Origin of the sequence: Streptomyces sp. NPDC127068 (genome assembly GCF_042724695.1) — a bacterium.
Classification (GTDB): Bacteria; Actinomycetota; Actinomycetes; order Streptomycetales; family Streptomycetaceae; genus Streptomyces.
The window spans coordinates 99,098-325,448 of the sequence record NZ_JBHXEN010000001.1 but is presented as its reverse complement, the minus strand read 5'-3'; the positions used below and the strand labels follow the sequence as shown (position 1 = coordinate 325,448).

182 protein-coding genes, 4 tRNA genes, 3 pseudogenes and 2 riboswitches are annotated in these 226,351 nt (G+C 72.5%); of the genes and pseudogenes, 93 read left to right on the top strand and 96 right to left on the bottom strand.

The window, feature by feature from the left end; translation table 11 throughout:
- The 3 genes and pseudogenes from ACFWIA_RS01360 to ACFWIA_RS01350 form a co-directional block, all read right to left on the bottom strand.
- Positions 1 to 914: pseudogene (locus ACFWIA_RS01360) on the bottom strand (hypothetical protein); the annotation flags it as partial.
- A 135-nt stretch (positions 915 to 1,049) separates the two neighbouring features.
- Positions 1,050 to 3,173: an alpha/beta hydrolase family protein gene (locus tag ACFWIA_RS01355; RefSeq protein WP_386999161.1), complete on the bottom strand. Its 2,124-nt coding sequence runs from the start codon at positions 3,171 to 3,173 to the stop codon at positions 1,050 to 1,052.
- A 118-nt stretch (positions 3,174 to 3,291) separates the two neighbouring features.
- Positions 3,292 to 3,480 carry a hypothetical protein gene (locus ACFWIA_RS01350; protein WP_386999159.1) on the bottom strand — a complete coding sequence of 63 codons (189 nt, stop codon included), beginning with the start codon at positions 3,478 to 3,480 and terminating at the stop codon, positions 3,292 to 3,294.
- Between the two features lie 304 nt (positions 3,481 to 3,784).
- Here ACFWIA_RS01350 and ACFWIA_RS01345 point away from each other — a divergent pair, with 304 nt between their 5' ends.
- Positions 3,785 to 5,359: an APC family permease gene (locus ACFWIA_RS01345; RefSeq protein WP_386999157.1), complete on the top strand. Its 1,575-nt coding sequence runs from the start codon at positions 3,785 to 3,787 to the stop codon at positions 5,357 to 5,359.
- Between the two features lie 39 nt (positions 5,360 to 5,398).
- On the opposite strand, the gene ACFWIA_RS01340 is transcribed toward ACFWIA_RS01345, so the two are convergent.
- Together ACFWIA_RS01340 and ACFWIA_RS01335 are read right to left on the bottom strand one after the other, a co-directional pair.
- Positions 5,399 to 5,851 carry an iron chaperone gene (locus ACFWIA_RS01340; RefSeq protein ID WP_386999155.1) on the bottom strand — a complete coding sequence of 151 codons (453 nt, stop codon included), beginning with the start codon at positions 5,849 to 5,851 and terminating at the stop codon, positions 5,399 to 5,401.
- A gap of 133 nt (positions 5,852 to 5,984) precedes the next feature.
- A complete protein-coding gene (locus ACFWIA_RS01335; protein ID WP_386999153.1) occupies positions 5,985 to 8,648 on the bottom strand; it encodes a bifunctional FO biosynthesis protein CofGH in 2,664 nt (887 codons plus the stop codon).
- A 226-nt stretch (positions 8,649 to 8,874) separates the two neighbouring features.
- On the opposite strand from ACFWIA_RS01335, the gene ACFWIA_RS01330 reads away from it, so the two are divergent.
- From ACFWIA_RS01330 to ACFWIA_RS01310, 5 genes are all read left to right on the top strand, one after another.
- Entirely contained in the window at positions 8,875 to 9,093 is a 219-nt protein-coding gene (locus ACFWIA_RS01330; RefSeq protein ID WP_386999151.1) for a hypothetical protein, read from the top strand.
- 177 nt (positions 9,094 to 9,270) lie between these two features.
- Entirely contained in the window at positions 9,271 to 10,104 is an 834-nt protein-coding gene (locus tag ACFWIA_RS01325; RefSeq protein WP_386999194.1) for a hypothetical protein, read from the top strand.
- On the top strand, positions 10,101 to 12,446 hold the full coding sequence (locus tag ACFWIA_RS01320) for an ABC transporter substrate-binding protein (RefSeq protein WP_386999149.1): 2,346 nt from the start codon (positions 10,101 to 10,103) through the stop codon (positions 12,444 to 12,446). The genes ACFWIA_RS01325 and ACFWIA_RS01320 overlap by 4 nt, the downstream gene beginning before the upstream one ends.
- A gap of 51 nt (positions 12,447 to 12,497) precedes the next feature.
- A complete protein-coding gene (locus ACFWIA_RS01315) occupies positions 12,498 to 14,675 on the top strand; it encodes a bifunctional serine/threonine-protein kinase/ABC transporter substrate-binding protein (protein ID WP_386999147.1) in 2,178 nt (725 codons plus the stop codon).
- A 112-nt stretch (positions 14,676 to 14,787) separates the two neighbouring features.
- On the top strand, positions 14,788 to 15,954 hold the full coding sequence (locus tag ACFWIA_RS01310; protein WP_386999144.1) for an ADP-ribosylglycohydrolase family protein: 1,167 nt from the start codon (positions 14,788 to 14,790) through the stop codon (positions 15,952 to 15,954).
- Between the two features lie 106 nt (positions 15,955 to 16,060).
- Here ACFWIA_RS01310 and ACFWIA_RS01305 read toward each other — a convergent pair whose 3' ends face one another.
- From ACFWIA_RS01305 to ACFWIA_RS01295, 3 genes are all read right to left on the bottom strand, one after another.
- The gene (locus tag ACFWIA_RS01305; protein ID WP_386999142.1) at positions 16,061 to 16,270 is read right to left on the bottom strand and encodes a DUF397 domain-containing protein; all 210 of its coding nucleotides are present in this window, start codon (positions 16,268 to 16,270) and stop codon (positions 16,061 to 16,063) included.
- 439 nt (positions 16,271 to 16,709) lie between these two features.
- The gene (locus ACFWIA_RS01300) at positions 16,710 to 17,567 is read right to left on the bottom strand and encodes a helix-turn-helix domain-containing protein (protein WP_386999140.1); all 858 of its coding nucleotides are present in this window, start codon (positions 17,565 to 17,567) and stop codon (positions 16,710 to 16,712) included.
- Positions 17,568 to 18,242: 675 nt separating this feature from the next.
- Complete coding sequence (locus ACFWIA_RS01295; RefSeq protein WP_386999138.1) at positions 18,243 to 19,010, bottom strand: GPP34 family phosphoprotein; 768 nt, start codon at positions 19,008 to 19,010, stop codon at positions 18,243 to 18,245.
- Positions 19,011 to 19,435: 425 nt separating this feature from the next.
- Here ACFWIA_RS01295 and ACFWIA_RS01290 point away from each other — a divergent pair, with 425 nt between their 5' ends.
- Together ACFWIA_RS01290 and ACFWIA_RS01285 are read left to right on the top strand one after the other, a co-directional pair.
- The gene (locus ACFWIA_RS01290) at positions 19,436 to 21,646 is read left to right on the top strand and encodes a serine hydrolase (RefSeq protein ID WP_386999136.1); all 2,211 of its coding nucleotides are present in this window, start codon (positions 19,436 to 19,438) and stop codon (positions 21,644 to 21,646) included.
- Between the two features lie 221 nt (positions 21,647 to 21,867).
- A complete protein-coding gene (locus tag ACFWIA_RS01285; RefSeq protein WP_386999134.1) occupies positions 21,868 to 23,718 on the top strand; it encodes an MFS transporter in 1,851 nt (616 codons plus the stop codon).
- 42 nt (positions 23,719 to 23,760) lie between these two features.
- Here the strand turns inward: ACFWIA_RS01285 and ACFWIA_RS01280 are convergent, their stop codons facing one another.
- A complete protein-coding gene (locus ACFWIA_RS01280; RefSeq protein WP_386999131.1) occupies positions 23,761 to 24,534 on the bottom strand; it encodes a TetR/AcrR family transcriptional regulator in 774 nt (257 codons plus the stop codon).
- 298 nt (positions 24,535 to 24,832) lie between these two features.
- Here ACFWIA_RS01280 and ACFWIA_RS01275 point away from each other — a divergent pair, with 298 nt between their 5' ends.
- The 3 genes from ACFWIA_RS01275 (at position 24,833) to ACFWIA_RS01265 (ending at position 29,374) form a co-directional block, all read left to right on the top strand.
- The gene (locus tag ACFWIA_RS01275) at positions 24,833 to 26,404 is read left to right on the top strand and encodes an MFS transporter (RefSeq protein ID WP_386999129.1); all 1,572 of its coding nucleotides are present in this window, start codon (positions 24,833 to 24,835) and stop codon (positions 26,402 to 26,404) included.
- A gap of 63 nt (positions 26,405 to 26,467) precedes the next feature.
- Complete coding sequence (locus ACFWIA_RS01270; protein ID WP_386999127.1) at positions 26,468 to 28,831, top strand: DPP IV N-terminal domain-containing protein; 2,364 nt, start codon at positions 26,468 to 26,470, stop codon at positions 28,829 to 28,831.
- Positions 28,832 to 29,026: 195 nt separating this feature from the next.
- Positions 29,027 to 29,374 (top strand): hypothetical protein, encoded by a 348-nt coding sequence (locus tag ACFWIA_RS01265; protein WP_386999126.1) that lies wholly within the window; start codon positions 29,027 to 29,029, stop codon positions 29,372 to 29,374.
- 79 nt (positions 29,375 to 29,453) lie between these two features.
- Here the strand turns inward: ACFWIA_RS01265 and ACFWIA_RS01260 are convergent, their stop codons facing one another.
- Together ACFWIA_RS01260 and ACFWIA_RS01255 are read right to left on the bottom strand one after the other, a co-directional pair.
- A complete protein-coding gene (locus ACFWIA_RS01260; protein ID WP_386999124.1) occupies positions 29,454 to 29,891 on the bottom strand; it encodes a nitroreductase/quinone reductase family protein in 438 nt (145 codons plus the stop codon).
- 131 nt (positions 29,892 to 30,022) lie between these two features.
- A complete protein-coding gene (locus tag ACFWIA_RS01255) occupies positions 30,023 to 30,784 on the bottom strand; it encodes an SDR family oxidoreductase (protein ID WP_386999121.1) in 762 nt (253 codons plus the stop codon).
- A 203-nt stretch (positions 30,785 to 30,987) separates the two neighbouring features.
- Between ACFWIA_RS01255 and ACFWIA_RS01250 the strand changes: the two genes are divergently transcribed.
- Together ACFWIA_RS01250 and ACFWIA_RS01245 are read left to right on the top strand one after the other, a co-directional pair.
- Positions 30,988 to 34,359, top strand: coding sequence for a BTAD domain-containing putative transcriptional regulator (locus ACFWIA_RS01250; RefSeq protein ID WP_386999119.1), 3,372 nt, complete (start codon positions 30,988 to 30,990; stop codon positions 34,357 to 34,359).
- 251 nt (positions 34,360 to 34,610) lie between these two features.
- A complete protein-coding gene (locus ACFWIA_RS01245; protein WP_386999117.1) occupies positions 34,611 to 36,884 on the top strand; it encodes a CDP-glycerol glycerophosphotransferase family protein in 2,274 nt (757 codons plus the stop codon).
- Positions 36,885 to 37,123: 239 nt separating this feature from the next.
- Here ACFWIA_RS01245 and ACFWIA_RS01240 read toward each other — a convergent pair whose 3' ends face one another.
- The 3 genes from ACFWIA_RS01240 to ACFWIA_RS01230 all read right to left on the bottom strand — a co-directional run bounded on the left by ACFWIA_RS01240 (position 37,124) and on the right by ACFWIA_RS01230 (position 40,246).
- Positions 37,124 to 39,484, bottom strand: coding sequence for an MMPL family transporter (locus ACFWIA_RS01240; protein ID WP_386999116.1), 2,361 nt, complete (start codon positions 39,482 to 39,484; stop codon positions 37,124 to 37,126).
- A gap of 130 nt (positions 39,485 to 39,614) precedes the next feature.
- Complete coding sequence (locus tag ACFWIA_RS01235) at positions 39,615 to 39,884, bottom strand: hypothetical protein (protein WP_386999114.1); 270 nt, start codon at positions 39,882 to 39,884, stop codon at positions 39,615 to 39,617.
- Positions 39,881 to 40,246, bottom strand: coding sequence for an ArsR/SmtB family transcription factor (locus ACFWIA_RS01230; protein ID WP_386999112.1), 366 nt, complete (start codon positions 40,244 to 40,246; stop codon positions 39,881 to 39,883). Before ACFWIA_RS01230 ends, ACFWIA_RS01235 begins: the two co-directional genes overlap by 4 nt.
- Before the next feature lie 495 nt (positions 40,247 to 40,741).
- Here ACFWIA_RS01230 and ACFWIA_RS01225 point away from each other — a divergent pair, with 495 nt between their 5' ends.
- The 3 genes and pseudogenes from ACFWIA_RS01225 to ACFWIA_RS01215 all read left to right on the top strand — a co-directional run bounded on the left by ACFWIA_RS01225 (position 40,742) and on the right by ACFWIA_RS01215 (position 43,581).
- Positions 40,742 to 41,995 (top strand): hypothetical protein, encoded by a 1,254-nt coding sequence (locus tag ACFWIA_RS01225; RefSeq protein WP_386999110.1) that lies wholly within the window; start codon positions 40,742 to 40,744, stop codon positions 41,993 to 41,995.
- A 1,026-nt stretch (positions 41,996 to 43,021) separates the two neighbouring features.
- A pseudogene (locus ACFWIA_RS01220) lies at positions 43,022 to 43,258 on the top strand (type II toxin-antitoxin system RelE/ParE family toxin); the annotation flags it as partial.
- Positions 43,258 to 43,581 carry a helix-turn-helix domain-containing protein gene (locus tag ACFWIA_RS01215; RefSeq protein WP_386999108.1) on the top strand — a complete coding sequence of 108 codons (324 nt, stop codon included), beginning with the start codon at positions 43,258 to 43,260 and terminating at the stop codon, positions 43,579 to 43,581. The pseudogene ACFWIA_RS01220 and the gene ACFWIA_RS01215, both read left to right, overlap by 1 nt.
- Positions 43,582 to 43,678: 97 nt before the next feature.
- Here ACFWIA_RS01215 and ACFWIA_RS01210 read toward each other — a convergent pair.
- A tRNA-Arg gene (locus tag ACFWIA_RS01210) sits at positions 43,679 to 43,751 on the bottom strand.
- A 201-nt stretch (positions 43,752 to 43,952) separates the two neighbouring features.
- Positions 43,953 to 44,426, bottom strand: a complete 474-nt coding sequence (locus ACFWIA_RS01205; protein WP_386999106.1) for a MarR family winged helix-turn-helix transcriptional regulator — start codon at positions 44,424 to 44,426, stop codon at positions 43,953 to 43,955.
- 60 nt (positions 44,427 to 44,486) lie between these two features.
- Between ACFWIA_RS01205 and ACFWIA_RS01200 the strand changes: the two genes are divergently transcribed.
- On the top strand, positions 44,487 to 44,873 hold the full coding sequence (locus ACFWIA_RS01200) for a cupin domain-containing protein (protein WP_386999104.1): 387 nt from the start codon (positions 44,487 to 44,489) through the stop codon (positions 44,871 to 44,873).
- 320 nt (positions 44,874 to 45,193) lie between these two features.
- Here ACFWIA_RS01200 and ACFWIA_RS01195 read toward each other — a convergent pair whose 3' ends face one another.
- Positions 45,194 to 47,647: an N-acetylmuramoyl-L-alanine amidase gene (locus ACFWIA_RS01195; RefSeq protein ID WP_386999101.1), complete on the bottom strand. Its 2,454-nt coding sequence runs from the start codon at positions 47,645 to 47,647 to the stop codon at positions 45,194 to 45,196.
- 344 nt (positions 47,648 to 47,991) lie between these two features.
- Positions 47,992 to 49,275, bottom strand: a complete 1,284-nt coding sequence (locus ACFWIA_RS01190) for a M6 family metalloprotease domain-containing protein (RefSeq protein ID WP_386999099.1) — start codon at positions 49,273 to 49,275, stop codon at positions 47,992 to 47,994.
- A 471-nt stretch (positions 49,276 to 49,746) separates the two neighbouring features.
- Between ACFWIA_RS01190 and ACFWIA_RS01185 the strand changes: the two genes are divergently transcribed.
- Together ACFWIA_RS01185 and ACFWIA_RS01180 are read left to right on the top strand one after the other, a co-directional pair.
- Entirely contained in the window at positions 49,747 to 50,427 is a 681-nt protein-coding gene (locus tag ACFWIA_RS01185; protein ID WP_386999097.1) for a TetR/AcrR family transcriptional regulator, read from the top strand.
- A 207-nt stretch (positions 50,428 to 50,634) separates the two neighbouring features.
- On the top strand, positions 50,635 to 52,188 hold the full coding sequence (locus tag ACFWIA_RS01180) for an MFS transporter (protein ID WP_386999096.1): 1,554 nt from the start codon (positions 50,635 to 50,637) through the stop codon (positions 52,186 to 52,188).
- A 275-nt stretch (positions 52,189 to 52,463) separates the two neighbouring features.
- On the opposite strand, the gene ACFWIA_RS01175 is transcribed toward ACFWIA_RS01180, so the two are convergent.
- On the bottom strand, positions 52,464 to 52,934 hold the full coding sequence (locus ACFWIA_RS01175) for a MarR family winged helix-turn-helix transcriptional regulator (protein ID WP_386999192.1): 471 nt from the start codon (positions 52,932 to 52,934) through the stop codon (positions 52,464 to 52,466).
- Between the two features lie 404 nt (positions 52,935 to 53,338).
- On the opposite strand from ACFWIA_RS01175, the gene ACFWIA_RS01170 reads away from it, so the two are divergent.
- Positions 53,339 to 54,157: a dioxygenase gene (locus ACFWIA_RS01170; protein WP_386999094.1), complete on the top strand. Its 819-nt coding sequence runs from the start codon at positions 53,339 to 53,341 to the stop codon at positions 54,155 to 54,157.
- Between the two features lie 21 nt (positions 54,158 to 54,178).
- Here ACFWIA_RS01170 and ACFWIA_RS01165 read toward each other — a convergent pair.
- Positions 54,179 to 55,353: pseudogene (locus ACFWIA_RS01165) on the bottom strand (questin oxidase family protein).
- Between the two features lie 695 nt (positions 55,354 to 56,048).
- On the opposite strand from ACFWIA_RS01165, the gene ACFWIA_RS01160 reads away from it, so the two are divergent.
- Entirely contained in the window at positions 56,049 to 57,059 is a 1,011-nt protein-coding gene (locus ACFWIA_RS01160) for an RNA polymerase sigma factor RpoD/SigA (protein WP_386999092.1), read from the top strand.
- 517 nt (positions 57,060 to 57,576) lie between these two features.
- Here ACFWIA_RS01160 and ACFWIA_RS01155 read toward each other — a convergent pair.
- The gene (locus ACFWIA_RS01155; protein ID WP_386999090.1) at positions 57,577 to 58,560 is read right to left on the bottom strand and encodes a helix-turn-helix transcriptional regulator; all 984 of its coding nucleotides are present in this window, start codon (positions 58,558 to 58,560) and stop codon (positions 57,577 to 57,579) included.
- A gap of 300 nt (positions 58,561 to 58,860) precedes the next feature.
- Here ACFWIA_RS01155 and ACFWIA_RS01150 point away from each other — a divergent pair, with 300 nt between their 5' ends.
- Both ACFWIA_RS01150 and ACFWIA_RS01145 read left to right on the top strand, forming a co-directional pair.
- Positions 58,861 to 60,366: an MFS transporter gene (locus tag ACFWIA_RS01150; protein ID WP_386999088.1), complete on the top strand. Its 1,506-nt coding sequence runs from the start codon at positions 58,861 to 58,863 to the stop codon at positions 60,364 to 60,366.
- A gap of 619 nt (positions 60,367 to 60,985) precedes the next feature.
- On the top strand, positions 60,986 to 61,408 hold the full coding sequence (locus tag ACFWIA_RS01145; RefSeq protein WP_386999085.1) for a hypothetical protein: 423 nt from the start codon (positions 60,986 to 60,988) through the stop codon (positions 61,406 to 61,408).
- Between the two features lie 221 nt (positions 61,409 to 61,629).
- Here the strand turns inward: ACFWIA_RS01145 and ACFWIA_RS01140 are convergent, their stop codons facing one another.
- Positions 61,630 to 62,391: a DUF6227 family protein gene (locus ACFWIA_RS01140; RefSeq protein WP_386999083.1), complete on the bottom strand. Its 762-nt coding sequence runs from the start codon at positions 62,389 to 62,391 to the stop codon at positions 61,630 to 61,632.
- 738 nt (positions 62,392 to 63,129) lie between these two features.
- On the opposite strand from ACFWIA_RS01140, the gene ACFWIA_RS01135 reads away from it, so the two are divergent.
- Complete coding sequence (locus ACFWIA_RS01135) at positions 63,130 to 63,315, top strand: hypothetical protein (protein WP_386999081.1); 186 nt, start codon at positions 63,130 to 63,132, stop codon at positions 63,313 to 63,315.
- Between the two features lie 37 nt (positions 63,316 to 63,352).
- Here ACFWIA_RS01135 and ACFWIA_RS01130 read toward each other — a convergent pair whose 3' ends face one another.
- Together ACFWIA_RS01130 and ACFWIA_RS01125 are read right to left on the bottom strand one after the other, a co-directional pair.
- Entirely contained in the window at positions 63,353 to 64,471 is a 1,119-nt protein-coding gene (locus ACFWIA_RS01130; RefSeq protein WP_386999079.1) for a P1 family peptidase, read from the bottom strand.
- 465 nt (positions 64,472 to 64,936) lie between these two features.
- Positions 64,937 to 66,145 carry a low temperature requirement protein A gene (locus tag ACFWIA_RS01125; protein WP_386999077.1) on the bottom strand — a complete coding sequence of 403 codons (1,209 nt, stop codon included), beginning with the start codon at positions 66,143 to 66,145 and terminating at the stop codon, positions 64,937 to 64,939.
- A 212-nt stretch (positions 66,146 to 66,357) separates the two neighbouring features.
- Between ACFWIA_RS01125 and ACFWIA_RS01120 the strand changes: the two genes are divergently transcribed.
- Positions 66,358 to 66,543 (top strand): hypothetical protein, encoded by a 186-nt coding sequence (locus tag ACFWIA_RS01120; RefSeq protein ID WP_386999075.1) that lies wholly within the window; start codon positions 66,358 to 66,360, stop codon positions 66,541 to 66,543.
- A 205-nt stretch (positions 66,544 to 66,748) separates the two neighbouring features.
- Here the strand turns inward: ACFWIA_RS01120 and ACFWIA_RS01115 are convergent, their stop codons facing one another.
- From ACFWIA_RS01115 to ACFWIA_RS01090, 6 genes are all read right to left on the bottom strand, one after another.
- Positions 66,749 to 67,315 (bottom strand): MscL family protein, encoded by a 567-nt coding sequence (locus ACFWIA_RS01115; RefSeq protein ID WP_386999073.1) that lies wholly within the window; start codon positions 67,313 to 67,315, stop codon positions 66,749 to 66,751.
- A 162-nt stretch (positions 67,316 to 67,477) separates the two neighbouring features.
- Complete coding sequence (locus ACFWIA_RS01110; protein ID WP_386999071.1) at positions 67,478 to 67,870, bottom strand: hypothetical protein; 393 nt, start codon at positions 67,868 to 67,870, stop codon at positions 67,478 to 67,480.
- A gap of 598 nt (positions 67,871 to 68,468) precedes the next feature.
- Entirely contained in the window at positions 68,469 to 69,428 is a 960-nt protein-coding gene (locus ACFWIA_RS01105) for an S-methyl-5'-thioadenosine phosphorylase (RefSeq protein ID WP_386999069.1), read from the bottom strand.
- 125 nt (positions 69,429 to 69,553) lie between these two features.
- On the bottom strand, positions 69,554 to 69,892 hold the full coding sequence (locus tag ACFWIA_RS01100) for an FmdB family zinc ribbon protein (protein ID WP_386999067.1): 339 nt from the start codon (positions 69,890 to 69,892) through the stop codon (positions 69,554 to 69,556).
- A gap of 67 nt (positions 69,893 to 69,959) precedes the next feature.
- The gene (locus ACFWIA_RS01095; protein ID WP_386999065.1) at positions 69,960 to 71,336 is read right to left on the bottom strand and encodes an MFS transporter; all 1,377 of its coding nucleotides are present in this window, start codon (positions 71,334 to 71,336) and stop codon (positions 69,960 to 69,962) included.
- 734 nt (positions 71,337 to 72,070) lie between these two features.
- Positions 72,071 to 73,561, bottom strand: coding sequence for a potassium/proton antiporter (locus ACFWIA_RS01090; RefSeq protein WP_386999190.1), 1,491 nt, complete (start codon positions 73,559 to 73,561; stop codon positions 72,071 to 72,073).
- A gap of 223 nt (positions 73,562 to 73,784) precedes the next feature.
- Between ACFWIA_RS01090 and ACFWIA_RS01085 the strand changes: the two genes are divergently transcribed.
- Positions 73,785 to 76,577: a penicillin acylase family protein gene (locus ACFWIA_RS01085; protein ID WP_386999063.1), complete on the top strand. Its 2,793-nt coding sequence runs from the start codon at positions 73,785 to 73,787 to the stop codon at positions 76,575 to 76,577.
- Between the two features lie 107 nt (positions 76,578 to 76,684).
- On the opposite strand, the gene ACFWIA_RS01080 is transcribed toward ACFWIA_RS01085, so the two are convergent.
- Positions 76,685 to 76,924: a hypothetical protein gene (locus tag ACFWIA_RS01080; protein WP_385493908.1), complete on the bottom strand. Its 240-nt coding sequence runs from the start codon at positions 76,922 to 76,924 to the stop codon at positions 76,685 to 76,687.
- Between the two features lie 208 nt (positions 76,925 to 77,132).
- The gene (locus tag ACFWIA_RS01075) at positions 77,133 to 77,774 is read right to left on the bottom strand and encodes a 5-formyltetrahydrofolate cyclo-ligase (protein ID WP_386999059.1); all 642 of its coding nucleotides are present in this window, start codon (positions 77,772 to 77,774) and stop codon (positions 77,133 to 77,135) included.
- A gap of 94 nt (positions 77,775 to 77,868) precedes the next feature.
- Between ACFWIA_RS01075 and galU the strand changes: the two genes are divergently transcribed.
- From galU to ACFWIA_RS01040, 7 genes are all read left to right on the top strand, one after another.
- Entirely contained in the window at positions 77,869 to 78,771 is a 903-nt protein-coding gene (galU, locus tag ACFWIA_RS01070; RefSeq protein WP_385493907.1) for a UTP--glucose-1-phosphate uridylyltransferase GalU, read from the top strand.
- A gap of 4 nt (positions 78,772 to 78,775) precedes the next feature.
- Positions 78,776 to 80,128: a gephyrin-like molybdotransferase Glp gene (glp, locus tag ACFWIA_RS01065; protein ID WP_386999057.1), complete on the top strand. Its 1,353-nt coding sequence runs from the start codon at positions 78,776 to 78,778 to the stop codon at positions 80,126 to 80,128.
- Between the two features lie 119 nt (positions 80,129 to 80,247).
- Complete coding sequence (moaC, locus tag ACFWIA_RS01060; RefSeq protein ID WP_386999055.1) at positions 80,248 to 80,760, top strand: cyclic pyranopterin monophosphate synthase MoaC; 513 nt, start codon at positions 80,248 to 80,250, stop codon at positions 80,758 to 80,760.
- A complete protein-coding gene (locus ACFWIA_RS01055) occupies positions 80,757 to 81,386 on the top strand; it encodes a molybdenum cofactor biosynthesis protein B (RefSeq protein ID WP_386999053.1) in 630 nt (209 codons plus the stop codon). The genes moaC and ACFWIA_RS01055 overlap by 4 nt, the downstream gene beginning before the upstream one ends.
- Positions 81,383 to 82,063 carry a GNAT family N-acetyltransferase gene (locus ACFWIA_RS01050; protein ID WP_386999187.1) on the top strand — a complete coding sequence of 227 codons (681 nt, stop codon included), beginning with the start codon at positions 81,383 to 81,385 and terminating at the stop codon, positions 82,061 to 82,063. The genes ACFWIA_RS01055 and ACFWIA_RS01050 overlap by 4 nt, the downstream gene beginning before the upstream one ends.
- A 183-nt stretch (positions 82,064 to 82,246) precedes the next feature.
- The gene (locus ACFWIA_RS01045) at positions 82,247 to 83,722 is read left to right on the top strand and encodes a hypothetical protein (RefSeq protein ID WP_386999051.1); all 1,476 of its coding nucleotides are present in this window, start codon (positions 82,247 to 82,249) and stop codon (positions 83,720 to 83,722) included.
- A gap of 162 nt (positions 83,723 to 83,884) precedes the next feature.
- Positions 83,885 to 83,958 (top strand) — tRNA-Ala (locus ACFWIA_RS01040).
- A gap of 166 nt (positions 83,959 to 84,124) precedes the next feature.
- Here the strand turns inward: ACFWIA_RS01040 and ACFWIA_RS01035 are convergent.
- Positions 84,125 to 84,916, bottom strand: a complete 792-nt coding sequence (locus tag ACFWIA_RS01035; protein ID WP_386999049.1) for an MBL fold metallo-hydrolase — start codon at positions 84,914 to 84,916, stop codon at positions 84,125 to 84,127.
- 87 nt (positions 84,917 to 85,003) lie between these two features.
- Here ACFWIA_RS01035 and ACFWIA_RS01030 point away from each other — a divergent pair, with 87 nt between their 5' ends.
- Positions 85,004 to 85,603 carry a CGNR zinc finger domain-containing protein gene (locus ACFWIA_RS01030; protein ID WP_386999047.1) on the top strand — a complete coding sequence of 200 codons (600 nt, stop codon included), beginning with the start codon at positions 85,004 to 85,006 and terminating at the stop codon, positions 85,601 to 85,603.
- Between the two features lie 61 nt (positions 85,604 to 85,664).
- Here ACFWIA_RS01030 and ACFWIA_RS01025 read toward each other — a convergent pair whose 3' ends face one another.
- The gene (locus ACFWIA_RS01025) at positions 85,665 to 85,886 is read right to left on the bottom strand and encodes a hypothetical protein (protein ID WP_386999045.1); all 222 of its coding nucleotides are present in this window, start codon (positions 85,884 to 85,886) and stop codon (positions 85,665 to 85,667) included.
- A 109-nt stretch (positions 85,887 to 85,995) separates the two neighbouring features.
- On the bottom strand, positions 85,996 to 86,475 hold the full coding sequence (locus tag ACFWIA_RS01020) for a hypothetical protein (RefSeq protein WP_386999043.1): 480 nt from the start codon (positions 86,473 to 86,475) through the stop codon (positions 85,996 to 85,998).
- Between the two features lie 151 nt (positions 86,476 to 86,626).
- A riboswitch (ZMP/ZTP riboswitch) is annotated at positions 86,627 to 86,713 on the top strand.
- Positions 86,714 to 86,771: 58 nt separating this feature from the next.
- Here ACFWIA_RS01020 and ACFWIA_RS01015 point away from each other — a divergent pair.
- Complete coding sequence (locus ACFWIA_RS01015) at positions 86,772 to 87,602, top strand: bifunctional 5,10-methylenetetrahydrofolate dehydrogenase/5,10-methenyltetrahydrofolate cyclohydrolase (RefSeq protein WP_386999041.1); 831 nt, start codon at positions 86,772 to 86,774, stop codon at positions 87,600 to 87,602.
- Between the two features lie 21 nt (positions 87,603 to 87,623).
- On the opposite strand, the gene ACFWIA_RS01010 is transcribed toward ACFWIA_RS01015, so the two are convergent.
- Entirely contained in the window at positions 87,624 to 88,133 is a 510-nt protein-coding gene (locus tag ACFWIA_RS01010) for a GNAT family N-acetyltransferase (protein ID WP_386999039.1), read from the bottom strand.
- A gap of 89 nt (positions 88,134 to 88,222) precedes the next feature.
- On the opposite strand from ACFWIA_RS01010, the gene ACFWIA_RS01005 reads away from it, so the two are divergent.
- Positions 88,223 to 89,026 carry an exodeoxyribonuclease III gene (locus ACFWIA_RS01005; RefSeq protein ID WP_386999037.1) on the top strand — a complete coding sequence of 268 codons (804 nt, stop codon included), beginning with the start codon at positions 88,223 to 88,225 and terminating at the stop codon, positions 89,024 to 89,026.
- Here the strand turns inward: ACFWIA_RS01005 and ACFWIA_RS01000 are convergent.
- Both ACFWIA_RS01000 and ACFWIA_RS00995 read right to left on the bottom strand, forming a co-directional pair.
- A complete protein-coding gene (locus ACFWIA_RS01000; RefSeq protein ID WP_386999035.1) occupies positions 89,014 to 90,552 on the bottom strand; it encodes a flavin-containing monooxygenase in 1,539 nt (512 codons plus the stop codon). The genes ACFWIA_RS01005 and ACFWIA_RS01000 overlap by 13 nt on opposite strands.
- Before the next feature lie 122 nt (positions 90,553 to 90,674).
- Positions 90,675 to 94,244, bottom strand: a complete 3,570-nt coding sequence (locus ACFWIA_RS00995) for a S41 family peptidase (protein ID WP_386999185.1) — start codon at positions 94,242 to 94,244, stop codon at positions 90,675 to 90,677.
- A gap of 188 nt (positions 94,245 to 94,432) precedes the next feature.
- On the opposite strand from ACFWIA_RS00995, the gene ACFWIA_RS00990 reads away from it, so the two are divergent.
- From ACFWIA_RS00990 to ACFWIA_RS00980, 3 genes are all read left to right on the top strand, one after another.
- Positions 94,433 to 95,023, top strand: coding sequence for a TetR/AcrR family transcriptional regulator (locus ACFWIA_RS00990; RefSeq protein ID WP_386999032.1), 591 nt, complete (start codon positions 94,433 to 94,435; stop codon positions 95,021 to 95,023).
- Between the two features lie 193 nt (positions 95,024 to 95,216).
- Positions 95,217 to 97,466: an MMPL family transporter gene (locus ACFWIA_RS00985; RefSeq protein ID WP_386999030.1), complete on the top strand. Its 2,250-nt coding sequence runs from the start codon at positions 95,217 to 95,219 to the stop codon at positions 97,464 to 97,466.
- A 286-nt stretch (positions 97,467 to 97,752) separates the two neighbouring features.
- A complete protein-coding gene (locus ACFWIA_RS00980; protein WP_386999028.1) occupies positions 97,753 to 98,328 on the top strand; it encodes a hypothetical protein in 576 nt (191 codons plus the stop codon).
- A 21-nt stretch (positions 98,329 to 98,349) separates the two neighbouring features.
- On the opposite strand, the gene ACFWIA_RS00975 is transcribed toward ACFWIA_RS00980, so the two are convergent.
- Positions 98,350 to 98,727 (bottom strand): SsgA family sporulation/cell division regulator, encoded by a 378-nt coding sequence (locus ACFWIA_RS00975; protein WP_386999026.1) that lies wholly within the window; start codon positions 98,725 to 98,727, stop codon positions 98,350 to 98,352.
- A gap of 300 nt (positions 98,728 to 99,027) precedes the next feature.
- On the opposite strand from ACFWIA_RS00975, the gene ACFWIA_RS00970 reads away from it, so the two are divergent.
- The 5 genes from ACFWIA_RS00970 (at position 99,028) to ACFWIA_RS00950 (ending at position 103,914) form a co-directional block, all read left to right on the top strand.
- On the top strand, positions 99,028 to 100,128 hold the full coding sequence (locus tag ACFWIA_RS00970) for an energy-coupling factor ABC transporter permease (RefSeq protein WP_386999024.1): 1,101 nt from the start codon (positions 99,028 to 99,030) through the stop codon (positions 100,126 to 100,128).
- A 29-nt stretch (positions 100,129 to 100,157) separates the two neighbouring features.
- Positions 100,158 to 100,964, top strand: coding sequence for a cobalt ECF transporter T component CbiQ (cbiQ, locus tag ACFWIA_RS00965; protein WP_386999183.1), 807 nt, complete (start codon positions 100,158 to 100,160; stop codon positions 100,962 to 100,964).
- Positions 100,961 to 101,782 (top strand): energy-coupling factor ABC transporter ATP-binding protein, encoded by an 822-nt coding sequence (locus ACFWIA_RS00960; protein WP_386999022.1) that lies wholly within the window; start codon positions 100,961 to 100,963, stop codon positions 101,780 to 101,782. Before cbiQ ends, ACFWIA_RS00960 begins: the two co-directional genes overlap by 4 nt.
- Positions 101,783 to 101,831: 49 nt before the next feature.
- Positions 101,832 to 103,040: a serine hydrolase domain-containing protein gene (locus tag ACFWIA_RS00955; RefSeq protein WP_386999020.1), complete on the top strand. Its 1,209-nt coding sequence runs from the start codon at positions 101,832 to 101,834 to the stop codon at positions 103,038 to 103,040.
- A gap of 82 nt (positions 103,041 to 103,122) precedes the next feature.
- A complete protein-coding gene (locus ACFWIA_RS00950; protein ID WP_386999018.1) occupies positions 103,123 to 103,914 on the top strand; it encodes an SDR family NAD(P)-dependent oxidoreductase in 792 nt (263 codons plus the stop codon).
- A 146-nt stretch (positions 103,915 to 104,060) separates the two neighbouring features.
- On the opposite strand, the gene ACFWIA_RS00945 is transcribed toward ACFWIA_RS00950, so the two are convergent.
- The 17 genes from ACFWIA_RS00945 to rsmI all read right to left on the bottom strand — a co-directional run bounded on the left by ACFWIA_RS00945 (position 104,061) and on the right by rsmI (position 122,407).
- Positions 104,061 to 104,951, bottom strand: a complete 891-nt coding sequence (locus ACFWIA_RS00945; RefSeq protein ID WP_386999016.1) for a transcriptional regulator — start codon at positions 104,949 to 104,951, stop codon at positions 104,061 to 104,063.
- A gap of 222 nt (positions 104,952 to 105,173) precedes the next feature.
- Positions 105,174 to 106,502: a tetratricopeptide repeat protein gene (locus ACFWIA_RS00940; RefSeq protein WP_386999014.1), complete on the bottom strand. Its 1,329-nt coding sequence runs from the start codon at positions 106,500 to 106,502 to the stop codon at positions 105,174 to 105,176.
- 261 nt (positions 106,503 to 106,763) lie between these two features.
- On the bottom strand, positions 106,764 to 106,958 hold the full coding sequence (locus tag ACFWIA_RS00935; protein ID WP_386999013.1) for a hypothetical protein: 195 nt from the start codon (positions 106,956 to 106,958) through the stop codon (positions 106,764 to 106,766).
- Between the two features lie 190 nt (positions 106,959 to 107,148).
- Entirely contained in the window at positions 107,149 to 107,460 is a 312-nt protein-coding gene (locus ACFWIA_RS00930; protein WP_386999011.1) for a hypothetical protein, read from the bottom strand.
- Positions 107,461 to 107,795: 335 nt separating this feature from the next.
- A complete protein-coding gene (locus ACFWIA_RS00925; RefSeq protein WP_386999009.1) occupies positions 107,796 to 109,043 on the bottom strand; it encodes a helix-turn-helix domain-containing protein in 1,248 nt (415 codons plus the stop codon).
- Between the two features lie 11 nt (positions 109,044 to 109,054).
- Positions 109,055 to 110,332 carry a helix-turn-helix domain-containing protein gene (locus ACFWIA_RS00920; RefSeq protein WP_386999008.1) on the bottom strand — a complete coding sequence of 426 codons (1,278 nt, stop codon included), beginning with the start codon at positions 110,330 to 110,332 and terminating at the stop codon, positions 109,055 to 109,057.
- 90 nt (positions 110,333 to 110,422) lie between these two features.
- Positions 110,423 to 111,262 (bottom strand): EamA family transporter, encoded by an 840-nt coding sequence (locus tag ACFWIA_RS00915; protein WP_386999006.1) that lies wholly within the window; start codon positions 111,260 to 111,262, stop codon positions 110,423 to 110,425.
- A 206-nt stretch (positions 111,263 to 111,468) separates the two neighbouring features.
- Positions 111,469 to 113,211, bottom strand: coding sequence for a penicillin-binding transpeptidase domain-containing protein (locus ACFWIA_RS00910; RefSeq protein WP_386999005.1), 1,743 nt, complete (start codon positions 113,209 to 113,211; stop codon positions 111,469 to 111,471).
- Between the two features lie 190 nt (positions 113,212 to 113,401).
- A complete protein-coding gene (locus tag ACFWIA_RS00905; RefSeq protein WP_386999004.1) occupies positions 113,402 to 115,021 on the bottom strand; it encodes a penicillin-binding transpeptidase domain-containing protein in 1,620 nt (539 codons plus the stop codon).
- A gap of 154 nt (positions 115,022 to 115,175) precedes the next feature.
- On the bottom strand, positions 115,176 to 116,543 hold the full coding sequence (locus tag ACFWIA_RS00900) for an acyltransferase family protein (protein WP_386999002.1): 1,368 nt from the start codon (positions 116,541 to 116,543) through the stop codon (positions 115,176 to 115,178).
- Between the two features lie 52 nt (positions 116,544 to 116,595).
- Entirely contained in the window at positions 116,596 to 117,114 is a 519-nt protein-coding gene (locus ACFWIA_RS00895; protein ID WP_386999000.1) for a GNAT family N-acetyltransferase, read from the bottom strand.
- 563 nt (positions 117,115 to 117,677) lie between these two features.
- A complete protein-coding gene (locus ACFWIA_RS00890) occupies positions 117,678 to 117,986 on the bottom strand; it encodes a hypothetical protein (protein WP_386998997.1) in 309 nt (102 codons plus the stop codon).
- 29 nt (positions 117,987 to 118,015) lie between these two features.
- On the bottom strand, positions 118,016 to 118,957 hold the full coding sequence (locus tag ACFWIA_RS00885) for a 4-(cytidine 5'-diphospho)-2-C-methyl-D-erythritol kinase (RefSeq protein WP_386998995.1): 942 nt from the start codon (positions 118,955 to 118,957) through the stop codon (positions 118,016 to 118,018).
- Positions 118,954 to 119,844 carry a 16S rRNA (adenine(1518)-N(6)/adenine(1519)-N(6))-dimethyltransferase RsmA gene (gene rsmA / locus ACFWIA_RS00880; protein ID WP_386998993.1) on the bottom strand — a complete coding sequence of 297 codons (891 nt, stop codon included), beginning with the start codon at positions 119,842 to 119,844 and terminating at the stop codon, positions 118,954 to 118,956. The genes ACFWIA_RS00885 and rsmA overlap by 4 nt, the downstream gene beginning before the upstream one ends.
- Before the next feature lie 66 nt (positions 119,845 to 119,910).
- On the bottom strand, positions 119,911 to 120,828 hold the full coding sequence (locus ACFWIA_RS00875; protein WP_386998990.1) for a TatD family hydrolase: 918 nt from the start codon (positions 120,826 to 120,828) through the stop codon (positions 119,911 to 119,913).
- Between the two features lie 83 nt (positions 120,829 to 120,911).
- A complete protein-coding gene (locus ACFWIA_RS00870; protein ID WP_386998988.1) occupies positions 120,912 to 121,334 on the bottom strand; it encodes a hypothetical protein in 423 nt (140 codons plus the stop codon).
- Positions 121,335 to 121,558: 224 nt separating this feature from the next.
- On the bottom strand, positions 121,559 to 122,407 hold the full coding sequence (gene rsmI / locus ACFWIA_RS00865) for a 16S rRNA (cytidine(1402)-2'-O)-methyltransferase (protein WP_386999181.1): 849 nt from the start codon (positions 122,405 to 122,407) through the stop codon (positions 121,559 to 121,561).
- A gap of 145 nt (positions 122,408 to 122,552) precedes the next feature.
- Between rsmI and ACFWIA_RS00860 the strand changes: the two genes are divergently transcribed.
- Positions 122,553 to 124,295: a dolichyl-phosphate-mannose--protein mannosyltransferase gene (locus tag ACFWIA_RS00860; protein ID WP_386998986.1), complete on the top strand. Its 1,743-nt coding sequence runs from the start codon at positions 122,553 to 122,555 to the stop codon at positions 124,293 to 124,295.
- Positions 124,296 to 124,365: 70 nt separating this feature from the next.
- Here the strand turns inward: ACFWIA_RS00860 and ACFWIA_RS00855 are convergent, their stop codons facing one another.
- Complete coding sequence (locus ACFWIA_RS00855; protein ID WP_386998984.1) at positions 124,366 to 125,028, bottom strand: nucleotidyl transferase AbiEii/AbiGii toxin family protein; 663 nt, start codon at positions 125,026 to 125,028, stop codon at positions 124,366 to 124,368.
- Complete coding sequence (locus tag ACFWIA_RS00850) at positions 125,025 to 125,393, bottom strand: hypothetical protein (RefSeq protein WP_385486651.1); 369 nt, start codon at positions 125,391 to 125,393, stop codon at positions 125,025 to 125,027. Before ACFWIA_RS00850 ends, ACFWIA_RS00855 begins: the two co-directional genes overlap by 4 nt.
- Positions 125,394 to 125,567: 174 nt before the next feature.
- On the opposite strand from ACFWIA_RS00850, the gene ACFWIA_RS00845 reads away from it, so the two are divergent.
- The 8 genes from ACFWIA_RS00845 (at position 125,568) to ACFWIA_RS00810 (ending at position 137,807) form a co-directional block, all read left to right on the top strand.
- Entirely contained in the window at positions 125,568 to 127,394 is a 1,827-nt protein-coding gene (locus tag ACFWIA_RS00845; RefSeq protein WP_386998982.1) for an ABC-F family ATP-binding cassette domain-containing protein, read from the top strand.
- Between the two features lie 259 nt (positions 127,395 to 127,653).
- The gene (locus tag ACFWIA_RS00840) at positions 127,654 to 129,570 is read left to right on the top strand and encodes a PQQ-binding-like beta-propeller repeat protein (RefSeq protein ID WP_386998980.1); all 1,917 of its coding nucleotides are present in this window, start codon (positions 127,654 to 127,656) and stop codon (positions 129,568 to 129,570) included.
- A gap of 75 nt (positions 129,571 to 129,645) precedes the next feature.
- Complete coding sequence (locus ACFWIA_RS00835) at positions 129,646 to 131,661, top strand: PQQ-binding-like beta-propeller repeat protein (RefSeq protein WP_386998978.1); 2,016 nt, start codon at positions 129,646 to 129,648, stop codon at positions 131,659 to 131,661.
- 389 nt (positions 131,662 to 132,050) lie between these two features.
- Positions 132,051 to 132,749 (top strand): LuxR C-terminal-related transcriptional regulator, encoded by a 699-nt coding sequence (locus ACFWIA_RS00830; protein ID WP_385486643.1) that lies wholly within the window; start codon positions 132,051 to 132,053, stop codon positions 132,747 to 132,749.
- A 503-nt stretch (positions 132,750 to 133,252) separates the two neighbouring features.
- Complete coding sequence (gene galT / locus ACFWIA_RS00825; protein ID WP_386998976.1) at positions 133,253 to 134,323, top strand: galactose-1-phosphate uridylyltransferase; 1,071 nt, start codon at positions 133,253 to 133,255, stop codon at positions 134,321 to 134,323.
- Complete coding sequence (gene galE / locus ACFWIA_RS00820; protein WP_386998974.1) at positions 134,320 to 135,366, top strand: UDP-glucose 4-epimerase GalE; 1,047 nt, start codon at positions 134,320 to 134,322, stop codon at positions 135,364 to 135,366. The genes galT and galE overlap by 4 nt, the downstream gene beginning before the upstream one ends.
- An 85-nt stretch (positions 135,367 to 135,451) precedes the next feature.
- The gene (gene galK, locus ACFWIA_RS00815) at positions 135,452 to 136,681 is read left to right on the top strand and encodes a galactokinase (protein WP_386998972.1); all 1,230 of its coding nucleotides are present in this window, start codon (positions 135,452 to 135,454) and stop codon (positions 136,679 to 136,681) included.
- Between the two features lie 367 nt (positions 136,682 to 137,048).
- Positions 137,049 to 137,807: a LuxR C-terminal-related transcriptional regulator gene (locus tag ACFWIA_RS00810; RefSeq protein WP_386998970.1), complete on the top strand. Its 759-nt coding sequence runs from the start codon at positions 137,049 to 137,051 to the stop codon at positions 137,805 to 137,807.
- A gap of 38 nt (positions 137,808 to 137,845) precedes the next feature.
- Here ACFWIA_RS00810 and ACFWIA_RS00805 read toward each other — a convergent pair whose 3' ends face one another.
- Positions 137,846 to 138,343 (bottom strand): MarR family winged helix-turn-helix transcriptional regulator, encoded by a 498-nt coding sequence (locus ACFWIA_RS00805; protein ID WP_385486633.1) that lies wholly within the window; start codon positions 138,341 to 138,343, stop codon positions 137,846 to 137,848.
- 98 nt (positions 138,344 to 138,441) lie between these two features.
- Here ACFWIA_RS00805 and ACFWIA_RS00800 point away from each other — a divergent pair, with 98 nt between their 5' ends.
- On the top strand, positions 138,442 to 139,260 hold the full coding sequence (locus ACFWIA_RS00800) for a trans-aconitate 2-methyltransferase (RefSeq protein WP_386998968.1): 819 nt from the start codon (positions 138,442 to 138,444) through the stop codon (positions 139,258 to 139,260).
- Between the two features lie 253 nt (positions 139,261 to 139,513).
- Here the strand turns inward: ACFWIA_RS00800 and ACFWIA_RS00795 are convergent, their stop codons facing one another.
- The gene (locus ACFWIA_RS00795; RefSeq protein WP_385486629.1) at positions 139,514 to 140,185 is read right to left on the bottom strand and encodes a TetR family transcriptional regulator; all 672 of its coding nucleotides are present in this window, start codon (positions 140,183 to 140,185) and stop codon (positions 139,514 to 139,516) included.
- Positions 140,182 to 141,171, bottom strand: a complete 990-nt coding sequence (locus tag ACFWIA_RS00790) for an acyl-CoA desaturase (RefSeq protein ID WP_386998965.1) — start codon at positions 141,169 to 141,171, stop codon at positions 140,182 to 140,184. Before ACFWIA_RS00790 ends, ACFWIA_RS00795 begins: the two co-directional genes overlap by 4 nt.
- A gap of 279 nt (positions 141,172 to 141,450) precedes the next feature.
- Between ACFWIA_RS00790 and ppc the strand changes: the two genes are divergently transcribed.
- Positions 141,451 to 144,183 carry a phosphoenolpyruvate carboxylase gene (gene ppc, locus ACFWIA_RS00785; RefSeq protein WP_386998964.1) on the top strand — a complete coding sequence of 911 codons (2,733 nt, stop codon included), beginning with the start codon at positions 141,451 to 141,453 and terminating at the stop codon, positions 144,181 to 144,183.
- A 12-nt stretch (positions 144,184 to 144,195) separates the two neighbouring features.
- On the opposite strand, the gene ACFWIA_RS00780 is transcribed toward ppc, so the two are convergent.
- The 6 genes from ACFWIA_RS00780 to ACFWIA_RS00755 form a co-directional block, all read right to left on the bottom strand.
- Complete coding sequence (locus tag ACFWIA_RS00780) at positions 144,196 to 144,702, bottom strand: hypothetical protein (protein ID WP_385486623.1); 507 nt, start codon at positions 144,700 to 144,702, stop codon at positions 144,196 to 144,198.
- A 120-nt stretch (positions 144,703 to 144,822) separates the two neighbouring features.
- Positions 144,823 to 145,419 carry an aminoacyl-tRNA hydrolase gene (gene pth, locus ACFWIA_RS00775; protein ID WP_386998962.1) on the bottom strand — a complete coding sequence of 199 codons (597 nt, stop codon included), beginning with the start codon at positions 145,417 to 145,419 and terminating at the stop codon, positions 144,823 to 144,825.
- 117 nt (positions 145,420 to 145,536) lie between these two features.
- Positions 145,537 to 146,121, bottom strand: coding sequence for a 50S ribosomal protein L25/general stress protein Ctc (locus tag ACFWIA_RS00770; protein ID WP_386998960.1), 585 nt, complete (start codon positions 146,119 to 146,121; stop codon positions 145,537 to 145,539).
- A gap of 256 nt (positions 146,122 to 146,377) precedes the next feature.
- On the bottom strand, positions 146,378 to 147,352 hold the full coding sequence (locus ACFWIA_RS00765; RefSeq protein ID WP_386998958.1) for a ribose-phosphate diphosphokinase: 975 nt from the start codon (positions 147,350 to 147,352) through the stop codon (positions 146,378 to 146,380).
- A gap of 139 nt (positions 147,353 to 147,491) precedes the next feature.
- The gene (gene glmU / locus ACFWIA_RS00760; RefSeq protein WP_386998956.1) at positions 147,492 to 148,940 is read right to left on the bottom strand and encodes a bifunctional UDP-N-acetylglucosamine diphosphorylase/glucosamine-1-phosphate N-acetyltransferase GlmU; all 1,449 of its coding nucleotides are present in this window, start codon (positions 148,938 to 148,940) and stop codon (positions 147,492 to 147,494) included.
- Between the two features lie 110 nt (positions 148,941 to 149,050).
- A tRNA-Gln gene (locus ACFWIA_RS00755) sits at positions 149,051 to 149,125 on the bottom strand.
- Between the two features lie 170 nt (positions 149,126 to 149,295).
- Between ACFWIA_RS00755 and ACFWIA_RS00750 the strand changes: the two genes are divergently transcribed.
- Complete coding sequence (locus tag ACFWIA_RS00750; RefSeq protein ID WP_386998954.1) at positions 149,296 to 150,645, top strand: sensor histidine kinase; 1,350 nt, start codon at positions 149,296 to 149,298, stop codon at positions 150,643 to 150,645.
- A gap of 37 nt (positions 150,646 to 150,682) precedes the next feature.
- On the opposite strand, the gene ACFWIA_RS00745 is transcribed toward ACFWIA_RS00750, so the two are convergent.
- Both ACFWIA_RS00745 and ACFWIA_RS00740 read right to left on the bottom strand, forming a co-directional pair.
- On the bottom strand, positions 150,683 to 151,222 hold the full coding sequence (locus tag ACFWIA_RS00745) for an SUKH-3 domain-containing protein (RefSeq protein WP_386998952.1): 540 nt from the start codon (positions 151,220 to 151,222) through the stop codon (positions 150,683 to 150,685).
- 139 nt (positions 151,223 to 151,361) lie between these two features.
- A complete protein-coding gene (locus ACFWIA_RS00740) occupies positions 151,362 to 151,907 on the bottom strand; it encodes a YwqJ-related putative deaminase (RefSeq protein WP_386998950.1) in 546 nt (181 codons plus the stop codon).
- Positions 151,908 to 152,204: 297 nt separating this feature from the next.
- Here ACFWIA_RS00740 and ACFWIA_RS00735 point away from each other — a divergent pair, with 297 nt between their 5' ends.
- The 6 genes from ACFWIA_RS00735 to mfd all read left to right on the top strand — a co-directional run bounded on the left by ACFWIA_RS00735 (position 152,205) and on the right by mfd (position 165,341).
- On the top strand, positions 152,205 to 153,212 hold the full coding sequence (locus ACFWIA_RS00735) for an SMI1/KNR4 family protein (RefSeq protein WP_386998948.1): 1,008 nt from the start codon (positions 152,205 to 152,207) through the stop codon (positions 153,210 to 153,212).
- 7 nt (positions 153,213 to 153,219) lie between these two features.
- Complete coding sequence (locus ACFWIA_RS00730) at positions 153,220 to 155,676, top strand: SUKH-4 family immunity protein (RefSeq protein ID WP_386998946.1); 2,457 nt, start codon at positions 153,220 to 153,222, stop codon at positions 155,674 to 155,676.
- Positions 155,677 to 156,447: 771 nt separating this feature from the next.
- On the top strand, positions 156,448 to 157,338 hold the full coding sequence (locus tag ACFWIA_RS00725) for a cellulose-binding protein (RefSeq protein WP_386998945.1): 891 nt from the start codon (positions 156,448 to 156,450) through the stop codon (positions 157,336 to 157,338).
- A gap of 505 nt (positions 157,339 to 157,843) precedes the next feature.
- Positions 157,844 to 158,632 (top strand): ABC transporter ATP-binding protein, encoded by a 789-nt coding sequence (locus tag ACFWIA_RS00720; protein WP_385486601.1) that lies wholly within the window; start codon positions 157,844 to 157,846, stop codon positions 158,630 to 158,632.
- The gene (locus tag ACFWIA_RS00715; protein WP_386998943.1) at positions 158,629 to 161,205 is read left to right on the top strand and encodes an ABC transporter permease; all 2,577 of its coding nucleotides are present in this window, start codon (positions 158,629 to 158,631) and stop codon (positions 161,203 to 161,205) included. Before ACFWIA_RS00720 ends, ACFWIA_RS00715 begins: the two co-directional genes overlap by 4 nt.
- Before the next feature lie 554 nt (positions 161,206 to 161,759).
- Positions 161,760 to 165,341: a transcription-repair coupling factor gene (gene mfd / locus ACFWIA_RS00710; RefSeq protein ID WP_386998941.1), complete on the top strand. Its 3,582-nt coding sequence runs from the start codon at positions 161,760 to 161,762 to the stop codon at positions 165,339 to 165,341.
- A gap of 83 nt (positions 165,342 to 165,424) precedes the next feature.
- Here the strand turns inward: mfd and ACFWIA_RS00705 are convergent, their stop codons facing one another.
- The 5 genes from ACFWIA_RS00705 to ACFWIA_RS00685 all read right to left on the bottom strand — a co-directional run bounded on the left by ACFWIA_RS00705 (position 165,425) and on the right by ACFWIA_RS00685 (position 170,469).
- Positions 165,425 to 166,504, bottom strand: a complete 1,080-nt coding sequence (locus ACFWIA_RS00705; RefSeq protein WP_386998939.1) for a sensor histidine kinase — start codon at positions 166,502 to 166,504, stop codon at positions 165,425 to 165,427.
- Positions 166,497 to 167,213: a response regulator transcription factor gene (locus ACFWIA_RS00700; RefSeq protein WP_386998937.1), complete on the bottom strand. Its 717-nt coding sequence runs from the start codon at positions 167,211 to 167,213 to the stop codon at positions 166,497 to 166,499. Before ACFWIA_RS00700 ends, ACFWIA_RS00705 begins: the two co-directional genes overlap by 8 nt.
- Positions 167,214 to 167,231: 18 nt before the next feature.
- Entirely contained in the window at positions 167,232 to 167,912 is a 681-nt protein-coding gene (locus tag ACFWIA_RS00695) for a VanZ family protein (RefSeq protein WP_386998935.1), read from the bottom strand.
- A 52-nt stretch (positions 167,913 to 167,964) separates the two neighbouring features.
- Entirely contained in the window at positions 167,965 to 169,233 is a 1,269-nt protein-coding gene (locus ACFWIA_RS00690) for a serine hydrolase domain-containing protein (protein ID WP_386998934.1), read from the bottom strand.
- Positions 169,234 to 169,977: 744 nt separating this feature from the next.
- A complete protein-coding gene (locus ACFWIA_RS00685) occupies positions 169,978 to 170,469 on the bottom strand; it encodes a hypothetical protein (protein WP_386998932.1) in 492 nt (163 codons plus the stop codon).
- Positions 170,470 to 170,664: 195 nt separating this feature from the next.
- Between ACFWIA_RS00685 and ACFWIA_RS00680 the strand changes: the two genes are divergently transcribed.
- The 12 genes from ACFWIA_RS00680 (at position 170,665) to ACFWIA_RS00625 (ending at position 184,941) form a co-directional block, all read left to right on the top strand.
- Positions 170,665 to 172,839 carry an N-6 DNA methylase gene (locus tag ACFWIA_RS00680; protein WP_386998930.1) on the top strand — a complete coding sequence of 725 codons (2,175 nt, stop codon included), beginning with the start codon at positions 170,665 to 170,667 and terminating at the stop codon, positions 172,837 to 172,839.
- Positions 172,840 to 173,011: 172 nt separating this feature from the next.
- Positions 173,012 to 173,800 carry a hypothetical protein gene (locus ACFWIA_RS00675; protein WP_386998928.1) on the top strand — a complete coding sequence of 263 codons (789 nt, stop codon included), beginning with the start codon at positions 173,012 to 173,014 and terminating at the stop codon, positions 173,798 to 173,800.
- Positions 173,797 to 175,359: a protein kinase gene (locus ACFWIA_RS00670; protein WP_386998926.1), complete on the top strand. Its 1,563-nt coding sequence runs from the start codon at positions 173,797 to 173,799 to the stop codon at positions 175,357 to 175,359. The genes ACFWIA_RS00675 and ACFWIA_RS00670 overlap by 4 nt, the downstream gene beginning before the upstream one ends.
- 194 nt (positions 175,360 to 175,553) lie before the next feature.
- Positions 175,554 to 176,228, top strand: a complete 675-nt coding sequence (locus ACFWIA_RS00665) for a SurA N-terminal domain-containing protein (RefSeq protein ID WP_386998924.1) — start codon at positions 175,554 to 175,556, stop codon at positions 176,226 to 176,228.
- Positions 176,229 to 176,289: 61 nt separating this feature from the next.
- Entirely contained in the window at positions 176,290 to 177,348 is a 1,059-nt protein-coding gene (locus tag ACFWIA_RS00660) for a nucleoside triphosphate pyrophosphohydrolase (protein WP_386998922.1), read from the top strand.
- Positions 177,349 to 177,359: 11 nt separating this feature from the next.
- Positions 177,360 to 178,670, top strand: a complete 1,311-nt coding sequence (locus ACFWIA_RS00655; RefSeq protein ID WP_386998920.1) for a cytochrome P450 — start codon at positions 177,360 to 177,362, stop codon at positions 178,668 to 178,670.
- 186 nt (positions 178,671 to 178,856) lie between these two features.
- Positions 178,857 to 179,942: a transglycosylase family protein gene (locus tag ACFWIA_RS00650; protein ID WP_386998918.1), complete on the top strand. Its 1,086-nt coding sequence runs from the start codon at positions 178,857 to 178,859 to the stop codon at positions 179,940 to 179,942.
- 128 nt (positions 179,943 to 180,070) lie between these two features.
- Positions 180,071 to 180,306: riboswitch (cyclic di-AMP (ydaO/yuaA leader) on the top strand.
- A gap of 4 nt (positions 180,307 to 180,310) precedes the next feature.
- Positions 180,311 to 181,063, top strand: a complete 753-nt coding sequence (locus ACFWIA_RS00645) for a transglycosylase family protein (RefSeq protein ID WP_386998916.1) — start codon at positions 180,311 to 180,313, stop codon at positions 181,061 to 181,063.
- 395 nt (positions 181,064 to 181,458) lie between these two features.
- Entirely contained in the window at positions 181,459 to 182,739 is a 1,281-nt protein-coding gene (gene eno / locus ACFWIA_RS00640) for a phosphopyruvate hydratase (protein WP_386998914.1), read from the top strand.
- A 138-nt stretch (positions 182,740 to 182,877) separates the two neighbouring features.
- Positions 182,878 to 183,363, top strand: coding sequence for a septum formation initiator family protein (locus tag ACFWIA_RS00635; RefSeq protein ID WP_386998912.1), 486 nt, complete (start codon positions 182,878 to 182,880; stop codon positions 183,361 to 183,363).
- Positions 183,364 to 183,433: 70 nt separating this feature from the next.
- Positions 183,434 to 183,994, top strand: coding sequence for a DUF501 domain-containing protein (locus ACFWIA_RS00630; RefSeq protein ID WP_386998910.1), 561 nt, complete (start codon positions 183,434 to 183,436; stop codon positions 183,992 to 183,994).
- Complete coding sequence (locus ACFWIA_RS00625) at positions 183,991 to 184,941, top strand: exopolyphosphatase (protein ID WP_386998908.1); 951 nt, start codon at positions 183,991 to 183,993, stop codon at positions 184,939 to 184,941. Before ACFWIA_RS00630 ends, ACFWIA_RS00625 begins: the two co-directional genes overlap by 4 nt.
- 11 nt (positions 184,942 to 184,952) lie before the next feature.
- Here the strand turns inward: ACFWIA_RS00625 and ACFWIA_RS00620 are convergent, their stop codons facing one another.
- Positions 184,953 to 185,240 (bottom strand): type II toxin-antitoxin system RelE/ParE family toxin, encoded by a 288-nt coding sequence (locus ACFWIA_RS00620; protein WP_386998906.1) that lies wholly within the window; start codon positions 185,238 to 185,240, stop codon positions 184,953 to 184,955.
- On the opposite strand from ACFWIA_RS00620, the gene ACFWIA_RS00615 reads away from it, so the two are divergent.
- Positions 185,152 to 185,961, top strand: coding sequence for a family 20 glycosylhydrolase (locus ACFWIA_RS00615; RefSeq protein WP_386998904.1), 810 nt, complete (start codon positions 185,152 to 185,154; stop codon positions 185,959 to 185,961). The two genes, ACFWIA_RS00620 and ACFWIA_RS00615, sit on opposite strands and share 89 nt — an antisense overlap.
- A gap of 75 nt (positions 185,962 to 186,036) precedes the next feature.
- Here ACFWIA_RS00615 and ACFWIA_RS00610 read toward each other — a convergent pair whose 3' ends face one another.
- A complete protein-coding gene (locus ACFWIA_RS00610; RefSeq protein WP_386998902.1) occupies positions 186,037 to 186,969 on the bottom strand; it encodes a 1-phosphofructokinase family hexose kinase in 933 nt (310 codons plus the stop codon).
- Complete coding sequence (locus ACFWIA_RS00605) at positions 186,966 to 187,946, bottom strand: ROK family protein (protein WP_386998900.1); 981 nt, start codon at positions 187,944 to 187,946, stop codon at positions 186,966 to 186,968. Before ACFWIA_RS00605 ends, ACFWIA_RS00610 begins: the two co-directional genes overlap by 4 nt.
- 695 nt (positions 187,947 to 188,641) lie before the next feature.
- On the opposite strand from ACFWIA_RS00605, the gene ACFWIA_RS00600 reads away from it, so the two are divergent.
- Together ACFWIA_RS00600 and ACFWIA_RS00595 are read left to right on the top strand one after the other, a co-directional pair.
- Positions 188,642 to 190,024 carry an NAD(P)/FAD-dependent oxidoreductase gene (locus tag ACFWIA_RS00600; protein WP_386998898.1) on the top strand — a complete coding sequence of 461 codons (1,383 nt, stop codon included), beginning with the start codon at positions 188,642 to 188,644 and terminating at the stop codon, positions 190,022 to 190,024.
- Between the two features lie 286 nt (positions 190,025 to 190,310).
- Positions 190,311 to 191,684 carry a class I SAM-dependent methyltransferase gene (locus ACFWIA_RS00595; RefSeq protein ID WP_386998896.1) on the top strand — a complete coding sequence of 458 codons (1,374 nt, stop codon included), beginning with the start codon at positions 190,311 to 190,313 and terminating at the stop codon, positions 191,682 to 191,684.
- Between the two features lie 112 nt (positions 191,685 to 191,796).
- On the opposite strand, the gene ACFWIA_RS00590 is transcribed toward ACFWIA_RS00595, so the two are convergent.
- Together ACFWIA_RS00590 and ACFWIA_RS00585 are read right to left on the bottom strand one after the other, a co-directional pair.
- Positions 191,797 to 194,325: an ABC transporter permease gene (locus tag ACFWIA_RS00590; RefSeq protein ID WP_386998894.1), complete on the bottom strand. Its 2,529-nt coding sequence runs from the start codon at positions 194,323 to 194,325 to the stop codon at positions 191,797 to 191,799.
- 88 nt (positions 194,326 to 194,413) lie between these two features.
- Positions 194,414 to 195,184: an ABC transporter ATP-binding protein gene (locus ACFWIA_RS00585; protein ID WP_385486556.1), complete on the bottom strand. Its 771-nt coding sequence runs from the start codon at positions 195,182 to 195,184 to the stop codon at positions 194,414 to 194,416.
- Between the two features lie 327 nt (positions 195,185 to 195,511).
- On the opposite strand from ACFWIA_RS00585, the gene ACFWIA_RS00580 reads away from it, so the two are divergent.
- Complete coding sequence (locus ACFWIA_RS00580; protein ID WP_386998891.1) at positions 195,512 to 195,880, top strand: DUF5713 family protein; 369 nt, start codon at positions 195,512 to 195,514, stop codon at positions 195,878 to 195,880.
- Between the two features lie 437 nt (positions 195,881 to 196,317).
- Positions 196,318 to 196,401: transfer RNA gene (locus tag ACFWIA_RS00575), tRNA-Leu, on the top strand.
- A 113-nt stretch (positions 196,402 to 196,514) separates the two neighbouring features.
- Here the strand turns inward: ACFWIA_RS00575 and ACFWIA_RS00570 are convergent.
- The 3 genes from ACFWIA_RS00570 to ACFWIA_RS00560 form a co-directional block, all read right to left on the bottom strand.
- Positions 196,515 to 197,246 carry a RibD family protein gene (locus tag ACFWIA_RS00570; RefSeq protein ID WP_386998889.1) on the bottom strand — a complete coding sequence of 244 codons (732 nt, stop codon included), beginning with the start codon at positions 197,244 to 197,246 and terminating at the stop codon, positions 196,515 to 196,517.
- Between the two features lie 38 nt (positions 197,247 to 197,284).
- Positions 197,285 to 198,505, bottom strand: coding sequence for a helix-turn-helix domain-containing protein (locus ACFWIA_RS00565; RefSeq protein WP_386998887.1), 1,221 nt, complete (start codon positions 198,503 to 198,505; stop codon positions 197,285 to 197,287).
- A 122-nt stretch (positions 198,506 to 198,627) separates the two neighbouring features.
- The gene (locus ACFWIA_RS00560) at positions 198,628 to 198,777 is read right to left on the bottom strand and encodes a hypothetical protein (protein ID WP_386999196.1); all 150 of its coding nucleotides are present in this window, start codon (positions 198,775 to 198,777) and stop codon (positions 198,628 to 198,630) included.
- Between the two features lie 4 nt (positions 198,778 to 198,781).
- On the opposite strand from ACFWIA_RS00560, the gene ACFWIA_RS00555 reads away from it, so the two are divergent.
- The gene (locus ACFWIA_RS00555; RefSeq protein WP_386999180.1) at positions 198,782 to 199,231 is read left to right on the top strand and encodes an ATP-binding protein; all 450 of its coding nucleotides are present in this window, start codon (positions 198,782 to 198,784) and stop codon (positions 199,229 to 199,231) included.
- 32 nt (positions 199,232 to 199,263) lie between these two features.
- Here ACFWIA_RS00555 and ACFWIA_RS00550 read toward each other — a convergent pair whose 3' ends face one another.
- Positions 199,264 to 200,463, bottom strand: a complete 1,200-nt coding sequence (locus ACFWIA_RS00550; RefSeq protein WP_386998885.1) for a glycosyltransferase family 39 protein — start codon at positions 200,461 to 200,463, stop codon at positions 199,264 to 199,266.
- Between the two features lie 497 nt (positions 200,464 to 200,960).
- On the opposite strand from ACFWIA_RS00550, the gene ACFWIA_RS00545 reads away from it, so the two are divergent.
- Positions 200,961 to 201,863 carry a Bax inhibitor-1/YccA family protein gene (locus ACFWIA_RS00545; protein WP_386998883.1) on the top strand — a complete coding sequence of 301 codons (903 nt, stop codon included), beginning with the start codon at positions 200,961 to 200,963 and terminating at the stop codon, positions 201,861 to 201,863.
- Positions 201,864 to 202,379: 516 nt separating this feature from the next.
- Positions 202,380 to 202,691, top strand: a complete 312-nt coding sequence (locus ACFWIA_RS00540) for a hypothetical protein (protein WP_386998881.1) — start codon at positions 202,380 to 202,382, stop codon at positions 202,689 to 202,691.
- Positions 202,692 to 202,724: 33 nt separating this feature from the next.
- Here ACFWIA_RS00540 and ACFWIA_RS00535 read toward each other — a convergent pair whose 3' ends face one another.
- From ACFWIA_RS00535 to ACFWIA_RS00520, 4 genes are all read right to left on the bottom strand, one after another.
- Positions 202,725 to 203,606, bottom strand: coding sequence for a hypothetical protein (locus tag ACFWIA_RS00535; RefSeq protein ID WP_386998879.1), 882 nt, complete (start codon positions 203,604 to 203,606; stop codon positions 202,725 to 202,727).
- Between the two features lie 255 nt (positions 203,607 to 203,861).
- Entirely contained in the window at positions 203,862 to 205,082 is a 1,221-nt protein-coding gene (locus ACFWIA_RS00530; protein ID WP_386998878.1) for an acetyl-CoA C-acetyltransferase, read from the bottom strand.
- Between the two features lie 184 nt (positions 205,083 to 205,266).
- The gene (locus ACFWIA_RS00525) at positions 205,267 to 205,653 is read right to left on the bottom strand and encodes a VOC family protein (protein ID WP_386998876.1); all 387 of its coding nucleotides are present in this window, start codon (positions 205,651 to 205,653) and stop codon (positions 205,267 to 205,269) included.
- Between the two features lie 88 nt (positions 205,654 to 205,741).
- Entirely contained in the window at positions 205,742 to 206,398 is a 657-nt protein-coding gene (locus tag ACFWIA_RS00520) for a TetR/AcrR family transcriptional regulator (protein WP_386998874.1), read from the bottom strand.
- 164 nt (positions 206,399 to 206,562) lie between these two features.
- Between ACFWIA_RS00520 and ACFWIA_RS00515 the strand changes: the two genes are divergently transcribed.
- Complete coding sequence (locus ACFWIA_RS00515) at positions 206,563 to 207,204, top strand: SRPBCC family protein (protein ID WP_386998872.1); 642 nt, start codon at positions 206,563 to 206,565, stop codon at positions 207,202 to 207,204.
- A 311-nt stretch (positions 207,205 to 207,515) separates the two neighbouring features.
- Here ACFWIA_RS00515 and ACFWIA_RS00510 read toward each other — a convergent pair whose 3' ends face one another.
- Positions 207,516 to 208,544, bottom strand: coding sequence for an SGNH/GDSL hydrolase family protein (locus ACFWIA_RS00510; protein WP_386998870.1), 1,029 nt, complete (start codon positions 208,542 to 208,544; stop codon positions 207,516 to 207,518).
- Between the two features lie 251 nt (positions 208,545 to 208,795).
- On the opposite strand from ACFWIA_RS00510, the gene ACFWIA_RS00505 reads away from it, so the two are divergent.
- The 3 genes from ACFWIA_RS00505 to ACFWIA_RS00495 all read left to right on the top strand — a co-directional run bounded on the left by ACFWIA_RS00505 (position 208,796) and on the right by ACFWIA_RS00495 (position 211,314).
- Positions 208,796 to 210,181 (top strand): cystathionine beta-synthase, encoded by a 1,386-nt coding sequence (locus ACFWIA_RS00505; RefSeq protein WP_386998868.1) that lies wholly within the window; start codon positions 208,796 to 208,798, stop codon positions 210,179 to 210,181.
- 51 nt (positions 210,182 to 210,232) lie between these two features.
- Complete coding sequence (locus ACFWIA_RS00500) at positions 210,233 to 210,616, top strand: hypothetical protein (protein ID WP_386998866.1); 384 nt, start codon at positions 210,233 to 210,235, stop codon at positions 210,614 to 210,616.
- A gap of 143 nt (positions 210,617 to 210,759) precedes the next feature.
- Positions 210,760 to 211,314 (top strand): hypothetical protein, encoded by a 555-nt coding sequence (locus ACFWIA_RS00495; protein ID WP_386998864.1) that lies wholly within the window; start codon positions 210,760 to 210,762, stop codon positions 211,312 to 211,314.
- 387 nt (positions 211,315 to 211,701) lie between these two features.
- Here ACFWIA_RS00495 and ACFWIA_RS00490 read toward each other — a convergent pair whose 3' ends face one another.
- Positions 211,702 to 212,136 (bottom strand): hypothetical protein, encoded by a 435-nt coding sequence (locus tag ACFWIA_RS00490; RefSeq protein ID WP_386998862.1) that lies wholly within the window; start codon positions 212,134 to 212,136, stop codon positions 211,702 to 211,704.
- Between the two features lie 242 nt (positions 212,137 to 212,378).
- The gene (locus ACFWIA_RS00485; protein WP_386998860.1) at positions 212,379 to 212,612 is read right to left on the bottom strand and encodes a helix-turn-helix domain-containing protein; all 234 of its coding nucleotides are present in this window, start codon (positions 212,610 to 212,612) and stop codon (positions 212,379 to 212,381) included.
- A 269-nt stretch (positions 212,613 to 212,881) separates the two neighbouring features.
- Between ACFWIA_RS00485 and ACFWIA_RS00480 the strand changes: the two genes are divergently transcribed.
- Positions 212,882 to 213,718, top strand: coding sequence for a MurR/RpiR family transcriptional regulator (locus ACFWIA_RS00480; protein ID WP_386998858.1), 837 nt, complete (start codon positions 212,882 to 212,884; stop codon positions 213,716 to 213,718).
- A gap of 282 nt (positions 213,719 to 214,000) precedes the next feature.
- Positions 214,001 to 214,558, top strand: a complete 558-nt coding sequence (locus ACFWIA_RS00475; RefSeq protein ID WP_386999178.1) for a hypothetical protein — start codon at positions 214,001 to 214,003, stop codon at positions 214,556 to 214,558.
- 40 nt (positions 214,559 to 214,598) lie between these two features.
- Here the strand turns inward: ACFWIA_RS00475 and ACFWIA_RS00470 are convergent, their stop codons facing one another.
- From ACFWIA_RS00470 to ACFWIA_RS00460, 3 genes are all read right to left on the bottom strand, one after another.
- The gene (locus ACFWIA_RS00470) at positions 214,599 to 214,973 is read right to left on the bottom strand and encodes a hypothetical protein (protein ID WP_386998855.1); all 375 of its coding nucleotides are present in this window, start codon (positions 214,971 to 214,973) and stop codon (positions 214,599 to 214,601) included.
- Between the two features lie 74 nt (positions 214,974 to 215,047).
- The gene (locus ACFWIA_RS00465; protein ID WP_386998853.1) at positions 215,048 to 215,554 is read right to left on the bottom strand and encodes a roadblock/LC7 domain-containing protein; all 507 of its coding nucleotides are present in this window, start codon (positions 215,552 to 215,554) and stop codon (positions 215,048 to 215,050) included.
- 184 nt (positions 215,555 to 215,738) lie between these two features.
- Positions 215,739 to 216,155, bottom strand: coding sequence for a hypothetical protein (locus ACFWIA_RS00460; protein WP_386998851.1), 417 nt, complete (start codon positions 216,153 to 216,155; stop codon positions 215,739 to 215,741).
- 423 nt (positions 216,156 to 216,578) lie between these two features.
- Here ACFWIA_RS00460 and ACFWIA_RS00455 point away from each other — a divergent pair, with 423 nt between their 5' ends.
- Positions 216,579 to 217,712 (top strand): carboxylesterase family protein, encoded by a 1,134-nt coding sequence (locus ACFWIA_RS00455; RefSeq protein ID WP_386998849.1) that lies wholly within the window; start codon positions 216,579 to 216,581, stop codon positions 217,710 to 217,712.
- A 53-nt stretch (positions 217,713 to 217,765) separates the two neighbouring features.
- On the opposite strand, the gene ACFWIA_RS00450 is transcribed toward ACFWIA_RS00455, so the two are convergent.
- Positions 217,766 to 219,205, bottom strand: a complete 1,440-nt coding sequence (locus ACFWIA_RS00450) for a diaminopimelate decarboxylase (protein WP_386998847.1) — start codon at positions 219,203 to 219,205, stop codon at positions 217,766 to 217,768.
- A 155-nt stretch (positions 219,206 to 219,360) separates the two neighbouring features.
- Between ACFWIA_RS00450 and hutU the strand changes: the two genes are divergently transcribed.
- The 3 genes from hutU to ACFWIA_RS00435 are packed head-to-tail and all read left to right on the top strand — an operon-like array spanning position 219,361 to position 223,603.
- Positions 219,361 to 221,028 carry a urocanate hydratase gene (hutU, locus tag ACFWIA_RS00445; protein WP_386998845.1) on the top strand — a complete coding sequence of 556 codons (1,668 nt, stop codon included), beginning with the start codon at positions 219,361 to 219,363 and terminating at the stop codon, positions 221,026 to 221,028.
- On the top strand, positions 221,025 to 222,245 hold the full coding sequence (locus ACFWIA_RS00440) for an allantoate amidohydrolase (RefSeq protein WP_386998843.1): 1,221 nt from the start codon (positions 221,025 to 221,027) through the stop codon (positions 222,243 to 222,245). Before hutU ends, ACFWIA_RS00440 begins: the two co-directional genes overlap by 4 nt.
- On the top strand, positions 222,236 to 223,603 hold the full coding sequence (locus tag ACFWIA_RS00435) for a formimidoylglutamate deiminase (protein ID WP_386998841.1): 1,368 nt from the start codon (positions 222,236 to 222,238) through the stop codon (positions 223,601 to 223,603). The genes ACFWIA_RS00440 and ACFWIA_RS00435 overlap by 10 nt, the downstream gene beginning before the upstream one ends.
- Before the next feature lie 374 nt (positions 223,604 to 223,977).
- Here the strand turns inward: ACFWIA_RS00435 and ACFWIA_RS00430 are convergent, their stop codons facing one another.
- Positions 223,978 to 224,541 carry a dihydrofolate reductase family protein gene (locus ACFWIA_RS00430; RefSeq protein ID WP_386998839.1) on the bottom strand — a complete coding sequence of 188 codons (564 nt, stop codon included), beginning with the start codon at positions 224,539 to 224,541 and terminating at the stop codon, positions 223,978 to 223,980.
- A 106-nt stretch (positions 224,542 to 224,647) separates the two neighbouring features.
- Positions 224,648 to 225,250 (bottom strand): TlpA family protein disulfide reductase, encoded by a 603-nt coding sequence (locus ACFWIA_RS00425; protein ID WP_386998837.1) that lies wholly within the window; start codon positions 225,248 to 225,250, stop codon positions 224,648 to 224,650.
- 290 nt (positions 225,251 to 225,540) lie between these two features.
- On the opposite strand from ACFWIA_RS00425, the gene ACFWIA_RS00420 reads away from it, so the two are divergent.
- Positions 225,541 to 225,720, top strand: coding sequence for a hypothetical protein (locus tag ACFWIA_RS00420; protein WP_386998836.1), 180 nt, complete (start codon positions 225,541 to 225,543; stop codon positions 225,718 to 225,720).
- Positions 225,721 to 226,351 lie beyond the last annotated feature (631 nt).

Below are 226,351 nucleotides of genomic sequence, written 5' to 3'. Positions count from 1 at the left end.
AGTCGCTTGACCGCCGCGGGCGCGGTGGCCGGGTCCTTCGCCCACCCCGCCCAACGGGCCAGGTGCTGACGCACGAGGGACGAACGGGCCTGCGCGCCCGCGTCGTCGACGTAGCCGTCCTGGCCGTTGACGCCGTTCGCGGAGATCGACACCGTGACGTAGCCCTGGGACGCCAACAGCTTCTGGTCGTGCAGGTAGCCCTTGTAGCTGGGTATTTGTTTGAAGCCGGACGGGCAGGGCCAGTCGATGTTGGATTCCCCGGCCGCGTTGTAACAGGTGCCGTGGCGGCCGTGCAGGAACAGGACGAGGGGGCGGGGGCCGGTCGCGTTCTTGGGTCCGACGACGGTGGCCTTCATCTCGACCTTGGCCGGGAAGTCCGGCAGCTTCACCGAGGAGAGGCTGTACTCGCCGCTGGTCGTCCGGTAGCGGCCCTTCACGCCCGGGTCGACGGAGTTCGCCGGCGCCAACGGCGGGATCGCGGCCCGCTGTTCGGGGGCGGCTCTACGGCGGGCCTCGGCCTGCTGCCCCGCCTCGTCCAACCTGCGCCCGCTCGCCAACACCTTCAGGTCGTCACCGGCACCGATCCGTGCGCTGCCGAGCTTCAAACGGAAGGTCCGCTGGTCCTTCGCGGCGACCGGGACGCCCAGCCGGACGTCCCCGGCGTGGAACTCGACGCGCGAGTCACCGATCGGAACGGGCTTCGACGCGGTCCAGACGAGCTCCCGCTCGCCGCCCGCGTCGGATATTCGCCAGCCTTCGGGGAGCGGTCGGCCCGGCTCGTCGACGGCCGGCGCGGACCGGACGGAGCCGGGTGGCGGCGCCGATCCCGGTGCTGCCAGGGCGAGTTGCGGTGCCCCCGACGCCAGCGCCAGCACCGCCACGGTGACGGCCCCCTTGCGCGTGACACGGATCAAGGTGATCCTCCTGTGCTTCTCGGTCGTGCTGGGGCGCCCCGGCGGATTCCGGAAGCTCCCCCGGTCCGAAGGATGCGGAGGGCGGGCCCGCCGGTTGCCTGCCGGCGGGCCCGACGACCGGGCGGTGCGGGGTCGCTACTGCGGACTGCCGTCGTCCTCGCGCACGGCCAGCCCGCCCCGGTGGCTGCCCACCACCACGCCGCTCGTCGACTTCACCAGCACCACGAACCGCTGTCCGTGGCCCGGTCGGGTGTCGCCCCGTACCAGGATCGGGACGATCAGGGCCCCGTCGCGGACCGTCGCCCCGTACTGCCTGAGGAGCCCGGTGGGGTTCTCCGGGGTCTGGTCGGTCCCGTACACGTACACGCGGACCCGGCCGGTGCCCTGTCCGGCGACCCGGACCGGGACGTGGTGCGTACGGGCGCCCCGGTCGCCCTCCGGGACCTCCGTCCAGCCGAGGTCCACCCGCGGGAGCGTGCCCGACACCGGGCGCACGGCGGGGGTGCCCGGGCGCCAGCCCCACGCGTCGAGCAGCCACGCCCCGCCGGACCGGGTCCGCGGGGTCAACTCCAGTCCGGCGAGGCGCCCCAGGTCCAGTCCGGCGCGCACCGCCGCGGTCAACGGGACCCGCACCTCGCGCGCCCAGTGGGCGGCGGTCTCCGCGCTGCCCGGCACCCCGTCGACGGTGACCCGGCCCAGCTTCGCGCGCTTCCCCGCGGCATCGGTGACGGTGACGTCCAGCTCGGTGCCGGTGGTGTTCGGCGGCACGATCACCCGCAGGGCGAGCGCCGCGGCCCCCGACAGCGAGAACGGACGGGCCGGCCGCATCCGTACCGGGACGCCCGAGCGGTTCCAGCGCAGGGCGACGGCCCGGCGCCCCGGTTCGGCGTCCACCAGCTCGAACGGGGCGAAGTGCGGGTGCAGGGTGCTGCCTTCGAGCCCCGAGCAGGACCGTGCCGGATCGGGGTGGACCTGCTCGCACAGCCGCCCGCCGGTGACGGCCGTCGAACCGTCCGGGACGAGCGCCCGGATGCGGCCCGCGCCCACCGCGTGGCTGTACGCGCGGGCCGGTTCCCCGGTGAAGGGCCGCGCCCCGCGCCGGTCGGTGCCGTCCACCAGCGGGCGCGCCCGGTCGTCACCCAGCAGGAACAGCCGGGCCGAGGCCGCCACGTACAGGGAACCCGCGGCCCGCTGCTGCCCGGCCGTCAGCCGGGTCCGGGCGGCCGGCCCGCACACCGGGTCCCGTTCGCCGTCCTCCTGGAAGTCGTCCTCCGCGAGCTGCGGGTACGTGGCCCGGCCGGGCGTGAGCTGGGAGTTGAAGTAGTTGCTGTTGGCGCCGACCAGGTAGACCGCGCCGTGCAGGGCCCGACCGCTGCCCGTCAGTCGCGCCTCGTCCACGTACGCCTGGCCCGGCAGGTCGTGCGCGATGCCGTCGCAGCCGGGCAGCACCGTCACGGACGGCACGTCGGGCACCGGGTTGCGGCCGTGCGCGGTCGGGCCGATGAGGGCGGTGCCCCGGATCGTCCAGCGGACCGGCCCCCGGTAGCCGTCCCCGGCGTGCGGCGACGGGTGGACGCTGTCCAGCACCGCCCGGTTGACGCCCGCCCCGGCCGCGCCGTGCCCGACGAGCAGGACCCGGCCCGGGTCGGCCTTCGGCAGGGACCGCACGACCGCCGGGGCGCCGGCCGGGTGCGCCGCCCACGCGGCCCAGCGCGCGAGGTGCTGGCGGATCAGCGCGGACCGGTCGGCGGCGCCCCGGTCGGTCTGCACGTCGTCGCTGCGCCCGGCGCCGTGCGCGGAGACCGACACGGTCACGTACCCCTGGGACGCGAGCAGTTCCTGGGTGTGCCGGTAGCCCAGGTGGGCGGGGGTCGGCACCTCGCCGGCGGGACACGGCCAGGTGTCGCCGGGGACCCCGTCGGCCACCCGGACGCAGGGTCTGGTCGCGCCGTGCACCAACAGCACCAGCGGACGGCTCCCGGAGGCGTTCGCCGGGCCGACCACCGAGGCCCGCATCTCGACCGGTGCGGCGACCCCGGGCATCCGCAGCGACGGCAGCGCGTAGCTGCCGCTCCTGGTGCGGTACGGGCCCTTGGCGCCCGGATCGGCCGGGGTGCGCTGCTCGGCCCGGGCGCTCGGCGGGTTCGCGGGGGCCGCCCGTTCGCCCGTCGGTGGTGCGGCGGACGCCGGGAGCGGCGCTGCGACGGTGAGCGCGAGTACGGCGAGCGCCGCGGTACCCGGACGTGCGACACGGTTCATGGTGTCCCTCCTCGGCCGGTGGCGAGCTGCCCGGCGTTTCGGAGGACGGCTTCCGCCCGCGAAGGGTTGTACGGGCGCGGTGCACGGGGCGCGGCGGGTTGCTCGGGCGCCCTCGTCGTCAGCGCGGGGGTTCCCGGCGCTCGTAGTCCCGCGCGGTCCCGCCGTGCTGGTCCACCCACCAGGCGATGCGGCAGTCGAGGCAGGTGTAGCGCCACCGGGGCAGCCGGGTCTCGGGGTCGGCGGCCTGGGCCAGGATCACGCACGTGTGGCCGCACTGGACGCACCGGACCGGCTTCTGAGCGTTCACACCGGTCAGTCTGGCAGGACGCTCCCGTGCGGGACCCGGTGTCGGCCGGGGGCGATCAAGGGGCGGGTCGGGGGCGGGAAAATTTGAAAGCATCACAAAACGGGCAGACAACGATTACCGCATAGCGGACGCCGGTGGGAGTGGCCTTGATATGCCCGGCTCGTCCTGGCCGTGGCCCATGGAAACTCTGTGAGAACTCCGGATTCTGTCGCGCAAGGCAAGGTCGTAGCCCCTGCGGGGGAGGGGGAGTTAAGCGGAACTTTCCTCTCCGGTAACGAAAACCGCAGCACCTACCCTCCTGTCCATGACTCAGGTGGAAGCACGGCCTCCGGCCGCAGCAGCGGAGCCCGGTGCCCGGGGCCCCGCCGACGGGGGTGCGGACGTACGGGGCAAGGGGCTGAACGGGAACTCCGTCGGCCTGGTCGGCAGCGCCGTCATCGGCATCTCCACGGTCGCGCCCGTCTACTGCCTGACCTCCACCCTCGGGTCCACCGCCGGTGAGGTCGGCCTCCAGATGCCCGCCGTCTTCCTCGCGGGCTTCCTGCCGATGCTGCTGGTCGCCTTCGCGTACCGGGAGCTCAACCGCGCTGTCCCCGACTGCGGCACCTCCTTCACCTGGACGGTCAAGGCGTTCGGCCCGCGGCTGGGCTGGATGTGCGGCTGGGGCCTCGTGATCGCGACGATCATCGTCCTGTCGAACCTCGCCGGAGTCGCCACCTCGTACTTCTGGCTGCTCGCCGGCGAGCTGACCGGCAGCGAGGCCGTCGCCGCGCTCGACGACAACAAGGCCGTCCACATCGGTACGGTCCTGGCGCTCATCGCCCTCGCCACCGCCATCAGCTACCGGGGCATGACCGCCACCAAGGGCGTGCAGTACACGCTCGTCGCCCTCCAACTGGTGGTCCTCGTCGTCTTCGTGGCGTTCGCCCTCCAGAAGGCGCGCTCCGGCGACTTCACGACCGGCGTCGACTTCTCCTGGTCGTGGCTGAACCCGTTCTCCGTGCAGTCCTTCGCCGCGTTCACCGCCGGACTGTCCCTGTCGATCTTCATGTACTGGGGCTGGGACGCCTCCCTCACCGCGAACGAGGAGACGGTCGACAGCGACCGCACCCCCGGCCGCGCCGCCCTGGTCGCCATGGTCGTCCTGGTGGGCTCCTACCTCGCGACCGGCATCGCCGCACAGATGGCCGTCGGCTCGGGCACCTCGGGGCTCGGCCTCGCCAACCCCGACACCTCCGACAACGTCTTCGCCGCGCTCGCCGGTCCCGTCATGGGCGGTGCGCTCGGCGTCCTGCTCTTCGTCGCCGTCCTCGCCTCGGCCGCCGCGAGCCTCCAGACCACGTTCATCCCCGTCGCCCGCACCGTCCTCGCCATGTCCACGTACGAGGCGCTGCCCCCGTCCTACGCACGGGTGCACCCCCGGTTCCGCACCCCCGGCCGGGCGACCGTCACCGCGGGCATCGCGACCGGCGCCTTCTACACCGTCATGACCCTGGTCAGCGAGAACGTCCTGGTGGACACCATCTACGCCCTCGGTCTGATGATCTGCTTCTACTACTCGCTGACCGCGTTCGCCTGCGCCTGGTACTTCCGCGCCCAGCTGCGCGACTCCCCGCGCGACCTGCTGTTCAAGGGCGTCTTCCCCGCCCTCGGCGGCACCCTGCTCGCCGCCGTCTTCACCAAGACCCTCATCGACATGTGGAACCCCGCCTACGGCTCCGGATCGGCCGTCCTCGGGGTCGGCTCGGTCTTCGTGATCGGTGTCGGCCTGCTGCTCCTCGGCCTCGGCATCATGCTGGTCATGCGCCGGCGGAGCCCCGCGTTCTTCCGCGGCGAGGTCCTCACCCGGCAGACCCCGGCCCTGGTGGTCACCGACTGACCCGCCCCGGCGGCCGGCCCGCCCGCCCCGCGGGTGCGCTCAGCGCACCGCCTGCGCCACGAGCGCGGCGATCCGCGCCTCCACCTCGTCCGTCACCTCGGTCAGGGCGAACGAGGACGCCCACATCGCGCCCTCGTCCAGCTTCGCCAGATCGCTGAACCCGAGCGTCGCGTACCGCGCCTTGAACTTCCCCGCGCTCTGGAAGAAGCAGACGACCTTGCCGTCCAGCGCGTACGCGGGCATCCCGTACCAGAGCTTCGGCGCGAGGACCGGGGCGCTGGCCTTCACCACGGCGTGCACCCGCTCCGCCATGACCCGGTCCGCCCCGTCCATCTCGGCGATCTTCGCCAGGACGTCCTGCTCCTCCGCCGCCGCCTTGTCCGCACGCGACTTGCGCCGTGCGGCCGTCTTCAGCTCCCGGGCGTGCTCCTTCATCGCGGCCCGCTCCTCGGCCGTGAAACCCTCGCCCGCGCTGTCGTCGGTGCTGCTCATGGTGCGTTCCCTCCAGTCGACCCGGGTGGTCCCGCGGTGCGGGAACCGATCCACAGGAGGGGACCATATTCCGACCCACTGACACCGGGTCGACACGCGACGGGCCGCCGGTGGAGGTACCCCCCGCGGACCGTCAGCCCTCCGCCGCGGGCAGCACCGGCAACAGCCGCGGCAGATGCCCGTCCGAAGCCGCCGCGGCCCGCTGCCGCTCCTCGGGGACCTCCCCGTACAACGTGGTCCTGGGCCGCGCCGGACGACCCGCGGCCTCCGCGATGGCGACGAGGTCCTTCACCGACCGGTACGAGCCGTAACTCGACCCCGCCATCCGGGAGATGGTCTCCTCCATCAGGGTGCCGCCCAGGTCGTTCGCCCCCGAACGCAGCATCTCCGCCGCCCCCTCGGCGCCCAGCTTCACCCAACTGGTCTGGATGTTGCGGACGTGCGGGTGCAGCAGCAGCCGGGCCATCGCGGTGACCGCCCGGTTGTCCCGGGTCGTCGGGCCCGGCCGGGCGATCCCCGCCAGGTACACCGGCGCACTGGTGTGGATGAACGGCAACGTCACGAACTCGGTGAACCCCTCGACACCGTTCTCCCGGGCACGTTCCTGCACCTCCACCAGGGTCCGCAGGTGGCCCAGCCAGTGCCGGGGCTGGTCCACGTGCCCGTACATCATCGTGGACGAGGACCGGATGCCCAGGGAGTGCGCCGTCTCGATGACCTCCCGCCAGGTGGCCGTCGGCAGCTTGCCCTTGGTCAGGATCCAGCGCACCTCGTCGTCGAGGATCTCGGCCGCCGTACCGGGCACCGAGTCCAGGCCGGCCTCCCGGGCGGCGGTCAGCCACTCCCGGATCGACAGACCCGTCCGGGTCGCCCCGTTGACGACCTCCATCGGCGAGAACGCGTGCACGTGGATGCCCGGGACCCGCGCCTTCACCGCCCGCGTGATGTCGAAGTACGCGGTGCCCGGCAGATCCGGGTGGATGCCGCCCTGCATGCACACCTCGACGGCCCCCACCTCCCACGCCTGCGCCGCCCGGTCCGCGACCTGGTCCAACGAGAGCGTGTACGCGTCGGCGTCCGTACGGCGCTGGGCGAACGCACAGAACCGGCAGCCGGTGTAGCAGACGTTGGTGAAGTTGATGTTCCGCGTGACGACGTACGTCACCTCGTCGCCGACCACCGACTTGCGCAGGTCGTCCGCGACCCCGCACAGCGCGTCCAGGGCCGGCCCGTCGGCGTGCAGCAGCGCCAGCGCCTCCGGGTCGGTGAGCCGCGTCGGATCGTCTGCTGCGGTCCGCAGCGCGTCCCGGACGTCCGCGTCGATCCGGGACGGCACCATGCCGGGCGCCGCGGCCTCGCGCAACGCCTCCCAGTCCCCGTACACGGCGTCGAAGTCGTCCCGCCGGTCCGCGGTGCGGCCCTCGGTGTCGATGGTGCGGTGCAGGTCCGTGCGGCCCGAGGACGCCACGAACCCCTCGTCGGGCTCCTGCCAGGGCAAGCCGACGGGCCGGGCGTCCGGGTTCGCCAACCCGGTCTCCGGGTCGACGAGCGCCCGGACGTGCGGCACCACCCGCGGGTCCAACCAGGGCTCCCCGCGCCGTACGAACTCCGGATACACGCACAGGCGTTCCCGCAGGCGGAAGCCCGCCGCCGCGGAGTGCCGCGCCAACTCCTCGATCCGGGGCCACGGCCGCTCCGGGTTGACGTGGTCGATGGTCAGCGGCGACACCCCGCCCCAGTCGTCGATGCCGGCGCCGATCAGCCGCGCGTACTCCGCGTCGACCAGGTTCGGCGGGGCCTGCACGCAGCCCGACGGGCCCATCACCAGCCGGGCCACCGCGACCGTCGCCACCAGATCGTCCAACTCCGCGTCGGGCATCCCCCGCATCGCCGTGTCCGGCTTCGCCCGGAAGTTCTGGATGATCAACTCCTGGACGCCCTGGTACGCCCGGGCCACCTTCCGCAGCGCGAACAGCGACTCGGCGCGCTCCTCGTACGTCTCCCCGATGCCGAGGAGCAGCCCGCTGGTGAACGGCACGGAACTGCGCCCCGCGTCCTCCAGCACCCGCAGCCGGACCGCCGGTTCCTTGTCGGGCGACCCGTAGTGCGGGCCGCCCGGCTCGCTCCACAGCCGGGTCGCCGTGGTCTCCAGCATCATGCCCATCGAGGGCGCCACCGGCTTGAGCCGCTGGAAGTCCGTCCAGGTCAGCACCCCCGGGTTGAGGTGCGGCAGCAGACCCGTCTCCTCCAGGATGCGGATCGACATGGCGCGCACGTACGCCACGGTGTCGTCGTAGCCCTCCGCCGCCAGCCACTCGCGGGCCTCGGGCCACCGGTCCTCCGGCTTGTCCCCCAGGGTGATCAGCGCTTCCTTGCAGCCCAGTGCGGCGCCGCGGCGGGCGATGTCCAGCACCTCGTCCGGGGACATGAACATCCCGTGCCCCGCCCGCCGCAGCTTGCCGGGCACCGTCACGAAGGTGCAGTAGTGGCACTTGTCCCGGCACAGCCGGGTCAGCGGGATGAACACGCTCTTCGAGTACGTGATGACCCCGGGCCGGCCGGCCGCCGCGAGGCCCGCGTCCCGCACCCGCGCCGCCGACGCCGACAGGTCGGTGAGGTCCTCGCCGCGCGCCTGCAACAGGACCGCCGCCTCGCCCACGTCCAGGGTGACCCCGTCCCTGGCCCGCCGCAGCGCCCGGCGCATCGAGTTGGCGGTCGGCGCCGAGGCGCCCCGCCGGTCGGCGTCTTCGGGGGCTCCGGGGACTGCGGGGCCGGACGCGGTCTGGGCATCAGTCATGGAGCGAGCATACGAGCGCAGCAGGGCGGCGTCAGGGGGCCCGTGCCCGTCCCGCTCCCGGTGAAGTCCCACGTCAGCCCGGTAGCGGGGGCCCGTTCCGGCCACTTGGCGGACTCTGGTGGCGGGGGAGTGCGTCGGATAGCGTGGGTGGCGTCTCGTCGCCCGCCGGCGGCTCCCCCGGGAGCACGCACCCGCTGCGGGCGGCCGTTCACGGGGAGGGTGGGGCGTGCTGACTCTGGGCATCCTGTTCGGCGTACTGGTCGCCGTGGTGGCGTGGTTGGTCATCGTCCTGCTGCGCAGGTCCTCCACCTCCACCGAGAACGCCGACGGGCTCCTCATCGAACAGCGACACCGCGCCCAGGCGCACGCGGACCGGCAGTCGTACCACTCGAACGCGGTCCACGGCCGCCCCCCGAGCTTCCGCGACGACCACCACCGTCACTAGGCACCGGCGCCCTCCGCCCGACACGACCCGGCAACGAAGCCGCCGGGAACGGAACCATCCGCTCGCGTCCGTCGTCGCAGGGGTCGGACAACGACGGGTGGTCGCCGGGCCGGGGGAACGGGCCCGGGCGACCACCGGGCGAGGGACGTGGGGGACAGGGGGAGTGCCGTGAGACCGATGCGGGCCGTCGTCAGGGCCACCGGGGCCGCAGCACTGTGCGCGGTGCTGGCCGCCGCGTGCAGTTCCGGCGGCGAACCGGAGGACGGGAGCCCGGGCGGCAAGGGGACCCCCGGCGCGAGCACCGGGCAGGAGGGCACCCCCCGCGGCGGCACCGCCGCGGCCCCCACCCCCGCGCCGTCCCGCCTGGACTTCGAGGTCGACCCCGCCCGCGCACCCGACGACCACGCCGGGGCCGCGACCCTGGCGAAGACGGCGGCGGCCCTCCCCGAGGAGTTCGGCCGGGGCTTCGAGAAGGCCACACCCTACGAGAGCTCCCCGCGCGACTGGAACGTGCTGGACGAGTCCTGCGTCTGGCAGCGCGGCGAACTCCCGGCGGACGTCCTCGCGAGCTTCACCCGACGCAGCCGACTCCCCGCCGCCGGCGACAAGGGACCGGTCCGGATGTCCTCGACGGTGACCGTGCACCGCACCGAGTCCAGCGCCGACTGGGAGATGGCCGGCACCCTCGAAGAGGCCCTGCGCTGCCCCGACCAGCGGCTCGGCGGCACCGAACGCGTCACCGGCCTGATGTCGCTGGGCTCCGCCTACGGCGAGGGCGGCAACCTCACCTCCGAAGACGCCCTCATGGAAGCCGGCAAGTTCGTCGACGAACGCATCGGCGGCAAGGCCACCTACTACGCCTGGCACCAGGCCCGGCTCGGCCCCGTCACCCTCGCCGTGGTCGTCAAGGGCGGCAAGGGCTTCACCGACCGGCAACTCAACCGGTCCGCCGCCGAGGCCCTGACCTTCATGAAGAAGCGCGTCCGCGAGGCCCTGGGAGCCGAAAAGTGACCGAGCCGCTGCTCCCCCGGGACCCGTCCGTCCTCGGCGGCCACCGCCTGCTCGCCCGCCTCGGCGCGGGCGGCATGGGCGTCGTCTACCTCGCCCGCGCCGCCTCCGGCGCCCTCGCCGCCGTCAAGGTCGTCCAGGCCGAACACGCCGACGACGAGGACTTCCGCGCCCGGTTCCGCCGCGAGGTCGACGCCGCCCGTCGGGTCGACAGCCCCTGGGCCGTGCCCGTGACCGACGCCGACCTCGACGCGGAACAGCCCTGGCTGGCCACCGCGTTCGTGCCCGGCCCCGCCCTCCAGGAAGCCGTCACGGCCTGCGGTCCGCTGCCCGCGGGCAGCGTGCGGCTCCTCGCCAAGTGCCTGGCCGCCGCGCTCGCCGCGGTGCACGCGGCCGGCCTGGTCCACCGGGACGTCAAGCCCGGGAACGTCCTCCTCGCCGTCGACGGGCCCCGGCTCATCGACTTCGGCATCGCCCGCTCCCTGGACGACACCGCGCTCACCTCCGCCGACCTGGTGATCGGCACGCCCGGCTTCCTCGCCCCCGAACAGGCCCGCGCCGACGGCGGTGAACTCGGCCCCGCCTCCGACGTCTTCTCGCTCGGCTGCCTGCTCGCCTACGCCGCCACCGGACGCCCCCCGTTCGGCTACGGGACCGCCGACGCCCTGCTGTACCGCACCGTCCACGACGAGCCCGACCTCGCGGGCATCGCCGACGCGGCGCCCGCCCCGGCCACCGGAGGAGCACCCGACACCACCGGTCGACCCGCCCCGGACCCGCGGCTCGCCTTCCGCTCCGGCGCCGCGCCCCCCTCCCACGACACCCCCGCAGACGTCCCCGAGGACGCCCCCGCAGACGCCCCCCGGGACGCCGCCCGCCCGCCGGAGGGCCCCGCACCCCGCGCCACCCCGGCCACCGAACTGCTCGCCCTGCTCCGCCGCTGCCTCGCCAAGGACCCCGCGGAACGGCCCACCGCGGCCCAGATCGAGGCCGCCCTCACCGAGGACGTACCGCGCGGCACCGCCGACTGGCTGCCGCCCCCGGTGGTCCGCATGATCGCCGACCGGTCGGCGGCGATGCTCGCCCTGCCCGACGTCGAACCCACCCTCACCGACCCGACGCCCGCCCCCGCTACCGCCCCACCGGCCCGCCGCCGGCTCCTGCTGTTCGCCGCCGGCGGCGCCGTCCTCGCCGCGGGCGGCGCGGCGGGCGCCTGGGCGCTGCGGCCCGGGGGCGGCGGCGGGCCCGCCGCCCGCCGCTGGACGATCGGCCTCCAGGGCGCCCTGACGGGCCCCGCCGCCGCGATCGGACGCGCCCAGGAACGGGCCGCCCGACTCGCCGTGGAGGAGTACAACGCCCGGCGCCTCACCTCCTTCGAGCTGACGCTCAGGACCAGCGACGACGCGGGCCGCCCCGACCGGGCGGCAGCGGCGGCCCGACGACTCGCCGAGGACCGGGACGTGCTCGCCGTCATCGGCTCCAGCACCGACCACACCTCGGACGCCGCGCTGCCCGTCTACGAGGGCGCCCTGATCCCCGTGGTGATGGTGGCCAACGGCCGGACCGCGCCCGCCCAACAACAGGCCCGCATGTTCCTGCGGGCCCGCCCCACCCACTCCTACGCCGCCATCCGGGCCGTGTACGCGCTGCTGGGCTCCGACCCGGCGCCCCGCCGACCCGGCCTGGTGGAGGACCGCAGCGACGAGACGGTGGCGTGGATGTACTCCACGATGTCCGCCTTCACCTTCCGCCAACTGGGCCGCCCCGCCCGCCCGCGGGTCGTCCCGGCCTCCCTCGGCGACGGCTTCGGCCCGGTCGTCGACGACCTGCTGGACGCGGGCGTCGACGCGTTCCTGTACTGCGGCCCGGCCGCCGGCGCGGCCCGCTTCGCCCGGACCCTCGCCGACCGCCGGTTCCGCGGCCCCCGTTACGCCGCGGAACCGGCACTCGCCCCGGAGTTCCTCCGCGGGGCCGGCCCCGCCGCCGAGGGCTGGCGGGTCACCACCGCCGCGATCGGCCCCGAGGACCCCCGGGTCCGCACCTTCGCCGCCGCCCACCGCGAGCGGTTCGGGTCCGCCCCGGACCTGTGGGCCGTGGAGACGTACGACGCGGTGCAACTGGTGATCCGCGAACTGGAACGGACCGCCGACAGCGGGACGCGACCCGAACCGCGCGCACTGATGCAGCCGTTGCGCCGGGCCAAGTACCAGGGCCTCGCCCGGCCGCTGCTGTTCACCGCGGACCGCGGCGAGTACAACGCCGCCGACGGCGTCTACCTCCACGAGGTGCGCGACGGCGCCTTCCGCTACGTCGGCCCCGCCCCGGCCCTACCGCCGGGGTCCTAGGACAGCTCGCGACGACGAACCGGTGGCTACGGAAAGGGAGCAGGGACGGCCATGCGCGCACTGAAGGGGACCGACCCCGGGTCCATCGGCGGATACCGGCTCCTGGCCAGGCTCGGCGCCGGCGGCATGGGCGTGGTGTACCTCGCCCGCTCCCCGGGCGGCGCCCTGGTCGCCCTCAAGGTGATCCGCGCCGAGTACGCCGCGGACCCCGCGTTCCGGAGCCGCTTCCGCCGCGAGGCGGACAGCGCCCGACTGCTGCGCGGTCGCTTCGTCGTCCCGGTGACCGCCGCGGACCCCGAAGCCCGTGAACCCTGGCTCGCCACCGGCTTCGTGCCCGGCCCCTCGCTCGCCGAAGCCCTCGCCGCACGCGGCCCGTTCCCGTACCGCAGCGTGCGGGGGCTCGGCGCGCGGCTGGCGCTGGCGCTGGCGGAGGTGCACGCGGCGGGCCTGGTCCACCGGGACGTCAAACCCGGCAACGTCCTGCTGGCGCTGGACGGCCCCCGACTCATCGACTTCGGCATCGCCCGTGCCCTCGGCGCCACCGCGCTCACCGCCCCCGACGCGGTGATCGGCACCCCCGGGTACCTGGCGCCCGAACAGGCCCGGATGGGCACCGGCGAAGTGGGCCCGCCCAGCGACGTGTTCGCCCTGGGCTGCGTACTCGCCCACGCCACCACCGGCCGCCGCCCGTTCGGCACCGGAGCGGCCCTCGCCGTCCTGGTCCGCGCCGTGCAGGAACCCGCGGACCTCACCGGCGTCGACGGGCCCTGGCGCGCACTCCTGGAAAGCTGCCTCAGCAAGGACCCGGCGGACCGCCCCACCGCAGCGGCCCTCGCCGCCGAACTGGGCCCGGTGCCCCCGGTCGCGGGCGCCCCCGGCGACGACGACTGGCTGCCGCCGGACCTGCCCGCCCTGATCGCCGAACGCTCCGCCCGGGTCCTCGACCTGCCCGAACCCGAACCACCACGCCCGGCGACCCCGCCACCCGCCACCGCACCGCCCCGACCGAACCGGCGGCGCTTCCTGTCCCTGGGCGCGGCGGCCGGGGTGCTCACGGCCGGCGGCGCCACCGCGGCCTACCTCGCCCACGACCGTGACGACACGGGCAGCGACGCCGGACGACGCGGCACCCCGCCGCTGCTCACCCTCGGCCTGCACGGCGACACCTCAGGACCCGACCGGGCCGTCGGCCGGGCCCAACAACACGGCGCCCGACTCGCCGTCGCCGCCCACAACGCCCGCCCGGACCGCGCGGTCACCCTGCGCCTCGTCCCCCGGGACGACGGCGGGGACCCGGACCGCTCCCGCGCGGTGGCCCGACGCTTCGTCGACGACCCCGCGGTGTACGCGGTCCTGGGCCCCACCAGTGACACCACCGCCCTCGCCGCGTCCGAGCTGTACGCGAAGGCGGGGCTGCCGATGCTCACCGTCTGGGCCGGCCACGCCGACCTCCAGAAACTCCCGGACACACCCGTCTTCACCCTCCGCCCCTACACGACGGCGCTCGCCGCGCCCGTCGTGCAGTGGCTCACCCACGTACGGCCCGCCCGGCGCACCGCGCTGATCGACGACCGCGAGGACGAGGACAACAGCTACGTCCTGGTCAAGGCACTGCGCGAGATACCACCGTCCCGGGGGACGGCGTCCGTGCACACCGTGGAAGCGGACTCCGACGACTTCGCCCCGGCGGTGGCCGACGCCCTCGCGACCGGCGCGCAGGGCGTCGTCTACTGCGGGACCTCACCGCGCCGCGCTGCCCTGTGCGCCCGGGCCCTGCGGGCCGCCGGGTTCACCGGCGGACGGGTCCTCACCCAACCCGCCGGCACCGCGGAGTTCCTGACCGCCGCGGGCGGCGCGGCCGAGGGGTGGGCGATCGGCTCGACGTTCGTCGACCCGGAGCGGCTGCCCCGCGCGGCCGGCTTCGTCCGCGCCTACCGCAAGGAGCACGGCACCGGCGCCCTCCCGCCGGGCACCGCCGAGGCGTACGACGCGGTGGGCCTCGTCGCCCGCGGCCTCGACGCCCTGGACACCCCCGATCGGGTCGCCCTGCGCCGACACCTGCGCGGTGACCCGTACCGGGGAATCACCCGCCGGTACCGCTTCGTCGAGGGGGAGGACACCGTCGTCCAGAACGACGGCATGTTCCTCTGGCTCGTCCGCGACGGCCGCGCCCGCTACCTGGGGCCCTTCCTGGAGGTGGACCGCAAGGCCGCGGACCGGGCCGGGTGAGCCCGGATCACCGGCACGCGGGGTGCGGACCGGGGGACTCCACTCCTCCTGACCGTGTCCATTACAGTGCTGCGAGCCAGCCGCTCGGCGAGGGCAGTGAGGGGGAGGTCCGGTGAGCGCAGCGGCCACCACGGTGTGGGGGCGGGCCGAACAGCAGGACTTCCGCAGCCGGGTCAGGGGCACGCTCCTCGGCCTCGCCGTCGGGGACGCGCTGGGAGCACCCGTGGCGCCACTCGACCGCGACGGCATCCGCGAGGCGCACGGCGACCCGGGGTTGACCGACCTCGCCCCGGTCCACGGGCGGCGCGGCTTGGTCACCGCCGCCACCCAACTCGCCCTCTTCACCGTCGACGGGCTGATCCGGGCCCAGGTGCGGCGCGACACCGGAGCCTGGCACCCGCCGACCGATCTGCACCGGGCCTACCGGCGCTGGGCGGCGACCCAGTGGGACTGGGGCCCCGACGAGCGCCGGGAGAACGACGGTTGGCTCGCCCGCCAGGAGTGGCTGTACACGCGGCGCGACCCGGCCCGCTCGCTGCTCATCGGCTTCGGCGACGCGTCGATGGGCACCCTCGACGCACCGAAGAACCCGCAGGAGCGCGGCTGCGAGGCCGCCGTCCGGTCGGCGCCCTTCGGGCTGCTGGTGGGCTGGGAGCCGGACCTCGTGGTCCAACTGGCCGTGGAGTGCGGTGCGCAGACCCACGGCCACCCGGAGGGGTACCTCGCGGCCGGCGCGTACGCGGTGATCGTGCACGGCTTGGCGCGCGGCGGGAGCCCGGACGGGGCGGTGCGCGAAGCGCTGTCGCTGATCGGTGCGCGGGAGGGGCACGAGAGCGTGAGCGCGGGCCTGGAACGGGCGTTGGACGCGGTGCGGCAGGGCCCGCCGTCCGCGGACCGGGTCGAGGACCTGCTCCACGGTGACGAAGGCGACGGCGGTGACGGCTGGGGCGGTGCCGACCGCAAGGGCGGCGGTGAGGCCGCCGGGGCGCTGGCCGTGGCCGTGTACTGCGCCCTGGTCGGCCAGGACGTCCGCCACGGCCTGACGCTCGCCGTCAACCACGGCGGGGACTCCGCCGGGACGGGCGCGCTGACCGGTGCGCTGCTCGGCGCCCTGCACGGGGAGACGGCGTTGCCCCCCGCCTGGATCGCCGAGTTGGAGGGGCGTCCCACGGTGCTCGCCCTCGCCGACGACTTCGCGATGGAGATGACCCAGGGGCCCGCCCTGCACGGTCCTTCGACCGGCTCCCCGGCCTGGCTGGCGCGCTACCCCCGGGGGTGACCGCCGCCGGAACAGTGCCGAGCCCCCTCGGCCGGGACGGCGGGCCAGTCGAGAGGGCTCTTCGGGTGGTACGTGGTACGCGGTGCGGTGCGCGGTCGCGGCCGGGTCAGCCGAGGTCGAACGCGCCCCCGTGCACACCGGTCACGAAGGAGGTCCAGGACTCGGAGGTGAGCGCGAGCGTGGGGCCTTCGGTGACCTTGGAGTCACGGACGTCGACGGTGTGCGCGATCGGGGACTTGACCTCGATGCACGCACCGTTGCCCGTGGAGTAGGAGGACTTGACCCACGTGTGCGTAGAGCCCTGCTGGATTGCCATGTTCGCTCCGGTTGTGCCAGTTGCCAGTTGGTTGTGTGGCTGACCGGTCGGTGGCCGTGGCCCCGACGGTCGCCGCCCCCAGGAACCGCGCCCCCGGGTCGGGGACGTGCTCCGTGATGGCGCGCTCGACGCTACTCGCCAACTCCACTGAGCGAACTCGCTATTCACTCGACAGGATGGGATTGGGCATTCAGGTCTTCCGCGGCTCACTGGCCTAGGTGTATTATTCGGCAATTTTTTCGAGAGCGGTCAATTTCCCGCTTCTACACCTGCGTTGCCCGCAGGGGATCGCGCTCCGCCCGAAGGGGCGACCCGTTCCGCACCTGCCCCGAACCCGTACCCGGGATCAAGGAACCGGTGACTGAGCGTACCCCCATACGATCGTTTCCGCGATCGCCGGGGGTACGTGAAGGCATCGATGAGGACCGGAAAAGTCCGCTCAGCGTGCGTAGTCCTTCGCAATGTCGGAGATGAACTGCCGCGACTGCTCGACGTTCAACGCCTGTGCCCGCAAATGCTCGTACATCACGCTGTAGCGCTGCACGTCGTTCGCCTTCTCCAGATAGAGGTCACTGGTGACCCCCTCGATGTAGACCACGCTGGAATCCGACGCGTCGGGAAACTCCAGAATGGCGTACTGACCGTTCAGCCCCGGATGCGCACCCATGTCGAACGGGATCACCTGGACCGTGACGTGCGGCAGCCGCGACTGCTCCACCAGGTACTCCAACTGCTCCCGCATCAGGTCCTTGCCGCCGACCATCCGGCGCAGGGTCGCCTCGTCCAGCACGGTCCACAGCCGCAACGGGTTCTGCGGGGCCGAGATCCGCTCCTGGCGCCGCAGCCGGACCTGCACCCGCTTGTCGATGTCGTTCGGCGCGGTCTCCGGCAGCGCGCCCGAGATCAGCGCCTGTGCGTAGGGCCGGGTCTGGAGCAGGCCCGGCACCACCTGCGGGTCGTACACGCGCAGCGAGGCGGCGTCCGTCTCCAGACCGATGTACACGCTGTACGGGATGTCGCCGAAGGAGTGCCACCAGCCTTGCTGGCGCGAGTCCTTCGCCATCTGCATCAGCGACTCGACGATGCGGACGTCCTCGACCTCGTACACCCCGCACAGGTCGCGCACGTCCCGCTGGCTGATGCTGCGGCGGCCGTTCTCCAGGCGGCTGATCTTCGACTGGGAGACGAGGAGGCGCTCGGCCACCTCTTCGGCGGTCATGCCCTTCAACTCCCTCAGGCGGCGTAGCTCCTGGCCGAGGCGGCGGCGTCTGACAGTGGGGTTGACATGGGACGCCATGGGTCTTACCTCCGGCTCCGGGCCTGCGACCACTGGCTGCTGTCGCCGGCGACTATCCGTATCTGCTGTTCAGCAGACTGCCACTCGGTGGGGTGTCGGCGCTGGCGAACTCCATGTTCTTGGGCATCCCTTGGCGCGGGGTGCGCGGGGTGCGCTTGTTTCCCGTACGGTGCGCCGAGGGTTTCGCGCAGTTCCCCGCGCCCCTGACCTGTGCGTCCCGGCCCGGGTGCGCTGTCCTGCGTGGTGCGCTGTGGGTTTCGCGCAGTTCCCCGCGCCCCTTGGGGGGCTGCCTGGTCGGGGTGCGGTGTCGCGTGCGGGTGCGCCGTGGTTGCCCGCGCAGTTCCCCGCGCCCCTGACGGGGCCCGAGGGGCGACTCGCTGTCCTGCTGCTCTCCGGGGCGCCCCGATAGGTGCGCGGAGCAGCGCACTCGGGCCGGGACGCACGGGATCAGGGGCGCGGGGAACTGCGCGAAACCCTCAGCGCACCGCGCGGAACCACGCACCCGAACCGGGACGCACGGAGATCAGGGGCGCGGGGAACTGCGCGAAAACCACAGCGCACCGCGCGGAACGGTGGACGTGGAGCGGGACGTACCCGCAGAAGCGCACGGCGCACAGGGGGGGCAGACCGCCAGCGCACCGCGCCGACGACCCACCCAACCCCAAGCGGAGCGCTTCAGTGGGCGACGGCCCGAGCCATCGCCCCGTGCCGAGCCTGCACGGGCAACCCCGGCTCGGCCCGACCACCGGGCCGACCCCCGGCCCCGGGCGCACCCGCACCCGCACCTGCACCCGGAGCAGCCGGCCGCCGAGGCCCCGCACCCGCTCCGTTCTGGACGTCCATGACGGCGTGCGCCACCATCCCGCCCATCGGATCGTGCCGGATCAGGTCCCGCAGCCGGGACCGCGAGGAACGTCCTTCGTTCCCGGGATACAAGTGCTTGCCGAGTCCGACCGCATGGGCCAGCGCGGCGAGCGCCGCGGTCCGGGGGTCCGGCGGAACGCCGGTCCGGATCGCACTGTCCAGTCGGGCCCTGATTTCCCGACTGATCGCCGTGTCCGTCGCCTGGTAGCGAGTCGTCGGCAGTACTCCGCACATCTGCCCGGCCACGGCATGCACCATGCCGCACCGTTCGAGGTGCGAGAGATACGTCTGGCGCAGCCCCAGTCGGGGCCCGCCTATCCAGTGGACGGCCCGTACCGGAGCCCCGCGCCTGCGGAGTAGTTCCAGTGCGGAGTCCAAGGTCGGATCTCCGGTCGGCCGTGGCACGACCACGGCGATACGATCCCCGTCTGGGGCTATTCGTCCGGCCAGCGCCAGCTCGACTAGCTGCGCTCCGGCCAGCCCGAGGTCAAGCGACTGCGGCTGCGCTGTGGTACCCGTGGTCGGGTCCAGAGCGAGCAACAGCAGCTCCTCCGGAAGTGTTCTGCGGCTCCTGCCCATCCATGCCTCCCCGCGTGGATGAATGACAGGGTGACCCCTCTCACATTGGTCTGTCGAGAGTGCGTGGCCGGTTTGTTGTGGAACCGATAGGTATGTCGTTCTCGTCTACCCGGGGGGCGGGTTCGGTACCCAGCAGACTGGGGCGGCCACGTACGTCCCGAATTCGGGATCGAGGCGCGTCGTGCGTTCCAATGGCGAGCAGGCGCGGCCGGTTGTTGGCTGAGTGGTTGAAGCACGGCGTAGGAGGCACGGTGGCGGGCGAGTCCCCCGGCAGGTCGGAGCAGCAGAGTGCGTCGGGGGACCCGGTGGACTCCCAGACACCCAGGACGGCAGCGGGGGCAGGATCGGTTCCGGCGCCCGCGAACGGGCGGTCGTCCGGGGGCGGTGATCCGCGCCGCGCGGTGTCCCCGCCGGCCGGGGACGGGGTGAGCGGCCCCACCGGTGACGGCGCGGACCGGGCCACCGCGGTGTTCCGGACCTCCCTCGCACTGTCGGACCGCGAGGACGACGCGCCCGATGCCCCCGCCGAGGCGCGTAGCGGCCCCTCAGGCGCCGCGGAGGGTTCCGCTTCCCCCGTGGACGGCGACACCGCCGCCGAGGCCGCTGAGGGCCGTACGGAGGGCTCGACGGGATCTGGTGGGGAGCCGCAGGGGGACGAGGGCCCCGAGGGCGCTCCGGCGGACGACGCTTCGGACACGACGCCGCCCCGCGACCCGGGTTCCGCTTCGCCCCCCGAAGCCGACGAATCCGCCGAAGCCGAAACCGAAGCCGAAGCCGGCGGCGGTGACGCCGGGGAGACGGATCACCCGGACGACTCGGACGCCGAGAGCACCACGGCCGCCGCGGACGAACCGAGCGCCTCCACCACCGAAAGCAGTACCGAAGACAGCACCGACACCGACACCGATGCCGACGACGGTGACAGCGACGGATCGGGCGTCGACCAGGCCACGGGCATCTTCCGCATGCCCGCGCCCCGCGTTGACCAGCCCACCACCACGCTGAAGCTCGGTGACGTCACGGAGCCGACGGACGACAAGGCCCCGAAGGGCGACGAGCCGTCAGACCCGGACGCCGCCCCGGTCGAGCGGGACCAGGAGCGGACCAGCAAGTTCGTCGCCCTCAAACCCCTGGACGAGCCGGCTGCCCCCCGGCGCCCCGCGGCCAAGCCGTCCTGGGCGACCGCCACCGCCACCGCCGCCGAACCCGACAGCGCCGCAGACCCGAGCACCACCACCGGGACGGGCACGGGCACCAGCACCGGAGCGGGCGCCCGGCCCGCCCCGGACGGCAGCGCCGGCGCAACCTCGGCCATGCCCGCCCCCTCACCGGAGTTCACCACCCAGCAGCCGCTTCCCCCGAAGCCCCCGCTGGACCTCCTCGCCGAGCTGACCAACACCCCGCCGCCCCGGCAGACCCCGCTGCGGACGGCCGCGCGACGGGTGAAGATCTGGACCCCGCTGGTCCTGCTCCTGGTGGTCGTCTTCGCGGTCGCACAGATGATCAGGCCGCTCCCGGAACCCTCGTTGACGCTCACCGCGAAGCAGACGTTCACCTTCGAGGGCGAGGAGGTGTCGCTGCCGTGGCCCGAGGAGGGGCACGGCTGGATGGACGTGAACGGCGTCGGCACGATGGCCAAGTTCGGCGAGCAGAAGCCCGTTCCGATCGGTTCGGTCGCCAAGGCGATGACCGCGTACGTGATCCTCAAGGAGCACCCGCTCAAGCCCGGCGCCGCCGGACCGAAGATCCCCGTGGACGCCAAGGCGGAGCAGGAGGGGGGCCTCGACTCGGTCGGCGAGTCGACGCTGAACACCCTCAAGGAGGGCGACCGGATCACGCTGGAGGACGCGATCTCCGCGATCATGATCCCGTCCGCCAACAACATCGCCCGTCTGCTGGCCCGCTGGGACTCCTCGGAGAAGGAGTTCGTCGCGAAGATGAACCAGGCCGCCAAGGACCTGGGCATGGAGAAGACCACCTACACCGACCCGTCGGGGCTGAACGAGACCACCGTCAGCACCGCCGAGGACCAGGTGAAGCTGGGCAACGAGCTGGTGCGGATGAAGGCCCTCACGGACATCACCAAGCTGCCCGTGTGGACCGACCAGACCGGCAAGGAGTGGCAGAACTACAACCGCCTCGTCCCCTACGACGGCGCGCTCGGCATCAAGACCGGCACCACCACGAAGGCCGGCGGCAACCTGCTCTTCGCCGGCACCAAGGAGGTCGGCGGCGAGACGGCGATCGTCGTCGGCGCGATCCTCGGCCAGCACAAGCCGCCGATCATCGACACCGTCAACGCGGTCAGCAAGACCGCGATGATCGCGGCGCAGGGCGAGGTCAGGGCCAGCACCATCCTGAAGAAGGGCGCGGTCGTCGGGTACGTCGACGACGGGCTCGGCACCCGTACCCCGGTCGTGGTGACCAAGGACGTGTCGGCCGTCGGCTTCGCCGGGCACACCGTGAAGGTGGAACTGAGCGCCGGTGAGGACCTCACGCACGAGGCGGCGGCCGGGGCCCGGGTCGGCACCCTGAAGGTCGGCGACGGTTCCAGCGGCGCCGTCGAGGTGCCCATCGCCCTCCAGAGCGCCACCAGCGAGCCCGGCTTCGGAGCGAAGATCACCCGCCTGGGATGATCCGTCCCGCGCCCGGCCGCCGGGCCGCCCTCGCGTGCGACACCCCGCCGTCCGCCCCTCCCCGGGGCGGGCGGCGGTGCCGTTTCCGGCCGGGGCACCGCAGTGATCCCCGGCCGCTCGGACCGTGTTAGCGTCGCGTTCATCGGGGCAGGACGCCTGGGTTCAGGGGCAGCGTCGCCCCGGATCACCCCGGACAGTGACGAACACGGGGAGAGCCGCACGTGGCCACGACGGAGCCGATCCGGTCCGACGACGCCGAACCGCACGGCACCGCCGGCCGGCGCGCCCGCGGGGACACCGTGGAGCGGCCGACGCCTGGCCCGGGCGGTCCCCCCGAACCGGCGCCCGAACCTGCGTCCCCCGGCCGGGGAGCCGCGTTCCTGAAGCACCCCGTCACCGTGGTGACGGCCCTCGCGGCGGTCCTGCACATCGCCTGGTTCTTCACGTTCGCGAACGGTGGCGGGGACATCGCGGCGCAGGACGCGTGGGCGGAGTTCGTCGGTCGGAACCCGGACTCCGCGTACAACCTCGCCTGGTACGGCGGGATGCACCCCGTCTCGTACAGCGTGGTGTCCCCGTACCTGATGTCCGTGCTCGGGGTGCGGACCACGATGATGATCGCCGGCACGGTGTCCGCGTCGCTGCTCACCCTGCTGCTGGTGCGCTCGCGGCCGGTGCGCAATCCGCTGTGGGCGTCGCTGGCCGGACTGTTCGCGCTGATGTGCAACACCGCCTCGGGCCGGGTCACCTTCGGCCTCGGCATCATGTTCGGGCTGGCGGCGGTCGCGACGGCGTTCTGCTGGCCGTACCGTTGGCGGCTGCGGCGGTGGCCCAAGGCGGCGGTCGCCGCGTTCTTCGCCGCGCTCGCCACGGCCGCCTCACCGGTGGCGGGACTGTACGTCGGGCTCGTCGCGGCGGCCCTGTTCCTCCAGAAGCGGCGGCCCGGCGCGTTCGCCCTGGGGCTCGCCCCGAGCGTCGTGGTGGCGCTGTCCGCGTGGCTGTTCCCGTTCTCCGGCACCATGCCGATGTCGTTCGGGTCGGCGAGCCTGCCGGTGCTGTACGGGGCGCTGGTGTTCTTCCTGGTCCCGAAGGACTGGACGACGGTCCGGATCACGGCCGCCGTCTACACCCTGGCGGTGCTGCTGAGCTGGTTGATCAGCTCCCAGGTCGGCTCCAACATCACCCGGCTGGGGCTGCTGTTCGCGGGCGTGGTGCTGCTGGCCGCGCTCCCGTACACCGTGCCGCGCAGCCGCAAGTGGTACGTGATCGTCTGCGTGTTCGCGGGCTTCCTCACCTGGGCCGGGGTGAAGGCCACGATCGACGTCGTCCACACCACGCCCAAGGCGTCCTGGGCCCGTGAGCTGGCGCCCCTGGTGAACCAGTTGCAGCGGGTCGACACCGAACGCGGCCGGGTCGAGGTCGTCCCGGTGCGCAGCCACCGCGAGGCGTCCGCGCTCGCCCCGTACGTCAACCTGGCCCGGGGCTGGAACCGGCAGGCCGACATGGAGCGCAACCCCCTCTTCTACGACGACACCCTGAACTCCGCGAACTACCACGAGTGGCTCCAGCGGTGGGCCGTGCACTACGTCGTGCTGCCCGACGACGAGCCGGACGGCGACGGGGGCCGCCGCGAACGCGAGCTCGTGCTCCGCGGCCAGCCGTACCTCAAGCAGGTCTGGGGGGACGCGCACTGGCAGCTGTTCGAGGTGCTCGACCCCACGCCGCTGGCCGGCCCCGGTGCCACGGTCACCGACATCGAGCAGGGCGGCATGACCATCGAGGTGCGCGCGCCGGGCCGGATACTCGTCCGGGTGCCCTACTCGCCGTGGCTGGGACTGATCGACGAGAAGGGCGAGAGCGTCGAACCGCCCGGGGAGACCGAGGAGTCCAAGGCCCGTCCGAAGGGCGTGCCGAAGTCCTTCGACAACGTGGCGGGCTGCGTGCGGGAGGCCGAGGAGGACGCCCACGGGGACCAGTGGACGGAACTCCTGGCCCCCCACTCGGGCACCTACCGGCTGGCCGCCCGCTACCAGATCCCCCGCGGCACGACCTGCCCCGACGAACTGGGCTGAGCCCCCCGGGCGACGGCGCAGCGGGGCGGGTCCGCGCCCCGGTCAGGGGGCGAGGCGCAGCGCCAGACCGTCCAGCACGCGGTCCAGGCCGTACTGGAACTTGCGGTCGCGGATGTCGGCGAGGGTCTGCGACGCGGGCCGCTCCGGCTGCTGGAGCCGCGGGTACGCGTCGGTGGCCTCGTCCATCGCGGGCTGGAGCCGGGCCGCCCAGGCGTCCTCGTCCTCGCCGCTGCGGGCGACCAGGGTGAGCCAGGCGGCCTCGCTGGTGCTCGTGCCCATCACGTAGGCGACGACGGTGCTGATCGCCATGTCCGCCTCCTCGACGGGGAACCCGGCGGTCTCGAACAGGGCGATCATCCGGTCGTTGACCCGCATGACGTTCGGCCCCATGTGGGAGAGCCCGACCTGGCTGAGGAAGGACGCGATCCAGGCGTGCCGCAGGATCATCGCGCGCACGCTGTCCGCGCAGCCCGCGGCGGCCTCGCGCCAGCCCGAGGGGTCCTGCGCCTCGGGGACGTGGATCTCGCCGTAGACCTCGTCGACGACCAGCTCGATCAGTTCCTCCCGGCTGGCGACGTGCCGGTACAGGGAGGTGGCGCCGGCGCCGAGCCGGGTGCCGAGCCGTCGCATGCTGAGCGCTTCGACGCCCTCCTCGTCGAGGAGGGCGATCGCCTCGCCGACGATGTGCTCCGGGCTGAGCACGGGCTGTTCCCGGCGCGGGCGGCGGCGCGTCCAGGCTGAGGTGACCGGCGGCTGCGCGGCCTGCGCGCGCCCGCCGGTCCCGCTGTCGTCCGAGGGCTGTGCTGCGGTTGCCATGGCCTGCTCCCGTTCCGCCCCGGGCACGCGCGGAGGGAGGGGTTCCGACCGGCTTCGAGGCTTCACCCTCACCGTAGCGCACACCGTGCGCAAGTGCGTACACCGAACCTCGCGGCGCGATCGCGCCCTGCTGCGAACGGTGTGCGCACTTGCGCACACCGCTCCCGATGCGTACGTTGTTCTCAACGAAGGAACGGTGTTCGCACATCGGGAACGGTGTGCGCATCCGATCGGTCGAACCCGGCCGAGCCCCTCCCGCCCCGGCCCGGCCGGGCCGCTTCGCATCGAGAGGTGTCGCATGGAAACGCCCACCCGGACGTCGACGTCGTCGACGGGCGGCCCCGCCGCCCGCAACCCCCGCCGCTGGCTGATCCTGATCGTGCTGTGCCTCAGCACGCTCGTCCTGGTCATCGACAACATGGTGCTCACCGTGGCGGTGCCCTCGCTCACCGAGGACCTCGGCGCCACCGCCCAGGACACCCAGTGGATCCTCGACTCCTACATCCTGGTCTTCGCCGGCCTGCTGCTGACCTCGGGCAGCCTCTCCGACCGCTTCGGCCGCCGCCGGATCATGATCATCGGCCTGGCGCTCTTCGGACTCTCGTCGCTGGCGGCGACCTTCGCCACCGACCCGGGCCAACTCGTCGCGGCCCGCGCGGTCATGGGCGTCGGCGGCGCCCTGGTGCTGCCCAGCACCCTGTCGATCCTCATCACCGTCTTCGACGAGCGGGAGCGCCGCACCGCGATGTCCGCATGGAGCGCGGTCGCCATGGTCGGACTGATCGGCGGACCCGTCCTCGGCGGCGCCCTGATCGCCTGGTTCTGGTGGGGCGCGGTCTTCCTGATCAACGTGCCGATCGCGGTCATCGCCATCGTCGCCGCGTACGCCCTCATGCCCGAGTCCAAGGGGCCCTGGCAGAAGCCCGACCCGCTGGGCGCCGTGCTCTCCTCGGTCGGCATGGTCGCCATCGTCTGGACGATCATCGAACTGCCCAAGGGCGGACTCGGCCACACCAGCACCCTCGTCGCCCTGATCACCGCCGTCGTCGCCAGCGTCGGATTCGTGTGGTGGGAGGCGCGCACCGACTCCCCGATGGTCCCGCTCGGCCTGTTCCGCAACCGTGACTTCAGCGGCGGCAGCTTCTCCCTGACCCTCGTCCAGGTCGGCAACGGCGGACTGCTGCTGGTCCTCAGCCAGTACCTCCAATTCGTGCTGGGCTACACCCCGACCGAGGCCGGACTCGCGTTCATCCCGGTCGCCGTCGCCTCCCTGGTCTTCAACGGCATCGGCGCCGCCCTCGGCAGCCGCATCGGCAACCGCCGACTCGTCGTCACCGGCCTGCTCGTCTCCGCCAGCGGCTTCTTCGCCCTGTCGGCCGCCGCCCCCGGCGGCGAGTTCCCGGCCGTCGCCGCCGCGCTCGCCCTGCTGGGCTGCGGCTCCGGGCTGGCGATGCCCGCCGCGATCGCCGCACTGATGGGCGCCGTCCCCGAGGAGCAGGCCGGCGTCGGCTCCGCCCTCAACGACACCATCCAGCAGATGGGCGCCGCCCTCGGCGTCGCGATCCTCGGCAGCGTGGTCGCCAGCGGCTTCGCCGACCGGATGCCCGACACGGCCCCCGAAGCCGCGGAGGCCTCGATCGCCGACGCCCTCGCCGTCGCCGAGGGCACCGGGGACGCGGGACTCGCCGCCGCCGCCCGGGACGCCTTCACCGAGGCCATGTCCACCAGCTTCGTCATCGCCGCGGTCGGGGTCCTCGCCGCCGCCCTCCTGGCCCACCTGGTCATGCGCAACCACAAGACCCCCGAAACCCCCGCCGCCGAAACCCCCGCCGCGGCCCCCGAGCCCGCCCCCGTACTCGCCCACCACTGACCCACCCGTCACACCCCGCACCACCCGCCCACCAGTAGCCCGACACCCACCGAGGAGCACCCGATGACCGGTCAGCACCAGAACCCGACGCAGTCCCCGGCCCCGCAGCTGCCCGCCGAGCGCTACGCCACCGCGGAGTCCCTGCTCCGCCACCACCGCGCAGGACTGACGCCCGGTGCCAAGGTCCGCCCCCACTGGACCGGCGACGGCTCCCGCTTCTGGTACGCGGTCGGCACCTCGGCCACCGCCGCCGACGGCCGCCCGGGCCGGGCGTTCCTCGCCGTCGACACCCGCCGCGGCACCCGCACCCCCGCCTTCGACCACCACCGTCTCGCCGCCGCCCTCGCCGAGGCGACGGGCAACCCCGCCGACCCGGCCCGCCTCCCCTTCGACGCCATCGAACTCACCGGCGCCCCCGACGGGGCCGAAGCCCGCCACACCGCCGTCGAGTTCGACACTCCCGAGGGCCACTGGCGCTGCGACCTGGACACCTACGCCCTGGAGCGGATCGAGGACCACACCCCGGGCAGCTTCCTGGACATGGTGTCGCCCGACGGGAAGCTCTCGGTCCGCCTCAAGGACCACGACCTGTGGATACGCGACCGGAAGACCGGCGAGGAGCGCCCCCTCACCACCGACGGCACCCAGGACCACGAGTACGGGCTGAGCCCCTTCAGCCCCCTCGTCCTGCTCCGCCGGATCGGCCTGCCGCACCTGCCACCCGCGCTCGCCTGGTCCCCCGACTCCACCCGCGTCCTCACCCACCTCACCGACCAGCGCGAGGTCCGCACCACCCACCTCGTCGCCGCCGTCCCGGACTCCGGCGGCGCCCCGGAACTGCTGCCCCAGCAGTACGCGTACCCGGGAGACGAGCACCTGCCCACCGGCACCCTGATCGTGCTCGACGCGGCGACCGGCGACGCGGTGCGGGCCCGGACCGAGCCGCTGGAGATGCCGTTGATGTCCCCGATCACCACCCGCTGGGCCTGGTGGGCCGAGGACGGTTCGGCGGTGTACTTCCTGCGCCAGTCCCGGGACGTGCGCACCCTGAGCCTCGACCGGATGGACGCGGTCACCGGGGAGGTCCGCACCCTGGTCAGCGAGTCGGGGCCGACCCGGGTCGAACCGGCCCAGCAGCGCGCCCAGGCCCCCATGGTCCGGCTGCTCGCGAACGGCGCGCAGGCGCTGTGGTACTCGCAGTCCGACGGCTGGGGCCACCTCTACCGGTACGACACGGCCACCGGCGAGCGGCTGGCGCAGGTCACCCGCGGCGACTGGGCGGTCCAGGAGATCCTGCGGGTGGACGAGGAGGCCGGCACCGTGCACTTCGTGGCCTCGGGCCTGGTGGCCGACGACCCGTACCGGCGCACGGTGTGCCGCATCGGCCTGGACGGCACGGGCTTCCGCCGGCTCACCGACGACGGCCTCGACCACCAGGTCACCGTGACCCCGGCCGGCGACCGGTTCCTCGACTCGGCGTCCACGGTGGACACCCCGCCCGTCATCACCGTCCGGGACTGGGACGGCCGGGTGGTGGTGCACCTGGAGACCGCCGACGTCACCCGGCTGCGGGCCACCGGCTGGACGCCCCCCGAGCGGTTCCGGGCGAAGGCCGCCGACGGCGTCACCGACGTCTACGGCGTCCTCTACAAGCCGCACGACTTCGACCCGCGGCGCAGCTACCCGGTCATCGACCACCCGTACCCGGGCCCGCACGCCCACCGGGTCAGCCCGTCCTTCGACCCGGGCGTCCTCGGCCACGACGCGGAGGCGGTGGCGGCGCTCGGCTTCGTGGTGATCGCGGTCGACGGGCGGGGCACGCCCGGCCGGGACAAGGCGTTCCACGACGCCTCGTACGGCCGGCTGCACACCGGCGGACACCTGGACGACCACGTGGCGGCGATCCGTCAGCTGGGCGCCACCCGCCCCTGGATGGACCTCGACCGGGTCGGCGTCTTCGGCCTGTCGGGCGGCGGCTTCGCCACGGTGCGGGCCATGGCGGACCACCCCGAGTTCTACAAGGTGGGCGTCGCGGAGGCCGGCAACCACGAGAACCGGCAGTACTTCGCCTGGTGGTCGGAGACGTACGACGGGCCGGCCGCCGAGCAGGACTACGCCCGGTCGTCCAACGTGGAGGCCGCCGACCGCATCGAGGGCAAGCTGCTGCTCGTCCACGGCGGCATGGACGACAACGTCCACCCCCACCAGACGCTGCTCCTCGTCGACGCCCTGATCGACGCCGACAAGGACTTCGACCTGCTGATCGTCCCCCGCGCCGAGCACGTCTTCTTCGGCTACGAGCACTACGTGAGCCGGCGCCGCTGGGACTACTTCCTGCGGCACCTGCTGCACACGGAGCCGCCGAAGGGCTACCGCCTCGCCCGGCCCGAGATCGACGCGGAGCTGCTGACCGACATCTTCAGCTGACCCCGACGCCCGACGCCCGACATCCATGAAGCGGCCACCGCCCCCGAAGCGGTGGCCGCTGTGACGTATGCCCACCCCCGTGACGAATCACACCACCTGACTGAACCTCACCGATTCCGCCCTACGTATCCCCATAACGCCGGAGAAATGCAACAATCCTGAACATCCGAAAATACGCACGGAAGGATACGTAGAGTGACATCGAGCCGTCGCCTCGCCCAGGGACTCACCACGATCAGCGTCCTCCTCGCCGCCGCGGCCCTCTACGCCGGGTACCAGGGCCACTGGCTGCCCGCCGGGGCGCTTGCGTACGGCACGCTCTTCCTCTCCTGGACCGCCGGCCGAGAACGGACCAACCACCAACGGGCCCTGGCCGAAAGGGAACACGCGCTGCTCGCCGCCGCCGTGGACCCCCTCGACGCCCCGCCCCCGCTGGACCCCTGTTGTCCCCTGTGGCGTCACTCGGTCACCGTCCACGGCCCGCACTGCACCCGACGGATCACCCACCACGAAGCGACCGAAACCCACTCTCACGCAGCGTGACGGCATGTCACCCAAGGGCTGTCGAAGAGCTGTCGAAGGGGTGTCGAAGAGGCCCGCGACGGTTCCCGACCCCCGCACATCACCCCGCGGAGGACGCGGGGGCCACGGAGGACGCGGGGGACCCCACCCGTTCGAGGACCACCACCGGAATCACCCGGCGGCTGCGCGCCTCGTACATCCGGTACACCGGAGCCAGCCCGACCATCAACGACCACAGCCGCTCCCGTTCCTCCCCCTCCGCGGTACGCGCCCGGGCGAGGAACCGCTCACCGAGGACCTGCACGTGCACCTCCGGTTCCGCGGCCACGTTCAAGTACCACTGGGGGTGGGTGTGGGTCACGGCCGAACCGGAGGCGACGAGCACGTAACGGTCGCCGTCCTCGCCGAAGAACAGGCCGGTCCGGTACAGCGTGCCCGACGTGCGCCCCCGGTGGCTGAGCACGAGGTTCGTCATCCCTCCCTCCCGGTAGCCGCTCGCCCCGTCGGTCTCCACGTAACGGCGCACGTGTTCCGCCACCGAAGGATCGGGACTGTCCACCCCTTCCCCCGCGGACCAGGAGGGCTCCGAAGGGCTCCCCGTACGTCCAGAGCCGCGCACTGACATCTCGTACTCCTCTCCGACCGTCTCTTCCCGCGCCGCCGACCGGATCAGTGCGCGGCCACGAGGCCCTGGGCGAATCCGCCGTCGACGGCGAACTCCACATTGGTGGTGAAGGTGGCGTCACCGGCCAGGAACAGCGCCGCGGCGGCGACCTCCGCCATCGTGCCGGTGCGCCGCAACGGGGTCGTCTCCTCGCCCTGCCGCACGAACTCCCGCCGCTCCTCCTCGCTCAGCCCGGGCACCCCCATCGACGGCGTCTCGATGAACCCCGGGGCGACCGAGTTGACCCGTATCCGCCGGGGCAGCAACTCGGCAGCCAGGACGTGGGCGAAGGCGCGCGTCGCCTCCTTCGACGCGGAGTAGGCGCTCAAACCGGGGAAGACCACGTCATTGGCGACCGTGGTGAAGACCACCGACCCGCCCTCCTCGATCAACGGCGCCAGGGCCTGCACGGTGAAGAAGGCGCCCTTGGTGTTGACCGCGAAGTGCCGGTCCCAGGACGTCTCGGTGACCTCACCGAGCTCGGCGAACTCCGCGATGCCGTGGTTGACGAAGAGGTGGTCGACATGACCCAACTCCCGGTGGACCAGGTCGGCGAGGGCCGCGATGTCGGCCGTGCTCGCGGCGTCGGAACGCACCACGTGCGCCGCCGCCCCCGCCAGCTCGGTCCGCGCCTCTTCGAGGGTCTTCTCGTTGCGGCCCGTCAGGACCACCTCGGCCCCCTCGGCGAGGAGCGCCTTGACGATCGCCAGACCCATGCCGTGGGTCCCCCCGGTGACCACGGCCTTCTGCCCCGCGAACCTGCTCATGACGACTCCTTCTCTTCGTGCGTCGGCCTACTGCGGTGGTGCTCCGTCGCCGGGCCGGTGTGCCCGGCGCGGCGTCCTGGAAGAACCCTGCGCGACACCGCATGCGATCCACTTGCGATCCGCATGCGGTCGACCGTCGACCCGCTTACCGACCCCGCACGCGCGGGCCGCCCACGGCCGCGGCCCCGTCATACGCTGGGGCCATGCGCTTCGGTGTACTGGGCCCGTTGGCCGTGTGGACAGTGGACGGCGACGCCCTGACGGTGCCCGAAACGAAGGTCCGCACCCTGCTGGCCGACCTGCTGGTGCACCCGGGGCGGGCGGTCTCCGCGGACCGACTGGTCGACGACCTCTGGGGGGACGGCGACGGGCTGCCGGCCCGCCCCACGAGCGCCCTCCAGACCCTGGTGTCCCGGCTGCGCAGCGCCCTGGCCGCCGCCGGCGGCCACGACCTCGTGGTGCGCCGCCCGCCGGGCTACCTCCTCCAGGTGAGCGGCGAAGCCGCGGACGCCATCGACGCCGAACGGTTCGCCGCACTCGCCGACCGGGCCCGGCACACCACGGACCCCCGGGAGCGCGCCGCGCGCTTCACCGAGGCCCTGGCCCTGTGGCGCGGCCCTGCCTTCGCCGGATCGGCGGACCGACCCTTCGCCCGGGCCGCCGCGGCCCGCCTCGAAGAACAACGACTGCTGGTCTGGGAGGAGTACGCGGAATCCCGGCTCCACCTGGGAGACCACGCCCAACTGGCCGCCCAGATAGCCGAACTGACGACCCAACACCCCTTGCGGGAGCGGCTGCGCGCCTCCCACATGCGGGCCCTGCACGGCGCCGGACGGCCCGGCGAGGCCCTGGACGTCTACCGGGAGCTGCGCCGCAGGTTGGCCGAGGAACTCGGACTGGAACCCGGCCCCGCGCTGGTCACCCTGCAACGGGAGATCCTCCGCCAGGAGCCGGCCGCCCCGCCCACCGTCCCCGCTGCCGACACCACGAGCCCGAGGGACACCGGCAACATCTCCTGCCTCCCCGTCCCCGTCACCGCACTGATCGGCCGCTCCGGAGCCGTGGCCGAGGTACGGGCACTGCTGGCCGCGGAGCGCCTGGTGACCCTGACCGGCCCCGGCGGGGTCGGAAAGACCCGACTCGCCCTGGAGGTCGCGAACGGGGCCGCCGACTCCTTCCCCGACGGCGTCCAGTGGGTGGAACTCTCCGGACTCGCACGTTCCACCGGCACCCCCGAACCCGGCACCCCCGGCACCACGCCCGGCCCCGGCACGGCGGACGGGCCGGCCCAAGCGGTGGCCGTGGCCCTGGGCATCCGCGACGACGTCCGGCCCGGCCCCCGACCGACCACAGGCCCCGGCCCGCTGGCCGAGCGACTGGCCGACGCCCTCCACGGCCGCCGCCTCCTCCTCGTCCTCGACAACTGCGAACACGTCGTCGACGCGGTGGCCCACCTGGTCCGCACCCTGCTGAGGGCCGCACCGGGGCTGCACTTCCTCACCACCAGCCGGGAACCGCTGGACCTGTCCGGCGAAACGCTGTGGCCCGTCCCCCCGCTGGACGTGCCACCACCGGGAGCCACCCCCCGCGAGGTGCGACGATCCAGCGCGGTCCGACTCTTCGCCGCCCGGGCCGCCGCCGCATCGCCGGGATTCACCCTGTCCGACGACGACACCGAAGCCGTCGCCACCATCTGCCGCCGCATGGACGGCATCCCGCTCGCCCTGGAACTGGCGTCCACCCGGGTCCGCGTCCTGGGCCCGGCCGCACTCGCCGGCCGCCTCGCCGGCCGCCTCGACGACCGCTTCGGCATCCTGACGGCCGGCCGACGCGACGCCCCTGCACGCCAACGGACCCTCCGAGCCGTCATCGACTGGAGTTGGGACCTGCTGACCGCGGCCGAGCGGACCGTCCTGCGCCGCCTCGCGATCCACTCCGACGGCTGCGACCTGGAAGCTGCCGAGGCACTCTGCTCCGGGGGCGGCGTCAAGCCCGCCGAAGTCGTCGACCTGCTCGCCCGACTGGTCGACCGGTCCCTCGTCGTCGTCACCCACCACCCCCAAGGCCCCCGCTACCGACTCCTCGAATCGGTGTCCGCGTACTGCCTGGACCGCCTGCGGACCACCCCCGGCGAGGGCCCCACCACCGAGTACGCACAACTGCGCCGCGCCCACGCCCACCACTACACCGACCTCGCCGAGCGGGCCGACCCCCACCTGTGCGGCAGCGCCCAACAACCGTGGCTGCGCCGACTCGACACCGAAGCGGCCAATCTGCGCGCCGCCCTCGACACCGCCGCCACCACCGGTGACGCCCCGCTCGCGCGCCGGCTGGTGCGGGCGCTGGCCTGGTACTGGTTCCTGCGCGGCCGGTTCACCGAGGCCCGACGCTCGATGGCCACGGCCCTCGCCGTCGAGGAGGCACCGCCCGCGACGCCACCGGACGGGGCGCCGGACCCCGACCCGCGCGCGGTCGTCACCGCCTGGCACGTCGGCATGACGCTCCTGTGCGGAGACCGTCCCGACCCCGGCTCGCCGCTGCGGCTGCCCGACGCCATCCGCGACCCGCGCGACCGGGCCGCACCCACCTGGTTCGTCGGCTACGCCGTGACCCTGCTCGGCGCCAGGGAGACCGGCGAGGAACTGGTGCGCCGGGCCCTGGACGACTTCCGGGCCCTGGACGACCGCTGGGGCATCGCCGCGGCCCTCAGCGTCCGGGGCGTACAGCACTACGTACGCGGCGAGTTGGCGGCGTCCCGGGCCGACGGCGAGCAGAGCCTCGCCCTGTTCCGCGAGAGCGGCGACCAGTGGGGGCAACTCCAGTCCGGCGCGGTCCTCAGCCGACTGGACGAGATCGCCGGCGACTACCGGGCCGCCGAACTCCGACACCGCGACGGGCTGCGCATCGCCGAGGAATTGGACCTGTGGACCGAGACGTCCACCCGCTGGTCCGAACTGGGCAGGATCGCCCTCCTGACCGGGGACCACGCCCGGGCCGCGGAACTCCACGAACGGGGCCGCCGGGTGGCCGTCGCACACGGCGACCGACGGGCCCAGGAGTTCGCCGAAACCGGCCTCGCCCTCGGCGCCCGCCGACAGGGCCGGTACGACGAGGCCGAACGCCGGCTACGGACCTGGCTGGAGTGGAACCGCCGCTTCGACGCGGAGAACGGCACCGCCCTGATCCTCGCCGAACTCGGCTTCCTCGCCGAACAGCGGGGGGAGACGGAAGCGGCACTGACCCTCCACGCCCAGGGCCTGACCGCGGCCCGCCGCACGGGCGACCCCCGGGCGGTGGCGCTGGCCCTGGAGGGACTGGCCGGCGCCCACCGGCTCGCGGGCCGCCCCGCACACGCCGCCAGCCTGCTCGGCACCGCCGCCCGCGCCCGCGCCGCGGTGGGCGCCCCGCTGCCCCCGGCCGAACGCGCGGACGTCGACCGCATCGAAGCCGCCACCCGCACCGCACTGGGCGACACCGCCTTCACGGCCGCGTACGCGCGGACCGCGGACCCGGCCCAGCGCCTCGTCGCCGTCCACGACTCCGGCCGATCCGAAGACTCCCGGCCGCACGGGTAACTTCCGCCGCATCCGCTGCGCCCGGGCTCCCGGGTAGGGCGTCCCGTCGTCGGAAGAGGGATTCAACGGTCGCCGGAATATACGACAATCCCCATGGACGGAAAGGGAGTTGTAGGGCTCCCGCCGAGCGGGAAAGGCGCGCCCTTTCCCTGGTCCGGCTTGCTGCACACACGAGGGAGATGCGCAAGTTCCATGCGAATCCCGGCAACCTTCCCACTACCCCACAGATCGCACCCTGGAGTAGCACTGCAATGCCTGAGACAGGCCACACCACCGCCCCCCGGTTCAGCATCATCGTCCCGGTCTTCAACGTGCAGGGCTACCTGCGCGAGTGCCTGCAATCCATACTCGACCAGGACTTCACCGACTTCGAGGTCATAGCCGTCGACGACTGCTCCCCGGACCGCAGCGGGAAGATCCTGGCCGAGTTATCGGCCCGGGACAAGCGGGTGGTGACCGTCCGCCACGAGGAGAACGGGGGCATCGGGCAGGCCCGCAACACCGGCATCGCGCGGGCCCGGGGCGACTACCTGCTCTTCCTCGACAGCGACGACACCATCACGCCGGGCTCGCTGCGCGCGATGGCCGACCGGCTCGCCAAGACCGACGACCCGGACATCCTGCTGATCGACCACGTCCGCACCTACTGGTGGAACAAGGTCCAGCGGAGCGCCACCGCCGATCTTCTCGCCGAGGCCGGCACCGAGGTCTTCCGACCGGCCGAGCGCACCGAGTTCCTGTCCATGTTCGCCGTCGTCTGGAACCGGCTCTACCGCCGTGACTTCTTCACCGGCAACCGCTTCACCTTCACCGACGGGCTCTACGAGGACGCCCTGATCGTCTACACGACCATGCTCACCGCTGAGCGCGCGGCCTGCCTCGACTACGTCTGCATCGAGTACCGCCAACGCCGCAAGGGCAACTCGATGCAGACCCCGGGCCGCAAACACTTCACCATCTTCGAGCAGTACCAGCGCCTCTTCGCGTTCCTGGACACCCGCCCCGACCTGGACGCCCTGCGGCCGATGCTCTTCGAGCGGATGGCGAGCCACTTCCTCTTCACCTTCGCCCGCGAGAACCGGGTGGTCCCCGCCGACCGCGCCGAGTACTTCCGGCAGGCCTCGGCCATGTACCGGCAGCACCTGCCCCTCGGCTTCACCCCGCCCCCCGGCATCCTCGGCGCCAAGTTCCAAGCGCTGGGCCGGGGCTCCTACCACGGCTTCCAGGCGCTGAAGCTGGTCAACGGCACCCGCGTGAAAGGCCGCAACCGGCTCCGCAAGGTCAAGCGGTCGTTCGACAAGCGCACCCAGGAGAAGTTCTACAAGCTCCACCTGCGCCGCCCCGTCGACGAGAACCTCGCCGTCTTCTCCGCGTACTGGAACCGGACCCCGGCCTGCAACCCCCTCGCCGTGTACGAGAAGGCCAAGGAACTGGCGCCGCACATCAAGGGCGTCTGGGTGGTGCGCAAGGGGCTGGAGGAGACCGTCCCCCCGGGCATGGACCACGTCGTCGTCGGCACCCCCCGCTACTGGGAGGTGATGGCGCGCGCCAAGTACTTCGTCAACAACGTCAACTTCGCCGACACGGTCGTCAAACGCCCCGAACAGATCCACCTCCAGACCCACCACGGCACCCCGCTGAAGCGGATGGGCATCGACCAGCAGAAGTATCCGGCCGCCGCCAAGGGCATGAGCATGCGCAAGCTGCTCCAGCGCGCCGACCGCTGGGACTTCAGCGTCTCCGCCAACCAGCACTCCACCGAGCAGTGGGACCGGGTCTACCCCTGCTCCTTCGAGTCCGTCGACGCCGGCTATCCGCGCAACGACGTCTACTCCCGGGCCACCGCGCAGGACGTCCTGGACGTCCGCGAACGCCTGGGCATCGCCCCCGGCCGCACCGCCGTGCTGTACGCGCCGACGGTGCGCGACTACCAGGTCGGCTACGTCCCCCGGCTGGACCTGGAACGCGTCACTCGCGAGCTGGGCCCGGACGTCCTCCTCATGGTCCGCACCCACTACTTCTACGGGAGGGACCGACGGCTCACCGAGCTGGAGGAGCAGGGCGCCCTGCTCGACGTCTCCCGCCACCCCAGCGTCGAGGAGCTGTGCCTGGCCGCCGACGCCTTGATCAGCGACTACTCCTCGATCATGTTCGACTACGCCGTGCTCGACCGGCCGATCGTCACCTACGCCGACGACTGGGACGTCTACGTACGCTCCCGCGGGGTCACCTTCGACCTGCTCTCCGGCGAGCCGGGGGAGACCCCCGGCGCCGTCGCCACCAACGAGAACGAGCTGATATCCGTCTTCCGCAGCGGCAGCTGGGACGGCGAGCGGGCCACCGCACTGCGCACCGCCTTCCGACAGCGGTTCTGCGAGTGGGACGACGGGAACGCCGCCGAGCGCGTGGTACGTCGCACCTTCCTCGACCAGGAGGCCGGCCCGGCGCCGCTGCCCCTGGAGGCCCGCTACGTCGTGCCGAGCCCGCGCAGGGCCGCCGCCGAGGCGGGGCCGCCGAAGGCGTGAGGGACGGTAGGGGGATCGCCGGGGTGCCGCACCCCGGCGACCGACCGGTCACCGCCGGGTCCGCAGCAGCTCGGAGACGCGGCCGGTCCGCCGCAGCCACATGACGACGTCCTCGTCGAGGTACGCGATCAGGCGCAGCACCAGCGGTCCGTGCGGGGGCGGCGCAGGGCGCGGACACGGCCGACAGCGGTGAACACGGCGGTCCCCACTGCGCCCCCCGGCCCCGCCCGCCCCACCCCCTACACGTGGCCCGCTGACCCGGACGAGCCGGAGGACGCATCAGCGGCGGTCACGGGGGCCACGGACCCGGGCCGGGCCCCTCCCCCCGCGCCCGACCACCGGCCCAGCCAGCGGTCCAGCCCGTTCAGCCGGCCCGGCAGCACCCAGAACCGCTCACCACACACGGCCACCGCGGCCGGCAGCAGCACACCGCGCACCAAGGTCGCATCGACGAGGACGGCCACCGCCATGCCCACACCCATCATCTTGTTCTCGATGGCGGAGAGGGTGACGAAGACGCTGAACACCGCCGTCATGATGACCGCCGCACTGGTGACGACCCCCGCACTGCCCGCGATGCCCCCGACGACGGCGTCCCGCGTGCTGGCCCCCGCCAGCCGACGTTCCCGGATCCGACTGAGGACGAACACGTGGTAGTCCATGCTCAGACCGAACAGCACGACGAACATGAAGAGCGGCAGCCAGCCCGCCACGCCCCCGTACGGGGTGAAACCGAGCAGCGAACTGCCCACACCGCCCTGGAAAACCCAGGTCAGCACCCCGTACGCGGCGCCCAGCGACAACAGGTTCAACACGATCGACACCACCGGAACGGCCAGCGAACGGAACACCACCAGCAACAGCAGGAACGACAGGACCAGGACGAACCCGACGACGAGCGCCGCCCGCGAGGTCAACTGCTCCCGGAAGTCCTCGGCGAACGCGGTCCGCCCACCGACCGCGTAGTCGATGCCCTCGACCTCGCCCAGGGTCGCCGGGAGCACCACCTCGCGCAGCCGCTCCAGAGCCGCGCCGGACACCTCGTCGGTGCCGCTGCCCGCCAACGGAACGCGCACCACCAGCACGTCGTCGACCTGCACCGTCGAGACCGGACCCGCGAGCTGACCGGCACTGTCGGCGATCTGCTGCCGCAGCCCGTCTACCGCCGCCGCCACCCCGGGGGAGCCGATCCGGCCGGGGCCCTCGCCGTCGACGTCCCACACCGCGACCCGCGCGGGCGTCGGGGCACCGGGGAACGCCTCCTGCATGCGGATCGCGGCATCCACCGTGGGGGCGCTGCGCGGCAGGCTGTTGACCACGGCGGCGTCCTGCAAGCGCAGGTCGAGCGCCGGCGCCGCCATCACCAACAACGCGACGACCGCGGCACCGCCCCACACCTTCGGACGGTCGACGACCGCACGCGCCAGCCGCGCCCAGTGACGGGACTCGGCCACGCTCGTCCGGCGCTTCCCGAACCACGGCAGACGGCCCTTGTCGACACGGTGCCCGAGCACGGCGAGCACGGCCGGCAACACCGTCACGGAAGCGACCATCGACAGGCCCACCACCAGCGCGGTGCCGAGCGTCAGACCACGGAACACGTCGAGACCGCTGAAGAGCAGCCCGCACAGGCACACGATCACCGTCACGCCGGAGACGACGATCACCTGACCCGAGGTCCGGGAGGCGATGCGCAACGACCGGGCCACACTGTGCCCGGCGGCCCGCTCCTCCCGCTCGCGCCGCAGGTAGAACAGCGAGTAGTCGACCCCGACCGCGATGCCGATCAGCAGGATCATCGAGGTCGCGGCACTGTTCACGGCGACCCACCGTTCCAACACGGCGATCAGGCTGAAGGTGCCCACCACGGTGGTCGCCGCCAGCAGCAACGGGATCGCCGCCGCGACCAGGGCCCCGAAGACGACCAGCAGGATCACCAGCGTGATCGGCAGCGAAGTGCCTTCCGCACGGGCGAGGTCCCGCTTGACGGCGTCGTCGACGGCACGCGACAGACTCACGTCACCGGCCTGGACGACGCGCACCTCCCCGTTCCGCTCGGCGACCCGCTCCACCGCCCCGACCACCGCGTCGAAGTGCGTCTCCCTCTGCTCGTTCGGACCGGCCACGAAGAAGGTGACCAGACCCGAACGCCCGTCCTGCGAAACCTGCTGCTCCGCCCCCGGGTCCAACGGGGTGCGCAGACCGGTCACCGCTCCCCGCGCCCCGGCCAACTCGGCCACCAGGTCCTCCGTGGCCTTCACCAACGCCGGATCGTCCAGGAACCCACCCCGCGTGCCGTCGGCGCCCCCGTCCCGCCGCTGAACGAGGACGTTCTCCAGGACCGGCTCGTGGTTCTCCTGCGCGCTCAACACCCGCTTGACCTCTCCGGATCCACCCGGATCGTCCGTTCTGGCGCCGGGCCCGGAGAACACGGCGCCGGCCAGCAGCGCCACGACGACGAGGGCCAGCCAACCGCCGATCGCCAGCGCACGGTGCCGGATCGACCAGCCGGCGACCCGCTCCACGAACGTGCCCCGGTCACCACCTAACGCGGCCGCGGACTCGCTCTGTGCAGTGGACTGTTTGGGCGTGCGCGCCATGAACTAGGGTCCTTCCCGAAAGGGGCGATGCGCTGAAGACTCGCCATCGGCGAGGTGTTGCTTCCTTCTGCCGGGCCGCCAAGTTGCCGCTTGACGGCCCGGTTCCTTCGTCCGGTCGTGCCCGCTCTCCCTACTCGATCTCCTTGAGCACCCGCTCGACCGAATGCACACGGGTCCGCAGATCGGCGAGGTGTTCGTCGATGGCGGTCAGTCGCTGCTCGATGGCACCCTGGTTCCGGGTCGCCTGCTCGGCGAGCGTCCGGTACTCGTAGTCGCGGGCGAGGACGGCCTTGGCCCGCCAGGTCGCGGCCATGTTCCAGACGACGATCGTGACGACCACGAAGACGGTGCCGAAGATGCCGGCCGTTCCGATGACTTCTTGCCAGTCCCGGGAGTTCATGAAGGAGGTCCTTTCTCGCCGCCCGATGGGTCGACATCGGCGTCGGCGTCGCGCGAGCTGAACGTCAGCACGGCGGTGGCGATGGCTTCCGGCGTGAGGTCGAGCGCGAAGGGGACCACCTCGTAGAACTTCATGGCCTTTCCGTCACTCGACAGCTCCAGGTGGGCCGAAACGAGGCCCGCGGCCTCCAACTTCCGCAAGTGGGCCTGGAGCAGGGTGCGACTGATGCCCAACTCACGCGCCAACTGGCTCACGTAGTTGCGCCGACGGGACAGGGCCGCCACGACCCGCAGCCGGTGCGGGTTGGCCAGCGTGGCCAACACGTGCACCAAGTGGTCCCCGTCACGGAACGAAGCCGTCACGTCGCCCCGCCAAGCCCGCGGGGCGACGCTAGCCGCGGGGAAACGAACCTCTCCCCCTCGCGAAGCCCCAGCACCCTCACCGCCAACTCCCTTGCCGCACCGCATGTTTGCCTGCACCTGCCCATAAACGTTGGCAGGTGCCAAGCCGGGTTTCAACGGTGAGCGGCAAGGCTCAGGGGCGACTGGGGGGCACCCCCTAGGGGCCATCAGCGGTGGGCTGCGGTTCGAGCGGCCCGCACGGGGCCGCTCGCGGGTCGCAGGGGCCGAGGTCGTCCGCCACCCTGGCCGGCGACGCCTTCGGCAGCGGGTCGTCCGGCAGGGCTGGTTCGGGATCGGCGCCGACGCGGGGCGGGCACGGTGTTCGATAGTCTTCGGCGCGGAGTCGCGGCCGGTGGCGGCCGGCCCCGGAAGGCGGTAACTCCCCGCTGCGGGGCCGTACTCCGCCGCAGTCCTCGCGCCGGGCCACCGGTGCGGATGCCGTGCCGGGAGGGGCCGATGGACGATCCGGAGCGCTGCGTCGAGGCGTTGTTCGACGCGGAGGCCGAGACCCCGGCCGACGTCGCCCGGCTGTGGACGCCCGCGCTGCACCGCTCAGTGATGGAGCGGCTGCGGGCCGCACCGGGGCCTGGCACCCGCGTTGTGCACGAGTACGTCTCCGCCGTCCACCGGACGCCCGGGACGTACCGGTCCGGGCGGCGGCGGGAACTGCGCAACGACCGCGCGGTCCTGGAGGCCGTCGACCACTGGGTCCTGCGCGGTCCGGACGGCGTGGACGCGGAGCAGGCCGCGAGCATCCTCGAACACGGGATCGCCTCCGCCGTGCGCCGTTACGAGCGGGAACGGGCGAGCACCTGGTACGCCCTGTGGCGCGGCCACCGCCGGGGGCGGTCGCTCCGCCGGCACCGCGGGTTCCACACCTTCATGGAGGGTGGCGTGGACGACTGCCCGGACTGCGTCCGCGACATGGATCGGCTCGCCGACGGCGGTTTCGAGCGGGAGGCCGCCGAGGCGGTCGCCGCGGGCCGTCCGGCCGCCGAGTGGACGGAGCATGCCGTTCGGCTGGTCGCCTGGGTCACTGCGCAACGCCACCCGCACTTCCGGTTGTTCACCCGGCGCGACACCGGCCACGTCTGGTACCTCGACCTGTTCGGCACCGGCGTGCTGGTCTTCGACGGCCGGTCCGTCAGCCCCGCGCCGATGCCCTTCACCCTCGAACCCGCCGACGACCGCGCGTTCGTCGCCGGTGCGACCCGCTGCGAGCAGCGGGTGGTGGCCTTCTCCGGGAAGCACAGCTACCGGGCGGCGCTGCGGTACGGACGCCAGGTACTGCTGGTGGCGGGTACTCACCACGCGTCCCGGGGCGGGGCGGAGATGGACTACTCGCTCTGGCTCTCGCCGGGGACGGCCGAGGCGGCGGCCGGGCTGATCGAGGACTTCACCGCTTCGCTGCCACGATCCTACCGGCGTGTCCCGGCCTGGTCGGACGCGAAGCGCGGTTCCCTCATGCGCAGGTACAGCGGTGAGCCCGCGCTCGGGGTCTGGGGCCGCCACTGGGCAGCGGGGATCCAGGGCGCCCGCCCCGAGCGCGAGTTCACCGACGAGCCGGCGGCGATCGCCGCCCTGGAGGCGCAAGAACTGGACTGGATCAGAGCCGGCAAGGTGCTTACCAACCTCTACCTGCGCATGCCCGCACCGTCGCGCGTCACCGGGGCGCCGCCCGGCCCGCCGGGCGGCGGGAGCACGACGTGATCGGCCACCGGGCCGCACACCGTACCGCGTACCCGGCCGTACGCCTTCGTGGAGGGTCGCCCGGACGGGCCGCCTGATCGAACCCTTGAGCGCCGCGTCGTCGCCGATCGTGAGCTGGGCCCGGCTGGTCGTCTCGACCGGCTTCCGCAACTCGGCCACGATCCGCGCGTAACGGTCCGAGCTGACGCTGCCGACCTTGTCGGCCGTAACGGGGCCGACCCGCTGCCGGCGGCAGAGTCGAGCCCTTGGTGAGCTGATCACAACAACCCGAGCCCGAATGAACGGAGTTGACCGCTTTCGGCCGAAGGAGCCGTTCGCTCAACGGTCACAGTGACCGTTCGCCGAACGAATCCTTCCGGGCCCTCCAGGCCCTCATCACGCACCGCCGCGAGCAGTGGACGGCGTTCGAACGTCGATCCACCCCGGCCACCCACCAGGTGTCGCACTCCGGGCACTCGACCCGGCCCGCCCCGCTGATCTCGGCCGCAACCCGCTTGCGCAACCGGCCGTCCACCCGCCACTGCCTGGTACGAGACGGGGCCGCGACCCCGGCCTCAGCCGTACGTCGCCGTCCCTGCACTTCCGGTCTCCAGCCCGCCAGGCGCCCTCGGACACCAACCCAGGTGAGAGCTCCAGGCTGCTCAGAAACCGGGATCGCACACAGTCACCAAGGAGACGGAGCCGACCACGATCAAGCTCAGCACCGTGGCCGTGGGCCTGGCGAATGACAGGTCGAGATCGACTCCGTCCGAGGGCGACCACCCCGGGGCCCGGTGACGGCGCGGCCCGCACGACCAGCAACGGCCCCGGACGAGAAGCCCGAGGCCGCGCAGTGCACTGCCCCGGGGCAACCCCAGGTCAGAGCGGTGATGATGGTGCCCCCGGCAGGATTCGAACCTGCGACACCCTTTAGGAGATTTCTCTGATCAGGCTCGTGACCTGGGGAAACGCCGCCATGACTGCGTTTGGTCCGGCGAAACACTTCTCGGTGGATCTCGTGTGTTCCCAGGGTTTCCCGGCCTGATGCCGTACTCGCGTCACCTAGGCGGCAAGCTCCGTGAGCTGCGGTTCGAGCTGGACGGCGAGGCCGTGCGCATCCCGTACTGGCTCGCTCCCGGGCAGCGGATCGTTCTGTTGACGGTGTTCCGTAAGACGAGGATGCGTGAGGCGGCGGAAGCCGAACGCGCGCATCAGGCCCAGAAGGTCTGCGAGGCCGAGCACGGCCATGCTGAGCACACCTACGATCGCCGCAAGGAGAGTTGATGAATCACAGCACGTGGAGAACGCGCCGGGCCCGGCAGCTTGCGGGTGAGGCGGTGGAGTATGACCAGGAGTACGTCGACGCACGACTGGCCGGCGATCTTGGGCAGGCGGTCCATGACCGTCGGGTCGAGCTCGGCCTGTCTCAGACTGAACTGGCTGAGCGAGCCGGTATGACGCAGCCACAGGTGTCCCGGATGGAGGGCGGAGACACCGTGCCCACCCTTCCGCTGCTGCGACGCCTGGCAAAGGCCCTGGATGGCACCTTGAACCTGGCCATCGACGAGGGTGACTCCCGTGTCACCTTCACTCCACACGCTGCCTGAAAGCGCGCCCGCCTTCTGGCGCGCAGGTGGCATGGCCGTGATCACGATGAAGGGCCAGCTCCAGGGAATCATCCCTCTGAACTGGCCCTTGGTCGTGTGCCCCCGGCAGGATTCGAACCTGCGACACCCGCTTTAGGAGAGCGGTGCTCTATCCCCTGAGCTACGAAGGCGGAGGACGGGCCCAACCCGGTTGGGTCCCGACAGTGCTGCGGTGGTGTGGCCGAGGACGGCTGTGCCACCGCCGTCAGTGTAGCGGGTGGGTTGACCTCGGCAGGCGCCTCATACGCGGAGAGGTGTTCTCCCTGGTCGGGGGGTGTGACCAGCTCAGGCAGGGGAGCCCCGGACGATCCCCACCCCGGCCCCCGCCGGCATCACCAAACAGGGCGCAGCGGCGGGATCGAGTTTCCCGCCAAGGCCCGGACGAGGGCCGCGAGCTCGGTCCGCGGGAGCTGGAGGCCGGCCTCCTGGAGCCGGTCGGCCAGCTGTGCTTCGAGCTCGTGCAGGATCCTGCCGGCCACGGCCAGGTGGTCCAGGGCCTTCGACGTCAGCACGACGAGTTTGCGTCGGCCGCCGGCGGGGTGCGGTCGGCGTTCGACGTAACCGCGCTCCTCCAGGTCGTCGATGATCTGGCCGGCGGCCTGCTTGGTGACCCCCAGGTGCTCGCCCAGTTCGCTGCTGGTGGCGCCGGGGCCGCGGAGGGCCTGGAACACCAAGCCGTGCACGGGCCGGAGGTCGTCGTACCCGGCGGCGTCGAGGCGGCTCACGAACTCGGAGAGGACCAGTTGGAAGGTGATCCCGAGCAGGAAGGTGAGCTCGGTGCGCTCGAGCGGGTCACGGGTCTCCATCGGTCCATCTTGACACAGCTAATAAAGTGACTTTACTTGCAGTGAGTAAAGGAGCTTTACATGACAGGTCCTGTGTACGTGGTCAGTGAGAGTCGGCAGCGGACGACGGTCACGCCCGCCGGTTCGATGTTCGGTCTGGCGGGCCCCAGTCAGGGGAGTTCGGAGCTGAGCACCTGGCGGGTGGCGCTCGACGCGGAGGCGTCCACCCCGGTGCACGTCATCGATCGTGAGCAGGTGTGGATGCCGCTGGCGGGGAGGTTCGAGGTCGAGGTGGAGGGCGACGTGGAACAGGCCGGGGTCGGTCAGGCGCTCGTTCTTCCCGCGGGCGCGGTACGGCAGTTGACGGCGGTGGGTGGCGCCGCGGAGGCGCTGGTCGCCATGGCCGTCGGGGGCAGGGCCGCGCTGCCGGGCAGCGACGACCGGATGTCGCTGCCCTGGGCGGAATGAGACTCCCACCCCTCACCTGCGAACGGTGAAGGGCCCTGCTCCGCACGAGGTGCGGAGCAGGGCCCTTGGTTGAGCGCTGGGCAGGCCTTGCACCTGCATTTCCCCACAGGAAGTGGGGCGTCTTTCCTTGGACGACCAACGCATGTCCAGCTACCGGGAGTTCCGGTGACCGGCTCAAGATCAAGCATAGACCATTCCGGAGGTCCTCGACGCCAACGTGCGGACGCCGGGCGCTCGATGGGCCGGTGGGGCCGCTGGGCCTGGTCGGACCGCCCGAGCCGGGGTGTGGCTCGGGCGGCAGGGCCGGACGCGGGGTCAGCTCACTTCAGGTACACCAGGCCGTCCGTGGTGACCGCGGGGCGCCCCTTCGTGCCCTTCACCACGATCTTCACCGTGTGCTTGGCACTGGACGACCAGGAACGGGTCCACAGGGCATCGCGGTACTTGGTGCCGGACGACTTGAGGTCGACCGTCTTGGCGAGGCGACCGTCCACGTACACGTCCAGCTGACCGGAGGTGGCCGCGCGGGAGACCACCAGGGCCGCCGAGCGACCGGTGAACGTCCAGGTCAGGGAGGCGTTCTTGGTGGACGAGGCGAGCGACTTGCCGCCCAGGTAGCTACTGGACGACTTGCTGGACCAGGTGCCGGTCTTCTTCGCGGAGGACTCCTGGAGGATCACCGCAGTGCCCGAGACGCTGGCCGCGGCGGTGTTGCCGGCCTGGTCGTGTGCGGTCATGGACCACTTCGTCGCCGTGCCGGACTTCGCGGTGTGCGCGGCGCTCGTCGTCGTCGGCCCGTACGTCTTGGCCGTCGGGGCGGTCAGCCGCACCTCCTTGAGGGCCGCCTTGTCGGTGGCCTTCCAGGACAGGGTCAGCGGAACGCCGGCGGTGTTCACGGTGCCGCCGCGCAAGGTCAGCGCCGGCTTGGTGGAGAAGGAGGGGGCCGTGGTGTCGACCACGATCGTCGCCGCCGCGGACGTGGTCGTCCGACCGGAGATGTGGGTCGCCCGGATCTGCACCGTGTGGGTGCCGGGCGTGAGCGTCGCCTTCGCCGAGGTCGCGGTGGCGGCGGTGGTGGCGACCACCTTGCCGTCGACCAACAGCTCGTACCGTCGCACGAAGGACGACGGGGTCGACGCCGACCAGCCGACCGTCACCGCGCCCTTCGCGTAGTACGTCGAACCGGACAGGCCCGCGCCGGTGACCGACTTGACGGTCAGTCCGCTCACGGCGCCGCCGGCGTAGCTGCGGATCGTGGGCAGCTGCGCGTACAGCTGACCGCCGGGGCACACCGTGTTGAAGCCGTCGCGGTGACCCGAGACGCGCGGGAAGGCGTACGACTGCCCGGAGGCGAACTTGGTGCCCTGGTGGTTGCCGCCGTTCGCCCCGGCCTTGAGCTTGACCGTTCCGGTCGGGTCGGCCTTGTACTGGCCCAACTTCCACGCGGCGACCCGGGCGACGGAGGCGACCGCCGCGCTGGGGGCCGCCTGCTTGTCCCAGTCGCCGATCACCGCGATGCCCGCGGACTCACGGTTGAAGCCGAAGGTGTGCGCGCCGAGGACGGGCAGGTCCACACCGCCCTTGCGTCCCTCGAAGACGGTGCCGCACCGGTCGACCACGAAGTTGTAGCCGAGGTCCTTCCAACCCTCGCTCTGCACGTGGTACGTGTGCAGGCCCCGCATGATCTTCGGAGAGTCCGTGCACGCGTAGTTGCTGGTCTGCGCCGTGTGGTGGACGAAGACGGCCTTCACGTCCGGGTTGTACTCCGGGCCCTCCGCGCTGAGGCCCTCGTCGGCGCCCCATGCGACCCGCGAGGTGATCGGGGGCTTCGGCGCGCTGGACGGCGGGGCCGGGGGAGTGGGCGGGCCGCTGCTCGACGGGGGCGACGAGGGCGGCTGCGTGACGGGGGCGGAGCTGCTGGGCGCGGAGGGCGTGCCGGGGGGTGTGGTGCCCGGGGTCGTGGCGGGTGCCGAGGTCCCGGCAGTGGGCTCGCCGGACGGAGTGGCGGGCGTCGAGGGGACGGGCGCCCCGCTGGTCACGGGCGGCTGGGTCGGCTGCTCGGTGGGGGTGGGGGTGGGGTTCTGGGGGGCTGCCGGGGTGGAGGAGCCCTCGGGGGCCGGGGTGCTCGGGTCCGCGCCGGGCACCTGTCCGAGGTCCTCCCCGGTGACGGCGAAGGCAGCGGGCTCGAAGTCGACCGGAGCCGAAGTCGAAGGTGGGGTCGAGCCGCTGCCGGCCGCCCGGGTGGTCGTGGACTTGCCCTCGCCCGGGCCTTCGCCCGGGTCGATCATGTCGAGGCGCAGCCCTTCGGGCAGCCCGGTGCGGGTGGTGCCGCCCGCGGTCATCCGCACCTCGACGCCGTTGGACGCGCCCACCCAGCGGGGTTCGCTCGCGCCGCGCAGTCCGACCCGGGCACCGGCCTCGTTGCGGGCTTCCGTCTCGGTGTCGACGCCGACCCAGGGGGTCCACTCGCCGCTCGCCGCGGACCGGGTGCGCACCTCGATCGTGCCGTTCAGCCGGGCGTCGGGGTCGGTCCAGGTGATGCCGAGCATGCTGAACGGATCGGTGTCGCGCTGTCCCAGGGCGGCCGTGCGCCCGTCCGCCGAGCGCTTCAGTTCGGCCTTGTGCACATCGGTCGTGACCGGTCCCGTCGCGGTGTCCGTACCGTCGCCCTTGCCGGCCGTGGAGTCGTCGCCCAGGCCCTGGACGGTGAGCACTCCGGCGACGGTCGCGGTGGCCACGGCGGTGGCGATCCACAGGGTGCGTTGCGGTTTCAAATCGTTCCCCCGGTGAGGAAGGCGCCCGGCCAGGTGAGCGGCGGAGGGCGGAATCCAGCGGACGGCACGTGTGTGCGGCTGCCCATGACGTGTCACGCACTCGGGCCGCGCGGACGTGACGGGAGGCGGTCGGCCCGAACCGTCGAACGCCATGCCCGCGGGGGCGCGCTCCGACGGGTTCGCTCGCCGCCCGTTCCGTCGCACGTGTGAAGATCACGTACCCGGGTACGCACAAATGTTCTCAGACGGTGGGGTGTGCGATGCAGTAGGGGTCGCGTGGGGCTGGTGAGGCGTGCGCCGGCGTGCGGGGTTGCGTCAGCCCCGCGGGGGAGCGGGGAAGGGGCTCAGGAACGGGTGATGCGCACCGTGTAGTCGCCGGACGAGTCCACTCCGCCGACCGCCACCCGCACTCCCGATTCCGCGTCCTCGAAGGTCTCTCCGGACGCGAAGGTCGCGTCCGACAACTCGGCGTGCACATTGGGGCGTCGGGTGCAGCCCCCGCTGTCCCGCGTCGCGTCGTGCACGGTCACCGGCCCCCGTCCGGTGTCCACCTCCGCGTCCACCCGGTAGACCAGGGCGCCCGCCTTGCACACCGCCTCGTCGTTGCCCTCGCTCGTGCGCACCTCCACGGCGATGCCCGACGTGCCGTCGAGCGGGACGAACACCAGCTTCGGTCCGCCCTTGCGGGCCAGCGGCGACAGCGCGTACTCGATGGTGCCCCGGCCGGTGACGCAGCGGACCTGGTCGTCGTCCAGCCAGCCCAGCTTCCACTTGTGCCATCCGAGGAAGTCGTTGTTGGCGCCCCAGTCCTCACTCATGATGTCCCAGTGCCCGACGGCCCCGCCGCCCTCCTGGGTGTACAGGTCGGGCAGGCCGAAGACGTGCCCGTTCTCGTGCGGCAGCACCCGGTAGCCGGTCTCCTCGTACGAACCCGAACCGTCGTCCTGGCGGCTGTACACGAAGGACGCGTTCGAGATCGGCACCCCGTCCGCGACGGGGGCCTCGTGATTGCCGGCGAAGGTCACCGACAGCACCGTCTCCAACGCCGGCGGCCCCGCGTTCGGGGTGGCGAGCACGTTCACCAGGTCGTACGCGGCGAAGTCCACGTCCGGATCCGCCGCCGTCACGATGTCGTCGACGAGTTGCCGGTAGCCGGGCTCGAAGGGGGCGCCGCGCTCTATCGTGTACTCGGCGAAGGGCCTCGGCATGCGCAGCCAGTCCTTCAGCGGCGCTTCGGCGCGGTAGTCGAGACGTCCGTACGAACCGGTGGCGAACCACTTCTGGGTCTGCGGGAAGAACTCCGCGAGTCGTTCGGCGGCCGTGCCCTCGCCCGGTGCGTCCGGGAAGTCGACCATCAGGTTCAGTGCCCGCACCGTCCCCGTCGAGCGGGCGTACCCGGGCGGAGTGGGCACGCCTTCGGACAGCTGGACGTCGAGCGTGGCGCTGATCATGCAGGGGCCGATCATCGCGCTCCGCGCGGACTGGGAGGTCGGTCCGGCGGCGGTCGCCGAGCCCTGGGTGAACCGCCCGGTACTGGCCGAGGTGGTGACCGCGAGGGTGAGCGCGGTCATCGAGGCGAGGACCGCCGCGCGGCGCGGCCTGCGTATCCGACGGCTGGACGTCTGCATACCTGGGCCTTCCCCTGCGCGGCAGCCGCCCGATATGGCTGCGCCCTTCGCCCACCCTGTGCCGGGGCGCCCGCCCGCGCGCGCTGAGCGGGACCGATCGTGGGTTTCTCCGTGGGAAGGGTGTGACGGCGGGTGCGCGGGGGCATTGCGGTCGACCGCCCGGAAGCACTCCCCACGGGGGTGTGGTGCAGGTCACAGGGGGTCGGGAAATATGTGGGGACGCACTCCCCGTTTCAGCTAGTGTTCCGATGAAGCGGGGAGTACTTCCCCGCTTCGGTCGGGGCGAGTACCTGACGGACACCCCACGGCGGTCCGGCTCCGGTTCGACGACGACCCGACGGCCCCCGCTCGCGAAACCGTCACCCAGGGCACCCGTCACCACCGGCCCGCCGCACCACCAGCACCACGCCGCACCACCGTCAGAACAGCACCAGCACCGCACCCGTCCGCCGAAAGTGTGAGGAGTACGCCGTGGCAACCACGACCAGCGCGCCCCGTCCTACGCCCCGCCCGCGCGCCGACGCGTTGCGCAACCGCGAGCGGATCGTCGTCGCAGCCCGGGAGATGTTCGTCGAGGACGGCCCCCAGGTCCGCATCGACGAGATCGCCCGCCGTGCGGGAGTCGGCAACGCCACGGTGTACCGACACTTCCCCGACCGCCGGGCCCTGGTGCACGGGGTCGTGTGCCACGTCTTCCAGAACATCTCGCAACTCGCGGAAGCCGCACTCGCCGACGAACGAGACCCGTTCGCCGCCCTGTGCACGTTCGTCCACGAGTCGGTGGACGTCCGCACCAGCGCCCTGTGCCCCATGCTCGCCGACGACTTCGACGTCGACCACCCGACCCTGGTCGAAACCCGCAACCGCATCGAGAAGCTCGTCGGCGCTCTCCTCGAACGCGCCAAGGAGAGCGGTCAACTCCGCCCCGACATCGCGGTCACCGACCTCCTGCTCGCCGTCGGCCAGCTCACCCGCCCGCTGCCCGGCCGGGACGCCGCCAGCAGCCGGAGCTTCGCCCAGCGCCAGCTCCAGGTGTTCCTCGACGGACTGATGGCCCCGGCCCGCTCCGAACTTCCCGGTACCCCCATCACCTTGGAGGAACTCCGCACCCAGCCCTGCACGGTCAGCACGACGCGATCGACGGAGCGGTAGCCCGGCGCCGCGGCACACCGCTTCACCCGCACCGCGCCACGGCCGGCCCGGGTGACCCGGAGCGACCAGGACGACGCCTGACGACCTGACTCCAGCCGCGCACGTCCGCCCGCACCACCGCCCGACCGTTCCGCCGCCCGCTGACCGCACCCTTCCACACGCCGACTCCTCGCCCTCTCCGCACGAAGTTCCTAGGTGGGTACCTCCATGTCAAAAACCGCCCCGTCGCAGCCCGAGACAGATCCGGGCCGCCCGACCGCCGATCCGCTGCGCTGGAAAGCCCTGGTCTTCATCGCCCTGGCCCAGCTCATGGTCGTGCTCGACGCGACCATCGTGAACATCGCCCTGCCGTCCGCCCAGACGGACCTGGGCATATCCGACGGCAACCGCCAGTGGGTCATCACCGCCTACGCACTCGCGTTCGGCGGCCTCCTGCTCTTCGGCGGTCGCATCGCCGACCTGTGGGGCCGCAAGAACACGTTCATCACCGGACTCGTCGGATTCGCCCTCGCGTCCGCCCTGGGCGGCGCCGCGCAGAACGAGGCGATGCTGCTCGCCTCCCGCGCACTCCAGGGCGTCTTCGGCGCACTGCTCGCGCCCGCCGCGCTGTCGCTGCTGGCCGTGATGTTCACCGACGGCCGCGAGCGCGCCAAGGCGTTCGGCATCTACGGTGCCATCGCCGGTGGCGGTGGAGCCGTGGGCCTGATCCTCGGCGGCGTCCTCACCGAGTACCTCGACTGGCGCTGGACCTTCTACGTCAACATCCCCTTCGCCGCGGTCGCCGCGGTGGGCGCCTACCTCGTCATCCAGGAACGCGCCGACGCCCGCAACCGGGCCCCGCTCGACATCCCCGGCGTGGTGCTGTCCACGCTCGGCCTGGTCGCGCTGGTCTACGGCTTCACTCGCGCCGAATCCGAAGGCTGGTCGGACACGGTCACCATCGTGATGTTCGTGGCCTCCGTGGCGCTGCTCGCCGCCTTCGTCGTCGTCGAGTCCAAGGTGAAGGCGCCGCTGCTGCCGCTGCGCGTGCTGACCGAGCGCAACCGTGCGGGCGTGTACCTGTCCCTCGGCCTCGCCGTGATCTCGATGTTCGGCCTGTTCCTGTTCCTGACCTACTACCTCCAGATCGTCAAGGACTACTCCCCGGTCAGCACCGGCTTCGCGTTCCTGCCGATGATCGTCGGCATGATCACCGGCTCCACGCAGATCGGTGCGCGACTGATGACCCGGGTGCCGGCCCGGACCCTGATGGGCCCCGGCTTCCTGGTCGCGGCGGTCGGCATGCTGCTGCTCACCCAGTTGGAGATCGACTCCTCGTACGCGGCCCTGCTGCTGCCCGCGATGCTGCTGCTCGGCCTCGGCATGGGCACCGCGTTCATGCCGGCCATGTCGCTGTCGACGTACGGCATCGAGCCCCGGGACGCCGGCGTCGCCTCCGCGATGGTCAACACCTCGCAGCAGGTCGGCGGCGCGGTCGGCACGGCGCTGCTCAACACGGTCGCCGCGTCCGCGACGACCGCCTACGTCAAGGACCACATGGCCTCGGCGAACTCCCCGTCGGCACAGAAGCTCGTGGAACTGCGGGCCATGGTCGAGGGCTACACCAGCGCGATCTGGTTCGCCGTGGGCATCCTCGTCCTCTCCGCGGTCATCGCCCTGACGATGATCAACGCGGGGCTGCCCGACGCGGACGGCCCGGACGCGGACTCCGCGAAGGGCGACGCGGGGGACGAGCTGAAGGTGCCGGTCATCGCCCACTGAGTGCGGCACGAAGGGCCCGGGTGCGGGGACGGAACCATCTTCTGGGGTTCTCTTGGTCCCCACACCCGGGCCCTCGCGCGTGCATGCCTCGTGCGTTCGGGCCTCGTGCGTTCGGGCCTCGTGCGTTCGGGCCCGGCACGTGCAGGCCCGGGGCGCGCAGGTGTACGGGGCGCGCAGGTGTACGGGACGGGCAGGTCTACGGGGCGTGCGGACGGGCGCAGGGCCGGGTGCGGGAACGTACGGGCCGTTGCGCGCGGGTGGTCGTGGCGCGCGGGTCAGCGCAGCCAGGGCAGGTCCGCCCCGGCGTCCTTCGGCTGGAGTCCCTCGGCGACGATCTCCATGATCTCGCCGAGTGACTGTTGCTGACCGGGCGTGAGCCGGTCGAACAGGGCCTGACGCACGGCTTCGACATGGCCCGGCGCGGTGCGCCGCAACACTTCGTACCCCTGGTCGGTCAGGACCGCGAACTGGCCCCGCCGGTCCGACGGACAGTCCTCCCGGGTGACCCAGCCGCTCTTCTCCAGCCGGGCGACCGCATGGGACAGCCGAGACCGGGTGATCTTCGCGGCCCGCGCCATCTCCGTCATGCGCAGCCGCCGCCGCGGCGCCTCGGAGAGCTGGACCAGGAAGCCGTAGTACAGGTGGGGCATGCCCGCGTCACGCTGGAGCTGCCGGTCGAGGTGATCGTCCAGCAGGGTCGTCGCGCTCAGGTATGCCTGCCACACCCGCTGCTCCTCGCTGCTCAGCCAACGGGGCGCGGCGGGCTGCGCGGGCTCGGCGTCCTCCGAGGTGCGCCCGGGGCGTGACGTGGGCCCGGGGTGCGCCGGGTGCGCGGTCGGTATGGGCTCCGCCGGCTGCACGCGCCGGGCGGGTCGTCGGGGCGGGGCGGCGGAGGCGGTAGGGGCTTGGTCGGGTACCGCCGCGATGGGCGCGGACCGCGTGGACGGAGTGGGTGGCGGTGAGGGTGCCGTCGTCATGTTTCCCACTGTACGAGCTCCTTCTTGAACGTTAAACAAAATGGGCGTAGCCTCGGCCGGAGGTAAGAACTTGAGACTTCAAGCATCCTGGAACTCCAAGCATCCCGCTGGCCTGGCGTCGAGCCGCTAAGGACCCACGCGTCTCACCACCCGCCCACCCCGGAGCCGTTACCATGACCCCCGTCACAGCCCACCCGGCCCACCCGGAGCCCCGCAGCACGCACCGCATGCCCGCGCTCTACCTCAGCCACGGCGCGCCCCCGCTCGCCGACGACTCCGTCTGGCCCGGACAGCTCGCCGCCTGGTCCGCCGACCTGCCGCGCCCCCGGGCGATCCTGATGGTCTCCGCACACTGGGAAGAGGCCCCGCTCGCCCTCGGGGCGGTCGAGCGCACCCCCCTCGTCCACGACTTCTGGGGCTTCCCCGAGCACTACTACGCCGTGCGCTACGACGCGCCCGGCGCACCGGAGCTCGCAGAATCGGTACGCCGACTGCTGCGCGCCCCTGGAGCGCCGGTCCAGGACATCCCGGACCGGGGTCTCGACCACGGTGCCTACGTGCCGCTGGTCGAGATGTACCCGGACGCCGACGTCCCGGTGCTCCAGATCTCCCTGCCGACCCTCGACCCGCGCAAGCTGATGGACGTCGGGCGCAAGCTCGCACCACTGCGCGACGAAGGGGTGCTCATCGTCGGGAGCGGCTTCTTCACCCACAACCTGGCGGCGCTGCGGCACGCGGGCGGAGTGCCGGGCTGGTCCGTGGAGTTCGACGACTGGGGGCACCGCGCCCTCGACTCCGGTGACGTCGACGGATTGCTCGACTTCACCGTCAAGTCGCCCGCCGGCGCTCTGGCCCACCCCCGTACGGAACACTTCGCCCCCCTCTTCGTCACGATGGGTGCCGCCGACGCGGCCGGGGACCTGGACACGCAGCGGAGCGTGATCGACGGCTTCTGGATGGGACTCGCCAAACGATCGGTGCAGTTCGGTTGAGACGGCTCGGCCGCGGGCCTGCTAGAAGACCGGCTCATTGAGGTCGATCGCCCGTCGCGCCGCGGCCAGGGCGAGCGGATCGCCCACGTCGACCGCGGTGTCGACGAACTTGATGGTGTGGTCGTCGCCGTGCGCCGCGGCCCGCGCGAACAACTCCGCCGCCGTCGCCGCGCCCCCAGATGCCGGCCTTGAGGGGTGCGGGTCCGCGGACCCGGGGCTGTAGGCGGCGGTCACCGCCGCGCTCGCCGCCCACGCCGTGGCGAGCGACACGGGCCACCACGCCCGGGGGAGCGCGGGCAGGGCCGCAGCACGGCGTTCGGCGCGGTCGCCGCGTGCACCAGCATCACCGGCGCCCCGTGTCCGTGGGTGGCGTACCGGTGCACGGCGGCGGCGACGAGCTCGGTCAGCGCGGCGCGGGCCTCGTACGGGTCGGTGGTGGCGGTGGCCGACCACGAGGGGAACGCGGTCAGCTGGGCCAGCCGGTCCTCGATGCCGCCGTCCTGTCGGGCGACCCGCGGTACGGCATCCAGTGCGGCCGATGCCGTTCCGACGGTTCGGCCCGTCGCGAGGGCGGGCAGCGGCTGGTGCCGGGCGGCCCAGTAGCCGAGCCCGTGGGCCAACTCCGCGAGCCGTGGACCCCTCAGCGGTTCCGTCGTGCCGCGCGGTCCGGTAGCCGAGGGGGTGGGCGGTGCGCCGGTCTCGTCGGCGAGCAGGGTGCGGACGGCGTGTCCCACCCGGATCGCGGGGTGCGTCGCGCCACCTGCGATGCCGGGAAGCAGCCGCGGCCACCACTCGGCGAGTACCGCCCGCCAGGGTCGCTCCGTGCACTCCCGTACGAAGAAGTCCGTCCAGTCGGTGATCCGGCGGGGGTCGCCCAGGGCCTGTGACCAGTTGTCACCCGTCACCCGCGCGTACGGGGCGGGCATGTCCTCCAACCTGTCGCGGTACGCGTCCAACCATCGGTGCACGACCTCCGCCTGACCGCCTCTGACCAGTGCCTCGACTGCCATGGGCGCGTGGTTGCTCAGCCAGCCCAACCGCTCCGGCCCCGAGGCGTGCAGCCGTTCCAGCGCCTCGTCGAGCGTGCCGCTGCGGTCCGGCGAGGATGCGACGAGCGGTTCGCCGCCGAGGGGCGCGGTGGTGCCGTTGACCGTGGTGCTCTCCGGGGTGCCGGGTCCGTGGGGGAGTGGGGTCATGCCCGGCACCGTAGAACAGACGGTCGTCGACCGTAACGGGCTGGAGTCGTAGGTCCGGGGCACGAGGGGCGAACGGGCCAACGGCGCGTCCGTGCGCGCGGACGAGTGGCCGGGTGGGCCGGCGGTGGAAGACTGCCCCCGGCTGCGCACACCGAGGGGACGGGAAACGGGACGTCTGAGCGTTGAGGCGGCGGTGACCGGGCGCGGCGGTGGCATGGTCGAGAGCGGCTGAGGGGTGCGCCGGCCGTGCGGCGGGACGGGTGGCGCGACGGGTGGCGTTGAGGGGGCGGCGCGCTGATGGGGTGGCGATCGACCGATCGGTGGGTCGAACGGCGACGAGGCAACTAATTCGTGACCCGGTTCGTCTTGACGGACGGGAGGTCGGGAAGCGGACCGCACCTCCCGGGACGCGGTCGACCCGACGAACGTGAGGCAGGTCTCACCAGGCGCCCCAGGATTCCCTGACGGCACAGTGAGCCCGCCCCGTCACCGTCCTGACCTGCGTATCCGTGGGAAGCGGGCTCTGTCATGCCCTTGTGGCGCCGCAGGATACTGCATGATCAGAGAAATCGACGAGCGCCATGGGAATTCTGTCCGGATTCCAGTCGTTGTTTCCTTCGGAAGCTGGGCACCCGCCAGGGTGAGCAGATGCACACGTAAGGACCTCTGAACCACTCGCTAGCAAGGGAGCACGCATGGCAACCCGTGCCGTCGCCCGTCGTCAGTCCGCCACCCGCGGGACCGACGCGGCAAGCAGTGTTCGCGCGGGAGGCGGCGAGATCGCCGATCGCGACCTGGTCGGCATGTACCTCGACGAGATCGCACGCACGCCCCTGCTGGACGCGGCCAAGGAAGTGGAGCTGTCGCAGACGATCGAAGCCGGGGTGTACGCCCAGCAGATCATCGACGGCGAGATCGACAGCGACACCACGAAGAAGGAGGACGGCCCCTCCCCGGAGGAGCTGGAAGCTCTGGTCGCCGCCGGTGAGCGGGCCAAGGACGTCTTCATCCGGTCCAACCTCCGTCTGGTCGTCGCCGTTGCCCGCCGGTACCCGCGCAGTGGTCTGCCCCTCCTCGACCTGATCCAGGAGGGCAACGCGGGCCTGGTCCGCGCGGTGGAGAAGTTCGACTACCGCAAGGGCTTCAAGTTCTCCACGTACGCGACCTGGTGGATTCGCCAGGCCATCACCCGCTCGATAGCCGACCAGTCCCGCACGATCCGGCTGCCCGTCCACCTCGTGGAGGAGCTGGGCCGCATCCGTCGGGTCCAGCGCGAGTTCAACCGCGAGAAGGGCCGGGACCCCGAGCCGCAGGAGATCGCCGAGGAACTGGACTCCACCCCCGCACGCGTCGTGGACGTCCTCGACTGGGCCCGCGACCCGGTCTCGCTGAACATGGCCGTCGACGACGAGGGCGATACCCAGTTCGGTGACCTCCTGGAGGACACGTCCGCCGTCTCCCCGGAACAGTCGGTGCTCACCCTGCTGCGCAGCGAAGAACTCGACGACCTCATCGGCCGCCTCGACCAGCGCACCGCCTCCATCATCAAGATGCGGTACGGCATCGACGACGGCCGGGAGCGCACCCTCACCGAGGTCGGCAAGGAACACGGCCTCACTCGTGAGCGCATCCGCCAGATCGAGAAGCACGCCCTCCTCGAACTGAAGCGGCTCGCCCGGGACACGGGCTTCGACGCCGCTGCCTGACCGGGCCGGACCGGGCTTCCCGAGGGCACCGCCCGTGCAGGCCCCCGGGTCACGCGGCAGCGTCGGTCGACAGGGAGCGGGCGCGCCCGGAGGGGCGATGGCCCCGCCCGTGTCGACGGTGATCCGGTCCCTCCGGCTGGGAGCACGGAGCCCGGCCCGGTGGCACACTGGAAGAGGTTGCCGCACCACCTTCCCGGACGGACCTGCCCGCACCGTGAGGACATGCGAGCCGCCTTTCGGGGTACGGGAACCGGAGCGACCAGCGATTTGGGCATGAATCGCGCGTCTGCCGCTCACGAAAGCCACGGACATGAGGTACGTTCGCGACCACTGGGCAGGTGACCGTCCGCCTCCCACGGCCGGGACGCGTCCATGACGCTCCCGCCACCCCCTAGACGAGCCCCGGCGCCCACCCCCCCCGGCGCCGGGGCTCCCCCTTGCCCCGGCCCGTGCCTTGGACCTGCCCGGCACCGCCTCCGCTCACTGACCGGCCCACCCTCTCGGCCCAGCCGCCGTCCTACTCGGGCAGCCCGGCCCGCCCGGCCCGCGTCAACCTCTCGCCCAGCTCCCGCACCATCGTCACCAGCTCCGGCGGGCCGTCGACCTCGAACGCGCACCCCACCCACGCCAGCCGGCACGCCAGCCACTCCGGTGCGTCCCCCGTGGTTCCGTGCAGCACGCACGTCCCGTCGTCCGCTGGCTCCGGGGTGCCGAACAGACTCGGCAGCCGACCCATCACCTCCTCCACCGGCGCAGCGAACCTCACGGAGAACGCATAGGTCTTCCACTGCCCCCTGATCCGGTCCCGCAGGAACTCGGCCGCACTGCCCTGGGGCAGTTCCCTCGGGGTGAAACGGGCACCCGTCGCCAAGGGTTCACCGGCCACCCGGTCCACCCGGAAGGTCCGCCAGTCGCTCCGCTCCACATCGAACGCCACCAGGTACCAGCGGCGTCCCGTGGACACCAGGCGGTGCGGTTCCGTGAGGCGACGGGACTCGGTGCCGTCCACCGAGCGGTAGGCGAACCTCAGACGCTCATGGCCCGCGATCGCCGATGCCATCACCGTCAACGTCTCCGTGGCGATGGTGGCGCCGTCCCCGCTGGTCAGGGGAACCGTCGCCGACTGGAGCACACTCACCCGGTGCCGTAGCCGACCCGGCAGCACCTGCTCCAGCTTCGCCAGCGCCCTCACCGACGCTTCCTCGATCCCCTCCACCGCGTGGCCCGCGCCGGCCCGCAGACCCACCGCGATGGCCACCGCCTCCTCGTCGTCCAGGACCAGCGGCGGCAGCGCCTTCCCCGCCACCAACCGGTACCCGCCGTCCGCTCCGCGTGCCGCCTGCACGGGATAGCCCAGTTCGCGCAGCCGATCGATGTCCCGACGCACCGTGCGGCGGGAGACCCCAAGCCGCTGGGACAGCTCCCCGCCGGGCCACTCACGAGGTGTCTGGAGCAACGACAGGAGTTGGAGGAGCCGCGCCGAAGTGTCTGTTGTCGTCATGCCCCACAGAATGCCGCCGAAAGAGGCCACGAGCTGACCTAATGCACCTCTAGCTTGGGCGGCATGACCTCACCGACATCTCCTTCGTCAACGGTGCCCGCGCCGGCGCCCGTTACCGAGAGTGGACCCCTTGCCGGCGCGCACCCGCTCGGAGGAGGGACCAGCCCCGCCACCGACACCGTTGGGTCCGCCCCGCCCGGTGCGGGCGCCACGGGCACCCGCGAGGGATCGGGGAGCGCTGATCCCGCATCCGGCAGCGGCACGCCGGACCGGCGGCGCTGGTTCGCCCTGGCGATCGTCATGACCGCGGCGTTCATGGACCTCGTTGACGTGACGATCGTCAACATCGCCATCCCCGCGATCCAGCGGGACGAGGGCGCCAGCTTCAGCCACATCCAGTGGATCACCGCGGGATACGCGCTCGCCTTCGCGGCCGGACTCATCACGGGCGGTCGCCTCGGCGACATCCACGGCCGCAAACGGGTCTTCCTCATCGGCATAGCGGGCTTCACCGTCGCGTCCGCGCTCTGCGGGCTCGCCGTCAACCCGGACATGCTGGTCGCCTCCCGCATCCTCCAGGGTGCGACGGCCGCGCTGATGGTGCCGCAGGTGCTGTCGATCGTCCATGCGACGTTCCCCGCCCACGAGCGCGGAAAGGTCTTCGGGCTGTTCGGTGCGGTGGTCGGACTCGGCGCGGTCTCCGGTCCGTTGCTGGGCGCACTGCTCACCCAGTGGAACCTCTTCGGCCTGGAGTGGCGGCCGATCTTCCTGATCAACCTGCCCGTGGGCGTCCTCGGGCTGGTCCTCGGACGCAAGTTCATCACCGAGTCGAAGGCCCCCCAGGCCCTCAAGCTCGACCTCGTCGGCGTCGCCCTGGTCACCGGCGGCCTGCTGATGCTGCTCTACCCGCTGACGCACGGAAGGGAACTCGGCTGGCCGATGTGGGGGTACGCGTCGATGGTGGGGGCGTTCGCCGTCTTCGTGGCACTTGTCGCGTACGAGCGGCGCAAGGCGCGCCAGGACGGCTCGCCGCTGATCGAACTGTCGCTGTTCCGGGTGAAGAGCTTCGCCGCGGGAATCGCCGTGCAGACCGTCTTCGGGATCGGCCTCGGCATCTTCTTCCTGGTCTGGACCCTCTACATGCAGATCGGCCTCGGGTGGAGCCCCCTGCGCGCCGGACTCACCGGAGTCCCGTTCTCCATCGCGGTCTCCGTCGCCGCGGGCGTCTCGGTCCAGATGCTCGTCCCGCGCTTCGGACGGAAGGTGCTTCAGGCCGGTGCCCTGACCATGGCGGCGGGCGTGCTGCTCTACATCTGGGAGGCCGACCACTTCGGCGCGGACATCACCGCCTGGCAGATGGTGCTGCCGCTCGTCTTCATGGGCATCGGCATGGGGCTGATCGTCGCGCCGCTGACGGATGCGATCCTGTCCGAAGTGCCGCGTGAGCACGCCGGATCGGCGTCGGGGCTGATCAACACCGTTCAGCAGATGGGCAACGCCCTCGGCCTGGGCCTCGTCTCCGTCGTGTTCTTCGGCGTCGTCAACGAGCGCGTGCCGCGGACGGCGCTGGGCGAGGAGTTCGCGAACGGCTTCGAGAACGCGCTCGGCTACGTCGTTGTCGTCCTGCTGGTGATCTTCGGGTTGATGTTCCTGCTGCCGCGCAAGCCCGGCACCGGGCTTGAGTCGGGGTCCGCAGCGGACGAAGTGCCCGTCGACCCGGCCGCCGGGGCACCGGCAACGGCACCGGGCGGCTCGGCCGGGACCGTCCAGGAGGACGCGCAGAGCCGCAAGGTCCTCACGCACTGATCGCTCGGGCGGGCCTGGGCGAGGGTTCCGTCCGAGAGGGCCGCCCGGTGGACGCGGACTCCGTGTCCACCGGGCGGCCCCGTCGCGTTCACCAGGTGTGGCACCACCTCGTGCTGCGCTCTGCCTGCGCCCGATGACCAGCCCCCGCAGAGCACGCAGCCCTGAGCGAACGGCGAGTGACCATCCGAACATTCGGTCGGTAACGGGAACGCTGATCCTGTTCCTCATGCTGCTCTCCCCCGTGAAGTGCTGCGCGAAGGCTCTACGGAGAACCCGTGTGGCGGGGCCGTGACCTTCTGCCGTAAACGGTAGCCGGGTCCACCACATCCTGCTGGGGCCTGTGGATAACTCCGACGGGACGGTGACTGCTACTCCAATGACTTCCGGATTGCCGGCATGCTGGGGCGCTCCTCCCCGGCTCCCGAGTGCGTTCGCCAAGCGATTCGTCCACTCGCGCCCCGCCCGTCAACCCCACCGGTCCGCTCGCTCGGCGATGGCCCGGCCTCCGAGGTGGCACACCGTCACAGGCCATCACATGAACCGGACATGGGGCGCCATGCGCCGCTTAATCCCCTTAGACCCCTGTTGTAGACCCCATCGCCTGAGGTCTACTGTCGACATGCCTGAGCACATGTCGACCCTCCAGCAACTGGGCGCCGCCGCCCTCGCGCTGGCCGCCGTCCTGTGGACGGTGATTCTGATACGGCTCCTGCGCAGGGAACCCCGCCCGGGCCCGTCCGCTCCACGGCCCGGCACTCCCGATGCGGGTCCGTTCCAGTCGCGACCCGACGTCCCTGGCGATGCGCTCGACGTGCCCGCGGCACCCGCCCAGCCGAACGTGACCAGCCCGTTCGTGCACCGCGCACGCCGCCCCCGCACCCACCACCACCGCACCGTCAGGGCTGGTCGGGCAACGCTGCGCGCCCTGCCGCGCCAGCACACGCCGATCACCGACTCCGTCACCCTCACACCGACGGAGCGCGCCACGTTCGACGCACTGGTTCGGCAGTGGGGCCACGACGATCCTCCGCACCAGTCCTGAACCCCGCCAGGTCCGCGGGCGCACCACAGCGGGCTTACCGTGGACCGTCCTGCACCGGCGAGTTCCGGTTCGCGGAAACGACCAGAATGACGAGAACGCCGAAGAGGTCGAGGCGCGGGGGTGCTGTGGTAGCGGGGCAGCGCGGGGAACGGGCAGACGGAACCGCCCACCCGACTGCTGAGTCGCACTGCTGGACGGGAGGGCGAGGAGGCTTCGCGGCTCTAGGCTCCGGGAGCCCGTGAAGCGCGCCGCTCCACGGCCTCACGGGCAGCGTCCTCGCTCTCGTAGACCTCGCACATGTGACGGCCGTCGGGCGTCGCCGTGTGCTCGACCTCCCAGAGGCTGACCTCGCACCCGTCGCTCAGGAGGAACGCGTGCTCGTACAACGAGAACGAGAACGCAGTCACCCCCTCGACGCTGGGCAACGGCCGCCCGAACGCCTGCGTGATCTGATGCGCGCAGGCGTTCTGTAGGAGCAGGGCCATGTCCGCGTCCGGTCCGTCCGTGTTCTCGGCTCGACGCAGTAAACGGCGTGCGTGGTCCGCGGAGTCATCCGGCGCGTAGTCGTGACGGGGCCGGGGTGCGGGCGCCAAATGGATCACTACGGGCAACTCGAAGTCCGGGGTCTCCGCCGGGAGGGGCAACCGGGTCGTGGCGGTCCGCACGTCTTCTTCTTCCGTGTACAGCTCGTGCAGCAACTGCCCGCGCCCACCGGGGCCCGTGTTGTGCACCAGCTCCCACAAGGTGAGCGCACTGCCGTCAGCGAGCAGCCACGTGTGACGGTACGTCTCGCGGTGCAGCCCCCTGCTGTGGTGCGCGGAGTGCAGCGAACTGTCATGCGCGAGCGCGCAGTCGAGGCGGCTTATGGTCTCGTCCGGCAGCTCGAAGGAGTTGAGGGCACGCCCGAGGAGTCGAGCGAGGTGCTCCTCAGGAGACTCGGACGACTCGGGTGGCTCGTGCGCCGACGCATGCGGACCGCTCAAGGCACCTCCCCGTGTTAGCTGCTAGTCACTTCGTGGGTGCATACCGTAGCCCCTCCATGGGACGTCATGTCCAGGAACCGGGAAAACGTCCGAGCCGCGCAGGAAGTTCCCGCGCGACGCGCAACACCCCGACCTTCACATGACAATCCCGTATCCAAGGATCACTCATTCCCACGAGGTGCGATCGCCAATACCCGTATGCACCAACACGTCTGATGCAGCGGCGGGTACGAGACATCCGCTTCCGGCGACAACTGGCCGACGGGAGCGGCGACCGACGAGACGCCCCGAGGTACGACGAGGCCAGCGGGAGGTTGACGGCGGCTGCGGATGACTTGAAGCCGCCCCTGTCCGACGGCAGGTCGATCCCGGGGTGACTCAACGGGAGGAGCGAAGGCCGAAGGTCGAACCCAGGTTATACGGCGCTGCCGGCCAGCCAAGCATTCCAGGGCATGTTCCACCCGTTGAGGCCGTTGTGAGGTGCGATCGTCGTATCGCGAGAGTCCTTCACCACTACGACGTCCCCCACTGTGGAACCGTCGTAGAAGCGCCTCCTCGGCGTGTCGCTGCTCGCCCCCTGCGCATCTCGCAGACCCGCACATCCGTGGCTGGTCCCCGTCCTCCTGAACGGCGGGTTCCTGCGCGGGTACCAGTAGTTGCCGTGAATGAACGTTCCTGCCTGCGAAAGACGCATGGCATGCGGTACGTCCGGGATGTCGTACCCCCCCCGCGAGGCCGATGGTGGCACCGTTCAACCTCGACTGCTGCAGCATCGCGGAGACCGCCATCTTCCTGTTGTGCGCCGGGGTCTCCGGGCTGCTGCCGACCGAGAACGGGAACGTCTGCATGACCTTCCCGTTCCGTTCCACCTTCATCGTCTGTGCCTTCACGTCCGCCGTGGACCCCGTGAGCACCCGAGGGTGAAGGTCACGCGTGGCGGCCGGGCATGTGACCGCTGAGATCAGCCGTCGTGCAACTCCGTCAACTCCGTGTAGGAGGGAAAGACGCCTCCCGTTCCGGTCGTCGACTCGGCTGCCCGCACGGCGCGAACGATCGCGCGCGTCACCATGTCAGCCCCGGCGGCGAGCACGTCGTTCAGCGACAAGGGGTCGTACGGCGAGAGTGTTCGCTCACCCGACGCGAGAGCGAACACGGTGTCACCGTCGTTCAATAGGTGGACCGGACGGACGGCCCGAGCGATCCCGTCATGTGCCGTACCGGCGAGCTTCTGGGCCTGGGCCCTCGTCAGGTCGGCGTCTGTCGCCACGACGGCCAGCGTGGTGTTCAGGGGAGGCGCGGCCAGCCGCGCCGAGGCCGCGTGTCCCGCGGACTCCGCATTCCTCCGGGCGGCGTCTTCGAGCAGCCGTTCGGCCCGATCGAGTAGCACCCGATCGGGATAGGTCACCTTGCCCTCGAAGTACTCCCCGTACAGCACACCCGTCCGTGCGTCCCATGCGGACCCGGCTGCGTTCGCCACCACCAGCGCGGCCACGACCACCCCCGAGGCCAAGCGCGTGCTGGCCGTACCCACTCCGCCCTTGAGACGACCCACGACACTTCCGGTGCCGGCACCCACCCCACCCACGGGAAACGGCGCACGGAGAGCGCTGGCTGCTGCTGCTTCCACTGCCGCCCTACCGGTCGACGCATCCGGCCGCGCCCGGAAGTCACCACCGCGCCCCAGGTCGAAGACGCACGCCGCGGGAACGACCGGTACGACGTGTGATGGGTCCGAGCCGACTCTGACGCCTCGGCCCTGGTCCTCCAGCCAGCCCATCACGCCGGTCGCCGCGTCCAGTCCGTACGCGCTGCCGCCGGTCAGCACCACCGCATCGATGCGCTGCACGACATTGCGAGGGTCGAGCGCATCAGTCTCCTTGGTGCCGGGTCCGCCTCCGCGCACGTCGACGGCGGCCGTGACCCCGCCTTCCGGCGCGAGTACGACCGTGGTCCCCGTCAGGTAGCCGCCCCCGACCAAGGTCGCGTGGCCGACCCGCAGTCCGGCCACATCGGTGAGCGCGTCCACCAGGGCGGGCAGGTCAGTCGGCTCCTGGGCGTTGTCCGCAGTCTGCTCCGTCATGGCCCCTGCGTACCACGTGTCGTAGCCACGTACGTCGAGGTGACCACCGGGTCGTGGGGCGGTGTCCGCGCAGACCGCGCAGACCGCGGAGCAAGTACGGGCCGGCTGCCTTGAACAGCGCCGTCCACAGTTGGACCAGCAGCAAGACCATCGACGACTCGCCGCAACACGCAGTGGGGTCCGTCGGTGCTTCGGGTGCCGCCTTCTCCGTCCGTTCGCCGGCTGCGGGTCCCGGGGCGTGGTCCCGCGGCGCGCTGTGCGGGACCTGTGCGCGGTTGCGTGGGCGGGCGGGCGCGTGGCTGCGGGAACCTCCCGGGCGCGGGCCGTTCCCGGAACCTGTGCGCCGCGCCGTCTGCCCGCCGGCTCCCGTAGGGCCCCGACTCCCGCGGGCTGCATTGCTCGCCGCGCCGGGTGTTCCGGGGGCCGTACGAGGTCGTTTCCGTGGCGTGGGCCGCACCGTGGGGGTCAGCCCACTGCTCGTCCTGACGTCTGACGGGCCAGCCGGGACGACAGGGCCACGCCGACCGTGATCGTGACCGTCAGCACCAACCCGGCTGCCAGCACGGACCACTGGCCGGCGAACGTGCAGGCGAGGACCGCCAGTGTTGTCGCCGGCAGTACCGACTGCCCCGCGATGCCGTGCTGGGAATGCCGGGCGAGCAGCCACCACACGGTCAGCAGGTACACCGCCGTGGGGATCGTCACCGAGGCGCTCGCCGCCAGCTGGGAGACGTGCGCCTGTCCCACGGTGTGTTCCACGAAGATCTCGGTGCCCGCGCCGATCGCCGCTGCCGAGCCCAGCACCAGGTAGTGGCCGTACCCCCACAGGAACGCCTGGCGGTTGCTGATCGTGCGGCTGCGGTTCGGCACCGCAAAGTAGATCCACCACGCGGCGAACACGATCAGCAGACTGCCGATCGAGACGGGGATCAATCGGCCCAACTCGTCGTGCTCGTCGACGGCCGACTTCACGGCGACGGTGGCCGCCGCGATCGACTCGCCCAGCACGATGATCGTGAACAGTCCGTACCGTTCCGCGATGTGGTGGGGGTGCCATGCCGTCGAGTGCTTCCGCTCCGCCACTGCCGGCACGGACAGCTCCGCGATCGCCATCACCAGGAACGTCCACGGGCGGGCGTCCTCCGGGAGGAGCAGCAAGAACAGCCACCCCACCTGGCACAGCGCGATGCCGATCGCGTACCGCATGGCCGTGCTGCGTTCGTCCCCGGTGCATCCGCGCGCTGCCCTCAGCCACTGGGTCACCATCGCGAGGCGCATGATCAGATAGCCGAGCCAGAGCACGAAGAAGTGATGCGCGAACGCCTCCGACACCCCGGCAGCCAGCACCAGGACACCTGCCATCTGCACCAGCGTGACCACTCGGAACAACGCGTCGTCGTTGTCGTAGGCCGACGCGAACCAGCTGAAGTTGACCCACGCCCAGAAGATCGCGAAGAAGACCATCGCGTAGTTCAGCACGCCCTCCCCGGAGTGGCTCTCGGCCACGGAGTGCACCAGCGAGCCGCCCGCCTGCGCGACGGCCACCACGAAGCACAGGTCGAAGAAGAGTTCCAGGGGAGACGCCACACGGTGCGCTTCGTCCCGCCCGCGGGCGACCAAGGGGCGCAGGGGCGCTCCGGGCCCGGCCGCCGATGGGGAGCTGGAGGAGGTCATGCCAGCAGCACAGCAGACGGGGGTGGCGACCCGGGGTCGCGGACGCCTCGTGTCGGCCCGGATACCGCTTGACGCGCACCGCGAGGGATGCCTCCGCGGGGTCCTGTGGGGGCCTGCCCTCGGTCCGCGGGCGCGCACCACCCTCCCGCGGTCGGGGGGCGGGCCGGTCCGTGCGGCGCGGGTCGGGGCCGCACCCTGCGTACGCTGGAGGCATGAGCACCCGTCCCGCGTCCGAGCCCCGAGACCCCCGACCTGCGCTGATCTTCGACGACCCGCTGTCGCAGCCGGCGCCGGACGACTCGGACCGGGGCTGGGGTGACGCCCCGGCGTCCAGCGGCGACGCCGCCGCCTCCGACCTGGCGCGGTTCCTCGACGAGAAGCCGCCCCACCACCTCTGAACCCAGTGCCACACCCGGGGCGCCAGGCGGCCGACACCGTGTCCGGTGCTGCCTGGGCCGGGGGATCGCCTCCTCGGCGACGCCAGGAGACGGTGCACGGCGTCCAGGAGCCGGCGTCGGCGTCGGCTGAGCGAACGCGAGCCCCGCGCGCACCGGCTGACGAGGACGTCCGCCAGTTCGCGCGGGGCTCGTGCCCGCTGAGCCGTTACTGCTGCCGGCCGGTCCCCGGACCCGTGGCCGGACCCGTGGCCGGACCCGTGCCTGTTCCCGGACCGGTGCCCGTGCCTGTTCCCGAGCCCGAGCCCGTGTTCGGACCGCGCTGTGCCACCAGGGCGTCGCGGATCTCCTTGAGCACCTCCAGCTCGGACACCTCGATGACTTCCTGTGCGCCTTCCTTGGCGGCCCTGCGGTCCGCCTGACGCGCCAGGTACTTCGACATCGGCAGCACCATCAGGAAGTACACGACCGCCGCGGTGATCACGAAGGTGAGCGTCGCGCTGAGAACGGACCCCCACATGATCGGGATGCCGCTCGTGGCCGTTCCGGTCTTGGCGTCGTAGCTGCAGGGCCCCTTCAAGCAGGAGCTGTACGCGTCCAGGTTCTTGGTGCCGAACGCGCCGACGAGCGGGTTGATCACACCCTTCACCACGGAGTTCACGACGTTCGTGAACGCGGCGCCGATGACCACGGCCACCGCCAGGTCGATGACGTTCCCCCGCATGAGGAACGCCTTGAAGCCTTCCCAGATGTTCGGCTTCTTCTTCTCGCTCACTAGGAGGCCCCTCTTCGCACGTACAGCTTGCGGAACAAACAACTCCGCAACCTACGTCAGGGCTCCGCCACCCTGTCCAATCCGTTGACGCGATGGAGTGACGTGCGAGTGAACGGATGGTGGCGATCGCTCCGAGGGCATTACGGGGCCACCGGTCGGTGTTCATCGCAGGACCACCGCCAGTCGGGACCCGCTGGTGCCCGCGAGTCGGGCCGCGGCGCTGCGGGTCGTCGCGAGGACCACCAAGGCCCCGCCCTCCGCCGCGCCGTCGGTGGTCGGGGGAAGTTCGACCACGCGCACCCCGGCCGCCACGACCCGGCCCGACCGGCCCGACGGAGTGCCGTCCGTCGCGATGACGTCGATGCGGTCGCCGCGCTTCAGGAGTCGTGCGACCGCCGGATCGGCGATGCGTACCGGTGCACGCACCCGGTCCGCCACGGCGCGCCGCTCCGGGGCCGGCTCGTCTTCCCGCGGGGCGGCACGGCCGGCCTTCCCGTCCGCTCCGGCCGGGGGCAGAGGCGGTTCGAGGGACAGCAGCGCGATCGCCGTGGCCACCAGGCACACCGCTGCGGCCCGCCGCCCGTGACGGGTGATCCTGCGCAACGGCGGGAGTCCGCTGCGGACCCGCACCGGAGGAAAGGGGGGTACCGCGCTCGTCGGCGGGACCTCGCTGCGGACCGGCGGGGCGGTGGGTTCCTCTACGGTGCGGTGCCCTTCGGAGGGCGGCCACAGGTAGCGGGAGGGCTGGGCCGCGGGGGGCCGAGGGGCAGGGGGCGAGTGGGGATGCGGCACGGTTCACCACCGGGGAGGGAAGGACACGTTGCCGTCCACTTTGAGGGACGGGACGAATCCTCGCTGGCGGGTGTGGGCGCCCCGGCTGTTGTGGATAACTGCCTCACCCGAACGGGTAGTTCCGCGCAGCAGGGGCGCTGCAGATCCTCCGGGCGCAGCGGACCCTACTTCCGGACCCGGTGTAACTTCCGTCCCCGGAACCACCCGAGGCCCGGAACCACCCGAGGCCCGAAGCCGCCCGAGGCCCGAAGCCGCCCGAGGCCCAGAGCTGCCTGCGGCCCAAAGCCACGCGAGGCCCGGAGCTACCTGCGGCGGCCCCGTCGCTGCCGCACCGCCGGCGGCGACGGGGCCGGTCCGGGGCCTACGGCAGTTCCACGCCCGGGTCGGTTCCGGCCAGGGCGCCCGTGCACAGGCAGTCCCGCTCGGCGTCCGCGGGGAGCCCGGCCACCGTGTCGAACAGGACCGTCCGGAGTCGGTCGACGTTCGTGGCGAACACCTTGAGGACCTCCTCGTGCGAGACGCCGTCCCCGGTCTCCGCACCGGCGTCCAGGTCGGTCACCAGGGTCATCGAGGTGTAACAGAGCGCGAGCTCACGGGCGAGCGCCGCCTCCGGGTGCCCGGTCATCCCGACCACGGACCAGCCCTGAGCGGCGTGCCACAGGGATTCCGCCCGGGTGGAGAACCGGGGGCCTTCGATCACCACCAGCGTGCCGCCGTCCACCGGTTCCCAGTCGAGGCTGCGGGCGGCCTTCACCGCTATGCGACGGCCCGTGGAGCAGTAGGGGTCGGCGAACGACACGTGGACGACGTTCGGAACGGTTCCGTCGGGGCGAGGGACGCCGTCGAAGTAGGTCTGCGCACGGGACTTCGTCCGGTCGACCAACTGGTCGGGGACGAGCAGGGTCCCCGGGCCGTACTCGGTCCGCAGCCCTCCCACCGCACAGGGGCCGAGCACCTGTCGCACCCCCACGGACCGGAGGGCCCAGAGGTTGGCCCGGTAGTTGATGCGGTGCGGCGGCAGGTGGTGGCCGCGGCCGTGCCGGGGGAGGAAGGCGACCCGGCGGCCGGCGATCTCGCCGATGAAGAGTGCGTCGCTCGGAGCCCCGTAGGGGGTGTCGACGTGCACTTCGGTCACGTTGTCGAGGAAGGAGTAGAAGCCGGATCCGCCGATCACGCCGATCTCTGCTCGGTGCGCCGGTGAGGTGTCGGGCGCTGCGGTGTCCACCGGGAAGGGCTCGGCCGAGGTGTCGGCCGCCGTCGGCGCCGGGGCCTCCGGCGTGTTCTCACGGGCCGCTCGTGTCACGTTCGCCTTGTCTGCCATGGTCTGCACAGTAGCTGTGTGGGACAGCACTGAGGGACCCCGCGTCCTCGGACGGTCGGGGTCCCTCGGTGTGCGCTGCCCGCTACGGGGCCGGCGGGGCTTTCGGGCGTGAGCCGGTGAGCTGCTCAGGCCGCGGACGAGCTGCTCGTGCTCGACGAGCTGCCCGACGAAGTGGACGTCGAGGTGCTTGACGAAGTGCTCGACGAGGACGTCGACGACTCGCCGGAACCGGAGGAACCGGAACCGGACGACTTCGACGCGGCGGCGGGTGAGCTGCTCGACGACGAACCGCGGCTGTCGTTGCGGTAGAAGCCGGATCCCTTGAAGACGATGCCGACGGCGGAGAACACCTTCTTGAGGCGGCCACTGCAGTTGGGGCACTCGGTCAGGGCGTCGTCGGTGAACTTCTGCACCGCTTCAAGGCCCTCGCCGCACTCGGTGCACTGGTACTGGTACGTCGGCACTTGCATCCTCCTGGCACTCTCACTCAATGAGTGCTAACGACGGTCCATAGTGACGTATTCCGTTGAATCAGTCCACCGGCACCGGTGTGCGGTGACCCACGCCACGTGCCACGGTCCGTTCGACGGCGGGTGTCGCGAGCCGGGAACGGAGGCTCACCAGGACCACCAGGGCGAGGGCCGTGCCCCCCAGCGGCACCAGGAACCCGGCGCCGTCCCAGGCCCGGTCCTCCAGCTGGCCGGCCGTCGTGACCGCCGCGGCCTGACCGAGCGCGACGGCCGCGGTCAGCAGCGTGAACGCCTCGGTGCGGGCGGTCGGCGGGACGAGGCGTTCGACGAGCGTGTACCCGGTGACCAGCCCCGGGGCGATGCTCATGCCGATGAGGAGCCCGAGGCCCGCGAGCAGCACGGGCGACTGGGCCGCCCACAGCCCCGAGGTGGTGACGACCAGCGCGAGGTACCCGAGGACCAGTCGGTTGTGGGGCGCCGACTTCCAGGCGAGTGCCCCGCAGACGAGCCCGGCGAGCATGTTGCCCGCGGCGAACACGCCGTACAGCACGCCGTTGAGGCCGGGCTCGCCGATCGACTGGGTGTAGGCGGCGAGGGAGACCTGGAGGCCGCCGAAGACGGTGCCGATGCCCAGGAAGGCGACGATCAGTACGCGTACGCCGGGCACCCGCAGGGCGGACGCGTGCTCCACGCGCGCGGGTGCACCGTTCGCGCCCCGGACGCCCGCAGCCGTACCCGGACCCGTATCCGTACGTGAATCCGCAGCCGTGTCCGCCAGCGCGTGGGTAGTTGCGTCCGCGCTGCCGCGCCGCCGCGCCGGTACGGGCTCCGTGGCCTTCTGCGCGGCGAAGAGCAGACCGCCGACCAGGGTGAGGCCCGCCTCGGTGAGCAGTCCCGCGGCCGGGTGCACCGAGGTGCACAGCGCGGTCGCGAACAGCGGACCCAGGACGAAGGTCAGCTCGTCCGTGACCGACTCGAAGGCCGCCGCGGTCGTCACGAGCGGTGACCCGTTCAGGGTCACGCCCCAGCGGGCGCGCACCATGGGGCCCACCTGCGGTACCGAAGCACCGGTCGGCACGGCCGCCACGAACAGTGCCCACAGCGGGGCGTCGGCCAGGGCGAGCGCCGTCAGGCCGACGACGGAGGCGGTGTGCAGCAGCACCCCGGGGACCAGGACCGCGCGCTGTCCGAAGCGGTCGGCGTACTTGCCGGCCAGCGGCCCGAACACCGCCATGGAGACGCCGGTGACCGCGGACACCGCGCCTGCGATGCCGTAGGAGTCCGTCGTGTGCTGGACCAGCAGGACGATCGAGATGATCAGCATGGCGAACGGGAGACGGGCGGCGAACCCGGGAAGCAGGAACGTCCAGGCGCCGGGTGTGCGCAGAAGCTGCCCGTAGCCGGGGCGGGCGGGCTTCGAGGTGACCGTGGGTGCCACGGCCCGTGCCTTTCTGCCGCCTGGTGACAGTGCCGCCGCGCGGGGCTGTCGAGAGCTGTCCTCTTGCGCGGAACTGCGGTAGATACCGGGCCGCCCACAGCGAAGGGGCATCGCGACGGCCGGCCGCCATACGGTCGCGCCAGCTCTGCATCAGGCAGAGTTGGTTCGATCAGAAGTGTCCAAGCATCGTACAGCGGGAAGCGGAGGCGGGCGGGCGAACGCGGATGAGGCACGTATCACCCGCGCTCGCCGGCCCGGTGGAGGCGCGCCGGCGCGTTCCTGTCGGGTCGAGCGCATGGTCGCGCGCCCGTACGCCGCCACGGGACCGCCGGCACGCCGGTACGCCCAGCGCGCGGTAGAGGAAGGCAAGCCTCCCGCGCGCGGTAGATGAGGCGCCCGCGCCCACCGCGCCCCCACCCCGATGCGTGCGACCCGCCCCGCCGGGCACGGGGCCGCCCACCGTCCACCGCGCCACGGCCCGCCCCGAGCCCGGTCGCCGCACCCGCGGTGCACCCGGCCCCGCATGGCAGCACACGCTCGTGGCGGCAGAGGCCCTGACAGCGCCCACTCGCCCCACTCGCCCCGAGGGCCCCGAACGCTGGGCGAGCGCAGGCACCCCAAGCCGCGGCGCCTCCAGCTGTGGACACCCCTGAACCGCTGGCGCCCCCGAGCCCCGGGCATCCTGAGCCCCGGGCATCCCGAGCTGCGGGCGCCCCCGAGCCGCGGGCGCCGCGTCAGCGTCCCGTACCCAGCCAGCTGGCCAACTTGCCGCCCCGCCCCACCGCCCGCAGCCGAGCCTCCGCCGAGTCCCGGACCGGATCGGTCGCGACGACCAGGAGGTCGTCGCCGCGCCGCAGCACCGTCGACGGCAGCGGCACGAACGACTTGCCGTCCCGGACGACGAGGGTCACGGCGGACCCTGCGGGCAGGCGCAGCTCGTCCACCTCGACCCCGTGCATGCGCGAACCCTTGAGGATCTTCAGGGACAGCAGATGGCCGCGGAGCTGTTCCAGGGGCGCCGACTCGATGCCGAGGTCGGCGGCCTCGGAGTCCTCGCCCAGCCGGAGTTTTCGCGCCAGCCAGGGCAGGGTGGGCCCTTGGATGAGGGTGTAGACGACGACCAGGACGAACACGATGTTGAAGATCCGGCGGCTGTCCTCCACTCCGTTCACCATGGGGATGGTGGCCAGGATGATGGGGACGGCGCCGCGCAGGCCGGCCCAGGACATCAGGGCCTTCTCCTGCCAGGGCATGCGGAACGGCAGCAGGCTGAGGACCACCTCCAGCGGGCGGGCCACGGCCGTCAGGACGAGTCCGATGACGATGGCGGGCAGGATGTCGTCGGCGAGGTCGTGCGGGGTGACCAGCAGACCGAGCAGGACGAACATGCCGATCTGCGCGATCCAGCCGAGGCCCTCGGCGAAGCCCCGGGTCGCCGGTGCGTGCGGCAGCTTGGCGTTGCCGAGGACCATGGCCGCGAGGTAGACGGCGAGGAAGCCGCTGCCGTGCGCGAGGGCGCCCGCCGCGTAGGCGGTGACGGCGATGGCCATGACGGCGATGGGGTACAGGCCGGACGCGGGCAGCGCCACGTGCCGCAGGGCGTAGCCGCCGAGGACGCCGACGGCGATGCCGATGGCCGCGCCGATGGCGAGTTCCAGGGTGATCTTGCCGAGGAGGACGTACCAGCTCTCGATGGGGCCGGCGGTGGAGAAGGCGACGACGAGGATCACCACGGGGGCGTCGTTGAAACCGGACTCGGCTTCGAGGACACCGTTCACGCGGGAGGGCAGGGGCACCTTGCGGAGCACGGAGAACACCGCCGCCGCGTCGGTGGAGGACACCACCGCGCCGATGATCAGTGCCTGCCGCCACTCCAGGCCGACCAGGTAGTGCGCTGCCGTGGCGGTGATGCCGACGCTCACGGCCACACCAACCGTGGAGAGCACCGCCGCGGCGGGCAGGGCGGGTTTGATCTCCTTCCACTTCGTGCCCAGGCCGCCTTCGGCGAGGATCACGACCAGGGCCGCGTACCCGATGACCTGGGTCAACTCGGCGTTGTTGAAGCTGACGTTGCCGATGCCGTCCTGGCCGATGGCGACGCCGATGCCCAGGTAGACGAGCAGGCTCGGCAGCCCGCTGCGTGAGGAGATCCGGACCGCAGCCACCGCGATCAGCAGGACCAGTGAGCAGACGAGCAGAAGCTGGTTGAGGTGGTGAACGGTCAGTGGCCGAATCCTTTCTGCGCACAGTCTCGGTACTTCGTTACCTTACCTAATCGTTAACGCTTCCTTGACGCCCTCGTATGTTCGTATGGTCGGGGTTCCTGACTCCGCGTCCGGTGTGGTCACGCCCTGCGCCTATGGTTGCTCCAGTGTTTCCGTGTACGGCTGCCGAGACCGCGCCGCCCGATTGACCCCCTGCCGCTCGCGAAGGACAGCAAGGACAGCGATGCCCGCCAACACCACCGCCTCCTCCGGCCAGCAGGCCGACAGGTCCGTCAGGAAGAAGGGCCGGAAAGGCCGTTTGTTCGTCATCGTGCTGGTGCTGGCCCTCGTGGCCGGGGTGGGCTACGGGGCCTACTGGAGCGTCAGCACGGTGCGTGCCTCCTTCCCGCAGACCAAGGGCTCCATCAAGCTCGCCGGACTCGCCGGGCCCGTCGACGTCAAGCGTGACGGCAACGGCATCCCCCAGGTCTACGCGTCCTCCGACGAGGACCTGTTCATGGCCCAGGGCTACGTACAGGCGCAGGACCGCTTCTGGGAGATGGACGTCCGGCGTCACACGACGTCCGGTCGGCTCTCCGAGATGTTCGGCAAGAGCCAGATCGAGACGGACGAGTTCCTGCGCACCCTCGGTTGGCACCGGGTCGCGCAGGAGGAGTACGACTCCAAGCTCTCGCCCGAGACCAAGAAGTACCTCCAGGCGTACGCGAAGGGCGTCAACGCCTACCTCGCCGGCAAGGAGGGCAAGGACATCTCCGTGGAGTACGCCGCCCTCGGCTTCACCAACGACTACGCGCCGCAGCCCTGGACGCCCGTCGACTCGGTGGCCTGGCTGAAGGCCATGGCCTGGGACCTGCGCGGCAACATGCAGGACGAGATCGACCGTTCCCTGATGACCAGCCGGCTCGGCCCGTCGCAGATCAAGGACCTGTACCCCGGCTACCCGTACGACCGGAACAAGCCGATCGTGCAGGAGGGCGCGTACGACGCCGCGAGCAAGACGTACGAGCCGAAGGGCACCGGCCAGCAGGGCCAGGCGGGCCAGCAGGGCCAGACCGGTCAGCAGGGCGTAGGCACCGCATCGGGGACCGGATCGGGCGCCGCCGGCGGTGCGCAGGCCGCCACCGACGGCCTCCAGAGCCAGCTCGCGGGCCTGTCCGAGGTCCTCGACGGCATCCCCGCGGTGTTCGGCCCCAACGGCAACGGCATCGGCTCCAATTCGTGGGTCATCGCCGGCAAGCACACCATCACGGGCAAGCCGCTGCTCGCGAACGACCCGCACCTGTCGCCGCAGCTGCCCTCGGTCTGGTACCAGATGGGCCTGCACTGCCGGGACGTCTCCGAGAACTGCTCGTACGACGCGTCCGGGTTCACCTTGGCGGGCATGCCGGGCGTGGTCATCGGCCACAACCAGGACATCTCCTGGGGTCTGACCAACCTGGGCGCCGACGTCACCGACCTGTACCTGGAGAAGTTCACCGGGGACGGCTACCAGTACGACGGCAAGGTGGTGCCCTTCAAGACGCGCAAGGAGACCATCCGGGTCGCCGGGGGCGAGTCGAAGCCGATCACCATCCGGGAGACCGAGAACGGCCCCCTGCTCTCCGACCGCAGCGACGAGCTCGGCACGGTCGGCAAGAAGGCCGCCGTCGACAGCTCGGCGCCCGACCGCGGCGACGGTTACGGCGTCTCGCTGCGCTGGACCGCCCTCACCCCCGGCAAGTCCATGGACGCGCTCTTCGCCATCAACCGCGCGAAGAACTGGAACGAGTTCCGCAAGGGCGCCGCCGACTTCGAGGTGCCCTCGCAGAACCTCGTCTACGCGGACACCGAGAACAACATCGGGTACCAGGCCCCCGGCCGGATCCCGCTGCGCGCCGAGGGCCACGACGGGTCGCTGCCCGCGCCCGGCTGGGACCCCGCCTACCGCTGGACCGGATACATCGACCAGGACGCGCTGCCGTACGAGTACAACCCGGAGCGGGGGTACATCGTCACCGCGAACCAGGCGGTCGTCGACCCGGACAAGTACCCCCACGCGCTCACCGCCGACTGGGGCTACGGCGCGCGCAGCCAGCGCATCACCGACCTCATCGAGTCGAAGACCAAGGCCGGTGGAAAGATCTCCACCGAGGACATGCGGCAGATGCAGACCGACAACAGCAGCGAGATCGCCAAGCTGCTGACGCCGATGCTGCTGAAGATCGACGTGTCCGACAAGCACGTGCGCGAGGCGCAGAAGCTGCTGGAGGGCTGGAACTACACCCAGTCGCCCGACTCCGCGGCGGCGGCCTACTTCAACGCCGTGTGGCGCAACGTCCTGAAGCTCACCTTCGGCCACAAGCTGCCGAAGGAACTGCGGGTCAAGGGCGAGTGCCTGTACGTGGAGCCCGCCGAGAACACCGGGCCCGCCGACGAGGACGTCCGGGTGCAGGAGTGCGGCGAGCGGGACGCGGACTCGGCGCAGCCGGACGGCGGCGACCGCTGGTTCGAGATCGTCCGGGGGATCGTCAAGGACGAGGACAACGGGTGGTGGAAGACCCCGTCCGACAAGGAGATCGACACCCGGGACGAGCTGTTCGCGCAGGCCCTGGAGGACGCGCGCTGGGAACTGACCGCCGAGCTCGGCAAGGACATCGACAGCTGGAGCTGGGGCCGGTTGCACCAGCTCACGCTGGAGAACCAGACGCTGGGCACCGAGGGTCCCGGCTTCCTGAAGTTCGCCCTCAACCGGGGTCCCTGGAACCTCGGCGGCGGCGAGGCCGCGGTCAACGCCACCGGCTGGAACGCGGCGGGCGGCTACGACGTGATCTGGGTGCCGTCGATGCGCATGGTGGTCAACCTCGACGACCTCGACAAGTCCAAGTGGATCAACTTGACCGGTGCCTCGGGCCACGCGTACAACGCCCACTACACCGATCAGACGGACAAGTGGGCCAGGGGCGAGCTGCTCGACTGGGCGTTCTCCGAGAAGGCCGTGGAGGAGACCACCGCGGACACGCTGTCGCTGCGGCCGTGATGCGGCCGGCGGACGGGTGACCGTCCGAGCACAGGGAAGTGGCCCTGCACCGTCGGGTGCAGGGCCACTTCGCGTCCGCCGGGGAAGGGGGACCGGCGGCACGGGCATCAGCGGGCGAGTGAGCCGTCGGTGCAGTTCTGGACGATGCTGCTCGGGTCGGCGACGGTGGGCAACCCGCAGGTCCTGAGCACTTCCAGCCCCGTCTGCGCGGCGCCCGCGACGCCCTCCGAGGTGACGGGGCCGGCGCTGACCGGGCTCTCGGCCGCCACGGCCGTGTGCGCGCCGGGCAGCAGGGCCCCGACGGCGAGGACGGCGGCGGTGGACAGGGTACGGAACGTCTTCGTCATGCCCAGCCAACAGTCCCTGGCCGGTCGGGGGCACGCGCTCTCATCCGTCCGGGCGTGGCGGGTGGACCGGTGTGTCCCGCGCCCGGTCCGTCCGTGCGGGTCCGGAACCGCAGGCCCCGCCGTCGCACGACCTGTGCAGGGCCGTCGCGCGGCCTCCCGAGGCGTCAACCGTGCTCCCGGAAACTCACCCTCGCGGGTGGCCGTGGGCTCATGCGCGGCCCGGCGTTCCCCCGCCGGTCGGGAAGCGGTGGACCCCCGAGGGGGTGACCACCGCGTGCACCGGCCGGTCGTGCGCTTCGACGGGCACCCGGGCGACCACCTCGGTGTCGTACAGCAGCACGACCAGCCACGGATCGGCTCCGGCACGTTCCAGTCGGGCGAGGACCCGGTCGTACGAGCCGCCGCCGCGGCCGAGGCGCATGCCGCGGTCGTCGACCGCGAGGCCGGGCAGCAGCACCGCGTCGGCCTCCAGGACCGCTTCGGGCCCGAGCCGGGGGCCGCCGGGTTCCCGCAGGGTCATGCGGGCCGTGCGGGGGACCGCGACGAGCGACTCCGGTCCCTCGTAGCGCCCCCAGTCGAGGTCGTTGTCGTCCAGGAGCACCGGCAGCAGGACGCGCACCCCCCGCGCGCGGAGCTCGTCGAGGAGGGGGAGGGTGCCCGGTTCGTCACCGACGGAGACGTACGCGGCCACCGTGCGTGCGCGGGACAGCTCCGTGAGGTCCCGCGCCCGCGCGGCCAGAACCAGCGAGGCCCCCTCGACGTCATCCTGAGGCAACCCGCTCCTCATACTGAGGATCCGTCGTCGCAAACTGCGCTTGTCAGGCTCGGCCCCGCCCTCGGTCACGCTCATGATCGTCGCGCCTGCCCTTCCATGTCCTGTCATATGCGGATCACTTATGTAGAGCTACAGAATCCCTACAATGCCACCGGTTAGGGTGACGTCCATGACTGAGTCGAACTCCAGGATCACCAAGGCCGTCATCCCCGCCGCCGGCCTCGGCACCCGCTTTCTGCCCGCCACCAAGGCCACTCCCAAGGAGATGCTGCCGGTCGTGGACAAACCGGCTATCCAGTACGTGGTCGAGGAAGCGGTGTCCGCCGGGTTGGACGACGTCCTGATGATCACCGGACGCAACAAGCGTCCCCTGGAGGACCACTTCGACCGCAACTACGAGCTGGAGGAAGCCCTCACCAAGAAGGGCGACCGGGCCCGGCTCGCGAAGGTCCAGGAGTCGAGCGACCTGGCGACCATGCACTACGTCCGCCAGGGCGACCCCCGGGGCCTCGGGCACGCCGTGCTCTGCGCGGCCCCCCACGTCGGTGACGAGCCCTTCGCGGTCCTGCTCGGCGACGACCTCATCGACCCCCGCGACCCGCTGCTCGCGCGCATGGTCGACATCCAGGAACGGCACGGCGGCAGCGTGGTCGCGCTCATGGAGGTCGCCCCCGAGCAGGTGCACCTCTACGGTTGTGCGGCCGTCGAGGCCACCGCCGAGCCCGACGTCGTCAAGGTGACCGGCCTGGTCGAGAAGCCCGACCCCGCGGAGGCGCCCAGCAACTTCGCCGTCATCGGCCGCTACGTACTGGACCCGCACGTCTTCGAGATACTCCGCTCCACCGAGCCCGGCCGCGGCGGCGAGATCCAGCTCACCGACGCCCTCCAGCAGCTCGCGCTGGACGAGAAGGTCGGCGGCCCGGTGCACGGCGTCGTCTTCACCGGCCGCCGCTATGACACCGGCGACCGCGGCGACTACCTGCGTGCCATTGTCAGACTCGCGTGCGAACGTGAGGACCTGGGCCCGGAGTTCCGGACCTGGCTGCGCGGTTACGTCACCGAGGAGATGTAGCGACTTGAGCGGAACGACCACCGGCACCACCGACCAGGACCGGGTCTGGACGGTGGCGGAACACCTGGAGGACGTCCTCCGGACCGTCCGCCCCCTGGAACCCATCGAGCTCCAACTCCTCGACGCCCAGGGCTGCGTCCTCGTCGACGACGTCGTGGTGCCGGTGTCGCTCCCGCCCTTCGACAACAGCTCCATGGACGGGTACGCCGTCCGCACCGCCGACGTCGCGGGCGCCGGCGAGGAGTACCCGGCGGTCCTCACCGTCGTCGGGGACGTCGCCGCCGGACAGGGCGGACCCCTCGCGGTGGGTCCCGGACAGGCCGCCCGCATCATGACCGGCGCCCCGCTGCCCCCCGGCGCCGAGGCCGTGGTCCCCGTGGAGTGGACCGACGGGGGGCTCGGCGGCGGCCCCGTCACCGGCATGCGGGCCCGCAGCGCCGCTCCCGAAGGGGCGTCCGGCCAGGTGCGCGTGTACCGGACGGCACCCGCCGGGGCGCACATCCGCGTGCAGGGCAGCGACGTGCGCGCCGGTGACCTGGCGCTGACCGCCGGCACCGTGCTCGACGCCCCCCAGATCGCCCTGCTCGCCGCGATCGGACGGGGCACCGTACGGGTGCGCCCCCGGCCCCGCGTGGTGGTCCTCTCCACCGGCAGCGAACTCGTCCCGCCCGGCGAACCGCTGGGCGAAGGACAGATCTTCGACTCCAACAGCTACGCCCTGACCGCCGCGGCCCGCGCGGCGGGCGCCCTCGCCTACCGGGTCGGCGCCGTCGCCGACGACGCCGAGACGCTGCGCGCCACCATCGAGGACCAACTGATCCGCGCGGACCTCGTCGTCACCTCGGGCGGGGTCAGCGTGGGCGCCTACGACGTCGTCAAGGAAGCCCTGTCCTCGGTGCGCGACGAGGACGTCGCCGGCGGCGGGGTCGACTTCCGGGTGCTGGCCATGCAGCCCGGCAAACCGCAGGGGTTCGGTTCCATCGGCCCCGACCACACGCCCCTGCTGGCGCTGCCCGGCAACCCGGTGTCCTCGTACGTGTCCTTCGAACTGTTCGTCCGGCCCGCCATCCGCACCCTGATGGGCCTGTCCGACGTGCACCGGCCCACCGCCCGCGCGGTGCTGCGCGCCGACAGGACGCTGACCTCGCCCGCCGGCCGCACCCAGTACCTGCGCGGACGCCATGACGTCGACACGGGCGGGGTGACCCCCGTCGGCGGGGCCGGATCGCACCTGGTCGCCGCCCTGGCGCACGCCGACGCGCTGATCGTGGTCCCGAGCGGGGTGACGTCGGTGGAGCCGGGCGAGGAGGTCGAGGTGGTGCTGCTCGCCCGGGCCGCCGCGCCCGGTTCCGGGTAACGGCCCCGCCCCGGGTGGGTCCTGGCCCGGAACACCCGCCCCGCGCGCGGTACGGTAGCCCGCACACAGGCTCCGCGCGCCGCACCGTGAGCGGGCCCGGACCGGGAGCGTCACAGCACATGACCGCGAATTCCCGGGGGGACACCCCCGGTACCTCCGCACAGGGCCGCCTCACGCACATCGACGGGGCCGGCGCGGCCCGCATGGTCGACGTCTCCGCCAAGGAGGTCACCACGCGCACCGCGCGCGCCAGCGGCCGGGTCCTGGTGAACGACCGGGTCGTCGCCCTGCTGCGCGGGGAGGGCGTGCCCAAGGGCGATGCGCTCGCCACCGCCCGCATCGCCGGCATCATGGGCGCCAAACGGACCCCGGAACTGATCCCCCTGTGCCATCCGCTGGCGCTGTCCGGGGTGAAGGTCGACCTGTCCGTCGCCGACGACGCCGTGGAGATCACCGCCACCGTGCGGACCACCGACCGCACGGGCGTCGAGATGGAGGCGCTCACCGCGGTCACGGTCGCCGCCCTCACGGTCGTGGACATGGTGAAGGCGGTCGACAAGGGCGCCGTCATCACGGAGGTCCGCGTCGAGGACAAGACCGGCGGAGCGTCGGGTGACTGGAGCCGGGCGTGAACACGGGCGCACACAGGGGTGACGGGGGCGCGGACGGTACGCGCGCGCCCTACCGGGCGCTGGTGGTGACGGCGTCCGGACGCGCAGCGGCGGGGGTGTACGACGACCGTGGCGGTCCGCTGATCGTGGCGGCGCTCAGAGCGGCCGGGTTCACCGTCGACGACCCGCGCGTGGTCCCGGACGGCGACCCGGTCGAGGCCGCGCTCAGGGAGGGCGTGGCCGCTCGCTACGACGTGATCCTCACCACCGGCGGTACGGGCGTCTCACCCACCGACCGCACTCCCGAGGCGACCGCCCGGGTCATCGACTACCCGGTCCCGGGCATCCCGGAGGCCATCCGCGCGTTCGGTCACCGCACGGTGCCCACCGCCGCACTGTCCCGGGGCGTCGCGGGCGTCGCGGACCGCACCCTCATCGTCAACCTGCCGGGTTCCACGGGTGGAGTGCGCGACGGACTCGCCGTGCTGGAGCCCCTGTTGACGCACGCCGTCGACCAGTTGCGCGGCGGCGACCACCCCCTGCCGTCCACCGCGGACGGCGCGCCCGCCCGCGACGCCTCGGGGCACCCCGGCGCGCCGGGCGAGGCGCCCGCGCCGGGCGCCGGACCGATCGGGAGCCCACGCTGAACAGCTCCGCATGGCCCGTCCAGTTGGGGGACGGCGATGTCGTCCTCCGCCCCATAAAACTGCGTGACCAGCGCGCGTGGCGTGAGGTCAACCGGCGCAACCGGGACTGGCTGCGCCCCTGGGAGGCGACGATCCCGCCGCCCACCCCGAGCGGGCCGATCACCCACCGGCCCACGTACCGACAGATGGTGCGCCATCTGCGGGCGGAGGCCAACGCGGGGCGGATGTTGCCCTTCGTCATCGAGTACCAGGGGCGGCTGGTGGGGCAGCTCACGGTCGCGGGCATCACCTGGGGTTCGATGTGCTCGGGCCACGTCGGTTACTGGGTCGACGAGGGCGTGGCCGGCCGGGGGGTCATGCCGACGGCCCTGGCGCTCGCCGTCGACCACGGCTTCCGCACGGTGGGTCTGCACCGCATCGAGGTCTGCATCCGTCCGGAGAACGCCCCCAGCCGCCGGGTGGTGGAGAAACTCGGATTCCGCGGTGAGGGGCTCCGGCCGCGGTTCCTCCACATCGACGGTGCGTGGCGGGACCACCTGGTGTTCGCGCTCACGGCGGAGGAGGTGCCGGAAGGGTTGTTGTACCGCTGGCACCAGCGCGCCCGTGCGCTGCGCGGGACGTCGGGGGAGCACTCGTCGTCCGCCCCGCCCGAGCCGCCGGACTCCCCGAAGAATTGAATGCATGTTCGATAGCGGTCGCGAAATTGTCATCCGAAGGCGCCAAGCGGGGCAATCGTGACCCCCGTTACCGAGCCGCTGATCGCATCAGTCGCAAAAAAAGTTCGGAATATGAGCTAGATCGTGCGACACACCGCCCCAATTGGCGGATGGCCCCGCGCAAAGACCTCTACGGTGTGAGACGTGAGCAGCAGCGGCCTCATCTACGCAGTCATCGTCGGGGCCTGGGCCGCCTACTTGGTGCCGATGTGGCTCCGTAGGCAAGACGAGCTGAACGAGGCCCGTCCGACGGAACGCTTCAGTACCGCCATCCGGCTCCTGTCCGGGCGGGCGGGCATGGAGCGCCGTTACGCCAAGGACCTACGGGCGCGTTCGACCGAGGAGGACGAGCAGGTCGCCGGCCCCGGTCCGGCCCCGGACGGCGTCACCGACTCGGTGGACGTCCGGGCCTTCGCCATGCCTCCGGCGCCCTCGCGCCAGGAGGTGGAGGCCGCGCTGGCCCGGCAGGAAGCAGCCCGCGAGGAGGCGGCCCGGCAGGAGGCCGTGCGCAAGGAGGCCGCCCGCCAGGAAGCCGAGGCCGCCCGGCAGGAGGTCGCCCGCCAGGAGGCGGAGCGCGACGGCGCGGCGCGGCTGGAGGCGGCCCGCCAGGAAGCGGTGCGACAGGAAGCGGTCCGCCAGGACAAGGTGCGCCCCGCTCGGGCCGTGCGTCGCGGCGAGGTCCGTGCCGAGGTGCGCGGGAGCGAAGGCGGCAGCGGCCGGGAGAACCGCGACAACGCAGAGCGCGGGCGCGAGCGCGAGCGCGGGAATCGCAAGGCGCGCAAGGGAGCGCCCGCGCGCCCTCGCCCCACGGCCGAGGCCACCGCACGCGCCCGGCGCACGAAGGTGCTCGCGCGTCGCCGCCGCACCACGGTGATGCTCTTCCTCGCTTTCACCGCGGGGGCGGTCGTCGCCGCCGTCGGCGGCCTGGCCTTCCTCTGGGCACCGGCGTTGCCCGCCGTGCTGCTCAGTGGGTACATCGCCTATCTACGCCGACAGGAACGCCACCGGTTCGCGTACGTCATGGACCGTCGGAGTGCCGAGTTGGCCGCCCAGCGCCTGCGGGAGCGCCAGCCGCGCCGCCCCCAGTCCGAGGCCGCCGCGGTCGCCGACCGGTCGGACCGCGCGGACCGTTCGGAGGGCGAACCGGTGGAGCCGGCGACCGACCCCGAGCTGTCGGCGCTGGCCGCCGATCGGCGGGCGCTGGTCGAGCAGACCGATCACGCCGAGTGGGTCGACCAGCAGCGTGAACGTCATCGGAGCCCCGGGCAGGGCGGCAGCTGGGACCCGGTGCCGGTGCCGCTGCCCACCTATGTGACCGCCCCGGTCGCCCCGCGCGCCTCGGGTGGCGTGGACCTCGGCGCACCGGACGCGTGGAGCCCCGCCCGCTCCAGCGCCGCCGAACCGACGGCGCGCCGCACGGACCCGGGCGCGTCCCCGACCGCGGGGGGCGGCGTCGACGCCGGAGGTGACGGCGCCCCGGACGGTGCCGGCTTCGAGGACGGCGACGAACGGTGCGACGCACGCCGGGCCGCATCGGCGCGCCGCTCGCGTGAGCGGGGGCGCACCCCGCTCTTCGACCAGTACGAGGAGAAGGAACGGCCCCGCGCGGCCAACGAGTGACCGTGCGCCCGGGGCTCCCGTGTCCCGGTGCGGTCAGGGGTGTTCGGGCCTTCGCCCCGTGCCGGGTGATCGGCTCGGGGCGGCCGGTTGATCAGCGCAGACCGGTCGGGGAGCGGATTTCCGAGCACCGTTGCGGGGGTGCTAGAGTTTCACCCGTTGCAAGGGCCTGTGGCGCAGTCCGGTAGCGCACCTCGTTCGCATCGAGGGGGTCAGGGGTTCGAATCCCCTCAGGTCCACAGCACACGTCACGAGATCCCGTCCGATCGTTCAGATCGGGCGGGATCTCGTCGTTTGTTTCCGGGGCTGGTGTCCGCGAGGTCGGGTACCGGCGCGCTCGCCGTTCCGCGGGCGGGGGTTCGCCGCTCGCGACGTCGGTCGACGGGGCGGCCCGGAGTGCGTGCGTCAGTCCCGCACGCCCAGGTCCAGGCGGTCGATCAGACCGGCCGCGGTGAACGCGGCGACCAACTGGTCGCGGCCCTCGGTGAAGTGCGCCCAGCTGTCGTAGTGGACGGGAACCACCCGGCGGGCGCCGAGGATGGTGGCGGCCTCGGTGGCCCCCGCGCTGTCCAGGACGATCGGGGCGCCGCCGAAGAGGGCGGGGAAGCGGGGCGCGCCGGCGAACAGGACGGCGGTGTCCACCGGGCCGAAGCGTTCGGCGACCTGCCTGACCGGTTCGAGCGCGGCGTTGTCGCCGCTGACGTAGAGCGTGGGCAGGCCCTCCCCGGTGAGGACGAAACCGACGACCTGGCCGGTGAGCGGTTCGACGTCCTCGCGGGCGCCGGGACCGTGGAGGGCGGGCACGCCCGTGACGGTGACCGTGCCGCCGCCGTCGGGGCGGGCGAGTGCGACCGACTCCCAGTCGGCCAGCCCCTTGGCCCCCTTGCCCAGGCGCTCTCCGCCGCCGGGGGTGGTGAGGGTCAGCGGCACGTCGGCGAGGAGTGCGCGGCCGGAGGTGTCGAGGTTGTCGGGGTGCTCGTCGTGCGAGAGCAGGACCACGTCGACGGGGCCGAGGTCGGCCGGTGCGGCGGTGGAGGGTGCCGTCTTGGTGAGCCGGCCGCCCGGTATGGGGTAGTCGCCGGGGGCGTCGAAGGTCGGGTCGGTCAGGAAGCGCAGGCCGCCGTAGGAGAAGAGGGCGGTCGGGCCGCCGAAGACGCGGACGGGGATCTGCTCGGGGGACGTGCCAGTACGGGCCATGGCGAAACCTCACGGATGGGTAGCGGCTGTTCCGTGATGGACAGTAGTGATGTCTCACGGAAGAGCGCAAGCTGTACCATGAGGTTCATGAGTGAGGCCCCGACCGTCGAGCCCGTGCTGCCGCCCGCTCCCGGAGCGGAGGACCATCTCGCCCTCGACTTCGTCAACAGCGCCGTCGCGCTGCCCGGCGGGCACTTCGTCGACTTCCTCGGCACTCCGGCGGGCACCAACCGGTGGCTCGCCGAACGCGGTCTCGCTCCGGCCGATGCCGGGGTGCAGGAGATGTGCGCGACGCAACTGCGCTCGCTGCGCGAGAACGTCAGGGCCCTGTTCTCCGCCCGGGTGCTCGGGCTGCCCGCCCTGCCCGCGGCCCTGTCCGCCGTCAACGACGCGTTGAGCCGGGCCCCCACGGCCGCACTGCTGCACTGGGACGAGAAGAACGGCCCCTACCGCGCGGTGCCGTGCCCCACCAACGAGGTGCTCGACCGTGCGCTGGCGACCCTCGCGGCCAACGCGGCCGACCTCCTCACCGGGCCCGACGCCGAACGTCTCACGGCCTGCGGCTCCACCCCCTGCAACCGTTACCTGCTGTCCCACGGTCGCCGCCAGTGGTGCTCCACCCGGTGCGGTGACCGCGCCCGCGCCGCCCGCGCCTACGCCCGACGGGCCCGGCCGAAGTCGGACTGAGGCGGGGCCCCGTGCTCAGGGGGTTCGGTAGCCGGGTGCGAGCCCGTTCGGCCGCGCGGGGTCAGCGCCGGTCGGTGGCCCGGGGATGCCCGGTGCCCGCGAACGTGATCCAGCAGGTGGTGCGGGCGGTGTCCAGGAGGTACCAGATGCGACCGCCGCCGGTCACCTCGATCTGCCACTGCTCGCAGGTCTGTCCGCGGTGGGTGCCATGGGCCAAGCAGCCCTTGAGGCGGTGGTGCCGGGGCGTCTCGGTGGCCGGCCTGGGGTTCGTACGTAGGGTCATCCAGGCCCGATAGGTGTTCTCCCTGGCCTGCTGGGTGAGGCTCTCCCAGCCCTTCGCTGAGGCCGGCCTTCCGGTGCTGGTGGTGCGGCGCGGTCGCCGCGGCCCGCGGTCACGCGGTGCCCCGCGGGTCGGGTGTCGGGCCGTAGTCCTCGCCGTGGTCCCGGGTCAGCGCGGCCAGCAACTCGGGATCGGAGTGCACCTCGGCCGTGTGCTGCCAGGCGATGAGCAGGTGGGCGACGGACGCGTTGTTGCCGAGGGAGTCGGCGGCACGCATGGTGTCGACCAGTTCGACCGCGAAGGCGTGCAGATCGGCGTCGGGCAGGAAGCGCACCCAGGGGAAGGCGTCCGGCAGTATGTCGAGGAGCAGTTCCATGCTCCCGGGCTCTCGGCGCGCCATCGCGACCAGCATCCGCGTGGCTGCCGACACCACAGTCTGGTCCTGCTCGGCCCGTGTCGCGGTGGTGAGGACCAGATCCTCGCCGTCTCTGCGGTGCAGCAGCAATCTCGGTGATTCCTGGAGTCGGGCGAGCGTCTGTTTGTTCTTGTTCACCAGTTCGGAGAAGTTCACAGCAAGGCCCTCAGTGGTCATGACTTTGAAACTACTTCGAAACTCATCGGGGTGCCATCACCCACACGAGCGGTGCGGCGAGGTGGGCGCAAGGAGCGCCGAGGGCGGCCGGGGCTGCGGGCGGGAGTGGTGTACGCCACTGCGTGGGGGGTGGGGGTGTCCACTACTGTGCCTAGTGGGCCGTGACTGGCGCTTGGGTGGGGCACCACCGGGGAGCGGCCTGACGACAGCGTCGATGCCGTGCGCCTGGGCAAGTGGTCCACCACGCCTGGGAGGCGACCGTGTCCCCTACGTCCCCGACACCGACAGCGCGACTCATGGACGGCACCGGCCTCGCCCGACGCCTCGTCGACGAGACCGCAGCCAGAGCCGCCGCACTCACCCGCCGCACCGGAACCGCCCCGTGCCTGGCGACCGTACTGGTGGGCGACGACCCCGCCTCGGTCACGTACGTACGGATGAAGCAGAACCGCAGTGCCAAGGCCGGGGTGGTGTCCCGGCACGTCGGGCTGCCCGCCGACACCACCACCGCGGAACTCGTCGACACGCTCACCGCGTTGTCCCACGACCCCAACGTGCACGGCATCCTGCTCCAGCACCCCGCCGGACGGCACATCGACGAGCGGGCGGCGTTCGAGGCCATCGCGCCGGAGAAGGACGTCGACGGGGTGACGATGCACTCCTTCGCCGCGATGGGCTTCGGGCTGCCCGGCTTCGCGTCGTGCACCCCCGGCGGCATCATGCGGCTGCTCGCCGCGTACGAGGTCGAACTGGCCGGCAAGCACGCGGTCGTGGTGGGGCGCAGCGCGATCCTGGGCAAGCCGGTGGGCATGCTGCTGCTCGGTCGGGACGCCACGGTGACGTACTGCCACTCCCGTACCGCGAACCTGTCCGCGCACGTCCGGGAGGCGGACGTCGTGGTGGCGGCGGTGGGGGTGCCCGAGCTGATCCGGGGGGCGGACGTCAAGCCGGGCGCGGTGGTGATCGACGCCGGGTACAACCCGGGCAACGTCGGTGACGTGGAGTTCGACGTGGCCCGCACCCGAGCCGGTCTGATCACGCCGGTGCCCGGCGGGGTCGGGCCGATGACCATCGCGGTGCTGCTGGCCCAGACGGTGGACGCCGCGGAACGCCAGAGCGCCGGGTGACCGTACCGGTCGCGGTGCGCGTCAGGCGGGGTCGCCGCCTCGGCCCTGGGTCGGGACCAGGGGTTTGGCGTAGCAGCGGCTGAGTTCGCTGTGGCGGTAGTGGCCGAACTTGGCGCAGGGCGCGTAGCCGCTGGACTCGTACAGGGTGATGGCCTCGGGCTGTTCGGTGCCGGTTTCGAGGACCATGCGGGTGCGGCCCGCCGCGCTGGCGTCGGCCTCCAGTGCGGCGAGGAGGCGGCGGGCCAGTCCGCGGCCCCGGGCCTCGGGGGTGACGTACATCCGCTTGATCTCGGCGTCGCCGTCCGCGTACCCCTCGGGGTTGGTGTCCTGGCGGCGCCAGCCGCCGGTGGCGAGGGGGGTGCCGTTCTCGTCGTACGCGATGAGGTAGAGGCCGTGCGGCGGTGCGAACATGGCGGGGTCCAGGGGGGTGACGTCGCCTTCGTCGCCGTAGCGTTCGGCGTACTCGCGCTGGACGCGGTCGTTGAGCTTCACGGCGTCGGCGTGACCGAACGAGACCTGACGTATATGCATGCGGGTTATCGTACTTCTATGCGGTCGGGTGGGGGGGGGTGCACGGCGGCGGGCGCGGGCCCCGTTCAGTGTGCCGGTAATCTGCCGGAATGCTCAGTGTGACCTCTGTCAATGTGAACGGACTGCGGGCCGCCGCGAAGAAGGGCTTCGTGGAGTGGCTCGCGCAGACGGCCGCCGACGTGGTGTGCCTCCAGGAGGTCCGGGCCGAGCCGGAGCAGCTGCCGGCGGCGGTGCGCGCGCCCGAGGGGTGGCACGTGGTCCACGCGCCGGCCGCCGCCAAGGGCCGGGCCGGTGTGTCGCTGCTCACCCGCCGGGAGCCGGACGCGGTGCGGATCGGTTTCGGGACGGCGGAGTTCGAGGACAGCGGACGGTACGCGGAGGTCGACCTGCCGGGGGTCACCGTCGCCAGTCTCTATCTGCCGTCCGGTGAGGTCGGCACCGAGCGCCAGGCGGAGAAGGAACGGTTCACGGCGGCCTTCCTGCCGTACCTGGTGGAGCTGCGGGCGCGGGCGGCGGCCGACGGGCGCGAGGTGCTGGTGTGCGGGGACTGGAACATCGCGCACCGCGAGGCGGACCTCAAGAACTGGCGGAGCAACACCAAGAACTCCGGCTTCCTGCCCGAAGAGCGGGCCTGGCTGGACCGGGTGCTGGACCCGGCCGACGGCGGTTACGTGGACGTGGTCCGGGCCCTGCACCCGGAGGTGGCGGGTCCGTACTCGTGGTGGTCCTACCGGGGCCGGGCGTTCGACAACGACAGCGGGTGGCGCATCGACTACCAGATGGCCAGCGCCGGCCTCGCCGGTCGGGCGCTCAAGGCGACCGTGGAGCGGGCCGCCAGCCATGACCTGCGCTGGTCGGACCACGCGCCGGTCACCGTCGTCTACGGGAGCTGAGCCGCCGCGCGGGGTGCTCCCGCGGGGCCGGCCGGGGAGGTCCGGGCCGGGCGGAGCACCTCGTACTCGCCGAGGTCGACGCGGCGGGTGGCGGCGCGGAACCCGGAGGTGGTGCCGGGCCAGACGGTGGTGTTGCGGCCCTGCGCGTCGAGGTACCAGCTGCGGCAGCCGCCGGTGTTCCAGACGGTGCGCGCGAGCCGTCGTTGGAGGGTGGCGTTCCAGGCGTCGACGGCGTCCGCGCGGGGGGTGAGCGCGACCCGGCCGCCCAGGGTGCGCAGTCGACGGAGGAAGTCGGCGAGGTAGTTCAGTTGGGACTCGATGATGAGGATCATCGAGGAGTTCCCGAGGCCGGTGTTGGGGCCGATGAGGGTGAGCCAGTTGGGGAACCCGGTGGCGGTGGTGCCGCGGAGGGCGTGCATGCCGTCCTGCCAGGACCGGGCGAGGGTCCGGCCGCCGAGGCCGACGACCCGGTCGGCGATGGGGAGGTCCGTGACCCGGAAGCCGGTGCCGAAGACGAGGGTGTCGGCTTCGGTGGCGGTGCCGTCGGCGGCGATCAGGGTGGAGCCGCGGACTTCGGCGAGGGCGCCGGTGACGTGGACGTTGGGGCGGACGAGCGCCGGGTAGTACGCGTTGGACAGCAGGATGCGTTTGCAGCCGATGCGGTAGTCGGGGGTCAGCCGGGCCCGGAGGGCGGGGTCGGCGACGGCGCGGGCCAGGTGGCGCCGTGCGCTCCGTTCGACGAGGGCGAGTTCGCCGGGCCACCGGGTGAAGGCGTGCGTCTGGAGTTCGCGCACCCCCCACAGTGCGCTCCGGCGCAGTCGCAGGGTGAACGGCAGCGTGCGGTGCAGTCGGCGTTCGGCCGCGCCGATCTCGCGGTCGGCGCGGGGCAGCACCCAGGGCGGGGTGCGTTGGAAGAGGGTGAGCCGGGCCACCCGCGGTTGGATCTCGGGGACGAACTGGACGGCGGAGGCGCCGGTGCCGACCACGGCGACGCGCGCGCCGCGCAGGTCGTGCTCGTGGTTCCAGCGGGCGGAGTGGAACACCTCGCCGGGGAAGGTGTCGAGGCCGGGGACCTGCGGCACCGACGGGTCGGACAGCGGGCCGGTCGCGGAGACGACGAGGTCCGCGGTGAGGGTGCCGCCGGTGGTCTCCAGTCGCCAGTGCAGTCGGTCCTCGTCCCAGCGGGCGCGGGTCACCTCGTGGCGCAGCCTCAGGTGGGGGCGGAGCCGGAAGGTGTCGGTGACGTGTTCCAGGTAGCGGCGGATGTCCTCGTGGCCGGAGAAGCTGCGCGGCCAGTCGGGGTGCGGGGCGAAGGAGAAGGAGTACAGGTGGGAGGGGACGTCGCAGGCGCTGCCGGGGTAGGTGTTGTCGCGCCAGGTGCCGCCGACGGCGTCCGCGCGTTCCAGGACCACGAAGTCGGTGACGCCCTCGCGGCGCAGCCGGACGGCCGCGCCGAGTCCGCTGAAACCGCTGCCGATCACGGCGACCCGGACGTGCGGGTGCGGTTGTGGGCGGTGCTCGGTCATCCTGGTGCCTCCGTGAACCTGCTCCGCGTCCGCGCGGGCGGCGGTCCGGTGACGGTGCGCTCCCATCATCGCGGGCGGAACGGTGCGCGGGCCAGGTGACCCCGCTCACGGATCCCCGCCGTTCACACCGGTCGCGGGGGCAGGGGCGGGCGGGAGCGGTCGGGGACGGCCGAGAGGTCGGGGGGCGCGGCGGCCGGGTGCCCGGCGAGCAGGTCCAGGGCGAGGGCCACCGCGTCGTCGAGGACCGCGTACCGTCCTTCGGCCCAGTCCAGGGGGGTGCGCAGGGTCGCCAGGTCGGGTTCGACGCCGTGGTTCTCCACGGACCACCCGTACGCGTCGAACCAGGCGGCGTTCATCGGGACGGTGATCACGGTGCCGTCGCCCAGTTGGTGACGGCCCGTCATGCCGACGACCCCGCCCCAGGTGCGTTGGCCGACCACGGGCCCGAGGCCCAGAAGTTTGAACGCGGCGGTGATCATGTCGCCGTCCGAGGAGGTGGCTTCGTCGGCGAGGGCGACGACGGGTCCGCGGGGTGCGTTGGAGGCGTACGAGACGGGTTGGGCGTTGCGGGTCAGGTCCCAGCCCAGGATGGTGCGGGTCAGCTTCTCGACGACGAGTTCGCTGATGTGGCCGCCCGCGTTGCCCCGGACGTCCACGATGAGCGCGGGGCGGGACACCTCCATCCGCAGGTCGCGGTTGAACTGGGCCCAGCCGGAGCCGCCGAGGTCGGGGATGTGGAGGTAGCCGCACTTGCCGCCGCTCAGGTGCCGGACGACCTCGCGCCGTTTGGCCACCCAGTGCTGGTAGCGCAGCGGTCGGTCGTCGACGAGCGGGACCACGGCGATCCGGCGGGCCGGCCCCTCGCCGCCGGCCGGTCGGAACGTCAGCTCGACGGTCGTGCCGCCGGCGGCGTCGAGCAGCGGGAACGGGCCGGCGACCGGGTCCACCGGGCGTCCGTCGACATGGGTGAGGACGGCGCCCTCGCGCAGTCCGGTGCCGGCGAGCGGGGAGCGGGCCCTGGAGTCGGACGAGTCGCCGGGCAGGATGCGTTCGACGAGCCAGCCCTCGTCGCGGCGGACCAGGTCCGCGCCGAGCAGCCCTTGGGGGCGCTGGTAGTGCGGGGGGCCCTCGTTGCGTCGGGCGGGCGTCACATAGGCGTGTGAGGTGCCGAGTTCGCCGAGGACTTCGCGGAGCAGGTCGGCGAACTCGTCGGGGGTGGCGACCGCGTCGACCAGGGGCCGGTACTGGTCGAGGACGGCCGCCCAGTCGATGCCGCTCATGTCCGGGTCCCAGTAGTAGGCGCTGGTGATCCGTCCGGCCTCCCGGTACGCCTGTCGCCATTCGGCGGGCGGGTCGACGTCGTGCAGGATGCGCCGCAGGTCGATCCAGACGGTGGAGTCGCCGTCGCCGGGTTCCGTGGCGGGCTGGGCGCGCAGTTCGTCCTCGTCCATGACGACCAGTCGGGTGCCGTCGCCGCTGACGGCGAACCAGTCGAGGTGGGCGACGAGTTCGGTCCGTTTGGCCTTGGTGATGTCGAAGTGTTCGAGGGTGGGGCGGCCGGAGGTGTCGGCGGGGTTGGCGAAGGTCTCGCCGAGCGCCCCGGAGATCGGCCAGCGCAGCCAGACCAGTCCGCCGCCGGCGACCGGGCACAGCGCGGAGTACTTGGAGGCGGGGGCCGGGAAGGGGGTGACCCGGTTCTCCAGCCCTTCGGCCTCGACGGTGACCGCGCCGCCGCCGTCGACCGGCTCGCCCTCCTCGGCCGGGTCCAGGCCGCCCGCCGCGGGCCGTCCGTCGGGCAGCAGGGCGAAGGGCGAGGGGGTCGCGGAGGACAGCGGCACCAGGTAGGGGCGGCAGCCGAGGGGGAACGACAGATCGCCGGTGTGGACGTCGTAGACCGGGTCGAAGCCGCGCCAGGACAGGAAGGCGAGGTAGCGGCCGTCGCTGGTGAAGACGGGGTTCTCGTCCTCGAAGCGGCCCTGGGTGACGTCGATGACGGACCCCGCTCCGGGCCCCGCGACCCGGGCCAGCTTGATCGATCTGAGGCTGCGTCCGATGCCGGGGTGCGACCAGGTGAGCCAGGCCCCGTCCGGGGAGAACGCGAGGTCGGTGACCGGGCCGTTCAGCGAGCGGATCAGCTCCGTCACCCCGCCCTCCGCCGCCGCCCCGCCGCCTGCCGACTCCGCCTCGCCGTCCGGTTCCGCCCCGCCGTCCGGTTCCGCCTCGCCGTCCGGTTCCGCCCCGCCGTCCGGTTCCGCCGCGTCCTCGCCGGTGTCGAGCAGGAGCAGCCGTCCGTCGTGCGCGGCGATCGCGAGCCGGTCGCCCTCCGGGTCGGGCACGAGTTCCTGGACGTGGCCGAGCGCCCCGACGGCCAGTCGTCGGGGGGAGCGCTCCTCGGAGGCGCGCGGCAGGTACGCGATCTCGACGGCGTCGGCGCCCCCGGCGTCGGTCACGTAGGCGACGCGTCCGCCGCCGGAGCCGAGCAGGACCGGCAGGCGCACCCGGACGCCGGGGGTGTCGGCGAGGGTGCGCGCGGGGCCGTCGCGGTGGGTGAGCCAGTAGAGGCTGCCGCGCACCACGACCGCGCTGGCCCGGCCGGTCTCGTCCACCGACAGGCCGTCCACGTGGCGGGCGGCCGGTACCTGGTGGGTGCGGCGGCCGGCGCGCGGGCCGCCGAGCCGGACGTCGAGCCGGCGGGGCGTCGCGCCGGGGGAGAGGTCGTCGACGAGCCACAGGGCGCCCGCGCACTGGTAGACGACGCGGTCGCCGTCGCTCGCGGCGTTGCGTGCGTAGAACGCGTCGTGGTCGGTGTGGCGGCGCAGGTCGGTGCCGTCGGGCCGGCACGAGTAGAGGTTGCCGATGCCCTCGTGGTCGGAGAGGAAGGCGATCCGCCCGGCGACGATCATCGGGGACTCCAGGTGTCCGCCGAGCCCTTCGAGGAGACGTTCGCCGTGCAGCCACAGCCGTCCGGTCGCCCCGCCCCGGTACCGCTTCCAGGACGCCGGTTCGTGCGGGGGCTTCCCGGTGAGCAGCAGGGTCTTCGGTTCGCCGTCGAGGGGGGCGAGCGCGAGGTCGCTGACGGGCCCCCAGGGCAGTCGTCCGCCCGGTGATCCGTCGGTGGGCAGCCGGTACGCCCAGCCGAAGTAGCTGAAGGGCTGGCCGTGGGAGGCCACCGCGAGCACGTCGCACTCCCCGGTCCCGTCCCCGGTGCTCGCCTCGGGGGGCGCCCATCCGCAGACCCGGGTGTCGGGCGCGCCCCAGTAGGTGAGGCGTCGGGCGGGGCCGCCCGCGACGGGGACGAGGTGGACCTCCGGGTCGAGGCTGCGCCAGGTGGTGTACGCGATCTGGGTGCCGTCCGGGGAGAAGCGGGGGTGGCCGGCCCGGGTGCGGTCGACGGTGAGCCGCCAGGCCCGGTCCGCGGGCCGGTCGTCGCGGGGCAGCGGGGACAGCCAGAGGTCGTCCTCGGCGACGAAGGTGAGCAGGTCGCCGTGGAGGTGGGGGAAGCGCAGGTAGGCGGGCGGGGCGGCGGTCGCCGCGGCGGAGGGGACGGGACGCGGTGGCTGGCCTGTGGGGTCGGTCACCCCTCCATGGTTTTCCCGGGGCACGGCACCGGCAACTCGGTGCGGTGCCCCGGGACGCGCCGAGCCGTCCTGTGCCGTGGTGCGCCGTGCCCGCCCCGTGCCGTGCCGTGGCATGCCGTGCCGTGCTGTGGTGCAGGACACGTACGAAACCGTTTCGTTTCGCTAGTGGGGTCCGGTACTGTGAGACGCGTACGAAACGGTTTCGTACCGATCAGGAGGCTGTCGTTCCGGGTACCCGTGAGGGGGTATAACGAGGACGGCGGTCAGGAGGCCGCCGCGCGGTCAGGAGGGGGACGAGGATCATGGCCGAAGTGACGATGACGCGCCGCAGCCGGATCACCCCCGAGCGCGAGGCGGAGCTGTACGACGCCGTACTCGACCTGTTGCGTGAGGTCGGGTACGACGGGTTGACGATGGACGCCGTGGCGGCGCGCACCCGATCCAGCAAGGCCACCCTCTACCGCCAGTGGGGGAGCAAGCCCCGACTGATCGTCGAGGCGTTGCGCCGACGGCAGAACACCCATGTCGGCGAGGTCGACACCGGCTCGCTGCGCGGCGACTTCCACGCCATGGTGCAGCGTGCCGACGACTGCGAGATGGAAGAGGACTCGGCGCTCATCCGTGGCCTGGCCATGGCCGTGCACGCCGATCCCGACCTCCTCCAGGTCTTCCGGGAACGCATCATCGAACCGGAACTCGCCGAGCTGGACGCCGTGTTGAACCGAGCCGTCGAGCGCGGCGAGGTCAGTGCGGACAACCCCGCCCTGGGGTACGTCATGCACATGATGCTGGGCGCTTTCGTCACCCGCACCCTGATCGACGAGTCACCCCCCACGCAGAGTTACCTCCTCGACTACATCGACGCCGTGATCATCCCCGCTCTCGGCCTCTGAACACCCCCTGGTCGCGGCCCGGGTTCCGTACGGTCCCGGTCCCGTCCACAGCACCTCCACCTCCCCACGCACCACTGGGCTCCGTCCCGCTCCGTCGGGCTGCGCCCTGCTCCACCTGACGCGACCGCTCACGTCGTCGGGCTGGTGATCCCTGCCCTGTAAGCAACACGACCTGACCGGGAGTACCACTGTCGTGGCCACGTTCCTGTACAAAGTAGGCCGGTTCGCCTTTCGGCGCCGGCACTTCGTCGCCCTCCTCTGGGTGGCGCTGCTGACCCTCGCGGGGGTCGGCGCGGCCACCGCACCGGCCCCCGGGGCCGGCTCCTTCTCCATACCCGGCACGGAGGCGCAGCGCGCCTTCGACCTGCTGGACGAGCGGTTCCCGGGTTTCGCCGCTGACGGCGCGACCGCCCGGGTCGTCTTCAAGGCCCCCGAGGGCGAGAAGATGACCGACAGCGAGCACAAGGCGGTCGTCCAGGACACCGTCAAGGAGCTCAGCTCGGGCAAGCAGGTGGCGAGCGCCACCGACCCGTTCGCGACCAAGTCCTTGAGCGAGAACGGCGAGATCGCGTACGCGCAGGTCTCGTACAAGGTCAACGGCATGGAGCTCAAGGACGACTCCAGGGACGCCCTGGAGAAGGCCACCGAGGACGCCCGGGTCGGCGGACTGACCGTCGAGGTCGGCGGTGACGCCCTCCAGGCGATGCCGCACACCGGCACCGCCGAGATCATCGGCATCGGCATCGCCGCGGTGGTCCTGGTGATCACCCTCGGCTCGCTCGTCGCGGCCGGTCTCCCGCTGCTGACCGCCCTCATCGGCGTCGGCATCGGCGTCTCGTCCATCGCCGCCCTCGCGAAGGTGCTGGACCTCGGCACCACCACGTCCACCCTCGCGATGATGATCGGCCTCGCCGTCGGCATCGACTACGCCCTGTTCATCGTCTCCCGCTACCGCGCGGAACTGGACGAGGGACGCGAGCGCGAGGACGCGGCCGGACGTGCGGTCGGCACCGCCGGGTCCGCGGTGGTCTTCGCCGGTCTCACCGTGGTGATCGCCCTGGTCGGCCTGGCCGTCGTCAACATCCCGGTGCTCACCAAGATGGGTGTGGCCGCCGCCGGGACCGTCGCCATCGCCGTGCTCATCGCCCTCACCATGATCCCCGCGCTGCTCGGTTACGCCGGGCGGAAGATCCGCCCGGCCAGCGCCAAGGGCCGGCTGCGCGGCGGCAAGAAGGCCAAGGACGCCGCGGACGCCCCGGCTCCGGTCGCCGACGCGGAGAAGGTCAACCTGGGCACCAAGTGGGCCCGGTTCGTCCTCCGCCGCCCGGTCACGGTGCTGCTGATCGGTGTGCTCGGCCTCGGTGCCGCGGCGCTGCCCGCCAGTTCGCTGGCGCTCGGACTGCCGGACGACGGCGTGCAGCCGACCGACACCACGCAGCGCAAGGCGTACGACATGCTGTCGGACGGCTTCGGCCCCGGCTTCAACGGTCCGCTGATGGTCGTCACCGACGTGCGTGGCGTCGACGACGCGAAGGGCGTCGTCGACGAGGTCCGCAAGACCATCGAGGGCGTCGACGGGGTCGTCAACGTCTCCCCGGCCACCTTCAACAAGGCCGGCGACACCGCGATGATCACGGTCATCCCGAACTCCAAGCCGAGCAGCACGGAGACCGAGGACATCGTCCACGCCATGCGTGACGCCGGTGTCGGCCTGGAGTCGAAGCACGATGCCGAGGTCTTCGTCTCCGGTGCCACGGCGATGAACATCGACTTCTCGGAGAAGCTCAACGACGCGCTGCTGCCGTACCTGGCGCTCGTCGTCGGCCTCGCCTTCCTGCTGCTGATCATCGTCTTCCGGTCGCTGCTCGTGCCGCTGAAGGCCGCCCTCGGGTTCCTGCTCTCGGTGCTCGCCGCGCTCGGCGCCGTCGTCGCCGTCTTCCAGTGGGGCTGGCTCGGCGGGCTGTTCGGGGTCGAGGAGACCGGCCCGATCATGTCGATGATGCCGATCTTCATGGTGGGCGTGGTCTTCGGTCTTGCCATGGACTACGAGGTGTTCCTCGTGACCCGGATGCGCGAGGCGTACGTGCACGGGGAGCGGCCCGGCCAGGCCATCGTGACCGGCTTCCGGCACGGGGCGCGGGTCGTGACCGCCGCCGCGGTGATCATGATCGCGGTGTTCGCCGGATTCATCGGGGCGAGCGACCAGATGATCAAGATGATCGGGTTCGGTCTCGCGATCGCCGTCTTCTTCGACGCGTTCGTGGTCCGGATGGCGATCGTCCCGGCCGTGCTCGCCCTGCTGGGCGACAAGGCGTGGTGGCTGCCGAAGTGGCTCGACCGCGCGCTGCCCAACGTGGACGTGGAGGGCGAGGGCCTGAAGGACCTCGACACCGAGCACCGCGGTGACCGCGGGGACGACGACCGGGAGTTGGCCCGGGTCTGACCCCTGATCCACCGGTGCGGGGCCCCGGGCGGCGCGAACGCGGCGCTGCCCGGGGCCCCGTCCGTGCGTCCGGTGCGCCTTCCCGGTGCGCCCCGCGCGGGCGGTGCGCTCGGGACCTTTGGCCTAGTGCCTTCCGCCCGGGCGGTGTCCGCCCGTGGACGGTGGGCCCGACCGGCACCGTTCCGATAGCTTTTCCCGTGCCACCTGCTCCCCGGTCGGTGCCCGCCCCTTGGGGAGCCGGTGGCGTGCACACGTACGGGGACGGGCGCGGCCACGGGAGGCCCTGATGAACGTCGCCGAACCGGTCTCCGCACTGTTCCCCGGCGCGTCCGGGCGGATCGTCACCGCACTGGCCCGCCACCGCCGGGCGGGCGGCGAACACCTGACCCTGACCGAGCTGGCCCGCTCCTCGTCCGTCGTCGCCTCCCAACTGGAAGCGGTGCTGTTCCGGCTGGGACTCCTGGGGCTGCTGGACCCGCGGCCCCGCGGCGCGGACGTCCGGATCGTCACCGGTCACCTGGTGTGGGAGGCGCTGGACGGACTCCTCGACCTCGGCCCCGCGCTGCGCGAACGGGTGCGCGTCCGGGCCCTGCGGGACCTCGATCCCGCGCCCCGGTACCTCGGGATCAGCGGTGCGGTGGCCGACGGTACGGCCACCGCACCCTCCGACACCCTGCATCTGACGGTGACGGCCCCGACACCCGTGCCGGACGGCTGGGTCGGCGCCCTGGCGGAACTGGTCCGAGGGCTCGCGGCCGACCTCGGCAACATCGTGACGTACGACGTGACGTACGAGGTGCCGGACGCACCGGCCGCCGAACGGGCGCCGGGAACGGTCACCGTGCTCGACGCCGAGCGGTAGCCGAGTGGTGGCCGGGCGGGCTCAGCCCAGTCGTCTGACGCGCGCCGCGGCCACCGCCGCATAGGTCCGGCCCAGGAAGCGGATCAGCGCCCGCGAGTCGAACTGCACCAGGGACACCCCCGTGGCCGAGTGCAGCTCCACGACCGCCTGCGCGCGCCCGCACGGCCAGATGCTGACCGGGCCGTTGGCCACCGGTGCGGTCAGTCCGCGTTCCAGCAGGTCCCGGGTGAAGACCCAGTCGTCGGGTGCGGTCCCTCCGACGACGCTCGCCGGGAGGGTCATGTGCACGGCTCCGGGGTCGTTCTCGGGGTCGTAGGACAGGAACACGGGCACGGCGGAACGTTCCCCCGCGGAGTCCGTGACGACATGGGCCCGGGCGCGCTCCTTGACGGCGGTCATCGGACGACTCCTCACGCTCGCTGCTCTGCGCCCCCAATGTCGCATATCTTCCTGTATGTGCACCAGGGGTGATCGAGACGGGGTCCGAGGCGGGGTCACGGGGCGGGGGCTGAGGTGGGGTCCGGGGCGGCTCCCGGTTGCTTGCCGCGGCGGCCAGCGGCGGGGCGGGTCCCGGCTCCGGTGTCGGGGCGGCACGGCAGGCGCTCTTGCGGGGTCTGTGCAACGGCGCCATCATCGGACGGCTCACCGGGCCCCCATCCCGTTGCAGTGCCGCGCACTCCCCGACGCCGGAGGCCGCTCATGCACGTGCCCGATGGATTCCTCGACGCACCCGTCTCGGTCGCCGCCGGCGTGTTCGCCGCGGGGGCCGTGGCCGTCAGCCTGCGGGGCGCCCGCCGCGAACTGGACGCGCCCCCGGGCCCCGGCGCCCCCGGCGCGTCCACCGGGGGCGAACGGCTGGCGCCGCTCGCCGGGCTCGTCGCCGCCTTCGTGTTCGCCGCCCAGATGCTGAACTTCCCCGTCGCCGCCGGGACCAGCGGCCATCTGATGGGCGGCGCCCTCACCGCGATCCTCGTCGGCCCCTGGACCGGGGTCCTGTGCCTGTCGGTCGTCCTGCTGCTCCAGGGCGTCCTGTTCGCCGACGGCGGGCTCACCGCGCTCGGCGTCAACATCACCGTGATGGGCGTGGTCACCGTCCTCACCGGATACGTCGTCTTCCGCGCCCTGGTGGCCGTGCTGCCCCGGGGCCGCCGCGCCGTCACCGCGTCCGCGTTCGTCGCCGCGCTCCTGTCCGTACCGGCCGCCGCCCTCGCCTTCACCGGGCTGTACGCGGTCGGCGGCACCACGGACGTGCCGCTCGGCAAGGTCGCCACCGCCATGGTCGGCGTGCATCTGCTCATCGGACTCGGCGAGGCGGCCATCACCGCACTGACCGTCGGCGCGGTGCTCGCCGTCCGACCCGACCTGGTGCACGGGGCGCGGAGCATCGGCCGACCGCTGAAGCTCCGGATCGACGGCCGACTCGTCGACGCACCCGTACCCAGCGCGCTCACGACTCCCCGGACCTCCCGCCGGCGGCTGTGGGCGGGCGGCCTCGCCGTCAGCCTGCTGCTCGCCGGGGCGCTCAGCTTCTACGCCTCCGGGGCGTCGGACGGCCTGGAGAAGGTCGCCGCGGACCAGGGCATCGACGCGGAGGAGCGGGACCACGCCACCGCGGACTCCCCGCTCGCCGACTACGGGGTCGGGGACCTCGGCGACACCTGGCTGTCCGTCGGGCTCGCCGGGGTCATCGGGGTCGGCGTCACCGTCGCCGTCGGAACCGGGATCTTCTGGGCGGTGCGCCGGCGCGGCGGCCCGGACCCGGGATCGGAACGGGGCCCGGCGGACGTGCGGGAGCGGTGACGCGCATGGGCACGGGGACGGGGGCCGGCGTGGGCGCGGGGCACGTGCGGGGGCTGTACCTGCCGGGGACGTCGCCGGTCCACGCCCTGCCGGCGCACACCAAGATCGCGTCGCTGCTCTGCTTCGTGCTGGTCGTCGTCTCGACGCCCCGGACCGCCGTGGAGGCGTTCCTGGGATACGCGGTGCTGCTCGCCGTCGTCGCCCGGCTGGCCCGGGTGCCGGCCGGCACGCTGCTGCGGCGGCTGCTGATCGAGGTGCCCTTCCTCGCTTTCGCGGTACTGCTGCCCTTCGTGGCCGAGGGCGACCGGGTGACGGTCCTCGGTCTCGCGCTCAGCGTCGACGGACTGTGGGGTGCGTGGAACGTGCTGGCCAAGGGCACGCTCGGGGTCGCCGCGTCCGTCCTGCTCGCCGCGACCACGCCCCTGCGGGAGCTGCTGTCCGGCCTGGAACGACTGCGGCTGCCAGGGCCGCTCGTCCAGATCGCGACGTTCATGGTCCGGTACGTGGACGTCATCGCCGACGAACTGCGACGGATGCGGATCGCCCAGCTGTCCCGGGGGTTCGAGGGCAACCGGCTACGGCACTGGGGGGTCCTGGCGCACACGGCCGGGGCCCTGTTCATCCGCGCCTACGAACGGGGGGAACGGGTGCACCTGGCGATGCTCAGCCGCGGGTACACGGGTGCGTTGCCGGCCGCCCGGGAGGTGGCCGCGGTGCCTCGGGACCGGGGGCGCGGGGGCCGGGCGCAGGGCGGTGGGGCGCGCGGGGATTGGGTACGCGCCCTGGCGTTGCCCGCCGCCGCGGTGGTCCTGGGCCTCCTGGCGCGGGCCCGGTGACCCCGGACCCGGACCCCGCGTCCGACACCCCCGCCGCGCCGCCGCCCTCACTGGACGTCCGGGGGCTGGCCCATGCCTACCCGGACGGCCACCAAGCCCTGTACGGGGTGGACCTGCGGGTCGAACGGGGCGAACGGGTCGCCCTGCTCGGACCCAACGGCGCCGGGAAGACCACCCTGGTCCTGCACCTGAACGGCGTGCTCACCGCGGGTGCGGGCAGCGTGCGGGCCGCCGGTCTGACGATCGGCCCCCGCACCGTCCGGGAGGTGCGCCGTCGGGTCGGCATCGTCTTCCAGGACCCGGACGACCAGCTGTTCATGCCCACCGTGCGCGAGGACGTGGCGTTCGGACCCGCCAACGCCGGGCTGCGCGGCGCGGAACTCGCCGACCGGGTCGCCGAGGCCCTGGACCTGGTCGGCATGGGCGCCCACGCGGACCGCGCCCCGCACCACCTGTCCCTCGGGCAGCGGCGCCGGGTCTGCGTGGCGACGGTCCTGGCCACCCGCCCCGAGGTCCTCGTCCTGGACGAACCCTCCTCCCACCTCGACCCGGCCTCCCGTCGCGAACTCGCCGACGTCCTGCGCGCCCTGGACCTCACCGTCCTGATGGTCACCCACGACCTCCCGTACGCCCTGGAACTCTGCCCCCGCTCGGTGGTCCTCAGCGAGGGCGTCATCGTCGCCGACGGCCCCACCGGCGCCGTACTGACGGACCCGGAACTGCTGCGCCGCCACCGTCTGGAGCTGCCGTTCGGCTTCGACCCCCGGGCGGTGCCGCCGCCCGTCACCGGGCCGGGGCCGCACCGGGAATCGTCCTGACCCGGTGGGCGTTACACGCGGTGCCACCGAGTACGGGGGGAACAGCACCATGGCCGCCGAAGCGGACACACAGATAGCCGGCACGCACATCCACGGCACGGTCGCCGAGGGCTTCGAGGGCGTGCGGGACGCCTTCGAACGCAACTTCACCGAGCGTGCCGAACACGGCGCGGCGCTCGTCGTGCACCGCGACGGCCAGCAGGTCGTCAACCTGTGGGCGGGCGCGCGTGACCTCGACGGCGGCCCCGACGGCGCGCCCTGGGCCCGGGACACCGCGCAGATCGTGCGCTCCGCGACGAAGGGCGTGGCCGCCGCCGCCCTGCTGCTGCTCCACCAGCGCGGTGCGCTCGACCTGGACGCCCCCGTCACCGCGTACTGGCCCGAGTACAAGGCCGAGGGCAAGGACGGCACCACGGTGCGGCACGTGCTCGCGCACCGCGCCGGCGTCCCCGCGCTGGACCGGCCGCTGACCCCCGCCGAGGCCGCCGACCCGGAACTGACCGCCGCCGCGGTGGCCGCGCAGCGCCCGTTCTGGACACCCGGCACCGACCACGGCTACCACGCCCACACGTACGGCTGGCTGGCCGCCGAACTCGTCCGCCGGGTCACCGGGGTGCCGTTCGGGCCGTGGGTGGACGAGCACATCGCCCGGCCCCTCGGGCTCGACCTCTGGGTCGGACTGCCGCCCGGCGAGGCCCACCGGGTCGGCCGGGTGGGTGCCAGCGAGGCGCCCGCCACCGCGTCCGACGGGCCCCGGCTGCGGCCCCGGCGCAGCGTCTCCGCCGCGTACGCCGACCCCGGGTCGCTCACCCGGCGCACCTTCGGGGCGATCACCCCGGTGCCCGACGAGAACGACCCCGCGTACCGGGCGGCCGTGCTGCCCGCCTCGAACGGGATCATGACGGCCCGGGCGCTGTCCCGCTTCTACGCGGCGCTGATCGGACCGGTCGACGGCCGGCCGCGGCTGTTCACCCCCGAAACGGTGGACCTCGCCCGGACCGAGGCGTCCGCGGGGGCCGACCGGGTCCTCGTCATCAACACCCGGTTCGGCGCCGGGTACATGCTGCACGGGCCCGCGTCCCCGCTGCTCGGCGCCGGATCGTTCGGGCACCCCGGGCGGGGCGGCCCGCTAGGGTTCGCCGACCCGGACAGCGGCATCGCCTTCGGTTACGTGACCAACGGGCTGCGCAAGTCGGTCACCTCCGACCCCCGCGCCCAGGCGCTGGTCCGCGCGGTGCGGACGGCCGTCGCCGACTGAACCGCGGCGGGCACCGGGGTCCGACCGGAAGGTGCTCGCAGGGGGCTCGATCCCGAGCGATCTTGGCGGGTAGGTTCCGTTCATGACAGCTTCTGCACGGAGGTTCGAGGGACACGGGGTCATGGTCACCGGCGCGGGGCGGGGGATCGGTGCGGCGACGGCCCGCCGGTTCGCCGCGGAGGGGGCGCGCGTCCTCGTCACGGACGTGGACGCGGACTCCGCCGAGCGGCTCGCGGCCGAACTGCGGGACACGGGTGCCGTCGCCGAGGGCATGCGGTGCGACGTGAGCCAACGCGCCGATGCGGAGGGGGCCGTCGAGCGGGCGGTCGGGTCGTTCGGGTCGCTGGACGTCCTGGTCAACAACGCGTTCGCCGCGGCGGACGAGCCCGGGCGGATCGAGGAACTCTCCGACGAGGAGTGGGCGCTCGGCCTGGACGTCACGCTCACCGGGGCGTTCCGCTGCGCCCGGGCCGCGATGGCTTCGCTGGAGGCGTCCGGACGCGGGGCGATCGTCAACGTCGGCTCCGTGAACGGCCTCCAGGACTTCGGCGGCCACGCTTACAGTGCGGCCAAGGCCGGGCTCGTCTCGCTGACCAGGACCCTTGCGGGGCACGGTGCGGGGCGCGGGGTGCGGGCCAACCTCGTCGCACCCGGGACGGTGCGGACGCCCGCCTGGTCGGAACGGGGGGACGACGTGGACCGGTTCAGCCGGTTGTACCCGCTGGGGCGGGTGGGGGAGCCCGCGGACGTCGCGGCGGCGGTGGCGTTCCTCGCGTCCGCGGATGCGGGGTGGATCACCGGCGTGACGTTGCCGGTGGACGGCGGCATCCTCGCGGTCAACATGGCGTTCCAGCGGGTCGCACCCCACGGGTAGCGCGGGTGCGCGGGGTGCGCGGGGTGCGCGGGGCGGGGGTCGCTGGGGGTCTGTGGTCTGCCGCGGGTGCGTGGGGGTTGCTCGCGCAGTTCCCCGCGCCCCTTCGGTGCGCTGTGGTGCGGGTTCGCTGTTCGGCGGGGTGGGCCTCAACGCGCCCTGATGGTGTGGCGGGCCCTTTCGGAGGTCTCGCGGGCCGCGCGGTGCGCGAGATGGGGGCGGAGAAGACGGGGGATCTCCGCCGCGTGCCGTTCGGCGCGACCGGATCGGACCGCGTGGTAGCCGTCGAGAACGGCGCCCCAGGTCGTGCAGGCTTCCTCAAGGTGACCCATCTCCAGTTGCCGCTGCGCGAGGAGAGCGTTGAATCGTAGGGCGGACCTGGGGGTGTCGCTCTCGTCCCGCAGACGGAAATGGAGTTTCAGCGAGTCCACGCTGCCCTTGACGTCACCCGAGTGATAACGCACTTGTGAGGTGGCGTAGGCCAGGGTGGAGTAACTGAATCCCCCGAACCCCCCTGCACCGCTGTCCGCAATGTCCAGGAACTTCTCGGTTTCCCGGATGCCGTTCAGCGCCGTCCGCCTCTCGCCCGCGACGGCAGCGGCGTATCCCCGCTGTGCGGCGAAGAACGCCCGCATGCGGGGACCTGTCGCGGGGGCGGCTGCTGCGGCGGCGTCTGCCAGCCGGACGGCGTCCGGGCCGTGACCCAGGTCGGCGGCTTGGACGGACATGCCCCGCAGGACATGGCAGTACGTGAGGTGGTCACCGCCCTCTCGGGCGAGTTCGAGCCCCTTCACGTAGTACCGCTGTGCCAAGCCGTGCAGTGCCTCGTCCTCCGCCATCCATCCCGTCAGGTAGCAGAGGAAGGCGGCTGCGGACAGCATCGCGCGGTGGGGTGCGTCGGGAGAGCGCGTGTGCAGTCCGGGGGCAACGGTGTTGACGAGGAACTGAGCTGCCAGTGGCCGGGTGTGCCGTCCGCCGAACTCCTCGAAGACCTTCCACAGGCGGTCGGTCATCCTGGTGACGAGTTCGACATCCGTCATTCCGATGCGCTGTGCATCACCTGATCGGATGGCTTCGATCCGGCCCACCGAATCCTGCCACTCGGGAATCTGGACAGCGATGCTGAAGAGGGAAGCCTCAAGGAAGGTGCGACGCTCCATGTCCTGCCTGCCTAGGTCGATCAAGCCACCTGCCGCCGATGCCCCCGCACCGGCCCGACTGCGCTGGGTGTGCAAGAGGGCCGGAATTCCGGATCGATGGGCTCAGGCGACAGCCTGGGAAACCGCTCGGGACCTCTCCACGGTCTCCTTCGCCCTTCCGTTGGCGGCGTAGCGCCGGAGAAGGCGAGGAATGTTCTCCACGTGCTTGTCGACGCGCCCCGAGTGAACCTGGGGGTACGCATCCAGGACATTCCCCCAGGTGACACAAGCCGCTTCCAAGTTCCCTGAGTCCAGCTGCCGTTCGGCGATGAGTGACTGGAAACGCAACCCGGAGACCTGTGTTTCGGACGTGCCCCTCAGCCGGAAATGGAGCATGAGGGATTCGACGCTACCCGTGACGTCTCCCAGAGCGTGTCTGACCTGTGCGGTGTGGTACGCCAGGGTGGCAGGTCCGTATCCGCCGAAGGGGCCTGGTCCGCTCTCCGCGATGCTCAGGGACTTCTCCGTCGCCATGATGCTTCGCAGAGCGGCTTCGCGATCACCTGCGACCGCGAAGGAATGGGCCTGCTGCCCCAGCATGAAGGCCCGCAGCCGTGGCCCCGCGTTCGGGGAGGTGGCGGCAGCGGCGTCGGCCAGACGCACGGCGACGGACCCGTGCCCCAGGTCGGCGGCTTGGACGCTCATCCCACGGAGGACGTGGCAGTACGTCATGTGGTCCGTACTGGCACCCGCTAGCTCCAGAGCTTTGACGTAGTAGTCCTGCGCGAGTCCGTGGAGCCCTTCGTCCACGGCCATCCAACCGGTGAGGTAGGAGAGGAACGAGGCCGCCGACATCATGGCCTTGCGCGCCGCTTCCGTAGCGTCGGCGCGCAGATAGGGCGCGACGGTGTTGGCGAGGAACAGCGCGGCCAGTGGTCGGGAGTGCTGACCGCCGAACTGGCTGTAGATTCCGGCGAACCGGTCCGTCATCTTGGTGACCATGTCCACCTCGGGCATGCCCATGCGCGGGGCCGCTCCGGACCGGACGGACTCCATTCTCCCCACGACGTCCTCCCAGCCGGGAACCGCCAGGGCGACCGAGAACAGGCTGACCCCGAGGAACGCTCGCCGACCGGGAACCGTGTGGGTCACGCCTAGGTCTACGAGCGCGTCCACGGTGCCCTGCTCGAAGGGGTCGGAGGCCGGGAACCCCGCCGTGGCAGGGGTGATCGGGCGCCGCAGCTTGCGGGCGAGTGCTTCGAGGACGAGCGGCCGGGTCGACTCCCTGGGAAGGTGCCCCCTCAGCCACTGGTGCACGGAGGGGGGCCGGAAGTTCGTCGGGGTGCCCCGCTCGGTTCCCATCCGGTTCACCGCTTGCGAGAACTGCCGCAGAGTCCAACCCGCCTCGCGGTGCAGGAGCGTGAGACGTTCGTTCGGTTCACGGATCGCCACGGAGCCGTCAACTCCTCGTATAGCAAGCCTTAATGACTTGAACGTCGAGCGTGGACCCCACCGTACCGCCGTGAGCCCCGGGGATGTCGCCTGGAGTAGTGCGCCAGTCGCAAGGGGTCGCGACGGCGTGGGGGCTGTGCCCCGAACGGCGCACAGCTGTCCACGTGGGAGTGGAAGGCCGCTGCCGCCCGCTCCCACGGGAACGCCTCCGCAAGTCCCGGGCGGGGCGCCGCAACGCCCCGCCCGGGGAGGGGGATTGCGCTACCGGCCGTGTCGCACGGGACCGGTGCGACACGACGGGCAGCGGCAGGCCGGCCATGCCAGTGGCTGGGCCATCAGGGCCGGATGGCCGATGACCGTCACCGGGAGTCGCCGTTCACCGACCCGTTCGCCGTCCAGTCCGAGCTGGTACGTAGAGAGCCGCATCTTCGCGTACATCGGCCTCGGAGAGGTCACCGGATGGCACCTCCCCGGGTGCACGGGCACGGGCACGCGGGGTCGCGGCCGAGGATCCGCAGCCGTATGCGCAGGCCCTCCACGCGGATCCGGGTCACCCCGTGGCAGCCGTGCGCGTACCAGGGGTGCCCCAGGATCCGGGCCAACACGCACGCCGCGCACGGCACCGCCCGGACCGTGTCCGTCTCGCTCACCCGTCGACCGGTTCGACAGGGCGGGGCAGGCGGCCACCGCGGCTGTGCGCCACCCGAAGCGTCTCGTCCAGTGACTCCACCAACCGCGTCGCCACGAACCGCAACTCCCGCTCGTTCGCCTTCGGATCGCCCAGCAACGCCCGTGCATGGCCGAGCAACTGAACGGCCATGTCGAGCTGGGTGGCCTCCATGCGGTCCGCGACCCTCGACAGGTACCCGTTGCCGCTGTCGGTCGCGAGGTAACACGGCTTCCCGTCCGGCGTCGACCACGGCAACAGCCGCACCGCAGCCCCTCCCTCACCGCTCACCGGCGCACCTCCACACCGGCCGCGCGGTCGGCAGGGCCGTGGCGACGATGCATGGACGGTGGCAGTAACCACCACAACACGCACTCGAAAACCCGACCGATACACTTCGGCACGTCAACAGCTCCTCAAGCTGATGGCCACGCCCCCGGACGGTTCGCCCCGTCGCGGGGGTCTCTCGTGGCAGCGAGTGCAACGACCCTAGGGAGCACTGAGGCGGGGATCACGAGCGCGCGGTGGTACTTCTCGCAGCTCTGCGGGACGCGCCTGCACGTCAGGCAGCAGGCGCGTCCACTGCGCCGTCCGGTGGGAGCGGTATCTACCGCGGAACGCGGTAATTACGCGTCGGCCAGCATCAGGTTGCTCAGGCGGCGCATGTCCCTGGTGAGCTTCCGCTTGCGCCCTTGGACGACGGTCCGCATCACGTCTTGGGCGGGGCGCTGGTGCTTCAGCCAATCCGCGTTGCTGGACTCGATCCTGACCAGTCGGTCCACGGCGCTTTCGTGATCCCCCACCATGACGTAGGCGGATGCGGTGGTCAGACGATGGCGGTTCCACTCGTTGTCCGTTTCGGGCACTCCGGCGGCCCGCATGGAGAAGTCCGACAGCGGCGCCTTGCCCGTGGACTCCTCAATGACCCGGTAGGGATCTCCGCCGTCCCTGATGAGTTCGTCTTCCAGGTCCTTCATCGCTACGACGGTCGCGTCGAACCGGCCGTAGCGCGTGTTCTCGTCGGGCTGACGTCCCAGCGCGGACGCAGCGGACGCCGCCATTCGCCGGACGGCCGCAGCCTCCTTCGCCCGGTTGTTCCGGACCGCAGCCGCAGCGGCGTGCAGCGCCAGCCAACCCCAGGAACTCAGCCGCTCGGGTGTCGCCTGGGAGATTCGGGGCTCGATGCGATCCGCTGTCTCGATCGCCAGGCGTTCAGCGTCGTCGAAACGGCCCTGGCGCGTCATGAGCCAGGACATGATGCCGATGGCGGTGGCTGCCGTGTTCGTGTCGTCCACGGCACGTGCGTCCCGAATCGCGCCGGACAGCGCGTGGTAGGCGAGGTCGAACTGCCGCACAGCGGTCAGGTACCGACCGGTCAACAGCAACGCTTCCGACCGGACCGACAAGGCCGTCTGGAATTCGGGCCCGTTGTCGAAGTAGGTCACTGCCGAGGCTGAATCCCTGACGACTTGCGGAAGGTGAGCCGCCACCGGTTCGAACTTGAGTGCGTCATAGGAAGACGACCCCCCGCGGACGACGTGCCGGAGCGCTGCCAAGTCCGGGGCATCTGCCGCGACCGGCCTCAGATCGTCTGCCAGGCCAACGGGTGGCGTGAGTGCGTTTCGCAACTCGACCAGTCCGACCGGTGAAGACTCCTGATTGCCAAGGGCCTCAGGTGTACTCGATGCCATCAACGCGGACGTCTTCAGGTGCAGGGCCCGCGCGAGCTTGTGGAGCGTCTCGATGCGAACGCTTCCGCCCTGTTCCAACTTGGCGACGGTGGAGGGTGCCAAGCCGGCGGCGTGCGCCAGTGTCTCCTGGGTCAGCCCTGCGGCCAAGCGCTTGTCGCGGACGTTGTCGCCGAGTGCGCTCATGCTTCCCCGCCTTACACGTGTGGTGGACGGTCCCCCACCACGGTACGCCTGCGGCACTGCGCCACGGGGACTGTCGGGGCGGCGTCCGTGCCGACCCATGCGGCGAGCGAGGCGAGACCCTGTGGTGCTCGGCGTTGTCGGCGTACCAGGACGGCGATGGTCTCCCGCATCAGCGGGTGGTACCTGGCCTGCTGCGGAGCCACCTCGCGTGCGCGATGCAGGGCGGCTTCGGCCGACTCGGGCTTGCCCATCTGCGCGTAGGCCCGGGCCATTTCGATGTGGTAGCGACCGATGCGCATCTTGGGGTGGTCGGCGGGGAAGCGCAGTCGGCGGGCGGATTTCATCGCCTCGCCTAGGTTCCCCAACTCGACGGCCGTCGCGACGTCGAAGTGCGCCACGTTCGTCACGCCGAAGGACGTCCAGTAGACGCGGGGAACGTCCCGGCCGATCTGCTTGGCCGCCTGGCGAGCCAGCTCCAGTTGTCCGCTGACCGCGTCCTCGTTCTTCGCCTGAGCTGCCGCGATGGCGCCTGCCAGGTGGAGGGTTCCCGACACCGCCAACGCCGGGACGGATTCCGTCTCGTCGTGCTGGTCGATCAATTGGTGGCCGCGTTCCAGCACCTTCAACGCCAGTTGGTTGTTCCCTCGCCGTAGCAACATGCTGCTGCGTTTGCTCAGGCGGAGGGCGAGCAGCAAGGGGTCTTGCGCTTGTTCCGCCATCCAGCCCATGCGCTCCAGCGCGATCGTCGCGAGGTGGTGGTAGCCCAGCCGATAGGCGAACTCGTAGGCCACCCAGTAGGCCCAGCTCAGGGAGGACTCGGCGCTTCTGCGCTCCCCTCCGTGCGGGAGGAGGGCCACGGCGGTCGTCAACTCGCCGAGGAGGCCGGGAAGGCGGGTTCCGACGCCTTTGTACTCCGTCGCGCAGGCACCGGCGCACAGCTCCTTGACGTCGGCCGCGATCTCGGCAACGGGTCGGGGACGGATCTCCGGATCCGGTCCGAGGTCGTACAGGTCCAGCGCATCGGAGAGCGGCGAGATCATACGGTCGAGCTGGTCCTGCTGGAGTTCGGAGACGTACGGCTGGCCGTTGAGGATCGCTACGTCTACCTCAAGAGCCCGCGCCACGGCGGCAACGACCGCTGGCGTTGCAGGGGTGAGCCCGGCCTCCACCTTGGCGATCGTGCCCCGGGAGACGAAGGCGCGCTGCGCCAGGCCCGTCTGTGTGAGGTGGCGCAGCTTCCGGTAGTCGGCGATCCGTGCGCCGATGTGACCGTCGGTGGGGTGAGACATGCTGACTCCGTTCTGCCACGGTCACTCAGAACGGTACTCCCGTCGAAACGGTGACGGCGTCCGCTCCGACGGGGCGTGCGGCGCCCTCGCTCAGGTCAGCATCAACCCGATGCCCACCGTCAGCAGCGCCGCCGCGGCGACCCGCACCGCGCCGAACCGTTCCTTGAAGAGCACCGCGCCGATCGCCGCCCCGACGAGGATGCTGGACTCCCGCAGCGCGGCGACGGGGGCGAGGGCGGCCCGGGTCTGCGCCCACAGCACCAGGGCGTACGCGGCGACGGACAGCGCCGCACCCAGGAGGCCGATCCACAGGCTGGGCCGCAGCCGCTCGGCGAAGGCGCCCCGCCAGCGCCACAGGGCGTACAGCGGGACGGCGAACCCTTCCAGGATCATCAGCCAGGCCAGGTATCCGGGGGTCGTACCGGCCGCCCGGACGCCGAGTCCGTCCACGACGGTGTACGAGGCGATGGACACGCCGGTGGCGAGCGCCGCGAGGATCGCGGGCCAGTCCGGGCGGCTGCCGCGCAGCCCCCACAGGGCCACCCCGGACAGTCCCGCGCAGGCGACCGCGATGCCGGCGCCCTGCCAGGCGTCCGGGTACTCGTCGGCGAACACCGCCGCCAGCACCGTCACCACCAGGGGTGCGCTGCCCCGGGCGATCGGGTACGCCTGCCCGAAGTCGCCGAGTTGGAACGACCGCATCAACAGGACGTAGTACGCGACGTGGAGGACCGCCGACACCGCCAGGTACGGCCAGGCTGCGGCGGCGGGCAGCGGGACGAAGGGGGCGAGGGCGAGGCCGATCAGGGCCCCGCCGCCGGATATCAGGGTGAAGCCGACGAGCTTGTCGGTGATGCGGTGCGCGAGGGCGTTCCAGGACGCGTGGGTGACCGCGGCGAGCAGGACGGCCGCAGCGACCAGCGGGGTCACCGGCTCACCGCGACGGTTCCCGCACGGCGGTCGTCTCGATGAACCGGGGTTGCGCCAGCGGCGGTTGGGCAGTCATAGCGACTCACCGTAGCAATCCGTGTACTCCGCAGGCGATCGGAATCAAGCCCCGGACGTCCGGGGCGCCCCGGACGACCCGGGCGCCCCGGTGAGCGGTGGCCGCGTCGGTGGCTCGGCCCGTGCGTGGCTCAGCCCGTGGACTTGAGCAGCTTCGCCACCAGCGGGCCCGCCGAGGAGCCGCCCCGGCCGCCCTCCTGGACGACGGCCGCCCCCGCCACGTCACCGCGCCAGGCGGTGAACCAGCCGTTCGGCTTCTTCTGGCCGTCGACCTCGGCCGATCCCGTCTTCGCCCCCACGTCCGAGCCGAGTCCGGCCATCGGCTTCGCCGCGGACCCGGACGTCGCGGTGTACCGCAGCAGTTCCCGCAACTGGCGCTGCGCGTCGCCGTCGAGCTTGCGGGGCGCCGACGCCAGCTTGCGGTCGTCCACCTCGGGCGACACCAGGTAGGGCTGCTCGAAGGTGCCCGTCTTCGCGGTGGCCACCACGCTCGCCATGTTCAGCGGGTTGGCCCGCACCCCGCCCTGCCCGATGAGCGAGGCGGCCTTGGGGGCGTCCTGCTGCACGGGCACCGCACCGTCGAAGGTCGGCACGCCGATCGTCCAGTCGTTGCGGCCGAGTCCGAAGACGTCCCGGGCGTGCCGGGTGAGGTCGTCGTCCTTCAGCTTCTTGGACTGGGTGATGAAGGCGGTGTTGCACGAGGCGGCGAAGCTCGCGCGGAACGTGCCCTTCTTGATCTGGAACTTCTCCAGGTTCTGGAACTTCCAGCCGCCGTAGGAGGCGTACTTGGGGCACGGGTGCTTCTTGTCCATGCCCGCGAGGTCCTTCTCCAGCAGCAGCGCCGCGGAGACGATCTTCATGGTGGAGCCGGGTGCCAGCGAACCCTGGAACGCGGTGTTGAAGCCCTCCGGGCGGGAGTTGGCGACCGCGAGTATCTCGCCGGTGCTCGGCTTGAGCAGCACCACCGACGCCTGCTTGCGCTTGGCGGTCTCCCGTTCGGCAGCGGCCTGCACCGTGGCGTCGATGGTGGTGCGCAGGGTCCCCGGGGTGCCCTTGCTCAGGGTCAACAGGGTCTTGTCGGGTGCCTGGTCGGCCTTCTTCCGCCCGGCCCCGGCGTCCGTGCGTTGCGCGCCGTCCTGCTTCGCTCCGGCGCGGACCACCCGGAGTTCCACGCCCCCCTTGCCGCCGGCCTTCTTCCCGTAGCGCTCGCGCAGCGCGTCCAGGACGCCCCCCAGCGACGGGTGCTCCTTGACGGTGAGTTCCCGGCCGGAGCGGTCGACTGCCTTGATCGGCGGGGTGCCCGACTCCCCGGTCAGCAACCGGTCGCCGGGGCGCAGGTCCGGGTGCACCACGGACGGCTTCCAGCCGACGAGCGGCTTGCCGTCGGAGGCCCGGCGCACCACGGTCAGCGCGGACGCGTACTCCAGGGGCTTGCTCTGCCCCGCGTGGGTGACGGTCGCCCTGACCGTGAACGGGAAGTGGGCGTCCGCGCGGGTGCCGGGCTTCTCGGTGGTGGGCGCCTCGCTGCCGGGTGTCTGCGCGGGGGCGTCGGGCGTCAGGGCCACGGCACTGACCTTGGCGTCCTTGGTGAAGCCGGTCAGGGCGGCCCGGGCGGCCGGTACGTCGTCGGTGAGGGCCGCCGCCTCCGCGGTCCGGCCGCCGCGCCAGGCCGCGAGGAACGCGTCGCCCACCCGGGACACCTCGGCCGCGGTCGGCGGCCCCGTGGGTATCTTCGGTTTCGCCGCGGCCCCGTCCCCGTCGCCGCCGGACAGGGCCCAGACCCCCAGGCCCGCCCCGCCCACGGCCACCACGAGCACCCCGCCCAGCAGGGCCGGCCGCGTCTTCGGGCGCTCGGCGCGCCTTCTCTTGCCCACACGTCCTCCGTTGTTCCCCCGCGGTGCCCGCGAACCCGCAGGGTCCCGCGGCCGTTCCGGCCTCAGCCTAGAACGCTCCGGGGGCGGGCCCGCACGCCCACCCCACAGGTGAGGAGACCTGCGGCGCCCGTACGGTTCCGGATCGAGGCGTTCGCGTCGAACCGATCGCCGGGGGCGGGTGCCCGGGGCCTCAACTCCCGTTGCGCAGCACGTCCGCCACGATCGGTCCGGCCGAGTCGCTGCCACGTCCGCCCTGTTGGGCCACGGCCGCAGCGGCCACGTCACCGCGGTACCCGACGAACCAACTGTTCGCCGTCGCCTGCCGGTCCACCTCGGCGGAGCCGGTCTTCGCGCCGATGTCGCCGCTGAGCCCGCGCATCGCGCCGGCTCCGCTGCCCACCCGCGCGGTCGCCGCCATCATCTGCCGCAGTTGGGCGACGGTGTCCGGGGCGAGCCCCTCGGCCTTCGCGAACTCCCGGTCGTCCAGCGACTTCGCGACGAGGTGCGGCTGGCGGAACGAGCCGGTCATCGCCGTCGCGGTCACCGAGGCCATCGTCAACGGGCTCATCTGCACCCGTCCCTGCCCGATGGCGTTGGCCGCCCGGTCGGGGCCGGTGGAGACGGGCACCCGACCGTCGAAGGACGCGATGCCCGTCCGCCAGTCGTCACGGCCCAGACCGAACTTGTCCTCGGCGGTGCGGGTCAGCGACTCGTCGGTCACCGGCTCCTCGTCGATGAGCTTGATGAACGCGGTGTTGCACGAGCGCTGGAAGCTGTTCGTGAAGTCGGCCGCGGTGTTCGGCCTGAGACCGGTGATGTTCTTGAACGTCTGGCTCTGCCACACCGCCGTGTCGGGGCAGGGCGCGGCGCCGTCCGCCGTCACCACACCGCCCTCGATCAGCATGGCGGCCGTCACGATCTTCATGGTGGAACCGGGTGCCAACTCGCCCTGGAACGCGGCGTTGAACTCGTCGGCGCGGTGGTTGGCCACGGCCAGCACCTCGCCCGTGCTGGGGCGCACCGCCACCACCGACGACTCGGGGTAGCGCAGCACCGCCTTCTCGGCCGCCGCCTGGGCCCGGGCGCTGAGGGTCGTCGGCAGTTTGCCCGGCTGGCCCTCGGCGAGGGTGACGAGCGGGGTGTCCGGTACGTCCCCGGCGTGCCGCACGGCCAGCTCCACCCCGGGCGTGCCGCCCACCCGCTCCCCGTAGACGCTCCGCAGTTGGGTGAGGACCGGCGCCAGCGAGGGGTACTTCTTGCTGTCCAGCACCCGCCCGTCCCGGTCGACGGCCTGCACCGAGGGGGTGGACGCCTTGCCGGTGACCAGGGCGTCGTCCTTGTCCTTGAGCTTGGGGTGCACCACCGACGGCTTCCAGTCGACGAGCGGCCGTCCGGTGGTCACGCCGCGGACGACGGTCAGCGAGGACTCGTAGGCGACCGGTTCGCTCAGACCTTCGTGGGTGACGGTGGCCCGCACCGAGTACGGCACGGTGGCACCGCGTGCCGCCTTGGGCGTGATCTCCACATCGGTGAGGCCGGCCGCGTCCTTGTAGCCGATGAACACGGGTCGCGCCTCGGCCGCGTTGTTGGTGGCCTGGGCCGCCCCGCTCGGGTCGCCCTTCTCCCAGGCGGTGAAGAACGCCTCCGTCGCCGTGCGGACCTCCGCGGCCGACGGGGGCCCGGACTTCTTCGGCTCCGCATCGGATCCGAAGCCCAGTTCGTCGACGAGTACGTAGCCACCGTAGGCCGCGCCGCCGACCATGGCGGCGAACACCCCGCCGATGATCGCCGTCTTCGCTCCGTTGCGCATGCCGTCCTCTCCCTGGGTCGCCCGCTCTTGGAGCAGTGTGCGAACCGTGCTTCGGCCGTGTCGTGGCCCAGAGTAAAGGGCGCACGTGCACGGTGTGACAGAAGAGGCGCGGCGAGGGGCGACGCGCCGTTCGGGGGGCGTACGCGACGGTCGCTCACCCCGGTTCGCTCCGGGCGTCGGACGTTCGCCGGAAGGGGGAGCCCGCCCGTTCCACCAACAGCCAGCCCGCGACGGCCAGGGCGACCGCCGTGGGCGCCGTGACCCGGACGGCGACCAGGACGGCGCCGTGCCCCTCCAGGAGGTCGGCGAAGCCCACCATCGACAAGCCGAGGACACCGAACAGGGCCAAGGTCACCCCCGTCGCCGCGACCGCCCCGGCACCCCGTCCCCCGCCCACCGGTCCGCCCGGGGCGGGACGTTCGAAGCGGCTGAACACCGCCACCAGCAGCACCGTCAGGGCGAGCGCCGCGCCCAGCCGCAACGGCACCTGGGCCCACCAGACGCCGGACGCCGGTTCCGGCAGCGGCACGTCCCACGCGAACAGCACCCCGTACACGCCCAGCATCGCCGTCAGGTGCCACAGGAACGCGGTCATCGAGAACCCGCCGGCCACCACCACGCCCCGCCAGACCCGCGGCCGGGCCAGCAGCCGGGCCGCGGGGGACCGCAGCGACTCCACCGCGCCGACCAGCCACAGTCCGTGGCACAACAGGGCCAGCGTCGGCGGGGCCATGTTGGAGATCCGCTCACCGGGCATCCCCACCATCGACAACGGGTACGGGCCGAGCGCCACCAACACCGCCGCGCCGAGCAGTCCCGCCCCCGCGAGCAGCGGCGGGCGGCGCAGCGCACCGTCGGCGCGCAGGAACCCGAGTTGGTGGACGGCCAGCCAGACGAACGCGAAGTTCAGGAACTCCACGTACGGCACGCCCAGCGCCAGCCGCGCCACGTCCACCAGGGCCGCCGCACCGGCCAGCGCGCCGAACGCGCCCCAGCCCCAGCGTTCGTGGGCCCGCAGCAGCGGGGGAGTGAGGGCGGCCATCGCGAGGTAGATCCCGACGAACCACAGGGGCTGGGTCACCAGGCGCAGGGCGGCGTCCAGCCGGGCGTCGTCCGCGCCCACGAGCGCGAGGCCGAGCGCCAGCGCGCCCCAGACCAGTACGAACGCCATGGTGGGGCGCAGCAGTCGACGCAGTCGGGCCCGCAGGAACCCGGCGTACGGGGGCGTGTCCGGGTGGCGGCGCACCAGTGAGCGGTACGACAGGGCGTGCGCGAAGCCGCCCACGAAGAAGAACACCGGCATCACCTGGAACACCCAGGTGAGGATCTGGGCGCGGGGGACCTCGGCGAGGAGGTTCCCGACCCGGGCGGCTCCGTCGGCGTCGACCGTGACGGCGGCCATCAGCCAGTGCCCGAGGACCACGACGCCCAGCGAGGCGACGCGCAACAGGTCCATGTAACGGTCCCGGTGCGCCGGGGTGGCACCGGCAAGTCGTTCCGCTTCTCGAAGACGCGTTCCCATGTCCGTACGCTCGCTCGCCCGGACCCCGAACGACAGGGTGCGGGTACTCAGTTCACTCCTGAGTACCTGCCAGGGGTCGCCCGTACCGCAGCTTGTCGAGGACGGCGCCGCCGTCGTGGTCCTGGGTGGTGGTCCCGTCGAAGCGCCAGCCCGCCGCCTCGTAGAAGCGGCGGGCCCGGGTGTTGTCGGCGAGGACCCACAGGGTGGCGTCCGTGTACGCGGCGCGGTGCATCGCGGTCACGGTCGCGGCGAGCAGGTCCCGGCCGACGCCGGTGCCCCACACGTCGGGGTGTGCGTACAGGGTGTTGACCTCGCCGCAGTGCGGGGCGTGTTCGGCGGGGCCGTAGCCGGCGAAGGCGAGGATCCTCGTTCCGGCTTCGGTGAGGAGGACGTCCGTCCGGGGTCTCGTCATCCCGGTCAGCAGTGTCGTCCACGTGCGGGTGGCCTCTTGGACGTCCAGGGCGTCCAGGAACGGTTGCGGGACGATCCCCGCGTAGGCCGTCTGCCAGGTCCTTACGTGGACCTGGGCGACGGCTGCTGCGTCCGTTGCTCGTGCTGGGCGAATGCGCATCCGTTCATGGTCGGCTCCGTTGCCCGGTGCGCACCACGGCTTTTCCCTGCGGGTGCGTAGCGGTTGCTCGCGCAGTTCCCCGCGCCCCTTGGGGTGCGTCCGCCCGGGGGTGCGCTGTTCTGCGGGGTGCGTCCCGCTTCCGCGCAGTTCCCCGCGCCCCTTGATCGGGGCGCTCCTCGACGCCGTCGTCCGCCCCACGGGAAACACCCGCCCCAGACACCAGGCACCGCACCCGCGCAGAACACCGCACCCGCGCAGGAGCGCACCGAAGGGGCGCGGGGAACGGCGCGAGCAACCACGACGCACCCGCAGTGGACGACCGGCCCGAGCAGCGGACACCGCACCCGCGCAGGACAGCGCACCCGCGCAGGAGCGCACCGAAGGGGCGCGGGGAACGGCGCGAGCAACCACGACGCACCCGCGCAGAACAGTGCACCCGCAGGGGGACGCACCTGAAGGGGCGCGGGGAACGGCGCGGGGAACCACAGCACACCCGCGCAGGGCAGCGCACCCGCAGGGGGACGTACCGGAGGGGTCGCGGGGAACTGCGCGGGCGGTACGACTCAGCGCCAATCGCCCGTCACCCAGGCCACCAGCCGAGGACGATCCACGGACCCGTCACACGGCACGACGACCGACACGTCGACGACCTGGACGGCGGCGACGTCTTCCAACTGGCCGGCCAACCGGGAAACGTCACCGGAGAAGTCGCCGGGCTCCCCGACCCGCGCCGGCAGGTCGGACGCGCTCGGCGGATCGGAGTCGCGACAGCCGACGTGGGGGAGCGGCTGGCCGAGGTACCAACCCCCGACGAAGACGGCGTACAGGACGGCGGTGGCGCCTAAGCGCCGCGGGGTTATCCACGTGGGCATCCCGGGAGTATCCCAGGGGCCCCGGAAGGCTAGCCGGGGAGGACCGTCGCCCCGTCCGCGGGGGACCCGGTGACCCGAACGGCCCGGCACAGCCCACTCCCCCGCAGGGCCGCCGCAACCGCGACCCCGGCGTCCTCGTCCGCGACGAGGAACGCCGTCGTGGGACCGGACCCGGACACGATCCCGGCCAGCGCCCCCGCCCCGCGGCCCACCGCGAGGGTCCGCGCCAGCGACGGGAACAGGGACAGCGCCGCGGGCTGGAGGTCATTGGTCAACGCCCCGGCGAGGGCCACCGCGTCGCCCTGCCACAGCGCGTCCAGCAACTCGGGCGCGGCCTGCGGCACGGGCACCTCCGTCCCCGCGGTGAGCCGGTCGAACTCGCGGTACACCGCGGGCGTCGACAGCCCGCCCTCGGCCGCAGCGAACACCCAGTGGAAGGTCCCGCCGACCTCCAGGGGCCGCAGCCGCTCCCCGCGCCCCGTGCCGAGCGCCGCCCCGCCGACCAGGCTGAACGGCACGTCACTGCCGAGTTCCGCGCAGAGCGCCAGCAGCTCGTCCCGGCTCGCCCCGGTGCCCCACAGCGCGTCGCAGGCGACCAGCGCGCCCGCCGCGTCGGCGCTGCCGCCGGCCATGCCGCCGGCCACCGGGATGTCCTTGTCGATGTGGATGTGGACGCCGACCTCGGGGCCGCGCCCGTACCGCGCGGCGAGGAGCTGAGCCGCCCGGGCCGCCAGGTTGGAGCGGTCCAGCGGCACCTCACCGGCGTCCGGCCCGGAACAGGTGATCCTCAGGCCGTCGGCGGGCGTGACGGTGACCTCGTCGTACAGACCGACGGCGAGGAAGACGTTGGCGAGGTCGTGGAACCCGTCGGGTCGGGCCGCGCCCACCGCGAGCTGGACGTTCACCTTGGCGGGAACCCGCACGGTCACCGCCGTGCGCGTGCTGTCCGTTCGGTTGCTGTCCACGGTCATCCGGCCGGGTCCTCCTCCGTGGCGACGGGTACGGCGTTCTCGGCGATCCGGGCGAACTCCTCGACGCTCAGCGACTCGCCCCGCGCCTGCGGGGAGACCCCGGCGGCCACCAACGCCGCCTCGGCCGCCGCCGCGGACCCGGCCCAGCCGGCGAGCGCCGCCCGCAGGGTCTTGCGGCGCTGCGCGAACGCCGCGTCCACCACCCGGAAGACCTCCTTCCGGCTGGCGGTCGTGGCCAGCGGTTCGGTGCGCCGGACCAGGGAGACGAGCCCGCTGTCGACGTTGGGCGCGGGCCAGAACACGGTGCGGCCGATCGAGCCGGCCCGCTTGACCTCCGCGTACCAGTTGGCCTTCACGGACGGCACCCCGTACACCTTCGACCCGGGCCCGGCGGCCAGTCGGTCGGCGACCTCGGCCTGCACCATCACCAGGGTCCGCTCGATGCTGGGGAACGTCTCCAGCATGTGCAGCAGCACCGGCACGGCGACGTTGTAGGGCAGGTTCGCGACCAGTGCGGTCGGCGGGGGCCCGGGCAGCTCGGTGACCCGCATGGCGTCCTGGTGGACCAGGGAGAAGCGGTCCGCGCGCTGCGGCAGCCGGGCCGCGACGGTCGCCGGCAGCGCCCCCGCCAGCGTGTCGTCGATCTCGACGGCCGTGACGTGATCGGCGACCTCCAGCAGTGCGAGGGTGAGGGAGCCGAGTCCCGGCCCCACCTCGACCACCCGGTCCTCGGGGCGCACCTCTGCGGTGCGGACGATGCGGCGCACGGTGTTGGCGTCGATGACGAAGTTCTGGCCGCGCTGCTTGGTCGGCTTCACGCCGAGCGCCGCCGCCAGCTCACGGATGTCGGCGGGGCCCAGGAGCGGGTCGGGGTCGGTGCTGCTCACCGGTCAAGGGTACGGTCCCCGGGCCGGCGACCCCGACCACACGCACCGCTGCCGCCCCGGGCGCGGTCAGTACCCGAAGGCGCGGGCCGTGTTCGCGGCGACGGCCGTCGCCAGGGCGTCCTCGGTCATCCCCTTGACCTCGGCCATCGCCCGCAGCGTGACGGGGATCAGGTACGGGGCGCCTGGCCGCCCCCGGTACGGGGCCGGGGTGAGGAACGGCGCGTCGGTCTCCACCAGCACCAGTTCCGGCGGGGCCACCGCGAGGGCGTCCCGCAGCGGCTGCGCGTTCTTGAAGGTGACGTTGCCGGCGAAGGACAGGTAGTAGCCGTGCCGGGCGCACACCTCGGCCAGCTCCGCGTCGCCGGAGAAGCAGTGGAAGACGGTGCGCTCGGGGGCGCCCTCCTCCTTCAGCACGCGCAGTACGTCCTCGTGGGCGTCCCGGTCGTGGATCACCAGGGCCTTGCCGTGCCGTTTGGCGATCTCGATGTGCGCGCGGAACGAGCGTTCCTGCGCGGCCCGGCCCTCCGGTCCGGTGCGGAAGTGGTCGAGTCCCGTCTCGCCGACCCCCTTGACCTGGGGGAGCGCCGCCAGCTCGTCGATCGTGGCGAGGGCCGCGTCCAGGGCGGCGTCGCCGCCGGCCGGGCGGGCTTCCTGCCGGGACCAGCCGTCGGGGTCGCCGAGCACGATCCGGGGGGCCTCGTTCGGGTGCAGGGCCACCGTCGCGTGCACGGAGGGGTGGGCCGCCGCCGTCTCGGCCGCCCACCGGGACCCCGCCAGGTCGCAGCCCACCTGCACGACCGTGGTCACGCCCACGGAGGCGGCCTTCGCCAGCGACTCGGCGACCGTGTCCGTCTGCATGTCGAGGTGGGTGTGCGAGTCGGCGACCGGGACGGACAGCGGCGCGGGCAGGGGCGGCGCGTCCTGGTCGGCACGGTCACTGCGGGCGCGGCGGGCGCCGTCGGCGGGCTTCGAGGTCGAGGACATGACCCGATCCTACGAACCCCGTCGGCCCCACCGGGAATGCCGGGAACACCCGCAACGCCCGGTGGAGCCGACGGTCCGGGGCCTCAGCCGGCGTCCCGACGGTGGAACGGGTGCAGGAGGTGCGAGAAGCGCCAGTGGTGGTGCAGCCGGTGCGCGGCGTCGGTCTCCGGGGCCCCCTCGGCCTCCGGGCCGTCCTCGTGCTTGCGCCGGTGGGTGATCGGCTCCGGGTGGCGCAGCAGGTTCTGCACGGACGACACCTGTCCGGCCCGCATGATGCGGACCAGGTGCGCACCGCAGTTCAGGCAGGTCGGGCGGCTCAGCGGCGACGGCACCCGCTGCCCGTCCGCCAGGTAGGTCACGTACGCGTGGCCCTCGCCGTCGATGTGGTGCTCGATCTCGTACGACTGTTCCCAGCCGTGCCCGCACCGCATGCAGGCGAAGGCGTACGACTCGTGGACGACGGCGGTCGCCGCACGGGGGTGACCGGTCCCTGCGATCTCACTCATGCCAGCTCCTCTTGCCCTGCGGACAAGCGCCGCCCGGCGCGGGATGCTGCCGCGACGGCGTGGGGGGACGGGTACGTCCTCCTCACCCCAGTGGACGCCTCGGCCGGCCCGGACGCATCAGGGCTGTCGAGTGTTGGCGCCGATTTGGTCTGCTCCTGCCCCGAGGGGCCGGTGAGCGGGCCCGGCTTTGCCTTCCACGGTAGTCCTTTGCCCGGGCTTGGCGCTCACCGAGGCGCGTTCTTTGCCGCCACCACGGCGTCGAACACCTCGCGCTTGGGCACGCCGGCGTCGGCGGCGACCGCGGCGATGGCCTCCTTGCGCCGTTCGCCCGCTTCCTCCCGGTCCCGGACCCGGCGCACCAGCTCCTCGGGGCTCAGGTCCGCGGGGCCCGGCTCCGGGGCGCCCTCGACCACGACGGTGATCTCGCCCCGGACCCCCTCGGCCGCCCAGCTCGCCAGCTCGGCCAGCGGCCCGCGCTTGATCTCCTCGTACGTCTTGGTCAGCTCGCGGCAGACCGCGGCGCGCCGCTCGGCCCCGAACACCTGGGCCATCGCGGCGAGCGTGTCGGCGAGCCGGTGCGGGGACTCGAAGTAGACGAGGGTGCGCCGCTCCCGCTCGACCTCCCGGAACCGGGACAGCCGCTCGCCCTGCTTGCGCGGCGGGAACCCCTCGAAGCAGAACCGGTCGACCGGCAGCCCCGACAGGGCGAGCGCCGTCAGCACCGCCGAGGGGCCCGGTACGGCGGTGACCCGGATGCCGTGCTCCACGGCCGCGGCGACCAGCCGGTACCCCGGGTCGGACACCGAGGGCATGCCCGCGTCGGTCACCAGCAGCACCCGCGCCCCGCCCACCAGGGCCTGCACGAGTTCCTTGGTCCGGGCGCTCTCGTTGCCCTCGAAGTACGACACGACGCGCGCCGTCACCTGGACGTCGAGGCCCTGGGCGAGCCGCCGCAGCCGGCGGGTGTCCTCGGCGGCCACCAGGTCCGCAGCGGACAGCTCGGCGGCCAGCCGCGGCGGGGCGTCCGCGAGGTCCCCGATCGGAGTTCCGGCCAGTACGAGAGTCCCACCCACATCAGTCACCCTTCCAGTCTCCCAGCACTCCCTGCTCCTCGGCCCCGGCCCGTCCCGCCGCCCCGGCGCCCGCGTCGGGGAACGCGCCCCCCGTAGGACGGGTGCGGGGGCGGCGGCGTACGGAGCCGTTCCCTACGATGGCGCGGTGACGAGTACCGCGTCCTCGACGGACACCCGGCAGGACCAGCCCGCCGCACCGCACCCCCCGGCCTGGCGGCACCGCCTGCGCCGCTTCGGTCACAACCCGCGCCCCCGGGGCGACCTCCGCGGCCAGCTGGTGCCCCCGTACGCCGAGCCCGGCCCCCGACTGTGGACGGTGCTCAGGGTGCCCGTCCGGGCGGTGGGACCGCTGCTGCGCTGGTCGTCCTGGCTGGGTCCGCTGGTGGTGGCCGTCGTCGCGGGTCTGCTCCGGTTCTGGCAGCTGGGCAGCCCGAAGGAGGTGATATTCGACGAGACGTACTACGCCAAGGACGCCTGGGCGATCATTCACCGCGGGTTCGAGCTGAACTGGCAGGCGAAGAACATCAACGAGCAGGTGCTCGAACAGGGCTCCTCGGTCGCCCTGCCCGAGGGCGCCGCGTACGTCGTGCACCCGCCGCTCGGCAAGTACCTCATCGGCGTCGGCGAATGGATGTTCGGGTTCGACCCGTACGGCTGGCGGTTCATGACCGCGGTGCTCGGCACCCTCTCCGTGTTCATGCTGTGCCGCATCGGCCGCCGACTGCTGCGCTCCACGTTCCTCGGCTGCCTCGCCGGCGCGCTGATGGCCATCGACGGCCTGCACTTCGTGATGAGCCGCACCGCGCTCCTCGACCTCATCATCATGTTCTTCGCCCTGGCCGCGTTCGGCTGCCTGCTGATCGACCGGGACCGCACCCGGGCCCGGTTGGCCGCCGCGCTGCCGCTCGGCGAGGACGGACTGCCCCGGCCCGACGCCCGGATCGCGGACACCCTGCGGCTCGGCTGGCGGCCCTGGCGGATCGCCGCCGGGGTCAGCCTGGGCCTCGCCGCGGCGACCAAGTGGAACGGCCTCTACTTCCTCGCCGCGTTCGGCCTGCTGTCGGTGCTGTGGGACGTCGGCGCGCGCCGGGTCGCGGGCGCCGAACGGGCCTGGCTGTCGGTGCTGAAGCGGGACGTCTGCCCCGCCTTCCTCGCCACCGTGCCCGTCGCGCTCGTCACCTACCTCAGCACCTGGATCGGGTGGATCATGTCCCCCGACAACGGCCGGGGCGGCTACTTCCGCGACTGGGCGATCACCCGGGGCCAGGACACCGCATGGGGCTGGGTGCCGGACTGGGTGCGCAGCCTGTGGCACTACGAGGCCGAGGTCCTCGCCTTCCACAAGGCCCTCGACTCGCCGCACCGCTACGAGTCGAACCCGTGGAGCTGGATCGTCACCGGGCGCCCCGTCTCGTACTACTACGAGCCGTCCGTGCCCGGCATCGACGGCTGCCCCGTGGACACCGTCGACAAGTGCGCCAACGAGGTGCTCGCCCTGGGCACCCCCATGCTGTGGTGGACGGCCTGCTTCGCGCTGCTGTACGTGCTGTGGCGGTGGCTGCTGCGCCGCGACTGGCGGGCCGGCGCGATCCTGTGCGGGGTCGCGGCCGGGTACCTGCCCTGGTTCCTGTACCAGGAGCGGACGATCTTCTACTTCTACGCGGTCGTGTTCGTGCCGTTCCTGTGCCTCGCGGTGGCGATGCTGGTCGGCGCGCTGCTCGGCCCCAAGGGCTCGACGGAACTGCGCCGCACGGCGGGCGCGGCGGGCGCGGGCGTCATCGTCCTGCTCATCGCGTGGAACTTCATCTACTTCTGGCCCATCTACACCGGCCAGCCCATCTCCATCGACTCCTGGCGCGCCCGCATGTGGCTCGACACCTGGATCTAGCCACCGGTCAGGACATCCGGGCGACCGGCGGCGTGCAACCGTCGGCCCGCCCGGGCGGATGGGTCCGTGATCAGAGGTCTTCTTCCTGGTGGAGGCGGGCAGCGAGGTCGGTCGCCCAGGCCAGTGCCCAGGCACGGAGAGCAGCGGTCCGGTCGGGCGTGAGGCCGTAGGCGGTGAACTCCTCGTCCTCGTACCAGTCGGTCCCGGTGAGACGGTCGCGCAGGTCGTGGAGGTCGAAGGCGATGCGGGCATGGCGGCGGCCGAGGGTTTCGAGATCGGCCGTGGTGCGGTGGCGTGAGGCCGCGTGGACGTCGATGAGGTCGCGGACGGCACCCCGGTCGGCTAGCGCGCGGACCTTCGTGCCGATCACGTCGTCCAGAGACAGGACGGGACCGATCGCGGTCGAGGTCGGGGGCGCCCAGAAGGCTTCCTTGAGGATGTCGACCTCGCACTCCTCGCCGGTGACCGGGTCAGCAGCGATGAGGCGACCGGAGAGCGGGTCCGCTCCGATGAGGCGCACGGACCAGCCCCGGCGGGTGAGCCCCTCAACGACGGTGTGCGTGATGTCGGCCATGGGGGCGGGGTTCTCGGTGGCGACGTCGAGATCCTGGCTGAGGCGTTCGACCAAGCCGTGGGCCTGCACCGCGTATCCGCCGGTCACCACCAGCGGGTAGGGGCTGCCGATGGCGAGCACGTCGGCGAGGAGCCGACGGTGGAGGGGGCTGAGGTTCACGCGGAGGCCGCGGCGGTGCCGGGGGTGAGGTCGGTGAAGGCGGATTCCCACACGTCGCGGACCGTACGGCTGATCAGCGTGCGCAGCACCGGCCACTGGCTGAGCAGGAGGTCGCGGTTGAGGAAGTGCACGAGGTCGTCGTGCTGGCCTTCGGCGAGGACGGCGCGGTAGAGGCTCATGCAGGACCGGGGGCGGTCGAGGTCGAACGAGCGCAGCCCTGACCAGACGACGTGGAGCGGCAGGTCGACGGGGCCGTTCGCGGGGCCGGTGAGCTCGTCCAGGCAGGTGGGAAGCCGTCCGGCGTAGCGGGCGCGCAGCACCTCGGCGGCGGGCGGCAACTGCGGGGGAGGGGAAGCCTGGGCCATGCTCCCGATTATGGCCCGTCCCGGTGACACTGCACGGCAGTGAGGCGGACCGGCCCTGACGGCCCGGGTCGGTGGCCCGCGCCGGGACCGGATCGGGGCCCCGGCGCCCCGGGAGGGGGAGGTGGGCGGGCCGACTAGGCTGGAGGGCCGGTCCATCCCCGCGGCAGGAGCCCCATGGCAGTCAACCTCGTCAGTGTCGAGTCCGTCGGCAAGGTGTACGGCACCCGTGCCCTGCTCGACGGGGTGTCGCTCGGCGTCAGCGAGGGCGACCGGATCGGCGTCGTCGGCCGCAACGGGGACGGCAAGACCACCCTCGTGCGGATGCTCGCCAAGCTGGAGGAGGCCGACACCGGTCGGGTCACCCACAGCGGCGGGCTGAGCCTGGGCGTGCTCACCCAGCACGACTCCCTCGACCCGACCGCCACCGTCCGGCACGAGGTCATCGGCGACCTCGCCGACCACCAGTGGGCCGGCAACGCCAAGATCCGCGACGTGCTGACCGGCCTCTTCGGCGGGCTGGACCTGCCCGGCTTCCCGCAGGGCCTGGACACCGTCATCGCGCCGCTCTCCGGTGGCGAACGCCGCCGGGTGGCGCTCGCCAAGCTCCTCATCGAGGAGCAGGACCTGATCGTCCTCGACGAGCCGACCAACCACCTCGACGTCGAGGGCATCGCCTGGCTCGCGGCCCATCTGCGGGCCCGCCGCTCCGCGCTGGTGTGCGTCACCCACGACCGGTGGTTCCTGGACCAGGTGTGCACCCGGATGTGGGACGTGCAGCGGGGCAAGGTCCACGAGTACGAGGGCGGCTACTCCGACTACGTGTTCGCCCGCGCCGAGCGGGAGCGCATCGCCGCCACGGAGGAGGTCAAGCGGCAGAACCTCGTCCGCAAGGAACTCGCCTGGCTGCGCCGGGGCGCCCCGGCCCGCACCTCCAAGCCCCGGTTCCGCGTCGAGGCGGCCAATGAGCTGATCAAGGACGTGCCGCCGCCCCGGGACACCTCCGAGCTGATGAAGTTCGCCAGCTCCCGGCTCGGCAAGACCGTCTTCGAGTTGGAGGACGTCACCGTCCAGGCCGGGCCCAAGACCCTGCTCCAGCACCTCACCTGGCAGCTCGGCCCCGGCGACCGGTTCGCCCTCGTCGGCGTCAACGGCGCGGGCAAGACCTCGCTGCTGCGGGCCCTCGCCGAGGCCTCCCGCACCCAGGGCGAGGCCCAGCCGGCCGCCGGGCGGGTCACCGTCGGCAAGACGGTGCGCCTCGCGTACCTCTCGCAGGAGGTCTCCGAACTCGCCCCGACGCTGCGGGTCCTGGAGGCCGTCCAGCAGGTGCGGGAGCGGGTCGACCTCGGCAAGGGGCGGGAGATGACCGCGGGGCAGCTCTGCGAGACCTTCGGCTTCGGCAAGGAGAAGCAGTGGACGCCGGTCGGGGACCTCTCCGGCGGCGAGCGGCGACGGCTCCAACTGCTGCGGCTGCTGATGGACGAGCCGAACGTCCTCTTCCTGGACGAGCCCACCAACGACCTGGACATCGAGACGCTGACCCAGCTGGAGGACCTGCTCGACGGCTGGCCCGGCTCGATGGTCGTCATCTCGCACGACCGGTTCTTCGTGGAGCGGACCACCGACCGGGTGTACGCCCTGCTCGGCGACCGTGCGCTGCGGATGTTGCCCCGCGGCATCGACGAGTACCTGGAGCGGCGCGAGCGGATGGCGTCGTCCGCCGCCCCGTCGACGTCCGCCCCGGCCGCCGCCGCACCCGCCGCGGCACCGAAGGGGCGTTCGTCCGCGGAGACGCGGGCGGCGCAGAAGGAACTCCAGCGGATCGAGCGGCAGATCGACCGGATCTCCGGCAAGGAGACCGGGCTGCACGAGCGGATCGCGGAGCACGCCACCGACTTCGAGAAGGTCGCCGCGCTCGACGCCGAACTGCGCGCGCTGGTCGCGGAGCGCGAGGACCTCGAAGCACGGTGGCTGGAGCTCGCCGACGAGGCCGAACCGGCGTGATCGCGCCACGGCGGCCGGCCCTGCGGTCGTCGTCCCGCTCGCCCCGCGGCCGTTGCGGTCCTCCGGATGCACGGGCTGCGGAGAGGGCGTGAAGGGGGCGTAACAGTGGGATCACAGGGCCGTCCGCCCTTGGGCACAGGACCTGTCCGCGCCGGGAGCGCCGGGTGGCGTGGTGATAGAAAGGGCCACCGAGACCAGAACGCGTACGCGCGTTCACGTACCGCCAGGCGCGCAGCAAATCAGTGAAGGGGGAGCGCTGATGAGTCAGCCGCCCGACGACCGCATGCCCACCGAGGGTGCGGCACCGAACGATTCCGGCCAGCCCGCGTCACCGCCGCCCCCTGCGGGCCCGCCCGCCGCGCCGGCACCCGGGTACGGCTACCCGCAGGCCCCGCCGCCCGGTGCGGCGGCGCCCCAGCCGGGCCCGTCGTACCCGCAGTCCGGCCCGTACGGTCAACCGTCCGGCCCGTACGGACAGCAGCCCGGACCCTACGGCGGGCCGGCCGGTCCCTACGGACAGCAGCCCGGTGCGCAGCCGGGGCCCTACGGGCAGCCGGGCCCGTACGGTCAGCAGCCCGGTCCGTACGGTCAACCGGTGGGGCCCTACGCCCAGCAGCCGGGGCCCTACGGTCAACCGACGCACCCCCAGGGGCCGTACGGGCAGCAGCCGACCACGGCCTCCTACCCGGGGGCGCCGCAGCCCCCGGCGCCGGGGAAGCGCAACCCGTTCCGGGGCAGGACCGGCATCGTCGTCGCCGGGGCGGTCGCCCTGGTCGTCGTGGCCGGCGGCGCCGTCATCGCCCTCAGCGGCGGTGACGACGAGAAGGACGACCCCGTCAAGAAGGACCCCGTCGCGGGCCCCAGCACCGCTCCGAAGCCGAGCGCCTCGGCCTCCGTCGACCAGGGCGACGGCAGCGGCAACGGCGGCGACGGGACCGGCGACAGCGTGGGCGTCGAGGAGCTGAACGCGGACCGCAAGGACGGCGACTCCCGGGCGCTCTGGTACCGACCCGCCCCGAAGGTGCCCGGCTCCGGCGCGGACGCCCCGGGCATGTGGGTGCGCGGGGACCTCGTCGCCAAGGCCGCGTACAAGCAGGTCGTCGGCTACGACGCGGGCAGCGGCGCGTCCCGGTGGACGGTGGACCTGCCGTTCAAGGTCTGTTCGGTCACCAAGGAGGCGAGCGGCGACGGCAAGGTCGTCGTCGCCCACATGAGCGGCGTCAGCGACCGCGCCAAGTGCAACCAGCTCCAGCAGATCGACCTGAAGACCGGGGCGAAGGGTTGGACGAAGAAGGTCTCCGACGGCGACCTGTTCGACAGCGTCCTCACCGCCTCGCTCCACCTGGTCGGCGACACCCTGGTGGTCGGCCGGCAGATGTCGGGCGTGGGGTACGACGTGGACAGCGGCAAGCAGCGGTTCACCGTGGAGAAGTACGGCACCGACTGCTACCCGGCCGCGTTCACCGGCGGCAGCAAGCTGTTCTCCGTGGCCTCCTGCGACCTGGGCGGCGACGACGAACACGACGAGCTGCGCCAACTCGACCCGGCCACCGGCAAGGTGCAGTGGACGAAGCGGTTCCCCAAGGACTGGCGGATCTCCCGGGTGTTCTCCCTGGACCCGGTGGTGCTGTACCTGTCCAACGACGACAAGAAGCAGTGGAACATCACCGCGCTGAAGAACGGTTCGGGCACGGTGCGCTCCCAGGTGTCCCTGAACGAGGCACCCGAGCCGGACTGCGGCTGGGCCAGCTTCGACCGCGCGTTGCAGAGCTGCACCGGGGTCGCCGCGGATGCCAACACGCTCTACCTGCCGAGCAAGGTGAAGAACGGCACGAACCAGCTCATCGCCGTCAACCTGAACACCGGCAAGGAGAAGTGGCGCGCCAAGTCCTCCGGCGCCGGACGGTCCCTGCTCCCGCTGCGCGTCGAGGACGGCCGGGTCCTCTCGTACGAGAAGCCCACCTACGAGGCGGGCGGCGTCGTCACCGGGACCCCGGTGGGCGGTGGCACCCCGAAGGTGCTGCTCCAGAACCCCGCGGGCGCCGCGGCCCTGGAGCGCACCTTCTACGCGAAGGCGATCGCGTACCAGGACGGTCGCTTCTACATCTCCACCACCATGCTGACGAACACGAAGAGCGATGCGGAGCAGAAGCTGATGATGGCCTTCGGTCCCTGACCGCCGGCCCGCAGTTCCGCAGTGTGCGTAGTTTTCCGCAGTTCCGTACTCCGAGTCTCCCGAGGTAGACACGTCATGAGCCACCCGCCCCAGCCGACCGACCCGCCCGGCGGGCAGCCCGGGGCCCCGCAGCCCGCGGAGCCGGGCGGCGCCCCCATGAGCTTCGGCAAGCCCCAGGACCCGCCCCCCGGCGGGTTCGGCGCCCCGCAACCGCCGCCCCCGGCCGGGGGCTTCGGCGCCCCGCAGCCCCCCGCCGGTGGTTTCGGTGCCCCGCAGGAACCGCCGCCGGGTGGTTTCGGCGCCCCGCAGCCCCCGCCGCCGGCGGGCGGCTACGGCACCCCGCCGGCCGGCGGCTACGGCTACCCCGCGGCACCGCCCGGGCAGCCGGGTCAGCCGCCGCAGGGTGCGGCGGGGTACGGGTACCCGGGGGCCCCGGGGCAGTCCGGCTACGGCCACCCGGGACAGCAGCCGTATGGGCAGCCCGGTCAGCAGCCGTACGGGCAGCCGGGCCAACAGGGCCACGGTCAGCAGCCGTACGGTCAGTACGCGGCGCCCACGGTGCCCGTGGCCCAGCAGTCCGGCGCCCCCGCCCGCCGCACCGGGCTGCGCAACCCGGTGACGTTGATCATCGGTGCGACGGTCCTGGTCATCGCGTTGATCGTCGGCGGTGGCGTCCTGTACGCCGGGCAGCAGGACGACGACAAGAACACCTCCGCCGGCAAGGACGAGAAGGGCGGCTCCGGCTCCGAGAAGGGCGCCGACGGCAAGGGCGGGTCCGATGGCGGTGGCGGTGCGGCGGGTGGCGGCCCGGCCGTCGCCGGTGGCGAGCCCCGCGAGAAGGCGCCCTCCAACACCAAGGCCAAGCCGCTGTTCCAGGTGGCCGCACCGGTGGTCAAGGACGACAGCACCATCCCGGTCGCCGGTTCCTGGCTCACCGACAAGGTGTACGCGAAGTCGGGCGTCGGCGAGGTCGTCGGCTACGACCCGACCAGCGGCGAGGAGCGGTGGACGGTGAAGCTGACCGGCCCGGTCTGCGCGGCCGGACGCCATGTCACCGCGGACAACCGGACGGCGCTCGTCGCCCAGCCGTCGATGCCCACCAAGGAGAAGCCGTACCAGGGCTGCACCCAGGTGTCGGTGCTCGACCTGGACACCGGCAAGCTGCTGTGGACGAAGACTGCGAAGTCCGCCGACCGGACCGTCTCCTTCGACGAGGTCACCATCGGCGCCGGTACGGTCGCCGCGGGCGGTTCGGCGGGCGGCGCCGCCTGGAGCGCCGCCGACGGCGCCGCCCTGTGGGCCCCCAAGCTGGGCGAGCCCTGCTACGACGCCGGGTACGCGGGCGGCGAGAACCTCGTCGCGGTCCGCCGCTGCGGTGACCTCGACAGCCGGCGCCTGGAGATCCAGAAGCTGGACCCGAAGACCGGCAAGCCGCTGTCCACGTACAAGATGGCGACCGGTGTCGACTACGCGAGCGTGGTGTCCACCAAGCCGCTCGTGGTCGCCGCGGACATCGGCGACTCGGCCGGGGACGGCAGCTCGATCTCCGACTTCTTCGCCATCGACGAGGAGACCGGCAAGCTGCGCTCGAAGTTCACCGCCGAGGGCGAGAAGTACGCGGCCCGGTGCGACGCGACCCGGGTGGAGCAGTGCAAGCTGCTCGCCGTCGGGAACGACCGGCTCTACCTGCCCACCGAGGAGCACGACGGCTCCGAGGAGTTCACCGACACCAACGAGATCGTTGCCTTCGACCTCGCCACCGGCAAGCTGTCCGGCGCCCGCGCCGACGCGGGCGACGGCTGGGTCCTGAGCCCGATCCGCATGGACGGCAGCAACCTCATCGCCTACAAGCGGCCCCCGTTCGACAAGGGCGGTCAGGTCGTCAGCCTGAACGGGTCCACGCTCAAGGAGACCGTCCTGATGGAGAACCCGTCGACGGAGTCCTCCCGGGAGCCCGAGCGGTCCTTCATGCCGGACTACTCCGAGTACCTCTTCGGCAGCGGGCGCTTCTTCATGAGCGCGGTCTACGCGTCGAAGCCCTACAGCAAGGACGAGGACAAGTTCCTGGCCGTGGGCTTCGGCACCAACTGACCCGCGCGTCACGGGCCGACGCCCCCTGAACGGCGCGCCTCCGCCCTCGCCTTCCCCGGTCCACCTCGGGGCAGACGGGGGCGGAGGCGTGTTCAGGGGGGCGCACGGAGGCGCGCGCCCGCGCTCGGGCACGAGCGTGCATTCGGGGCGTTCCGGGCCTGGGGGGCGGTTCGTCCCCGCCGTCGCGGGGGGTGTGCGGTGCGGTGGGGGCCCGTAATCCAGGGGTGGGTGTCGCGAGGCGTGCCCAAGGTATTACCGTCGGCTTCTCATCCGTTACGGCAGCGATCCGTCGAACAAGCGTGTAGCTTCCGGATGACGAGGGCAGGGGGTCCGGATCTGTGGGGGACCGGGCGGGGAAAGTGGGGGGTGACACTGTGGGTGTGCGGCTCATGGTCGTCGATGATCACAGGCTGCTCGCCGAGGCGTTGGCCTCGGCGCTGAAGCTGCGCGGGCACCGCGTGCTGGCCGCGGCGGCGCCCGCGGCGGGCGCGGCGGAGTTGGTGATCTCGCGGGCGCCGGAAGTGTGCCTGTTGGGCACCGCGGCTCCGGCGGAACCAGGCGTGTTCGATCCCGTGGTGCGGATCAAACGGGACCGCCCCCAGGTGGCGGTGGTCGTCCTGGGGCCGGTCCCGTCGCCCCGGGGGATCGCCGCGGCCTTCGCCGCGGGGGCTTCCGGCTACGTGCGCCACGACGAACGGATCGAGGGCGTGGAGCGGGCCATCATGAAGGCCCGCGCGGGGGAGTCCGCGGTGGCGCCGCAACTCCTCCAGGGCGCGTTCAGCGAGTTGCTGAACCCCGCGGCCCAACCCGACGACGAGGGGCAGCGGTTGCTCCAGATGCTGACGCCCCGCGAGGTGGAGGTGCTGGTGCGGGTCGCCGACGGCGAGGACACCCGGCTGATCGCCGCGGGCATGGGCATCGCGCCCTCCACGGCGCGCACGCATGTGCAGCGGGTGTTGATGAAGTTGGGGGTGGGGTCGCGGTTGGAGGCGGCGGCGCTGGCGGCTCGTACCGGGCTGTTGGATCGGGCGGGGCCGTTGGTGCCTTCGCCGGGGGCGGCGCTTCATCCGGGTTCCTCCGGGGGCTGAGTTCCGGTTCTGCTTCAGCGCGCTTCGTCGGTGTTTGCGGCGGGGCGCGCTCCCGTGTGTGCGCAGTTCCGTGCGCCGGGGTGCGCGGGGCGGTTCCTCCCCGGGGCCCTCGGGTGGGGCCTTCCGGCGGTGCGTTGGCCCGTGCGGGTGCGTGGGGGTGCTCGCGCAGTTCCCCGCGCCCCTTGGGTGCGTCCACCTCTGGCTGCGCCGTCCTGCTCGGTGCGTTGTCGTTCTGCGCAGTTCCCCGCGCCCCTTTGGGGCACTCGCCTGCGGGTGCGTTGGTCCCCCTGCGGGTGTGTGGGGGGTGCTCGCGCTCCTTTGGGTCTTGCTGTGCTCGGGCCTGATCGTTGCGGTGGGGGTTTTGATCGGGGGTGGATGTTGTTTGATTCTGATGAGGTGAATTCCGTACATGCCTTGACCGGGGTCGTCGGCCCGTGATTTGTTGTGTTCGATTCTGTTGGATCTTTGGAGGTCGGTAGGGACCACCGACGAGGAGCGCCGCAGTGAAGAAGACGTCGACCCGACTGGCCGACGGCCGGGAGCTCATCTACTACGACAGCCGCGACGACACGCTCCGCACGGCCGCCGACCCCCGGCCGCTCGCGCCCGTCACGACCACGTCCGAGGTCCGCCACGACCCGCTCCTCGGTGACGACGTCGCCATCGCCTCGCACCGTCAGGGCCGCACCCACCTCCCGCCCGCGGACGAGTGCCCGCTGTGTCCTTCCACCGGCGCCCGACCCACCGAGATCCCCGACAGCTCGTACGACGTCGTCGTCTTCGAGAACCGGTTCCCCTCCCTGGCGGGGGACTCCGGCCGGTGCGAGGTCGTCTGCTTCACCCCCGACCACGGGGCGTCCTTCGCCGACCTCACCGACGAACGGGCCGCCCTCGTCCTCGACGCCTGGATCGACCGGACCGCGGAACTGTCCCACCTGCCCTTCGTGGAGCAGGTGTTCTGCTTCGAGAACCGGGGCGCCGAGATCGGCGTCACCCTCGGCCACCCGCACGGCCAGATCTACGCGTACCCCTTCACCACCCCCCGCACCGCCCGGATGCTGCGCTCCACCGCCCGGCACCGCGCGGCCACCGGGCGCAACCTCTTCGACGACGTGCTGGCCCGCGAACTCGCCGACGGCAGCCGGGTCGTGCTGGAGACCGGAGCGTGGGTCGCCTTCGTGCCCTACGCCGCGCACTGGCCGTACGAGGTGCACCTCTACCCCAAGCGCCGGGTCCCCGACCTGCTCGGCCTGGACGACACCGCACGCACCGAGTTCCCCGGCGTCTACCTCGACCTGCTGCGCCGCTTCGACCGGCTCTTCGGCCCACAGGCGCCGCCGACCCCGTACATCGCGGCCTGGCACCAGGCGCCGTTCACCACCCCCACGGCGGGCGGGTCGGGTGAGCTCGCCGACCGGGACGAGTTCGCCCTGCACCTGGAGCTCTTCACCGTTCGCCGTACTTCCGGCAAGCTGAAGTTCCTCGCCGGTTCGGAATCCGGCATGAGCGTGTTCATCAACGATGTGCCGCCGGAGGACGCGGCACGACGACTGCGAGAGGCAGCGCTCCGATGAACACCCAGAGCACCCAGCGCACCCGGACCACGCACGACGCGCAGCAGCACGAGGGGCCCCCGGCCAGCGGCCGTTACTTCGTCACCGGCGGCGCCGGGTACGTCGGCAGTGCCGTCACCGCGCTGCTGCTGGCCGCCGGACACCGGGTGACCGTCCTGGACGACCTGTCCACCGGCTTCGAGGAGGCGGTGCCGCCCGGCGCCGGGTTCGTCCGGGGCCGCGTCCAGGACGCCGCCCGCTGGCTGGACGGCTCCTACGACGGCGTCCTGCACTTCGCCGCGTCCTCGCAGGTCGCGGAGTCCGTCGCCCGGCCCGAGAAGTACTGGCAGAACAACGTCGGCGGCACCATGGCACTGCTCACCGCGATGCGGGACGCCGGCGTGCGCCGCCTCGTCTTCTCGTCGACCGCCGCCACCTACGGCGAACCCGTGCGGACCCCGCTCACCGAGACCGACCCGACCGTTCCCACCAGCCCCTACGGCGCGTCCAAGCTGGCCGTGGACCACATGATCGGCGGTGAAGCGGCGGCCCACGGGCTGGCCGCGGTGTCGCTGCGCTACTTCAACGTCGCGGGCGCCCACCGCGCGCCCGACGGCACCCTGTACGGCGAGCGGCACGAACCGGAGTCGCACCTGATCCCCCTGGTGCTGCGGGTCGCGGCGGGCGAACGGGACACCGTCCACGTGCACGGTGACGACTACCCGACGCCCGACGGCACCTGTGTGCGCGACTACCTCCACGTCAGCGACCTCGCCGAAGCCCATCTGCTCGCGCTCGGCGCCGCGGCCCCCGGCGAGCACCTGATCTGCAACCTCGGCAACGGCAACGGCTTCTCCGTCCGCGAGGTCGTCGCGACGGTCCGCGCGGTCACCGGCCACCCGGTGCCCGAGACGCCCGGGCCCCGCCGCCCCGGTGACCCTGCCGTCCTGGTCGCCTCGGCCGCCACCGCCCGGGAACGGCTCGGCTGGCGGCCCGGCCGGCCGGACCTCGCGGACATCGTGGCCGACGCCTGGGCGTTCGCCCGCCGGGCCGCCGTCCGCTGAGCCCGTCCCGCCCCGCCGCCCCGTGACCGCCAGCCCGACCGGCCCCGCCGCCCCGCGGACCGTCCACCACGTCGAGGGACCCGCCATGACGCCCACCGACCCCACCGCTCCCGCCCCGGGTGCCGGTACCGACCCGTCCACCGCTCCCGAAGCCGTCGCGCGGGCCTTCGAGGAGCTGTACGGGAGCGCCCCCGAAGGGGTGTGGGCGGCGCCCGGCCGGGTCAACCTCATCGGTGAGTACACGGACTTCAACGAGGGCTCCGTGATGCCGCTGGCCCTGCCGCACACCGTGGTCGCGGCCGTGTCCCGCCGCACCGACGGGGTGCTGCGGCTGCACTCGGCGAACGCGCCGGACCCCGCCGCGGCCCTGGTGGAACTGCGTACGGCCGAGCTGGCGCCCCGCTCCGGCGGGGGCTGGGCCGCCTACCCGGCCGGGGTCCTGTGGGCGCTCGCCCGGGCCGGGCACCGGGCGGTCCTCGACGGCGCCGACGTGCACCTGGCCTCCACCGTGCCGACCGGCGCCGGGCTCTCCTCGTCCGCCGCCCTGGAGGTGGCCACCGCGCTCGCCCTGGACGAGCTGTACGCCCTCGGCCTCGACCGTCCCGGACTCGCGCGCCTCGCCCAGCAGGCCGAGAACGCGTACGTCGGCGTGCCCTGCGGGGTGATGGACCAGATGGCCTCCGCTTGCTGCGTGCCCGGTCACGCCCTGCACCTCGACTGCCGGGACCTGAGCACCCGACAGGTCCCCTTCGACCTGGGCGCGCACGGGCTGCGGCTCCTGGTGGTGGACACCCGGGTGCAACACGCCTTGGGCGACGGGGCGTACGCCGAGCGGCGCGCGGGGTGCGAACAGGGCGCGCGGGAGTTGGGTGTCTCCCATCTGCGCGACGTTCCGTACGACACGCTCCCGGACGCGCTCGCGCGCCTCGGTGACGAGCGCGTGCGCCGTTACGTACGGCACGTGGTCAGCGACGAGCAGCGGGTCGCGCAGGTCACCGCCCTGCTCGGCGCGGGCACCCCCGAGGCGCTGCGCGCGATCGGCGGCGTCCTCACGGCGGGCCACCACTCGCTCCGCTATGACCTGCGGGTCTCCTGTCCCGAACTCGACCTGGTGGTGGGCGTCGCGAACGCGGCGGGGGCGCACGGGGCGCGGATGACCGGCGGCGGCTTCGGCGGTTCCGCGCTCGTCCTCGTCGAGGAGTCCGCCGCACCCGTGGTGGGGGACGCGGTGCGGGCCGCCTTCGACCGTGCCGGCCACCGGGCGCCCCGGATCTTCGACGCGACTCCCTCGGCCGGGGCGCGCCGACTCGGCTGAACCCGTTCGACGGCACCGACACCGTTCCCGATCTTCGGGCGGTGTCGGTTCACGCGGTGGATGACCCCCGCACTTTGTCGACTTCTGTCTCAATACGAAGCATCAGACCCGCCTCGAACTGCGAGGTCAAACAGTTCCCCAAATAGGCTTCCGCTTCTGCCGGGCGGCCTTACTCTGATGGGCAGCGCCGGTGGGGGCCGGCGTCGATCAGGGGGCGAGACAGTCGGGTACGACGCCCGAAGTGGGGGTAGCAGTCCAGGCACGGCGACGGTCGTGCGGCTGCGGCGACTCGTACCCGGACCGATCCGGGTCCGGGTTCCACTCGGGGCGCCGCACCCGCTCAGGTCGTCCCCCAAAGGGGGTTTCTGTGGTTCGTATTCGCGCGCTGGTCGTTGACGACCATCGTATTTTCGCCGAGTCGCTCGCGGCGGCGCTCGCCGCCGAGCCCGATGTCGAGGTGTCGGCGGCGGGCAGCGGCCCGGCGGCCCTGCGTTGCCTGGACCGCGCGGCGGCCGATGGGCGCAGATTCGACGTGCTGCTCGTCGACGCCGACCTCGGCGCGGCGGCGGTGGGCGTCCTGCCCGGGGCGCGGCCGGCCGTGGCGGTCGCCGGCGGGACCGACGGGGTGCCCGCCGTGGACGGGATCTCGCTGGTCGCCGCGGTGCGGCAGGCGCAGCCCGGGGTCCGCACGGTGGTGCTCGCCGAGAAGGACGATCCGCGCCGTGCGGCGCAGGCGCTCCAGGCGGGTGCCAGTGGCTGGGTCGCCAAGGACTGTTCGCTGTCGCGGTTGCTGAACGTGATCCGGGGGGTGCTGCGGGACGAGACCCATCTGCCGCCGGCGCTGCTCACGGGGGTGCTGCGGGAGCTGACCGCGGCCCGCAAGCACCGCACGGAGAGCGAGCGGCTGGTCGAGTCGCTGACCCCGCGCGAGCGCGAGGTGCTGCGCTGCATGGTCGCGGGCCTCGGCCGCAAGGCGGTCGCGGAGCGGCTGTTCCTGTCCCCGCACACCGTGCGCACCCATATGCAGAACGTGCTCGGGAAGCTCGGCGTGCACAGCACGCTGGCGGCGGTGGCGCTCGCCCGGCGGGCCGGGGTGGGCCCCGTGGACCTCGAAGCGGCCTCCTAGGCGGATACGGGCGCCCGGACCCCGGGCCCGGTGCGGGGTCAGCCGGGAATGTTGTCGAACGGGGCGGTGAGCTGTCTCAGCAGTGCGGCCAGTTCGCCGCGCTGGGCGCGGGACAGCTCCGAGAGGATCGCCCGTTCCTGGTCGAGCAGGCCCGCCAGGGCCTGGTCGGCGCGGTCCCGCCCCTCGGGCGTGAGCCGTACGAGGACGCCCCGCCGGTCGTTGGGGTCGGGGAGCCGTTCCACCAGGCCCTTCTTGGTGAGCCGGTCGATCCGGTTCGTCATGGTGCCCGAGGTGACCAGGGTCTGCGTGAGCAATTGGCCCGGGGACAGTTGGTAGGGGGAGCCGGCCCGGCGCAGTGACGTCAACACGTCGAACTCCCAGGGCTCCAGCTGGTGTTCGGCGAAGGCCAGTCTGCGTGCGCGGTCGAGGTGTCTGGCCAGCCTGCTCACCCGGCTGAGCACCTCCAGGGGCTCCACGTCGAGATCGGGGCGCTCCCGGCGCCACGCTGCGACCAGCCGATCGACCTCGTCCTCCATGGCGATCAGTGTAATAGGTCTGTCGACGTGAAGTCTCTTGATGTCAAGATAGGTTTGAGGGGGTGGTGGACGGTCCACCGCTCCGCGAGGAGGACGCCGTGCCCGCCGTACCCGTCTGGGACCCGCACCAGTACCTGCGCCACGCGGACCACCGCGGCCGTGCCTTCGTCGACCTCCTGGCCCGGGTGCCCGAGCCGCCCGGCGGGCCGGCCCCGCGCATCGCGGACCTGGGGTGCGGGCCCGGCAACGTCACCACCCTGCTCGCCGAGCGCTGGCCCGCCGCGCGGATCACCGGGTACGACAACTCCCCGGACATGCTGGAACGGGCCCGGAAACTCGCTGGGCCCACCGCCGGCGGCGGCCGGCTCGACTTCGCGCACGCCGACGCGGTCCACTGGGCGCCCGACCCGGCCGAGCCGTACGACCTGCTCATCAGCAACGCCCTGCTCCAGTGGGTGCCCGGGCACACCGACCGCTTCGCCGACTGGATCGCGGGCCTCGCCCCCGGCGGCACCTTCGCCTTCCAGGTGCCCGGCAACTTCGACGCGCCCAGCCACGCCCTGCTGCGGGAACTCACCGGCTCCCCGCGCTGGCGACAGCGGCTCGACGGGGTGCTGCGGCACGGGGACGCGGTGCGCGAGCCCGCCCAGTACCTCGCCGCGCTGGCCGCCCTCGGCTGCGAGGTGGACGCCTGGGAGACCACGTACCTGCACGTGCTCGGCGGGGACGACGCGGTGCTCGACTGGATCACCGGCACCACGCTGCGGCCCGTACTCGCCGCGTTCGACGGCGACCCCGAGGAACGGGACGCCTTCCTGGACGAGTACCGCATCGCCCTGCGCCGCGCCTACCCGGCCGCCGCACACGGCACGGTGCTCCCGTTCCGCCGCATCTTCGTAGTAGCCCGCCGCAGCTGACCCCCCGGGAAGGCCGGACGCCCCTGATCAGGGGCGCGGGGAACTGCGCAAAACCCCCCACGCACCCGCACGGGCCAACGCACGCGCAGCGGATCGCACCTGATCAGGGGCGCGGGGAACTGCGCAACCCCCCCCAGCGCACCCCGCAGAACAGCGCACACGCAGCGGATCGCACAGAATCAGGGGCGCGGGGAACTGCGCAAAACCCCCCACGCACCCGCACGGGCCAACGCACGCGCAGCGGATCGCACGGTCACGTGTGACGGTGCCCCATCAACCGCGGCTTGGGCTCCAACCCGTGGAGCCCATGCCACGCGAGGTTCACGAGATGCGCCGCCACCTCCGCCTTCTTCGGACGGCGCACGTCCAACCACCACTGACCGGTCAGGGCGACCATCCCCACCAGCGCCTGCGCGTACAGCGGCGCCAGCTTCGGATCGAAGCCCCGGCTCTTGAACTCGCGCCCCAGGATGTCCTCGACCTGCGTCGCGATGTCGGAGATCAACGAGGCGAACGACCCCGTGGACTGGGCGACGGGGGAGTCCCGCACCAGGATGCGGAACCCGTCGGTGTACTCCTCGATGTAGTCGAGCAGCGCGAACGCGGCCTGTTCGAGCAGTTCCCGCGGATGCCCGGCGGTGAGCGAGCCGGTCACGCCGTCCAACAGCCGGCGCATCTCCCGGTCCACCACCACCGCGTACAGGCCCTCCTTGCCGCCGAAGTGTTCGTACACCACCGGCTTCGACACCCCCGCCTTCGCGGCGATCTCCTCCACCGAGGTGCCCTCGAAACCCTTGGCCGCGAAGAGGGTGCGGCCGATCTCCAGCAGTTGCTGGCGGCGCTCCGCGCCGGTCATCCGGGTGCGGCGGGTGCGCCGCGGCTTCTCGCTGGAGGTGCTGGAGTCGGTCGCCACGCCGTCCATCATGCCGGTTCGGCGGCTTCCTGCTTGCGTCGGGAGTCGATCCGCGACGGGGACGGCCAGCGCACGTCGTACGCCCAGCCCAGCTTCTCGAACCAGCGGATGAGCCGGGCCGAGGAGTCGACCTGCCCGCGCATCACCCCGTGCCGCGCCGACGTCGGGTCCGCGTGGTGGAGGTTGTGCCAGGACTCGCCGCAGGACAGGACCGCCAGCCACCACACGTTGCCCGAGCGGTCCCGGGACCGGAACGGGCGCTTGCCGACCGCGTGGCAGATGGAGTTGATCGACCAGGTCACGTGGTGCAGCAGGCCCACCCGGACCAGGGAACCCCAGAAGAACGCGGTGAACGCGCCCCACCACGACATGGTCACCAGCCCGCCGATCAGCGCCGGCAGCGCCAGCGAGAGCAGCGTCCAGTACACGAACTGGCGCGAGATGAGACGGATCGCCGGGTCCTTCACCAGGTCCGGGGCGTACTTCTCCTGCGAGGTCTGCTCCTCGTCGAACATCCAGCCGATGTGCGCCCACCACAGGCCCTTGAGGAGCGCCGGCACCGTCTCCCCGTACCGCCACGGCGAGTGCGGGTCGCCCTCCGCGTCGGAGAACTTGTGGTGCTTGCGGTGGTCGGCGACCCACCGCACCAACGGGCCCTCCACCGCGAGCGAGCCCGCGACGGCCAGCGCGATCCGCAGCGGACGCTTCGCCTTGAAGGAGCCGTGGGTGAAGTAGCGGTGGAAACCGATCGTGATGCCGTGACAGCCGAGGTAGTAGAAGAAGACGAGCAGCCCCAGGTCCAGCCAGCTCACCCCCCACCCCCAGGCCAGGGGCACGGCGGCGACGATCGCGAGGAAGGGCACGGCGATGAACAGCAGCAGCGTGATCTGCTCGATCGCCCCCTTCTGCTCGCCCCCTAGGGTCGCGGACGGAATCGCCCGGTCGGACCCTTCTGACGCCGAAGAGGCGTCGTCGAGCACGTCGGATCGGGTGGTCATGGGGAGTTCCCTGGGGGGTCGGGGGCATGGGGAGGGGGACGCGTGCGGCCACGGTCCCTACGGTTCCGTAACCTACGGCGACGTAAGTATGGCAGTGCGCCCCCGCTCGGCAAGAGGCCCTTGGCCGCGCGTTGGTCCGGACACCTATCCTGGGGAGCGGCCGGACAGCGTCGTCCGCTCTGTGTTCGTCCCGGGCCCCGAGCGGTGCCAGCCGCCCTCACCACGGACAACCCCGGGTTCCCCTCCAGAAGCGCCTCAACACTGCAAGGAGCCGCACCTGTGAGCAGTGCCGACGACCGGACCACCACCACCAGCCCCGAGCTGCGGGCCGACATCCGCCGACTGGGTGACCTCCTCGGCGAGACCCTGGTCCGCCAGGAGGGCCCCGAGCTCCTCGACCTCGTCGAACGCGTCCGCCGCCTCACCCGTGAGGACGGGGAGGCCGCCGCCGACCTCCTCGGCGGTACGGAGCTGGAGACCGCCGCCAAGCTGGTGCGCGCCTTCTCCACCTACTTCCACCTCGCGAACGTCACCGAGCAGGTCCACCGCGGACGCGAGCTGCGGGCCAAGCGCGCCGCCGAGGGCGGACTCCTCGCGCGCACCGCCGACCGCCTCAAGGACGCCGACCCCGAGCACCTGCGGGAGACGGTGGCGAACCTCAACGTCCGCCCCGTCTTCACCGCCCACCCGACCGAGGCGGCCCGGCGCAGCGTCCTCAACAAGCTCCGCCGCATCGCCGCCCTGCTGGAGACCCCGGTCGTCGAGGCCGACCGGCGCCGCTACGACACCCGCCTCGCCGAGAACATCGACCTCGTCTGGCAGACCGACGAACTGCGGGTGGTGCGCCCCGAGCCCGCCGACGAGGCCCGCAACGCCATCTACTACCTGGACGAGCTGCACGCCGGAGCCGTCGGTGACGTCCTCGAAGACCTCACCGCCGAACTCGAACGCGTGGGCGTGAAGGTCCCCGAGGGCTCCCGCCCGCTCACCTTCGGCACCTGGATCGGCGGCGACCGCGACGGCAACCCCAACGTCACCCCCCAGGTGACCTGGGACGTCCTGATCCTCCAGCACGAGCACGGCATCAACGACGCCCTCGAACTCGTCGACGAGCTGCGCGGCTTCCTCTCCAACTCCATCCGCTACACCGGGGCCACCGAGGAACTGCTCACCTCCCTCCAGGCCGACCTGGAACGCCTCCCCGAGATCAGCCCCCGGTACAAGCGGCTGAACGCCGAGGAGCCCTACCGCCTCAAGGCCACCTGCATCCGGCAGAAGCTGGAGAACACCAAGACGCGCCTGGCCAGCGGCACCCCGCACGAGTCCGGCCGCGACTATCTGGGCACCGCGGAGCTGCTGCGCGACCTCACCCTCGTCCAGACCTCGCTGCGCGAGCACCGGGGCGCGCTGATCGCGGACGGCCGGATGAACCGCACCATCCGCACCCTCGCCGCCTTCGGCCTGCAACTCGCCACCATGGACGTCCGGGAGCACGCGGACGCCCACCACCACGCCCTCGGTCAGCTCTTCGACCGGCTCGGCGAGGAGTCCTGGCGCTACACCGACATGCCCCGCGAGAGCCGCACCAAGCTGCTCGCCAAGGAGCTGCGCTCGCGCCGTCCGCTCGCCCCGACCCCGGCCCCCCTGGACGCCGCCGGGCTGAAGACCCTCGGCGTCTTCGGCACGATCAAGCGCGCCCTGGAGGTCTTCGGACCCGAGGTCATCGAGTCGTACATCATCTCCATGTGCCAGGGCGCCGACGACGTGTTCGCCGCGACCGTGCTGGCCCGGGACGCCGGACTGATCGACCTGCACGCCGGCTGGGCCAAGATCGGCATCGTTCCGCTGCTGGAGACCACCGACGAGCTGCGCGCCGCCGACGTCATCCTCGACGGCATGCTCGCCGACCCCTCCTACCGGCGGCTGGTCGCCCTGCGCGGCGACGTCCAGGAGGTCATGCTCGGCTACTCCGACTCGTCCAAGTTCGGCGGCATCACCACCAGCCAGTGGGAGATCCACCGCGCCCAGCGCCGGCTGCGGGACGTCGCCCACCGCTACGGGGTCCGGCTGCGCCTGTTCCACGGCCGCGGCGGCACCGTCGGCCGCGGCGGCGGCCCCTCGCACGACGCGATCCTGTCGCAGCCCTGGGGCACCCTGGAAGGCGAGATCAAGGTCACCGAGCAGGGCGAGGTCATCTCCGACAAGTACCTCGTGCCGTCCCTGGCCCGGGAGAACCTGGAACTGACCGTCGCCGCGACCCTCCAGGCGTCGGCCCTGCACACCGCGCCCCGCCAGTCCGTCGAGGCCCTCGCCCGCTGGGACGCGGCCATGGACGTCGTCTCCGACGCCGCCCACGGCGCCTACCGCGAACTGGTCGAGGACCCCGACCTGCCCGCCTACTTCTTCGCCTCCACCCCGGTCGACCAGCTCGCCGACCTGCACCTGGGTTCCCGGCCCTCCCGCCGGCCCGACTCCGGCGCCGGACTCGACGGCCTGCGCGCCATCCCGTGGGTGTTCGGCTGGACCCAGTCCCGCCAGATCGTCCCCGGCTGGTACGGGGTCGGTTCCGGGCTCAAGGCGCTGCGCGAGGCCGGACTCGACGGCGTCCTCGACGAGATGCACGAGCACTGGCACTTCTTCCGCAACTTCGTGTCCAACGTCGAGATGACCCTCGCCAAGACCGATCTGCGGATCGCCCGCCACTACGTCGACACCCTGGTGCCCGAGGAGCTCAAGCACGTCTTCGAAGCCATCGAGGCCGAGCACGCGCTCACCTGCCGCGAGGTCATGCGGATCACCGGCGGGGAGCGCCTGCTCGACACCCACCCGGTGCTCCAGCAGACCTTCGCCATCCGCGACGCCTACCTGGACCCGATCTCCTACCTCCAGGTGTCGCTGCTCGCCCGCCAGCGGGCCGCCGCCGCCCGGGGCGAGGAGCCCGACCCGCTGCTCGCGCGGGCGCTGCTGCTCACCGTCAACGGGGTCGCCGCCGGTCTGCGCAACACCGGCTGACCCGCGGGGGACCTAGACCGTCACGACGGCCGCCGTCAGCAACGCCAGCGCGGCGGCGGCCGTCGCCCACGCCGTCCGGGGCATCCGCACGCCCCCGGCGATGATCACCGCGGCCAGCAGCAGGGCACCGCCGAGCGGCACCCAGGCCCGCAGCAGCCCCGCCCGCCCGGTGCGCACCACCTGGTCGGTGTCCGGCTTCACCACGACGGGTATCCGGTCGCCCGGGTCCGCGCCCACCGACTGGTCGAGCACCACCCGCCCGCGCGCCTGCGAACCCGAGGACCCCGGCGCGTAGGCGCCCACGCACTCCTCCGCGTCGCACCCCTCGACCGTCATCGTGCCGCGTTCGCGCCCCTTGGCCAGCATCACGTGCTGCGCCGTGCCCCAGGACGCCCACACCCCGGCGATCAGCAGCAGCAGCGCCACCACGCCCATCAGGGTCCGGCCGGCCCAGGACACCGCGATCCGGCCGGCAGGGCGGGAGTGAGCTCTGTGACCCGAGTGGGCGCGCGTCGCCATGGCCCGGATCTTTGGCCATCGCCGACGCCCGGTCAACCGCCCGCCGTGACTTGCCCCGAGATGTACACCTCCCTGTGACCGGCCCCACCCCCGGAGCCCGGCCCGATCCGCAGGGAGGCCCTAGGTGTTGTACGTGCTCTGTGCCCGCTCCAGGCCGTCCGCGACGAGGCACTCCACCGCGTCGGCGGCACGGTCGACGAAGTAGTCCAGCTCCTTGCGCTCCGTGGACGAGAAGTCCTTCAGCACGAAGTCGGCGACCTGCATCCGGCCCGGCGGCCGGCCGATCCCGAACCGCACCCGGTGGTAGTCGGGCCCCATCGCCTTCGTCATCGACTTCAGCCCGTTGTGCCCGTTGTCCCCGCCGCCCAGCTTCAGCCGCAGCGTCCCGTAGTCGATGTCCAACTCGTCGTGGACCGCCACGATGCGCTCGGTGGGCACCTTGTAGAAGTCGCGCAGCGCCGTCACCGGGCCGCCCGACAGGTTCATGTACGACAGGGGCTTGGCGAGCACCAGCCGACGGCTCGCCGGACCGGGCGGACCCGTCCGCCCCTCCAGCACCTGCGCCTGCCCCTTGGTGGCCCGTTTGAACGTCCCCCGCATCCGCGCGGCGAGCAGGTCCACCACCATGAAGCCCACGTTGTGCCGGTTCATGGCGTACCCCGGCCCGGGGTTGCCCAGGCCCACCACCAGCCAGGGCGCGTTGACGTCGTCCGTCATCGGTTCGTGCCTCCTGAAAGTCCCCCACGGCCACAGCCGTCGCCCGGACGGGGCGACGGCTGTGGGAAACGGCGATGCTGCGGTGGAGCGGACGTCCCGGTGACCGGGACGCACGGCTCACGCCTCGGCGGTCTCGCCCTCGGCGGCGGCGGGGGCCTCCTCGGCCTGCGCGGCCAGCACCTGGATGACGACGGCGTCGTCCTCGACACCGAGGGACACGCCGGACGGCAGCACGACGTCCTTGGCGAGCACCGAGGCACCGGCCTCCAGGCCGGCCACGGAGACGGTCACCGACTCGGGGATGTGGGTGGCCTCGGCCTCGACGGGCAGCGAGTTGAGCACGTGCTCCAGCAGGAAGTTGCCCGGCGCCAGCTCACCCTCGGTCAGGACGGGGATGTCGACGCTGACCTTCTCGCCGCGCTTCACGAGGAGCAGGTCGACGTGGTCCAGGGTGCCGCGGACGGCGTCGCGCTGGACGGCCTTCGGGATCGCGAGCTCGGTGTGGCCGTCGAGGTCCAGGGAGATCAGGACGTTCGGGGTGCGCAGCGCGAGCAGCAGCTCGTGGCCCGGCAGGGTCAGGTGGACGGGGTCCGTGCCGTGCCCGTAGAGGACGCCGGGGACCTGGTCGGCGCGGCGGATGCGGCGCGCGGCGCCCTTGCCGAACTCGGTACGGGACTGGGCGGTGAGCTTGACCTCGGACATGTGCACTCCTCGTAGATGGGGAATCGATGATGGCCGTCACCCGGCCGTACGACTGGCCTGCTACGAAGAGCGCGTCGATAACGGACCGCCGCACCCAAGAAGTGCGGCCTCCCTCGCCGAGCAACTCGACCAGCTTACTCGGCGGGCAGGCCGCACTCCAAAAGGATCATCCGGGGATCACCCGGGACCCGCGCTCACGGGCCCCCGAGCGGCGCACCGCAGGACCCGCGACGGCTCCCGGGGTCCGGCGCGCGGCCTACTGCTCGTCGAACAGGCTGGTGACCGAGCCGTCCTCGAACACCTCGCGCACGGCACGGGCGATCGTCGGCGCGATGGACAGGACGGTGATCTTGTCCAGCTCCAGCTCGTTCGGGGTGGGCAGGGTGTTCGTCAGCACGAACTCGCTCACCTTCGAGTTCTTGAGCCGGTCGGCCGCCGGGCCGGACAGCACGCCGTGCGTGGCGGTCACGATGACGTCCTCGGCACCGTGCGCGTACAGGGCGTCCGCCGCGGCGCAGATGGTGCCGCCCGTGTCGATCATGTCGTCCACCAGGACGCAGACGCGGCCCTTCACGTCACCGACGACCTCGTGCACGGTGACCTGGTTGGCCACGTCCTTGTCGCGGCGCTTGTGCACGATCGCCAGCGGTGCGCCCAGCCGGTCGCACCAGCGGTCGGCGACCCGGACCCGGCCCGCGTCCGGCGAGACGACCGTGAGCTTCGAGCGGTCGACCTTGGCGCCCACGTAGTCCGCGAGGATCGGCAGCGCGAACAGGTGGTCCACCGGGCCGTCGAAGAAGCCCTGGATCTGGTCGGTGTGCAGGTCCACCGCGAGGATGCGGTCGGCGCCCGCGGTCTTCATCAGGTCCGCCACCAGGCGCGCCGAGATCGGCTCGCGACCGCGGTGCTTCTTGTCCTGCCGGGCGTACCCGTAGAACGGCACGATCACGGTGATGCTCCGCGCCGACGCCCGCTTCAGGGCGTCGATCATGATGAGCTGCTCCATGATCCACTTGTTGATCGGCGCGGTGTGGCTCTGGATCAGATAACAGTCCGCGCCGCGCGCCGACTCCTGGTAACGGACGTAGATCTCACCGTTGGCGAAATCGAACGCCTTGGTCGGCACGATGCCGACTCCCAGCTGGTGGGCGACCTCCTCGGCCAACTCGGGGTGGGCGCGGCCGGAGAAGAGCATCAGTTTCTTCTCGCCGGTCGTCTTGATCCCGGTCACAGCACAGTCTCCTCGACGTGTTCGCAGCTGCTGCACCCGTCCGCGTTCCGCACCGACGAGTCAGCCGAATCAAATGCCCCAGTCCAGCGGAATGAGTGCACCTATCACGGTACGCGCTATCAGACGCACCCGAATCCGGTCAGCTTTCGCCAGTGGCCTCCCCGGCCGCCGACTCGGCGGCCTTCGCCGCCGCGCTCCCCGGACGCTTGCGGGCCACCCAGCCCTCGATGTTCCGTTGCTGGCCCCGGGCCACCGCCAGCGAACCCGCCGGCACGTCCTTGGTGATCACGGACCCGGCGGCGGTGTACGCGCCGTCCCCGATCGTGACGGGCGCCACAAGCATGTTGTCCGCGCCGGTGCGGCAGTGCGAGCCGACCGTGGTGTGGTGCTTGTCCTGGCCGTCGTAGTTCACGAACACGCTCGCGGCGCCGATGTTCGTGAAGTCGCCGATCGTCGCGTCCCCCACGTACGACAGGTGCGGCACCTTGGTGCCCTCGCCGATCGAGGCGTTCTTCATCTCCACGAACGACCCCGCCTTGGAGGCCGGACCGAGCCGCGTGCCGGGCCGCAGGTACGTGTACGGGCCCACCGACGCCCCCGCGCCCACCTCGGCGGAGTCCGCCACCGTGTTGTCGACCCGGGCGCCCGCGCCGACCACCGTGTCCCGCAGCCGCGTGTGGGGGCCCACCTCGGCGCCCTCGCCGATCCGCGTCGCGCCGAGCAGCTGCGTACCCGGCCACACCACCGCGTCCCGCTCGAAGGACACCGACACGTCGACCCAGGTCGAGTCCGGGTCCATCACCGTGACGCCGTCCAGCATCGCCCGCTCCACCAGCCGCGCGTTCAGCGTCCGCCGCGCCTCGGCCAACTGCACCCGGTTGTTGATCCCGGCGATCTCCCGGTGGTCCGCCGCGACCGAGGCGCCCACCCGGTGCCCCGCCTCGCGCAGGATGCCCAGCACGTCGGTCAGGTACTCCTCGCCCTGGCTGTTGTCCGTGCGCACCCGACCCAGGGCGTCCGCCAGCAGCGCCCCGTCGAAGGCGAACACCCCCGAGTTGATCTCCCGGACCGCGCGCTGCGCCGCGGAGGCGTCCTTGTGCTCCACGATCGCCGTCACCGCGCCCGACGCCGGGTCCCGGACGATCCGTCCGTACCCCGTGGCGTCCGGCACCTCGGCCGTCAGCACGGTCACCGCGTTGCCGTCCGCGGCGTGCGTGCGCGCCAGCTCCCGCAATGTCGCGCCGGTGAGCAGCGGGGTGTCCCCGCAGACCACGATCACGGTGCCGGTGAGGGTGCCGTCCCACTCCGCGAGGCCCGTGCGGACCGCGTGGCCGGTGCCGTTCTGCTCGTGCTGCACGGCGGTGCGGGTCAGCGGGTCGATCGCCGCCAGGTGCTCCGTGACCTGCTCGCGGGCGTGCCCCACGACCACCACGAGCCGCTCCGGCTCCAGTTCGCGGGCGGCGGCCAGCACGTGGCCCACCAGGGAACGGCCGCAGATCTCGTGCAGGACCTTGGGTGTGGCCGATTTCATACGGGTGCCCTCACCCGCTGCGAGAACGACGACGGCGGCCGGGCGAATGGCGCTCACGGTATGCCCTTCGGCTTTCGGTGCTTGGTGCTGACATCCGCAGGATACCGGGGCGTACGGGGCCGGAAATGGGCGCGGGCCCCGACCTGCTGGCAGGGGCCCGAGCGCCGTGGCTCCGCCGGCTGGATTCGAACCAGCACTACAAGGCTTCAAAGGCCTGCGGGCTACCGTTACCCCACGGCGGATCACTGCCCCGAACCTTACCCGAGTCGACCGTGCCCGCCGTCAAGTTCCCGGTCGAACACCGGCCGTCCGACGGCGGGGTGGCCCGGCACCGTCCGCGGGTCGCACGCGCCGCGCGCCCGCCCGCCGAAACTCCCCGGGCGGCGTGCACCCGCCCCCGTACGCTGGGGGCATGACCACGACGGGGGAAGTCCACCGCGCGGCCTTGACCGGGCCGTGGTGGTGGGCACGGCGGCGCAGTGCCGTACTGGACGTCACATTGGCCGTGGTGTCGGCCGTGGAGTGCGCACGACAGGGCATCACCTTCGCGCGGGACGTCGGCCTGCCCTTCGCGGTGGGCCTGGTGTTCGGCCTGCTCGCCGGCGCCACCCTGCTGGTGCGGCGGCGGTGGCCCGTCGCGGTGGTGCTCGTCGCCATCGCGGTCACCCCCGCGGAGATGGGCTTCCTGCTCAGCGTGGTGGGCCTCTACTCGCTGGCCGCCTCGGAGTGCCCGCGCCGGATCACCGCGGGCCTCGCCGGGATGTCCCTGGTCGCCGTGCTGATCGTCTCGTACGTGCGCACCGACCAGCAGGCGGACGCGGGGGTGGTGCCCGGCGAGGGGTGGGTCGTCACGTTCATCGCCCTGACGATGTCCCTCGGGCTGACCGCCCCGCCGGTGCTGCTCGGCCTGTACGTCGGGGCGCGGCGCCGGCTGATGGAGAGCCTGCGGGAACGGGCCGACTCGCTGGAGCGGGAGTTGCAGTTGCTCGCGGAGCGCGCGGAGGAGCGCGCGGAGTGGGCGCGCAGCGAGGAGCGCACCCGGATCGCCCGCGAGATGCACGACGTGGTGGCGCACCGGGTCTCGCTGATGGTGGTGCACGCGGCGGCGCTCCAGGCGGTGGCCCGCAAGGACCCCGAGAAGGCGGTGCGCAACGCCGCCCTGGTGGGCGACATGGGGCGGCAGGCGCTGAGCGAGCTGCGGGAGATGTTGGGGGTGCTGCGGACCGGCGACGGCTTGTCCGCGCCCGCCGCGGGCAACGAGCGCCGGGGCCGTGCCGAGCCGGTGCCGCTGGCCGCGGTGGGGGCCGCCGCCGCGGCGGCGGCCTCGCGGGCCGCCGGCCCCGCCCCGGTGGGGGAGGGCCCCTGTCTGGCGGACCTGGACGAGTTGGTGGGCCAGTCGCGGGTGGCGGGCGTGGCGGTCGTGCTGTCCGTGGAGGGGGAACTGCGGGCGTACGCGGCCGAGGTGGAGCAGACGGCGTTCCGGGTGGTGCAGGAGGCGCTGACCAACGTCCACAAGCACGCGGCGGGCGCGAAGACGTACGTGCGGCTGGCGCACCGGTTGTCCGAGATCGCGATGCAGGTGGAGAACGAGGCGCCGCCGCCGGTCACCGAGGGCGGCGCCGGCGCGCGGCTGCCCAGCGGCGGCAACGGGCTGGTGGGCATGCGGGAACGGGTCGGCGCCCTGGGCGGCGTGTTCGTGTCGGGGCCCACCGACGCGGGCGGGTTCCGGGTGTCCGCGGTGATTCCCTGCGGGACGGCCTGACCGGAGCCCCCGCCGGTCGGCCCCTGCCACGGGCCCGTTACGACGCCGGTGCGGTGGCCAGGCGGGGCGGCAGGGCGCCGGTGACCAGGGTGATGAGCGCGGTGTCCAGATCGGGACCCAAGTACCAGTCGCCGGTGTGGTCGAGCCCGTAGACGCGGCCTTCGGCGTCGATGGCGAGCAGCGCCTGGTGGTCGCCCGGGGCGGGGGAGCCCGCGACGATCTCCTCGCCGAGGGGGCTGACTTCGGTGCCGAGCGCACGGCCCAGGTCGGCGAGGGTGCGGGCGAGGTGCAGACCGTGCAGCGGGTCGAGGCGGACGGCGGTCGGCGCGACCGGCCGACCCGGCCCGGGAGGCATCGGCCCGGGGGCGAGGTGCAGGCCGCCGAACTCGGCCCACGCCTCGACGGCCGCGGGGAAGACGGCGTGTTCGTGTCCGCCGGGCGAGGTGTGGGCGCGCAGGGTGTCGGCCCAGTACTCGGCCTGCTTTATGTCCCAGCGGCCGGGCTCCCAGCCCGCCGCGCGCAGCGCGGCGTCGACGGGGACGGGGAAGCGGGTGGTGGAGCTGCGGTCGGGCTGCATCTGCTCTCGTTCGTGGGGGTGCGGGGCCGGTGCTACGCGTACTACCGGGTCCTACGGGCTACGGGGTGCTACGGGTCAACGGGTGGTGCGGGTGGCGCGGGCGGGCGTCGGGCGGTCGACCGGCGCCCGCCCGGGGCGGTCATCGGGGGCCGATCACGCGGACGCCGAAGTGGCTGGCCAGGGCGGTGCAGGCCCGGCACGGGTGGGAGAAGGTGCCGTGCAGCGGGTCGTCGTCCTCGCGGATGCGGCGGGTGGTGAGCTTGGCGTGCCGCAGCGCCTTGCGGGCCTCGCCGTTCGTCATCGGCTTGCGGCGGGCGCGCTTGGAGCGCTCGCCGTCCGCGGTGGTGAGGTGCCGGGAGATGAGGAGCGTCTCCGCGCAGCGCCCGGTGTAGCGGTCCCGGCGGTCGCTGGTGAGGGTGTCCAGGAAGTCCTGGACGAGGGGGTGCAGCGCGGGGGGCCGGTCGCCGCGGGCCGCCGTGCCCGTGAGGGTGGCGCCGTGCACGGAGAGCGCCGCCGCGACGGTCGGGAGGATGCCGTCACGACGGTGGGCGAGGACCGGGGCGTCCAGGGTGCGCTCGGTGCTCCAGCCCACCCGGGGGTCACCGGTCGCCGTGGCGGACCTCGTCGGTCCGGCGGGCCGCGCGGACCCCGTCCGCGATGCCGGTTGTGCCTGTGGTGTTCTCATCGGGTGCGTGTTCCCTCCCCGCGGGAGGGTGCCTGGCTGGTCGTCGCCACCCCGCGTGCGGTGTATCAGCCTGCCAAATTCCGGCGCCGCTGTGGAAGCTGCGGCGTTGCGGGGCAGGCCGTCTCGCGTGTCGCTCGTCGTACGGTCACGTCGGTGTGACAGCAGGTCACCGAATCGGTGACCCGATGACCGCCGTTGCGGTTCGGCATAGGCTGTCGCCGACTCACGTTCCGTCCGCATCGATGACGTACATGATCACGCATCGATCGATCCCAGCGCCGCAGGGGGGCTACCGCCATGACGACAGGTCGGCTCGGGCAGCAGGCCGCGCCGCCGAACGCGGCGTACGCCGGGCAGGTCGTGCACTTCCCGGACCCGGTCCGGGCCGCACGCCACCCCCGGGGGGTGCGGGTGGACGAGCGGGGTCACCCGGACTTCGCACCGTACGCCCGGGCCGCCGCCGAGATTGCCGAGCCACCGGCCGGCTTCGGCGTGGACGAGCTGCGGTTGACGGACTACGTCTCGGCGAACGCGGTGCTCGCTGCGGAACGCCACGCGCTGTGGGAGTCGGGGTCGCCGGTGGCGACCCCGCACGGCTGGACCTGGCACCACGTGCCGGGGACCCGGCGGCTGGAGTTGGTCCCCGTCGAGGTGAAGGCCCTGTTGCGGCACCACGGCGGACTGACGACCACCCCGGTGGACCAGGACAAGCGCGGTACGCGCCCGCTCCAGGAGACCCGCCCCGTGCACTTCGACCTGCCCCGCGGCGCGGTGGCGGTCACGGAGACGCAGGTCCAGTCGGTGGAGGAGGAACTCGGCTACCGACTGCCCGGTGCCTACCGCTCGTTCCTGAAGGCGGCGGGCGGCTGCGCCCCCGTGGGGGCGGCGTTGGACGCGGAACTGGGCCTGCTGGTGGACCAGCCGTTCTTCACGGTGCGCGACGAGGCCGCGATCAACGACCTCGTCTACATGAACAAGTGCCTGCGCGACCACCTGACCAAGGACTACCTCGGCATCGGGTTCGTCCAGGGCGGTCTGTTGGCGGTCAAGGTGCGGGGCGAGCTGCCCGGTTCGGTGTGGTTCTGCGCCCATGACGACGCCCGGGACCGGGACGGCTTCCCGGTGGAGGAGCGGATGCGGACGTTGCTGCTGCCGTGCGGCGACGACTTCGACGTGTTCCTGTCGCGGCTCGCGGGCAGTCCGCCGGAGTTGGAGACGGTGGCGAACCTGATGGTCGACGGTGGGTTCGCGCGGTCGGTGCCGGTCGGCGGCGCCGAGTCGAACGCGCAGGTCGCGGGGGAGTGAGTACTCGATGGTGACGTTCGTACAGGCGCAGGAGCGCGGCGAGGAGTGGGTGAACGGCGACGTCCCCGCGTACCAGCACCGGGAGGTGCGGGTGCGCGAGTTCGGGCTCGGCTTCGTGGTCTGGGCGGAGGACCGCCCGGAGGGCCCGCGGTCGGACGGCGGCGCACAGCGGCTGGTCATCGCCCGGGACGGCGGTGAGGCGACGCTGTGGCCGGGACTGCCGGTGGGCGAGGTGATCCGTCGGTACGAGGAGGAGTACGGGGCGGTGCCGGGCCCGGCGGAGGACGCCGCACCGGCGGCGCCGGAGCGGATCGACCTGCACCAGACGTCGTTCCTGCTGAGTCCTCCGGAGTGGTTGCAGGAGGCGGCGGACAAGTTGGGCATCCCCGATCAGCGTCGGGACGCGGAGCAGCGTCGGGACGCCGGGGATGTCGGTGCCGCGGGCGCGGGCGCGTCGGGCGCCGTCTCCGCTGCGAGCGGGGTGTCCGGGCCGTCCGGGGACTCCTTCCCCGGGGCCGCGGTTCCGCCGGCGCAGACGATGGCCGGCCCTCCTGGGTTGGCGCAGACGGTCGCGGGTCCGGGCGGGGCCGTCGACGGCCCGGTCGGGGCTCGGGTTCCGGACGCCGCGCCGGCGCCCGGTGGTGGCCCGGCATCCGGAGAGACCCCGTGGGCCGGGACCGACACCGCGCGCGGCGCCGACGAGGCGGGCTCGGTGCCGCTGCCGGACACGGTGTTCGCGGCGCCCGTCGTCCCGGAGAACGTTCCGCCCTCGGTGGCGCCGGACGCCCCCACCGCGCTGATCCCCGGGGGGAGCCAGTTGCCGCCCACCGCGCTGGCGCAGGCGCTGCCCCCGCCGGCGGGTGAGCCCGGTGCTCCGCAGGGGGCCCCGTACGGTACGCCGCCACAGGGCTCGCCGACCGGCCCCGTTGCTCCGACCGGCCCGGTCGCTCCGACCGGACCGGGTGGTGCGGGCGGCTCGTTGCCGCCGGGCGCCCAGGACATCGCGGACGCGGCGACGAGCAAGGCCCAGCGACCGCGCCGCAACTCCCGGGGCGGTGCCGTGCCCCCGCCTCCTCCGCCGCCCGGTGTTCCGGGCGTCCCCGGGGCGCGTCCGGGACCGCCCCCGCCGCCTTCGGGCCCGGGCGCTCCCGGAACGCCCGCCGGGGGTTACGTCCCCACCCAGCTGATGCCGTCGCTCCCCCCGGAGCAGTCGGGCGGTCCCGGCACGCCGCCGGGCGGTACCGCGGGCGCACCGCAGCCCCCGGCGGGCTCCCCGGTCCCGCCCGGTCCGCCGGGTGGTCCCGGTGGTGGGGTGCACCACGCGGCGACGATGCTCGCGGGTCCGGCGGTGCAGGGCCCACCGGGTCCGGGCGCCCCCCCGCCGCCCGGCGCGCCGGGCGTTCCCGGTGCCCCCGGTGCGCACGCTGTTCCCGGGGTGCAGCCGGTCGGCGCGGCTCCCGCCTACGGGTACCCGCCCGCCCCCGCGGGGCAGCCGATGGTGGGCCCCGGGTACCAGGCGGTGCTGCGGTACCGGGCGGCCGACGGTTCGGAACAGCAGCTGATCCGGCGGTCCGCGCCGGGCACCCCCCACCCGGAGTGGCAGATCCTGCACGAACTGCGGGCGCTGAACGTGCCTCCGCAACAGGTGCTGGAACTCCACACCGAGTTGGAGTCGTGCGAACTGCCGGGCGCGTACTGCGCGCGCATGATCCGGGAGAGCTGGCCGCAGGCCCGCATCACGAGCATCGCCCCGTACGGCACGGACCACGCGTCACGGCAGCAGGGCATGCGACAACTGTTGGAGCACCAGGGCGAGCTGCACCAGGTCGCGGACGGGCCGGCCCGTCCCGCGCCGGTACGGGCTCCGCTGCCGCCGCCGCAGCCGGTGCCGCCCGTCCCGCCGGAGGCGGTCGCCCAGGAGTTGGCGGCGGCGTTCGGGCCGGGGGTCTTCCGGTTCGACCAGCACGCGGTGTCCCGGCAGGGCGTGCCCGAGGCGGTCGCGGTGACGCTCATGTGGGCCGGGCTGCCGATCGAGGTGGGTCCGTTCTTCTGGGCGCAGGCCCAGCCGGGGCGCCCGGTGCCGACGTTGGCGGAGCTGGCGCAGGAGCGCGGGGTCCAGCCCGCTCCGGACGCGGGCTCGTACCTGGTGGTGGGCAGCGACTTCGGCAAGGCGATCTGCGTCCAGTACGGCACCGCGAACATCGTCGCCGTGCCGGTCGAGGCGGGCCCGGGCGGCACGGTGGTCGCACCGCAGTTCGTCAACTCGGGACTGCCGGAGTTCGTGCGGTGCCTGGCGCTGCTCGGCCGGATGTGGCGACTGCGGTACGGGCTCAACCAGGAGCAGGCCGCGCGGTGGACGGTCGACTTCCAGGCCCAGTTGGTGGCGCTCGATCCGGCGGCGCTGGGCTCGCCGGAGGGCTGGTGGTCCGTGCTGCTGGAGCAGATGTGGGACGGCTTGCTGTAGCTCAGTGAGAAGGCGCTCGACCTGGCCCAGGTCGAGCGCCTTTTACGTGCGCCCCCTTCCGGTACGGGGCGCTGTGCGGGTGCATGGTGGTTGCCCGCGCAGTTCCCCGCGCCCCTATCGGGTGCGTCCCGCCGGCGGTGCGCTGTCCCGCTCGGTGCGTGGTGGTTTCGCGCAGTTCCCCGCGCCCCTCATCGGGTGCGTCCCCCTGGCGGTGCGCTGTTCCCTGCGGGGTGCCTGGAAGCGCCCCGACCAGGGGCGCGGGGAACTGCGCAAAGCCCCAGCGCACCCGCACAGAACCCCGCACCGGCAGGTGAACGCACGGGATCAGGGGCGCGAAGCAGCAGCGCACCCGCACGGGACAGCGCACCGCAGGTGGACGCACCTGATAGGGGCGCGGGGAACTGCGCAGGACAACCGCGCACCCGCACCGGACAGCGCACCGCAGGTGGACGCACCCGATAGGGGCGCGGGGAACTGCGCGAAACCACCGCACACCGAGCGGATCAACGCACGCGCAGCGGGACGTACCGAGGGGGCGCGGGGAACAGCGCGAGCAACCACAGCGCACCCGCACGCCACACACGGGACAGGGTGGCATGGGCGTGCTGCGTGGGTATGGGGAGCGAAGGCCCCGATTCCGACTTTCGGCGGCTTTGGGAGCATCCTTGAGCAAGCGGACGGACGGAGCACGGGGTGGAACCCGTTCCCGGAGGGATCGGGACGGGCCCGGCTCCCCCGTGGGTCCCGGTCGCGCGAGGAGAGGAATCACAGGTGAGCAGTGCAGCAGCGGCGTCGCCCCACGGCTTCGGAACGCAACGCGGCCGTGGCTACCGCCCGGAACAGGTGGACCAGCGGATCGCGGAACTGTCCCGGCTGCGCGACGACGCATGGGAGCGGGCCGCCCGACTGACCGTCCTGGCGAAGGAGATGGACGCGGAGGCGGCGTCGCTGCGGGAGAAGGCGGCGACCCTCGCCCCGCAGACGTACGAGTCGCTGGGGGAGCGCGCGGTGCTCATCCTGACCTCGGCCGAGGCGGAGGCCGCCGCGGTCCTGGAGGCCGTCCTGGAGGAGGCCGCGCAGACGCTCGCCGAAGGCGAGGAAGCCGGGCGACTGCTCCGGGCGGCAGCCGAACAGCACGCACGCACGGTCCGCGACGCGGCGACTGCGCGGGCCGAGGAACGGGTCGCGGCCGGGCAGATGGAGGCGGCCACCGTCCGCACGTCGGCGCAGGAGGACGCGAAGGAGTGGCGCGCACAGGCGGAGCGGGTGCTCGACGACACCCGGCAACGGACCGCGACGGTCCTCGCCGAGCAGGAACGGGACCTCGCGGACCGGGGCCGCACGGCCGACCGGTCGCTCGCCGAGCGGGAGACCGAGGCCGACGCGGCGCGCGACGAACTCCTGACCCGGGCCGAGGCCCGGCTCGTGGAGGCCGAACGCGCCCACGCGGACACGGAGGAGGCCGCGCGGCGCGGCCAGCAGGACGCGGAGGCCGAGGCCGCACGGGTGCGCGCGGAGGCGGAGGCCCGCGAGGAGCGGATCGCCCGGGAGACGGAACGGGTGCTGCGGGAGCACGGGGAGCGGTGGGACGAAGTACGGGCCCACATGGCGCACGTGCGCAGCAGCCTGGCCGCGCTCACGGGAGCGGTGCCCGAGGAGTAGGCCCCGGACGCGGGCCCCGGTGGAGGTGAACGGCAGTACGGCGTCCCGGCCGAGGCCGTCGTCGGGCGCGGGCTTGACCTTCACGTAACGGGAGGGAGCAGCCTGGGCTGCGAGCAACGGAGTACTCGACCCTGAGAGTTCTCCGTCCGCGGGTGGAGAACCCCTAGGGGTACCTCGGTAGGAGGGTGTGGTTCGGCTTCGTACCACCGGAGGAGGTGGCGGCCCGCTCACGTCCTTAGATTGGTCCTACACGGCGGGGGAGCGCCGGGACCGACGGGTCCGGTGGGCCCCTGCTGTGGACCGCAGGGCCGGGGGTGGGGTTTTCCCCAGGGAAAGACTGCGCTCTGCACCAGGGCGCCGCACCCCCTCCGCGTTCCAGACTGGTTGGCGTCAGGACACCACCGCACCACACCGCATCACCCGCCGACCGGGCCCGCTACTGCTCGACCCATCGACTGCTGGTGGAAGCCTGCGCGCTTCTGCTGACCGACATAGGAGACATACCGTGACAACGGCTGTGACCACCCCCCAGCACGGGGGTACGGGAGGGCGTACGGCCGTAGCCGCCCGGGCGCGGCAGGTCGTGAAGGCGTACGGCTCCGGGGAGACCCGGGTCGTCGCGCTGGACCGCGTCGACGTCGACATAGCGCGCGGGCAGTTCACCGCGATCATGGGCCCCTCGGGCTCCGGCAAGTCCACGTTGATGCACTGCCTCGCCGGGCTGGACACGGTGACGGAGGGGCACATCTACCTGGACGAGACCGAGATCACGGGCCTCAAGGACAAGAAGCTGACCCAACTGCGCCGGGACCGGATCGGCTTCATCTTCCAGGCGTTCAACCTGCTGCCGACGCTGAACGCATTGGAAAACATCACCCTGCCGATGGACATAGCCGGCCGCAAGCCGGACCGCGCCTGGCTGAACCGGGTGGTCGAGACGGTCGGTCTCGCCGGGCGGCTCAAGCACCGGCCGACCCAGCTCTCCGGCGGTCAGCAGCAGCGGGTCGCCGTGGCGCGGGCCCTCGCCGCCCGCCCCGAGATCATCTTCGGTGACGAACCGACCGGCAACCTCGACTCCCGTGCGGGCGCGGAGGTCCTCGGCTTCCTGCGTCGCTCGGTGGACGAGCTGGGCCAGACGATCGTGATGGTCACCCACGACCCGGTGGCCGCCTCCTACTCGGACCGCGTGCTGTACCTCGCCGACGGCCGCATCGTCGACGAGATGCTCCAGCCCACCGCCGAGGCCGTCCTCGACCGCATGAAGGACTTCGACGCCCGGGGGCGCACGTCATGACGGTCATGAAGACGTCCCTGCGCAACTTCCTGGCGCACAAGGGAAGAATGGCGCTGTCGGCGGTGGCGGTGCTGCTGTCGGTCGCGTTCGTCTGCGGCACCCTGGTGTTCACGGACACCATGAACACCACGTTCGACAAACTGTTCGGCGCGACGTCCGCCGATGTCACGGTCAGCGCCAAGAACACCGAAAGCGCCGGTGAGGCCACCCCCACCGGACGCCCCGAGACGGTGCCCGCCTCCGCGGTGTCCAAGGTGGCGAAGGTCGAGGGCGTCCGGTACGCCGAGGGCTCCATCGCCTCCACCGGTGTCACGGTCGTCAACGCGAAGAACGAGAACATCGGATCGACGAGCGGAGCCCCGACCTTCGCGGGCAACTGGACCCGCAACGACCTGCGTTCCATGGAGATCACTTCGGGGAACGCCCCGCGCGGCCCCACCGACGTCATGGTCGACGCCGACACCGCCGAGAAGCACGACCTGAAGCTCGGCGACGAACTGCGGACGATCACGGCCCAGGGCGACTTCACGGCCAAGATATCCGGCATCGCCTCCTTCAAGGTCACCAACCCGGGCGCGGCCATCGTCTACTTCGACACCAAGACCGCGCAGCAGCAACTGCTCGACAGCACCACCGCGTTCACCCAGATCAACGTGACCGCCGCCGACGGGGTCAGCGACACGACCCTCAAGGGCGACATCGCCGAGGCGGTCGGCTCCGGCACCTACAAGCTCCAGACCCAGGAGGAGGCCGCCGAGGCCGGCCGCGACGAGGTCGGCTCCTTCCTCGACGTCATGAAGTACGCCATGCTCGGCTTCGCCGGGATCGCGCTGCTCGTCGGCATCTTCCTCATCGTCAACACCTTCTCCATGCTGGTGGCCCAGCGCACCCGCGAGATCGGCCTGATGCGGGCCATCGGTTCCTCGCGCAAGCAGATCAACCGGTCCGTGCTGGTCGAGGCGATCCTGCTGGGCGTGGTCGGTTCCCTGCTCGGAGTCGGAGCCGGAGTCGGCCTCGCGGTCGGCCTGATGGAACTCATGGGTTCCATGGGCATGGAACTCTCCACGGAGGACCTCACCGTCAAGGCGACGACCCCGATCGTCGGCCTGGTCCTCGGCATCGTCGTCACGGTCCTCGCGGCGTACCTCCCGGCGCGTCGGGCCGGCAAGGTCTCCCCGATGGCCGCCCTGCGGGACGCGGGCACCCCCGCCGACGGCAAGGCCGGGCTGATCCGCGGCATCATCGGCCTCACCCTCACCGCTGCCGGCGGCGCCGCGCTCTTCGCGACGGCCAACGCCGACAAGGCGAGCGAGGGCTCGATGTACCTCGGTCTCGGCGTGGTCCTCACCCTGATCGGCTTCATCGTGATCGGCCCGCTCCTCGCGGGTGCCGTGGTCCGGGCGCTCAGCGTCGTCGTCCTGCGCGCCTTCGGACCGGTCGGTCGGATGGCCGAGCGGAACGCGTTGCGCAACCCGCGCCGCACCGGTGCCACCGGCGCGGCCCTCATGATCGGCCTGGCGCTGGTGGCGTGCCTGTCGGTGGTCGGCTCCTCGTTGGTCGCCTCGGCCACCGACGAGCTGGACAAGTCGGTCGGCGCGGACTTCATCGTCCAGTCCGATTCGGGGCAGGGCATCGTCGACGACGCCGAGAAGGCGATGCGCGCCAACCAGGACCTCGACCACGTGAGCCGCTACAAGATCGTCGACGCCAAGATCACCACGCCGGACGGCAAGACCGAGTCCTCCGACCTGTCCGCCGCCGACCCCACCTACGCACAGGACCTGCGCCGTGAGGTGACCGCGGGCGAGCTCGTCGCCGCCTACGGCGAGGACGCGATGTCGGTGGGCAGCGACTACGCCGAAGACCACGGGGTGAAGCTCGGCGACACGCTCACCGTGGCGTTCAAGGGCGGCGAGACGGCGAAGCTGAAGGTGGCCGCGATCACCGCAGGCGACGCCACGATCGACGCCGACTCCCGTTACGTCAACATCACCACCGTCGAGAAGTACCTCCCCGCGGACCGCATGCCGCAGAGCGTGATGCTCTTCGCCAAGGCCGAGGACGGCAAGGCCGACGCGGCGTACACCTCGCTCAAGGGCAGCCTGAAGGAGTACCCGCAGTACGTGGTCCGGGACCAGACCGACTACAAGGAAGAGCTGGAGAACCAGGTCGGTCAGCTCCTGAACATCGTGTACGGGCTGCTGGCCCTGGCGATCATCGTGGCCGTGCTCGGTGTGGTGAACACGCTGGCGCTGTCCGTGGTGGAGCGCACCCGGGAGATCGGCCTGATGCGGGCGATCGGAATGTCCCGCCGCCAGCTGCGCCGGATGATCCGCCTGGAGTCCGTGGTCATCGCCCTGTTCGGTGCGCTGCTCGGCCTCGGACTGGGGATGGGCTGGGGCACCACCGCGCAGAAGCTCCTGGCGCTGGAGGGGCTCGGCATCCTGGAGATCCCGTGGCCCACGATCCTCACGGTGTTCGTCGGCTCGGCCTTCGTCGGACTGTTCGCCGCGTTGGTCCCGGCGTTCCGTGCGGGACGTATGAACGTCCTCACGGCGATCGCGACGGACTAGCTCCACGGTTTCGCCCCGCACCCCGCGCCTTTCCACGGCGCGGGGTGCTCCCCGTTCTCCGGCCGTTCGCCACGGGTGCGCTGCCCCGTGCGGGTGCGCTCGTGCTTTGCGCAGTTCCCCGCGCCCCTATCGGGTGCGTACGCCTGCCGGTGCGCAGTCCCCTGCGGGTGCGGGGAGCCGGCCCCCCCGAGAAGCCCCCCATCAGGGGCGCGGGGAACTGCGCAAAGCAACAGCGCACCGCGCCGAGCAGCGCACCGCCGGCTGGACGCACGGGATCAGGGGCGCGGGGAACTGCGCGAATCCCCAGCGCACCCGCACAGAACCCCACACCGGCAGGTGGACGCACCCGATGAGGGGCGCGGGGAACTGCGCAAAAACCACAGCGCACCCGCACCGGACAGCACACCGCCAGGTGAACGCACCCGACCGGCAACGCCCCCACACAGGAACGAAACCCCCACCCCCCACGCCGGACGGCGTACGCTGAGCACACCCCGGTCCCCCAAGAACCGGGGCATTCGTGTTGCCCCACCACCGGGACGGAAACCCCCTTCATGAGCCTGCACGGCCTGCTGGACGCCGTAGCCGAGGACCCGGCCCTCACCGAAGCCGTGGCCGCCGCCCGCGACGCCCGCCGACCCCACGTCGACCTGGTGGGCCCACCAGCGGCCCGCCCCTTCGTGGTGGCCGCCCTCGCCCGGCAGGCGGACCGCCCGATCCTCGCGGTGACGGCCACCGGCCGCGAAGCCGAGGACCTGGCCGCAGCACTCCGCTCCCTGCTCCCGGCCGACGGCATCGTGGAGTACCCGTCCTGGGAGACCCTGCCCCACGAACGGCTGTCGCCCCGCTCGGACACCATGGGCCGCCGTCTCGCCGTGCTGCGCCGGTTGACGCACCCCCGCCCCGACGACCCCGAAACGGGCCCCGTCTCGGTCGTGGTCGCCCCGATCCGCTCGGTGCTCCAGCCGCAGGTGAAGGGCCTCGGCGAGCTGGAGCCCGTGGCCCTGCGCACCGGCCAGCAAGCCGACCTCGGCGCGACGGTCGAGGCGCTGGCCGCCGCCGCGTACACCCGGGTGGAGCTGGTGGAGAAGCGCGGCGAGTTCGCCGTGCGCGGCGGCATCCTGGACGTGTTCCCGCCGACGGAGGAACACCCGCTGCGGGTGGAGTTCTGGGGCGACGACGTCGAGGAGATCCGGTACTTCAAGGTCGCCGACCAGCGCTCGCTGGAGGTCGCGGAGCACGGCCTGTGGGCGCCCCCGTGCCGTGAGCTGCTGCTCACCGCGACCGTGCGCGCCCGGGCCGCGGCCCTCGCCGAGGCCCACCCCGAGCTGGGCGAACTCCTCGGCAAGATCGCCGAGGGCATCGCCGTGGAGGGCATGGAGTCGCTGGCCCCGGTGCTGGTCGACGACATGGAACTCCTGTTGGACGTGCTGCCCGCGGGCAGCCTGGCCGTGGTGTGCGACCCGGAGCGGGTGCGCACCCGCGCGGCGGACCTGGTGGCCACCTCGCAGGAGTTCCTCCAGGCGTCCTGGGCGGCGACCGCGGGCGGCGGCGAGGCCCCGATCGACGTCGGCGCGGCCTCCCTGAGGTCCATCGCGGAGGTCCGGGAGCGGGCCCGCGAGCTGGGCGTGATGTGGTGGTCGGTGTCCCCGTTCGCCGCCGACGAGAGCGCGTTCCCGGCGGAGGCGGACACCCTGAAGCTGGGGATGCGCGCCCCGGAGACGTACCGGGGCGACACCGCGCGGGCCCTCGCCGACACCAAGGGCTGGCTGGCGGACGGCTGGCGCACGGTGTTCGTCACCGAGGGGCACGGTCCGGCGGCCCGTACCGTCGAGGTCCTGGGCGGCGAGGGCATCCCCGCCCGCCTCACCAGCCTCGACGGCACCGCCAGCAAGGGCACCGGCGCCGGAAAGGGCACCGGCGGCGAGCTGGGCCCGGCCCTGGTGCACGTGGCCTGCGGATCGATCGAGTACGGCTTCGTCGACCCGCACCTCAAGCTGGCCGTCCTCACCGAGACGGACCTGTCGGGGCAGCGCACGGCGGCCAAGGACGGGCAGCGGATGCCGGCCCGCCGCCGCAAGACCATCGACCCGCTGAGCCTGGAGACGGGCGACTACATCGTCCACGAGCAGCACGGCGTCGGCCGCTACATCGAGATGGTGCAGCGCACCGTGCAGGGCGCCACCCGCGAGTACCTGGTGGTGGAGTACGCGCCCGCCAAGCGCGGCCAGCCCGGGGACCGGCTGTACATCCCGACCGACCAACTGGAGCAGATCACCAAGTACGTCGGCGGGGAGGCGCCCACCCTGCACCGCCTCGGCGGCGCCGACTGGACGAAGACGAAGGCCCGCGCCAAGAAGGCCGTCAAGGAGATCGCCGCCGACCTGATCAAGCTGTACAGCGCCCGGATGGCGGCGCCCGGCCACGCCTTCGGCCCGGACACCCCCTGGCAGCGGGAGTTGGAGGACGCGTTCCCCTACGCGGAGACCCCCGACCAGCTGACCACGATCGCCGAGGTCAAGGAGGACATGGAGAAGACGGTCCCGATGGACCGGCTGATCTGCGGTGACGTGGGCTACGGCAAGACGGAGATCGCGGTGCGCGCCGCGTTCAAGGCGGTGCAGGACGGCAAGCAGGTGGCCGTGCTGGTGCCGACGACGCTCCTGGTGCAGCAGCACTTCGGCACGTTCAGCGAGCGGTACGGGCAGTTCCCGGTGAAGGTGCGCGCGCTGAGCCGGTTCCAGACGGACACGGAGTCGAAGGCCACCCTGGAGGGCCTGCGCGACGGCTCGGTCGACATCGTGATCGGTACGCACCGACTGTTCGCGGCGGAGACCAGGTTCAAGGACCTGGGCCTGGTCATCGTGGACGAGGAGCAGCGGTTCGGCGTCGAGCACAAGGAGCAGCTGAAGAAGCTGCGGGCCAACGTCGACGTGTTGACCATGTCGGCGACGCCGATCCCGAGGACGCTGGAGATGGCGGTGACCGGCATCCGGGAGATGTCGACGATCACCACCCCGCCGGAGGAGCGGCATCCGGTGCTCACCTTCGTCGGCCCGTACGAGGAGCGGCAGATCGGTGCGGCGATCCGTCGTGAACTGCTGCGCGAGGGGCAGGTCTTCTACATCCACAACCGGGTCGAATCCATCGACCGGGCGGCCTCGCGACTGCGGGCGATCGTCCCGGAGGCGCGGATCGCGACGGCGCACGGTCAGATGTCGGAGCAGTCGTTGGAGCAGGTCGTCGTCGACTTCTGGGAGAAGAAGTACGACGTGCTGGTGTCGACGACGATCGTGGAGTCCGGGATCGACATCTCCAACGCCAACACGTTGATCGTGGAGCGCGGTGACAACTTCGGGCTGTCGCAGCTGCACCAGTTGCGGGGCCGGGTCGGTCGGGGGCGCGAGCGCGGGTACGCGTACTTCCTGTACCCGCCGGAGAAGCCGCTCACGGAGACGGCGCACGAGCGGTTGGCGACGATCGCCCAGCACACCGAGATGGGCGCGGGCATGTACGTCGCGATGAAGGACCTGGAGATCCGCGGTGCGGGCAACCTCCTGGGCGGCGAGCAGTCGGGCCACATCGCGGGCGTCGGCTTCGACCTGTACGTCCGGATGGTCGGCGAGGCCGTGGCGGACTACCGGGCGTCGCTGGAGGGCGGGGTGGAGGAGGAGCCGCCGCTGGAGGTGAAGATCGAGCTTCCGGTCGACGCGCACGTTCCGCACGACTACGCGCCCGGCGAGCGGCTGCGGCTCCAGGCGTACCGGTCGATCGCCTCGGCGAACACGGAGGAGGACATCGCGGCGGTCCGCGAGGAGCTCACCGACCGGTACGGCAAGCTGCCCGAGCCGGTGGAGAACCTGTTGCTGGTGGCCGGGCTGCGGATGCTGGCCCGGGCGTGCGGGGTCGGCGAGGCGGTGCTCCAGGGCACGAACATCCGGTTCGCGCCGGTGGAGTTGCGGGAGTCGCAGGAGCTGCGGCTGAAGCGGCTGTACCCCGGTTCGGTGATCAAGACGGCGACCCGGCAGGTCCTCGTGCCCCGTCCGAAGACGGCGAAGGTCGGCGGCAAGCCGTTGACGGGTCGTCAGCTGCTGGCGTGGACGGGCGAGTTCCTGACCACCATCCTCGGCTCGTAACGGTCGAGCGGGGGAGGGCGCAGCGTCGTACGCGAGCGGTGCGGGTGGCGCCGGCCCGAACGGGCCCGCTCGGGGAACGCTGCCTACGGCGTGCCGGGAAGCCGGACCGTGACGAGGAGGCCGCCGGCGGGGCCGGGGACGAGGTCGAGGGTCCCTTCGTGGGCACGGACGATGCTGTGCACGAGGGCCAGGCCGAGGCCGACGCCGGCGTGTTCGTCGGTGCGTACACGTTCTGTTCCACGCCGGAAGGGTTCGACGAGGGTCGGTACCAGTTCCGGTGGGAGTCGGCGACCCGTGTTCGCGACGCGCAGCACGCTCGTGCCGCCGTGCGCCTCGGTGTGGATCGTTACGGTGCCACCGGCGGGGAGGTTGTGGACGATGGCGTTCTGGACGAGGTTCGTCGCCGTCCGCAACAGGAGCTCCGCGGAGCCGCTGGTCTGAGCCGGTCCGCCGGTGACGTCCAGCGTGACCCGGCGCTGTTCGGCGAGGGGAAGCAGCGTTTCGGCGGCTTCTTCCGCGATGAGGGACAGATCGACGCGTCCGCGGGCGAAGTTGCCGCGGTCGCCGCGGCTGAGCAGCAGGAGTGCCTCGGTGAGGTCGGTCGCCCGCTGGTTGACCACGTGCAGACGTTCGATGAGTTCGTCCCGTTCCCGCGTCGGATCCTTGCGGGCGACGTCGAGGAGCGTCCGCGAGATCGCCAGCGGGGTGCGCAGTTCGTGGGAGGCGTTCGCGGCGAATCGCTGCTGCTCGGCGACGTGGGATTCGAGTTGTTCGAACATCGAGTCGAACGCGTCGGAGAGTTCACGGAATTCGTCCTGGCGGCCCTTCATGCCGATCCGGTGGGACAGCGATCCGTTCTCGGCCGTCCGGACCGCATCCGTGATCTGGGTGAGTGGTGCGAGCATCCGGCCGGCGAGGAACCATCCCCCGACCAGTCCGAACACGAACAGGAAGACCATCGCCGCGGCTGCGGCGGGGCCGAAGACCTGTAGGAGGACGTGGCGGTTGGGCGCGACCCCGAGAAGACCCACATCGTTGTCCGGTACGTGGCGCAGCAGGAACACCCACACCACGGCCAGCAGGAGGACGCCGGCGAGCAGCACGAATCCGGCGTAGCTGAGGGTGAGTTTCAGCCGGATGCTGAGCCCCGGTGGTCTACGCATGCGGACTGCCGGGGGCGGCGACGTCCCGGTCCGGGGCCACGGTCTTCGTACCGGTGTCGATCCGGTAGCCGACGCCGGGCACCGTGGCGATGATCCATGGTTCGCCGAGCCGTTTGCGCAGCGCGGAGACGGTGATGCGCACGGCGTTGGTGAAGGGATTGGCGTACTCGTCCCAGGCCCGTTCCAGCAGCTCCTCGGCCCTGATGACCCCGCCCTCGGCGGAGACGAGGACTTCCAGCACCGCGAACTGCTTGCGGGTGAGCGCGACGTAGCGTTCGTCGCGGAAGACCTCCCGCCGGAACGGGTCGAGCCGCAGGCCCGCGATCTCGCGCACCGGAGGCCGGGCGTACCCGCGTCTGCGGTCGAGCGCCCTCAGCCGCAGGACGAGCTCCCGCAGCTCGAACGGTTTGGTGAGGTAGTCGTCGGCGCCGAGCTCGAAACCGGACGCCTTGTCGTCGATCCGGTCGGCAGCGGTGAGCATGAGGATCGGGATGCCGCTGCCGGAAGCGACGATGCGCCGGGCCACCTCGTCGCCGGAGGGTCCGGGGATGTCACGGTCGAGGACCGCGATGTCGTACGAGTTGAGGCCGAGCGATTCCAGGGCGGCGTTGCCGTCGCCGGCGATGTCGGCGGCGATCGCCTCCAGCCGCAGACCGTCACGGACCGCCTCGGCCAAGTAGGGCTCGTCCTCCACGATCAGTACGCGCATCCGTCAAGCCTAGGGTCGTCACGAAATCGGCGCCGACGGCTGCCGACCGGACACGCCACGCGTCCTGTCGGCGCCCGGCGCGGGGCGAGGCCGGTCCGACGTGCGCCACCAGCGGCGCGACGCCAGCCCGAACAGCACGGCGCCGGCGGTGTTGACCAGTACGTCGTCCACCGACGACACCCTGTCCAGCCGCAGGACGTACTGTGCTGTCTCGACCAGGACCGAGCAGCTCGCCCCGAGCAGCAGGACCCGCTGCACGGACGCCAGCGCCGCGAACCGCATCGGCGCGAAGAACCCCAGCGCCGCGAAGACCAGCAGGTTGCCGCCGATCCCGACCGGCCCCATCGTGACCAGGTCCCGCAACGGGATCGGGCTCACCCGCCCGGGGACGACGCCGGCCCCCGGGCCCGGTTGCAGGGTCAGCCACACCATCGGCACCGTCCCGTAGACCATGCCCACCTCGGCCAGTGCCGTCCGCCGGGCCGACGTGACACCGCCGGCGCGCCGCAGGCTCGCCCGAGCCCACACCACCAGAGCGGCCAACGGCAGCCCGACCAGCATCACGAGCAGCACACCGTTGAACGTGTCGAAGCAGCCGTGCCACCGCCCGGCCGCGCAGGCCGGCGCGGCCATCACGAGCGGTCGCCACACGGCGAACAGCACGCCGGACAGGCCGAGGACCGCCAGGCCGGCAGGCATGATCCGGCGGAGCGGTGCTGACGGGGACGGGCCGTGGTTCGTGTTCCCCACCTCAGCCGCCCGCCCCGCCGGAGGGCGCAGCCCCGGTGATGGCCTGCGTCTGCCGATTGAGGATGTCCACCAGGCTGTCGGTGTCGCGGTTGATGAGGGTGACGGCGACCCAGCCGGTGTACGGGTAGATGCTCCAGTTGGCGCCGACACCGGGGTTTCCACCGGCGCGCTGGTACTTCCACTGGCCGTTGACGATGTTGATCGCGAGCCCGTACGCACCGAACGACGTCGGCCCGTGGGGGGTCTTGGCCCCGAAGAGCACGTCGGCCCAGGGCCGGTCCAGCACCGTGCCGTCGGTCAGCGCCTGCGCGAAGCGGACCAGATCCGGCGCGGTGGCGAAGCCGCCGTCCCCGGGGGCGTCGATGAAGGCGCGGCCCGGGTTCTTGCCGAGCAGGTGCGGGCGCGGGCTGCCCCGGTCCAGGTTGCGGAGCGCGTCCACCACGCTGGTGTCGGCCAGTTCCATGTACGGGTGCGCGATGTGCGGGTCGGTGAGCCACTGCGGCCTGGTGGAGAAGGCCGAGCTGGTCATGCCGCAGCGCTTGAAGACGTTCTGCTGGACGTAGTCCCAGTACGTCGTGCCGGCCACGGCCTCCACGATCAGCGCGGGAATGGTGGTCTCCGCCTCCGCGTGGGCGGTGTTGGGAGTGCCCGGGACGCCCACGAGTTTCGCCTGCCGGGCCCGCTGCGCGTAGTACGCGTGTACCTCGTCCCGGCTCTGGAAGACGCGTTGCACGTCCTCATCCGGGGAATCCAGCCGGGAGGTGCCGGACAACAGGTGGTGGATGGTCACCTGCTCGGCGACGTCCTTGGCGAAGCCGGTCAGATGGGCGCCCACCGGGTCCGACAGCCGCAGTTTGCCCTGCTGCGCAAGTTGCAGGACGGCCACCGCGTTGAACGGCTTGCCCGCCGAACTGAGGCTGAACGCGGTGCCCTCGCGGTTGGGGATTCCCTTCTCCTCGTCGGCCGTGCCGTAGCTGCGGGACAGGACCGTGCGGCCCCGGTGCGACAGCAGCACCACGCCGGAGAACTTGCCCGCGGCGGCCAGCTGCGCCACGTACCGGTCGAAGGCTCCGCCGGGCAGGGTGTCCTGCGGGATTCGGTCGTCCCCGGCCGAGTCGGTCGGGGACGCGTGGGCGGGGCCGGTCCCGGCGCCCACCAGCGGCACGCCCGCCGCAACGCCGGCGGTGGCCAGCCCGCCCCATCTGAGCAGCCGCCGGCGGTCGACGCCCTGTACCGGATCCGAAGTTGACCGTGATGCGCTGTGGTTCATGCCTCCACTGAAGACGCAAGGTCGTTGCGTCGGCGTATGCGGTTTTCGATACGCCCGCGATACACGGAATCCCCCGCCGGCGTGACCAGCCGCGGTGTGCGCTGCTCCGCGCGGCTGCGTGGTCGTTTCGCGCAGTTCCCCGCGCCCCTGATCCTGTACGTACACCTGGCGGTGCGCTGCACTGCGCGGGTGCGTGGTTGTTTTGCGCAGTTCCCCGCGCCCCTATCGGGTGCGTTCACCTCCAGGTGCGATGTCCTGTGCGAGTGCGCTGCTGTTTCGCGCAGTTCCCCGCGCCCCTCTATCGGGTGCGGAGAGCCGGACTTCCAGGGAAGCGCCCCAATTCAGGGGCGCGGGGAACTGCGCAACCGACCAGCGCACCCGCACAGGACAACGAACCCCAAGGCCGAACGCACCCGATCAGGGGCGCGGGGAACTGCGCAAAACAACCACGCACCCGCGCAGAACAGCGCACCGCCAGGTGTACGCACCCGATCAAGGGGCGCGGGGAACTGCGCGAAACGACCACGCACCCGCACCGGACCCCACACCGGCAGGTGACCGCACGACCGGCCACGACGTCCCAGGTCGGCTCATCGGAGTGCCGCCGCCGGCCCACACCCCGGGTCCCCGGCGCCCGGGAGGCCCGCGCGAAGCGGTAGGGACGACCCGGGAGCGGTACCGGGCGCCCGCCACGCGGGGGTGCGGATCCGACGGCGGCGCACGGGCGCCGGGCGGAGGCGCGGATCAGAAGTTGCCGTTCCCGAGCAGTTCCCCGTCGGTGTCGTAGATGGTGACGAGGCCACCGCCGTTGTCGGTCTTCTTCCAGTCCGCGAAGGCGGAGGCCAGCAGCTTCGCGGGTCCGGTGCCCTTGCCCATGATGCCGCCGGTGTAGTCGGTGTAGACGTCGGCCGTGCTGAGGAGGTCGTTCACCTCGTCGGCGCCCTGCACCTTGGTGACGTGGGAGACGGCGTCCTTCTCCTTCGGCGTGCCGTTCTTGTTCACGAACGCCTTGAACCGGTCGGCCTGGGAACCCTTGGCCGCGCTCTTGTCGGCGTCCTTCTTCTTGTCGTCGCCCTTCGCGGCGCCCTTGTCGTCCTTGCCGGAGCCCCCGGTGGACGAGGAGTGGGACTTGTCGTTCTTGGTGCCCGAGTCGTCCTCCTCGGGGGTGCAGCCGATCGCGCCGAGTGCGGTGATGCTGACGACAGCGCCGATCGCGAGCGCCTTCCTGATGCCCATGAAGGGTCCCCTCCCACAAGTGAAGGCCCCCGAACCCGAGGTGCCGTTCGTTCGATGGGTCAATAGAAGCAAAGCTTGTGAACCACGTCAACACGAGAAGAGGGGGTTCATTGATTCACGGCGTGAATAGGTCGGTCGGGGTTGGCTGGGTATGCTCGATGTCACATGGGTACGGGGACGAGGGAGGTTGAGCGGGTGCACGACAACGCCACGGAGGTGACTGCCGCCGGGATCGCGCGGCTCGCGGGGGTCGGTCGGGCCGCCGTCAGTAACTGGCGCCGTCGTCATCCGGACTTCCCCCGACCGGTGGGGGGCACGGAGACCAGCCCTTCCTTCGCGCTCACCGACGTCGAGGAGTGGCTCCGCCGTCAGGGCAAGCTCGCCGAGGTCCCCCTGCGCGAACGGGTGTGGCAACAGCTCGCCGGCCATCCGGCGGGTCCCGTCACCGCACTCGTCCAGGCGGGGTGCACCCTGCTCCTGCTCCGGGACCGCCCCACCGAGTGGCTGGAACTGGCCGCCGTCTCCGACCAGCGGGTGGCGGAACTCCTGCCCGAGGCGCTGGCGAAGGTGGCCGCCGCCCGTCTGGGCGTCCGCCCCGGGGACCCCGCTGCGCGCCCGGGCCCCGGTTCACAACCGGGCACCACCGCGAGCGCCGGGCCCGCCCTGACCGTCCCCACCCCCGCCGAACTGGCTCCGTCCGTGCCGCTGCTGCGGGGCGTCGTCGACCTCGCCGCCGAACGCGGGGCCCGCCAGACCTTCGAGTTCCTGCTCGGACGGCACCTCGACGCCAACCCCCGGCAGTACACCCTCACCCCCACGGGCCCCGCCGAACTGATGGCGGAGATCGCCGGCCAGGCCCGTACCGTCCTCGATCCCGCCTCCGGCACCGGCACCCTGCTGCGCGCCGTGCGCGCGCCTGCCACCGTGTACGCCCAGGACGCCGCCCCCGACCTGGCCGCGCTCACCGCCCTGCGGCTCGCCCTGCACGACGCCGCCGAGGTGCAGGCCCGGGCCGGCGACACCCTGCGGGCCGACGCCTTCCCCGGCCTCAAGGTCGACGCCGTCCTGTGCCACCCGCCGTTCAACGAACGCAACTGGGGCCACGACGAACTCGCCTACGACCCGCGCTGGGAGTACGGCTTCCCGGCCCGCACGGAGTCCGAACTCGCCTGGGTGCAGCACGCCGTCGCCCATCTGCGCGACGGCGGCACCGCGGTCCTGCTGATGCCGCCCGCCGCCGCCTCCCGCCGCTCCGGCCGCCGCATCCGCGCCGACCTGCTGCGGCGGGGCGCACTGCGCGCCGTCATCGCGCTGCCCGCCGGCTCCGCGCCCCCCTACAACATCCCCCTGCACCTGTGGGTCCTGCGCCGGCCCGTCCCGGGGCAGCCCCCCGCACAGCCCGAGGTGCTGCTGGTGGACGCGGCCTCGGACACCTCCGACGGCCGCGCGCGCCCCAATTGGCAGACGGTGCGGGAGGCCGTACTCGACGCCTGGCGCCCCTACGAGCGCACCGGCGTCGCCGAGGAACGCCCGGGCCTCAGCCGCGGGGTGCCCGTCATCGAACTCCTCGACGACGACGTGGACCTCGCGCCCGCCCGTCATCTGCCGCCCCCGGCCGCGGGCGGCGGCACCGCGGAACTCACCGCCGTCCGCGAACGCCTCGGTGACACCCTCCGGCTGACCGCCGACCTCACCCCGCCGCCGCCCCCGGCCGAGGCCGCCCCGCGGTCCCCGTGGCCACTGACCACGATCGGCGAACTCGCCCGCGCCGGTGCGGTGGTCCTGCGCAGCGCGACCGTCCACGCGGTGCCGGCCGGTGCGGCGTCCGACGTGCCCGCACCGGGCGCCCGCACCCCCGTCCTCACCGACCACGACGTACTCGCCGGCTCCGGACCCTCCGGGGAACTCCCGGAAGCCGAACTCCCCGAGGACGCCGTGGTGACCGAACCCGGTGACGTGGTGGTGCCCGTCCTCGGCGGCGGCGCGGTGGCCCGGGTCGTCGACGCGGACGGCGCGGGCGCCGTCCTCGGCCGCAACCTCACCCTGCTGCGGCCCGACCCCGCCGCGCTCGACCCCTGGTTCCTCGCCGGGTTCCTGCGCGGCACCGCCAACAACCGGCAGGCGAGCAGCTACGCCTCCACCGCCACCCGGCTGGACGTGCGCCGGATGCAGGTGCCGCGCATCCCGCTGGACCAGCAGCGGCGGTACGGCGACCGGTTCCGGACGCTCGCCGCGTTCGAGGACGCGCTGCGGTTGGCCGGGGTGCTCGGCGAACGACTGGTGCGGGGCATGCACGACGGCCTCACCGACGGCACGCTCGCCCCCGACCCCGTACCGGCGGACGGCGACCGCCCGGAGCAGGCGTCCTGACGGCCCCACTCTGCGAACGATTCCGGCAAGTCGCCTGAAAACGTCCGGAGTCCCGGCGGGGTGGGCCGTGGTTCCCCGCATCGGTCGGCCCGTTGCCGGATGCGGCCTATACGCTCGAAACCCGCACCGTCCGCAGGTCCACCGCAGGCGGCCCCGGCCCGACAGGAGAGTCATGCACGGCCACGGCCCCGGCTTCGCGCCGCAGTCGCCCCAGCCGCCCCGGCGGCCCGGCAAGGGAACGCTGCTCACCCTCCGGGTGGTCTTCGTGGTCCTGTGCATCGGCAGCTTCGGCATGCTGACCTGGGCCGCCATGCTGCGGGTCGCGGTCCTGACCCGCAAGCAACGCGACTGGACGGTCTTCTTCGGCTCGCTCGCGCTGCTCATCGGAGCGTTCGTGCTGATCGGCACGGACAACACGGAGGGCCTCCAGACCTGGCGCGGCAACGCGGGTGTCGCCACGCTGCTGGTGCTGGCCCTCGTGGGCGCCGCGTACTTCCTGTACGTCGACATCCGCCGCTTCGAGACCCCGCTCGGGTACGGCCCCGGCACGTATCCGGTCCCTGGGGGCGGCGCGCTGCACCCGACCGTCCCGTCGGGCCCCCCGACCCCCGGCTACGGCTACCCGCCCCCGTCCGCCCCCCGCACGCCCCCGGCGCACACGCTCCCGAACTGGGGCGCCCACGCCGCCCAACACCCGACGCAGCCGGCCCACCCCGCGGTCCCGCGGACGCCCGGCTACCCGGCGCCACCGCAGCCCCCCGCTCCCGCCCCGCAGCACCACCCCACCCCGCCCCCGCAGCACCGCACCGCCCCCGCCCGCATCGACCAGGTCCGCGCCGAACTCGACGAACTGAGCGACTTCCTGCGCAACGGGAACCCCGACCCGGCCCCCGTCCGGCCCCCGGACACCCCCGACGAACACGACCGAACCGACCGACGCAACGGGGGGAACCACTGGTGACCGGACGTGTCGTGGCCGACCGCTACGCACTCTCCACGCTCATCGGACAGGGCGGCATGGGCCAGGTCTGGACGGCCTACGACCAGCGCCTCGACCGGCGGGTCGCCGTCAAGCTGCTGCGCCCCGACAAGGTCACCGGCCCCGGCAGCCCCGAGACCGAGGAACTGCGCCGCCGCTTCGTGCGCGAGTGCCGGGTCACCGCCCAGGTCGACCACCCGGGCCTGGTCACCGTGCACGACGCGGGCAGCGAGGACGGCGACCTCTACCTCGTCATGCAGTACGTCGACGGGGCCGACCTCGCCGACCACCTCGCCGAACACGACCCCTACCCGTGGCAGTGGTCGGTGGCCGTCGCCGCCCAGCTGTGCGCGGTCCTCTCGGCCGTGCACGCCGTGCCGATCGTCCACCGCGACCTCAAGCCCCGCAACGTGATGGTGCGCCAGGACGGCTCCGTCACCGTCCTCGACCTCGGTGTCGCCTCCGTGATGGACACCGACACCACCCGCCTCACCCACACCGGCTCGCCCATCGGCAGCCCCGCCTACATGGCCCCCGAACAGGCCATGGGCGGCGCCGTCGGCCCGTACACCGACCTGTACGCGCTCGGCGTGCTCCTGCACGAACTCCTCAGCGGGAACGTCCCCTTCGTCGGGGCCACCGCGCTCGGCGTCCTCCACCGCCACCTGTACGAACCGCCGCTGCCCGTCCGACGCAGCCGCCCCGAGGTCCCCGAAGCGCTGGAGGCCCTGGTGCTCCGGCTGCTCGCCAAGGACCCCCAGCACCGTCCGGCCAGCGCCCAGGAAGTGTACGAACACCTGCTTCCGCTGCTGCCCTCGCGCGGTGCACCGACCGGCGGCCCCCTCGACCCCACCCGTCCCTTCCTGCGCCCGCACGCCCCCTGGCCCGACCGGGCGGTGACCCCCGCACCGCGCCCCGAGGCCCCCGCCCCGCCCGCCGCCACGGCCACCGCGTCCACCGAGCGGCCCGACGTGGCCACGGCCGTCGACGAGGTCAAGCGGCTGCTCGGCGAGGGGCGCATCACCCAGGCCGTCGACATCCTCGGCGCGATCCTGCCCACCGCCGCCGCCCAGCACGGCGAACGCTCACCCGTCGTACGGACCCTGCGCAAGCAGTACGCGGCCACCCTCATGGACGACGGCCAGTACCGGCGCGCCCTCCCCGAACTGCGCCGCCTCGCCGACGAGCGCACCGCCGAGACGGGCCCCGCGGACCCGCAGGCCCTGCGCTTCCGCTACGACGCCGCCCACTGCCTCGAACAGCTCGGGGAACCCGCCGCCGCGCTCGCCGAGTACCGGGCGCTGCTCCCGCACTACGAGAACCCGTACGCGGGCAGCCCGCACACCGCGGGCGACCCCGACCTGCCGTTCGAGATCCGCCGCCGGATCGGGCACCTGCTGCTCGCCCTCGGCGACCGGACCGCCGCCCACGACACGCTGCTGCGGCTGCTGCACGACGTGCGGGCCCACCACGGGCCCGCCCACCCCCTGCCGGTGGAGGTCCAGCGCACGCTCCAGTGGCTGGGCCAGGTCGGGGGCTGACGCCGGGCGGACGTCCGCGGCCGGGGGTGACACGCGTACCCCGGCCGCAGCCGGATCGTTGGTGCATCGGGGCCGCCGCCACTTCGGCGGAATCAGGTCTGCCGAACCAGTGGCCGAACCACCGGCCACTGCCTACCATCGATCACCGCACGACTTTGTGCACCGAAGCACAATCTCGCCGCCGGGAGGCTCCTTTGCACCGCCGCCGTCGCATCGCAGTCACTCTCTCCACCGCCGCCCTACTCGCGGCGACCCCCCTGCTCACCGCCTGCGGCAACGACGCGCGGCCGGGCGCGGCGGCCGTCGTCGGCGAACAGCGGATCACCGTCGAGCAGCTGGAGAGCCGGGTCAACGCGGTGCGCGCCGCCCAGCGCGCGGCGATCAAGGACGACGAGGGCTACGAACGCGCCCTGTCCGGCAGCGGGCAACTGGCCCGGGCCACCCTGCACACCATGGTCCTCGACCGGGTCCTCGACCGTGCCGTCACCAACGCCGGGGTCGAGGTGTCCCGCAAGGACGTGCAGCAGCTCCGCAAGGGGCTCGCCCGGCAGGCGGGCGGCGAGCAGGGCCTGCGGGCGGCCTGGCTCCAGCAGTACAACGTGCCCCCGAGCCAGCTCGACGCCAGCCTGCGCACCGAGATCGGCGCGCAGAAGCTGTCCGAGCGACTGGGCGCCGACATGAACACCGAAGCGGGCCAGAAGGCGTTCTGGAAGGCGCTCTCCAAGGCCTCCGACGAGTTGGACGTCCGCCTCAACCCCCGGTACGGGAAGTGGGCGGTCGCCGAGAACGGTCGGGTCGGCCGGGTCGACGGGTCCACCCCGTGGGTGCGCACGGTCACCCAGCCCAGCCCGGCGGCCACCGTTACCTGATCCGCACCCCGGGCGGGGGCCCCTTCCGGCACCCCGCCCCGGGGTGGGCTAGGTTCGTCGGGTGAGTGAGAACAACGTGACCGGCACCGGGTCCGCGGGCCGGATCGTCCTGGTCACCACCAGCCATCGAGTCGCCCCCGGCCTGCTGTCCTGGACCGCCTGGCACACCCTGCGCTCCGCGGACCGGGTGCTGTGCGCCGACCCGGACCACCCCCAGCTCCCCTATCTACGGGAGGCCGGGGTCGAGGTCGAGATCGCCGTCCCCGACGCCCGGGAACTGGTCGGCGAAGCGGCGGGCCGCACGGTGGTCGTCCTCGCCCAGGGCGAGGGGGAGTCGCCGCTCACCGACGGCCTGGCCCGGCTCGCCGGTTCCGGTCGCACCACCATGCCGGACCTGGAGCTGCTGCCGGCCTCCTACGACCTGCCGGGTGCCCGACTCCTGGACCTCGTCCAGGTCATGGACCGCATCCGTCTGGACTGCCCCTGGTCCTCGCTGCGGACCCACCGGGACCTCGCCAAGTACGGCATCGAGGAGGCGTACGAACTCGTCGAGGCCATCGAGGACGGTGACCGGGACGAACTGCGCGAAGAACTCGGAGACGTCCTCCTCCAGGTGGTGTTCCACGCCCGCATCGCCGAGGAGGACGAGTCCGCTCCGTTCTCCGTCGACGACGTGGCGGCCGGGATCGTCGCCAAGCTGATCCACCGCCACCCCCACGTCTTCGGGGACGCCACCGCGACGACCCCCGAGGACGTCCGCGAGCTGTGGTTGCGCACCAAGGCGCAGGAGAAGCGCCGCGATTCGGTCACCGACGGCGTGCCGCTGGGGCAGCCGGGCCTCGCGCTCGCCGCCAAGCTCGCCTCCCGGGTCCGCTCCCGCGGTCTGGACGTGCCGCTGCCCACCGGCGACGACCTCGGCTACGCCCTGTTGGCGATGGCCGTGCGCGCCGAGGCGGAGGGCACCGACCCGGAGGCCGCGTTGCGCGCCGCCGCCCGCGCCTACCGCGACGCGATCCGCGTCGCCGAGCACACGGAGCAGAGCCGCAGCACAGAGCAGAGCCGCAGCACGGAGCAGGCCGAACACGCCGAGCAGGGCCGGGGCGCCGGCGCGGACGGCTGAGCGCGGTGTCCGTGCCCAGCCACCCGGCCGGGGCGCAGGGCGAGCCGGCGCCGCCCCTATTCACCTGGGAGTTCGCCGCCGACCCGTACCCGGCGTACGCCTGGCTCCGGGAGCACGCCCCCGTGCACCGCACCCGGTTGCCGAGCGGGGTCGAAGCCTGGCTCGTGACCCGCTACGCCGACGCCCGGCAGGCGCTCGCCGACGCCCGGCTCAGCAAGAACCCGGCGCACCACGAGGAGCCGGAACACGCCAAGGGCAAGACGGGCATCCCGGGCGAACGCAAGGCCGAGCTGATGACGCATCTGCTCAACATCGACCCGCCCGACCACACCCGGCTGCGGCGCCTGGTCTCCAAGGCGTTCACCCCGCGCCGGGTGGCCGCGTTCGCGCCCCGGGTGCAGGAGCTGACGGACCGCCTCATCGACGGTTTTGCCGAGCGCGGCGAAGCGGACCTCATCCACGAGTTCGCGTTCCCGCTGCCCATCTACGCCATCTGTGACCTGCTGGGCGTGCCCGCCGACGACCAGGACGACTTCCGGGACTGGGCGGGCATGATGATCCGCCACGGCGGCGGGCCCCGGGGCGGTGTCGCCCGCTCGGTGAAGAAGATGCGCGGCTATCTGGTGGAGCTGATCCACCGCAAGCGCGAGACCCTCGGCGCAGCGGGCGACGACGACCTGATCTCGGGTCTGATCCGCGCCTCGGACCACGGCGAGCACCTCACCGAGGGCGAAGCGGCGGCGATGGCGTTCATCCTGTTGTTCGCCGGCTTCGAGACCACCGTGAACCTCATCGGCAACGGCACCTTCGCCCTGCTCACCCACCCCGAGCAGCGGGCACTGCTCCAGCGGTCGCTGGCCGAGGAGGGGGAGGACTCCCCGCTGCTGGACACGGCGGTCGAGGAACTGTTGCGGTTCGACGGCCCGGTGGAGATGGCCACCTGGCGGTTCGCCACCGAACCGCTGCGCCTCGGCGGCCGGGACATCGAGCGGGGGGACCCGGTGCTGGTGGTGCTCGCGGCGGCGGACCGCGACCCGGAACGCTTCGACCGGCCCGACACCCTGGACCTGACCCGGCGCGACAATCCGCACCTCGGATACGGCCACGGAATCCACTACTGCCTCGGCGCGCCACTGGCCCGGTTGGAGGGTCGCGCCGCGCTGGTCACCCTGCTCCGCAGGCTCCCTGACCTGCAACTCGCCGCCGCTCCGGAGGAATTGCGGTGGCGCGGCGGCCTGATCATGCGGGGCCTGCGGACGTTGCCCGTGCGGTTCGCTCCGGCCGCCGTGACCAGCAGTGGTGACGTCAGATCAGTTCCGTGATGCCTGCGTGATCTGCGCTGCATTGACTTGTGACAGGCGTTCGACTCCGGCTACCTTCACGACGAATCGGCCGCCCCCAGCCGCCGTGTTCGGTCCTGCTGTCGTACGAAAGGCCACCGCATGCTCTCCGGGAACGGTCGTCATCGACGCCCCCGACAGGCCCCCCCTCTGGTCGTTGCGGCCGGGGTGACCAGCTCCGCGATCGTCCTTCCGCTGCTCGGTGCGAGCGGTGCGACCGCGGCGGAGGCAGCGACCTGGGACCGGCTCGCGGAGTGCGAGAGCGGCGGCGCGTGGAGCGCGAACGACGCCAACGGCTTCTACGGCGGTCTCCAGCTCACCCAGGAGGCGTGGGAGAAGCACGGCGGGCTCACCTACGCGGTCAGCCCCGACCAGGCCAGCCGGTCCCAGCAGATCACCGTGGGCGAGCGCATCCTGGCCGCGCAGGGACCCACCGCCTGGCCGGGGTGCGGCGAAGCCGTGGGCCTCGTCAAGGGCGGCCCGGCGGCGGCCGTGGACCCGGGCGTTCCGTCCAAGTCGGACAAGGGGAACAAGGGCAGCGCGGTCATCGACACCGCCCCGGGCGGGGTGGCCGCCGGCAAGTCGGACGGGTCCCGTTCCACCGCGGACCGGCCCGCGTCCCAGACCCCCCGACCGGCGGAGACGACGGAACCCGGTTCCTCGACCTCGCCGAGCGCTTCGGAGGACGCCTCCGGTTCCGCGGCTCCCTCCGACGGCGCCACCTCCCCCGGCGCCACGGGTTCTTCGGGACCCTCGGACTCCGCCGACCCCTCGGACTCGTCGAGTTCCTCCCCGTCGTCCGAGGCGTCCCCCGGGGAGTCCTCGTCGAGCGGCGACCCGGCAGACGGGACGCCCGGTACGGGCACTGGCAGCGAGTCGGCCGAGCCCGGCTCCTCGTCCCCCTCGTCAGGCGCCTCCGAGGCGGCTGCGGACGCTTCGACGACGGCGGAGGCGAAGGAGGGTTCGGGCCGTCACCGCGGCGCCCCGGCGGCCGAGGAGGCCGCCGCCTCCCGGGAGGGCGACACCGCGGCGGAGCACGCCTCGCGCAGCAGTGCATCCCGTGACGAACTGGACAAGTCGTACACGGTGCAGTCCGGTGACAACCTGTCGGCGATCGCCGACTCCCAGGGTGTCGAAGGGGGTTGGTCGACCCTCTACGACGGCAACAAGGGCACGGTCGGAACGGACCCCGACCTCATCCTCCCTGGCCAGAGCCTTGACCTGGCGCCCGAAGCCACCGAAAAGAAGCAGTAGTTCGCTCCTTAATGTCCGTTTTGAGGTGTGGGGCGGAAGTGAGACATGGGTCTCATCGACCCGGCTGAGCTTTGAGTTTCGGCCCGCCCCATGCCTACGGTCATGGCCGTTCGCCAATGCGGGCACCGACCTCCGTCACGCCGAATCCTGCCGACGGAAGTTCGGGAAACTCGACGCGTGAAGCGCCGTGGGCAGGAGCGGGGGACCCAAGGTAAGCGCCGGACGGGGTCGTTCGGGGAGTCGACGAGACTCCCCGGGAGACGACCGGACGGCTAGGGGTGGAGCCGCGCGCTGGACGCGCGGCCGGGCACTCACTCGGCCCGAACCCGACAGCTCACCTCGTATGGCGTCGGTGAGGGGATGTCTTCATGCTGCTTTCCGGCAAGGGCAAGCACCGCAAGCCCAGCAAGGCCACTCGTATCGTCACCCTCGCGGGGGTCACCGGAGCGGCCGTCGCCGCCCCGCTGCTGACGGCGACCAGTGCGTCCGCCGCCACCGCCGCCGAGTGGGACCGCGTCGCCCAGTGCGAGTCGGGCGGCAACTGGTCCATCAACACCGGCAACGGTTACTACGGCGGCCTCCAGTTCTCCGCCTCCACCTGGGCCGCCTTCGGCGGAACCAAGTACGCGCCCTCCGCGAACCTGGCCACCAAGGCCCAGCAGATCGAGATAGCCGAGAAGGTCCTCGCCGGCCAGGGCAAGGGTGCCTGGCCGAGCTGTGGCGTCGGCCTCTCCAGCGCCCCCTACGGTGGCGGCGCCGCCGAGCAGCCGAAGCCGCAGACCCAGCAGCCGCAGCAGAGCGCCCCCGTGCAGCAGGCCCAGCCGAAGCAGCAGCAGCCGCAGCAGACCGAGCAGCGCGCCTCCCGCGCCGAGGACCGCGCCCCGGCCGCCCCGGCGCAGCCCGCCAAGCCGGCCGCGCCGACCAAGACGGTCGAGACCCCGACCGGCAAGAAGGTCGCGAAGGGCGACGGCGAGTACAAGGTCGTCAGCGGCGACTCGCTCAGCGCCATCGCCGAGGCCGAGGGCGTCAAGGGCGGCTGGCAGAAGCTGTACGAGCTGAACGACGACATCGTCGACGACGCCGACTTCATCTACCCGGGCCAGCAGCTCCACCTCTCCTGACCCCCGCTGAACCGGTGGTCACCGCCGGGCCCGACGGGCCCCACGGGACCACTCCCGGCTCCGGCCCGCCCCGGCCGTGAGCCGCACACCCGGTCCCGGGCCGCGCCCCGGCCCGGCCGGGAACCCGTCCCCTCGGGTCAGTCCGCCCCGGTGCGCCGCCCCCGTGCACCGGGGCGGCGGTGCGTCCCCGGCCGGCCGGGGACGCGTTGCGCCCCGAACGCGTCGGGGCTCAGGTGTAGCACCCCGAGCACATTTGTTTGCCGACGGAACAATTTGGTTTCCGTTTGTCCACGAGCCGGGTGGCCGGGTGGCCGAAGCCCCGGGGGCCGTTAGGCTCAGGGGCGGCGGGGCCACCGGCCCCGCATCACTGCGTCACATCCCAGAAGGAGATGCTCGTGCCGTCCATCGACGTCGTCGTAGCCCGGGAAATCCTGGACTCCCGAGGCAATCCCACGGTCGAGGTCGAGGTGGGCCTCGATGACGGCAGCACCGGCCGTGCCGCCGTACCGTCCGGCGCCTCCACGGGTGCCTTCGAGGCCCTGGAGCTGCGTGACGGTGACGCCAACCGCTACGGCGGCAAGGGCGTAGAGAAGGCCGTCCTCGCGGTCATCGAGCAGATCGGCCCGGAGCTCGTCGGTTACGACGCCACCGAGCAGCGCCTGATCGACCAGGCCATGTTCGACCTGGACGCCACCCCGGACAAGTCCTCGCTCGGCGCCAACGCCATCCTCGGCGTCTCGCTCGCCGTCGCGCACGCCGCCTCCGAGGCCAGCGACCTGCCGCTGTTCCGCTACCTGGGCGGCCCCAACGCGCACCTCCTGCCGGTGCCGATGATGAACATCCTGAACGGCGGCTCGCACGCCGACTCCAACGTGGACATCCAGGAGTTCATGATCGCGCCGATCGGCGCCGAGTCCTTCTCCGAGGCCCTGCGCTGGGGCACCGAGGTCTACCACACCCTCAAGAAGGTCCTGAAGTCGAAGGGCCTCGCCACCGGCCTCGGCGACGAGGGCGGCTTCGCCCCGAACCTCGGCTCCAACCGCGAGGCCCTGGACCTGATCCTCGAAGCGATCAAGGAAGCCGGTTACGTCCCCGGCCAGCAGGTCGCCCTGGCGCTCGACGTCGCCGCCTCTGAGTTTTACAAGGACGGCGTGTACCTCTTCGAGGGCAAGGAGCGCACCGCCGCCGAGATGACGGACTACTACGCCGAGCTCGTCGACGCGTACCCCCTCGTCTCCATCGAGGACCCGCTGTTCGAGGACGACTGGGCGGGCTGGAACGGCATCACCGCGCGCCTCGGCGACCGGGTGCAGCTGGTCGGCGACGACCTGTTCGTCACCAACCCGGAGCGCCTGGCCCGCGGCATCGAGGAGAACTCCGCGAACGCCCTGCTCGTCAAGGTCAACCAGATCGGTTCGCTGACCGAGACCCTGGACGCCGTGGAGCTGGCCCAGCGCAGCGGCTTCAAGTGCATGATGAGCCACCGCTCCGGCGAGACCGAGGACGTCACCATCGCCGACCTCGCCGTCGCCACCAACTGCGGCCAGATCAAGACCGGAGCCCCGGCCCGCTCCGAGCGCGTCGCCAAGTACAACCAGCTCCTGCGCATCGAGGAGATCCTCGACGACGCCGCCGTGTACGCGGGCCGCAGCGCCTTCCCGCGGTTCAAGGGCTGATCGCACGACACGCACGACCACCCCGTCCGGCCCCCGACCCGAGGGCCGGACGCGGTGGCTGCGGGACGTCCCCGCACCCGGTCCCGTACCGTGTGCGGGGACGTACGCACATCACGGGAGTGACGGGGAGGCCGAGAGATGGCCGTCAAGGACCGGGACCGGTTCTCGACCGCGACCAGGTTGCGGGTGCTCGGCGAGCAGACCGCCGCCCGCGTCTACCGCTCCCAGACCCGCCGCCAGGCCCGCCGCTCCCGCCTCACCGGCCGGGCCGCCCTGCTGACCCTGGTCTTGTGCTCGCTGATCGTCGCGCTGGCCTTCCCGATGCGGCAGTACGTCTCGCAGCGCGCCGACATCGCCGACCAGCTCCGCGAACAGGAAGAGGCCCGGGCCCGCGTCGAACAGCTCCGGGACGACAAGGCCCGCTGGCGGGACGACGCCTACGCCGAGCAGCGCATAAGGGAGCGGCTGCACTACGTGATGCCCGGCGAGATCGGCTACACGGTGGTCGACCCGCGCGCGGACGAGGAGCACCGGGCCGACCGGGGCTCCGCCGACCGCGCCTGGTACACCACCCTCTGGGGCGCCCTCGACCGGGCCGACGGGGCCCCCGCCCCGTCCCCCTGACCCCACCCGACGCCCGACGCCCCGGGAACCCCCGGGGGAGCGCCCGATACGGAAAGACACAGCCCCAGGCATGCACACCCCTCCGCCGACCACCCCGCGCACCGAGCCGACCGACACCGACGTCGCCGCCTTCAAGGAGCAGCTCGGACGGCCCCCGCGCGGTCTGCGCGCCATCGCGCACCGCTGCCCCTGCGGCCTGCCGGACGTCGTGGAGACGGCACCGAGGCTGCCCGACGGCACCCCCTTCCCGACGCTCTACTACCTGACGTGCCCGCGCGCCAACTCGGCGATCGGCACGCTGGAGGCCAGCGGCGTGATGAAGGAGATGACGGAGCGCCTCGCCACCGACCCGGAGCTGGCCGCCGCCTACCGGGCCGCGCACGAGGACTACGTCCGGCGCCGCGACGAGATCGAGGAGCTGACGGGCTTCCCCAGCGCGGGCGGGATGCCCGACCGGGTGAAGTGCCTGCACGTCCTGGTCGCCCACTCGCTGGCGGCCGGCCCCGGAGTGAACCCGCTGGGTGACGAGGCCATCGAGATGCTGCCCGAGTGGTGGCGCAAGGGCCCCTGCGTGACGCCCGTGACGGACACCGCCGCAGCGCCCGAGCCGGTCGCCGGGGGCCAGCGGTGACCCGGGTGGCCGCGATCGACTGCGGCACCAACTCGATCCGGCTGCTGGTCGCCGACGTGGACCCGGTGACGGGCACGCTGGTCGACCTCGACCGCCGGATGACGATCGTCCGCCTCGGCCAGGGCGTGGACCGCACCGGCCGTCTCGCCCCCGAGGCGCTGGAGCGGACCTTCGCCGCGTGCCGCGAGTACGCGGCGGTGATCAAGGAGCACGGCGCCGAGCGGCTGCGCTTCGTGGCGACCTCGGCGAGCCGCGACGCGGAGAACCGCGACGCGTTCGTCCGCGGCGTCCTGGACATCCTGGGCGTCGAGCCGGAGGTGATCACGGGCGACCAGGAGGCGGAGTTCTCGTTCACCGGCGCCACCCGTGAGCTGTCCGGCCGCACCGACCTGGCGAAGCCGTACCTCGTGGTGGACATCGGCGGCGGCTCCACGGAGTTCGTCGTCGGCGAGGAGCACGTACGGGCGGCCCGCTCGGTGGACGTCGGCTGCGTCCGGATGACGGAACGTCACCTCGTCCAGGACGGCACGGTCACCGACCCGCCGACCGCGGCGCAGGTGGCGGCGATCCGCGCGGACGTCGAAGCCGCGCTCGACCTCGCGGAGCAGACGGTTCCGCTGCGCGGGGCCCGCACCCTGGTCGGCCTCGCCGGTTCGGTGACGACGGTCGCCGCCATCGCCCTGGACCTGCCGGAGTACGACTCCGCCGCGATCCACCACGCCCGCGTCCCGTACACACGGGTCCGGGAGATCACCGAGCGCCTGCTGACGTCCACGCACGCCGAGCGCGCGGCGATACCGGTGCTGCACCCCGGGCGCGTCGACGTGATCGGCGCCGGTGCGCTGGTGCTGCTCGCGCTCATGGAGCGCATCGGCGCGGACGAGGTCGTCGTCAGCGAACACGACATCCTGGACGGCATCGCGTTCCATGCGGCGCTCGGCGGGTAGGTGGCGGGACGCTAGAGGTTGCGGTAGACGTTCCGCCGGTCACCCACCTTGACGACGAGAACGACGAGCTCACCGTCGTTGACCTGGTACGCGACCCTGAAGTTGCCGACTCGGAGCCGGTAGAGACCTGAAGGGCCGGCAAGCTTCTTGATGTCGGCGTCCTCACGGTACGGGTCGTCGCCGAGCGCCGTGAGTGCGGTCAGGATGCGCATGGCGTCGAGCCGGCTGATGGCCCGGATCTGCCGCTGCGCCCAGTGCGTTCGTCCACATCGGGGCGGGGGTGACGAGACCTTCGGCATGGCGGACGAGGCGCATGCGCGTTTCGTCGACCACGCGATGGCGGCGGTCAAACGGCACGGTCGGCGGGTGGTGGGCTGGCAGGAGATCGCGCGCGCGGGGGTCGGCCCGGACGACCTCGTCCAGTACTGGATCGAGCCGGAGTCCGTACGGGGCCACTTGGCGGACGGGACGCTGACGTCTCCCGAGGGGCCCCTCGCGGGAGCGGTGCCGGCCGATCTGCTGCCCCTGATCACGCAGGCGTTGACCACCGCCCTCGACGACGTTCCCCGGGCCGTCTCGAAGGGTGCCCCGATCCTGGCCTCGCCCTCCACCCGGCTCTATCTGGACCGCCCGCACGGCGAGCCCTCCACGGACCTCGCACAGGACCCGTTGCGCAGTCGGGTCGGCCTCCAGTACTACCCGGCGGTCACCTTGCGGGAGTTCGTCGAGTGGGACCCGGTCGACGAGACTCCGCAGGTCGACGACGACGCGGGACTCGCCGGGGTGGAGGCGGCCGTGTGGTGCGAGACGGTCGAGGACCGCGACGAGTTGGAGTTCCTGCTGCTGCCCCGCCTCGCCGGCGTCGGTGAGAAGGCGTGGGCCGCGTCCGGGGCCACCGTCTGGGACGACTACGCGGACCGCTTGGCGGTGCAGCCCGTGGCCTGGGAACGACGGGGCTGGGTGTGGTTCCGTTCGTCCCTGGTCGCGTGGAGGACGTTCCGCGACGTTCCGGGCGCGTAGTTCCCTCCGCGGTGACGGCGATCCCTTCCCGGGGATCGCCGTCACCGCGAACGCCCACCGCGGCGGGCGTTCCGGTCAGGGGCCGGTGGCGGCTCCGAGGCCCTCCACGGGGACCGTGCGGCGGAACCGCTCGTAGAGGGCGGCGTCGAAGTCGCCGGCCAGCGGGCAGGGAACGGCGGCTGCCGAGAGGGCCACCGCCTCGCGCAGGACGGCCGGCCACGGCTCACCGGCGAGGAGTCCGGCGGCGATCGCCGCCACGCAGGCGTCCCCGGCTCCGGTCGGGTTGCCCGCCAACTTCCGTGGGGGAACGGCCCGCCAGCTCCCCTCGGGGGTGACGGCGTGGAGACCGTCCGGGCCGAGCGACGCCACCACGCACCGGGGACCGAGGCTCCGCAGGCTCGCAGCCGCGGACCGGGGGTCGGCGTCTCCGGTGACCTCGGCGATCTCCGCGGCATTGGGCTTGACGACGGTCGGACGTGCCGTCAGGGCCGCGAGGAGCGGGCCTCCGCTGGTGTCCAGGATCGTTTCGGCGCCCGCCGCGGCGGACAGGCGGACGAGTCGTCCGTACGCGTCGGAGGGCAGTCCGGGCGGGAGGCTTCCGGAGAGGACGACCACCCGGGCGTCGCGGACGAGCCGGGTGAACCGTGCGGTGAAGTGCTCCCAGGTCTCCGCGTCGACGCCGGGGCCGGTCTGGTTGAAGACGGTGGCGTCGCCGTCCTCCGCGGAGACCACCGTCACCGTGCGGCGCGAGTCCCCCGGCATGGGGACGAGTTCGTCGGGCAGCCGCGCGGCGCGGAGGTCGTCCCGGATCGCCCGGCCGGTCGGGCCGCCCACGAGGCCGGTCACGACGGCGGGGACGCCCAGCCCGGACAGGACGCGGGCGACGTTGACCCCCTTGCCCCCCGCGCGGGCGAACGACGTGTTGACGCGGTGCGAGCTGTTCGGGACCAGGGCGTCGACCTGGTACGTGACGTCGAGCGCGGCGTTGAGCGTGACCGTGAGGATCATGACGCCACGCTCGACGGGGTCTCCTCGGACTGCCGGGCCGGCGCCCCGCCGTCCTTCGTGTCCCAGGCGGCGAGGCCGGCACCCAGGCACCCCGCTAGGTCGCCGAGCGCGGCGAGCACCAGTTCGGGTCGCCGCTGGAAGGTCAGCCGTCGGGCGACGGCGGACCGCAGCGGGTCGAGCAGCAACCCACCGGCTTCGGCGAGGCCGCCGCCCACCACGATGACCTGGGGTGCGAACAGCGTCGTGACCGTCGTTAGTGCCGCGGCGAGCGCGTCGACGGCCCGGTCCCACACCACCCGGGCGTCGGGGTCGTCGCGTTCCAGCAGTGCCGCCACCGCCGCGGCGCCCTCGACCCGGCGCCCGGAGCGGGCGCCGTACGCCGCGGCGACCGCAGCGGCCGAGGAGATCGTCTCCAGGCACCCCCGGGCGCCGCACCCGCAGGGCTTCCCCCCGGGCTCGGCCAGGACGTGGCCGAGTTCGCCCAGGTAGCCACCGGCACGCAGCGGCCGGCCGTCGCAGATGACGGCCGCGGCGATCCCGGTGCCGATGGGCACGAACCAGGCGTCCCGAGCGCCCCGGGCCGCACCGAGACGGCATTCGGCGACTCCGCCGGCCCGCACGTCGTGCCCCAGGGCCACCGGGAGGCCCAGGGCTCCTTCGAGTAGGTCCCCGAGGGGCAGGTCGCGCCAGCCGAGGTTGGCCGAGTAGACGGCGGTCCGGCTCTCCTCGTCGACGATGCCGGGAACCACCACCCCGGCGCCGTGCACGGCCATGCCGTGCGTGGTGGCACGGGCCTCCAGGGTCCGCAGCACGGCGGTGATCTCGGCGACCACCGCATCCCGGCCCGAGGCGCGGGGCGTGGCCCGGCGGACGGTGTCCAGCACCTCCAGGTCGCGGCCGAGCAGGGCTCCCTTCATGCTCGTCCCGCCGACGTCCAGGGCGATGACGCAGTCGTGTCGGTCGGTCCCGTCAGGCATGGCGACCCCCGGTCGTGGTGCGGGACGGCGCTGTGGTGGGCATACGGGAGCGCTCCTTAGAGAGGGCCGGCCATGCATCCGGGCGCAATGGATGCGCGAAGTTGCACGATAACCGGCACTTATGAGCATCTTCAAGCAAAGCGAAGAGTATTGCGTGACGAATGAGCAGCGAATGGCTCTTCCTCGTTCGCCTCTGGGGCGCCCCGGTTCACCCGCGCCGACGGATCGCCGGTCGAGGTCACCGGTCGGGGTCACCGGTCGGGGTCGGCGGTCGAGGTCGCGGCGGGCCGTTCGGGGGTCGTCCGGGGGCCGTGAACGCGCCGTCCCGAAGCGTTCCGGCCACCCTCTGCGAGAAAGTTCGTGAAGTTCTTCACAAGGAAAAAACCCCTGGCGGGCGCCCTGGAGGCCCCCAAGACCCCTGCTTATGGGTCCAAGGTCCCGAGTCGGGTGACTGTGGGGTGTTCCCGGCGTGTGGCACGGGTCCGGATCAAGGGGGTCGCGGTGCCGGGTCGAGGGGTCGATAGTGCAGCTCAGGCGGTATTGACAGGGGTGACCCAACGTACCGAGGAGGCGCAGGGTTCCCCCCGGCGCGCATGACCTCCGTCACGCGGGTCGGGCACTATAGCAGAGGGGGCAGTGATCCTTGTGAAGGGGCGCACTAAGTACCCCTCCGTGGCGGGTGGATACTCGATGCCATGAGCACCACGGAGCGTCCCAGGATCCTCGTAGTAGGCGGTGGGTACGTAGGTCTGTACGCGGCGAGCCGCATCCTCAAGAAGATGCGGTACGGAGAGGCGACGGTCACGGTCGTCGACCCGCGCTCGTACATGACGTACCAGCCCTTCCTCCCCGAAACCGCCGCCGGCAGCATCTCCCCGCGGCACGTCGTCGTCCCGCTGCGGCGCGTGCTCCCCAAGGCGGAGGTCCTCACCGGTCGGGTCACCACCATCGACCAGGACCGCAAGGTCGCGACCGTGGCGCCGCTCGTCGGTGACGCGTACGAACTGCCCTTCGACTACCTGGTGATCGCCCTCGGTGCCGTCTCCCGGACGTTCCCGATCCCGGGTCTCGCGGAGCAGGGCATCGGGATGAAGGGCGTCGAGGAGGCCATCGGCCTGCGCAACCACATCCTGGAGCAGCTCGACAAGGCCGACTCCACGACCGACGAGGAGGTCCGCCGCAAGGCGCTCACCTTCGTCTTCGTCGGCGGCGGCTTCGCCGGCGCGGAGACCATCGGCGAGGTCGAGGACATGGCCCGGGACGCGGCCAAGTACTACACCAGCGTCTCCCGCGAGGACATGCGGTTCATCCTCGTCGACGCCGCCGACAAGATCCTGCCCGAGGTGGGACCCAAGCTCGGCAAGTACGGCAAGGAGCACCTTGAGGGCCGCGGGGTGGAGATCTACCTCAACACCTCGATGGAGTCCTGCGTCGACGGCCACGTGGTGCTGAAGAACGGCCTTGAGGTCGAGTCCCACACCATCGTGTGGACCGCCGGCGTGAAGCCCAACCCCGCGCTCGCCCACTACGGCCTGCCGCTCGGCCCGCGCGGCCACGTGGACACCCAGACCACGCTCCAGGTGCAGGGCAGCGACTACATCTGGTCCGCCGGCGACAACGCGCAGGTGCCCGACGTCGCCGCGCGCAAGGCCGGGAACCCGAACGCCTGGTGCCCGCCCAACGCCCAGCACGCGCTGCGCCAGGCCAAGCTCCTCGGCGACAACGTCATCTCCGGCATGCGGGGCTTCCCGCAGAAGGAGTACAGCCACGCCAACAAGGGCGCGGTCGCGGGCCTCGGCCTGCACAAGGGCGTGGCCATGATCGTCATGGGCAAGTTCAAGATCAAGCTGCGCGGCCGGCTCGCCTGGTACATGCACCGTGGCTACCACGGCATGGCCATGCCGACCTGGAACCGCAAGATCCGGGTCTTCGCCGACTGGACCCTCGGCATGTTCCTCAAGCGCGAGGTCGTCTCGCTCGGTGCGATCGAGACGCCGCGCGAGGAGTTCTACGAGGCCGCGAAGCCGACTCCGCCGCCCGTGGCGAAGCAGGAGAAGCAGGAGAAGCTCAGCGCCTGACCCGCTGGTCGCTCCTTGCTCGTGTACGACTGTGGGGCCGTCCGCCATCCGTGGTGCGGACGGCCCCACAGTCGTACCCGGCCGGGCCCACGGCTGCCGCGGCCCGCGGACCCGTGTCGGTGCCCGCAGCGCCACTCGGCGGGGCCCCGTCGAACGGATTCCGCCACCCGGAGGGTGCTGGCGAAAAACCGACCCGCACGACCCCACGACGGGACTGTACGGCCCCCGACCCGGTGTTTACGTGGTGATGGACCATCACCAGGCCCCGCCACGTAAGGACATCGCGATGCAGCACGCTGCCCGTCAGCTCCAGAACCTCGCGCAACGCCTGTTGGGAGCCCCGTTCCCGCTCCGCATCCGTGCCTGGGACGGCTCGGAGTCCGGCCCGCCGGCCACGGGAACCGACCAGGACGCCACCCCCGCCCCCACCTTGGTGATCCGTCACCGCAAGGCCCTGCGCCGGCTGTTGTGGAAGCCGGGGGAGCTGGGCCTCGCCCGGGCCTGGGTCGCCGGGGACATCGATGTCGAGGGCGACCTGTACGAGGCCCTGGACCGGCTGTCCGGCGTCCTGTGGGACCGCGACGAACGGGCGCCCGGCCTGCTGGACGCGCTGCGCGACCCGTCCTTCCGCTCGGCGGCCCGCACCTTCGCCGTCCTGGCCCGCCCCCTCCCGCCCCCGTCGCCCCCGCACGAGGAGCGCCACCGCTCCGGCCGGCTCCACCTGCACACCCGCCGCAGCGACGAACAGGCCATCAGCCACCACTACGACGTCGGCAACGACTTCTACGAGCTGGTCCTCGGCCCGGCGATGGTCTACTCGTGCGCGTACTGGGACGTCCCGGCCCCGGGGCGCGCCCGCACCCTGGAGGACGCCCAGCGGGACAAGCTCGAACTGGTCGCGCGCAAACTCGACCTGCGCCCCGGCACCAGACTCCTGGACGTGGGCTGCGGCTGGGGCTCCATGGCGCTGCACGCGGCGCGCGAGCACGGGGCCACGGTCGTCGGCATCACCCTGTCGCAGGAGCAGGCCGCGTACGCCCGCAAGCGGGTCGCGGAGGAGGGGCTGGCCGACCGGGTGGAGATCCGCGTCCAGGACTACCGGGACGTCCGGGACGGGCCGTTCGACGCGATCTCGTCCATCGGGATGGCCGAACACGTCGGCGCGGACCTGTACCTGGAGTACGCGCGTGACCTGTACGCCCTGCTGCGGCCCGGCGGGCGGCTGCTGAACCACCAGATCGCCCGCCGTCCGCAGCACGACGAGACGACGTACCGGGTGGACGAGTTCATCGACGCCTACGTCTTCCCGGACGGTGAGTTGGCACCGGTCGGCACCACGGTGAGCGCCCTGGAACGGGCCGGCTTCGAGGTCCGGGACCTGGAGTCGATCCGCGAGCACTACGCCCTCACCCTGCGCCGCTGGGTGGCCAATCTGGAGTCCGGCTGGGAGCGGGCCCTGCGGCTGGTCTCCCCGGGGCGGGCCCGGGTGTGGCGGCTCTACATGGCCGCGTCCGCGCTGTCCTTCGAGCGCAACCGGATCGGCGTCAACCAGATCCTCGCGGTGCGCACCCCTCAGTCCGGCGCGTCCGGTCTCCCGCTGCGCATCCGCATCTGGACGGAACGCCCGACCGGCGGGGAGTTCGCCCCCGCCGTGCCCTGAGACCGGACTCCCCGCGCCGGGGGTCACGGGCGTGCGGGAGGGCCCCGGTACCGGGAAACCGGTACCGGGGCCCTGGAACAGCCGCCGCGGGAGGGGGGTGCCCCGGGGCGGGCTACTCCGTCTTGATGGCCGTCAGCATGTTCAGCCGGGCGGCGCTGCGCGCCGGCCACATCGCGGCCAGCACGCCGACCAGCGCGGCCAGGGCCAGGAAGAGGACGATCCGTCCGCCCGGGAGGACCAACTCGTAGCCCGGGATTTCGCCCTTGACCGTCTCGCCGATGGCCCAGCCGAGGAAGGAGCCGAGGGCGATGCCGACGGTGGCGCCGAAGAGCGAGATCACGATCGCCTCCAGCCGGATCATCCGCTTCACGCGCCGCCGGTCGAGGCCGATGGCCCGCAGCATGCCGATCTCCTGCTGACGCTCGAACACCGACATGGCCAGGGTGTTGATGACGCCGAGGATCGCGATGATCAGGGCCATTCCCAGCAGCCCGTACATGATGTTCAGCATCATGTTGATCATGCCGCCGATCTCGTCGCGGAACTCCTTCTGGTCCTGGATCTTCATGCCCGGGTTGTTGCCGAGGGCGTCCACCAGGGCCTTCTCGTTGGCCTCGGTGGTGCCGCCCTGCATCTTGACCCAGATCTCCTGGATGGCGGACTGCGTCAGGTACGGGGTGGCCAGTTCGCGGGGCAGGAGGTAGGGCGAGACGAAGTCGTTGTCCTCGAAGACCGCGGCGATCGTGAGCTGCTGCGTGTCCTTCTTGCCGTTGCCCTCGAAGGTGACGGGGATCGTGTCGCCGGCCTTCCAGCCCTGCTTGTCCGCTGTCTTCTCGGCGACGGCGATCTGCCCCTTGCCGAGCCCGTCGAACGAACCGTTCACGACGGGCAGGTGGTAGACCTCGTCGACCCCGTCCGCGGTCACCGCGGAGGCGTGGCGCTCCTTGCCCTCGACCCGCACCTGGATCGCCTCCTGGGGCGACAGGGCCTCGATGCCCTTGGCCTTCTCCAGCAATGCGAGCGAGGAGTCGTCCAACGGGTGCATGCTGGACATGGAGATCCGGAAGTCACCGCGCACCTGGTCGGTGGTGGTGCGGTCGATCGCCTGGCCGATCGAGGCGCCGATCACGGTCAGTCCGGTGACCAGGGTCAGACCGATGGCGAGCGCGGAGGCGGTGGCACCGGTACGGCGCGGGTTGCGGACGGCGTTCTGCGCGGCGAGCTTCCCGGAGACCCCGAAGGCCCTGGTCAGCAGCGGGCGGAACACCGCGATCACCGGGCGGGCGAGCTGCGGGATCAGGATGATGAAGCCGATGAGCGTCAGGAAGGCGCCCACGGCGATGAGCATGCGACCGGTGCTGCCCTGGGCCGCGCCCGCGGTGATCGCGAGGGCGCCCGCACCGGCGAGGACGGCGCCGATGATGTTCCGCACCAGCAGGGACTTGCCGGAGGCGACCGCGTGGACGCTGCTCATCGCGGCGACCGGCGGGATCTTCGCGGCGCGGCGGGCGGGCAGCCAGGCGGCGAGCACGGTGACCGCGATGCCGACGCCCAGCGCGGACAGCACCGCGGCGGCGGAGACGACCAGCGGACCGTCCGGGATCTTCATGTCCAGGGCGTTCAGCGTGGAGCGCAGCCCGGTGGCGAGCCCGAGGCCCACGCCGAAGCCGATGAGCGAGGCGATCGTGCCGACGAACAGGGCTTCCATGATCACGGAGCGCTTGACCTGCGGCCGGGAGGCGCCGACGGCGCGCATCAGGGCCAGTTCGCGGGTGCGCTGGGCGACCAGCATGGTGAAGGTGTTGGCGATCAGGAAGATGCCCACGAACAGCGCGATGCCGGCGAAGGCCAGCAGCATCGTGTTCATGTTCTTCATCGAGTCCTTGATCATCTTGGCCTCGTCGGCCGCCGCCTTCTCGGCGGTCTTCGCCTTGGAGCCCTCGGGCAGCAGCGGCTTGACCTCGTCGAGGATCTGCTGCGCCGAGGCGCCGGACTTCGCGGCCACGGTGAAGCTCTCGAAGTGGCCGGGGCGCAGGTACTGCTCCTGGGCGACGGACGTGTCGAACAGGACGAGGCTGCCGCCCGCGCTCACCTGACCGTCGTCGGTGGTGAAGATGCCGGCGAGGTCGTACTCCTGGACCGTTCCGGTCGTCGCGACCCGCACGGTGTCCCCGACCGCGTAGCCGCCCTTGTCGGCGGTGGTCTTGTCGAGGGCGATCTGTCCGTCCTGCGCGGGACCCTCGCCCCGGACGAAGTCGAACGCCGCGTCCTTGCCGCTCTCGTCGGGGGCGAAGTTGCGCCCGGTGTTGGACCAGCCGACGCCGAGCAGCTTGCCGTCCTCGTCGGCGACCCCGGCGAAGCCGGAGACCCGGCCGGTGACCTCGTCGACCCCGTCCACGCCCTGCACCTTGGTGAGGGTGCCCGCGGGGATGCCGAGCCGCTGGCCGTCCTTCTCCGGGCCCGCGACGACCACGGCGATGTCGTCGTAGCTCTTGGCGGACTGGCTGCTGAAGGCTTTGCCGAGGGTGTCGGTGAAGACCAGGGTGCCGGAGACGAAGGCGACGCCGAGCGTGACGGCGAGCACGGTCATCAGCAGCCTGGCCTTGTGCGCGAGTACGTTGCGCAAGGCGGTACGGAACATGAGTGAAGTCCTGGGGTGAGGGCCGCGGGATACGGCGGTACGACGGGCGGCCGGGCTGCGGGGCGGTGCGACGGGGGAGCCCGGTGGGTCAGCTGACGCGGCCCTTGGCGTCGAACGCCTTCATCCGGTCGAGCACGGCATCGGCCGTGGGGGCGTGGATCTCGTCGACGATCCGTCCGTCGGCGAGGAAGATCACCCGGTCCGCGTAGGAGGCGGCGACGGCGTCGTGGGTGACCATGACGACGGTCTGCCCCAGCTCGCGCACCGAGTTGCGCAGGAAGCCGAGGACCTCGGCGCCGGAGCGCGAGTCGAGGTTTCCGGTCGGCTCGTCACCGAAGATGATCTCCGGCCGGGAGGCGAGGGCGCGGGCCACGGCCACGCGCTGCTGCTGACCGCCGGAGAGCTGGGTGGGGCGGTGCCCGAGGCGGGCCCGCAGACCGATCATGTCGATGACCGCGTTCACCCACTGCTGGTCCGGCTTGCGGCCGGCGATGTCCATCGGGAGCGTGATGTTCTCCAGGGCCGTCAGGGTCGGCAGCAGGTTGAACGCCTGGAAGATGAAGCCGATCTTGTCCCGGCGGAGCTGGGTGAGCTGCTTGTCCTTGAGCGTGCTCAGCTCGGTCTCGCCTATCCGGACGGAGCCGCTGCTGAAGCTGTCGAGCCCGGCGACGCAGTGCATCAGCGTCGACTTCCCGGAACCGGAGGGGCCCATGATCGCGGTGAACTGGCCCTGGTGGAAGTCGACCGTGACGTGGTCGAGCGCGACCACCTTGGTCTCGTCCTGGCCGTAGACCTTGCTCAGGTTCGTGGCGCGGGCGGCCACACCCGTGGCGCGGTCTGCGATGGAGGTGGTGGTCACGGAGGGCACTCCCTGTCGGTTCGGGGTGGGACGTCTTCCATCCTGTCCGCCGATCCGGGCCGTGGCGTCAGCCGCTGTTCCGGTTCCGGTGACAACCCTTGGTCGCACCGGACCGCCCGGAGTCATACCTGGGGATGACCCCCGTCTGCGACCGGGCCCGCCGCCGCGGTGCGGCGGGCCCGGGCATCAGTGCCGGTGGGGCGGGGCGGCTGTCAGTGGCCCGGTGCACAGTGGTGCCGTGCCGGGCAGCCGGAGCGGCGCGCTCCGCGGGTCGCCCGGTGCATCACCCGGTGCGTGCGCGCACCACCGAGCAGAGGGGGGACCGCCGTGCCGGTCACCAACGAGAAGGTCGCCAACGAGAGGGTCGCCGCGCTTGTCGCCGACTCCGCGCTGTTGGGCGGGATGTACACCGACGCCTACTTCCCCGACCACCTGGTCGACCGGGGCCTCGCCGTCCTGCTGCGGCTGTGCGAGCGGATCGAGTCCGAACGCCCCGCGGACCTGACCGCGTTGTACGCCCTCACCGCCGTCGCGACGGAGGAGTTCAACGACCTGGAGTCGGTGTTCGAGGCGGAGGGCAGCGAACTGGAGACCGTCGCGCGCGAGGAGATCTCCGAAGCGTTCTTCCTCGTGGCCGGGTGCTACGGCTTCGAGGACGCCGATCCGGAGCGGCTGGTCGAGGCGCGCGAGTGGTGACGGCTCCGGCACGTTGACGGGGGCCAGAGCGAGACGGCCACCCACGCGCCCCTCCGAGCGCCGACGGCGGTCACCACGCGCCGGTGTGCGACGGTGCGCGGGGGCGTGCGGCAGCGTGCGGTGGCTTGGTGAAGACGGCGCGGACAACTCGTGTGGGTGGTGTGCGCAGGAGTTGGGTTGACGTTTCGCCCCGGGCGATGGCCGAAACCCACGCGAACGACTGAACGACCCCCTACACCGACGGTGAATTCCCGTCATTTCACGCTCGGCATGGGAGCCGACGGATGAGGGCAATCTTTGGGTGCGGACGGGAGGGCCCCGGTGTCTGATGCTCCCTCAGACCTCAATAAAATCAGACAACATCGGGCTTCGGTTCGGCTGTTCGGGCTACCCGTCCGGCTAGGCTCGGACCCCTGGTCACGGAGCCATGGCCCTGAGCCCGGATGGTGGAATGCAGACACGGCGAGCTTAAACCTCGCTGCCCCGCGCGGGGCGTACCGGTTCAAGTCCGGTTCCGGGCACCGATCTTCACACGATCGCCCCACCAGCCGAGCGGGCTGGTGGGCACGACTCCTTCACGGGGGTGGGGAACGCCGCGGGTGCTCCGCCGACGGCAGACCACTTCGCCCGGCACTCAGCGCCGCGCGCGTGCGGGCCGGGCGACCAGCCGCACGTCGGGGCCGGAGCGGGCCACGTCCAGCAGTTCGCAACGGAGGATGTCGTCCATGGTGTCGATCGTCCCGCCTTCGAGTCCACTCTTGCCGCGCCCGAGGAGCGCAGGCGCGACGTAGGCGATGATCCGGTCGACCAACCCGGCGGAGACGAACGACGCGGCGAGTGTCGGACCGCCTTCCAGGAACACACCCCGTACGTCGCGGTCCCGGAGCTCCCCTAGCAGTGCCGTCAGGTCGAGACCGCCTCCCCGCGCGGCACGCGGCAGCCGCACGACCGTGGCGAGGCCACACAGATGGGTGGCCTCGGCGTCCTCGGCGACGGCGATCAGCGTGGGCGCGGCCCCGTCCAGCACCCGTGCGTCGGCCGGCGTACGGGCACGGGTGTCGACGATCACCCGCCAAGGCTGTTCCTCGACCGGCACGGCCACCCGCAGACCTGGGTCGTCCCGCACCGAACGCACCGCGAGGTGGGGGTCGTCGGCCTGCTGCGTGCCCGAGCCGACCACCGTCGCCCCGCACGCCGACCGCAGCGCGTGCACCTCGGCACGGGATTCCGCACTGGTGATCCACTGACTGGTGCCGTCCACCGCGGCGATGCGCCCGTCCAGAGTGGCCGCGTACTTGTAGACGACGTACGGCCGTCCGTCGACGGTGTGCCATTCGTCGGTGCCGACCAACTCGCTGCTGCGCACGGGCCCTCCCACGGGGATTCGGTAGGCGCGAGCCTAGGTCAGATCGCTGCGACCGCTTCGACGAGTCCCCGCACCGCGCCGGTGGTCCGCCACGGAGTGAGGGCGGTGACGACCCGTCGCAGTTCTGCCGTCGTGCGCCGCGAATCGGTCTCGCGCATGATCTCCAGTGCCTCCACGGCGGTAGCGCATGCTGCGTCGGGTGATCGGTCGGCGGCGTGTGCGGTGGCGAGTCGTGCGAGATGGAGTCCCCGCTCCCGCTGGTAGCTGCCGGGCCAGTGATCCAAAGCTCGTTGGTAGGACGCCACTGCCTCGGCGGGATGGCCTAGGAGTAGCTGGCACGCTGCCCTTTGGGCCTCGACGTATGCGGGGACGCAAAATCCTCCGAGTTGGTCAGCCCGGGTGGCCCGGGTTCCCGCGGCGAGTTCGTGTGCGGTCGCTATGGCGTGGGCCGCCTCGGTGCTGTCGCCGGCCAGGGCATGGCCGTGGGCCCGCTGAATGTGTGCGGAGGCCCGGACGCGTTCCGGTACATCGCCTCGGACGCGCAGTGCGGCCGAGGCCAAGCCGATGGCCCGCTGTCGCTGGTTCAGGCCGACGGACTGCTGGGCTTTGCGCATCAGGACGAATGCTTGAAGCGCAGGGTCGTCCGCCTCCTGTGCCCATTCCATGGCGCGGTCGGACCACCACAGTCCCACCTCCGGCTGCCCGAGGTCCTCGTGGAGCCAGCCGGCGAACTCGGCCCATTCGGAGGCTGTCCGGAGGACACCGGCGCGGAGGCGCCCCGAGGCCGAGGGGAGGACCTGTTCCTCGATCACGGCGAGGTGGTCTCGTACCGCCCCGATGACGCAGTGCGGGCCGTAGAGGCTGTCGGACTGGACGAGGGTGGCACGGAGACTGCGGAGATGAGCGACGACGGCAGGGTTCAGGGGACGACGGCGCGAGCTGTCGCCGGACGGCGGCAGGCCCAAGCTGGCGGCCGTGCCGAGGAGCTGACGCCGGTTCATCGGACGAGTGGTGTCTGCACGGTGACCGTAGGGGCCGTTCCCCGCGAGTCCGAGGAGGGTCGGGGAGATGCCGAGCCGGTCGGCGACCATCGAGAGCACGTCCATGTCCTTGGCTGACTGGCGTCCGCGCTCCAAGCGACTGACAGTGGATTGGCTATATCCACACATGTCCGCGAGCTGCCGCTGAGTCCATCCACGCTCTCGGCGTGCGGTTCTGATGGCCTGGCCGTTGCTGCGGTGACGGGGTGTCTGCTCCATGCTCCGATCCCGGGATGCGGTGGCAGGGGGTCGTCCCATGGATACCCAAGGTAGTGACTTCGGTTCGAGTCCGTATGCAGCTCGTGCATCACGACAGCGTGTGCTGCATACGGGCAAGCCTGCTAGGCGAAGGACGCGTTCTCCTTGCTGCAAGAGCTCATCTTCAGGGAGACGATCATGGACAGTAGGCGGCGGGAGCTGGCGCCGGACGCGGCAGCGCGCACCCACACATCGAGGGGCGGCACGGCACCGCGTCGGCTCCTGATCGTCACGTGCGTGGTGCCCCTCAAGGACCGGGGGACCGCCCCACCCGTGCGCCCAGCGGCCGACAGGACCGCGTTCACCCACTCGCTACCGAGGGCGCCGCAGTCAGCGAGGGTCGCACGGGGTCTGGTCTCCTCGGCTCTTCGAGCCTGGGGGGCGGACGCGGTGGAGGACACGGCGTGGCTGGTGGTCACCGAGCTCGTGTCGAACGCCGTCGTCCACACAGGGGTCGGTTCGGTTCGACTGACCGTGACCCGGCGCGACGAACGCTGCGTACGGATCGCCGTAGCGGACCGGTCGCGACGGGTACCGCGGTCGTTCGTCGCTGACCCGGGTGACGAGTCAGGGCGAGGACTGTCGATCGTGGCCGCGCTGTGCGGTGGTCGATGGGGTGTGGACCGGCTGAGTCGGGGGAAGTGCGTGTGGGCCGAGTTGCCCGCCGCCGCTGAGCGACCGCGGTGAACGCGGCGTCCGCCCGTTCCCGTGGTGGCGGCTCACGGGGGGCCGGGGCCGAGCAGGGTGAAGGCGCCGTACGCACCGGAGGCGAGTGCCGCCGCACCCACGACCACCCCCGCCAGGGCCCCGCGCCGCACCCCCGCGAGGGCCACCGCCGCCGGGAGCAGCAGGGGGAACGCCGGCATCATCAGCCGGGGCCTGGAGCCGAAGTACCCGGACCCGATCAGGGAGATCACCACGACCGCGGTGCCGTAGACGACGACCGGGAGCGGTTGCCGTTGGCGCAGGCACAGCCACCCCGCCCAGAAGAGGAGGCCGAAGGCCGCGCACAGTCCGAGACCCGCGAGGACGTTGCGGCCGAACTGCTCCACCACGAACGAGGCGAGCGCCACGCCCCCGTCGATCCGGTTGTTCCACCCCGCCTGCACGTCGAAGTACGCGAACGGTCGGCCCTCGTGCACCGCGACGAAGACGATGTACGCCAGCCAGCCCAGCGGGGCCAGACAGACCCCGGCGATCATCCCCGCGTGCCCGCGCAACGGCTCGCCCGCGCGGTACGCGGTCACCAGCCGCCACAGTGCGGTGACCCCGATCGCCGCGATCAGCGCCGCCGCGGTCGGCCGGGTGAGCCCGGCCCCCGCGCACAGCAGCCCGGCCGTGATCCAGCGGTCGGTCAGGACGGCGTACAGCGCCCAGGCCGCGAGCGCCGTGAACAGCGTCTCGGTGTACGCCATGGACTGCACGAACGCGGTCGGGTACGCCCCCCACAGCGCGGCCAGCAGGACGCCCGCCCGAGGCCCGTACGCCCGCGCGCCGACGGCGTAGATGCCCCAGGCGGCCACCAGCGAGGCGAGCCACGACACCAGGAGGCCCGCGCCCGCGACGTCCAGCGGGAGCACGGCGGACAGGCCCCGCTCCAGGGTGGGCAGCAGCGGGAAGAACGCCAGGTCGGAGTGGACCGAGCCGTCCGCGAGCCGGACCTCGTACCCGTAGCCGTTCTCGGCGATCCGCTGGTACCAGACGGCGTCCCAACGGCCGCTCAGCCGGTGCAGCCCGTCCCCGTCCGTGGCGGCCGAGACCACCGCGAGGAGCGCGAGGCCGGTCAGCCGCACCGCGGCGTAGGCGAGCAGCGCGGGCGCGGCCCGCCGCAGGGTCGGCCGCGGCGGGTGGACACCGGGACCGGGCGCCGCCGTCGCCGGGGCGGGCAGGGTGCGGGAGGCGGCCTTGGTGTCGGACATGGGGGCGATTCTCCCGGACCCGAAAGCGGGGCACTCCGGCGGAGCCATTTCCCCGGGCCGGTGACGAACCGCCGGGCCGGTGTTTCGGCGGCGCGGAAATCCGCGGAATTCACTCCGGCCCTACGGGAATGATCAGCGGACGGTGCCCGACGCCCCGGACGGGGGAGTCCGGTGGCGGGTGGGCACCCGGTCGGTGAGAGTGGCGTCGAACGGCCGTGGCCGCCCGGGACGGGGCGCGGGTGCCGCGGGGGCGCACATGTGACGAACGCGACCCCTCGGCGCGCCGACGGGACCGGGGACGCGGGTGAGAAACGGGGCGGCGCGGGAAACTGAAGAGGGAACGGTAAGCACAGGTGAGCGTGCGGGAACACACGGCTACGGCCGGGCGTTCTTCCGTAACGGAAGGGGAAAGATCCTCCCTAGGCACTAGGGGAGATGCTTTGCCCGCACATTACTCTTGAGGCCAAGGCCGCGCAGCGCGGCCATGGAGGAGTGAAATGAGGAGCAGTAACCCGGTCTTCTCGCGTCGGGGGTTCAGCCGCGACAACGGCTACGCGGGGTTCAACGCCGCGCCGCAGGCCGGGGGACCCGCCGTCCAGACCCAGGGCAACCCGTACGCGCAGGGCGCCCCCGCGCCCACGAACCCGTACGCCCAGAACCCTTACGCCCAGCCGGACGGCCTCCAGGGCACCGGCTCGTCGGCCCCGGCCGGCACCGGACGCATGACGATGGACGACGTCATCATGCGCACGGGGACGACCCTCGGCATTCTCATCGTCACGGCCGCACTGGCCTGGGCGCTGCTGCCCGTGGACGACGCGAACATCGCGCGGTCCATCGGGGTCGCCGTCGTCGCGGGTCTCGCCGCGATGGTGCTGGGCCTCGTCCAGTCCTTCAAGCGCAAGGCGTCGCCCGCGCTGATCGTGACGTACGCGGCCCTGGAAGGCGTCTTCCTCGGCGTCATCTCCAGCATCGTGGACAACCGCATCGCGAGCGGTGCGGCGATGCAGGCCGTGATCGGCACGATGGCGGTCTTCGCCGCGGTCCTCGTCGCCTACAAGGCCGGCTGGATCCGCGTCAACCGCCGCTTCTACGGCTTCGTGATGGCGGCGGCGCTCGGCTTCATGCTGCTGATGGCCGTGAACCTGCTGTTCGCGGTGTTCGGCGGCGGTGACGGCCTCGGCTTCCGCAGTGGCACGCTCGGCATCATCATGGGCATCGTCGGTGTCCTGCTCGGTGCGGCGTTCCTGGCCATCGACTTCAAGCAGGTCGAGGACGGCATCGCGTACGGTGCGCCTCGCGAGGAGGCGTGGCTGGCCGCGTTCGGCATGACGCTGACGCTCGTGTGGATCTACATGGAGTTCCTGCGGTTGATCGCCATCCTCCAGAGCAGCGACTAGTCAGTTCCGGCGACGGCCCCGCGAACCCCTCCGGTTCGCGGGGCCGTTCCGTTTTTCCCCGCGGCCCCTGTACGGGTGCGTTCCGCTGGAGGCGCGCTGTCTCGCGCGGTGCGCTGTGGTTGCCCGCGCAGTTCCCCGCGCCCCTGGATCTCGGGCGCTCCTCGCCGCCGTCGTCCGTCCATCCGCACGGCACAGCGCACCCGCGCGGGAAGCGGCCCCGATAAGGGGCGCGGGGAACTGCGCGAAACACCAGCGCACCCGAGCAGGACAGTGAACCCTCAGGAGGACGCGCCCGAAGGGGGCGCGGGGAACTGCGCGGGCAACCACAGCGCACCCGCACGTGCCAGCGCACCCGAACCGGAACGGCCCCGACAGGGGCGCGGGGAACTGCGCAGAACGACAGCGCACCGAGCAGGACAGCGCAGCCAGAGGTGGACGTACCGAAGGGGGCGCGGGAACTGCGCGGGCAACCACTACGCACCCGCGGTGAACGACCGACCCGCTAGGGTTCGTACCGTGCTTGATACGACGCCGCTGACCGCCGCCGTGGACCGTTTCGCCGACCACCTGAGGGCGGCCCCGCAGAGCCGGCTCCAGCGGGGCGCAGCGGCCGAGGCCCTGACCCTGGCCAGGGAACTCTCGGCGCGCGCGCAGCAGATCGAGGCCCCCGGTACGGAGCCCCGGGAGATGCCCGACGCGGGCATGTTCGCCGTCGCCGACCAGATCACCGTGGCGGGCCGGGACCTGGCGGTGGCGCTCACGGAACCCGCCCAGCTCGCGGAGGCGATCGCCTTGGTCGAGGAAGCGCAGAAGCGCGCCGGCGTCTGACGCGTCAGGCGCCGGGGCGCCCGGATCGCGGGGTCAGAGCGAGGCGATGACGCGGTCCGCGAGTATGTACACGGTTTCCGTGCCGCAGGAGAAGGTCAGGGCGTACGCCCCCGACAGCCCGGAGCCACCGAGCAGCACGGGCGGCTCGCCGGACCGCAACGCGGAGGCGAGCCGTTCGGCGGTCTCGCGGTGGCCGGGGGTCATGCAGAGCGTGGTGCCGTCCTCGAAGACGTAGACGTCCAGGGTGCCGAGCGGGCCGGGCCGCACATCGGCGAGGGCGGCGCCGGTCGCCGCCAGTTCCTCCAGGCACAGCACCGTGCGCTCGTGGTCCCCGGTCGGGGCGAACGGCCCGGAGTGCGTGGCCTGGGCGGGGACGAAGTCCGGGTGCGAGGGGTGGCGACGGCGGGCGGCGGCGAGTTCGGGGGAGTCGCCGGGGTGGCCCTCGACCGTGTCGGAACCGGTGAGCGTCGCGGTCTCGGTGTGCCCTTCCGCGGCATCGGCACCGGGACCGTCCGACCCGTCGACGCCGTCCGGTGCGTCGAGGTCCGCGGATTCCACGAGGCCCACGAAGTCGGCGTGCCGGGGCAGGTACAGATCGTCATCGGTGAGACCGAGCAGCGAGGGGGCGTCGGCGGCGTCCCGGGCCTCCTGCGCGGCCCAGAAGGCGCGCGCCTCGGCCAGTTCGCGCTCCCGCTCCTGGGCGAGGGCGGCCACGACCGCCGCGCGTATCTCCTCGGTGTCGGCGGACCGGGCCGCGGGCACCAGCGCGCGGGTGTCGGGAGCCGGGTGTCGGGCGAGCTCGGTACGCAGGGCGGTGATCTGGCGGCGCAGTCCGAGCACGACGTGCAGGGCGGCGGCGCCCACGGCCGTGGCGGCAGCCGTGGTGACCAGCAGAACGATGGGCAAGGCGCTCACGAAGTACTCCCGGTGTCAGTCGACCCCCGACTTCCTACCTCAGCTTGAAGTGCGGACCCCTGGCCTGTCAGTGCATTACGTCACGAATTGGACAGGTTTCTGAAGTGGGGGTTTGCCTCAGGATCAAGTGTGAGCTGCGCAAACGTGTCTCCCCCAGGAGATACATCACATCCTGGGGGAGATTGGGTCACGATTCGCCGTGCGCGCCCGGGGCGCACTCCGTCAGCCGGGGCGCCCGGTCGGCCGAGGCGTCCGTCAGCTGAGCCGCTCGATCACCATCGCCATGCCCTGGCCCCCGCCCACGCACATGGTCTCCAGTCCGAACTGCTTGTCGTGGAACTGGAGGCTGTTGATCAGCGTGCCGGTGATCCGGGCCCCGGTCATCCCGAACGGGTGTCCCACGGCGATGGCGCCGCCGTTCACGTTGAGCCGGTCGAGGTCCACGCCGAGTTCCCGGTACGAGGGGATCACCTGCGCCGCGAACGCCTCGTTGATCTCGACCAGGTCGATGTCCCCGATGCCCAGTCCCGCACGGGCGAGGGCCTGCTGCGACGCCTCGACCGGGCCGAGGCCCATGATCTCGGGGGAGAGTGCGGACAGCCCGGTGGAGACGATCCGGGCGAGCGGGGTGAGCCCGAGGTCCCGGGCCTTGGTGTCGCTCATGATGACCAGGGCCGCGGCGCCGTCGTTGAGCGGACAGCAGTTGCCGGCGGTGACCAGGCCGTCGGGGCGGAACACCGGCTTCAGGCCCTCCACGCCCTCCAGGGTGACTCCGGCGCGCGGGCCGTCGTCCTGGCTGACGACGGTGCCGTCCGGGGTGGTGACCGGGGTGATCTCGCGTTCCCAGAAGCCGTTGGCGAGGGCCTGCTCGGCGAGGTTCTGGGACCTGACCCCGAACTCGTCCATCTCCCGTCGCGTGATGCCCTTCCAGCGGGCGAGGTTCTCGGCGGTCTGCCCCATCGCGATGTACGCATCGGGGAGCGCCCCGTCCTCGCGCGGGTCGTGCCAGCCGGCGCCCGTCGACTCCGCGACCGCCGCGGTGCGGGCCTCCGCCTCGGCGAAGAGCGGGTTGTGCGTGTCGGGCAGGCTGTCGGAGTTGCCCCGGGTGAAGCGGGACACCATTTCGACGCCGGCCGAGACGAAGACGTCGCCCTCGCCCGCCTTGATCGCGTGCAGCGCCATCCGGCTGGTCTGGAGGGACGAGGAGCAGTACCGCGTGATCGTGCAGCCCGGCAGGTGGTCCAGGCCCATCTGCACGGCAACGATCCGGCCGAGGTTGTTGCCCTGTTCGCCACCGGGCAGGCCGCAGCCCAGCATCAGGTCGTCGATGTCCCGCGGGTCGAGTCCGGGGACCTTGGCGAGGGCGGCGCCGATGATCGTGGCGGTCAGGTCGTCGGGGCGCAGGTCCTTCAGCGAGCCCTTGAACGCGCGGCCGATCGGGGACCGTGCGGTGGAGACGATCACGGCTTCGGGCATCGGGGTTCTCCTTGCCGGGGGCTCGGGTATCGGGGTTCGGCGTCCGCGAGGGCGCGTGTCCGTGAAGTTACCGTCACGTAGCGCGTGGGTCACGGGGGTGGTCATGTGACCCGGACCGCAATTTCCAAGCGCTTGCTCAGCGTACTCCCGGCCCCGCACGCCGGTTGTCGCCCCGACCGGCCCGCTATCCGCCCTGTACGAGCTGGATCAGGTTCCCGCAGGTGTCGTCCAGCACCGCGACGGTCACCGGGCCCGCCTCCACCGGCTCCTGGGTGAAGCGCACCCCCAGTGCGCGCAGCCGGTCGAACTCCGCGCGGACGTCGTCCACGGCGAAGGCGGTGGCCGGGATGCCGTCCCTGACCAGCGCCTCCTTGTACGGCTTCACCGCGGGATGGCCGTCGGGCTCCAGTAGCAGTTGGGTGCCGTCGGGGTCTTCCCGCGAGACCACGGTCAACCACCGGTCGGCGCCCACCGGGACCTCGACCTTCTTCGCGAAGCCCAGTACGTCCGTGTAGAAGCGCAGGGCCTTGTCCTGGTCGTCGACGAAGACGCTGGACAGGTGGATCCTCATGGCTGCCCTCCGGTGCCCGGGCCCCGGCCGGACCCGCGGATTCCAGTATGGGGAGCCGCCCGTCGACCGCCCACCGGGGCCGCCCCGATCAGGCGGTACGGGGGGCCAGTAGTTCGTCCAGTTCGGCGGCGAAGAGCAGGGCGGGGTCGAAGTCCATGCCCGCGAAGTGACCGGCCACCTCCAGCGACAGCAGGCCGTGCACCCGGGTCCAGACGATCAGGGCCCGGTGCAGCGCGGCGGGCGGGGCCGGATGGCCGCCGGCCCAGTCCCGGTGGGCCTCCACATGGGTGTCGAACGGTGTCGCGGGGCCGTCCTGCACGAGCGCCGCGCACGCGTCGAGCAGGGTCGCCATGATCTCGGAGGAGATGCCGGTGATGTCCTCGGGGGCGCGGTAGCCGGGCACCGGGGTGCCGTAGACGAGGAGGTACCGCTGGGGGTCCTGGAGGGCCCAGTCGCGCAGGACGTGCACCAGTGAGGCGAGGTCGGCGCCGTCGTCGGAGGCCGTGCGCAGCGTCCCGGCGAGGCTTCGGTACGCCTCTCGGACGAGTTCGGTGATCAGGTCGTCGCGGCTGGCGAAGTAGCGGTAGAGCGCGGGTCCGCTCATGCCCATCCGTTTGGCGATGGCGTTGAGGGAGAGTGCGGACGCCCCCGCCGTCGCGATCTGTTCCCAGGCGTGTTGCTTGATCTCCGCGCGCACCTGGGCGCGGTACCGCTCCCGCGGTGTCGTCGCGTCCTGCTCCGGCATGGCCCGCGCTCCCTCCCTCGCCCGTGAGGCTATAGCTCCGAAGTTTAGTTAGAAGGTATCACGAAGGCCGTTGACCTCCCGGGCTACATGCAGTTATAACTTCTCACTAGAGCGAGATGCTGTCATTCTCGTCGGTCCACTCACCCACCGACAAGGGGAACCCCGTGCCCGGCACCCACCACACCCGCGCCCGCGTCCGCGCCGCCCTGTTCACCGTTCCGCTCCTCGCCGGCCTCCTCGGCACGGCGACCACCGTCCCGGCCGCCGCGGCCACTCCGTCCGGCCCCGGCCCCTCCCTCACCTGCCGCGGGGCGGGCGTCGACCCCGACGCCCGCGTCCGCCACCGCACCGAGACCGTGATCCACGCGCCGTTGCGCACGGTGTGGAAGCTCCAGACGGACGTGGAGCGCTGGCCGTCCTGGCAGACCCACCTCACCGGTGTGGACCGCCTGGACCACGGCCCCTTCCGGACGGGCTCCGCGTTCCGGTGGACGGTGCCGGTGCCGCCCAACCCCGTCACCCCCGCCACCGAACTGGACATCACCTCGACCGTCGAGCAGCTGCGCCGCCACTCCTGCATCCGCTGGACCGGTCCCGCGGTCGGTGAGGGAGTGCACATCGACGGCGTGCACGTGTGGACCTTCACCGAGGTCAAGGGCGGCGTCCGGGTGCGCACCGAGGAGACCCACACCGGGACCCAGGTCGATGTGGACGTTCCCGTCGCGACGGTGATCCTGAGTCAGGGACTCGAAGCGTGGCTGCGCGATCTCAAGACCGCGGCTGAGGCTCCCGCCCGGCGCCAGTGACCCCGTGCCGTTCCGCCCCGCGGCCCTGGTCCGGTGCGTTCACCTGCGGTGCGCTGTCCTGCGGGGGTGCGCTGCTGATTCGCGCAGTTCCCCGCGCCCCTGATCGGGTGCGTTCACCTGCCGGTACGGGGTCCTGTGCGGGTGCGCCCCTGAATTGGGGTGCTTCCCCCGGGGTCCGGCTCTCCGCACCTGCGGGGGGCGGCGGACCTGCGGCAGGGCACACCTAGGGGCGCGGGGAACTGCGCAAAAGCACCAGCGCACCGCGCAGGACCCCGTACCGGGAGGTGGACGCACCGAGGGGGCTCGGGGAGTTACGCCGTGCGCGTGGCGCCGCCCTCGTGGACGTCCGGCCCAGGACTGTGGATGCGCCGCCGCCGCCGGCGCTTGAGCAGGGCCCAAGGCCCCCGGGGCCCCGTCTGCGGGGCGGCCGTCACCTCCGTACCGCCCTCCTGCGCAGCCCGCGCCGCCGCCCGGGCCACCGGCAGGAACCCCTCGTCGCGGGAGGCGTCGGGCCGCTCCTCCTCGGGCCACACGCCGAGCGCCGCGCACACCGTCGGCAGCACGGCCATCGCCGCGGTGGCGTACCCCTCGGCCGAGGGGTGGAAGTTGTCCGGCCCGAACAGTTCCCGGGGGTTCGCCGCGAACTCCGGCCCCAGCAGGTCCCCCAGGGACACCGTCCGCCCGCCCTGCTCCACCGCCCCGATGGTCTGCGCGGCGGCGAGCTGCCGGGAGGTCCGCCGGGCGAGCCAGCTGAGCGGTTGGTACACCGGTTCGATGGTCCCCAGATCGGGACAGGTGCCGACGACCACCTCCGCCCCGGCGGTCCGCAACCTGCGCACCGCCGTGGACAGCCAGCGCACCGACTGCGTCGGCGGGATGCGGTGCGTGACGTCATTCGCCCCGATCATGATCACGCAGACGTCCGGCATCCGCTGCGGCTCCGCCAGGACCAACCCCACCTGGCGGTCCAGATCGTCGGAGCGGGCGCCGGGCAGGGCGACCGTACGCAGCTCGACCGGCCGGTCCGCCACCGCCGCGAGCCCCGAGGCGATCAGCGCCCCCGGAACCTCCCGTGCCCGGTGGACCCCCACGCCCGCCGCCGTGGAGTCGCCGAGCATCACCAGCCGCAAGGGCTCCCCGCCGCCCGCGAGCCCCGCCCCGTAGCGGCCGTCGGCGCGCGGCGGCGCGGTGCCGTCCCCGCCGTGGTTGCCGACCCGCCGCTTCGCCAACTGCACCTCGGCCAGGACCACCCCGAGCGTCGCCACGCCCAGCAGCCCGATCCCACCACCGCCGTACGCGGCACCCGCGGCGATCCGCCGTGCCACTCTCGCCCTCGACATGCGTCGCAGCCACCTCCTTCGAGCCGTACACCCACTCCTTGCCCCGCCGGGGCGGTGGGCCAATCGCGAGCGACGGGTGAACGGTCCGGGGCCGAACGGCTGCGAACACCCGGCCGAAGCCGTCGGGGCGCGTGCGCGGCGCGGGGCGGACGGGTCAGGACGGTCGACGGCCCGCGACGGGCCCCGGGCTCCGGTGCGGGGCCGTAGGCTGAGGGGCAAATCCTGTCCTTCTTCGCAGCCCGGAGACAACGGTGCACTTCCACGACTCGATGATCAGCCTCGTCGGCAACACCCCGCTGGTGCGGCTCAACCACGTCACCGACGGCATCCAGGCGACGGTGCTGGCGAAGGTCGAGTACTTCAACCCCGGCGGTTCCGTGAAGGACCGCATCGCCGTACGCATGATCGAGGCCGCCGAGCAGAGCGGCGCGCTCCAGCCGGGCGGCACCATCGTCGAGCCGACCAGCGGCAACACGGGCGTGGGCCTGGCGATCGTGGCCCAGCAGAAGGGCTACAAGTGCATCTTCGTCTGCCCCGACAAGGTGTCCACGGACAAGACCAACGTGCTGCGCGCGTACGGCGCCGAGGTCGTCGTCTGCCCGACCGCCGTGGACCCGGAGCACCCCGACTCCTACTACAACGTGTCCGACCGGTTGGTCCGTGAGACCCCCGGCGCCTGGAAGCCCGACCAGTACAGCAACCCGCAGAACCCGCTGTCGCACTACCACTCCACCGGTCCCGAGCTGTGGGAGCAGACCGCGGGGAAGATCACGCATTTCGTCGCGGGCGTCGGCACCGGCGGCACCATCTCCGGGACGGGCCGCTACCTGAAGGACGCCAGCGACGGCGGGGTCAAGGTCATCGGCGCGGACCCGGAGGGATCGGTGTACTCGGGCGGCTCCGGACGCCCGTACCTGGTCGAGGGCGTGGGCGAGGACTTCTGGCCGACCGCGTACGACCGGACCGTCGCCGACGAGATCGTGCCCGTGTCCGACAAGGACTCCTTCCAGATGACGCGTCGGCTCGCCAAGGAGGAGGGCCTGCTCGTGGGCGGCTCCTGCGGCATGGCGGTCGTCGCGGCGCTGCGGGTCGCCGAACGGCTCGGCCCGGACGACGTGGTCGTCGTCCTGCTGCCGGACAGCGGCCGGGGCTACCTCTCGAAGATCTTCAACGACGAGTGGATGGCGGACTACGGCTTCCTGGAGGACAGCGGCAACTCGGCCCTGGTCGGGGACGTCCTGCGGGACAAGGAGGGCGCGATGCCCTCGCTGGTGCACATGCACCCCGACGAGACGGTCGGCCAGGCCATCGAGGTGCTGCGCGAGTACGGGGTCTCGCAGATGCCGATCGTGAAGCCGGGCGCGGGGCACCCCGACGTGATGGCCGCGGAGGTCGTCGGTTCGGTGGTCGAACGCGAGCTGCTGGACGCGCTGTTCACCCAGCGGGCCTCGCTGGCCGACGCGCTGGAGAAGCACATGTCGGCGCCGCTGCCGCAGGTCGGTTCGGGGGAGCCGGTGGCCGACCTGATGTCCGTCCTCGGCGTGGCGGACGCGGCGATCGTCCTGGTCGAGGGCAAGCCCACGGGTGTGGTGAGCCGCCAGGACCTGCTCTCCTTCCTCGCGAAGGCGGCGGGGTAGCCGGCTGCGGAGCGGGCTGACGCGGGGCGTAAGTGCACCGTCGTCGCCGAAGTGCCGCACCGCGAGGTCTCCTTCGCGATCCTCGCCGCCCACCGTCGCGTCACCAGTGCCGACCTGGCGCGCGTTCCGAACGGGCTGCGTTGCGAGCTGGCCCTCGCGCACGAGGGGGAGCACGCCGACCACGTGTGGGACTGGGACCACCGGCCGTCGCACGCGCTGTGGGCGCGCTGGACGGCGGACGAGACGCCCCGGCTGGAGTCGGTGCCCTGGTGCGAGGCGGAGCACCCCTCGGCGGACGAGGCGTGCACGTTGTACGGGGACCATGGCGGCGCGCACGCGTGGGAGCTGAGTGACCCGGAGTACGACGCGTTCGTCCGTCGGCTCTGCGCGCAGGCCCCCGAGTGGGAGGTGCTGCTCCGGGCGCGGCCGGGGTGACGGGGGCGAAGGCGTGACGACGCAGACCTCGACCTGATCGACGTCCCCGGGCCATTGGGTCACCAGCGAGCCAATTGGTGCTCTGTGGCACACTCCGCCCCAGGTCGTGGGTCGTATGCCCCGGGCTCGGGGAGGTAGGAACTGTGCGCAGGACGAAGTGGTTCGCGGTGGCGGTGGCGGTCACGGTGCTGGGAGCCGTGGGTTGCGGTGCGGACGAGCCCGGCACCGGGGAGGCCGCCACGTCCGCGTCGCCCCGGCCGGAGGGCACAGGGCCGCTCACGAAGGCGGTCGTGCGCGCGGACCTCGACGACTCGTCCGCCGGCGCGAACGTTCCGGCGGACGAGGAGTTCGCCCGTGGTCACGAGGACGCGCGGGCCGGAACGCCGCGGTCGTGCAGTGTCGCGCTCAAAGCCCGGGCCACCGACCCCGGGACTGACACGGACACCGCCACGATCGACATCGCCCGGTACGAAGCGGTGGTGCGCGAGTTGCGCGAGCGCGCATGGCGGGTCCAGGACCGTAGGGTGCGCAAGACTCCGGACGGTGGGACGGACTACGCCCGGATGATCTTCAAGCAGCGTGGTTGGACCCTGTTCGCGGAGTTCATGCCCTTGGGGGAGAACGGCATGATCACCCTGATGGCCAGCGAGGACGCGTGCATGAAGAAGGTCGGGGCCAGCGTGGATCAGGTCGCCTGATCGCGCCCCGCCGGGCAGCTGCTCGGCGGACGCCCACCCGGACCCGATCGCGAGGCCGACCTCCGCGAGTCCGGCGCACGGTTCGCGGAATCGGTACGTGCACGACATGTGCGCGCAGCACGCGGTTAACAGCGGACCGGCACAGTGGTGGACGTCGGAGGGGCGGGCGCGGCTCCCCGCCCCACCCGGCAGCGAACGGCGACCTCGGCCGCTCCGGAGCGGCTCCCGGACCGGTCGGACGCCATGGACACGCGGACCGTCACCCTGAACCGGCCCGTGTCCCCGCGGGGACCGTCGTCGTCCCGCCCCGGGGCCACCCGGGGGTGCGACGGTTCCCGCGCACCGCTGCCCCCGCCACGGCCCGTGTCCCCGCCGCAGCCAGTGGTCTCACTTCTGCCAGTCCGAAGCGCGCTCCTCGTCGCTCCGCTTGCGTGACCAGAGCGAACGCAGCGACCACGGGCGGGCGGAGTGGACGGCGTTGACCCCCACGATGCCCAGCCAACTGACGATGAGGCCGAGCTTGCCGCCCTGGACGGCGCCGATGGCCGAGAGCGGGATCGCCAGGATCAGGCTGATCATGGCGAAGCCGAAGCGGTCGCCCCAGTTGTCGGGGGAGCGGGAGGGGTCGGTGCCCCGGGCGACGACCATCTGCTGTTCGGCGAGTTGCCGCCGGACCCGTCGGTCCACGGCGGTGTCGACGCGCTGTTCGATCTTTTCCAGGAACGAGTCCACGAAGGCGGACTCGTACTCCTCGCCCAGGTCCCTGCGGGCCTGGAGGGTGGCGTCGAGTTCCTTCTTGAAGTCGGCATCGCGGGCTTCCATGGGTCCACCCTAGGAAACGGGTCCGGCGCCGCACACTGGGGACAGCCCCCCTTTTCCCCTGTGGTTCCCCTCCGGCGAGGTCCGCGGCCGGGGCCCGATCCCCCCGGGGCCCGATTCCCCCGGGCCGTTCCGGACCGGGGCGTGGACTGGGCCGTTCCCCCTCGGCCCACTCCGACTGCTGCGCACCGGGCGCCCGTGCCTTCAGCTGGGCCGTGTTCCCCCACGGTCCAGACGCCGTGGTCCTACACGGCCACCTCGTGCGTGTCCGCCCCGGTGTAGACGCCCAGTTCCTGGGCGCGGGCCCCCAGGGCCACCCTGCCGTTCACCTCCCAACGCTTCATCAGGTCGTGCACCCTGCGCTGGACCGTGCGGTGCCCCACACACAGACGGCGGGCCACTGCCGCGTCGTCCAGTCCTTCGTGCAGCAGGCGCAGGATGCGGATCTCCGTTTCGGTTGCTTCCGGTATGACAGTCATGTGGTGCTCCCCGTACATGGCGATCGATGGTCAGCGATCCGCATCCACTGTAAGAAGCCCGCATGCCTCTCGGCAGGCCCATAATTTCCACCAAAGGTAAGTAAAGGGGCGGTCCAGCTGGCGCAATTGCGCCAAGTCGCTTTCGGTGGTGCACGGAGTGGGGCTCGGCTGCGTCCTGGGTGCATACCGTCATGCAGAGTCCGGTGATCCTGAATAGATTGGGCCGGGAAGGGGCGCCGAGGGAGCGCCGCGGAAGGGGGACGAGGATCATGGGCGAAGGCGCGGCGGAACGACTACGGCAACTGTTCGAGGGGCACCGGCTGACCCCCACCCAGCGGCGGATCGCGCACTGCATGGTCCGTCGGGCGGACGAGGTCCCGTTCCTGTCCAGCGTGGAGCTGGCCGAACGCGCCGGAGTCAGCCAACCCTCGGTCACCCGGTTCGCGGTCGCCCTCGGCTTCGACGGGTACCCCGCCCTGCGCCGGCACCTGCGCGAGGTGCCCCCCTCGGACGGCCCGGCGGAGCACACCGAGCGCACCGCGTACCAACAGGCGGTGGACGCCGAGATCGCCAACCTGCGGCACCTCGCCGGACTGCTCGCGGACCCGGCCCCCGTCCGGGACGCCGGGGCGCTGCTCGCCGCGTCCCGCCCGCTGCCGGTCCTCGGGCTGCGGGCGGCGTCCGCCCAGGCGCGCGGCTTCGCCTACTTCGCGGCGAAGGTGCACCCCGACGTCCGGCTGCTCGACGAGGGCGGGTCCCTGCTCGCGGACCGGATCGACCGTGCCGCGCGGGCCGGGGCCACCGCCCTGCTCTGCTTCGCGCTGCCGCGGCACCCCCGGGAGACCGTCGAGGCCCTGGAGTACGCGCGCAACGCGGGGCTGCGCGTGGTCACCGTCGCGGACAGCGCCTTCGCACCCGTCGCCGCGGCCTCGGACCTCCTGCTGCCGGCACCCGTCGGCACCGGGCTCGCCTTCGACACGGCGTGCGCGCCGATGCTGCTCGGCCGGGTGCTGCTGGAGGCGATGTGCGACGCGCTGCCCGACGCGCAGGCCCGACTGGAGGACTTCGACGCCGGGGCGGCGGCCCGCGGGCTGTTCGTCGAGTGATCCGCGCCGGCCGGTGACGGGAAACCGCCGCGCGTCTTCATGACGTCTTCAGAAACCGTCGGTAACCTGCCTCCCCGCCGTGCGGTGGGAACGGCACCACGAGGTGCGGGGAACGGCACCACGAGTGGCGCGGAACAGGAGGCGGTCGTGTCGCGCGGAAGAAGTGGACGCAGCACGGGTAGGGGCGGTCGGCACGCGCGGACCGGCGGACGGTCCGGCACGCAGGACGCCGGGGGCACCCGGGCCAAGCAGCACGACCGCGGCGGCCAGGGGAACCAGGTCCTGGCACGGGTCGCCGTCGTGGTGCGCGCGGGCGCCGCACCCCTGTGGTGGACGGGCGTACTGGCCGCCGGGCTCGGCCTCCTCGTACCGGGCCTGACGGGGCGCCGCATCGGCGTCCTCGCGGGCGCCGCACTGTTCCTGATCGCCGCGGCGGCCGTGGGGTGGACGGGCTTTCGCCGGTACGCGGAGCTGGCCGGTACCGCGACCCGCGCCGCCCGGCACGACCTGCTCCAGGACCGGGCGGTCACCCTGCGGGCCTGGCGGCGGGGCCACCTCTGGTGGCTCGGCGCCGCGCTGCTGCTCGCCGTGGGGTCCTCGTTCGTGCTGCCCTCCGCCGTGGGCATGCTGCTCGCCGGAGCGGGCGTCGGGCTGTGGTGGAAGGCCGACCGGATCGGTCGTCGGGAGAGCGCCGACGGCGTCCTGCTGTGGGTCCGCACCGACCGTCTGAACGCCCGGGGCGGACGGCCCGCGGGCGCCGCCGTGCCGGAGTACCGCACCACGGGACAGGGCGCGGGCGACGCCGCCCCCGGTGGGGCGCGCCGCCGCGCCCACGCCTGAGCTGCTCCGGGCGCCCGAGCCGTTCCGGTGCCCTTCGGGGTCAGACCTCCAACTCGGACTCGATGCGCCGCAGTTGGTGGCGGGCCATCGCCAGGTTGGCGCGGCCCTTGTCCAGTGCGAGGTACAGGAACAGCCCGGTGTGGCCGCGGCCCCTGATGAGCCGGATCAGGTGGTACTGGGTGCCCAGGGAGATCAGGATGTCCTCGATCTCGTCCTGGAGGCCCAGGAGTTCCATGGTCCGCAGTTTGGAGCGGACCACGTCGGTGTTGCCGGCGGCGGCGACCGCGAGGTCGAAGTCCTTGCCGCCGCCTATCGTCCCGAGGGCCATTCCGCTGGTGTAGTCGACGAGGGCCGCGCCGATGACCCCCTCGATCGAGGTCGTCGCGTCCTTCAGGGCGTTCTCGGTGGTGCTCATGTCCGGTGCTCCTCGTTGGCTGGCTGGCTGGCTGTTGGCCGGCTGCGCGGGTACGTGGTGTCGCGGGTGGTGGTTCAGAAGCCGTTCGGTCGGCGCGGGGGGCCCACCGGGCGGGGCGGTAGGGGTGGCCGGTGGCCCGTCTGCGTCGGGGGCCCGGGTGTCCCGTGCATGATCGGGGGGCCGCCCGGTCCGGGTGCGGTGGGCGGTCGGGTCGCCGCCGCGACGAGTTCGCCGATCCGCGTGCTGCACCGGCGGCCCTCCAGATGGAGGCGGCCCACGTTCACCCGGGCCTCGGCGAGCAGGGTGAGCACGGCGGACGGGCCCGCCGCGTAGGTGGCCGCGTAACCGTCGGTGCCGCGCACCAACAGTTCGCGGAAGGGGCCCCGGCCGGTCGCCTCGGTCAGTCGGCTGCCCACGCCGAGGGCCGCGGCGGTGAGGGCGGCTACCCCGTCGGCCTCCACCCCCTCGGCGTCCTGGGCGAGGACGAGCCCGTCGGCGCTGGCGGCGAGCGCCCCGGTGATCTGGGGGACCCGGGCGCGCAGTCGCAGCAGTTCGTCGAGTACGTCGGCTTCGACGGCCATCAACTGTCTCCTCTCGGCGCGCTGTCGGAGCGCGAAGAGCTTCATGAGGCCGGGCGGCGGCGCGTTTCGGGGACGGTGGTGGTGGCTGGCGTGGGGGCGGTCGTGCGGTGACGGATGCCGGTGCGGGCACGGGCGCCGACCCCGGCATGGGCACTGGCACGGCCGCGGGCGCCGGTGCGGGCGCTCACTCCAGGACCAGCCGTCGTACGAGGTCGCGCAGTCTGAGGCGGGCCATCGCCAGATTGCCGGTGTCCCGGTCGAGCCACAGGTACAGGAAGGCCCGGGAGTCGAACGTCGGCTCCGCGAAGTGCATCAGGTGGTAGGCGGACCCCGTGGTGACCAGCAGGTCTTCCACGGCGGGAGCCCGTACGGGTGCGGGCAGGTCACCGAGCGGGGCGCGGTGCCCGGGGGGTGCGAAGACGGTGTACTCGGCGGCGGCGCGGGCCATCTCCGCGGTCTCCGCGGCCGTCGCTTCGTGGTCGCCGTTCGCGGACTCCCCGATGGAGCCGAGGGCGAGTCCGCTGGTCCAGTCGACGAGGGCCGCTCCCCGGGCGCCGGGCAGGGTCATCGCTTCCAGTAGGCACGCATCGATTCCGGGCACGCCGGTTCCCTCCCCTTGGCCGCTTGGGCGCGGTGGCGTGAGTCCCGGGACGCATGTGGTGTCCCGGTGTCCGGGAGGCTACGCAACGCACATCTGTTTGGGGGGCCTCTGGCATTTTCCTCTGGAACATGCGCGAGAACGATCAAATTTGATCGTGGAAGGAGCTATTCCGGTCGCATTTTGAACGAACTGCTAGGGCGCTTGCCACGCCGCGGCGCCCCTCGGCAGGCCAGCGGCCCGCGGTGGGGGTGCCTCCGCGTAGGACACGCTGTGCACTCAACTCGCCTCAGAGTCATGGATATTGCCCCTATAGGGTGGATGCATCGCCCAAGGGTGAGCGTCCTTGGGCCTGCGTGTCGACTCATGCTCGTACGACGGGCGATGCCCCCGGCGACCCGACGGCCGTCGATCTGGAGGAGAACCGTGAACGGAAGCCTCAGAAGGATCCTCGTGGCGACGACGCTCTGCGGACTGGCGGTGGCGGCCGGCCCACCCGGAGGCGCCGTGGCCGCGCCCGGGCCGGGTGCGGCCCCGACCGCCACGACGGCCCCGACGGCGGACTGCCCCGCTCAGCCGTGGGTCGGCGGATTGCGCCTCGCCACCTCGGTGGCGCCCGACGACACCCGCACGAGCACGGTGCTCCACCCCGAAGTCGACGGTCCGAAGATGCAGTGCGGGGCCAAGGAGACCACCCTCCGCAAGGACATCACCTACGCGACCGTCCCGGGAGCCGGTGGGCAGCCGCGCGAGCTGAAACTCGACGTCCTGACGCCGACGACGGGCGGTCCCCGTCCGCTCGTCGTGTTCCTGCCCGGCGGCGGGTTCGTCACGGCGAACAAGTCCAGCTCCCTCGGGCGGCGCACGCACCTCGCCGAACAGGGCTACGTGGTGGCGTCGATCGAGTACCGCACGATCCGGGACGAGGCGACCTACGTGGACGGCGTGGCGGACGCCAAGGCCGCGATCAGGTTCCTGCGGGCACACGCCGCCGAGTACGGCATCGACCCGAGCGAGGTCGCCGTCTTCGGCGAGTCCGCCGGCGGGTACCTGGCGTCGATGGTCGGCACGACCGGCGGCGTGCAGAGGTTCGACACGGGCGCGCACCTGGACCGGAGCAGCCGGGTCCGGGCGGTGGTCAACTGGTACGGACCGTCCGACCTGGCGGAGCTCGCCGCCGACTTCGATCCGGCGACCCGTGCGGCCCATGAGGATTCCACCGACAGCGCCGCGGTGAAGTACGTCCTGGGTCCGAACGACCCGACCCGGCTCCGGGACGCGCCGGCCGCCGTCGCCGCGGCCGACCCCGCCACCTACGCGGGGCCCGGCGATGCCGCGTTCACGCACTTCCACGGCACCGACGACCGGGTCATCTCGCCGAGTCAGACCGTGCTGCTCCACCACGCCCTGCTGGCGAGGGGGGTACCGACCGCGAGGTTCGCGCTCCAGGACGCCGGCCACGGTCCCGTCGTTCCCGCAGGGGACACCTCCGCTCGGATGTGGGAGACCCAACACGTGATCCGCCACGTCACGAGCTTCCTGCGGTGGCAGCTGCACTGACCCGGTCCGCGCGTAGCGGGCGGGGCGCGCCGGCGGGTGGGGGAGGGGCTGCCTCAGAACAGCAGGCCCTCGCCGTACGCTCCGCCCGACTCGGCCACCACCTCGCTGATCGTCTGCGCCGCCCGCACCCGGGCGAAGCGCACCCGTACCCCGGCCTCCTCGATCAGGAATCCGTGGACCGCCGGCCGGGGCAGCGAGTTGTACGCGTAGGGGTGCGCGAAGGCGTAGCCGCCGGTGTCGAGCGCGGCGACGTGGTCGCCCGGCGCGAGCAGCGGTAGCGCGCGCTCCCGGGCGAGCAGGTCACCCGCGAAGCAGGCGGGGCCCGCGACGTCCTGGACCTCGACGGACCCGGTCGACGGCCGCCCCTGCGCGTCGTACGCGGCGACCCGCAACGGCCACTGCTCCGGGGCGTAGACGGTGCGCGCCGCGATCTGCGCGCCCGCATGGGTGACCGCGATCCGTCGCCCGCCCGCCGACTTGGTGTACTCGACCCGGGTGAGCACCAGTCCGTGCTTGGCCACCAGCGCCCGTCCGAACTCGGTCACCAGCCCGTACCGTCCGTCGAACAGTCCCGGTACCCGGTGGGCCAACAGCCGTGCGTACTCCGCGAACCCCGGGCCCCGCTCGTCGGAGGTGAAGTCGACGGGCAGTCCGCCGCCGATGTCCACGGTGTCCACCTGCTGTCGACCCGCCCGCGCATTGACCTCCTCGGCGAGTGCGTACGTCTGGGCGACGCCTTCGGCCAGCAGCTCCAGGGGCACCCCCTGCGAACCGGTGTGGACGTGCAACCGGGTGAGCCAGGGGCGGTCCAGGAAGGCGCGCACCACCCCGTCGCGCGCCCCCGGGTCCCGTAGCGCCACACCGAACTTGGCGGTCGCGGTGGCGGTGGACAGGGCGTCGATCGAGCCCGCGCCGACCTGCGGGTTCACCCGTAGCCCGAGGGGCGGCAGACCGTGGGCGCCGTCCCCGCCCACCCGGTCGACCAGCTCGTCCAGCCGGGCGAGTTCCTGTCGACTGTCGGCGTTCACGGCGATGCCGAGGGTCAGCGCCTCGCGCAGTTCGGCGGGCGTCTTGGCGGGGGAGTCGAGGACGGTGTGCGCCGCGGCCGTTCCGGCGACCCGGGCGAGGGCGAGTTCGCCGGGGCTCGCGACCTCCGCGCCGACGCCCTCGTCCCGCAGCAGCCGCACCACCGCGACCAGGGGGCACGCCTTGACCGCGAAGGTGTGGAGCACCCGGGTGCCCGGGGCGGTGACCTGGTCGAACGCGGTGTGCAGTGCGCGGGCGCCGGCGCGGATGCCCGTCACGTCCAGCAGCGCCACGAGCGGCTCCCCGGGGCCCACGAGCCCCTGCGCGACCGCTGCCCGTACGGCGGCGTTCCGTCGCGCGACGGCGGCGGGGCCGTGGCTGGCGGGACCGGGGGCGGCGGGGCCGTGGGGGGCGGGGCTGCTGGTGTCGGAGGGGGCCGGGCGCGGGTCCGATGGGCGTTCCGTCATGGGCCCAGCGAACCACCGCGACGGCTGCCGGGACCCGAACCGCACCCTATTGACTAGCTCTATTCATGGGATCAGGATGTGAATGGAATTCGCCATGGGCAGCCGCACCCCGGCCCGCGACACCCGGCACGGCACCCCGTCCGAGGAGGCAGACCATGTCAGGACCCCGCCCCGTACGAGCAGCGCGCGGCACGGAACTGAGCGCCCTGGGGTGGCAGCAGGAGGCCGCGCTGCGGATGCTCCAGAACAACCTCGACCCCGAGGTGGCCGAACACCCCGACCGGCTCGTCGTCTACGGCGGCACCGGCAAGGCCGCCCGCGACTGGGCCTCCTACGACGCCATGGTCCGCACCCTGCGCACCCTGAAGCAGGACGAGACGATGCTCGTCCAATCGGGCCGCCCGGTCGGGGTGATGACCACCCACGAATGGGCGCCCCGGGTGCTCATCGCCAACTCCCACCTGGTCGGCGACTGGGCCAACTGGGACGAGTTCCGCCGCCTCGAAGCCCTCGGGCTCACCATGTACGGGCAGATGACCGCCGGTTCCTGGATCTACATCGGCACCCAGGGCATCCTCCAGGGCACCTACGAGACCTTCGCCGCGGTCGCCGCCAAGCGGTTCGGCGGCACCCTCGCCGGGACGATCACCCTCACCGCGGGGCTCGGCGGCATGGGCGGCGCCCAACCCCTCGCCGTCACCATGAACGACGGGGTGGCGATCTGCATCGACTGCGACCCACGGGCCATCGAGCGCCGGATCGCCCACCGGTACCTCGACGTGCGGGCGGACTCCCCCGCGCACGCCCTGCGCCTCGCGGTCGAGGCCCGCGACGCCCGCCGCCCGCTCTCCATCGGCCTCCTCGGCAACGCCGCGGACCTCCTGCCCCAACTGCTCGCCGAGGGCGCGCCGATCGACGTCGTCACCGACCAGACCTCCGCCCACGACCCGCTCGCCTACCTCCCGGTCGGCGTGGACTTCGCGGACATGGCGACCTACGCTGCCGAGCGGCCCGCCGAGTTCACCGCCCGGGCCCGGGAGTCCATGGCCCGGCACGTGGCAGCCATGGTCGGCTTCCTGGACGCGGGCGCCGAGGTCTTCGACTACGGGAACAGCATCCGCGGCGAGGCCCAACTCCACGGCTACGAGCGCGCGTTCGACTTCCCGGGTTTCGTGCCCGCCTACATCCGACCGTTGTTCTGCGAGGGGCGCGGCCCGTTCCGCTGGGCGGCGCTGTCCGGCGACCCGAAGGACATCGCCGCCACCGACCGCGCGGTCCTCGACCTGTTCCCGGAGAACGAGTCGCTGCGCCGCTGGATCAGCCTCGCCCGGGACCGGGTCCACTACCAGGGCCTGCCCGCCCGGATCTGCTGGCTCGGTTACGGCGAACGGGACCGGGCCGGGGAACGCTTCAACGACATGGTCGCCAGCGGTGAACTGTCCGCGCCCGTCGTCATCGGCCGGGACCACCTGGACTGCGGATCGGTCGCCTCCCCGTACCGGGAGACCGAGGCCATGCGCGACGGCTCCGACGCCATCGCCGACTGGCCGCTGCTGAACGCCATGGTCAACGTGGCCTCGGGCGCCTCCTGGGTCTCCCTCCACCACGGCGGCGGGGTGGGCATGGGCCGCTCGATCCACGCCGGGCAGGTCACCGTCGCGGACGGCACGCCGCTCGCGGGCGAGAAGATCCGCCGGGTGCTCACCAACGACCCCGGGATGGGCGTGATCCGCCACGTCGACGCCGGCTACGAGGAGGCCGAACGGGTCGCGGCGGCGCAGGACGTGCGCGTCCCCATGCGGGAGGGGCGGGCGGACGCATGAGCTTCCACCAGATGTGGGGCGAGCTCGCCCCGCTCGGCCGGGACCCCCGCACCGGCGGCTACCGCCGCTTCGCCTGGACGGGCGCCGACGCCGAGTGCCGTGCCTGGTTCCGTGAGCAGGCCGGGCGGCGCGGACTCGCCCAGGAGACCGACCGCAACGGCAACCAGTGGGCGTGGCTCGGCGATCCGACCCGGGGCGACGCCGTGGTGACCGGCTCGCACCTCGACTCGGTCCCCGACGGCGGCGCCTTCGACGGCCCCCTCGGCATCGTCTCCGCCTTCGCCGCGCTGGACGAACTCCGCGGCAGGGGAGTCGAGTTCCGCCGGCCGCTCGCGATCGTCAACTTCGGTGACGAGGAGGGCGCCCGCTTCGGTCTCGCCTGCGTCGGCTCCCGGCTCGCCGCCGGCCGCCTCACCCGGGCGGAGGCGTTCGCGCTCACCGACGCGGAGGGCACCACCCTGCCCGCGGCGATGGAGGCCGCCGGGTACGACCCCGAGACTCTCGGCCCCGACCCCGAGCGGCTGGCCCGGATCGGCGCCTTCGTGGAACTCCACGTCGAACAGGGGCGGGCGCTCGACCTGACCGGCGACCCGGTCGGCGTGGCCTCCGCGATCTGGCCGCACGGCCGCTGGCGCTTCGACTTCCGGGGCGAGGCCAACCACGCCGGCACCACCCGGATCGAGGACCGCCGCGACCCGATGCTCCCGTACGCGGAGACCGTGCTCGCGGCCCGCCGGGCGGCCCGGCTCGCGGGCGCCGTCGCCACCTTCGGCAAGGTCGCCGTCGCCCCCAACGGCGTCAACGCCGTGCCGTCCCTCGTCCAGGGCTGGCTGGACTCGCGCGCCACCGACCAGCCCACCCTCGACCGGGTCGTCGCCGAGATCGAACGGGCCGCCCACGAGCACGCCGGACGGCACGGCGTCGACCTCGCCGTGGCCCGTGAATCGTTCACCCCCGTGGTGGAGTTCGCACACGCCCTCCGTGACGAACTGGGCCGGCTGCTCACCCGCTGCGGCAGCCGCCCGCCGGTCCCCGTCCTCGGCACGGGCGCGGGACACGACGCCGGAATCCTCTCCGGGAGCGTCCCGACCGCGATGCTGTTCGTGCGCAACCCCACCGGCGTCTCCCACTCCCCGGCCGAACGGGCGACCGAGGACGACTGCCTGGCGGGGGTGGCCGCGCTCACCGACGTACTGGAAGGACTCGCATGCCGATGACGGCGGACCTGGGCGGCGGCGTGCCGCGTACGTACTGGTTGGAGTACGCCTGGCTGGAGAGGGCCGCCGAACCGGGCGTCCTGCTGCGGACCGGACCTGGCGGACGCATCGACACGGTCCGCACCGGGGTCGCCGCCCCGCCCCCGGGCGTCGAAGTCCTGCGGGGCCTGACGCTGCCCGGTCTCGCCAACGCCCACTCGCACGCCTTCCACCGGGCGCTGCGCGGCACCGTCCAAGCCGGGGCGGGCACCTTCTGGACCTGGCGGGAGGTCATGTACTCGGTGGCCGACCGGCTGGACCCGGACACCTACCTGGCGCTGGCCCGCGCGGTGTACGCGGAGATGGCCCTCGCCGGGATCACCGTCGTCGGGGAGTTCCACTACCTCCACCACGCCCCGGGCGGCACCCGCTACGGCGACCCCAACGCGATGGGCGAGGCCCTGATCCAGGCGGCGGCCGACGCCGGCATCCGCATCACGCTGCTGGACACCGCGTACCTTTCCGCCGGCTTCGGCGAACCCCCCACCCACCACCAGCTCCGCTTCTCGGACGGTTCCACCGGGGCGTGGGCCGAGCGCGTCGACGCCCTGCGGGAGTCACCGCACACCCGCATCGGCGCGGCGATCCACTCGGTCCGGGCCGTGCCCGTCGACCAGTTCCCCGCCGTCACGCAGTGGGCCGCCGAGCGCGGGGCGCCCCTGCACGTGCACGTCTCGGAACAGCCCGCGGAGAACGAGGGCTCCCTGCGCGCGTACGGCTGCACGCCCGTCCGGCTCCTCGCCGACCACGGGGTCCTCGGCCCCCGCACCACCGGCGTCCACCACACCCACCTCACCCCCGCGGACATCGAGCTGATCGGCTCGCGGTCGACCGGCACCTGCATGTGCCCGACCACCGAACGCGACCTCGCCGACGGCATCGGCCGGGCCCGCGACCTCCAGAAGGCGGGTTCACCGCTCTGCCTCGGCTCCGACAGCCACGCCGTGATCGACCTGCTGGAGGAGGCCCGGGCGCTCGAACTGAACGAACGGCTCCGCACCCGCATCCGGGGCCACTGGACCACGGCCGCACTGTTGCGGGCCGCGTCCCCCGACGGGTACGCGGCCCTCGGCTGGCCCGACGGCGGCACGCTCGCGCCGGGCGCCCTCGCCGACTTCACCACCGTCGCCCTCGACAGCGTCCGCACGGCGGGTCCGCCGCCCCGGCTGGTGGCCGAGGCGGTCGTCTTCGCCGGCACGGCCGCGGACGTGCGCCACACCGTGGTTGCCGGGCGGCACGTGGTCCGCGACGGTGTCCACACCCTCGTCCCCGAGCCGGCGCGGGTGCTGCGCGAGGCGATCGCGGCGCTGAAGGAGTAGGGCCACCCCTTCGGTACGTCCCCCTCTGCGCGGTTCCGCTCGGGCGTGCGCTGGTCCCGTGCGGGTGCGTCGTGGCTGCTCGCGCAGTTCCCCGCGCCCCCTATCGGGCGCGATCTGGTGGGCGTCTGGTGTTCCCAACGGGCGGGCGGATCTGCTCCGGTGAGACCCGCCCCCGATAGGGGCGCGGGGAACTGCGCAAAACCACCGCGCACCCGCACAGGGACAGCGCACGCCCACCAGATCGCACCCGATAGGGGCGCGGGGAACTGCGCAAAGCCACCGCGCACCCGCACAGAACAACGCACCACCAGGGGGACGTACCCGAAGGGGCGCGGGGAACTGCGCGGGCAACCCCCCGCGCGCCCGCCACCCGCTCAGGACCGCTTCGGCTCCAGCCGCAGCGCGGTGATGCCGCAGGCGAACGGCCGGGCGTCGACGAGCCGGAAGCCGCGGTACGCGCCCGGCCCCCCGAAGACGGGCATCCCGCCACCGAGCGCCACCGGGTTGACGAACACGTGCAGCTCGTCGATCAGCTGACGTGCAATCAGCTCAGCCACCAGGGTGCCGCCCCCGTAGACGATGAGGTCCCCACCGGCCCGCTCCTTCAGCCGGGTGACGGTCTCCGTCAGGTCGCCGCCCTCGATCACCGTGTTCTCCCACGGCGATGCGGTCAGGGTGCGGGAGATCACGACCTTGTGCGCCCGGTTGATCTGGTCGACGGCCTCCTTGGGCTCGTCCTCGGGCCCGGCCGCCCAGTGCGGGATGAAGCCCTCGGCGAGCTTGCGGCCCAGCACGATGGTGTCGACCCGCTCGGCCAGCCCGGTCGTGTACGCACTGATGTCCTCGCCCTCCGGGTACGTCAGCCAGTCCATCTCCCCGTTCGGGCCGGACATGTAGCCGTCGACGCTCATCTGCACCTGGAGCTTGAACGTGCGCATGGTGGTTCCTCTCGGTCTCGCCGTCCTGATCTGCCCTCAGCTTGCCGACAGCCGCTTACGGATCGCTTACGGTCGCCTTCCGCCGTACGCGACGGGCTGGCGCCGCCTACCTCTTCGGTGTGAGCAACGGGTCTATCATCCGGCGTAGATGCCGCTCGTCGAGGTCGCCGATCTTGCTCGCCGCGACCTTGCCGTTCCGGTCGATGACGACGGTCGAGGGAATGCTCTGCGGGTGCAGATAGCCCTTGGGGAAGCGCAACAGGAGCTTGCCCGCGGGGTCGTAGAAGCTCGGGTACGGGACGCCGTACTCCTCCTCGAAGGCGCGGGCCGGTCCCTTGCCCGGGTCACGGGTGTTGATGCCCACGAACGCCACGCCACGGTCCTCGGTCCGTTCGGCCGCCTTGACGAGGTGCTTGGCCTCGGCGCGGCACGGCACGCACCACGACCCCCACACATTGACGACGACGACCTTGCCCGCGTACTGCGGTCCCCCCAGGTCCAGCCGCTCGCCGTCCAGCGTCTCGCCGCGCAACTCCGGTGCGTCCGGACGCTCCTCCTCGACCACCGTCCGAATGCCGAGCCCGTCGACCGCGGAGCCCCCGCCGCCACCCGAGCCCGCCGCCCCGCTGCACGCGGTCAGGGCGAGAGCGGCGAGCACCGCTCCGAGGGCCGGCAGGACGGGGCGCGCGGCGCGGGCAGGCAGATCCATGCGGGGAGTCTCGCACGCGGCGCGAATCCGACTCCGTCCCGCCCCGTTGATCGTCAATGCCCGGTTGTCCAAGGGGCGCTCCGAGAATGCGCTGAAAACCGTGGGCGCCACGGAATAGGTATGGACCACTCGGTCCGTCGGGTCCGTGGAAAAGTGTTCCCACTTGCACGGGAACACCCCGTTCCCGGCCGGGAACACCTTTCCCACGGGTGACACTGAGATCACCGTAAGACGGCCCCGGTGCTCCCGTTCGTCCGCGTGCGGAGCGCCCCGTGTCCAGGAGGGTTCACGTGAATCGATCTCTGCTGACCCCGCGCTCGGCGTTGGTTCTGCTGTTGGGTGTTCTCGTCGGTGTGGGAGCAGGGATACTGACCGTCCATTCCCGCGGCGGCGACCATGCACAGCCGGTCATGGTAGGGGTGGCGGCATTCGCCGCGGCCGTGGCGTTCTTCAACTCCATCATCGATTAGGCGCACTTCCCGGAGTCAATGATCAAATGCGGGAACAGGCACGATCCGTCCGCGCAGCACCGCGGAACGACACGGTCGAGCAACACACGACATCGAACTGCGCACGCGTCCGGGTTCTTCGACGAACGTCCCGGGGAGGTCGGGGAGGAGACGGTGGTGACGGAAGACGCTGATCACGAGGAACCGTGCTTCGACGAGGTGGAGGGGCGCCAGTCGCTGTCGTCGAAGCTGAGTCCGCAGGCACGGGACCTGGCGTTGGCCCTGCGCCGTCTGATGAAGGGATCGGGCCAGTCGCAACGCCAGTTCGTGGCCTATCACGACATCAGCACCGCCGCGGTCTCCCGCTATCTGAGCGGAGAACGCATTCCGCGGAAGGACTTCCTCGACTGGCTGCTCACGTCGGCCTGCAAGGCCCGCGGGGTGGAGGTCAGCGCACAGGCGCGGAGCAGGCTGTACCAACTGCACCTCGATGCGTTGCAGACGGAGAACCCGGCCCGGTACCAGGAGCAGTTGGCCATGGACCGACTGGAGGACGCCGTCATGCACGAGGGGGAGCTGGAACTCGAACGCGGCGAACTGCGGACGGCCGTCGCGGGGGAGCGACGGGAGCTCCGGGAACTCGCCTCGCAGC

What these genes read in the sequence shown, in the direction of transcription:
- ACFWIA_RS01355 (WP_386999161.1), bottom strand. Translation starts at nt 3,173, where the DNA reads ATGAACCGTGTCGCACGTCCGGGTACCGCGGCGCTCGCCGTACTCGCG.
- ACFWIA_RS01345 (WP_386999157.1), top strand. Translation starts at nt 3,785, where the DNA reads ATGACTCAGGTGGAAGCACGGCCTCCGGCCGCAGCAGCGGAGCCCGGT.
- ACFWIA_RS01340 (WP_386999155.1), bottom strand. Translation starts at nt 5,851, where the DNA reads ATGAGCAGCACCGACGACAGCGCGGGCGAGGGTTTCACGGCCGAGGAG.
- ACFWIA_RS01335 (WP_386999153.1), bottom strand. Translation starts at nt 8,648, where the DNA reads ATGACTGATGCCCAGACCGCGTCCGGCCCCGCAGTCCCCGGAGCCCCC.
- ACFWIA_RS01325 (WP_386999194.1), top strand. Translation starts at nt 9,271, where the DNA reads ATGCGGGCCGTCGTCAGGGCCACCGGGGCCGCAGCACTGTGCGCGGTG.
- ACFWIA_RS01315 (WP_386999147.1), top strand. Translation starts at nt 12,498, where the DNA reads ATGCGCGCACTGAAGGGGACCGACCCCGGGTCCATCGGCGGATACCGG.
- ACFWIA_RS01305 (WP_386999142.1), bottom strand. Translation starts at nt 16,270, where the DNA reads ATGGCAATCCAGCAGGGCTCTACGCACACGTGGGTCAAGTCCTCCTAC.
- ACFWIA_RS01300 (WP_386999140.1), bottom strand. Translation starts at nt 17,567, where the DNA reads ATGGCGTCCCATGTCAACCCCACTGTCAGACGCCGCCGCCTCGGCCAG.
- ACFWIA_RS01295 (WP_386999138.1), bottom strand. Translation starts at nt 19,010, where the DNA reads ATGGGCAGGAGCCGCAGAACACTTCCGGAGGAGCTGCTGTTGCTCGCT.
- ACFWIA_RS01280 (WP_386999131.1), bottom strand. Translation starts at nt 24,534, where the DNA reads ATGGCAACCGCAGCACAGCCCTCGGACGACAGCGGGACCGGCGGGCGC.
- ACFWIA_RS01275 (WP_386999129.1), top strand. Translation starts at nt 24,833, where the DNA reads ATGGAAACGCCCACCCGGACGTCGACGTCGTCGACGGGCGGCCCCGCC.
- ACFWIA_RS01270 (WP_386999127.1), top strand. Translation starts at nt 26,468, where the DNA reads ATGACCGGTCAGCACCAGAACCCGACGCAGTCCCCGGCCCCGCAGCTG.
- ACFWIA_RS01255 (WP_386999121.1), bottom strand. Translation starts at nt 30,784, where the DNA reads ATGAGCAGGTTCGCGGGGCAGAAGGCCGTGGTCACCGGGGGGACCCAC.
- ACFWIA_RS01250 (WP_386999119.1), top strand. Translation starts at nt 30,988, where the DNA reads ATGCGCTTCGGTGTACTGGGCCCGTTGGCCGTGTGGACAGTGGACGGC.
- ACFWIA_RS01245 (WP_386999117.1), top strand. Translation starts at nt 34,611, where the DNA reads ATGCCTGAGACAGGCCACACCACCGCCCCCCGGTTCAGCATCATCGTC.
- ACFWIA_RS01240 (WP_386999116.1), bottom strand. Translation starts at nt 39,484, where the DNA reads ATGGCGCGCACGCCCAAACAGTCCACTGCACAGAGCGAGTCCGCGGCC.
- ACFWIA_RS01235 (WP_386999114.1), bottom strand. Translation starts at nt 39,884, where the DNA reads ATGAACTCCCGGGACTGGCAAGAAGTCATCGGAACGGCCGGCATCTTC.
- ACFWIA_RS01225 (WP_386999110.1), top strand. Translation starts at nt 40,742, where the DNA reads ATGGACGATCCGGAGCGCTGCGTCGAGGCGTTGTTCGACGCGGAGGCC.
- ACFWIA_RS01215 (WP_386999108.1), top strand. Translation starts at nt 43,258, where the DNA reads ATGAATCACAGCACGTGGAGAACGCGCCGGGCCCGGCAGCTTGCGGGT.
- ACFWIA_RS01205 (WP_386999106.1), bottom strand. Translation starts at nt 44,426, where the DNA reads ATGGAGACCCGTGACCCGCTCGAGCGCACCGAGCTCACCTTCCTGCTC.
- ACFWIA_RS01200 (WP_386999104.1), top strand. Translation starts at nt 44,487, where the DNA reads ATGACAGGTCCTGTGTACGTGGTCAGTGAGAGTCGGCAGCGGACGACG.
- ACFWIA_RS01190 (WP_386999099.1), bottom strand. Translation starts at nt 49,275, where the DNA reads ATGCAGACGTCCAGCCGTCGGATACGCAGGCCGCGCCGCGCGGCGGTC.
- ACFWIA_RS01180 (WP_386999096.1), top strand. Translation starts at nt 50,635, where the DNA reads ATGTCAAAAACCGCCCCGTCGCAGCCCGAGACAGATCCGGGCCGCCCG.
- ACFWIA_RS01170 (WP_386999094.1), top strand. Translation starts at nt 53,339, where the DNA reads ATGACCCCCGTCACAGCCCACCCGGCCCACCCGGAGCCCCGCAGCACG.
- ACFWIA_RS01160 (WP_386999092.1), top strand. Translation starts at nt 56,049, where the DNA reads ATGGCAACCCGTGCCGTCGCCCGTCGTCAGTCCGCCACCCGCGGGACC.
- ACFWIA_RS01155 (WP_386999090.1), bottom strand. Translation starts at nt 58,560, where the DNA reads ATGACGACAACAGACACTTCGGCGCGGCTCCTCCAACTCCTGTCGTTG.
- ACFWIA_RS01150 (WP_386999088.1), top strand. Translation starts at nt 58,861, where the DNA reads ATGACCGCGGCGTTCATGGACCTCGTTGACGTGACGATCGTCAACATC.
- ACFWIA_RS01145 (WP_386999085.1), top strand. Translation starts at nt 60,986, where the DNA reads ATGCCTGAGCACATGTCGACCCTCCAGCAACTGGGCGCCGCCGCCCTC.
- ACFWIA_RS01135 (WP_386999081.1), top strand. Translation starts at nt 63,130, where the DNA reads ATGGTGGCACCGTTCAACCTCGACTGCTGCAGCATCGCGGAGACCGCC.
- ACFWIA_RS01130 (WP_386999079.1), bottom strand. Translation starts at nt 64,471, where the DNA reads ATGACGGAGCAGACTGCGGACAACGCCCAGGAGCCGACTGACCTGCCC.
- ACFWIA_RS01125 (WP_386999077.1), bottom strand. Translation starts at nt 66,145, where the DNA reads ATGACCTCCTCCAGCTCCCCATCGGCGGCCGGGCCCGGAGCGCCCCTG.
- ACFWIA_RS01120 (WP_386999075.1), top strand. Translation starts at nt 66,358, where the DNA reads ATGAGCACCCGTCCCGCGTCCGAGCCCCGAGACCCCCGACCTGCGCTG.
- ACFWIA_RS01105 (WP_386999069.1), bottom strand. Translation starts at nt 69,428, where the DNA reads ATGGCAGACAAGGCGAACGTGACACGAGCGGCCCGTGAGAACACGCCG.
- ACFWIA_RS01085 (WP_386999063.1), top strand. Translation starts at nt 73,785, where the DNA reads ATGCCCGCCAACACCACCGCCTCCTCCGGCCAGCAGGCCGACAGGTCC.
- ACFWIA_RS01080 (WP_385493908.1), bottom strand. Translation starts at nt 76,924, where the DNA reads ATGACGAAGACGTTCCGTACCCTGTCCACCGCCGCCGTCCTCGCCGTC.
- ACFWIA_RS01075 (WP_386999059.1), bottom strand. Translation starts at nt 77,774, where the DNA reads ATGAGCGTGACCGAGGGCGGGGCCGAGCCTGACAAGCGCAGTTTGCGA.
- galU (WP_385493907.1), top strand. Translation starts at nt 77,869, where the DNA reads ATGACTGAGTCGAACTCCAGGATCACCAAGGCCGTCATCCCCGCCGCC.
- moaC (WP_386999055.1), top strand. Translation starts at nt 80,248, where the DNA reads ATGACCGCGAATTCCCGGGGGGACACCCCCGGTACCTCCGCACAGGGC.
- ACFWIA_RS01035 (WP_386999049.1), bottom strand. Translation starts at nt 84,916, where the DNA reads ATGGCCCGTACTGGCACGTCCCCCGAGCAGATCCCCGTCCGCGTCTTC.
- ACFWIA_RS01030 (WP_386999047.1), top strand. Translation starts at nt 85,004, where the DNA reads ATGAGTGAGGCCCCGACCGTCGAGCCCGTGCTGCCGCCCGCTCCCGGA.
- ACFWIA_RS01025 (WP_386999045.1), bottom strand. Translation starts at nt 85,886, where the DNA reads ATGACCCTACGTACGAACCCCAGGCCGGCCACCGAGACGCCCCGGCAC.
- ACFWIA_RS01020 (WP_386999043.1), bottom strand. Translation starts at nt 86,475, where the DNA reads ATGACCACTGAGGGCCTTGCTGTGAACTTCTCCGAACTGGTGAACAAG.
- ACFWIA_RS01015 (WP_386999041.1), top strand. Translation starts at nt 86,772, where the DNA reads ATGGACGGCACCGGCCTCGCCCGACGCCTCGTCGACGAGACCGCAGCC.
- ACFWIA_RS01010 (WP_386999039.1), bottom strand. Translation starts at nt 88,133, where the DNA reads ATGCATATACGTCAGGTCTCGTTCGGTCACGCCGACGCCGTGAAGCTC.
- ACFWIA_RS01005 (WP_386999037.1), top strand. Translation starts at nt 88,223, where the DNA reads ATGCTCAGTGTGACCTCTGTCAATGTGAACGGACTGCGGGCCGCCGCG.
- ACFWIA_RS01000 (WP_386999035.1), bottom strand. Translation starts at nt 90,552, where the DNA reads ATGACCGAGCACCGCCCACAACCGCACCCGCACGTCCGGGTCGCCGTG.
- ACFWIA_RS00995 (WP_386999185.1), bottom strand. Translation starts at nt 94,244, where the DNA reads ATGCCACGGCACGGCACGGGGCGGGCACGGCGCACCACGGCACAGGAC.
- ACFWIA_RS00990 (WP_386999032.1), top strand. Translation starts at nt 94,433, where the DNA reads ATGGCCGAAGTGACGATGACGCGCCGCAGCCGGATCACCCCCGAGCGC.
- ACFWIA_RS00980 (WP_386999028.1), top strand. Translation starts at nt 97,753, where the DNA reads ATGAACGTCGCCGAACCGGTCTCCGCACTGTTCCCCGGCGCGTCCGGG.
- ACFWIA_RS00975 (WP_386999026.1), bottom strand. Translation starts at nt 98,727, where the DNA reads ATGACCGCCGTCAAGGAGCGCGCCCGGGCCCATGTCGTCACGGACTCC.
- ACFWIA_RS00970 (WP_386999024.1), top strand. Translation starts at nt 99,028, where the DNA reads ATGCACGTGCCCGATGGATTCCTCGACGCACCCGTCTCGGTCGCCGCC.
- ACFWIA_RS00955 (WP_386999020.1), top strand. Translation starts at nt 101,832, where the DNA reads ATGGCCGCCGAAGCGGACACACAGATAGCCGGCACGCACATCCACGGC.
- ACFWIA_RS00950 (WP_386999018.1), top strand. Translation starts at nt 103,123, where the DNA reads ATGACAGCTTCTGCACGGAGGTTCGAGGGACACGGGGTCATGGTCACC.
- ACFWIA_RS00945 (WP_386999016.1), bottom strand. Translation starts at nt 104,951, where the DNA reads ATGACGGATGTCGAACTCGTCACCAGGATGACCGACCGCCTGTGGAAG.
- ACFWIA_RS00925 (WP_386999009.1), bottom strand. Translation starts at nt 109,043, where the DNA reads ATGAGCGCACTCGGCGACAACGTCCGCGACAAGCGCTTGGCCGCAGGG.
- ACFWIA_RS00920 (WP_386999008.1), bottom strand. Translation starts at nt 110,332, where the DNA reads ATGTCTCACCCCACCGACGGTCACATCGGCGCACGGATCGCCGACTAC.
- ACFWIA_RS00905 (WP_386999004.1), bottom strand. Translation starts at nt 115,021, where the DNA reads ATGCGCAACGGAGCGAAGACGGCGATCATCGGCGGGGTGTTCGCCGCC.
- ACFWIA_RS00900 (WP_386999002.1), bottom strand. Translation starts at nt 116,543, where the DNA reads ATGGGAACGCGTCTTCGAGAAGCGGAACGACTTGCCGGTGCCACCCCG.
- ACFWIA_RS00895 (WP_386999000.1), bottom strand. Translation starts at nt 117,114, where the DNA reads ATGCGCATTCGCCCAGCACGAGCAACGGACGCAGCAGCCGTCGCCCAG.
- ACFWIA_RS00890 (WP_386998997.1), bottom strand. Translation starts at nt 117,986, where the DNA reads ATGCCCACGTGGATAACCCCGCGGCGCTTAGGCGCCACCGCCGTCCTG.
- ACFWIA_RS00885 (WP_386998995.1), bottom strand. Translation starts at nt 118,957, where the DNA reads ATGACCGTGGACAGCAACCGAACGGACAGCACGCGCACGGCGGTGACC.
- ACFWIA_RS00875 (WP_386998990.1), bottom strand. Translation starts at nt 120,828, where the DNA reads ATGTCCTCGACCTCGAAGCCCGCCGACGGCGCCCGCCGCGCCCGCAGT.
- ACFWIA_RS00870 (WP_386998988.1), bottom strand. Translation starts at nt 121,334, where the DNA reads ATGAGTGAGATCGCAGGGACCGGTCACCCCCGTGCGGCGACCGCCGTC.
- ACFWIA_RS00850 (WP_385486651.1), bottom strand. Translation starts at nt 125,393, where the DNA reads ATGGCCCAGGCTTCCCCTCCCCCGCAGTTGCCGCCCGCCGCCGAGGTG.
- ACFWIA_RS00845 (WP_386998982.1), top strand. Translation starts at nt 125,568, where the DNA reads ATGGCAGTCAACCTCGTCAGTGTCGAGTCCGTCGGCAAGGTGTACGGC.
- ACFWIA_RS00840 (WP_386998980.1), top strand. Translation starts at nt 127,654, where the DNA reads ATGAGTCAGCCGCCCGACGACCGCATGCCCACCGAGGGTGCGGCACCG.
- ACFWIA_RS00835 (WP_386998978.1), top strand. Translation starts at nt 129,646, where the DNA reads ATGAGCCACCCGCCCCAGCCGACCGACCCGCCCGGCGGGCAGCCCGGG.
- ACFWIA_RS00830 (WP_385486643.1), top strand. Translation starts at nt 132,051, where the DNA reads ATGGTCGTCGATGATCACAGGCTGCTCGCCGAGGCGTTGGCCTCGGCG.
- galE (WP_386998974.1), top strand. Translation starts at nt 134,320, where the DNA reads ATGAACACCCAGAGCACCCAGCGCACCCGGACCACGCACGACGCGCAG.
- galK (WP_386998972.1), top strand. Translation starts at nt 135,452, where the DNA reads ATGACGCCCACCGACCCCACCGCTCCCGCCCCGGGTGCCGGTACCGAC.
- ACFWIA_RS00805 (WP_385486633.1), bottom strand. Translation starts at nt 138,343, where the DNA reads ATGGAGGACGAGGTCGATCGGCTGGTCGCAGCGTGGCGCCGGGAGCGC.
- ACFWIA_RS00795 (WP_385486629.1), bottom strand. Translation starts at nt 140,185, where the DNA reads ATGATGGACGGCGTGGCGACCGACTCCAGCACCTCCAGCGAGAAGCCG.
- ACFWIA_RS00790 (WP_386998965.1), bottom strand. Translation starts at nt 141,171, where the DNA reads ATGACCACCCGATCCGACGTGCTCGACGACGCCTCTTCGGCGTCAGAA.
- ACFWIA_RS00780 (WP_385486623.1), bottom strand. Translation starts at nt 144,702, where the DNA reads ATGGCGACGCGCGCCCACTCGGGTCACAGAGCTCACTCCCGCCCTGCC.
- pth (WP_386998962.1), bottom strand. Translation starts at nt 145,419, where the DNA reads ATGACGGACGACGTCAACGCGCCCTGGCTGGTGGTGGGCCTGGGCAAC.
- ACFWIA_RS00770 (WP_386998960.1), bottom strand. Translation starts at nt 146,121, where the DNA reads ATGTCCGAGGTCAAGCTCACCGCCCAGTCCCGTACCGAGTTCGGCAAG.
- ACFWIA_RS00750 (WP_386998954.1), top strand. Translation starts at nt 149,296, where the DNA reads ATGACCACGACGGGGGAAGTCCACCGCGCGGCCTTGACCGGGCCGTGG.
- ACFWIA_RS00745 (WP_386998952.1), bottom strand. Translation starts at nt 151,222, where the DNA reads ATGCAGCCCGACCGCAGCTCCACCACCCGCTTCCCCGTCCCCGTCGAC.
- ACFWIA_RS00740 (WP_386998950.1), bottom strand. Translation starts at nt 151,907, where the DNA reads ATGAGAACACCACAGGCACAACCGGCATCGCGGACGGGGTCCGCGCGG.
- ACFWIA_RS00735 (WP_386998948.1), top strand. Translation starts at nt 152,205, where the DNA reads ATGACGACAGGTCGGCTCGGGCAGCAGGCCGCGCCGCCGAACGCGGCG.
- ACFWIA_RS00730 (WP_386998946.1), top strand. Translation starts at nt 153,220, where the DNA reads ATGGTGACGTTCGTACAGGCGCAGGAGCGCGGCGAGGAGTGGGTGAAC.
- ACFWIA_RS00715 (WP_386998943.1), top strand. Translation starts at nt 158,629, where the DNA reads ATGACGGTCATGAAGACGTCCCTGCGCAACTTCCTGGCGCACAAGGGA.
- mfd (WP_386998941.1), top strand. Translation starts at nt 161,760, where the DNA reads ATGAGCCTGCACGGCCTGCTGGACGCCGTAGCCGAGGACCCGGCCCTC.
- ACFWIA_RS00705 (WP_386998939.1), bottom strand. Translation starts at nt 166,504, where the DNA reads ATGCGTAGACCACCGGGGCTCAGCATCCGGCTGAAACTCACCCTCAGC.
- ACFWIA_RS00700 (WP_386998937.1), bottom strand. Translation starts at nt 167,213, where the DNA reads ATGCGCGTACTGATCGTGGAGGACGAGCCCTACTTGGCCGAGGCGGTC.
- ACFWIA_RS00695 (WP_386998935.1), bottom strand. Translation starts at nt 167,912, where the DNA reads ATGCCTGCCGGCCTGGCGGTCCTCGGCCTGTCCGGCGTGCTGTTCGCC.
- ACFWIA_RS00690 (WP_386998934.1), bottom strand. Translation starts at nt 169,233, where the DNA reads ATGAACCACAGCGCATCACGGTCAACTTCGGATCCGGTACAGGGCGTC.
- ACFWIA_RS00685 (WP_386998932.1), bottom strand. Translation starts at nt 170,469, where the DNA reads ATGGGCATCAGGAAGGCGCTCGCGATCGGCGCTGTCGTCAGCATCACC.
- ACFWIA_RS00675 (WP_386998928.1), top strand. Translation starts at nt 173,012, where the DNA reads ATGCACGGCCACGGCCCCGGCTTCGCGCCGCAGTCGCCCCAGCCGCCC.
- ACFWIA_RS00645 (WP_386998916.1), top strand. Translation starts at nt 180,311, where the DNA reads ATGCTGCTTTCCGGCAAGGGCAAGCACCGCAAGCCCAGCAAGGCCACT.
- ACFWIA_RS00635 (WP_386998912.1), top strand. Translation starts at nt 182,878, where the DNA reads ATGGCCGTCAAGGACCGGGACCGGTTCTCGACCGCGACCAGGTTGCGG.
- ACFWIA_RS00630 (WP_386998910.1), top strand. Translation starts at nt 183,434, where the DNA reads ATGCACACCCCTCCGCCGACCACCCCGCGCACCGAGCCGACCGACACC.
- ACFWIA_RS00615 (WP_386998904.1), top strand. Translation starts at nt 185,152, where the DNA reads ATGGCGTCGAGCCGGCTGATGGCCCGGATCTGCCGCTGCGCCCAGTGC.
- ACFWIA_RS00620 (WP_386998906.1), bottom strand. Translation starts at nt 185,240, where the DNA reads ATGCCGAAGGTCTCGTCACCCCCGCCCCGATGTGGACGAACGCACTGG.
- ACFWIA_RS00610 (WP_386998902.1), bottom strand. Translation starts at nt 186,969, where the DNA reads ATGATCCTCACGGTCACGCTCAACGCCGCGCTCGACGTCACGTACCAG.
- ACFWIA_RS00605 (WP_386998900.1), bottom strand. Translation starts at nt 187,946, where the DNA reads ATGCCTGACGGGACCGACCGACACGACTGCGTCATCGCCCTGGACGTC.
- ACFWIA_RS00600 (WP_386998898.1), top strand. Translation starts at nt 188,642, where the DNA reads ATGAGCACCACGGAGCGTCCCAGGATCCTCGTAGTAGGCGGTGGGTAC.
- ACFWIA_RS00595 (WP_386998896.1), top strand. Translation starts at nt 190,311, where the DNA reads ATGCAGCACGCTGCCCGTCAGCTCCAGAACCTCGCGCAACGCCTGTTG.
- ACFWIA_RS00590 (WP_386998894.1), bottom strand. Translation starts at nt 194,325, where the DNA reads ATGTTCCGTACCGCCTTGCGCAACGTACTCGCGCACAAGGCCAGGCTG.
- ACFWIA_RS00565 (WP_386998887.1), bottom strand. Translation starts at nt 198,505, where the DNA reads ATGGAGCAGACACCCCGTCACCGCAGCAACGGCCAGGCCATCAGAACC.
- ACFWIA_RS00550 (WP_386998885.1), bottom strand. Translation starts at nt 200,463, where the DNA reads ATGTCCGACACCAAGGCCGCCTCCCGCACCCTGCCCGCCCCGGCGACG.
- ACFWIA_RS00545 (WP_386998883.1), top strand. Translation starts at nt 200,961, where the DNA reads ATGAGGAGCAGTAACCCGGTCTTCTCGCGTCGGGGGTTCAGCCGCGAC.
- ACFWIA_RS00530 (WP_386998878.1), bottom strand. Translation starts at nt 205,082, where the DNA reads ATGCCCGAAGCCGTGATCGTCTCCACCGCACGGTCCCCGATCGGCCGC.
- ACFWIA_RS00525 (WP_386998876.1), bottom strand. Translation starts at nt 205,653, where the DNA reads ATGAGGATCCACCTGTCCAGCGTCTTCGTCGACGACCAGGACAAGGCC.
- ACFWIA_RS00520 (WP_386998874.1), bottom strand. Translation starts at nt 206,398, where the DNA reads ATGCCGGAGCAGGACGCGACGACACCGCGGGAGCGGTACCGCGCCCAG.
- ACFWIA_RS00510 (WP_386998870.1), bottom strand. Translation starts at nt 208,544, where the DNA reads ATGTCGAGGGCGAGAGTGGCACGGCGGATCGCCGCGGGTGCCGCGTAC.
- ACFWIA_RS00490 (WP_386998862.1), bottom strand. Translation starts at nt 212,136, where the DNA reads ATGGAAGCCCGCGATGCCGACTTCAAGAAGGAACTCGACGCCACCCTC.
- ACFWIA_RS00485 (WP_386998860.1), bottom strand. Translation starts at nt 212,612, where the DNA reads ATGACTGTCATACCGGAAGCAACCGAAACGGAGATCCGCATCCTGCGC.
- ACFWIA_RS00480 (WP_386998858.1), top strand. Translation starts at nt 212,882, where the DNA reads ATGGGCGAAGGCGCGGCGGAACGACTACGGCAACTGTTCGAGGGGCAC.
- ACFWIA_RS00470 (WP_386998855.1), bottom strand. Translation starts at nt 214,973, where the DNA reads ATGAGCACCACCGAGAACGCCCTGAAGGACGCGACGACCTCGATCGAG.
- ACFWIA_RS00465 (WP_386998853.1), bottom strand. Translation starts at nt 215,554, where the DNA reads ATGGCCGTCGAAGCCGACGTACTCGACGAACTGCTGCGACTGCGCGCC.
- ACFWIA_RS00450 (WP_386998847.1), bottom strand. Translation starts at nt 219,205, where the DNA reads ATGACGGAACGCCCATCGGACCCGCGCCCGGCCCCCTCCGACACCAGC.
- hutU (WP_386998845.1), top strand. Translation starts at nt 219,361, where the DNA reads ATGTCAGGACCCCGCCCCGTACGAGCAGCGCGCGGCACGGAACTGAGC.
- ACFWIA_RS00440 (WP_386998843.1), top strand. Translation starts at nt 221,025, where the DNA reads ATGAGCTTCCACCAGATGTGGGGCGAGCTCGCCCCGCTCGGCCGGGAC.
- ACFWIA_RS00435 (WP_386998841.1), top strand. Translation starts at nt 222,236, where the DNA reads ATGCCGATGACGGCGGACCTGGGCGGCGGCGTGCCGCGTACGTACTGG.
- ACFWIA_RS00430 (WP_386998839.1), bottom strand. Translation starts at nt 224,541, where the DNA reads ATGCGCACGTTCAAGCTCCAGGTGCAGATGAGCGTCGACGGCTACATG.
- ACFWIA_RS00425 (WP_386998837.1), bottom strand. Translation starts at nt 225,250, where the DNA reads ATGGATCTGCCTGCCCGCGCCGCGCGCCCCGTCCTGCCGGCCCTCGGA.